The sequence below is a fragment of the Pseudomonas reidholzensis genome (assembly GCF_900536025.1).
GTDB lineage: Bacteria > Pseudomonadota > Gammaproteobacteria > Pseudomonadales > Pseudomonadaceae > Aquipseudomonas > Aquipseudomonas reidholzensis.
In genome coordinates, this window is record NZ_UNOZ01000017.1 from 55221 (window position 1) to 282354 (window position 227134).

Genomic DNA, 227134 nt, shown 5'->3' on the forward strand with positions numbered 1-227134 from the left:
CAGGCGGACCACAACCGGCACACCCACGGCAATGCCTGGGCCGGCGTGCTGTACACGGCGACGCTGTATGAAACCAACCAGCTGCCGCAGGCCGGTCACCTGATCAACGTCTACCTGCCGCTGGCGCGCGAGGTCGGCATCCCTGATCACCTGATCCTGATCTACCTGCTCAAGTGCCGCATCGCCCTGATCGAAAGCGACATCGATACCGCGCTACAGGCCCTGACCGACCTCGAATACCTCGGCCACAGCCGCCTGCTGCCCAGGGCGGTGGCGGCGGCGCAACTGGAGCGGGCGAAGATCCTGCTGATCCAGGGCCATGCGATGGCCGCGCAAGACGAGCTGGCGCGCGCAGAAGACCCCGCCGTGTGGGCCCGCGAGTGCCGCCAGCGCCTGCTCGCGCATGACATCCACTACTTGCGCCTGGCCACCTTGCGCTGGGACATCCACTTCGCCGAACCGTTGCCCGCACTGCGCCAGCTGGATGTCGACCTCAAGGCGGCGCGCAGCAGCGGCCGCCTGCACCGGGCCCTGGTGCTTCAATTGCTCCGCGCCCTGGCTTTGTACCGCTGCGACAGCGCGGCGGCGGCGCACAAGGAGCTCGAGGAAGCGCTGGCGTTCGCTGCCAGGGAGGGCTACGTGCGCACCGTGCTGGACGAGGGGCCGGCGCTGGGCCGGTTGGTCGTCGAGTTCAAGCAGCTGTATGAAGCGCGCAGCGAGCGCGACTCGCTGCTGCTCGACTACCTGCGCAACCTGGCCCTGGCCTTCGGCCCGCTGGGCCACGCCCTTGGCGGCAAGGGCGCGACCACGACGCCGCTGGCCGAGCCGCTGACACGCAAGGAGGTGGTGGTCTTGCAGTTGCTCACCGAGGGCTGCTCGAACCTCGACCTGGCCGACCGCCTGCATGTCTCCAACAGCACCGTGCGCACCCACCTGCGCAACATCAACGCCAAGCTCAACACCAACAGCCGAACCCAGGCCCTGGCCGTGGCGCGCAGCCTTGGGCTGCTCGCCTGAGGGCACCGGCAAAATCGTCTTTTACGACGATTTGGCGCGCATCCCCGACGCATAGACTGGCTGCGCACACAGCGATTGCCGTAGCGCAGATCCAACAACAAGAATTAAAGGGATGATGCAATGAGCGAACAGACTTCACCGCTGACCTATGTCGACAGCAAGACGCACCCAGGGCGCTGGTACGCCGTGGGCTGCCTCATCGTGTTCTACGCCGTTTCGATGCTCGACCGCTTCATCTTGTCTGCCGTGGCCCAGCCCGTCAGCCAGAGCCTGGGCCTGTCCAATACCCAGATGGGCCTGCTGCTCGGCGCAGGCTTTGCCGTGCTCTACTCGGTGGCGGGGATCCCGGTCGCCTACCTGATCGACAAGGGCAACCGCACCCGGGTGATCGTCGCCGGTGTGCTGCTGTGGTCGTTGATGACCGCCGCCTCGGCGTTCACCGTCGACTTCACCACCTTGATCATCTGCCGCGCGGGCGTGGCGATTGGCGAGGCGGTGCTGACCCCGGCGGCGATGTCGCTGATCGGCGACATGTTCAGCCGCCGCGAGCGGGCCTTGCCGACCAGCTTCTACATGGCCACCGGCAACGTCATGGCCACCGGCGCGTTCCTGATCGGCGGTGCGGTCTACCAATACGCCGGCAGCCAAGCCTTGTTGCCGGGCATGGAGCCCTGGCGCTTCACCCTGCTCGCGGTCAGCCTGCCGGGCCTGGTGATGATGCTGATCTTCGCTCTGACCGTGCGTGAGCCGGCGCGGGTCGAGTCGACGACCCCCGAGCAGGCTGGGGCGAGTGTTGCCGCACTGCTGCCGTTTCTCAGCGGCAACAAGGCGATGTTCATCCCCTTCTTCATCGCCACCGGGCTGATCTCGTCGCTGACCCTGGGCGTGGTGTCGTGGGCGCCGACCCTGCTGGTCAGGCTGCACGACCTGACGGCGGCCAATGCCAGCTTCGTGTTCGGCTCGGTCGGCCTGCCCGCCTCGGTCTGCGGCACCCTGGCACTGCCGTGGCTGGCCAACCGGCTGCAGAAGGCCGGCCGGCCCGACGGCATCATCCTGGTGTTGCTGCTGTGCGCGGTGATCCCGGTGCCGGCGCTGATCGCCGGGCTGCTGGCCGGCAGCTACTGGCTGCTGGTGGTCGCCCTGGGCGCCTGCATGATGTTCCTGCCGAGCATCTCGGTGATGACCTGCCTGGGCATGCAGATGATCAGCCCATCACGGCTGAGAGCCCGTACGGTCGCGGTCAACCTGCTGGTGATCAACCTGTTCGGCTACACCCTTGGCCCCTTCCTCAGTGGTTTTCTCGCCGACCGGGTGTTCAGCGGCCCAGGCGCGATCGCGATGGCACTGGCGACCATGGCGGCCGTCATCGGCCCCTGCGTGGTGATCGGTTTTGTCCTGGCCCGCACCGAGTTCGGCCGGGTGATGAGCCAGCAACACGACTGACCGCACGCCAGCTTCGAGGGCGGCTGGCACCGCCCTCACCCCAAAAAAACAACAACAAACGACACCTGACATTGGAGTTTTCGTATGAAAACCCGCAACGCGGCCTTTCTCATGCTGGCGCTCTCGACGCCCCTCATGGCAGCCCCCAGCAGCCCGTTCTTCACCGACAGCGGCGCCTCGATCCTGCTGCACAACTACTACTTCGACCGCGACTACAAAGACCCGTACAACCCTGCGCTCAAGCAGGAGCTGCGCGAGTGGGCGCAGGGCGTCACCTTCGATTTCAAGTCGGGCTACACCGAAGGCCCGGTCGGCTTCGGCCTGGACCTGCACAGCATGACCGGGCTCAAGCTGGACTCCTCGCCAGACCGCGCCGGCACACAACTGCTGCCGCTCGACTCAAAGGGCCGCGCCGAAGACAACTTCACCACCTTTGGCGGCGTCGCCAAGGCGCGCTTTGCCCAGACCAAGCTGAATACCGGGCGCATGGTGCTGACCCTGCCGGTGGCCTATTCGAGCCCGGGCCGCCTGCTGCCGCAGACTTTCCAGGGCACTACCCTGCAGTCGCAGGACATCCAGGACCTGACGCTGATGGCCGGCTACCTCGACCGGATCAAGTTCCGCGACTCGAGCAACTACGAAAACATCCGCGTGACGCCGCAGAACGGGCGCTTCATCGACGCCGATTCCAGCGGCTTCAGCTACCTGGGCGGCAAGTACCAGGTCGCGCCCAACTTCAACGCCAGCTACTACCACGCCACCCTCAACGACATCTACCGCCAGGACTACCTGTGGCTGGTGCATGACCTGCCGATCGGCCCGGGCAGCCTGAAAACCGATTTCCGCTGGGTACGCTCCGGCGAAGACGGTGCGGCCAACGGCGGCAAGGTCGACAACGACAACCTTGGCGTGGTGTTCCGCTACTCGCTCGGCGGGCACACCTTCAGCACCGGCTACATGGCGCTGTACGGCGACACCGCGCAGCCGTACATGGGCCGCAGCGAGCCTTCGCCCACCGTCGAAGGGGCTATCGCCACCGACTTTCTCAACGCCAAGGAACGCACCTGGCAAGTGCGCTGGGACTACAACTTCGCCGTCCAGGGCATCCCCGGCCTGACCGCCATGCTCTGGCACATGCGTGGCGACAACATCGAACTGCCCGAGCGCATGGGCGGCAGCGGCCTGTACGAGCGCGAAAGCCAGGCGCAGGTGGCCTATGTGATCCAGTCCGGCGCGCTGCAAGGGCTGGGGATCAAGGTACGGCATGCCTGGTACCGCAACGATTTCACCCAGGCGGCCACCTTCCGCGACAACAACGACCTGCGGGTGAACATCGTGTATTCCTGGAAGCTCTGGTGAATACCGGCGTCAGCCCTGCGGACCGTACCTCGTCAGACAGGAGTCTTTATGCAACGCCCAGGATTTGACAGCGAACACCTGATGTTCCGTGAAAGCTACCGCGCCTTTCTGCAACAGGAGGTCCAGCCCTATAAACAGGCATGGCGCAAGGCAGGCATCGTGCCGCGAGAGATGTTCCAGAAGATGGGCGCCCTGGGCTTCCTGCTGGTCTGGGCCGACGAGGCCCACGGTGGCCTGGGGCTGTGGGACTTTCGCTACCAGCAGATCATGATCGAGGAAGACAACCGCCTCGGCGAGGTCGGCTTCTACCACACCCTGCACAGTCGCCTGGTGGCCCCGTACCTCCAGCATTTCGGCAGCGCCCAGCAGCAGGCGCGTTACCTGCCGGCTTGTGCCCGCGGCGACAGCATCCTGGCCATCGCGATGACCGAGCCCGACGCCGGCAGTGACCTCGCCGGCATGAAGACCCGCGCCGTCGAGCACGCCGACCATTGGCTGCTGAACGGCGCCAAGACCTACATTTCCAACGGTATCAACGCCGATGTGCTGCTGGTGGCGGCCAAGACCAGCGCCGACAACCCACGGCAGATCGGCCTGTTCCTGCTCGAGCGCGGCATGCCCGGCTTCGAGCGCGGCCGCCAATTGGAAAAGATGGGGCTGCATGCACAGGACACCTGCGAGCTGTTTTTCACTGATGTGCGGGTGCCCAAGGACAACGTCCTCGGCGATGTCACGCAAGGCCTCAACTACCTTAAAACGTCGCTGGTCGAAGAGCGGCTGATCTCGGCGGTCGGTTCGCTGGCCAACGCCCAGGGCGGTTTTGAACTGACCCGCGACTATGTGCGCCAGCGCAAGGCGTTCGGCAGGCCGATTGCCGAGTTCCAGAACACCCGCTTCAAGCTGGCTGAGCTGGCGGCGGAGCTGGAGGTGGCCCAGGTCTATGTGGACCACTGCGTGACCCAGCACAATGCCGGTGAGCTCAGCGCGCAGTCGGCGGCCAAGGCCAAGCTGGTGACCAGTGAGCTCGAGTCGCGGGTCATGGACACCGGCGTGCAGCTGCATGGCGGCGCGGGCTACATGCAGGAGTACGAGATCTGCCAGCGTTTTCTCGATGCGCGGGTGTCGCGGATCTTTGCCGGCAGCTCGGAAATCATGAAAGAGATCATCGCCCGTGCCGTGCTGGGCCATGCCTGAACAGAGAGGAAACGCCATGGGGCCGTTACAAGGGATCAAGGTGGTCGAGCTGGCCGGGATCGGCCCGGCGCCGTTCTGTGCAATGGTGCTGGCGGACCTGGGGGCCGAGGTGGTGCGCATCGTCCGACCCGGGACCGCCGTCGCCCCCAGCGACGTGTTGAGCAGAAGCCGGCCGAGCGTCGAGGTCGACATCAGCACGGCCCAGGGCCAGGCCACAGTCTTGGCACTGGTGGACAAGGCCGACATCCTCATCGAGGGGTTTCGCCCCGGCGTGATGGAGAAGCACGGCCTCGGCCCTGAGCCTTGCCTGGCGCGTAACCCGCGCCTGCTGTACGGGCGCATGACTGGCTGGGGGCAGTTCGGGCCGCTGGCCCAGGCGGCGGGGCACGACATCAATTACATCGCCATCACCGGCGCCCTCAACAGCATCGGCCGCAGCGATCAGCCCCCGCCTCCGCCGATCAACCTGGTGGGGGATTTTGGCGGTGGCGGGATGCTCTTGCTGGTCGGGCTGCTGGCGGCGTTGCACGAGGTGCACACGACCGGCCTGGGGCAGGTCATCGATGCGGCGATGAGCGACGGTACCGCGTTGTTGAGCAGCTTTATCCATGGGCTGAAGGCGCAGGGGCAATGGGGCAATGCGCGGGCGGGCAACCTGCTGGATGGCGCCGCGCCGTTCTACGACACCTACCGCTGCGCCGATGGGCGCTTTGTCGCGTTGGGTGCGATCGAGCCCCGGTTCTATCAGCTGCTGCGCGAGCGTTGCGGGCTGGAGGGCAGCTTGTTCGACGAGCAGATGAACACGGCCTGCTGGGCCTCGCAGAAGCAGGCGCTTGCAGGGGTCATGGCGTCGCGGACACAGGCCGAGTGGTGCGAGCTGCTCGAAGGCAGCGACGCCTGTTTTGCGCCGGTACTGGATTGGGATGAGGCGCCGCTGCATCCGCATAACCGGGCGCGGGAGACGTTCGTGACGGTGGCGGATGTGGTGCAGCCGGCGCCGGCGCCGAGGTTTTCGCGCACGGTGCCTAGGGGGCCGCAGGCGGCGTATGCGATATCGCTGGCGGAGCTTGGGCGCCGCTGGGGTGCGGCGCTCGATCAGCACTAGCTGTATGGCCTCAAGACCCTGGGGGCGCTGCGCGCCCCATTCGCGACACAAGGCCGCTCCCACAGGGGACCGCGCCGCTCGGAGGGACAGCGCGCACCCCTGTGGGAGCGGCCTTGTGTCGCGAATGGGCTGCAAAGCAGCCCCAGTGCATCAACTCCGCTGACTGATCTGGATAACGGTCTTGCCCAGCCCCGCCCCCGTCAACGCAAACTCCAACGCTGGAATAAACTGTTCAAAGCCAAACACCTTGCCAATCGGCGGCACTAACTGGCCCTGGGCGACCCACTGCAACAGCTCGCGCAAATGCCTGCCCCCCTTGTCCGGCTCGTAGAGCAAGAACTGCCGCACATCGACACCAGTCAGTGACGCCCCTTTGAGCAGCGGCAAATTGGCCCGCAGCGCAGGGATCTCACCCCCCGCAAAGCCCACCACCAAATGCCGCCCACCCCAGGTCAACGCGCGAAACGCGGGCTCGAACAGCACGCCGCAAACCGGATCGAACACCACATCGGGCCCCTTCTGCCCACACAGCTCGCGCAACTGCTGACGAAAATCCCCCGCCGTCGGGTCAACCCCATGGTCAGCCCCCAACGCCTGGGCAAACGCCCGTTTGGCTGCCGTCGACGCCACGGCGATGACCTTCGCGCCCAGGCATTTGCCCACCTGCACCGCCGCCGAGCCAACCCCACCGGCCGCGCCGATCACCAGCAGCGTTTCGCCAGGCTGCAACTGCCCGCGGTCACGCAAGGCATGCAACGCGGTGAGGTAGTTGATCTTGAACCCGGCCGCCTGGGTAAACGCCATGCCGTCAGGGATCGCCACCAGCACATCAGCCGGCGCCACGGTCAGCTCGGCAAAGCCGCCGTGCACCTGCGTCATCACCCGGTCGCCCGGCGCAAACCCGCTAACGCCGGGGCCGAGCGCTTCTACCCAGCCGCTGACCTCCTGGCCTGGCACATGCGGCAATGCCGGCTTGACCTGATAGCGCCCCAACGCCTCGAGCGCATCGACATAGCCAACGCCACACGCAGCAATCCGGATCAGCACCTCACCCGGCGCCGGACAAGGGTCGGGCGCAACCGTCATCCGATAATGCTCAATCGACTCGAGGTTATCGGTTTCTACTCGCTTCATAGGTGTCTCCCGTGCATACCATTCGGTTACTGAGCAAAGCCCCTGAAATCCGCCACCTCACTCAGCGCTTCACGCTGGGTGCGCAAGCCGTTGATCGGCTGATCAGGGTCGGCATAGCCCAGCGCAACCCCGCAAAACACCATCCACTCCGGCCCCAACGCCAACTGCCGCTCGACCGTGCGGTGCACCAGGGTCCAGCAGGCCTGGGCACAGGTGGCCAGGCCGCGCTCGTGGGCGAGCAGCATCAACGTTTGCAGAAACCCGCCAAGGTCTGCCCATTGCCCGACCTCGAGGCTGCGGTCGATGGCCAGGATCATCCCGACCGGCGCGTCGAAGAACCTGAAGTTGCGGACGAACTGCTGACCACGCCCCAGGCGATCATCGCGAGCCACGCCAAGGGTCGCGTACAGGTCTTCGGCGCACTGGCTGCGGCGCGCCTGATAGGCCGCCTGGAGATGCTCCGGGTAGATCGGATAGCCCATGCCTTCACCGCGGGGCGCTTGGGCAAGGGTGTGGCTGACCGCGGCCTTGAGCCGCTCGAGGGGCGCCCCAGTCAGCACCACCAGCTTCCAGGGTTGCAGGTTGCCACTTGAAGGCGCGTACCTGGCCACGTCGACAATCTCACGCAGCACACCCTCCTCGACCGCACGCGGCACGAACGCCCGGGTGGAATGCCGCGCCGTGACTGCTTCGCTGACTGTCGCCATACCGCCTCGCCATGTCTTCAGGGGAATGGAGGCATGCTATCGTTGCGATTTACGCATTAGAATAGAAAATCCCCGATATCACTCATGCGCAAACTCGATGAAAATTACATCCCTTTCAGAGGTTGAGGCGTTTCTCGCCGTCGCAGAGTTGAACAGCTTCGGCAAAGCGGCCCAGGAGCTGGGCATCGCCCAGTCGACCGTGAGCCGGCGTATCACCAACCTGGAAACCCGCCTGGGCCACCCGCTGGTGCTGAGAACCACGCGCAAGGTGGCGCTGACCGATGCCGGGGTGACCTACGCGGCGGACCTGCGCGATGTCGTCAGCCGCCTGGAAACCGCAGACAACCGCCTGCAGAGCGGCCTGCTGAGCGTCGAGGGTGTACTGCGGGTGACCATGCCCACCGCGTTTGGCCGGGCCTTCGTGCTGCCGCGCATCGCTCAGTTGACCGAGCACTACCCGCGCCTGCGCTTCGAGGTGGACTTGTCGGATCGCTACGTCGACCTGCTCGACGGCGAGTTCGACGTGGCGATTCGCCTCGCCTCACCGGCCCAGTCCGGCGTGCGCTACGAGACGATTCATACCTTCAGCCCGGTCCTCTGCGCCTCGCCCGACTATCTCCAGGCGCATGGCCCGGTGCAGGGGCTTGCCGACCTTGCCGAGCACACCTGGCTGGCCCAACGGGTCTACGCGCCGGCCCTGAGCTTCGCGGTCACCTGGCAGGGCAAGCAGACCCAGCTGCAGATCAACCCCCGCATCAGCGTCAGTGACTCCACCTCGCTGCGTACGCTGACCCTGCTTGGCGCAGGGCTGGCAGTCCTGCCGCGCTACCTGGTCGACGACGCGCTGCGCAGCGGGCAGTTGGTCGAGGTCTTGCCCGGGCTGGAGTTCGCCGAGTACGAGGTGTTTGCAGCCTATCTGAGGCACCGAGGTGAATCGGCCAAAGTCAGGGCGTTTCTGCAGTCGCTCCGGCCTGAACCGCACTAAAATGGTGCCGTCTGTCGCACTTCCATGAGCCGTCTTGCAGGCTTGCATGTCCGAAGCTAATAGTTAAAGCATTGGCCTGGGGAGGCGCTTGATATGCGACCGCGTTTCGTAATCGTTCCGGCTGTGCCAACGGATAAACGCAGCCCCGTCAGAGGGGTACATTGCGCGGTGGAGGCCATCTTCATCGGCTTCGACCTCTACGACACCGTTGAAAAGCTCAGACTCGCACCGACCTTCAACCGGCGGGCAGACGCCGAGGCGGAGTGTTTACGAAGGAATCAAACGGGTATTGGTTGAGGCCGTCGGCCTCACCGTCAAGGCTCTGCAGCAAGCCCCTGCTGACTATTCCACAGCTCAAGGTTGTGCTTGACCCACTGCTCTGGCAGCTCGCCGGAAACGACCTCTTTCATCTTTTCTTCTAGCTGTGCCCGCAGTGCAGGCTGGTTGCAGGCCGCGTCGTGCGACAACGCCAGGTACAAGCCTTCGCTGGAGACCGGCGGTTGCAGCACCTGCAGCCCCTTCTCCACGCCCAAGGTGCGCGCCAGCGCCATGCCCGGGTACCGCTCGAAGATCACGTAGTCGTTGCGCTTGTGCAGCAGCTTCTGAAACGCCTGGCTCGCACTGGGCACCGCCTCCAGGTTGAGGTGGGTCTTGGCGAAGTCGTCGAACGCCTGGCCGTGGCTGTTGCTGACCAGCGTGCCGCCGTTACGCCCCTTCAGGTCGTCCCAACCGTGATAGGCAAACGCCCCCTCCTTACGCACCCAGACGACACTCGCAGTCGTCAGGAAGGCGGGTTTGACGAAATCCATCGCCTGCTGGCGCGCGTCGGTGATGAAGTAGCCGGCGAGCATGTCGATACGCCCCGTGCGCACCTCCTCCTGCGCCCGTGACCAAGGGCCGCTGTAGAGCACCTGGACCTCGAGGCCGAGCTGCCTGGCGACGTGCTTGAGCAGATCGGCATTGGCACCGATCAGTTGCTGGGGGTTCTGCGGGTCACGCCAGAGATAAGGCGGGTATTCGGGATTACCGGTAGCGGTGAGGTGCTGGCAGTCATCGGCTGCTGGCGCCAATCCAGGCAGCAGCGCCAAGCTGAGTGACAACCATAGGCCGCGCCTGATCATGGGTACTCTCTGGCCTGTGGGTTGATCAACAGCAGAACGCGCGGCGCGTGCCGGGCGACCTGCCCAACAACCTGAACCGACTCGATCAACACAGGAATGGCCGCTAAGAACCGGCATGAATTCGACAGACTGCTCCCTCCTTGGACGACAACGAACGCAACAACAACGAGGCTCGAACAGTGTGGACCAAAAAGCCCAGCCGAGGCTAGGTTCTAGTGTCAGACGACCCAACGCTGCACTGCGGCCACTTTCGCGCATGGAGCAGCCACTGGGCAACACCGTATCCTGTGGGAGCGGCCTTGTGTCGCGAAAGGGCTGCGCAGCGGCCCCAGCGAACTCACGCCAAGCGCAATGTCAGACCTTAGAATAGGTGCACTGTCCCCTGCAAAGTGGCCCACGTCCAGACCGTTTGCTGGCGAGAGCAATTCTCGATAGCCTTCTGCCTTGGAATGCACTCGCCCACTAGGAAACGTCTATGAAGACATCGATGGAACGACTCGAAAAATGGTTGCAAGCCCATCTTCCAGAGGTCTACGACGACCTGTCTCCCGGCTGCTCGGAAGCCGACCTTGCCGCGTTCGAACAGGACATCGGCACGCCCCTCCCCGAAGGTTTCAAAACCCTCTACCGACTGCACGATGGGCAACGAGGGGCTGTTAATACTGGGCCCTTCTTCGGCTTGGAATTCCTGTCAATCGCGCAGGCCAGACAGAACTGGCAGTCGTGGAAGGACGTGGTCGCTGAGTCCTCACCCGAAGACATGGAAGGTGCGAGCATGTTCTCCAAGTCGGCGAAGCCCGGCGCGGTGCAGGCGATCTATGCCAACACGCTGTGGATTCCGTTTGCCTATGACCACGGCGGCAACCACCTTGGGGTGGACCTGGACCCGGGCGCGCGCGGCACCCTGGGCCAAGTGATCAACTTTGGCCGGGACGAAGACGAGAAGTTCGTGGTGGCCAGTTCGATAGAGGCATTTCTCGCGTGGCTGGTCGACCAACTCGAGTCGGGCAACGCTGCGATACGCGAGGAAGACGACGGCGGACGAAGCTTGAATACCAAGGTGCCGGGCAAGTCTCACTTCCTGGACTCGGTACAAATCCTCTTTGCGTCACAGCGCAGTGAATGAGCCCCGCTGAATCGCCAAGGGCTGCAACAGCAGCCCTTGGCGAATGACGATGTCGCTTGAAGCGGTGCCTCAGCGCAAGTCTGCCTCTTCGAGGGTCAGAATGATTTTGCCGACATTCTCGGCAGACTCCATTCTGCGATGGGCATCCGCCGCACGCGACAACGGGAAGCTGCTATCCACCACCGGTTCCAGACTGCCCCCGCCTTCGAAGCGGCCCAGCCAATGTTCGCGAAAGCGGCTGATCATTGCGTGCTTCTCAGGCTGGGTGCGGGACTTCATCACCGTGCCCATGATCTGCAGGTGCCGGTAGAGGATGTCCTCCAGCTTCAAGGCCACCTCCCCGCCACCGCCGAGGATGCCGACCTGGATCAACCGGCCACCGTTGGCCAGGGATTTGAGATTGCGGGCGAAATAGGGTTCGCCGACAAAGTCGATGATCACATCCACCCCTCGCCCCTCGGTACGCCGCGCAATGACTTCGGCGAAATCTTCGGTTTTGTAGTCGATGGCGACGTCTGCCCCCAGGTGCTCGACGCGGGCGACCTTGCTGCCATCGGTGGTCGCGTAGACCGTGGCACCCGTGGCGTAAGCGAGCTGAACGGCCGCGGAGCCCACCCCGCCTGCAGCGGCGTGGATCAGTACCGAATCGCCGCGCTGGAGCCGCCCCAGGTGCATCATCGCCTCATGCGCGGTGACGAAGACTTCCGGGATCGCCGCAGCGTGCACGTAGTCCAGCTGGGCGGGAATCGGCATGGCCATCCGGTAGTCGATGCGCGCCTGTTCGGCATACGCGCCCCCACCGACCACCCCCATCACCCGGTCGCCGACCTGGTAGCCGACGACCGCACTGCCTGTTTCGATGACCTCGCCGGCGATCTCCAGGCCGATGATCAATGAGTCGCCGAAGTTCGGCCGCCCATAGCCGCCGGTGCGATGGGTCAGGTCTGCACGGTTGACGCCGGCGGCATAAACCCGCACGAGCAAGTCGGTGGGGCGCACGTGCGGGGTGGCTACATCGCTCAGTTGCAACACGTCGGGGCCGCCGAACGTGTCAAAGGTAATGGCTTTCATCAGGGTGATATCTCCGAGGGTACGCGCGTGGTCGCTGAAGTCGAGGCTGGGCACGAACGCCTCAGGCCTGACTGATGAATTTGTTCGTGAGGTAGTGTTCGATGCCTTCGGTGCCGCCCTCCGAGCCATGGCCGCTGTCCTTCAGGCCACCAAAGGGCAGCTCGGTGGCGACGATGCGGTATTGGTTGATGCCGATCATGCCCGCCTCCAGCCGCTCGCCGACCTCCATCGCGGTCCGCGCGCTGCGGGTGAAGGCATAGGCCGAGAGCCCGTAGGGCAAGCGGTTGGCCTCGCTCAGCGCGTCTTCCAGCTCGTCGAAGGGGCGCAGGATGGCGATCGGGCCGAAGGGCTCTTCATGCATCACCCGAGCGTCCATCGGCACATTGGCCAGCACCGTCGGCGCGAAGAAAAACCCGGGGCCTGGCAAGCTTTCACCGCCGGCCAACACCTGCGCGCCCTTGGCGACGGCGTCAGCGACCAGTTCCTCCATCTTGGCCAGCTGCCTGAGGTTGGCGAGGGGCCCGACCTGCGTGTGCGGGTGCAGGCCGTTGCCGACGCGCAAGGCGCGGGCCGCGCTGACGAAATGGTCGACGAACTGCGGGTAGACGCCGCGCTGGATCAAGAACCGGGTCGAGGAGATGCACACCTGGCCGGTGCCGCGAAACCGGTTGGCCACGCCTTCGACCGCCGCACGCTCAACGTCGGCATCATCAAACACCAGCACCGGGCCATGGCCGCCGAGTTCGAGGGTGATCGGCTTGACGCCCTCGGCGGCTCGCTTGGACAGCAGCCGGCCGATCGGAACGGACCCGGTGAAGGTCACCTTGCGGATGATCGGTGACGCAATCAGCTGGCTGGAGACCTCATCCGGCACCCCGAACACCACTTGCAGCACGCCCTTGGGCAGACCTGCATCGTCCAGGGCACGTGCCAGCGCCAGCGCGGTGGCGGGGCTTTCTTCGCCCGGTTTGAGGATCACGCTACAGCCCGCGGCAAGTGCGGCAGACAGCTTGCGGGCGGGGGTAATGGCCGGGAAGTTCCAGGGCGTGAACGCGGCCACCGGGCCAATCGCCTGCCGCGTGACGATTTGCAGCACACCAGGACGGTTGGCCGGCACCACACGGCCATCGATGCGCCGGGCGCTTTCGGCAAACCATTCGAAGTACTCGGCCGCGCGGGTGACTTCGTCCATGGCTTCGGCAATCGGCTTGCCCTCCTCCAGCGTCATCTGCGCGGCGATGTGCGAGGCACGCTGGAGGATCAGGTCGGCGGCACGCTTGAGGATGCTTGCCCGCTCGGCGGGCACGGTCCTGCGCCAGAGCTCGAAGCTTTGCCCGGCCACTTCGAGTGCACGGTCGAGGTCGCCTGAGGTGGCGAGGGGCACCTGGCCGATCAGGGATTCCGTCGCCGGGTTGACGACAGTGGCCGTCGCGCGCCCCTCAGTGCCGATCCATTTACCATCGATAAACAAGTACAGCGTGTCGTAGGGGGTATTCATAGCTGTGGCCTTCATAACGTTCTCGGGAATTGCGCCGTGGAGACTCACGGCACGTGCAGGGCTTCGGGGCGTTGCGGCGGGAGCCGGCCCGTGCAATCGAGTCTATGGAGGGCAGCGGCTTTGATTTAGCCCGGCTGAAGGGAATGATTGTTGTACCCAGCGGTAAAATCGCTTTTAAATGGGCGCGGATTTTGCCGATTCGGGCGTTGAATACAGGCCAGGGGAAGGGATCGATGGACAAGCTTTCGAACATGTCCGTGTACGTCAAGGTCGTGGAAATGGGCAGCTTCACAGCCGTGGCAAACCACCTCGACTCCACCGTCGGCAACGTCTCGCGTGCGGTCTCGGCACTCGAGCAGATGCTCGACACCCGCCTGCTGCAACGCTCTACCCGACGCTTGTCGGTGACCGATGCGGGGCGGCGCTTCTACGACCGTTGCACGGCGATCCTGGCGGACCTGGAGAACGCCGAAGCGGAAGCGCGCAACGCCCTGCTGGAGCCTCGCGGCACCCTGCGGGTGCATTGCGTGCCCGGCCTTGCGCGCCAGCTGGTGACCGCTGCGGTACTCGAGTATCGCCAGGCATTTGCCGACGTCAGCGTCGACTTGCTGCTGTCTCAGCGCATGCCCAACCTGCTCGAAGACCAGTTGGACGTATCGATCCAGATCGCCCGGGTGCTGCCGGATTCGGCGTATGTCAGCCAGAAGATCGGCGTCAGCCATTGCGTGCTGGTGGCCTCGCCGGACTACCTGGCGCAACACACGCCGCCATCGGCGCCGGAGGACCTGCGCGATCATCAGTGCCTGCTGCTTGGGACCGTTGATTATGCGCGTGACGAATGGCAGCTCAAGAGCGCCCGAGGCGACGCGACGTTCGTCCACACCGGGCCGCATTTCAGCGTGAATGACATGGAGGCCATGTCCACGGCGGTCAAACGCGGCGCCGGGATCGGCCTGCTGGCGGGGTTCTCGGCCATCGACGACCTGCGCTCAGGGGCACTGGTGCGTGTGCTGCCCGACTACTACAGCGAAGAGCGCAATGTGTATGCGGTGTACACCTCGCGTCAGTTCGTGGACGCGAAAATCAGCCGCTTCATCGAGGCATTGAAAACCCATGTCGGTAACCAGTTGGCCGCCACGGCGGCAGCCTTGGTCGGTCAGTAATCAGGGCTGCACCAGACGCTCGGCCACTACAATGGCATAATCGACAACCGTTCATACCCGGAGCGCATCAATGCCCCTCGAAAGCTACGACCAGCTGGCCATGTTCGCGGCCGTGGCCAAAGAGCGGAGCTTTACCCGCGCCGCCGCCAGGCTGGGGATGTCGCAGCCGGCCTTGAGCCGGGCCATGCGGCAGTTGGAAGAGCGCTTAGGGGTCCGGCTGTTGTCGCGCACCACGCGCAGTGTGTTGCCGACCGAAGCGGGCGAACGCCTGCTGCAGGTGATCGCCCCACGCTTTGAAGAAATCGACACCGAGCTGGCGTTGCTCAGCGAGTATCGCGATAAACCGGCCGGCAAACTGCGCATCACCGCCGGGGAGCATTCGGCGATCACGATCCTGCACCCGGTGCTGGCGAAACTGCTGCCCGACCACCCTGACCTGAATATCGAGATCATCGTCGACTACGGCCTCACCGACATCGTCGCCGAAGGCTTCGACGCCGGGGTGCGATTGGGCGAGCAAGTGGCCAAGGACATGATTGCCATGCGCATCGGGCCTGACATGCGCATGGCGGTGGTGGGCTCACCGGCGTACTTTGCGCGCTATCCGCAGCCGGTTACGCCCAGCGAGCTGATGGCACACAACTGCATCACCCTGCGCATGCCGACCCACGGCAGCCTGCTGGTCTGGGAGTTCGAAAAAGCCGGCCAGGCCGTCAACGTGCGCATCGAAGGCCAGCTGGTGTTCAACAACATCGCCATGCGCCTGCAGGCCGCCCTGCAGGGACTGGGGCTGGCCTACATGCCGGAAGACCTGGTGCAGGAACACGTCGCCCAGGGCCGGCTGATTCGCGTGCTGGAAGACTGGTGCGAGCCCTTTTCCGGCTACCACCTCTATTACCCGAGCCGGCGCCAGAGCTCCCCGGCCTTCACCTTGCTGCGCGAGACCTTGCGCTACCCGGGTTGATTGGCCAGGAGCGTGTCCAACGCTGCAGCGGCGCGCTGGGCGGCAGCGGCCTCGCCGTGGGCGGCCAGCAGCTGGATCAGTTGCCGCAGTTGCGCAGTGGTCAGGCCGACGCGCTGGCTGGCGGCCAGGTGCGAACGCAGTTGTGACTCGACCCCAGGCGTGACGGCCAGGGCGGCGACGGTGGCCAGCTCGCGGCTTTGCCAATCGAGGTTATCGCGCTCGAAGATGTCGCCGAACAGGTGCGTCTGCAGGTACTGATTGATCACCGGGACAAAGTCGAACAACGGCCCCTCGACGGGCGCGCCGGCGATGTGCGTCTGGTTGGCCTTGCCCGCCGCGAGCAACGCACCGGCCACCGGGATGGCACGACCGGGCTCACGCCCTGGCTGGTCCTCGAGGCCACGTTGCTTGCGGGCCTCGACCACCTTCATCAGCTCGCCGAGTGCATTCAGGCTGCGTGGGAAACCGCTGTAGGCGTAAAGCTGGACCAGCACCTCCTTCGCCTCGCTGACCGTCAGCCCCGCATCCAGGCCGCGATTCAGTGCCGCGTTGAGCCCGGCCATGTCGCTGGTCGCCATGGCCGCCGCAATCAGCGGGATGGCCTGCTGCCGGGCGGACAGCGTTTGCGAAACGGGCGGCTGCACAGGCGGCGTGGAGGGGCTCAAGTTACCGTGGGCGTGGTATTGCTCATCGCTCACCTTCTCCAGCCAATCGACGTTCTTGCCGTCCACCGAGCCGGTCACGGCCAGGTGGGTCATGCCGCTGGCCGGCGCAGCGCCATGCCAGTGTTTGACGCCCGGCGGGCAGACGACCACGTCACCGGGATGAATCTCCTGGATCGGTTTGCCCCACTCCTGGACCAGACCGACGCCGGCGGTCACCAGCAACCGCTGCCCGGCGGGATGGGTATGCCAGGCGGAGCGTGCGCCGGGCTCGAAGGTCACGTAGGCGCCAGACGCATTGAGTTCACCGGAGCCGGCGAACAGCGGATCGACCCGCACCCGCCCGGTGAAGTAATCCGCAGGGCCAGCCATTGACGCCTGGCTGCCTGCGCGACTGATCTGCTGCTCGGCGCGTGGCTCCTCGCTGCGTTCTGCCGCCGCGGCGCCGGTAAACGGCGCGGCGGCGCACACCGCGATGCCTATCAGGGTGTTTTTCATCAGCATGTGCTCCTTGAATCAGAGGGTTCGGGCGTAGAAGGCGGTCAACTGGCCCATGGCGACGTCCACATAGGCGGGCACCCAGTACGTGTCGATATGGGTCGCGCCATCGATTGTGAACAGCTGTTTGTCCTGGGTGCCGGTGGCCTTGGCCAGGGCTTGCTGCGACATGTACAGGCTGTCGGCCTGGCTGCCCGCGAGCAGCAGCAAGGGCTTGTCGATCAGCTCGAGTTGGTCGGTGGCATCAAAGCTCATCAGGTCGATCAGGCTGCTCTGGGTGTAGCGGAAGGTCGAATTGGGGTGAGCGTGGGTCTTGCCGTAGTACTCGAAGCCCTGGCGATACAGATCGAACGGCAACTGGGCGATCTGCTCATCCGTCAGCTTGGCGTCGCCGACGTAGGCCACCTCGCCGCCCGCCGCTTCCTGGGCGCGGGCCGCCGAAGCCTGGCGCAAACGCTCCTGGATGCTCGACACCTGCGAATCCTGATAGCCATTGCGACGAACCAGGCCGGAGTTGAACAGGCTCAAGGTGGCGATCGACTGGAAGCGCTTGTCGGTCTGCGCCGCGGCCAAGGCATAGCCACCGCCGCCGCAGATACCCAGAAGGCCCAGGCGTGCGCTGTCGACCCCGGCATAAGTGGCGATGAAGTCGGCCATGCCGCGGATGTCCTCGATGCGATTCGCCGGCTTGTCGACATTGCGCGGTTCGCCGCCGCTGGCCCCCTGGTAGGCCGCATCGGCGGTGATGGTTATATAGCCCTGGTCCGCCAACCGCTGGGCGTACAGGCCTGCGACCTGCTCTTTGACGCCGCCATTGGGGTGCGCCACGACGACTGCCGGGTACTTCTTGCTGCGGTCATAGTTCGCCGGGGTGTAGACGTTGGCCGCGATGTTCAGGCCATTGAGCGTGTAGGTCACTGGATGGATGTTGACCTTGCCCGGCGCGTTGTTGGTCAGCGCGCCGTCGTAGGTCAAGGTGTAGGGATTGTGCCGGTAGTCGGCGGCTTCGGCGCCCGCCATGCCGACCATGGCCGCCATCAAGGTGGCCTTTAACGTGCTTCGCATCATGCAGGACTCCTGACATTCAAGCGTGATGGCGGGCGGACTGATTGTTCAGCCGTAAACCGCCAAACCCGATCTGAGGAGCACGTTACCGCTCAGGCATTAATCGATAAATATGGCCAATTACATAGCACTCATAACGCTCATGCATAAACCGGTGCTTGGGAGGGCTGCGCGGCATCAGCCATTGACTCTCCTGTTAAGGGCAGACCTTAGCCTGAGGGTTCGATATTCAGGGTGCAGTGATGATGAGCAAGCGTGTACTGGTGATACTGGGTCACCCTTCAGCCGAGAGTTTCTGTGGTGCGTTGACCGATGATTATGTGCAGGCGGCCGTGAGCGCGGGTCATGAGGTGCGGGTCCTACGACTGGATGCGCTGGACTTCGACCCGGTGCTGCGGGACGGCTACAAACAGGTTCAGCCACTGGAGCCTGACTTGCTCCAGGCCCAGGCCGATATCACCTGGGCCGAGCACCTGGCATTCGTCTACCCGATCTGGTGGGGCGGTGTGCCGGCGTTGCTGAAGGGTTTTCTCGACCGCACCTTCCTGCCCGGGTTTGCCTTCAAGTACCGCGAGGGCAAGGCCTTCCCCGACAAACTGCTCAAGGGCAGGACGGCCCACCTGCTGGTGACCATGGACACGCCGCCGTGGTACTTCAGGTGGTTCTATCGCATGCCCGGCCTGCACCAGATGCGCAAGACCACGCTGCAGTTCTGCGGCATCGAACCGTCGAAGACCCTCATGTGCGGACCGCTGCTGGGCTCCAGCGCGGATCAGCGCGGCGCCTGGCTCAAGCAGGCCCGGGCTATCGCCCGCCACTGATCGCCAGGGGCTGCAGCAGCGGCTTGCCCTCGCCCGGTTCCCGACGCCATGGCGCTGTGCAAAGATGCGCGCCGGAGCACGCCCAATCCCCTGCTGAAAAGGATCTTCATGTATATCGGCAAAGCCGCCCAGTTGTCGGGCACGACGGTCAAGACCATCCGCCACTATGAAGACATCGGCCTGCTGCCGCCGCCCCAACGTGAGGGCAAGTACCGCGTCTACAGCCAGCAGAGCGTCGAGCTACTGACGTTCATCAAGTGCGCTCAGCAGCTGGGTTTCAAGCTCAAGGAAATGCAGGCGATCCTCCAGGACCACCGAGGGCAGGCGCTGCCTTGGGCGCTGGCGAACCAGGCGATCGCCGACAAGAAGCTGGAGGTGATGACGCAGATCCAAGGCCTGCAGAAGGTGTACGGCGAGCTCGAGGCATTTGAAGCCAGCCTCAAGGACGCCAGCTATCAATGCCACGTAGAGTCGTGAAGGCCGGCTTTAGAGCCAGCCCTTTCAAGGTCTGAATTTATCTTTGGCTTGAGCCCGCTGGGGCCGCTGCGCGCCCCTTTCGCGACACAAGGCCGCTCCCACAGGAGGGAGTGCTGCCCAATTTTTGTTCAATACGCAAAACCACTGCACGGCGCTGTCCATGTGGGAGCGGCCTTGTGTCGCGAAAGGGCTGCGCAGCGGCCCCGGCGAGCTCAAGCCAAGCGCAATTTCAGAACATCTTGAAAGGGATGGGCTTTAGAGCGACAACACAGGCCTACTCCACCGCTTCAGACACCCCTTGGTCCTCACCCAGGAACCCACCACTCTGGTGCTGCCACAGCCGCGCATAGACGCCGTTCTTCTCGAGCAGTTCGCTGTGGCTGCCTTGCTCGATGATGCGCCCCTGATCCATGACGATGAGTCGATCCATCGCCGCGATGGTCGACAACCGATGGGCGATGGCGATCACGGTCTTGCCCTCCATCATCTCATCGAGGCTCTCTTGAATGGCGACTTCGACTTCCGAGTCCAAGGCGCTGGTGGCTTCGTCGAGCAACAGGATCGGGGCGTTCTTGAGCATCACCCGGGCGATGGCAACCCGTTGCCGCTGGCCACCCGAGAGTTTGATGCCGCGCTCGCCCACCAGGGTGTCGTAGCCGGTATGGCCTTGGCGGTCGCTCAGTTGCTGGATGAAACCATCGGCCTGGGCGTTGGCGGCGGCACTGCGGATCTGTGCGTCGGTGGCATCGGGGCGGCCGTAGGCGATGTTGTCGCGGATCGAGCGGTGCAGCAGCGAGGTGTCCTGGGTGACCATGCCGATCGCACTGCGCAGGCTGTCCTGAGTGACCTTGGCCACGTTCTGCCCATCGATGCGAATCTCACCACTGTCGACGTCGTAGAAGCGCAGCAGCAGGTTGATCAGGGTCGATTTACCCGCACCGGAGCGGCCCACCAGGCCGATCTTTTCCCCCGGGCGAATGTGCAGGCTCAGGCCATCGAGCACCTGCCGCTCACCGTTGTAGTTGAAGCCGACGTTGTCGAACGTGACGGCCCCGCCGCGGGTCTGTAGCACGCCCGCGTCCGGCGCGTCCTGCACCTTGGGGCCGCGGGTCAGGGTGGCCATGCCGTCCTGCACGGTGCCGATGTTTTCGAACAGCGAGGTCATCTGCCACATGATCCAGTGCGACATGCCGTTGATACGCAACGCCATCGCGGTGATTGCCGCGACGGCCCCTGCCCCGACGGCGCCCTCGTGCCAGAGCCACAGGGCATAGCCGCCCGCCGCCATGATCAGCGCCACCACCAGCGCCTGGTTGACGATCTCGAACTGGCTGACCAGGCGCATCTGGCGAAAGCCGGTCTGCTTGAAATCCTCCATCGCCGCGCGCGCGAAGTGCGCTTCACGCTTGGAGTGGGAGAACAGTTTGACGGTGGTGATGTTGGTGTAGGCGTCGGAGATTCGCCCGGTCATCGACGAGCGCGCATGGGCCTGCTCCTGCCCCACCTTGCCCAGGCGTGGTACGAAGTAGCGCATGGCGAGCCCGAACAACGCGAGCCAGGCGATAAAGGGCAGCATCAGCTTCCAGGCAAAGCCGCCGGCGAGCGCGATGATCGCAATGAAGTACACGCCGATCCCGGGGACGATTTCGATGACCGTGAACAGCACCTCGCGCACCGCCAGGGCCGTCTGCATCACCTTGGTGGTGACCCGGCCGGAGAACTCATCGGAGAAGAACGACAGGCTCTGGCGCAGCATCAGCCGATGGAAGTCCCAGCGCAGCCGCAGCGGCAGGTTGATCGCCAACACCTGATGCTGCACCACGGTGCGCAGCGCCACCAGGCCGATGCTGGTGAGCAGCACGATGCCGATCCCCCACAGGACTGGGGCTTCCTGGCCGTCGGTAACGCCGCCGGCCTTCCACGTCGACAGCAGGTCGACGACTTGGCCGAGAAAGGAAAACAACCAGGCTTCGTAAATCGACACGCCGGCACTGAGCAGCGCAAGCGCGAGGATGTAGCCCCGGGCGCCACGCGTGCACGCCCACAAGAACCGCACCAGCCCGTCAGGGGGCGGTGGCGCCTCGTCGGGCGGGAAAGGGTCTAGCCTGCGTTCAAACGCACCAAGCATGAAGGTCTCCGGAGTGGTCAGATGTGAGGGGATTCTGCCATTTAATGAGAGCTTTGAGTCGTGTCTGTGGCTGTCCGTTCCGGGGCAAGTGCATGAGCCCTGACGGACACAGGCCCAGCGTCTTGATACCCTGCGACCTCATCTTCCGAGGCCACCCCATGGACATACCGCATCGGTTCATCATCCAGGAGTTCCAGTACTGGGTGCTCAACCATCGCATGGACAGCGCGCTGCCGGGCTACGTGATGCTGAGTGCAAAGGCAATGACCAACTCCCTGTCAACGCTACCGGCCGAAGCTCATGCGGAGTTAGGTGTGCTGCTGGCCAGAATTCAGCAGACCCTCGAAGACCATCTAAAACCCAAACGCCTGTATATCGGCCGATACGGACACGATGCGGGCTACTCGATCCACTTCCACTTCATCCCGGTGTACCCGTGGGTTGAGGCACTGTTCTGGGCAGATGACAGATACCGGCTGCTGCAACAGTTCGGGTCGCGGGAAAATAGCCTTTCGCAAACGGATGGCGCAGAGCTGACGCTTTACGTATGGCGGGAGTTTTGTGAGCGCCCTGAGCCGCCAGCGATTGAAGGCCCTGCTGTCGAGCAGGTGATTGCGACCCTGCGTGACGCATTCGAGGGGCAGAACGTTGACTGAGTTGGAACGTCCTGGTCAATCTACAGACGCATGAGACCAAAGCCAAACCGCGGCTTTTTCCAGCCGATCTGCATCGGTTATACTTGTTAACGATTCATTACTACCCTTTTTCCTTGGCCGACGAGATCGCATGAGCACATCCCCTGCATTCCAATCCGGTGCCGATGGCAGCGAGAGCGCTCCCCCGAGCAACCTCGATGACTTGGTCGGCTATGCGTTGCGCCGCGTGCAGATGAAGGTGTTCCAGCACTTGGTCGAGTGCCTGGCGCCCTACGACTTGCGACCTGCGCAATTTTCCGCCCTGGCGATCATCGCCAACAGCCCTGGCCCGACCCAGGCCGAGCTGGCCAAGGCGTTGAACATCGAGCCGCCGCAAGTCGTACCGCTGCTCAACAAACTGGAAGAAGCCGGACTGGCGCTGCGCATACGCAACAAGGTCGACAAGCGCTCTTACGGTTTGTACCTGAGCAAGGCGGGCGAGAAATTGCTGAAGACCCTGTACGCAATCGCCGAAGAAAGCGACCGGGCGGCGACCGCAAACCTGAACGACGAAGAGCGCCAGCAACTGCTCAGCCTGCTGCGCAAGGTTTACTAACGCGCCGGAAGCCCCAGGCCTTTCAAGGTGTTCTGAAATTGTGCTTGGCGTGAGCTCGCCGGGGCCGCTGCGCAGCCCTTTCGCGACACAAGGCCGCTCCCACATGGACGGCGCCTTGCAGTAATTTTCGTCTTTTGAACAAAAATAAGGGAAACCCGCCATCCTGTGGGAGCGGCCTAGTGTCGCGAAAGGGGCGCGCAGCGGCCCCGGCGAGCTCACGCCTGAAGCGTCTTTGTCAGGCGACTGGGTGCGGATTTTCCAACAGCAGCGCCATGCCCTGCCCGCCACCGACGCACGCCGAGGCCACGCCGTAGCGCTGGCCACTGGCGCGCAGTTGCCGCGCCACGCTGAGGGCCAGGCGCACACCGGTGGCGGCCAACGGATGGCCGAGGGCGATAGCACCGCCTCGGGCGTTCAAGCGGTCAGGGTCGATGCCCAGCGCTTGCTGCACTGCCAGGATCTGCGCGCCCTGGGCTTCGTTGATTTCGAAGTGGGCGATGTCTGCCAGCGCAAGCCCTGTGCGCTCCAGCAGCAGGCGGATCGCCGGCACCGGGCCGAGCCCCATCACCTCGGGCGCAACGCCCACCACGCTGCTCGCACGCAACCACGCCAGGGGCCGACGCCCCGCCAACTGCTCGGCAGAGCACATCAGCACTGCGGCCGCGCCATCGACCACTGCGCAACTGTTACCCGCGGTTTGCACGCCGTCCGGGTACACCGGCGACAGTTGCGCCAGGCGCTCCAGCGAGGTGGGGCGCGGGTGGCTGTCTTCACTGACGGCGTCGACGCCGCGCGGCAGGCGAATGCCACGCGGGCGCAGGCCCGGCGCTTCGAACACTTCGCTGACCACGCTGACGCACTCGTCGCTGAACCAGCCCTGCGCCCGCGCCGTCAGGGTGCGGGCGAAGCTCTGGGCCGCCCAGGCGTCCACCGCCGGCCGCGAGATGTGGTATTGCCGGGCGATGTTCTCGGCGGTCTCGATCATGCTGATGCCCACCGCCGGATCGAACAGCGCCTCCCAGAGAAAATCCTTGAAGCCCACTTCGCTGCCCAAGCGAAAGCCGCCTCGGTGGGTGTAGGCAACGATCGGGTTGCGCGACATCGACTCGGCCGCCACGCACAGCACAGTGCCCGCCTCCCCCGCCTCGATCTGCTCGCCGGCCTGGCGCAGCAGTTCGAAACCGGTCGCGCAGATCCGCTGCACCATCAGGGCCGGCACCGCCTGGTCGACGCCGCAATAGAGGCCGATATGCCGGGGCAACATGTAGGCATCGAAGTCTGCCTGGGCCATCGAGCCCGCCAGCACGCTGTCCACCTCACGGCCCTCGACCCCCGCCCGTTGCAACACCGCCCGCCCGGCCTTGATGCCCAGGTCCGTGGGCGACAGCAGCGCGAGCGGGCCGTTGAGATCGACCCAGGGGGTGCGTACCCCATCCAGCAACGCGGTGGCTGCGAACGCCCGGTACTGCCCTCGCCCGCTCATGGCGCGTCGACCCGCAGCGCACCAGGCCCTGCATACAGGCTTTCGATCAGGTCGTGGCGCAGTTGCAGCACCGTGCGCTGGTTGATCGAGCCCTTGTCGGTGACCTCGCCAAGGTCAATGGACGGCGCCTCGCCGGCCAGGCTGGCGAACTGGATGTGGCTGGCGTTGCCGGTGGCGTCGCGGTTGAGCGTGGCCAGCAGGCTGGCCAGCCAGTCACGCAGCGCGGGCGAGGCCAGCACTTCGCTGTCGCTGGCCTGCGCGCCGAGCCCGGACAGTTGCCGGCACTCGGGCATGCGCGGGAAGATCAGCACGCCCAGGCAGGGGCGATCCGGCCCCAGCACCACCACGTCCAGCACATAGGGTGCGCCCTGCAGAATGACCTTGGTGCGCATCGGGCCGACGCTGATGAACACCCCCGAAGACAGCTTGAAATCCTCGGCGATGCGCCCGTCGAACATCAGGCCCAGCTGCGGGTTGTCCGGCGCGCACAGGCGCACGGCGTCGCCGCTGCGGTAGAAGCCCTCGTCGTCGAATGCCTGCTGGGTTTGCTCGGGCGCGCGCCAGTAGCCCGGCATCACGTGCGGTCCGCGAAAGCGGGCCTCGAGCTTGCCGTCCACCGGCACCAGCTTGACCTCGCAACCGGGGGCCGGCAGGCCGATATAGCCCGCCACCGACAGTGGCCCGGTGGTAAAGGTGCAGGACGGCGAGGTTTCGGTCATGCCCAGGCCGGCCATCATGCGGATACGCTCGCCGCAGTGGGCCACGGCGACCGCATCGAGGCGGTCCCAGATGGCCTGGGACAAGCCGGCGCCCGCAAAGAAGAACAGCTTCATGCGGCTGAAAAAGCGCTCGCAGAGGGTGCTGTCCTGCTCCAGTGCCTTGACCAGCTCTTCCCAGCCCTTGGGCACGGTGAGGTAGGCCGTGGGGGAAATGTCCTTGAGGTTGTGCAGCGTCTGGGCAAAGCCCTGCGGGGTCGGCTTGCCGTCGTCGATGTACAGCGAGCCGCCGTTGTAGAGCACGATGCCGACGTTATGGCTGCCGCCGAAGGTGTGGTTCCAGGGCAGCCAGTCGACCAGCACCGGCGGTGTTTCGGCAAACTCGGGGAAGGTCTGCAAGAGCATCTGCTGGTTGGCGCAGAGCATGCCTTGGGTGGTGATCACGCCCTTGGGCAGCTTGGTCGAGCCGGAGGTGAACAGGAACTTGGCCAGGCTTTGCGGACGCAGCGCGGCAAACGCCTGATCGGCGCGAGGCTCGGCGACGGTGGCGAGCACGTCGTCGAATGCCGTACTCGCGCGCCCTGGCACCTGCCCCTGCCCCATGACCAGGCTCACCGAGGCCGGGAACACCGCCTCGATGGCCCGGGCATAGGTGGCATCGGCGGCGAACACCAGGCCCGGCTGCAAGGTCTCGGCAATGTGGCGCAACTTGCCGAAGTCCTGCGACAGCAACGAGTAGGCAGGCGATACCGGGCAATAGGGAATGCCGGCATACAGCGCGGCACTGGCCAGCTGCACGTGTTCAAGGTCATTGCCGGAGAGAATCAGCAACGGCCGCTCGGCACTCAGGCCCTGGTCCAGCAGCCAGGTGGCGATGCGGCGCACGCGCTGGAGCATGTCGGCGTAGCTGATGTGCTGCCACTGCCCGTCCTCGCCGCGGCGGGCGACGAAGGTCTGCTCGCCGCGCAGTTCGGCCCAGTGCAGCAGGCGCTCCATCAACCGTTGCGGGTAGGCGCGCAGGGTTTCCACAGGGTTGAGGTAGAGGATGTCGCCCTGCTGGCGCACCTCCACCTGAGGCTGTCCGATCTTCACCGCACGCAAGGGCGCACGCTGGGCAACCGAGAGAGTGTCGCAGTCCATAACCATCCTACCTCTGCCTGCTGCGCCCCCGGCCCATGAGGCCCGAGGGTGCATTCGCTATTGTTGTTGTGAGGAGCGTGCTTCAAATCGGGTAATGGCGCGGGCCGTGTTGCACGGTGACCCAACGCAGCTGGGTAAAGGCGTCGATCGCCGAGGTGCTGCCGAAGCTGCCGTAGCCACTGGCCTTGACGCCACCGAAGGGCATCTGCGCTTCGTCGTGCACGGTCGGGCCGTTGATGTGGCAGATGCCTGACTCCAGGCGCTGGGCCAAGGCCAGGGCGCGCTGGGTATCGCGGCTGAAAATAGCAGCGCTGAGGCCGAATTCGGAGTCGTTGGCGAGCGCCAGCAGTGCCTCGTCGCCACTGGCGCGCAGTACGACGGCAACGGGGCCGAAGGACTCTTCGCGGTACAGCTGCATACTGCTGTCGACGTGATCGAGCAGGACCGGCTGCATGACACTGCCGGCCCGCTCGCCACCCGCGACCCGCGTCGCACCCTTGCCGACCGCGTCATCCACCAGGGCCTGGATGCGCTCGCCGGCACCGGCATCAATCAGCGAGCCGAGCGGCGCGCTGTCATCCGCCGGATGCGCCGCGCGCAGGCTGCGCACCTTGGCACCGAGCTTGGCGACGAACACATCGGCCACGGCCTCGTCGACGATCAGGCGTTCGGTCGACATGCAGATCTGCCCCTGGTTGAAGTAGGCGCCAAACGCGGCTGCGTCCACCGCCGCGTCCAGGTCGGCGTCGGCCAGCACCAGAAACGGCGCCTTGCCGCCCAGCTCGAGCACCGCCGGCTTGAGATGACGGGCAGCCAGTTGACCGACGATGCGCCCGACGTGGGTCGAGCCGGTGAAGTTCACACGCCGCACCGCCGGGTGGGCAATCAGCCGTTCCACCAGCGCCGGTGCGTCTTCTGCCGCGTTGCTGATCACGTTGACCACGCCGTCGCCAAGCCCGGCTTCCTGCAACACCTGGCCGATCAGGCCATGCACTGCCGGGCTGGCTTCGGAGGCCTTGAGCACGACGGTATTGCCGCAAGCCAGCGGCATGGCGATGGCCCGCGTGGCGAGGATCACCGGGGCGTTCCACGGCGCGATGCCGAGCACCACGCCGCACGGCTGACGCAGAGCCATGGCAAAGCTGCCCGGCACGTCGGAGGGGATCACGCCGCCCTGGATCTGGGTGGTCATCGACGCCGCTTCGCGCAGGATATTGGCCGCCAGCATGACGTTGAAGCCGTACCAGTTGGCCTTGGCGCCCGTCTCTGCGGCCATCGCCAGGAATTCGCCACTGCGCGCTTCCAGAGCATCAGCCGCCCTGAGCAGGCGCCGCCGGCGCTCGCCCGGGCCCAGCGCAGCCCACGCCGGGAAGGCCGCCTGCGCAGCGTCGACCGCCGCGTCGGCATCGGCCAGGGTGGCCGCAGCGACTATCGACACCACCTCGCCACTGACCGGATGGCGGCGCTCGAACGTGGCGCCGTTGCTGGCCGCACGCGTCTTACCGCCGATTAACAAGGGCACCTCGAACATCGGGCATTCCTCTTTTCTGATTATTCGGGAATGAAGTGGCAACCGTTCAACGCTTGTAGGCTTGCAGGCCTGGCTTGATGCTCTTGTCATCGAGGAACTGCTTCAAGCCCTGCTCGCGGCCATGTTCAGGGTCGCGCAATTGCGCCTGGTCGAGCTTGGCGTACAGGTAGTCTTCGTTCTGCTCCCAGGTCAGTTCGCGGCAGCGCTTGAAGCCGTTCTTGGCGGCGCGCAGCACCACCGGGTTCTTGTCCAGCAGGTCCTGGGCGAGCAGCACCACTTCATCACGCAGTTGCGCCAGCGGCACGCTTTTGTTGACCAGGCCCATCTGTGCGGCTTTCGGCCCCTCGAAGGTCTTGCCGGTCATGATGTAGTACAGCGATTCGCGGTGGCCAACGGTGTCGGCCATGGCCTTGCTGACCAGGTTGCCGGGCGGGATGCCCCAGTTGATTTCCGACAGGCCAAAGGTCGCTTCGTCGGCGCAGATGGCCAGGTCACAGGCTACCAGCGGGCTGAAGCCGCCACCGAAGCACCAGCCGTTGACCATGGCGATGGTCGGCTTGCTGTAGAAGCGCAGCAGCTTCCATTGCCATTCCGAGGCATCACGGCGGATGCGCTCCTGGAGGATCTCCGGCCCGGCGTCGACTTCGCGGAAGTACTCCTTGAGGTCCATGCCGGCGGTCCAGGCGCTGCCTTCACCGGTCAGTACCAGCACACGGGCCTCGGCGTCCTGCTCGACGGTTTCGAGCACGTCGCGCATTTCCCGGTTGAGGGTCGGGCTCATCGCGTTGCGTTTGTCCGGACGATTGAAGCTGACCCAGGCGATGCCTTGCTCGACGGTGACTTTCACGGTCTGCCAGCGGTTGTCGTATTGGCCCATTTCACACCTCTTGTTCTGGTTGTTCGTTGTGGTTGACCAGACGTTATCCCGGCCAACTGGTTAAGTCAATTAATCGTTAATATTATTAACTACTTTAATTCGAACGCCTCGTAGACCACCGCGTTACCCAGGCGCATGGCGCTGCCCACACCCACGGTGCGGTTGAGCCAGGCGTATTGGGGCGCCGACGTTTCGAAGCGCAGCGTGAGGCGAAACTGATAGAGGCTGGGGTCGACCTCCTCGCCGGCGGCCACCCGCTTCATGACCTCGGCCGGACCGAAGCGGTACCCCTCGGTGCGCAGGTAGATCAAGGCGCCGTCGTCGGTCTGCAGCAGGTAACGGGTGTCGATGATGGCGACGCCATCTGCCGTCACCACTTGCCAGTCCGCGCCGTTGTTGAGGATGGTGCCCTTGAGCCGGGCGCCCTCGAAGTGGCCGCCGGTAATCGGGATGATCCGGCGCTTGCCCTGCCCGCTGGTCTCGCCCAGCTCCCAGATCGGCGCCACCAGGTCGACGCTGAAGCGCGCCAGCGGCTCGAGTTTAAGCGGTGCCGGCGCGTAGCTCGCCGCCTGGGCCAGCCAGGCGCAGCTGCCGAGCAGGATGATGGCCAAACCTCTGAACGGCCTCATGACGCCACCTCTTGCGAGGCGTTGGCCTCAGGCTTGGGCGCGCGTCGGCCGAGCAATGCCATGGCGGCCGCGGCCGCGACCACCAGCCCCGGCGAGGCGGCCAGCAGCAGCCCGCCGACCCCTGCCCCCGCCGCCAGGATCTGCCCTGCCGCCAATGGCCCGGCCATCGACCCCAGGCGACCTACCGCCACCGACGCGCCGACCCCCGTGGCACGCACTTGGGTTGGGTACAGCGTCGGGGCCAGGGCGTAAAGCACCAGTTGGCCGCCAATGGCGCAGTAACCGGCGACAAACCCGGCCAGCACCAGCAAGCCGAAGCTCGGCGACAGGCCCAGGCCGGCCAGGGCCACCAGCATGCCGGCGTAGGCGATGCACACCGCACGGCCCGCATGGCCACGGTCCATCATGCGCCCGGTGAGGAACGACCCGGCAGCGCCGCCCAGGTTGAACAGGATCTGCACCGTGCCCGCCTGCGGACGGGTGAAGCCCTTGCCCATCAGCAGCGACGGCAGCCAGTTGAGCAGCATGTACAGCACCGTCAGGGTGAAGAAGCACGCCAGCCATAGCAGCAAGGTGCGGCTCGCCTGGCCGGGGCCGAACAGCTGCGCCACGGTGCTGTTGCCCGCCGTCACCGCGGTGCCGCGGGTGCGGTAGGCCTGGGATTCAGGTAGCCAGGCCACCAGGGCAAAGGCCACTGCGATCGGCGCGATGCCGCCGACGTAGAACACCGCCCGCCAGCCTTCGCCCAGGCCGGACATGCCGATCAGCGAGGCCAGCGCCCCGCCCAGCGGAACGCCGCAATAGGTCAGGCTCACCGCCGTGCTGCGCAGGCGCTCGGGCGCCGCTTCGCTGGTCAGCGCAATCAGGATCGGCAATGCCGCGCCAAGGCCCAGCCCGGTCATCAGTCGCGCGACCAGCAAGGACGAGTAATCCCAGGCATGTGCGGTGCCCAGGGAAAACAGGCCGAACAACACGACTGCCACGGTGAGGATCCACTTGCGCCCCATACGGTCAGCCAGGTAGCCACCGATAAAGGCGCCGGGCAGCAGCCCGATCAGGCCGGCGCTGAACACCCAGCCGAGCATCGCGGCGTTCAAGCCGAAGTCCTTGGCCATGTGCGGTGCCGCGATCCCCGTGGCTTGCAGGTCGAGCCCTTCGAGCAAGGCGACGATAAAGCACAGCCCGATGGTCAGCACCGGTCGCTGCAGAGGGTTGGTCATCAGAATATCCTTTGTTGTTTTTAGATAGATAACTCTATTAACGATTATTTTTGTTAACCATGCTCCTGTCAAGCCGCTTCATGCCGGCGAGCGATCAGTCCGCGACGCATCCGGTCGATCACCGAACGTTTAATGGGCATACCCTGGGTTCAACCGGCCATCCAGCCGGAATGACCCGATGAAAAGCGTTCGATAGTCGAACGATTAATAAAAATAACTGTTATGCATCTTAACTATATAAGCATACTCCAGCGTAGCCGTGCCCCACGGCGCTCTACCAAAAACAATAACTGGAGCTACCTATGCACCCTCCGTCACTTCCTCTGCGCCTGTCTGCCGTGTGCCTGGGGCTCAGCCCCTGTATCAGCCCCGCTGTCTTCGCCGAAGGTTTCGCAGACGACGCCCGCCTCACCCTCAATACGCGCAATGTGTACTTCGCCCGTGACTACAAAGGCAGCGACGCCAAGGTCGCCAAGCGTGCCGAGTGGGCGCAGGGCTTCATCCTGCAAGGCGGCAGCGGCTACACCCCCGGGCCGATTGGCGTCGGCGTCGATGTACTCGGCCAGTTCGGCATCAAGCTCGACAGTGGCAAGGGCCGCGCGGGCACCGGGCTGATCCCCAACAACGACAGTGGCCCGGCGGACAACTTCGGCCGGCTGGGTGGGGTGATCAAGGTTCGTGGCTTCAACAGCGAGCTGAAGTACGGCGAGCAGGTGCTCAACCTGCCCATTCTGCGCAGCAACGACGGCCGCTTGCTGCCACAAACCCAGGTGGGCACCACCCTCACCGTTGCCCCGAGTAAAGCGCTGAACCTGCAGGCGGGCCGGATCGACTCGTTCAGCGGGCGCGACTCGACCGATCAGGAGAAGCTGCACATGCACGGCAGCACGGTGACCGGCGAGCGCTTCGACTACGTCGGTGGCGACTGGCAGACCGCCGACGCGCGTCTGCAGATGGGCTACTGGCATGCCGAGCTCAAGGACATCTATCGACAGGACTTCTACCGCCTCGCCCTTCAGCAACCTTGGGGCACTGCGCTGCTGCGTTTCGACGGCGGCGTGTATGTGAGCGCCGAGCAAGGCCGGGCCAAGGCCGGCGAGCTGGACAACCGCGCGCTGTACCTGGGCCTGCGCTGGAACCAGGCTGGGCATGGGCTGCTGCTGGGGTATCAGCGCCAGTTCGGCGACGACGACTTCGTCGCCTTGCAGGACAGCGGCACCCTGATGACCAACCACGCCAACAACATCTTCGCCTATGCGCGCGAGCGCTCCTGGCAGGTGCGCTACGACTATGATTTCGCGGCGATGGGGGTGCCGGGGTTGAGCGTCATGACGCGCTATATCCGGGGTGATCATGTGCAACGCAGGAATGGCGACGGCGGCCACGAATGGGAGCGTGATGCGTCGGTGCGCTATGTGGTGCAATCGGGCCAGTGGCGCGACCTCGGGGTAGCGCTGAACCTGTCGACGTTGCGCTCGACCTTTCAGAGCAGCTTCGACGAGGTGCGGGTGATGATCAGCTACCCGATCAGCTTGCTTTAGGCCTGCTGTCAGTCAGTTGCATCCTGGGGCTGCTGCGCAGCCCTTTCGCGGCGGTCCGGCGTCCCGGCAAGCCCGCTCCTACAGGGACCGCGCCGCACTGAAGATCGGCGCTTTCCCCTGTAGGAGCGGGCTTGCCGGGACGCCGGACCGCCGCGAAAGGGCCGCGGAGCGGCCCCAAGGCAGGCAACTTGGCCTAGCGGCAGACAAACGACTCCGCCTGCTCGGCATCACCTTGGCCGCGATAGTGCGCTTCTTGCGGGTACGGACACAGCGGACGGCTACGCCCTGGGAATGCCGTACCCCGCGCCAGCAACTGCGCCGGGGCCTTGCTTTCGGTTTGCCATTGCTCCAGGGCAGTCAACGGATCGATGTCATCCAGCCCGGGGCCGTCACCGCAATGGGTCATGCCCGGCACAATAAACAGCTTGGCCCAGCCTCCCAGCTTGGCCGCGCCGCCGTTGTCGGCACTCAACCGATCCCAGTAGCGGCGCAGGTCGTTGGCCGAAAATACCGGGTCGCTGTTGCCCTGGATCACGATCAGCTTGCCACCGCCACCGATGAAACTGGACATCTGGGTGGCCACCGCATCGTTGATCGCCGCAGTCTGCGCAGTGGCCTGAGCGGCTTCATCGAACTCCACTGCATCGAGCTTGAGGTCTGGATTGGCAGGGGTCATGAAGTAATACCCCAGCGACCCCGGTGTCAGCGTGGCATTGCGCGCGTCCGGCTCGCCGCTGGTCGAGCTGCCCAGCTTCCACGCCCGCCAGCCGTTCGAGGCGATCCCGGCATCCCACGGCCAGTCGCTGTACAGCGCATTGCCACGGCTGTCGCGGGCGCCCTCGAAGACGCTGCGCAGTGCCGTGACCTTGGCCGCGCTGAGGCACTGATCCGCTTGCCCAGCCTTGCACTGCAGCACGCTGGGGTCGAAGTGACACTGGCTCATGGCATCGATAGAACCATCCTTGGCCCCATCCAGCGCGTCGCACTGCGCCAGCACGCGGTTGGCGATCAGCGTCTGGTCGGCCTGGGTCAGGGCTTGCGCGAGGATCGGGCGACCGTCTTGCGCACGCGGCGCCGCGGCATTCAGTGCGCGGGTATCCCAGGCCTGCGCCACGGCCGCGCGGCTCAGGCGCAACCCAGGGTTGCCAGCGATCACCCCGTCGAATGCCGTGGGGAAACGCTGCGCGGCCATCAGCGCCGATCGCCCGCCGTTGGAGCAGCCCATGAACACACTGTGGTCCGGCTGCTGCCCGTAGTAGTCGCCGATCAGCCGCTTGGCCTGGGCGGTCACCGTGCCAATCGCGGCATAGGCGTAATCCAGCCGCGCCTGCTGATCGAGGCCGAACTGCGCATCGCTGCTGTTGCGGCCGGTATGCCCCGAATCGGTGGAGACCACCGCATAGCCACGGTTGAGCGCAGGCTGCGCGGTCGCCCCGCGAAACGGGATCGCCCCCAGTGCCTGGCCCAGCACCCCATCCATCCCGCCACCGCCCTGAAACAGGAAGCGGCCGTTCCAGGGTGACGGCAGGCGCAACTCGAAGTGGGTGGCGTAAGGTGTGCCGCCCTGGCCCGTGCGCTCGCCGATCGCACCGATGATCAGGCAATGCCCCGGCATCGCGAGCTTGCTCAAGGCCTCGCCGGTCAGCGCCGCACGCCCCGGGTTGGCCTGCGGCCGCTCACCCGCCGGGATAAAGCGCTGCTCGACGAATCGCACTGAAGGGTCGGCGCTGGTCAACGCCAGGCATTGCGCAGCCTCGTCGGCATTGGCCAACGAGATGAGCGGCAGGCTGCAGCTCAACGCCAGCAGGGTGCGCGAGGTGCGCGGCAGGTCGAATGGAGTCACTGAGGCATTCCTTTGTTGTGATTGTGGGAGAAAGCACCGGTTTGACAGATTGAATCAATGGTTAATAATATTAACTATATCGACTGTTACCGATCCGTGGCAATGCCACAACCACAACGATAATAAGGTCTGTCATGTTCAAAAAATCCATGATCGCGTCGCTGACGGCTGCCGTGCTGGCCGCCTCCTCTGCCGTGCACGCTGAAACCCCACCCAAGCTGGTGCCCGTGTATCAGGCCATCGTCGACATCGCCCCTAGCCAGGCGTTGGGCAAGGGGCCGTTGGGAGAGCGCTTTATCGTGCCGATCACCGGCGGTGAGTTCGAAGGGCCAGGCTTGCACGGCAAAGTGCTTGCAGGGGGCGCCGACCGGCAGCTGCTGCGCGAAGATGGGGTCAAGCAACTGGACGCGCTGTATGAGCTGCAGACCAGCGACGGGGCAGTGTTGACGGTGCGCAACCAGGTGCTGGTGCACAACCTCGATCCGGCCAAACGCTATGCGTTTTCGCACATCAGCATCGACGCCCCGCAAGGCCCATATGCCTGGCTGAGCCAAGCGGTCCTGGTCGGCAGCCTGACCAGCCTGAAACCAGCGCGCAATGCGGTTTCGATTCAGGTTTATCGGGTCGAGTGAGTGATCTATCGACTGATGACGGCCACTGACCCCAGCGCCTGAAGTGGCGCAGACTCAGACGCGTTGGTGGTCAGGGTAAACAAGATCTTGCGCTTCGCGTCGGGTACCGACCATTCGTAGGCAACCGTGTGAGTTGCGCCGTTTGCGCCGGCCTCCCCCTGCTCGTCCTTGACCCGCACTGCGGAGAACGGCGCGGGTGGGTTGGACACCAGTCCAGTGAACAGTTTTATGGCCTTCTCTGGACTCGCCCTGCGGGCATGCACTGCGCAAAGGTTCTTGTTGCTGGGTAGGGCGAGTACGAACGTCCCCTGCTTGTCCGGAACAGGCCACGCGTCGCCAGGATTACCTGCCAGGAACACCGCCGCTTTTTCAGGCGGCAGACTGGGGACTGCGCTCAGTTTGTCTCTCAGCGCTGGCAGATCTGCAACGTTCTGCACGCAAAGCGCGGCGTAGATCTTGGCGAACGCGGTGGCCTGGTCCTCTGCCTCACTGGCGAGGCACACATTTGCACTCACGGCGATCATCGACAACGTGACGAAAAACTTGAACATACGAGCCTCTCCCTGGCATCCCCGAATCAAGCTAAGCAGGCTTTTCTATCGTTCGCGGATCCAGGTAGCGCAAACGAGCCTGTCCAGAACCACCCTGTCGACTGGCCTGGACCAAGGCGCAGCAGTATATTTAACGCTTCAGGGATGACGCAGGCAACCCGATGGGACTTTTCGATCGTTTGTTCGGCGGCCGCTTCACGCAACCGCCACCGGATGAGACACCGGTCAGCGACGCCGCGATCATGCGCGAGCTGCACCCGTACCGGCCTGGGCTCAAGGCTTTTACCCAGGCGTTGTTGGCGCGTATGTCCGAGGCCGAACGCGCGCGCCTGGTGCGACGAGTGATGCGCTGTTACGGGCACGGCGATGAGCCGACCAGCGCCTTGGCCGAAGGGGTGCTGTCGACAGAAAAAGGACAATCGCTCGATCAGCTCGCCTTGCTGGCTGTCGACTGGAGAGGTTTTGACGGCTTCGAGTACCTGGCACCGTTCCTGGTCAAGGCCAGTGGCATAGACGAGCGCTACGTCTATCAGCATGACGGTACTCAGACGATGGCACAGGTACTGGCAGGCTTTGATCGTTGGCTTTCAGGCTTGGGCCGGCGCTTTTTGCACCTGGATACCGGCGGTGATGAATACGTCGGCTGTATCGTTGAGAGCACTCAGGTCGACAACATGATCGTACTCGCGCAACTGGCGGGTATCGAGGCTGGGCTAGAGGCTTTTTGATGCGCTAACGCCGCCCGGCTATCTCTGCTTCAAGCATCTGCAGAAACACCTTCACCCGCGCCGGCACATAGCGGCGCGTTGGGGTGACTGCCCAGACTGACAGCGCTTCCATGCCTGCATCCGACAGTTCGATCGCGATCAGAGAGCCATCGCGCAACTGATTGACGACATCCAGATAGGTCAACATCGCAATACCCAGGCCTTGGACCGCCGCGCCTCTCACCGCATCGACACTGCTCGTGCTGACTCGGCCGTTCATACGCCGTCGAACAATGTCGCCATCAACCACAAAGGGCCATCTGGGGACTGCCTGCAGCGTGATGCACTGATGCGCTTCGAGCTCGGCCAGCGTGGCAGGCTGGCCGTACTGATCCAGGTAGGCTGGCGCGGCACACAGCACCCGGGGGTTTGCGGCAATGCTTCTGGCGACCAGCTCAGAGTCAGCCAGTGGCGCCACGCGCAGCGCCAGGTCAAAGCCACGGGCGACCAGATCCACCTGGGCGTCGCTGAGGTCCAGCTCCACGCGCAAGTCCGGGTACGACGCCAAGAGTCGCGGCAGCATCTCCAGCACGATGGACTGGCCAAAAACACTCGGCGCTGTCACCCGCAGCACACCCGAAACCCGGCTTGACGATGGTCGCAGCTCGCCCAGCGCGCTCTCCTGCGCTTCGACCATGGTATGGGCGTAAGGCAGCAGCGCTTCACCTTCGGCGGTGAGCGAGACCGAACGGGTGGTGCGATGAAACAGCCGCACACCCAGCTCTTTTTCCAACGCCGCGATACGCCGAGAAACCTGCATGGGCGCCCTGTCCAGTTGCCGAGAAGCCGCCGACAGACTGCCGGTGCTCACTACCGCAAGGAAGACGCGCAGATCAGCCACCTGCATGATTATATCCTTATGAGTTATACCGGCTTCACCGCCAGACGGCTTGGCCCGGCCCGCCAACGCTCCATATTCTATGCCGTATAGGGCAATCAGATGCCGACGACACTGAACGACGAGGTGAAGCCACGATGGACACGAACCGAGATATTTTATCTGCCCATGATATTAACGGGTTCTCACTGCGGAATCGCCTTGCCGTTGCGCCAATGACCCGCGTAAGTGCCACCGAGACAGGCCTGGCAACCGCTGAAATGGCCCAGTATTACCAGCGCTTCGCCCAGGGCGGGTTCGGGCTGGTGATTACCGAGGGGCTCTACACCGACCAGCGCTACGCGCAAGGTTACCCCTGCCAGCCGGGGATCACTGACGCGCGACAGTCCCTGGCCTGGCGCGCCGTCACCGATCGCATCCATGCGCATGACAGTGCCGTGTTCGCCCAGCTGATGCATGCCGGCGCATTGAGCCAGGGCAACCGCTTCAGCGACCACAGCGCTGCGCCCTCGGCGATTCGTGCCAAAGGGGAGCAGATGCGTTTCTACTTTGGTGACGGCCCCTACCCGCTGCCCAAAGCCATGAGCGACGAAGATATTGCCGACGCCATCAGCGGCTTTGCTCAGGCCGCCAAGCGCTCGATCGACGAGGCGGGCTTTGACGGTATTGAAATCCACGGGGCCAACGGTTACCTCCTCGATCAATTCCTCACGGACTACACCAATCAGCGTGCTGATCGCTGGGGGGGCGATGTTCAGCAGCGGGTCGGGCTGACCCTCGAGGTGATCAAGGCGGTCAGGCAGGCAGTGGGCGCTGTGCCGGTCGGCGTGCGGATTTCCCAGGGTAAGGTGAATGACTTCGGGCACAAATGGGCGGGCGGTGAACGGGATGCCGAAGTCATATTTGGCTCGCTGAACGATGCGGGCGTGGACTTCATCCACGTGACGGAGTTCGAAGCCTGGAAACCGGCCTTTCCCTCCAACAGTGCGAGCCTGGTCGCGCTGGCGCGTCGCTACGCACCTGCCGCCTCGCTGATCGCCAATGGTGGGCTGCATGACAGCGAAGGCGCAGAGGCTGTGTTGGCCGCTGGCGCTGACATGATCGCCCTGGGCAAAAGCGCATTGGCCAACCCGGACTTGCCGACCCGTTTAGCTGGCGGCAAGCCCTTGGCGGCGTTCGACGCGTCGCTGCTTGGCCCTATTGCCAACATCAAGGAGAGCGAGTTGGCGTTGTAGCGCCGGCTTTTGATGGCGGCGGACATTCAACCCGATCGGTCTGCAAGCACCTACGAGCTTGATAGCCACCATGCCCACCGGTTCAGTGCGCCGGTAAGGTTTCTGGGCGTTTCCGACGGAGCTTAGGGCAAAAAACCTGGTAGCCTCAGTCATTGCTGCTGTCGCCTAGAGCCAACTGAAATGACCTTTGAAATTAGAGAAGGGGCGGCTCGGTCAGGCCGCTTTCTCCTTCACTGTAAAATCGATCTCCAAGTCCGCGCTGGCCAGCATGTTCACTAGGGCATCCAGCGAAAACTTGTCGATTTTTCCGTTCAGCAATTCGCTCAACCGCGGCTGAGTCAGGCGCAGTTTTCGAGCCGCGTCCTTCTGTGGCAGTTCCCAAGACAGAACGGTCTTGGTCAACACACGCATCAGCTTGGAACGCAGTCGAAGGTTCTCGGCGTCCTCTGGCGAGTCAACCAACGCATCCCACACGGAGGTAGAGCGTTCGTTTGCCATCTTCAATACCTCTGTTTGCATTCACGTCATTTAGGAAAGGTGCATCGAGTAAGACCGGGGGGAGAATGTCGCCCATTGCCGCAAGCCAATGGGGCGTAAATTTTCCCTCAGCGCTATTGCACCTGGCTCAGTCCAGCGACTTGTACCTGTCTTTTGCCAGGTCAATGTCGCGCTTTTCGGTCTTTTCTGTAGTCTTGCGGAATGCGTGCAGGACGTAAATCGCTTCCGGCCGGCTCACCACATAAAATACGCGAAAAGCCCCGTCTCTACACTTGATGCGGATTTCTCGCACTCCCTGACCAATGCTTTCCATCGGTTTCCAGTCGGAGGGTTCTTCCCCGTACTGGATCAGCTCAAGCTGATACCCAGCCCGCTGCTTTGCAATCGTTGGGAAATCTCGAAGATCCGCTCTACTGCTGCCCAGCCATTCGATTGGTTTGGGATGTTCTAGCATGCCCAGACTTCCTTCTAACTGGCTGGTGCGGGTGTTTCCCACCGGCAGAGAAATTAGATTATATCGATTTCGAGATAACCTCAAGACCACCCTTCCGATTATCTCGAATTCGATATAACTGGATCCCGCCGAGCCCTCTTGAGCGCGAGCGTCTACCGCCCGCCGACCCGATCACTCCTTGCTGTGCAGCCCCATGTGCGCGTCATCCATCAGCGCCTTGGCCATCTCGCTGAGAAAATGCGAAGCCCAAACCAGTACCGGCTCGTCGTCCATCACGCCAATGAAAGAGGCACGGCGAGCGCTGTCGAGGAGGACTGAGGCTTGCTCGAGGGCATGGTCGCAGCAGTTGCCGGCTTCTACGCGGAACAGCTGTTTACCTTCGACTACGCCGTCCAGGCAGGATGCTATGCCTACGGTGTAGCCCAGCTTGCCGATTTCTTGTGGGGTGTCATCGTCCATGGGAAATCCTCCGCTGGTGCTGGGCCAAGGCGACTGATTGGGTTGTGTCAGCACTGGCCTTCGCGGGGCAAGCCCGCTCCCACGTAGCGAGGGGATTCAGGGAAGGATTTGGATGGGGTGGATCGGGAACGATCTTGAGCATGGTCACACCTCGATGTTCATGTGCGTTCAACCCCACACCCACCACTTGCAGAGTGATAGGTGGCGGCTACGTACGGGCCTGCAAGACCGGAGAGCATCGAGGTCAAAACCCGGCTGACCCGAAGGTCACCCGTACGCAGCCACCATTGAGCACAACCACTGAAAAACCGTCAGCGGCTCGAGGGTGAGCACGAAACTCGATGTCACTCAGGCTTGCAGACCCGGCCGTTGATTTGGCAACGACCCACCGAGACTAGGGTGCTCAGATACCCATCGCAATGGCGCAAAGGCGGTAAAAGGATGATTAGGAAACGCCCTACATGGAATAGGGAAAATCTGATTCATCCACGTAGGACGCAGCAGGAAACCAGCTCAAAAACCGCTCAACCCCGCACGATCAATCCAGGCACGAGTAGCCGAATACGCCGCCTTCAAGCGCGCTTCCCCGTGCAACTGCGACGATGGCGTTTCCACGCTCAACCCCACATCATCGGGCAACGCACCGAGCAGCTCCGCCAACGGCAACTCACCTTGCCCCGGCAACAACCGCCCTTCCCTTGCCTCTGCAATGATCAACGCCTCAGCCGGCGCCAGCCGCGGTGCATCACACACCTGCACCGCCCGAAACCATCGCGGATCCGCCGCTGCAATGGCCGCCGCGTCACCGCCCGAGCGATACAGGTGCAGCGCATCGACCAGCACGCTGCTGTTCGCCTGCCCTGCCGCCTCCAGCACGTCGAGCGCCTGGTGCAGGTTGCCCACCTGCCGCCAGCGCATGAACTCCAGGTCCACCCGCAGCCCATAGCGACTGGCCAACACGCACAAGGCACCGAAGTTGTCCGCAAGTCGCGCAGCATCGGCGTCATCACCGGAAACGGTCAAACTGACCGCCCCCAGTTCCGCGCCCGCCGCCAGCAGTGGCTCAAGCCCGGCCACCACCCGCTCCGGGGTCAGCGACACGAACTCGATATCGCTGACCGCAACCCCTTCCCACTCCATCACCGCCTTGAGGTCGCGCAACGCCTGGCTGCCCACGGCCATGGGGTACGCAAGCGCGCCGGCCATCACCGGGTGCAAACGCAGCCCGACGGAGGCGAACCCTGCCCGGCCCGCCTCCCGCACCAGTGCCACGGGCTCGAGGTCGAGCGCCGTCAGGTGGGCGACTGCCAAGCCCCTCAATAGGTCGCCCTCCCCCCACTGAGGTCGAACACGAAGCCGGTAGTGAAGCTGCACTCCGGTCCGGCGATCCAGGTCACCATGTTGGCCACCTCTTCAGCCTTGAGGAAGCGCCCCATGGGGATCTTGGCCTTGCTCGCGTCGATGTGCGCCTGGGTCATCTCGGCCATCAACGGCGTCTCGACCATGGCCGGCGCCACGCAGTTGAGCAGCACGCCATCCTGGGCCAGCTCCTTGGCGGCCGCCTTGGTAAAGGCGATGACTCCGGCCTTGGCCGCGGAGTAGGCCGAGATGTACTGCACGCCGTCCTTGCCGGCCATCGAGGCGATGTTGACGATGCGCCCGTAGCCGCGTTCTCGCATGTGCGGGATGGCGGTGCGGCAGCAATAGAACACGCCGTTGAGGTCGATGGCGATGACCTTGTCCCAGGCCTCGGTCGGGTACTCCCAGGACGACACCACCGGGCCATTGATGCCGGCGTTGTTGACCAGGATCTCGACGTGGCCGACACGCTCCAACACTTCGGCAAAGGCGGCTTCGACCGAGGCCAGCGACGACACGTCGACCGACTGGCGCAGCACCGGCTCGAAGCCGTTTTCAGCACTGTCCCAGCCATCCACGGCAAGGTCCCAGATGACGATCTGAGCGCCTTCGGCGTGCAGCCGGCGGGCGATCGCCAGGCCGATGCCACGCATGCCGCCGGTGATGATCGCGATCTGCCCTTCCAGGTTCTGGCTCATTGTTTTGCTCCTTCTTCGACGCAGGGAATATCCGGCAGGCGACGCAGGTCGCTCACCATGAACAGGTAGCACAGCGCGCCAAGCGCGGTGATGGTAGACACGAACGCCAGGGCCCAGACGAACGAGCCGGTGGCGGTGACGATGATGCCGATGGTCAGCGGCGTGACGATGCCGGCCGCATTGGCGAACAGGTTGAACAGGCCGCCGCTCAGGCCCAAGAGGCCTTTGGGGGCGATGTCGGAGACGATCATCCAGGCCAGCGCCGACATGCCCTGGGCAAAGTAGGCGACGCAGAGGATGGCGATCACCAGCACGTCGGACTCGACATAGTTGGCCAGGACGATCACCGAGGCGGTCAGCAGGCCGGCGATCACCGGCAGCTTGCGGGCGACGTTCAGCGAGTAGCCGCGGCGCAGCAAGGCATCCGACAGCCAGCCGCCGACCAGCGTGCCCAGCGACGCGGCAATGAACGGCAGCACCGCCACCCAGCCGACTTTCAGCCAGGGCATGTGGCGCTCGGTGACCAGGTAGGTCGGGAACCAGGTCAGGAAGAACACGTTGGTCGAGTTGCAGGCAAACTGCCCCAGGCAGATGCCGAGCATGTTGCGGTGCTTGAGCAGCGCGGGGATCTGCGACCACTGGAACACGGTGGCTTTCTGGCCACCATCGACCACCCCGCCGCCTTCGGCGATGTAGTCCAGCTCAGCCTGGTTGGCCGTGGTGGACTGGTGCGGCTCGTGGTATTTGCGCCACCAGACCAGGCCATAGAGGATGCCCATCAAACCGACCGCCATCAACAGGAAGCGCCAGCCGTAGGCGTGCAGCACCCAGAACAGCAGCGGCGTGAGAAAAGCCAGGCCGATGTACTCGGCAAAGGTATAGATGCTGGTGGCCCGGGCGCGCTCGCTCTGCGGGAACCAGGTGGCGACCACGCGGCTGTTGGTCGGGAAGCACGGCGCCTCGGTGATGCCCACCAGGAAGCGGAAGCCGAGCAGCGACAGGAAGCCCTGGGCCAGGCCCTGCAGGCCGGTGAACAGCGACCACAGGGTCAGCGCCAGCCAGTAGGTGAACTTGGTGCCGAGCCGGTCGATGAGGATCCCGCCGGGGATCTGCGCGGCGGCGTAGGTCCAGGAGAATGCCGAGAAGATGATGCCCATCATGGCCGCGTTGAGGCCCAGGTCGGCGCTGATGCTGGGCGCGGCGATGCCCATCACGCTGCGGTCGAGGTAGTTGATCATGGTGCCGCCGGAAATCAGCGCGAGGATCATGAAGCGGGTGCGGGTTCTGGCGGTTTGCTGCGCGGGGGTGTCGTACACCCCCAGGCTGATCTTGTGCTCAGAGTTCATGACGTCGGTCTCTTATTATTGGAATGTCATCGCGGGTGCAACGCAGTCAGGCAAAACCGAACAGGCGGCGTGGGGTGTCCCACATGATCTTGCGGCGCAGGTGCGGGTCGGGCATCAGCCGCTCGGCCAGCTTGAGCAGCGGGCCGTAGTCGACCCGCGAGCGCTGGCGAATGAACGGCCAGTCCGAGCCCCATACGCAGGCATCCGGGCCAAACGCATTGATCAGTGCATGCACATAGGCATAGCTCTGGCCGTGCAGGTCTTCGGCCGCGGCGAACTTCTGCATGCCGGACAGCTTGACGCTGGCCCGCCCGGAACGCGCCAGCTTGAGCAGCGCCTGGAAGCCCGCCTGTTGAACGCCGGCACTCACGTCCGGTCGGCCGCAGTGGTCGACCAGCACGCGCACCGGGTTGCGTTCGAGCAGCCCGTGCAGGTGCAGCAACTGGTCTTCGCAGACCTGGATCTGGGCGAACATGCCGAGCTCGGCGAGCTTGCCGAAGTTGGCCTCGGCGGTGTCCATGTGCTCGATGCCGTACAGCGCCGGGTTGAAGGCCACGCCGACCACGCCCTGCTCCTTCAGTGCCGCCAGGCGGTCGATGGGGATATCGCGCTCGACCACGGCGATGCCGCGAAAACGCCCCTGGCCCACGGCCAGTGCGTGCAGCAGGCAGCGGTTGTCGGTGTGATAGCCGCTGTTGGGGCCGACCAGCAGGGCCTGGCGCACGCCGTAGGTGTCCATCACCTCGCTGAACTGCTCGAGCGTGGCGATTTCCTGGCCAGACGGTGCGTAGGGCGCGTCGGGGTGATAGGGGAATCGCGCGGGGTCAAACAAATGGTTATGGCAATCGATCTTCGGTTCGTCAAAGATGTTCACGCAGTTCTCCTCGAGAGTATCCACCCACTGCCCTGCCGCAGCCCCTGTGGGAGCGGGTTTACCCGCGAACAAGGGCGCAGCCCTTGCCATGCACAGAGTCGTCTGCGCCGGCCTCTTCGCGGGTAAACCCGCTCCCACAGGGGGCGCGGTGTTATTGTTTGCCGCAGGGGGATTTGGTTGTGCTGAAGATACTTGTAGGCCGCCGCCGATGCTCATACACAGATGTCCAACACCATAACCAAAGGTAATACCAATGCTGCCCAGCCAAGAAGCCTGCGAATCCACCGCGATGGTGTTCAAGCTGCGGCATATGGAAGTGTTTCGCGCGGTCATGCTGACCGGCTCGATCAGCGCCGCGGCAAAGATGCTCTACGTCTCGCAGCCGGCCGTGAGCAAGCTGATCGCCTACATCGAGGGCCGCCTGACCTACCGGCTGTTCGAGCGCATCAACAATCGTCTGGTGCCGACCGCCGAGGCGCAGGTGCTGTTTCGCGAGGTCGAGCGCGTTTACCAGGCGGCACTGGTGGTCAACGAGTGCGCGCTGTCGCTGGCCTCGGGTTCGCAACGCAACCTGCGCATCTCCTGCAGTGCGTCGCTGTCGACGGTGGTCATCCCGATCGCCCTGGCGCAGCTCAAGCGCGAATCGCCGTCACTGAACATCGAGTGGCAGACCTCGTTGATGAACGAGATGCCCAACCAGATCCTGTCGAAAAAGGTCGACCTGTCGATCGCCGCCCTGCCGCTGGTGCATGACCATCTGCATTCGCAGGCGTTCATGCGTGGGCGCATGGTGGTGGTGCTGCCGCCCGAGCACCCGCTCGCCCAGCAGCCCCAGCTGTCGCTGCGCCAGCTCGAAGGGCAAGCGCTGCTGCTGTTCAGGCCGGACATGCCGTTTGGCAAGCTGCTCGCGCAGGAGATCGAGCGCGATGGCGCGCAGCTGGAGTCGCTGCTGTCGTTCACCAATGCCAACGAGGCGGTGGCCCTGGTCAAGCAAGGGATGGGCATTACCATCATCGATGAGTTCGTGGCGCAGGGCAGCGGGCTGGCGGTGGTGCCGCTGGCAGAGGAAATTCACTTCGACATCAGCTTTGTCTATTCGCGTTTCGAGCCGCCGTCGCAGGCGTCGTTGCAGCTGATGCGGGTGTTGCATGCCCACGCGGTCAAGCTGGGGCGGGAGATTGCCGGGTTTGCCATGCCGACGGCCTGAGTGGGTAACGTCAGGCCGGCCGTCACCGCTCTCCACCCCGCGATGGGAGCAGGCCTACTCTTTCGCTTGCCCGTCGATCACCACGGGCTCGCCGATCGCATAAAAGTGCCCGCCCGCCACATAGTGCAGGCTACGCAACGCCGGATCGGCCTGCTCGAAGTGCCAGTGCCCCGCCTGGAACACCCGCGTGTCCGCCCAGGCCGCCACCACCTCGGCAATGAACAGATCATAGGTAGTCTGGTTGTGCGGCTCCTCGATCACCCGGCACATCAGCCAGGCCGAGCAGTCACTGACCAAGGGCGCTGGATACCCCTCGACCCGGAACAACTGCACCCCGCTGTGCGCCAGCTTGTCGGGCTGATCAGCCAGGCTCTGGGTGCCGACCTGATGGGTCAGCCGCGCCTGCGCCACCGTCGGCAACTGAATCACCAACCAGCCACTGCCCTCGACCAACTGCCGGGTGTGCGCGCTCTTGTCGAGCACCACGGTGAGCTTGGGCGGGTCGAAGTCGAGGGCGCAGGCCCAGGCGGCCGCCATGACGTTGTCGACGCCCGCATGGCTGGCCGAGACCAGCACCGTAGGCCCGTGGTTGAGCAGGCGATAGGCTTTGTTCAGTGCAACGGGCTGGAAATAGGTGTTCATCGATAACCTCTGCAAGTGCTGCCCGAACCTCGAGCCTGGCAGTCAGGGGGGAATTCTGCCGCAAGCTGGCGAAGCTGACCATCGAACGGTGCGCCGCGGTCGAAGGCGGCCATAACGGTTTAGGAAATTTCCCACATCAAGCAAGGAATCTCCTTACTTGTTAGCCCGGCCCGGCGAAAACATGATCAGCACTGGATGACATCACCGCCTCCCGCCAGCGGGAGGCCGGCACCCCTGCGCTCCCGAGGAGGCTTTGCCATGTGCTCGCCGCATCATCACTCCACTACCGAGCTGCGCCGCACCCTGCGCCAGCTGCTTGACCACGACGTGTGCAACCCCGACGACGACCCGCACCTGTCCGGGGTGCTGTTTTTCTGCGCCACCGACGAACAGACGCGGCAGTTGATCGAACGCATCGAGCTGCTCGCCAGCGAAGCCTTCTTCGACCCCACTGGCCGGGCCATCCGCGACCACATGCGCGCCGCGGCGGTGGACGGTGTGCGGATCAGGCAGAAGCACAAGCGCGAGGATGACCAGACGGTGATTCGCATCGCCGTGCCCGACAAGGGCTACATCACCGTGAGCACGGCGCGGTTGTGACACCGGGTGCCGGGATGGAACAGCCATTGTTGCCTGCGGGTCAAAGCACAAGTGCCGCAACAGGGCTGTTTCACGCAGGCCCACGCCGGCCATACTGCCCCCCTCACCCGTTCCCACCCAGGAGTCCTCCAATGATCGTTCCCGCCCTCGGCCTCGGCACCTTTCGTCTCAAGGACCAGGTGGTCATCGACTCGGTCCGCACCGGCCTCGAGCTCGGCTACCGGGCCATAGACACCGCACAGATCTACGGCAACGAAGCCGAGATCGGCCAGGCCATCGCCGACAGTGGCGTGCCGCGCGCCGAGCTGTTTCTGACCAGCAAGATCTGGACCGACAACTTCGCCGCCGACAAGCTCATCCCCAGCCTCCAGGAAAGCCTGCGCAAGCTGCGCACCGATCACCTCGACCTGACCCTGATCCACTGGCCATCGCCCAACGGCGCGGTGCCGGTGAGCGAGTTCATGACGGCACTGGCCGAAGCCCAACGCCAAGGCCTGACCCGCCATATCGGTGTGTCCAACTTCACCATCGCGCTGCTCGAAGAAGCGATCGCCGCGGTTGGCCCTGGCGTTATCGCCACCAACCAGATCGAGCTGCACCCTTACCTGCAAAACCGCAAGCTGGTTGGCTTCATGCAGCAGCACGGGATCGACGTGACCTCCTACATGACCCTGGGCTATGGCAAGGTCCTGCAGGACCCACTGATCCAGGCCATCGCCCAGCGCCATGCCGTCAGCCCGGCCCAGGTGACCCTGGCGTGGGCACTGCAGCTGGGCTACGCGGTGATCCCGTCGTCGACCAAGCGGGAAAACCTCGCGAGCAACCTCAAGGCCGGCGCGTTGCGCTTGAGCGACGCCGAGATGGCCGAGATCGCCACCCTGGAACGTGGCGAGCGGATGATCAGCCCGGCCAGCCTGGCGCCCGCCTGGGACTGACCCTCGATCAGTCAGAAAATGGGTCGCCTGGTCCATAGCTTTCGCGGGGCAAGTCGCATCGGCGCACCGCCGCTCCCACGGAGCCCGCGCCGAACCAAGAACTCGTGCTTTACAGAGACCTCGTGGGAGCGGGCTTGCCCCGCGAAAGCGTCAGCCTAGTCACCGCGCGAGCCTCGGGCGAGACGTCACAAAACCAGGCCATGCGGGTATGCTGGGCGCCCGCCCCGCCCGGACCCGTCCATGGAACTGCACATCCGCCTCGAAGGCCGCAAAGGCCTGGCCGACCAGCTCTACCAGCAACTGCGTGCCGGCATCGACAGCGGCCACCTCGCCGCCGGTACCCAGTTGCCGCCCACCCGCCTGCTGGCCGAGCAACTGGGGGTTTCGCGCAAGACCGTGGCCGAAGCCTATTCGCGCCTGACCTACGACAACCTGCTCAGCGCCGTGGTCGGCCGTGGCACCTTCATCAGCCCACGGCACGCCCGCCAACCGGCCCCGGCCGAGGCCCTGCCGCTGGCCGCCGCGGACTCGCTCAAGCGCTGGCAGCAGCGCGCCACCGTGCTGACCCAGCGTGCCCTCGATGCGCCGTCGCGCTATGACTTCATCGGCGGTGCCTCGATCAAGGCGCAGTTCCCCTTCGACCAGTGGCGCAGTTGCCTGCAGTACGCCCTGCGCCGCAGCCAGCGCCACCCCGACCGGCACTTCTTCGCCCAGGGCCTGCCCGAACTGCGCGACGCCATCGCCCACCACATCGCCTATGCCCGCGGGGTGCACTGCAGCGCGGCCGACATCCTGGTGTGCAACGGCGCCCAGCAGGCGCTCGACCTGATCGCCCGGGTGCTGATCGAGCCCGGTTGCCCGGTGGCCATGGAAGACCCAGGCTACTCGCCGGCGCGCCAGCTGTTCCTGGCGCTCGGTGCGCGCCTGCAAGCGGTACCCGTGGACGCCGAGGGACTGTGCGTCGAGCAGATCGCCGACGGCACGCGGCTGATCTACGTGACCCCCTCGCACCAGTTTCCACTGGGCATGCCGATGAGCGAGCGGCGCCGCGAAGCCTTGCTGGCCAGGGCCGCGGAGCTGGGTGCGCTGATCATCGAAGACGACTACGACTGCGAGTTCCGCTACCAGGGCCCGAACAGCGATGCCTTGCAGCGGCTCGACCGCCACGGCCTGGTGGCGTATGTCGGCACCTTCTCCAAGACCTTGCTGCCCGAGCTGCGCCTGGGTTACGCAGTGCTGCCTGAGGCGGTGCTGCAGGCCGCCTGCGTGGCCAAGCACCTGAGCGACCTGCACAGCCCGACCTTGCAGCAATGGGCCTTGGCGCGGTTTATCAGCGAGGGCCACCTGAGCAAGCATATCCGCCGCTGCCACGAGATCTACAGCGCGCGCCGCGGGCGCATCCTGGCCCGCCTGGAAGGTGACCTGGCGCCCTGGCTGAGCGCGGTACCGGCCAACGCCGGCTTCCACCTGAGCGCACTGGCAAGCCCAGGGGTCGACGTCGAGTTGCTGACCAACCTGGCGCGCAAGGTCGAGGTCGGGTTGTATTCACTGGCGCCTTTCTACTGCGAGGCGCCGGTGCGCCCCGGCCTGCTGATGGGCTTCGGCGCCATTGAGCTGCTGGACATCGACCCGGCGCTGGACCGGGTCCGCGATACCCTCCAGCGGATCAGCTGAGCGCCTGTTGCGCAGGCCCCGGGCGAGCGATGGCGGCGGCGTAACCCTGCGGCACGAAGCGTGCGGTCACCAGCAGCATGGCCAGGATAGTTACCGTAAGCAGGGCCCAGGACGCCTGGAAGTCACCGCTGACATCCCGTAGCCAGCCGGTGATATAGGGCACGATGCCGGTGACGATGAAGCCGATGCCCTGGACGAAGGACGCCAGGCTGCCGGCTTCGGCAGGCGTTTTCAGGTGCTCCAGGGTCAAGGTCAGGCTGAAGCTGAAACACGACCCGAGGCCAAGGCCGATCAGCGCTACCCAAAGCCCCATCGCCACGGTCGGCGCCAGCAACAAACCGAGAAAACCGCACAGCTGGATAGCCAAGGCCAGCCATAGCCCCGGGCGGCGATCGGCCAGACGACGTAGCAGCAGCGGCAGGCCCAGCGCACCGAGAACCTGGAACACCGTCATCAGGCCCACCAGGTCACCGCCACCCTGGGCCGTACCGCCGTGCTCCAGGTGGTAGGCCGGCAGCCACGCCACCATGCTGGTGTAGCCACCATTGATCAGGCCGAAATACAACGCCAGCAACCACGCCCGGCGATTGCCGAACCAATGCCCTTCAGCCGCGCCAGCGCGTTTTGGCGTGCCTTGCCGTGGCCGCAGCAGCACCCAGGCGATGACCGCCAGCACCGCAGGCACGGCCCAGAAGCCGAGGCCCACCTGCCACCGCTGGAAGTACCCGCTGAGGTGCGGCCCGAGCACCGCCGCCAGCCCGCCCCCGGTCATCAGCGCCGCGCTGTACAGGCCCATGGTCGGCGCCAGCCGGCTGGGGAACCAGCGGTTGACCAGCCCCGGCATCATGCCCTGGACCAGCGCCACGCCAAGCCCGGCCAGCACCGCGCTGGCGATCAGCGCCCAGGCCGTCTCCAGTTGCAGCCGCCACAGGCAGGCCAAGGCAATCGCCGAAAGGCCCATGAGCATGCCGCCGTGCTCGCTCAACCAGCGCCGCAGCCAAGGCTGCGCCAATGGCACCAGCCCCATGCACAACACCGGCAACGCGGTCAGCAGCGCCGCTTGTTGATAGCCCAGGCCGGTGCTCGCGCGCATCGGCTCGAGCAACGGGCCAATGCTGGTGAGGATCGGCCGCAGGTTGAGCGCCAGCAACATCACCAGCAGCAGGTTGAACGCAGCTCTCATGCCGAGTGGGCCTGCTGCCACTCGCGGTACAGGTCGGCTTCACCGTCCGGTTTCAGCGCCCGCAGTGGCAGGCTCTGCTGTTGCGGTGGCAGGGCCATTTGCGCATACACCTGGGCTGTCGACAGGCCAAACGGCTCGCCCTCGCTGTTGTCGTAGGCGAACCATGCGCGGGTGATGCCGCACAGGTGCATGGCCGCCAGGCACATCGGGCACGGATGGCCGCTGGCGTAGATTTCGGCGCCGTCCAGGCGCGCCTGGCCAAGCGTCTGGGCGGCCTTGCGGATGGCCTGCATTTCGGCGTGGCTGGTCGGGTCCTGGGTGCTGTGGATCTCGTTGACGGCGCGGGCGAGCACTTGCCCCTGATACACCAGCACGGCGCCAAAGGGCCGGCCACCGGCCTGGATATTCGCGCGGGCCAGGTCGAGGGCTTCACGCATGAACTGTGGGTTGGACATTGATCGAAACTCCTGTTGCAGAGCCGCCATTATCCCGGCTCGCGGGCCAAGGCTGAAATGAAGAGATTGGATGCAGGTCAGTGGCCCCCTGAATGGCCGCATTGGCCTCCTGGCAAAGCAGCGCATTGGCTATCGGGCCTGGCGCGCAGTGACGTTAGGCTTGCGCTCAATGACTACGGTAGCGCGCTCAGGCGCTCATCAACCTTGCTGGAGAACTGCAATGCACACCCGTATCGAATGGGCCAAGCACGCCCCGGACGCCTACAAGGCAATGGCTGGCCTGGAGCAGGCGCTGGCCAAGAGCGGCCTGGAGCACTCGCTGCTCGAACTGGTGCGCCTGCGCGCCTCGCAGATCAACGGCTGCGCCTACTGCGTCAACCTGCACGCCAATGACGCGCGCAAGGCCGGCGAAACCGAAGCGCGCCTGCAGACGCTGGTGGCCTGGCAGGACACTCAGTACTTCACCCCGCGCGAGCGTGCGGCGCTGGCCTGGGTCGAAAGCCTGACGCGGATGCCTGAACGCGGCGCGCCTCAGGATCAGTATGAGGCGCTGCAACAGCACTTCGAGCCGGCCGAGGTGGTCAACCTGACCTTGGCGATCGCTACCATCAATGCCTGGAATCGTTTTGGCGTAGGGTTTGCGATGGTTCCGGCCTGATGTGCTGGCAGGGCTGGCCTCTTCGCGGGGCAAGCCCTAATGCTGTGCACTTGAGTCATTCATCGCCTGTATTGGGGCCGCTCTGCGGCCCATCGCGACACAAGGCCGCTCCCACAGTGTCCGCGCATGCCCCGTTAAGATGGGCATGACGCGGTCGGTGTGGGAGCGGCCTTGTGTCGCGAAAGGGCCGCAAAGCGGCCCCAGCTTCCTAACTGACTGGCATTGGGGCGCGTCACCGACCACTCAACCGAGCCCGATAACTCCCCGGGCTGTGCCCCGTCCACTTCTTGAACGCCCGGTGAAACGCACTGGGTTCCTGAAAACCGGTCTGCTCGGCGATCTCGGCAATGCTCAAGGTGCCTTCGCGCAGCCGTTCGAAGGCCATCGCCCGGCGCACCTCGTCCTTGATCTGCTGATACGAGCGCCCTTCCCGCTCCAGCTGCCGGCGAAAACTGCTGGCACTCAACCCCAGCCGCTCGGCCAGCACCGTCAACGTCGGCCACTGCCCATACCCCCGCGCCCGCAGGTGCCGATACACCTCGGCGACCACCCCGTTCTGGTTCCGAAAACGGATCACCAGCCCTTGCGGCGCCGTGCGCAAAAAGGTCTTCAAGGCGGCCAGGTCCTGCACCACCGGCAGGCGCAGGTAGGCACTGTCGAACTCCACCTCGGTACGCCCGCTGCCCAACCGCAGGTCAGCCCCCCACAGCAGCGTGTCGTCCTCCTGGGCGGCCCGCGCCACGGCCAGCTCGGTGCGGTCGATGACGATGCGCCGGCCGGCCAGCCAGCACAGCAGGCCAATCACCAGCACCAGGTAGGTTTCTTCGGCATACACCCGCGTCAGCGGGTCGTCGATGCCCGATTGCACGCTGATCACCGCACGCCCGCCACGCACGCTCAAGGCGCCCCGCAGGTCGCGCAGGAACAAGGCGAAATTGCCCAGGCACTGGCGCAGGGCTTTTTCCAGGGTGGGCTCCTGGATCAGCCCCCGGCAGATCAGCGCAAAGCTGCCCAGTGGCATGCCGTGCCGGTCGAGGCAAAAGAACTCGTCGTCGAGCACCTGGATCATCTCCAGCCACAGCTGGGTGAACGCCTTGGCCGGCACGCGGGCGTCGGCCTGGTCGAGCAGCGCCGGGTCGATACCGACCCCACGCAATTGCGCGTCACGCCGCTGCGGCTGGTCACGCCACGCATGCAGCATGGCATTCAGGAAGTACACCGCGACTGAGTCGCTATCGCGCATGGCTGAGGGCTCGCTGTCTGTGCTGAGTGGCAAAAAATGCCAGTGTGAGTGAGCAGATCCGACATAGGCCGGGACGCGGGCTTTGCCTAGACTCGTGCCATCCGGACACGCCGGCCATTCTCGCAGAGCCTGGCCCCGTCCCGCCATGCCTTCGCACTTGGAGCCCCACATGAGCAGCCCAGAAATCTACGTTGTCAGTGCCGTACGTTCCGCCATCGGTGGCTTCGGCGGTGCGCTCAAGGACCTGCCCCTGGCCGACCTCGCCAGCGCCATCACCCGCGCCGCCGTCGAGCGCTCTGGCGCACCGGCCGACGCCATCGGCCACGTGGTGATGGCCAACGTCATACCCACCGAAGCGCGTGACGCCTACCTCAGCCGCGTGGCGGCAATGAACGCTGGGATCCCCAAGGAAACCCCCGCCTTCAACGTCAACCGCCTGTGCGGCTCCGGCCTGCAGGCGATCGTGTCTGCCGCGCAAGGCCTGCTGCTGGGTGACTGCGACGTGGCCCTGGCCGCCGGTGCCGAGTCGATGAGCCGCGGCCCGTACCTGCTGCCGCAGGCCCGCTGGGGCGCGCGCATGGGCGATATGCAGGCGATCGACTACACGACCGGCGTGCTGCACGACCCGTTCGAGCACTTCCACATGGGCATCACCGCCGAAAACGTCGCAGCCCAGCATGGCATCACTCGCCAGATGCAGGATGAGCTGGCCCTGACCAGCCAGCAACGCGCCGCCCGCGCCATCGCCGAAGGCCGCTTCGCCAGCCAGATCGTCCCGCTCGAGCTGAAGACCCGCAAAGGCAGCGTGCAGTTTGCGGTCGATGAGCACGTGCGCGCCGAGGTCACCGCCGAACAGCTCGCCGCCATGAAGCCGGTGTTCAAGAAGGACGGCAGCGTCACCGCCGGCAATGCCAGCGGCATCAACGACGGCGCCGCCGGCCTGGTCCTAGCCACCGGTGACGCGGTCCGCCGCCTGGGCCTCAAGCCGCTGGCACGCCTGGTCGCCTACGCCCACGCCGGGGTCGAGCCGGCGCTGATGGGCCTGGGCCCGATCCCCGCCACGCAGAAGGTCCTGGCCAAGGCCGGCCTGTCGGTCAGCGACCTCGACGTGATCGAGTCCAACGAAGCCTTCGCCGCCCAGGCCTGCGCGGTCGCCCGCGCGCTGGACTTCGACCCCGAGAAGGTCAACCCGAACGGCTCCGGCATCTCGCTCGGCCACCCGGTCGGCGCCACCGGGGCGATCATCGCCACCAAGGCGATCCATGAGCTGCAACGCATCCAGGGCCGCTACGCGCTGGCGACCATGTGCATCGGCGGCGGCCAAGGCATCGCCGTCGTCTTCGAACGCGTATAAGGAGCCCGCATCGTGAGCATTGAACAGATCGCCGTGATCGGCGCCGGGACCATGGGCAACGGTATCGCCCAGGTGTGCGCGGTGGCCGGCTACCAGGTGTTGCTGATCGACGTCGCCGACGCCGCCCTGCAACGCGGCGTGGCGACCCTGGCGAAAAACCTCGAACGCCAGGTCAGCAAAGGCACGCTGGACGCCGCCAAGGCCGAAGCCGCCAAGACGCGCATCCGCACCAGCACCGATTACGCGGCGCTGGCCAGCGTGCAGCTGGTGATCGAGGCCGCGACGGAAAACCTCGAGCTCAAGCTGCGCATCCTCAAGCAGGTCGCCGCCAACGTCAGCGCCGAGTGCCTGATCGCCACCAACACCTCGTCGCTGTCGGTCACCCAGCTGGCCGCCAGCATCGAGCGGCCCGAGCGGTTCATCGGCGTGCACTTCTTCAACCCGGTGCCGATGATGGCGCTGGTCGAGATCATCCGCGGCCTGCAGACCAGCGACAGCACCTACGCCCAGGCCCTGCTGGTGACCGAGAAGCTCGGCAAGACGCCGATCACCGCCGGCAACCGCCCAGGCTTCGTGGTCAACCGCATCCTGGTGCCGATGATCAACGAAGCGATCTTCGTCCGCCAGGAAGGCCTGGCCAGCGCCGAGGACATCGACACCGGCATGCGCCTGGGCTGCAACCAGCCGATCGGCCCGTTGGCGCTGGCCGACCTGATCGGCCTGGACACCCTGCTGGCGATCATGGAGGCCTTCCACGAGGGCTTCAGCGACAGCAAGTACCGCCCCGCGCCGCTGCTCAAGGAGATGGTGGCCGCCGGCTACCTGGGGCGCAAGAGCGGCCGCGGCTTCTTCACCTACTGAGGCACGAGCGCCATGTCGGTCAACGCTGCCCTACGCTGTGCCAACTTCGAGGAGCGTCGCGACAAGGCCCTGGCGCTGTTCGCCGAAAAGGGCTTTGGCCAGGTCAGCATGCGCGAGCTGGCGGCGCATGTCGGCCTGACCGCAGGCTCGCTGTACCACCATTTCGCGAGCAAGCAGGACCTGCTCTACGACCTGATCGAGGAGCTCTACGAAGAGCTTCAGGCGACCCTGGAGCAAGGCCGGCGGGCCCTGGCGCGAGGCAAGCCGGTGCTGCCCTGCCTGATTGCCGCGCACTGGCAGTTGCATGCCGAGCGGCCCTTGCAGTTTCGCCTGGCCGAACGCGACCTGTGCTGCCTGAACGAGGACCAACAGGCGCATCTGGCCGCGCTGCGCAGACGCTATGAGGCCGGCTTGCTGCACCTGGTCGCGCCGCAGTCGCGGCTCTCGGGCGAAGCGCTGGCGGCGACCGGGCAAGTCCTCGCGACCTTGCTCAACCAGCTGCCGGGCTGGCTGCAAGTGCGCGGCTTGCCTGACGAGCAAGGGCTGGGCTTGATGGAGAGTCTGCTGCTGGGTGGGATCGAGCGTACCTTGGGTCAGTCGATGACCGCCCTCAGGCCCCCGCCCCCTCGGGCAACAGGCTGCGCTCGAACATGAACACCCGCTGCGTTTGCGGCGTATGCCGGAACAACTGCTGCGGCCGCCCCAGCCGCGGTTGATTGCGCTCGCCCGTGTCCTCTACCCAGCCCAACGCCTTCATGCGCTCCAGGCGCTTGCGCAGCGAGGTGTTGTTGACCGGCTGGCCGAGGCAGGCCTGCACCGCCGTGAGCGCGTCCAGCACGGTAAATTTCTCCGGTACCAGGTACAGCGGCAGGTTGCTGTAGACCGTCTTCGCCGCCAGGCGATCGCGTGCGCGCTCGATCAGCAGGGCATGATCGAACGGCAGCAAGACCTTGCGCCCCAGCACACTGTCCAGGTCGAAAAACGCCAGTTGCGGCGCTTCGATCGGCTGTAGAGGGTCCAGCAACGCCAGGTAGTAGGTGCTCAACGACCAGCCACGCGGGTCGCGAAAGGCATTGCCCTCGGTCCCGACCTGCTCCATGTGCCGCGGCGTGACTTTGGCCTTTTCGCTCAACACCCGCTCGGCGGCCGCATCCAGGCTGTTGTCCGGCGTGCGGCCATTGACGATCACCCCCGGCAAGGCCCACTGCCCCGCATGCGGTTCACGCTCGCGGCGATTCAACAAGACCTGCAACACCTGCGTGTCCGGCGCCAGGCGCAGGGCAATGATGTCTACGCTGGCCAGTACTTCGACTGCACTCACTTCGATACTCCACCGCTTGATCCGCCCATATTCCACCAGAGCATCTAAATTCGGCAAGCAGAAAAACGCCCTGCGCTAGCGCTTGACAGACTTACTTCACCAGGTGGAATATATAGCCATTCCAGCGAGGAGCCTCCCGATGAACATCGCCAGTTTCGACGTCGACGCCCAGAACGGCTTCACCGCCAACGCCCCAGACGAACTGCCGGTCCCCGGCGGCCACCAGATCGCCCCCGCGCTGAATGCCATGGCCCGCCGCGCCAGCCTGCGCCTGGGCAGCAAAGACGCCCACCCGGCCAACGCTGCTTGGGTAGTCGCCGAGGCCAGCGAGATGCTGCAACCGTTGAGCCTGGCCAATGCCGACCTGACCTGGGTGCGCCACTGCGTGCCGGGCACCCCAGGCTTCGAGCTGCTGGCAGGGCTGCCCGCCCCGATCGACTACGCCTACTTCGTCTGGAAAGGCGTCGAGCCCGACCTGCACCCCTACGGCGCCTGCTACCACGACCTGGCCGAGCGCCGCTCCACCGGCGTCATCGAATACCTCACAGTGCGCCAGGTAGACGCGGTGATCGTCGGCGGCCTGGCCCTGGACTACTGCGTGTTGACCACCGCCCGGCAACTGCACCAGGCCGGCTTCACCGTGCTGCTGTACCTGCCGGCCTGCCGTGCACTGACCGCCGCAGGCGCTGACGCCGCCTGTGCCGAACTGGCCAGCGCCGGAGTCATCCTGTGCGCCGATGAAGCCGCGCTGGACCAGCAGATCGCCCAACTCAAGGAACAACGCCCATGAGCGACAGCGTGTTCGGCCCACGGATCGTCCAGAACCTGCTGGACACCGACTTCTACAAGATCACCATGATGCAGGCGGTGCTGCACAACTACCCCAACGCCGAGGTGGAATGGGAGTTTCGCTGCCGCAACAGCGAGGACCTGTCGCCCTACCTCGCCGAGATCCGTTACCAGGTCGAACAGTTGGCCGAGGTTTCGGTGACCCCGGACCAGCTCGCCTACCTGGAGAAGATCCCCTTCATCAAGCCCGACTTCATCCGCTTTCTCAGCCTGTTCCGCTTCAACCTGCGCTACGTGCAGATCGGCCTGGACTCGGCCGGGCAACTGGCGATCCGCGTGCGTGGGCCGTGGCTGCACGTGATCCTCTACGAGATCCCGTTGCTGGCGATCATCAGCGAAGTGCGCAACCGCTATCGCTACCGCGAAGTGCTGATCGAGCAGGTCGGCGAGCGTCTTTATCAGAAGCTCGACTGGCTCAAGGCCGAGGCCAGCCCCGCTGAACTGGCGGGCCTGCAACTGGCCGACTTCGGCACCCGCCGGCGCTTCTCGTACCGAGTGCAGGAAGAGGTCGTGCACATCCTCAAGCGCGATTTCCCCGGGCGCTTCGTCGGCACCAGCAACGTGCACCTGGCGCGTGAATACGACTTGAAGCCGATCGGCACCATGGCCCACGAATGGTTCATGGCGCACCAGCAGCTGGGGCCACGGCTGGTCGACAGCCAGGCCGCCGCGCTGGAATGCTGGGTGCGCGAGTACCGCGGGCAGTTGGGGATCGCCCTGACCGACTGCATCGGCATGGATGCGTTCGTGCGCGATTTCGACCTGTATTTCGCCAAACTGTTCGACGGCTTGCGCCACGACTCGGGGGATCCGCTGATGTGGGCGGAAAAGGCCATCGCTCACTATGAGCGGCTGGGGATCGACCCGCGGAGCAAGACGCTGATCTTCTCTGACGGGCTGGACTTCGCCAAGGCGCTGGAGCTTTATCGCGCGCTGCATGAGCGGATTCAGGTGAGCTTTGGTATCGGCACCCATCTCACCTGCGATATCCCGGGGGTGCAGCCGATGAACATGGTGATCAAGATGACCGAGTGCAATGGCGCGCCGGTGGCGAAAATCTCCGACAGCCCGGGGAAGACGCAGTGTCGGGATGAGAATTTTGTGGCGTATCTGCGGCATGTGTTTCGGTTGGGGTGAGAGGAACCAGAGCAGGTCCACCGACGACTAATGCGTTCCGTCGAACAGTAGACACGGTCGAAGCGGACTGAGTGGCGTAACTGAAATTTCAGCGTGGGTCTTGGGCTGAGATCTGGCAAATACACAGCAGCCGTGTGCGCGCCCGCCCATCATTTCGTGAGGCAAAAAAGAGGGCGTTCTAGAAGAAAGCCCTCAAAAACAGCGCCTAACGCTGTCTGGTGAGATCAGCAGGATTAAACCCAGTTAGCACCCGTCACTTTCTGGATGGAGAACGTGAGAATGTCGATCAGGGTGTCGACGTCAGCTTTGCTGTAATTCAGCGACGGTGCGAACCCAAGGATGTCGTCGGCAAATGCGCGAAATACCAGTCCTTCGGCAAAGGCATGAGCCAGGATTTTTTGGCCCAACTTCAAATTGGCGTCCGGTTTGGCTCTTGTATGCTTGTCCGCGACCAGCTCCACGCCAGCCAGCATGCCCCGCCCTCGAACCTGACCAACGATGTCGAGGTTTTCGAGGTTGCGCAGTCTGGACTGGAAATACTCCCCAACGTCCGTGCCGTTCTTCAAAAGGCCGTTTTCGTACAGATCCAGCGTGGCGTTGGCGATCGCGGCGCTGACTGGGTGGCCTGCGTAGGTCTGCCCATGACCGAATGGCGTGCCGTCGGAGCCAGCCTCGGCGATCGCCGCATAGATCTGCTCGGAGATGAGTGTTGCCCCCATCGGCGCATAACCCGAGGTCAGACCTTTCGCCAGCGTCATGAGGTCAGGACTGACCCCTTCGTGCTCGCAAGCAAACATCGGCCCGGTACGACCAAAGCCAGTGATGACTTCGTCCACGATAAGCAGGATGCCCAGCCGGTCGCATGTCGCACGTATCGCCTTTAAATAACCGGCAGGGGGGACAATCACACCACCAGATCCGATGATCGGTTCGCAGATGAATGCAGCAACTTTTTCAGGCCCGATTTCGAGCACCTTGCTTTCCAGCGCAGCAACCGTAGCCTGCAAGATGGCCGCCTCGTCCGGCCCCGCACTATGACGGTAGGGATAAGGGGCCTCGATGTGATGCTGAGTAGGCGTCGGCACATCAAAGTAACGGTGGAAGACCGCAAGCGCGGTTAGACCGCTACCAATGGCTGACGAGCCGTGATAGCCCCGCTGCACGGCAATGAAATGTTTCTTGTCTGGTCGACCAATGGCATTGAAGTAGTAGCGGACAGTGCGGATGGCAGTGTCGACCGCGTCAGAACCACCCTGGCCGAAAATGACATGATTCAATCCCCGAGGAGCCAGCCTTGCCAACCGGTCAGCAAGCTCAATGGCAGGCTCACTACCGAAACCAAAATATCCGGTGGCATAAGGCAATTCTTCGAGCTGCTTTCTCGCCGCGTCTACGATGGTTTTTTGTCCGTATCCGGCGTTTACACACCACAGACCGGAAAAAGCATCTTGAACTCGATGCCCATTGACATCGACCAGGTGAATTCCGTCTGCACGCTTCCAGGCGCATACGCCCTTCGCCTGATGATCCAGCAGCGCCGTCACAGGGTGAACCCAGTGTTGGTCTTTTTCTTGAAGGTTGCTCATACGACCTCTGATCTACCTGTCGGGTCGACCCTGCACCTCAATTTCGAGAGGCGCAGAGCGCGAAGCCAGCAAAGGTGAAGCGATTATTCCAGACCGCCTTGGCAGACGTATTTGATGTGCATGTACTCTTCGAGCCCGTGAACAGAACCCTCACGGCCATAGCCAGAATCCTTCACGCCACCGAATGGAGCCGCTTCGGCTGCCAGCGCCCCTTCGTTCACGCCGACAATGCCGCACTCCAGGGCGTCGGTGACACGGTGCACCCGACGCATGTCGTTGGTGTAGAAGTAGGAGGCCAAGCCGAACGGAGAGTCATTGGCCATCTCGATGACCTCGGCCTCGGTTTCAAACGAAGTGATAGGTGCAACAGGGCCGAAGGTCTCTTCGTGGAAGCAACGAGCGGCACGGTCAACATCTGCCAAAACAGTGGGGGCGTAGTAGGTGGACTCTGCACGCTGCTCAGTGAAGAGACGCTGGCCACCCGTCAGCACGCGCGCGCCTCGAGCGACCGCGTCGTTCACATGCTCCTCGATCTTGCTGATGGCCTTGGCGTTGATCATGGGGCCAATCTGCGACGCGCTATTGCTAGCCGGGCCTACAACCAGAGCCGACACACGTGCGGTCAGCTTCTCCAGGAAGGTGCCATAAACCTTGGATTGCACATAAACACGGTTAGGGCAAACGCAGGTCTGGCCGCCGTTGCGGAATTTCGCAACCATCAAGCCCTCGACCGCAGCATCGATATCCGCATCATCGAACACGATGAACGGAGCATTACCACCCAGCTCCAGCGCCAGCTTCTTCAAGGTGCGGGAAGACTCATGAGCCAGGTGCTTACCGACTGGAGTCGAACCGGTGAAGGTGATTTTGCGAACGCGCGCATCGTCGAGCCACACGTCCGCAACTTCCTTCGAGGAAGCGGTGATGACGATGTTCAATACACCTGCCGGCACCCCAGCCTCCTCGGCCAGCTTCACCAGGGCCAGAGCAGTCAGTGGCGTTTCCGCCGCAGGCTTGCAGACAACGGTGCAACCGGCAGCCAGCGCAGGCGCGATCTTCCTGGCAATCATGGCGGCGGGGAAGTTCCAAGGGGTGATGGCGGCAACGATACCCACGGGCTCTCTGTAAGCCGACATTTTACGGCCACGAACCGCCTGGGGAATGATATCGCCATTGGCACGAGTGGCCTCTTCAGCGAACCACTCGACGTAGCTCGCAGCGTAGGCAATTTCACCTACGGCTTCAGAGAGCGGCTTACCCTGCTCAGAGGAGATGATCTTACCCAGATCGTCAGCGCAAGCCATGATCAGGTCATTCCAGCGCTTGAGAATTACAGCACGCTGCTTGGCGGGCGTGGTGCGCCAGGCTTCGAATGCATGAGCAGCTGCATCGACGGCGGCCTTGGCATCCTTGGCGTCACTATTGGGCACCAAGGCAACACGTTCGCCAGTGGCAGGGTTGTTCACCGAAAGGGTCTCCCCCGCCACCGCGTCCTGCCATACACCGGCGATAAAGTTTTTGGTTGCCATCAGTTCTTTGCGCTGCAATTCGAAGCTCATAAAACCCTCACACAAATCTAATAGAAGCTACCCACGCCCCAAAACCTTGGAGTTCACTCACTCGCCATGAGGTTGACGCGGTGCAACTTCAGCCATTGTTCTGATGACCATCGTATTCAACGCCCCGCTTGCCATCCACCTACCTGGAATAGGAGGAATCGGGTCAAATTAAGCACCCGAACTAGCAAATCAAGAATCCGTGAACTGCAGCGAAGATGCTTACCCGCTTTGCTCGAGTAGCGGGTAGGCTGGGAGGATGCGGCGCGGTCAGCCCACCTTGCGCAGAGCGTTTTATCACTCGACCGTTTTTCCAGGGGGCCACGGGGGAATTACCCGCTGATGTTCTTGGCCCATAAAAAAGCCCCCAGTGTGAGGGGGCAACATACAACGACGGTAGAGACCAGAATCGAGTGACCATTTCAATTCATCTACCGGCTGAGCGAAACTACCATCGAGAGCGCTGACTATGCCTTCCTGGACATGACCATCGAGCACACTACCAGGGCTGCCCCCACCCAGATGTACCATTGCATGCCGACCTGAAGGTAGAGCGCCAGGAACGCAGTAGAAAGAACAGGCGTGGCGTAGCTGAGAACCGCAACTCGCTCATGGCACGCTTTCTTCATTGCATGATCCCAGACATAGAACGCTCCTCCCATAGGCCCAATCCCCATGTACAGGATCGCCCAGAGCTCGCTTGTCGTGAGCGACGGCCAATCGGCACTTGCACGATACAACGCCAGGCACACGGCTCCCGACACAATGCAGAAAAGACCAACAGACGCACTTTTGACGTTCGGATACTGCTTGGCCAGCAACGAATAAACAGCCCAGAGAATTGCCGACACGAAGGCGAGGAAGTAACCCAACCAGCTCCCTGCACCTACCGCGTGATCGGGGTTGCAACTAATGATGGCACCCGCAAAGCCAATGGCACCCGCCAGCAATGACTTAACGGTCAGCGTCCCATTGGCAACAAACAGCGGCGCCATTACAACAATCAGCACCGGCCACAGGTAGTGCAACAGGCTGACGCCGATAGGATCTGCCAGCTGAAGCGCATAGAAATAAATAACGTGATAGGCCAGCATGCAAAACGTGCCCAGCACGAAAAGCCGCCGCGGCATACGCCAAAGCTTGATCCACGGCAAGCCAATGAGCCCGCCAATAAACAGGGCGGCGCCCGTAATAAACATCGGAGAGACGTCGCTGCAAAATGTCACACTGACAGCAAGCGTACTCCATATGATCACAGCCAAAGCAGCAGGGATCATCGCGGAATTCGACTTGGCGGTTAACGTCTCGACAGTACTCATAACACTCAGCTTCCGCATAACGGGTAAAAAACCGGCAGCCGCTAGGCTGCCGGCACTGACTCAGCCCTTGAGCGCCTGCTTATGCGCTTCGGCCATTTCGCCCATGCTGTTGAAGCGGAAGTCTACATGCGGCATGCGCGACGGTACGTGGGTAGCGCCGTAGCCTTCTTTACCGTGGCGACGGTAGATCCAGGCCGAAACCAGGCCAGCGTCGTTGGCAGGAATGTGGTCGTGGTACAGGCTTTCTGCGGTGTGCAGAATTGCCTGCTGCTCGATGCCGACTTTGGCCAAGGCGTCGATCATGTAGGTGAAGTTGTTCGGGTTCGGCTTGTACGAACCGACGTCCTGCGCGGTGATGATGTGGTCGAATTCGACACCCAGCTTGGCATTGCTCAGCTTGAACTCGTTGCGGTCGATGTTCGACAGAATGACCAGCTTGTAGTGCTTTTTCAGGTACTGCAGCGCTTCGACGGTGTCAGGGAAGGCTGGCCAGTTCTTGACCGAGGTACCGAACTCTTCACGCTCGGCAGCGTCGGCTTCCAGGCCCCACTCTTTGGCGATGCGGTCATACACTGCACGCAGGATGTCCTGGTACAGAGCGCCCGGGGTTTCGGTTTGCTGAGGCGACTCGTTGCGACCGAACACTTCCAGCAGTTCGTCGGAGGTAAAGGTCTTGCCAGTGCGCTTGGCCAGAGGTTGCAGTGCGTTGACGATGCCGGTTTCCCAGTCGATCAGGGTGCCGTAGCAGTCGAAGGTCAGCGCTTTGAAGTCGGTCAGTTGCATCTTGGTATCCTACTTTTAGGTTTACTTGTTTTGGGTCAACCGCCGCACTGAAGCACGGCGACCAGGGGTTAAAAAATCTTGCTTCCGAGTGCTACCGGACGCTCAGTGGTCAGGTAAACGACTTCACCTGGCGCACGATCCACTCCCAGCATCAACACCTCGGAGGTGAAGCCTGCAATCTTCCTTGAGCCCAGATTGACGGCGCAAACGACCTGCTGACCGACAAGTTCTTCGGGGCTGTAGAGCTTGGTGTACTGAGCGCTGGTGGTCTTCTCACCCAGCTCACCAAAATTGATCCAGAACTTATAAGCTGGCTTGTTTGCTTTTTCGTTGAGCTCTACTCGCACGACTTCGCCGATGCGAATATCAACCTCATTGAATGCTTCAAACGGGGTCATAACCACTCCAGAATAATTGCGGTGCTAAAACGATAGACCGTCACACTCAGGCTTTCGCGGCAACCAGTGCACGCTCGAACATACCCAGCGCCTCAGCAACATCCTGCTCGGAAATCACCAGCGGGCAGATGAAACGAACGACGTTGCGATAGACGCCACACTTGATGAGCAACAGGCCTTCTTCACGGGCAGCATCAATCACGCGCTGGGCGGTGGCTGCATCCGGCTCTTTGGTCTCGCGATCGGTAACGAACTCTACGGCGGCCATGGCGCCGGTAGCACGTACATGGCCAATGCCCTTGAAACGACCTTCCAGCGGTTTGAAGCCTTCCAGAAGCTGAGCACCAATGGCGCGGCTACGCTCGGTCAGGTTCTCGGACTCGAAGATCTTGATCACTTCCAGTGCCGCAGCGCAGCCCAGCGGGTTACCGCCGTAGGTACCACCCAGGCCGCCAGGCTGAGGTGCATCCATGATTGCTGCACGACCTACAACACCCGAGATTGGCAGACCACCGGCCAGGCTCTTGGCAACAGTTACGAGGTCGGGCTGGATGCCCGAGTGCTCGAAACCAAACATTTTGCCGGTACGACCGAAGCCGGTCTGGATCTCGTCGCAGATCAGAACGATGCCCAGCGCTTCGGTTTTCTTGCGCAGAGCACGCATGAATTCAACCGGTGCTTGAATGAAACCGCCGTCACCCTGAACAGGCTCAATGATGATGGCTGCAACACGGTCAGCAGCACACTGGGTGTCAAAGACCTCTTGCAAAGCAGCCAGTGCCTTCTCGGTGGTAATGCCGCGGTACTCGTTCGGGTACGGAGTGTGGTAAATGTCCGGCGCGTAAGGGCCAAAGTTCTGGCGATACGGCTGGCTCATACCGGTCAGGGTCATCCCCATCAGGGTGCGACCATGGAAGCCACCGCGGAATGCAATCACGCCTGGGCGGTTGGTATGGGCACGAGCGATCTTGATGGCGTTCTCAACAGCTTCAGCGCCCGTGGTCAAGAACACTGATTTGTAGTGTTCAGGGCCGCCAACCAGGTTATTCAGCTTGGCAGCCAGATCGGTGTACTGATCGTAGGCGGCAACCTGGAAGCAGATGTGCGAGAAGGTCTCCAACTGTTTGCGTACCGCTTCAACCACGCGTGGGTGGTTGTGACCGACGTTCAACACGCCGATACCACCCACGAAGTCCAGGTATTTCTTACCTTGGTCATCCCACAGGTAGGCACCTGCCGCACGGCTCACGGTGATCGGGTGAGCGACTGCAACACCGCTGGAAACGTGTTGGGTGCGGGGCGATACAGACAGTTTTTGTTGAGAAGACATGGCATTCACCTTTGTGTGTCAGTGTGGCAATGCTATCCAGCCAGCCGCGCATGAACTACGCAGATTAAATAGGAAGATTGCGCCAGCTATTCCTACTCAATGTAGGATTTATGAAGTTAGGGATTGGAGCGAGCCGGAGGGCTGCATCAGTTCGGCGACCCAGCGCGCTGAGAGCGCCGGCAGCCGCAAAGAGGTGGCACCTCCGGTTGCCACCTCTTTTCTCACGTCAAACCGGTGACGTATTACCGCTCGGTCACAACGGTATCTTGCGACCAAGCCACACGCTTGGAGCGACGCTGGGTGTAGATGCCCGTTGCCACGATCACAATCGCGAGAACCGCTGTAGAAGCCACCTCCCCTGTGTGCTTGGGAAGCGTGAGCATCAACGCCAGTGCGCCGGTGATGAAAATGATCACCAGCCAGGTCAACCAAGGGTAAAGCCACATTTTGAAGCCCAGCTCATGACCACCTGCAATCAATAGCTTGCGCATGCGCAACTGCGACACGGCAATCACGAGGTACACCAGCAGCGCGACGGCGCCCGAGGTAGCCAACAAGAATGCAAATACATTCTCAGGGGCGAAGTAGTTGATGCCGGTCGTCAGGAAGCCGATTGCTGTACTCGCGAGAACAGCCTTACGGGGAACATTCGAAACGGTAGTAGCCTTCAGCCCCTTCGGTGCATCACCACGTTTGGCCAGGGAGAAGAGCATCCGAGAGGCAGTGTAGATAGCCGAGTTCAGGCAGCTTGCCACTGCCACCAGCACGACGATGTCGACGATCATTTTTGCGTAAGGGATCTGCAGGAGCTCAAGCGCGCGCTGGTAAGAACCGACCACAGACAGTTGCGCATCATTCCACGGCACGATGGACACCACCATGAAGATGGAGACGATGTAGAAAATGCCGATCCGCCAGATCACCGAATTGGTTGCTCGCGCAATCTGCTGAGCAGGGTTTTTGGACTCTGCAGCAGCGATGGTGACAATTTCAGTGCCCATGAAGCTGAACATCGTGGTCAACAGTGCGCCTAGAACCGGGCCGTATCCATTGGGCGCGAAACCGCCATTGGTATTCATCGTGGCAATGAAGCCCTGCACCTCTCGACCTGGAAGACCTCCAACCAACGCGACGGCAGCCAAAACGATGAACGCCATGATCGCGATCACCTTCGATAGCGCGAACCAGAACTCGAATTCACCGTACTTGGCAACACTGAACAGGTTGGACACTGTTAGCAGGGCCGTGATGGCCAGCGCGAACACCCACGTTTCAATGCCGGGGAACCAGGTATTGAGGATTGCCGCAGCCGCAATAGCCTCAAGCGGAATGACCAGTACCCAAAACCACCAGTAAAGCCAGCCAATTGAAAAACCCGCCCATTGACCAATGGCTCTGTTTGCATAGGTCGAGAATGAGCCTGTATCGGGTGACGCGACGGCCATTTCACCCAGCATGCGCATTACCAGTACAACGAGCGTGCCAGCAGCGATATAGGAAAGAATTACAGCGGGGCCGGCGGCAGCGATCGCATGACCAGAACCCACAAAGAGGCCAGCACCAATCACACCCGCAATCGAGAGCATGGTGACATGGCGTTGTTTTAATCCAGGGGCAAGGTGTGAGCCTTCAGCATTGGCTGATTGGGCGGGAGGGGGGGTATGGGACATATAAACAAGCCTCGAGTTATTATTAGGCAGGCAAACATATTCTGTAACTGACTAATCGGCTGTTGCACGACCGGCAGGCCCTATCCGTGGGACTTATGGTCGGGCATTGAACCGGATCGGCAGCCGCAAGAACTACCTACTCGAGGAACGTATTGATGACGCTTTTTTCCTCCTGGCCCTATCGGGTGGCCGCACCTGCTCAGACCCACTTGGCAGATTCAGACAGCCGCCTTGGCGCGTGCTGTAACGGGCGGCTTATCCAGTAAACCGAGCAGGAAGGTATCGAGAAGTGAGCTTCCGACACCTCGCCCAGCGGCGCTGAGCCCCACGATCGGAATCACGCCCATATCGGTCAGTTCGGTGAGGACATCTGCCAGTTGCTGCGCTCGGTGCTTGTTATGAAAAATCACCGCATCGACCAAGACCTGAGCGGCCAACTCACTGCAACTGTCAAAACAGTTCTTCCACTCCGACATGAGTTTGGTCTGTGAAACGACCATCGATGCATACCCCGCTCGGTAAACCTGATCACCTGGGTAATCACCCCTCGCATTTGGAGGCTCGCCCACCGCCACCACCACGCGATGGCCTGCACGCTTCAGGGTAATCGCGGTCCTGGCAAGATCCATCAGCGCCTGCTGAATAACCTTGCCCTTCGGATCAATCAAGCTGCTTTCCATCTGCGACACCAGATGCACACCACATGAAGTCTTCAACACTCGCCCAGTCACACTACGTTCCTTCTGCCAAAAAAACGCAGCCCCTCTTGAAGGCGCGTCTCAATTGACAAGCCAATTATTATTTATCGTCAGCCGCCAACACATACATCTGCGCAGCCACCTGCAACTTGAACTTATCGTCCGGATTGTCCAACGAGATGCCTAGCATCGATTCGATACGCTCTACCCGATAGCGAAGCGTACTGATATGGATTTCAAGGGCCTTGGCAGTGTTGAGTAACTGGAAACCTTCTCGGGCCAGCGTCAGCACCGTGTCAATCAAGGCGTTGCCACGCTTAGGGTTACCCAGCGGTTCAATGAGCTTCTCCATCAACAAGCGCCGGGCATCCGAATCACCCATGAGCGCCCTCGGGAAAAGCACCTCGTCAAAATCATGCAGCTTGCCGGGCTTGAGCAGAGGCAGAAGCGCCAATACGTCTTCCGCCCCTTGAGCCATTCCCGTTACGCCCTGATGCACACGACTGACAGCCATGGCACTGCCTTCGGTGCGCACCGACCGCCAGACAGCGTCAGGTGAGTTTTCTGCGGGCAGCAGGAAACTAACCTGATTGAGCGAGACCGACACGAGTGGAGCGATGCCCATGCCCTGCATCGTCTGAGCAATCTTGTCGGCAATCTTGATTCGCCGATTGAAACCCTCCACCGACAGTGGGATAGGCTCATTCAGCAGAACCAGGCACACACGATAGTTCCGATTCTCCCCCCACCCGGAGGCTTGTGCGCGCTCGATTGCGCTCGGCGTGGCCGAAAATTTCCCCTCCAACAGACCCGCGACGAAGGCATAACCCAGTCGAGTTTCCTGATCAGACAACTGCCGCTGGTAGGTGAGATGCAAAGCCGCGATGACTGCCGCATGCTCGAGCGCACGCGAATCCAATTCCTCAAAGCCCGCTTGCTCACTGTGCAACCAGACAATGCCCATCACTTCGCCGCGAAGTCTGATGGCCCCCCCCAGCCTCGGACGCTCCACACCCTCGCTCACAACTTTTGGCGCGTTGGACTCAAAAAAATCCGAAAGCGACTCAAGCTCCGTGAGCTTTTTGACCAGCGCCCGCTCGACCGTTTCATCGATTGCAGGGTCTGAGGCCCCTAGAACGGTGCCATCAATCGATACAACCGTTGCATTCTTGTCTAGAGCCGAATACAAGGCCTTCGCCAGCCCCTCGAGGTTGTTTCCCTCCAGGGCAGCCTCGGTCAAGGTACGATGGATATGGTCTGAACGACGGATGGTCTCGGCCTGGATATTGATGATCCGAGCCAACACGTCATGCATGATCTCGCTGAACTGAATTTCCCACGGTAACTCGAGCAATGGCAGGTGACAGCGGTTCGCTTCATCGATAGCAGCTTGGGTGAAGTGTTCTCGAAAATGCGGCACAGCGAGCACTACACCCGCCAAACCGATTTCGCTCAGCCGGCGCACCATGACCCGGCATTACTCGTCATCAACCGGCCAGTTGTAGCCCGTCGTCAACAGAAGTTCGCCGGGCTTCAACCAATTGGTGATCTCAGGGTGATCGACGATGTGAACCCAGGTGATTTCGCGATCCATGGCGGCTTCACCTGCCACCACCGTAGCCTCGCGTAACACTGTGTTTTCTATCGCTGCATCGAGTTTCATGGCCTACCTATCCCACTCAAAAATAACAACACGACGGCATTCAATGGCTGCCAGGCCCGATCGACCATAGCAGCCAGAAGGCTGAGGATGCCGCGCCTGGCACCACTAGCCCAGAATTTTGGCAAGATACTCAGCCAGGTGCAGCGGTTCCCTGCCACTCACGCTCCGAATTTGTCCGCGGCAACTGAACCCATCCGCCACGACAGTCGCTTCCTGAGGAATTTTATCGAGATGAGGCTTGAACTCTTTCTCACCGATAATTTTCGCAATCGGAGCGGTCTTGCTGTGGTAAGCGTAAGCGCCTGCCACCCCGCAGCAACCTGCAGCAATCACCCGCCCCTTGCCGCCCAGTTTTTCCAGAACGCCCTGCTCTCCTCCCATGCCGCCACACGACTTCTGGTGGCAGTGGCCGTGGATGCGTATGTCCTCATCAATCGAAGGCAACTCAAGCCCACGCCCCTTGATGAACTCACTCAAGGTCATGATCGATTTCTCAAGCTTCTTGGCGCGCTGATCTGTCGGGAACAGGCCCGGCATCTCATCTCGGAATACCGACAAACAGCTCGGCTCAAGCACGATGACTGGCAGGCCCTCGTCGAGCACCGGCTCCAGCTGATCAAGAATCTGCTCAAGGTTGGACTTGGCCTGATCAATCATCCCGACGTCGTAGTACGGCCGGCCGCAGCACACATGGCGCTTCATCAACTTCACGGTAAAGCCCAGCGCTTCGAGCACCGTCACGCCGGCCTCAAGCACCTTGGGCGTGAATCCGTTGTTGAAGCTGTCGACCCACAGCAGCACCTCGGTGCCAGCGCTTGACCCTTCATTCTTCAAGATGCGCTTGGCCGTGGCGCCACTGCGGAAGCTCTTGGCGGCAATCTTCGGAAACTTGGCCTCACGCGCCAGACCGAAGTAGGCGCCTGCCGTACGCACCAATGGATTCCCCATGGCGTAGTTGAGCACGGGCGAGAGCTTGGTTGCGTGAGGCAACCACTCACCGATACGACCGATCATGGCGTCCATCAGCGGACGACGCTTTTCGCTGTAGTAGCGATTGAGGAACTCCGTTTTGTACCTGGCGATGTTCACGTTGGTGGGGCAATCGGTCTTGCAGCCTTTGCAGCTCAAGCACAGATCAAGGGAGTCTTTGACCTCTTCGTTCTGCCACGCATCCTCGATGACATCGCCCTTCAACAGCTCGAAGAACAACCGAGCACGACCGCGGGTGGAGTACTTCTCTTCTCGCGTAGCCCTGAAGCTGGGGCACATTGTGCCGCCATCCAGCGAGCGGCACTTACCCATCCCGATGCAGCGCTCGGTCTCGCGGGCGAGGCCCTTGTCACCCAGACGGGCGTCATAGGTGAATTGGCTCGGGATATCACGGCGCTCATAGTCCGGGCCCAGTCGCAGGTTGGCATCCACAGGCATGGCGTGGATGAGCTTGCCCGGGTTCATCTTGTTCAACGGATCCCAGATAGCCTTGAATTCTGCAAAGGCATTCATGATCTCGTCGGAGTACATGATGCGAAGGTATTCGCCCTTCGCCTGGCCATCACCATGCTCGCCAGAGAGCGAACCGCCATAGCGCACAACCAGGTGAGCGGCCTCATCCAGGAAGGCGCGCCAGTTATCCAGGCCATCCTGCGATTTCAGGTCGAAGGTAATGCGTGAATGAATGCAGCCGTCACCGAAGTGGCCGTAAAGGTTTGTCTTGTAACCGTAGCTGCTGACAAGGGCCTTGAATTCGCGAAGGTATTTGCCGAGGTGTTCAGGCTCCACCGCGGCATCCTCCCAGCCGACAACAGGATCAGGCTCATTGGGATCCAGACCGAGCGAGGTCGCCGATGCCCCCGTCTCACGAATTGTCCAGATCCGATTCATCAGCCCCGCATCAGTCACCAAGCGCACACTTGGACGCCCCGGCAACTGTGGCGCAATGGCGACAGCGTTCTGCGCGAACGCAACCGCTTCCTCAGTCGACAGGGCACCAAACTCGATCATCAACCAAGCGTTGCCAGCCGGCAGCTCTTCAATATCAGCGAGCTTCATGCCACGGACTTTGAGACCGTCAATGATGCCGTCATCCAATCCTTCCATCGCGATAGGATTGAGGGGCAGCAGTTGAGGCACCGAGTCAGCGGCGTAGTAAATGTCTTCGTACCCCAGCACGACCAGCACGCGATGCGTTGGGTTTTTCACCAGGATTGTTTCGGCCTGCAGGACGGTGACACAGGTGCCTTCAACACCTACCAGCGCACGGGCAATGTTGAAACCGTTTTCCGGCAGAAGCTGATCGAGGTTGTAGCCCGAGACACGACGCTTGAGCTTCGGGAATCCTTCACGAATCTGCTCTTCGTTGCGGTCGACCAGCTGTTTAAGCCCACGGACGATTTCTGCGCGCCGACCACCCGCCTTGATGTGCTCCTGGTAGGTTGCTTCATCAGTGGGCCCTACCCAGAACCGCTCGCCATCATAGGTGAGGATTTCCAGACGCTCGACGTTCTCGACCGTTTTACCCGCCATGACCGAATGCGCGCCGCAGGAGTTGTTGCCAATCATCCCACCCAACGTGCAACGGCTGTGGGTAGCCGGATCCGGGCCGAACGTCAGCCCCACCTTGGCCGCTTCACCCTTCAACTGGTCGCAGATCACACCTGGCTCAACCCTGGCCAGACGCCTTGCTGGGTCAATTTCATGGATGGCATGCAGGTACTTGGAAGCATCGATCACGACAGCGGCGTTCACCGCCTGGCCGCACATGGAGGTGCCAGCGCCTCGCGGCAAGATCGGAATGCCAGCCTCCATACAGAGGCGCACCGTAGTCACGATATCGTCGACGTTCCTGGGAATCACGATCCCGATGGGCAACTGACGATAGTTCGAGGCTTCAGAGGCATAGATTGCGCGCGTGGCGGCATCGAATCGAACCTCTGCCGACGTTTGAGCCTCGAGCTTGGAGCGCAGGTTCAACAAGAGGTTGAGGTCGAACGGGATAGGATTATTTTTTGTCATTGGGAGAAGCCTGGTCTCGATCATCAGCACGGGAACGCGACGGCTCTACTGGAAGCAAACAAGGTAGAGCGACGGACGTTAGTTACTGTAAGCCGAGAGCCCATCCGGCTCTACCCACTCAGAATAGGAAGAATTTGCCAATTTATCCTTCTCTGAGAAGGAATAGCAGGCAACCTGGATCAGCGCCCTGCCCGACAACGCAAAAGCCCCAGATCGCCTGCTAGCGACCTGGGGCCTCTTGGTAATCAGCGTCGACCCGGCTGCCTGTAGCCAAGCAGGACACCCATCAGACTGAACGCAGCAGCAATCATCACGTAGAAGGCAGGTGCAGTAACCGTGCCCGTCACACTGATCAGCCAAGTCAGAATCAGCGAGGCGAACCCGCCGAACGTCATCACCGCCAGGTTGTAGGCCAGCGACAGTCCGGTGGAAAGCACCTTGGCCGGGAAGGTTTCAGACAGCGCAGCCAGGATAGGGCCGGTGTAGACCGCAATCAGCACACCAAATACAGCTTGGAACACGCACAGCGTATACAACGACGGCGCGCTAGCGATCATGTTGAACATCGGCCAAGCCAACAGCAACATCGCCGCGGACGCCCCCACCAACAGATACTTGCGACCGATCTTGTCCGAGACCCACCCGGTAATTGGCGAGCAGAAGGTGATCACCCCACCTCCCACCATTGCTGCAATGAACGATGCCGACTGCGGAAGCTTGAGCACCTTCACCGAATAGGTGGGCATGTAGAAAAGGATCACGTAAATGCACACCGTCCACAGCACGATCATGGAGAAGCTGGCGACCGCTTGCCACGGATAATCACGAAGCACATCGCGCAACGGCGTCTCTGTCAGATCCGAAGACTCCTCGAACACAGGCGACTCATGCAGGTTGCGGCGAATGAAGTAGCCGATCGGGCCGATCAAGATGCCAAACAGGAAAGGAATCCGCCACCCCCAGCTCTCGACCTCTTCAGGGCTCAGACCCAAGGTGATACCGGTACCGAAGCAGGCACCTAACAGCACGGCAAAGCCGATACTGGTTTGAATCCAGCTGGAGTAGTACGCCTTCTTCCCTTCTGGAGCCTGTTCAGTGAGATAGGCAGTCGCCGCACCCATTTCACCACCTGCGGAAATGCCCTGCAGCAGCCTGGCAAAGACAATGATGCAAGGAGCCAGCATGCCCGCCTGCTCGTAGGTTGGCGCCAGACCAATCATGGCGGTACCGATCCCCATCAAGATGATGGTGAGCGACAGCGCCCCCTTGCGACCATAGCGATCTGAATAGATACCAATCAGAACACCACCCACAGGCCGAACCAAGAAGCCGACACCAAAGGTCGCCGCCGAGAGCATCAATGACGTCAAGTCATCTCCGGTAGGGAAAAACAGCTTGCCGATGATGATGGCGAAGAAGCCATACACCATGAAGTCAAACCACTCGAATCCATTCCCTAGAACAGTAGCGATGATGGCTTTTCGCCGCATCGCGTTCGCACCCACTCCATGACCAACATCTAAACTTACTGCACTCATTTTCGGATCCCCTGAGCCTTCTGTGAAAGCCGCGCTTTTGTCGTTGTATTAGGGTTCGTCCATTGAGCGCCCGCGAAAGGCGACTGACTACCACACCAAAATAGGAATTCGAGCCAATGGATTCCTATTTTTCGCGCGCCTACCTACCTGGAGATGGAATTCTGGCCACCCTGATCGCATTTCGAGCATTAAGAAACATCAGCGCTTCACGGATACGATTGACTGCAAGGGGCACTGCATCCAGCTGGGAATTTCAGCCGCGCTAACGGGCCAGCTGAGCTACCCCTTCTCGAGCCCGAACAACGGTGACTTCTTACTCACCACAACAGATTCAGGCCAATTTGCTTACTGCCCATCTGCCTGGGGCTGCTGACCATCAGCACCCACCGAGAGCGACCCCGCATCAGTATCTAGACTGCTGCGTGAGCCAGCATTCGCTCCCACAGACGCCGCAAAAGCCGTGCGGCTACCCATTACAACAACAGGAGGCAATGTGAAGACGAGCCCCGCTACACCCATCGAGGTCGGTGAGGAGATGGTTGCCGGCTTTGCCAAGAAAGGCCTTGGTCAGGTGACGCCCGCCACAAGCAATGAGCGAGGCTCCGGGCCATATCATCGCTTGGTGCTTCGCGGCATTACCGTTATCGACGGTACAGGGGCACCGCCGTGGGGGCCTGCCGATATCGTCATCGAAAACGGCCTCATCGCTGAGATCGCCGCAGTCGGAGTGCCTGGCCTTCCTATCCATCCAGCTCGCCGCCCGGCCAAAGGCGTACGAGAGATTGACTGTCACGGCAAGTTCGCCACACCGGGCTTCATCGACTGTCATGCCCATATCGGTACCCCGTTCCATGCCGAGAGTGGAGAGATGCTGCCTGCCGACTACGTGTACAAGCTATGGCTGGCGCATGGCGTCACTTCGGTCAGAGAAGCCGGATGCATGAATGGCCTCGCCTGGACGTGCGAGCAGCAGCAGGCCGCCGCAGAAAACGCGATCAGTGCACCCAACCTGTACCCTTATGTCTACTTTCCTGCGGTTAACGATTACCTGAAGGTGATTTACAGCCCGGAACAAGGGCGCGAATGGCTGCGCCAGGTTCGAGACAAGGGCGCCTGCGGGGTGAAGTTCTTCGGATCTCCTCCCGCAATCATGGAAGCGGCGCTAGATGAGTGCAAAACGCTCGGCCTGAAGACGTGCTGTCACCATGCCCAGCTCTCCGTCGGGCGAATGAACGCACTCAAGACTGCCAAATGGGGCCTGACCAGCACCGAGCACGCTTATGGCCTTCCTGAGGCCCTGATGGAAGGCAGCACGCTGCAATTCATCGATGACGACTACAACTACAACGACGAGTACATCCGTTTCGCTACCGCGGGCAGAACTTTTCTACAGGCCACCCAGCCAGGAAGCCCAAAATGGAATGAGGTACTCGAAGCATTCCTGGCCGCTGGCCACACGTTCGTTCCCACCATGAACGTGTACGACAGCAACCGAGATGTCATGCGGGCGCGCCGTGCAGACTGGCACGAGGCGTACACCGACAGCACTTCCTGGAACTACTTCCAGCCTCAGCGCGGAGGCCATGGCGCCTACTTTTTCCGCTGGTCGACCAAGAACGAGCTGGAGTGGAAAGAAAGTTTCAGGATCTGGATGCAATTCCTCAACGAGTACAAGAACCGCGGTGGTCGCGTATGCCCCGGCAGCGACTCCGGCTTCATGTTCCAAATCTACGGCTTCGGCTATGTGCGCGAACTTGAGCTACTGCAGGAGGCGGGCTTTACCCCTCAAGAGGTGCTCCGGGCAGCAACGCTGCAAGGCGCTGAACTCCTAGGCATCGAACATAAGACTGGCACCCTGGAGGTTGGAAAGGAAGCAGACATCCTCATCCACAATCAGAACCCGATGGCCGATTTCAAACTGCTCTACGGTACCGGCGCAATCCGTCTCAACGATGATACCAACGTCGCAGAGCGCAGGCGCTGCCTGGACTACACCATCAAAGGTGGCGTGGTTTTCGACACCGAAGAGCTACTCTCCGATGTTCGCCAGATGGTGGGTGAAACGTGGAGCGGCGAACAGAAACCCACCGCCTAGGAGGACTAGATGATTCCCCCATCCCGCGGTATCGACTTCGTCATTCTGACCGGCCCGCTAGGCAGCGGCAAAACCACCCTGCTGGAGCATCTCCTCCATCAGGACGACACAGGATCAGGGACTGCGGTGATCGTCAACGAAGCCGGGGCCGTCAATATCGACGGTGCCGTACTTGTCGAATCTGCAAACGGACTGGTCATTGAGACACTGAGCAATGGCTGCGTGTGCTGCAGCCTCGGGAATGACCTTGTTGCAACCGTCCAAGATCTCGTTGAGACCAGGGCACGGATGGATCTTCCTCCGTTTGAGCGCATCATCCTCGAATGCAGTGGCTTGTCCATGCCAGGAGAGGTAGTGCGCTCATTGGCGGGGTTGGCACATATGCAGATGGTGGTGTCAATCATCTGCATGTACGACTGCAGCCGCCCTCCGCTAGCCGGAGCGCAATTTGATGCAGTCGCCGCGCAACTCAGTGCGGCCAATTCCGTGGTGCTCACCAAGGTTGATACTGTTGATAAAGATGCACTGGACATTGCTCGCGTCACGGTAGAGCGCATCAATCCGTTTGCGACCATCATCGACGAGCAATCGCAACACATTCGGAGCCACAAAGCATTTCTGAATGCCTCACAGCGCCCGCTGGGCACCTCTTTACCCCAGCGCAAACTGGTGCTTGCCTCCGCCCATCCACGCATCCACGTCTACCAGGCCCAACTGGCAGAGCCCGATCCAGGTGATGCTATCGACTGGCTGGAGAACGTCACAGGCAGCCTGGGAGAAAAGCTCCTACGGTGCAAAGCTCTGATTTCCACCGCTGAGCGCGACCTGCTGATGCAAACCGTCGGAACAGCGTTCTCGGCCCCCCGACTACTTCGCACCCCACCTTCAGGCCGCTCCGTAGCCATTTTCATTACGCAAGATTGCGCCCTGGAAGCGCTGTCGCAGATTCCTTCCCCCTTTACGATCAACTGGTGCATATCAACGCGGGAGAAAGAACTGCTGGGTAACCAAGAAGTGCGAGACGCATACTTGGGCGGCCACTAAAACGACGAAGGAGGCTCATCAGGGCCTCCCTCTCTCGACCTCGAAATTGCCTTCAATAGCCTTTGCTGCGATCCACGGTGTTCATCAACGGCAGCCCTTTACACGCTCGATCGAGATTTCGCACCACCACATCAACTGCACCTTTGACCTGGACATTGCTGGCGATATGAGGTGTCAGGAGCACACGGGGGTGCCGCCAGAAAGGATGCTCAGGTTGAGGAGGTTCTTGATCGAGAACATCCAACACCGCCCCTCCTACCCTGCCAGTATCGAGTGCCGTCAAAAGATCCTTCTCGACGACATGAGCCCCACGACCGACATTCACGATCCCTGCCCCCTCGGGTAGCGCAGCGAAAGTGCTGGCGTTCAAGATTCCAGTGGTTTCGGGCGTAAGTGGCAACAGGTTTATCAGGATGTCGCATTGGCCGAGAAACGCATGCAATTGGTCAACGCCGACGAAGCAGCGGCTCCCAGGCACCTCTTTAGGGGAGCGGTTCCATGCGCTGATTTGAAAGCCCAGTGGCTGCAAACGCTCAAGGGCTAGCTGGCCCAGGTTTCCAAGCCCCATGACACCCACTCGGCGCTCGTAAGCTGGGATGATGGGCAAAGGCGCCCACACGCGATCGCGCTGGCTGATTTGGTAGTCAAGGATGTCACGATGCAAGGCAAGCACGGCAAAAATCACGTACTCGGCCATGATCTCAGCCATGGCGCCGTCGACAAGCCTGACCAGCGAAACGTGGTCGGGCAGATCTGACAGGTCGAACTGATCGACGCCTGCCCCCGCTGAGTACAGCACCTTCAAATTGGGAAACTGCTCCATCAGTTGCGGCATCGGCTTCCAGGCAATGAGGTACTGCACCTCACGAGCATCACCCACCTCGGGCCACTCGCGAAACTGAAGCTCGGGGGCACGTTCCAGAAAAGCCTGACGCCATTCAGCTGCACTGCTGGGCTCGGCCATGTAGAGAATACACATGTCTAGCTCCTGATTTTCAGAGCTGACAGGGTGCCCCCGTACTGGCTGGATTCCTTCGCATGAACGCACGAGAAAAACCTGTTTTCCTCGTACTCCGGATCGGTAGTTCCACCTCGCCAGTACCGGCAACCTGTGAGCAATTCCAACCCCCGTGTAACAAATAAAGAGGGTACGTAAGATGGAGGGTTCAGCATGACGGCAGACGGTTAACCGAAAAACAAATAAACCAGCCACAGTCAATAACTGCGACTGGCTCCCGCTATTTTACTGGCGACTTGACCAGGCAATGAAACGCTCCTCCAGCGCTTCCCCGTGATCTAACCAGAATGCCACGTCCATTTGAAGGCCGCTCTTCATGTTGGCAGGCGTGGTGGGTAAATCGGCAACCAGATCCTTGTCCAACATCGCAACTGCGGCCGTGTTCGACGGGCCGTAGGCCATCTTCTCGGTATACAGCTTCTGCTGTTCGGGGCGCATGGCAAAGGAAATGAATTGATAGGCCGCATCCATACTGGGCGTCCCCTTCGGAATGGCCCAAGCATCGAACTGGTACAGATTTCCATCCCAGACGACCCTGAGGTTGGCGCCGCTGGTTTTGGCGGCATGGATGCGTCCGTTGTACGCTGAACTCATCACAACATCGCCCGCCATCAGGTATTGCGGCGGTTGAGCACCCGCTTCCCACCATTGAATACTGGATTTGATTTCATCAAGCTTGGCGAACGCACGGTCTACACCCGCCGGCGTTGATAGCACCTTGTAGACGTCAGAAGGCGCGACGCCATCGGCCATCAGCGCAAACTCCAAAGCGCCACGGGCAGACTTTCTAAGGCTGCGCTTTCCAGGAAATTTCTTCAGGTCCCAAAAGTCCTTCCAACCCTGCGGGGCCGTTTTTAACTTATCTGCGTTGTAAGCCAGCACATTTGACCAGACGAAGATACCTACACCGCAATCACTTTTAGCCCCCTCAACCAGCGGTTCCTTGATGCCCAGTCGCTCATAGTCGAGCTGTTCGAACAGGCCATCAGTGTCTTGAGCTAAATGCTCTATGTCCTACCCTGCGTAGGGAAGATTTCAACCTAACCCCGTGCAGCCGGTAACTGATAGCGCTCGGCGAAATACTGACGGAAGAACTCCACCGCGACACGCACCTTCGCAGAACCTTCCAGGCGGGAGGTGTAGACCGCCCAGATATCAGCATCCTGCTGATAGCTTTCAAGTACCTGAACCAATTGCCCGCTGGCCAGACAATCATGAACATCCCACCAGGAACGCAGCAAAATGCCGCGACCGTCGAGGCACCACTGGTGGGCCACCTCTCCGTGGTTGGTCGAGAGTCCGCCTCTCACCCTCACCGTTTCCTCACCCTCCGGCCCCCGCAGGTGCCACAGGCCAAAGGGATGATCCCGCTCCTTGATCACAAGGCAATCATGGCTGGCCAGATCCGCCAGAGCACGGGGCTTGCCACGGCGCTCCAGGTACTCAGGAGATGCGCACAGTACACGACGGTTGCGAGCCAGGGGCTTGGCGATCAGGTTGGGCGCAATGGCATTTCCCACCCGAATATCCAGATCGACACCCTCGGCAACCAGGTCGACCAGGCGGTCGTGCACGTCCAGACGAATATCCAATCGCGGATACCGAGCGGCAAGTTCGGACAGGGCCGGCGCAACGTAGCGGCGCCCAAGGCCCAGGCTACTAGCGATGCGGAGCTGGCCGGCAGGTTCCCGTTTGCTCGCGCTGAGTTGATCACCCATCTGCTGCAGCGTTTCGAGGATTTGCAGCGCCCACAGGTAAACCCTTTCACCCTCTTCACTGATGGTTACCCGCCGAGTGGTTCGGTGAAACAGGCGTACTCCCAGATCCTCCTCCAGCGCTCGGATGCGTTTGCTGACAAATGCGGCAGACATCCCGAGTTCTTCGGCCACGGCGCTGAAACTGGCGCGCTTGGCCACTTGGAGGAAAATATTGAGGTCGTCGAGGCTAGGAAGATTATTCACGTTTTGCTTAAAAAGAATAAACGAGACAGGGGATTATCACCGCGCACCTAGCTTATAGCATGGCCTCACCAGCGTGTTAACCAAGTGAGGTTTCCAATGAGCAAGCCATTCAAGATCGCCGCCATTCCCGGTGATGGTATCGGTAACGAAGTGCTCCCAGAGGGCATTCGGGTCGTACAAGCTGCGGCCCGCAAGCACGGTCTTGACCTGCAAATCGAGTTCTTTGAATGGGCCAGCTGCGACTACTACCTGGCCCATGGATCCATGATGCCGGAGGACTGGTTCCAACAGCTCCAAGGATTTGATGCGATCTACTTCGGTGCAGTAGGTTGGCCCGACAAGGTACCCGACCACATCTCCCTCTGGGGCTCGCTGCTGAAATTCCGTCGCGATTTCGACCAGTACGTGAACATCCGCCCGGTGCGCCTGTTCCCTGGCGTGCCCTGCCCGCTCGCCAACAAGAAGCCTGGTGATATCGACTTCGTCGTGATCCGCGAAAACACCGAAGGCGAGTACTCCTCCCTTGGCGGACGCATGTTCGAAGGCAGCGAAAACGAGTTTGTGCTGCAGGAATCGGTGTTTACCCGTCGGGGCGTTGATCGGATTCTGAAATATGCGTTTGAAGTCGCCCAGACCCGGGACCGCAAACACGTCACCTCGGCTACCAAGTCCAACGGGATGGCAGTGAGCATGCCTTATTGGGACGAGCGCACCGCCGCCATGGCCTCGCAGTATCCGCAAATCAGCTGGGACAAGCAGCACATCGATATCCTCTGCGCTCGCTTCGTGTTGCAGCCAGAACGCTTCGATGTGGTGGTTGCTTCCAACCTGTTTGGCGACATCTTGTCCGACCTGGGGCCCGCCTGCGCTGGCACCATCGGTATCGCACCGTCAGCCAACCTCAATCCGCAGCGCAACTTCCCATCGTTGTTCGAACCCGTGCACGGTTCGGCACCGGATATCTTTGGCAAGAACATCGCCAACCCGATCGCCATGATCTGGTCGGGCGCTCTGATGCTCGAGTTCCTGGGCAAGCGTGATGAAGACGCTCGCTACCAAGCCGCTCACGATGACATCCTCAAAGCGATCGAGACGGTTATCGCTCAGGGCAACACCACGCGAGACATGGGCGGCAGCCGGTCGACCCAGGAGGTGGGCCAAGCGATCCTGGAGCTTGTGCAACGCTCTGCGTAGAAAACGCCTTGGCGCCAAGGCAGTGCAGTTCGACAGGAAGTGGCTGCACTGCTCCGAGGAGCTGATATCAACGTGTCAGAGGTGTTGGTGACTGCATTGGCATGGATGCGTTCGTGCGCGATTGTCACCGACTGCCGGAACGCTCCACCACCCGTACTAGAAATCCACCTTGCCCCGACCCGCCTTGACAGTGCCCCGCCTGGCTTTTCCATCGAGGCGGCGGGTCTTCGAGCCAAGGGTCGGCTTGGTGGGGCGGCGTTTCTTCTCGGTCTTGCCGGCGGCGATGATCAGCTCGGCAAGACGCGCCAGTGCGTCAGTACGGTTCTGCTCCTGGGTGCGGTACTGCTGCGCCTTGATGATCAATACGCCGTCGCCGGTGATGCGACTGTCCCGCAGCGCCAGCAGCCGCTCCTTGTAGAACTCGGGCAGCGACGAGGCCGGGATGTCGAAGCGCAGGTGCACGGCGCTGGACACCTTGTTGACATTCTGCCCACCCGCGCCTTGCGCGCGGATGTAGGTGAGTTCGATGTCGGCATCCGGCAGATGCACGTTGTTGGAGATGGTCAGCATGACGGCGCCCTTGTGATTGCGCCCATTATCACAGCGTTCGCCGCGCTCCCAAAGAACAACACGCAATTTCTTGAATCAGGGGGAAGATCCAGTCTCTCGGGATTCCCGCAATGCAGTGCTATTCGGATATGGACGCCTATCCAATGTAAGAGAACACAGCGTATTCAAAACCATTGAAAACAAAACCAGCGACCTCTTTCATGCCCATCTTCAGGTGCGCCCGAAGCGAAGGCTCATTGTCTTTACGAATGAACAACACCCCCTCCCGGCCAGGCTCAAGCCTGCGGAGGTCGGCGAACATCATCTGCGCCAGCCCCTTGCCACGCTCTTCTTCGCCGACACAGATCGGGCCATAGACATAGGCATCCGATGATCCATGATAAGCGCCGAACATCGCCTGTACGATCGGCAGATCGGCATTCATCTCCCGCGTGGTCGTCATCAGAAAACCGGTTACCCGTGCACCGCGACGCGCGACGATGATGGGCATTTCACGCATCATCGCGGCCACACGGGAGCGCGGCAGGCTTGCAGCGAGCGAGCCGCCCCGCGCTGCCTGATTCGCGGCCTGAAGCGCTAGAATCCCCTCCAGATCGGCCTCGTTGGCCCTGCTGACACGGGTCTCATCATTCGTCATTCGATACCTCTCCGGTGGTTATCAGGATGCTCTATTCGTTTGACTGCCCGCCCTTGCGAGGCAACCAGTAAGTCAGTGGGGGCGCAGTGGCTCCGTACGCCTACCTTCCCTGAGCCGCCACAACAATGCCTGTCGCGCGTGAGCGATCCTCGGTTGACGCAACGCGCTTGGCGTCCAGATCAGATGATAGTCACGGCTCGTATGGCCTACCGGCGCGGGAATCTCTCGCAGCTCGCCCCGCTCGATGCAGGGCCTGCACAGGTAGCCAGGCAGGGTAGTCCAGCCGAACCCATCGATCAGCAGCGTGCGCAACGTCCTCAGATCCTGCCCGACCATGGCGGGCATGGCGTTCTTCAATTCAATGCCGTTCAACGCTAACCAGTCGCTGATCAGTGGCAAGGTGAGGCTGTAGGCCAGGATCGGCTCAGCCTCCAGGGCCGAGGCGAAATCCTTGGCCGCGGCCAGTCGATCGGCGACCGCTGGGGCAGCCACGGCAATGACCTCGTCCGTGAACAGGAGCTCACCGCGAAGCCGAGGGTTGGCAGGGGCCGCGGCTGATATACCGAGGTCGCATTCGCCCTCCATGAGCGAGCGGCAAATCGTTTCGTGGTCACCACTTTGCATGCGGATGCGAATGCCTTCCTCCAGCAGCGGCCTGAGCTGCCTGGAAATGACTTCGGCCAGAAAGTCAGCGTGACCAATGACCTGCAGCGCACCCGCCAGCTCCATGGAGCGAGCCCTTGCTGAAGCCAGCGCGCTTTCCGCATCGTCCAGCTTGTCACCGATATCGGCCGCCAGTTCTTTCGCTGCCGACGTGGGTTCCACGCCCCGCGCCTGTCGCTCGAACAGGCTCCTGCCAATGGCCGCTTCAAGCCCGGCAATGTGCTGGGAAACCGCAGGTTGGGTGAGGTTAAGCGTGCGCGCAGCACCACTGATCGAGCGTTGCCGGTACACCTCGACAAAGGTCCTCAGTCGTATAAGTGACATGCCTTACCCATAAGATTATTTATGCAAGCCCCAAAATACGCTGTCTATTCGCTCCCCCGCTAGCCCTCTAGGATGGCTGCTTGATGTGAACGCAGCCGTAGCCTGCACTCACCCTTGCAACAGGCCGAGGAAAGGACATGAACTACCAGCCCAACGCTGAGGACTTACAGGCCATCTTGCGCACCCTCAAGCGTGCGCACCGGGCCGCCGCCCCTGCTGACGCCGCGCTGAGACAGGACAGGCTCCTTCGCGCGGCCAAGCTGATCCGGGAAAACCACACGGCTATCAGCGCCGCCATCAGCGCCGATTTCGGCAACCGCAGTGTCTACCAGTCGATGCTTGCCGACATGGCGACCACGGTGAAGATGCTTGAAGATTCTGCGGCGCAGGTAGCGCAGTGGATGAAGCCTGAAGCGGTGGAAAGCCCCGGCCCAGGCATGCAGGCCTGGATCGAGCAACAGCCGCTAGGCGTAGTCGGAATCATCAGCCCGTGGAATTTCCCGATCAACCTGGCCTTCGGCCCTCTGGCCGGGGTGTTTGCCGCTGGCAATACGGCCATGCTCAAACCCTCGGAGCTGACCCCTAAAACCTCTGAGCTGCTGGCTGAACTCATCGCTGGCTATTTCGACCCCTTGGAGCTCACTGTGATTTTGGGTGATGCGGGCGTCGGCGCTGCCTTTAGCGCACTGCCCTTCGATCATCTGGTGTTCACGGGCAGCACCAGCGTCGGTCGTCACGTCATGCGCGCCGCAGCGGAGAACCTGGTGCCGGTCACGCTCGAATTGGGCGGGAAATCTCCGGTGGTCGTGGCTGAAGGTTTTGATCTGCGCACGGCGGTCGAGCGCACCTTCACCATAAAAACCTTTAATGCCGGACAGATCTGCCTGTCGCCGGACTACCTGATGGTGGCTGAGGCGCAACAGGATCAGCTGGTGATGTTCAGCAAGCAGTTCATCGCCGATAGCTTCCCGAGCCTTATGTCTAACCCGGAATACACGTCGATCATCAATGAACGTCATTTCGAGCGTCTGCTCGGGCTGTTGGCGGACGCAGAACAGAAAGGCGCTACGCTGATCAATCTGGCACCGGCGGGCGAGCCGGCGTTTGAGCGAGACGCCCGCAAAATCGCACCCCATCTCCTGCTGGATGTGACCGATGAGATGGCGATCATGCAGGAAGAAATCTTCGGGCCGCTGCTCCCCGTGAAAACCTACCGCAGCGCCGGTGAGGCGATCGACTACATCAATGCGAACCCACGCCCGCTGGCCGCGTATTACTTTGGTAATGACGCCGACCGCCAACAGCAATTCATGCGCCAAACCACGTCTGGCGGCCTGGTGATCAACGATGTCATGACGCATGCGTCCATCGACACCTTGCCGTTTGGCGGTGTCGGTGCGTCCGGGATGGGGGCATACCATGGCATTCACGGTTTTCGGCGCTTTACCCATGCCAAACCGGTGGTCGTACAGAGTGAGGATGGCGCATCTAACCTGCGCTTGCGGGCACCCTATGCGGATAAAGCACAAGCGCTCCACGCCTTTTTCAATGGCTGATGACAACGCCCGTGGCTGACCCTGTCGCCGACGGCCAAACAGCAGAATCGAGGGATATGAAATGAAAGTTTTGATGGTACTGACGTCGCACGACCAACTGGGCGAGACTGGCTTGAAGACAGGCTTCTGGCTCGAAGAGTTCGCCGCGCCCTACTACGTCTTCAAAGACGCGGGAGCCGAGGTTGTCTTGGCGTCGCCGGCAGGTGGCCAGCCACCGCTTGATCCGAAGAGCGAACTGCCCGATTTCCAAACCGAGATGACCCACCGGTTCAACGCCGACGCCGCGGCGCAGAAGGCGTTGGCGAATACCGTCAAGCTCGACACCCTCAGTGAAAAAGACTTCGACACTGTGTTCTATCCCGGTGGCCACGGCCCGCTGTGGGATCTGGCCGAGTCGAGGACGTCCATCGCGCTGGTCGAGTCCTTCGACCGCGCCGGCAAGCCCATCGGCTTCGTGTGCCACGCCCCTGGCGCGCTGCGCCATGTCAAAGCTGCAGACGGCGCACCGCTGATCAAGGGCCGTCGAGTGACGGGCTTTACCAACGGTGAGGAAGCCGCCGTGGAATTGACCGATGTGGTGCCATTCCTGATCGAGGATGAGTTCCAGCAGCTGGGTGGCCACTATGAAAAAGGCCCTGACTGGGCGCCCTTCGTTATCGAGGACGGCAACCTGATCACCGGTCAGAACCCGGCGAGCTCTGAAGGTGTGGCGAAGGCACTGGTCGCCCGACTGAAATAACGTCTGCGCCTGCCTGGGCGCGCAAGGGCTCAGGCACGGCGACACAAGTACATCCTACAGAGGCCGTCCATGATCACACTTCACCACCTCAACGCATCTCGTTCGCTGCGTATCCTTTGGCTGCTGGAAGAAATGGGGGTGCCGTACGAGCTGGTTCGCTACCAGCGCGACCCCGTCACCCGCCTTGCACCGGACACCCTGAAGCACATCCACCCGCTGGGTAAATCACCGGTGATCGAGTTTGACGGTCAGGTCATGGTGGAGTCGGGTGCCATCGTCGAATACCTGATCCGCAGGTTCTCGTCCGACCTGGAGCCAGCGTTCAGCTCCCCCGAGTACATTCAGTACCTGCAATGGATTCACTTTGCCGAAAGCTCCGCGATGGTGCCGATCCTGCTCAAGGTCTTCACGCAGTTCGAAGCGAATGCAGGCACTCGACTGGCGTTCCTCGAGGGCTACACCCAGGCCGAATTCGACAAGGTCTTGGGCTTTCTCGACAGCGTGCTCGCGGGTAAGCGCTTCATCGTGGGCGACAAGCTGTCCGGCGCCGACTTCATGCTGGCGTTCGTCGCCATCACCGTCGTCGAGCAGCTCGGCGCAGGGCCGCAGTATCCGCACCTGACCGCCTACCTCCAGCGCCTTACCACACTGGACAGCTGGAACAGGGCGTTGAAATTGGAGCAGGCAGTGCCGGGAGAGGGTCAAGCCGTATAACCCGCATGGCGTTCCCTGTAGGATGGCGCTTCCTTCTGATCGATGGGCTGCAACCTGCACCCCACTCACGTCTATTGTCGTTAGCTGCTGGAAGCCCCAATGAATAAATTGATCCTACCTGTCGCCATCTTCCTTAGCGTGATCATCGCGGGCAAAGTCGCCGAGCACTTCGGGCTGGAAGGCAGCTGGAGAATCGGCGTGCTTTGCCTCGTGGCAGTCGCCGTGCAGTTCGCCGTGACGCGCTACCAGCGCATGCAGCGAGAAAAAACTCAGCCCTGATGCGGTGGCGGATGCTTTCACTTAATTTTCACGCCCGGTAGGGCAGTATTAGCTATCCCTACGTGTGATAGAAACTCCTTAGCCCGCCTCGGCGGGCTTTCTTTTGTCCGCAGGTCCATCACTGTCTACCCGTCAGCCCTGCCCCTCGCGCAAATGCCGCTCCTTCCTCTCCTGCCGTTCCTTCGCCTCCACCGACAACGAGGCCGTGGGCCGTAACAGCAAGCGACGCAATCCGATAGGCTCCCCCGTCTCGTCACACCACCCATAAGCCCCCTTGGCCAATCGCTCCAACGCTTCATCAATCTTGTCCAGCAACTTCTTTTCCCGCTCCAGCAGCCGTAACTGCCACAGCCGTTGCTCCTCGGCGCTGCCGATGTCGGCGGGATCCGAGTTGAGTTCATGATGCTTCAGTTGCTCGAACTCCTCGGAAATCCGCGCCTGCAGCGCCTGCCGCTGCGCGTGAAGCAGGCTGCGGAAATACGCCTGCTGCTGATCGTTCATGTACGCTTCGGGCGGCTGTTGCAACAATTCATCTTCAGTCATACCTGACCTCCTGTTAATGCTCCCCTGCACGCCGTCAGCGACTGAACGCCAACGGCAACCCTTGGCAGTCATTGAACACCCGGCCGTTGTGCCAGGCGATCTGGCCAGAGACCACGGTGGTGACAACCCGGTGTCGAAAGCTCTGGCCGTGAAAGGGTGTCCAGTTGCAGTGCGACAACAGCGGATCGACGCTGACGGGTCGGCTGTAGGGCAGACGCTCGATAAGGGTCAGGTCTGCCCAGTACCCCTCTCTCACGTAGCCGCGGTCGTTGATGGCAAACAGGTCGGCCACCGCGTGGCTGGTCTTCTGCACCAGGTGGGTAATCGGCATCACCCCCTGCGCGACAAGCTCCATCAGCGCAGGCAGCGCGTGCTGCACCAGAGGCAGGCCTGCGGGCGCCTGCGGGTAGGGCTTGGCCTTCTCTTCGAAGGTATGCGGCGCATGGTCGGTGCCGATCACGTCAAGCCGATCACACAGCAACGCCTGGCGCAGCGCATCGCGATCGGCCTGGGACTTGATGGCGGGATTGCACTTGATCAGATTCCCTAGCCGGGCGTAATCACGGTCATCGAACAACAGGTGATGCGCGCACACCTCCGCTGTGATGCGCTTGCCCGAAAGCGGCCCTGGCTCAAACAAGGCAAGCTCGCGCGCGGTGGTCAGATGCAGCACATGCAGGCGGGTGCCAAACTGCTTGGCGAGCGCGACGGCCAAGGACGATGAGCGATAGCAGGCGTCAGCGTCGCGGATGATCGGGTGCATGGACGGCTTGAGCGCTGCGCCGAACCGGGCGCGGACGCTGGCCTCGTTTTCGAGGATCGAGGGTGTGTGCTCACAGTGCGCCAGCAACACGGTCGGCACACAGGCGAACAGCGTCTCGAGGACGCGCGGGTCGTCCACCAACATGTCACCCGTGGACGCGCCCATGAACACTTTGACGCCCGCCACGTCGCGCGGATCGAGCGCAGCGACGACTTCGAGGTTGTCGTTGCTCACGCCAAAGTGAAAACCGTAATTGGCGACCGAGCTTCGCGACGCACGCTGCTTCTTGTCAGCCAAGGCCTCCAGCGACAATGTCGCGGGCTGGGTGTTGGGCATGTCCATGAAGCTGGTGATGCCACCGGCCACTGCAGCCCGTGACTCCGTGTAGATACTGCCTTTATGCGGCGCGCCAGGCTCCCTGAAGTGCACCTGGTCATCGATCATCCCTGGCAGTAACCACTGGCCTTGAGCGTCGATCTGGACCTCGGCGAAGTGGCCCTCGAGGCTGCCTGCTATCTTTTCGATGCGTCCGTGAGCCACCAACACGTCACGCTCGAGCGTCACGCCCTCATTCACCAACCGAGCGTTTCTGATCAGTACACGCGTCATGCCGCCCCCTGCCCTGCAATCATCACCCGGGTTCTCCACTTGAAGGAATGCCAAGGCGCTGTCGCCTCGAATGCCTAATGTTATGTTATAACACTTACATAACGCAAAGAATCACCCTTCCTTCACGCTCAAGACACAAGGGAACTCATGCACGATCGAACAGAGCTTCTGGCACAGGATCAGGCCTATGCGGATGCAGAAATTGCATGTCTGGCAGGCGCGAAGGCAGCGCTTCATCAATGGGCGAGCACGGTCGCAACGCGAGACGTCGACAAGGTGCTGAGCTTGTACGCGGCCGACGCGATCCTGGTGCCGACCCTCTCCAATCAGGTACGCGACTGTGATGACAGCCGGCGCAGTTACTTCGAGAATTTTCTCGCCAACGAGGGCTTGGTCTGTGACATCCAGGTGTTCAAGAAGCGCGTCAGCCGCAAGCTGGGCACCGTGGTGGTGGGCGGGCTTTATACCTTCGTGTACCGGGAACAGGCACAGCGAAAAGTGGTGCCGGCGCGATTCCTGTTCACCTTCGAGGCGATCGAGGGTCGCTGGATGATCACGGGGCACCATTCATCCCTTGAAACATAGGCGCCGGCCTGGGCTCCCACATAAGGCCCTCCGCTGCGCCGCGGGTTCCCTCACTCCGGTCTTGCTTCTGAGGTCGCCAAGTTAGGGGCGGCGCCTGGGTTGGCGTTATCTTCGACAGTGGCATGGGCGGTGGATATTCGGGCCTCATCGCGGGCAAGCCCGCTCCTACAAAGACCGCGCCGACCTGTAGGAGCGGGCTTGCCCGCGATGGCCGGAAGGTCAATGCAAATTCTGGCGCTGCCGCGCTGTACCGCCCTTATAAACCCGCGAGAGCGCAGCGATTCGCCAGCCGTTGCCCTGGCCCTTGATCTGGCACTTGATCTTGATCTGGCTCGTGATCTTGATCTACCGCGACTTCAGGAGGCCGAACGGAGGTCTTGCGGAGCGAGGTGACGGCCAGGAAGGCCGGCAAGGGCTGCGGGCCAGGAAGGCCCGTACAGCCCGGTCCTCGCGGGAGCAAGACCGGAGTGAGGGAACCCGCAGCGCAGCGAAGGGCCGGATGTAGGAGCAAGCGGTTTTTGGTTACTTTTTTCCAAGAAAAAAAGTGACCCGCCGTAAGGGCGGAAGGGGCCATAAGTGCCACCACATCAACCGGATCAGCTCAACAATCGACACCGCCCCCACCGGCAACTATCCCAATAATCAGTGAAGAACTTTTTTGTGCTCACCCCGCCACAGCCGATTCGACACACAGCTGCAGAAACCGCGCCGCCACCCGCGAAGGCGTCGCAGCGTGCGGCATCAGGATCGAGAACCGCCGTGTCAGCGGCTCAGGCGCAATACGCAAGCGCCGCAGCGCACCGTCCTCATGGCGGATCGACATCGCCGAAACAAAGCCCACGCCCATCCCCGCGCGCACTGCCTCCTTGACCCCCTCCACGCCCGCAATCTCCAACCCCACGCGCATCGCCACACCGCTGCGGGCAAACGCCCGCTCGACCAGTTGACGCACCCCAGAACCGCCCTCGCGCAGCACCAACGGATACGCCCCCAGGGCCTGCAAGGTCTGATCGTCGCCAGCCTCGGCAAGCGGGTGCTCGCTCGGCGCGATGGCGACGATCTCGTCCTCACGCCAAGGCGTGACGCTGGTGCCCAGCGGCAAGGCCTGGCCAGGCGGACCTTCGATCAGGGCGATATCGAGCGAGCCGAGCGCGGCGACGATCTCGGCACTGTTACCGTTGGCCGTGGTGACCAGCACCTCGGGGTACCGCTGGCGAAAGTCGGCGATCAGGTAGGGCAGCAGGTAACTGGCCGGCGTGGTGCTGGCGCCGATGCGCAAGGTGCCGCGCTCGAGGCCGCGCAGCGCATCGCGCAATGCCTGGGCCTGGCGAAAGGTCTCGCGCAGGCGCTCGGCGTGGCCAAGCAACTGCTCGCCCGCCGCCGTCAGGCGCACGCCGCGGCCGGCGCGCTGGTAGAGGGGCTCGCCGAATTCTTCCTGCAGCAGCTTGAGCTGGCCAGACACGGCCGGCTGCGACAGATGCAGGGCAAGTGCCGCATGGCTGATGTTGCCGTGCTCGGCAACGGTGGCGAAGGTTATCAGCTGTTCCGGGGTCATGAATCCAAAGTATCAGCACAGCGGATACTTTGCATCATATATGACGATTTTTTATAAGCTTATAACCGGAATAACCTAGGGGCATCACGTACTGGAGGACACACCATGGCCACGGTCCCAGCCACCCCTAGCCTTGCACCTACCCGCGACACCCGCGGGCGGCTCAATGGCATCTTGTTCGTCGCCCTGTTCGCCGTCGCGGTCACCCAGCTGGCCGCCCTGCCCGCCTTTGCCAACCTGGGCATCAGCCCGCTGATCGTCGGCATCGTCGCCGGCGCGCTGTACACCAATGGCCTGCGCCAGGGTGTACCGGAAAGCTGGGCGGCGGGCATCAACTTCTCTGCGCGCGGCCTGCTGCGCATCGCCGTGGCGCTGTTCGGCCTGCGGGTCAGCCTGCAGGAGATCGCCGAGGTCGGCTGGGCCGGCCTGACGGTGTCTCTGGCGGTCGTCTCGAGCACCTTGCTGATCGGCCTCTGGGTGGGCATGCGGCTGTTCAAGCTGGACCGCGACACGGCCCTGCTGACCGCCGCCGGCAGCGCCATCTGTGGCGCCGCCGCAGTGCTGGCGTTCGAGTCGGCACTGCGCTCGCAGCCGCACAAGAGCGCCATGGCGGTGGGCAGCGTGGTGCTGTTCGGCACCCTGTCGATGCTGCTCTACCCGCTGCTGGTGAACACCGGCTGGGTGCCGCTGGATACCCTCGGCGTCGGCCTGTTTTTCGGCGGCACCCTGCATGAAGTGGCCCAGGTGGTCGGCGCGGCGAGCAATGTCAGCAGCGAAGCAACGCATGTCGCGACCATCGTCAAGATGACCCGGGTCATGCTGCTGGTGCCGGTGCTGCTGGTGGTGGGGCTGTGGATCAGCCGCGCGCGCCAGCCCGGCCTGGCGCCCGGCAAGGGCAAGATCGCCGTGCCATGGTTCGCCTTCGGCTTTGTCGCACTGGTAGTGGTCAATTCGCTGCAGGTGCTGCCGGCCAGCGTGGTCAGCGGCGTCAACCAGCTCGACACCTTTGCCCTGACCATGGCCATGACGGCGCTGGGCATGGAGACCCGCTTCAGCCAGATCCGCCAGGCCGGCCCACGGGCGCTGGCCACCGGGGCGATCCTCAACCTGTGGCTGGTGTTCGGCGGCCTGGCCATCACCCTTGGCGTACAGCGGTTGTTGGCCTGAGGCGCCGGGCGGTTTTTTCTGGCCGACCTTTTTTCCCCGCCCTCTCGTTGCGGCGCGTATTTCTCGGTATGGTGTTATCCAAGTAGGAGTTTTACATGCACAGGAAAGACTTAGATGCCCCAACGCAATGTAATCAATGCATCCGTCAGCCCCAAAGGCAGCCTTGAAACGCTGTCGCAACGTGAAGTCCAGCAACTGAGCGAAGTCGGTACCGGCAGCCTCTACACCCTGTTCCGCCAATGCGCCCTGGCCATCCTCAATACCGGCGCGCACGTCGACAACGCCAAGACCATCCTCGAAGCCTACAAGGACTTCGAGGTGCGTATTCACCAGCAAGACCGCGGCGTGCGCCTGGAGCTGCTGAATGCGCCGGCCGATGCCTTCGTCGATGGCGAGATGATCGCCAGCACCCGCGAGATGCTCTTCAGCGCCCTGCGCGACATCGTCTACACCGAAAGCGAACTGGCCAGCCAGCGCATCGACCTGGAAAGCTCCCAGGGCATCACCGACTACGTCTTCCACCTGCTGCGCAACGCGCGCACCCTGCGCCCAGGCGTGGAGCCGAAGATGGTCGTGTGCTGGGGCGGTCACTCGATCAGCACCGAGGAATACCAGTACACCAAAAAGGTCGGCCACGAGCTCGGCCTGCGCAAGCTGGATGTCTGCACCGGTTGCGGCCCGGGCGTGATGAAGGGGCCGATGAAGGGCGCCACCATCGCCCACGCCAAGCAGCGCATGCACGGCAGCCGCTACCTGGGCCTGACCGAGCCTGGGATCATCGCCGCCGAGGCGCCGAACCCGATCGTCAACGAGCTGGTGATCCTGCCCGACATCGAGAAGCGCCTCGAAGCCTTCGTGCGGGTCGGCCACGGCATCATCATCTTCCCCGGCGGCGCCGGTACGGCCGAGGAGTTCCTGTACCTGCTGGGCATCCTCATGCACCCGGACAACCAGGGCCTGCCCTTCCCGGTGGTGCTGACCGGCCCACGCAGCGCCGAGGCGTACCTGCAGCAGTTGCATGCGTTTGTCGGCGCGACCTTGGGTGACGAAGCCCAGCGTCACTACCAGATCATCATCGACGACCCGGCCGAAGTCTCCCGGCAGATGGTCGAGGGGCTCAAGGCGGTCAAGCAGTTCCGCCGTGAGCGCAATGACGCGTTCCACTTCAACTGGCTGCTGAAGATCGAAGAAAGCTTCCAGCGCCCGTTCGACCCGACCCACGAGAACATGGCCAATCTTGCCCTGCGTCGCGATTTGCCGGCGCATGAGCTGGCGGCCAATTTGCGCCGGGCGTTCTCGGGCATCGTCGCGGGCAACGTCAAGGACAATGGCATCCGCCTGATCGAGGAGCACGGGCCGTATCAGATTCGCGGCGACAGCGCCGTGCTCGATCCGCTGGGGCGGCTGCTGCAGGCGTTTGTCGATCAGCACCGGATGAAGTTGCCAGGTGGGGCGGCGTATGTGCCGTGCTACCAGGTTGTGACCTGATAGCTGCTGGGGCCGCTTTGCGGCCCATCGCGGGGCAAGCCCGCTCCCACGCTCATATTCCGCAGCAAGGAATGAGGTGCGTGGGAGCGGCCTTGCCCCGCGATTGCTTCGGTGGCTCGTGAACAATTCAGCAACACTCTGCAGACATTTCCCACACTGATCGGTGAACCTGCCTACAAAAAAACGGTCTTTCGCTGACGGTCAACTCACCGACCGGTACATCGGCCCAGCCACCGGGCCTAATTTTGTCCAGTTTCAGCGAAGACCCTCATGCCTGACTCCCGCCCGAACCAGCCCGCCCTGACTGCCCTGCGTGGCAGCCTGATCGCCGCCCTGATCGCCCTCGCCGCCCCGGTGCATGCCGAAGAACCCGCCAATGACGCACGCTGGGTCAGCGACAGCCTGAGCACCTATGTGCGCAGTGGCCCGACCAACGGTCACCGTATCGTCGGCAGCATCAAGGCCGGGCAAAAAGTCGCCCTGGTCGCCACTCAGGGCGACTACAGCCAGGTGCGCGGCCAGAGCGGCGACCTGGTGTGGATCCTCACCAGCGACCTGCAGGCCGTCCCCGGCCAGGCCGAGCGCCTGCCGCAGCTGGACAGTGAAGTGGCGCAGCTGTCCGAACAGTTGAAGACCATCGACGACAGCTGGAAGACCCGCGTGCAGGGCATGCAAGAGACCCTCGACTCACGCAAGGCGCTGATCGACGAGGTGCAGGCCCGCAACAAGGACCTCAACGAACAGCTCGACCAGGCCCAGTCGAACCTGCGCGACACCCAGGCGCGCCTGGGTGACGAGAACAAGCAGGTGATGATGCGCTACATGGTCTACGGCGGCAGCATCGCCGGCGCGGGCCTGCTGCTGGGGCTGATCCTGCCGGCGCTGACCCGCGGCCGCAAGCGCAACGACCGCTGGTTCTGAGGCTCAGACCGGCTGGTTGGTGACGCCAAACGGCACGTGCACCGAGGGCACCACGGTGCGCGTGCTGGTCAGGTGGCCTGACTGGTCGTCGAAGAAGCTGTGCGGCTTGAGCACCGACAGCACCCGACGCTTCTCGATGCCACCGAGGAAGAACGCATCGTTGGCCATCACCCCCCAGCTCTTCAGGGTGTTCAGCGCGCGCTCGTGCGACGGCGCATTGCGGGCGGTGACGATCGACACCCGCAGGCGGTTCTCGTAGCCGGGGTGCGCGAGCTTGTACTGCTCTTCGGCCGCCTGGATCCGCGCGATCCGCACGAAAAACTCCTTCAGCGGCCCAGGGTTGTGCGGCTGGGTGACGTTGGTCACCTCGTGGGCATGGAAACCGACCAGGCCATCACGCTGCATCACCGCCTCCGACTCATCCCCCGCCAGCACGCCATCGAAGTCGAAGGCAATGCGCAGGCCGTCGTCGCGCTCGTCATCGTCGAACTGCGAGTCGAGCACCTGGCCGGCCGGGTAGCCGGCCTTGATCGCCGCATCGACGTGTTGCTTGTCGGCGGAGAGAAACAGCGCGATGTTCAGCGCCGGGATGTATTCGTAGGGCGAGCGGCCCTGCATGAAGATCGCCCGGGTCATGTTGAGCCCGTAGTGCTCGATGGTCTTCATCACTCGCAGGCCAGTGTCGGGGTCGTTCTGCGACAGCAGCACCACCTCCACCAGCGGGTCTTCGGGGTCGTCACACAGGTCATTGAGCGCCAGCAGGCGCTTGATGAATGGGTAGGCCATGCCGCGTGGCAGCGGCACGTGCAGGTGCTGTTGCTGGTAGGTGCGGTACTGCGCCTCGCCTTCGCGGCGGAACACCGCGTCGGACTCGCTGAGGTCGAACACCGCGCTTGAGGCCACGCCGATCACCAGGCGATCGTCTATTTCGTAGGGCATGGGGGGTTCCTTCTGAGCGCTCTGCCGGCCAGCTTACCTGAGACCGGCGCGCCTGCCCCTGCCCCGACTCAGAAATCGACCGTCGCCGACAGCTGCAATGCCCGCGGGTAGCCGGGCGAAATGGCCCCGTACGAGGCCACGCCCGACCAATACTCGCGATCGAAGACGTTCTGCACCGTGGCCCTGAACGTGGTCGGGCGGCCGTCGATGCGGGTGGCGTAGCGCGCCCCGACATCGAAGCGGGTCCAGGCGTCCAGCGCCTGGGTATTGGCCTGGTTGATGTACTGGCTGGCGGTGTAGATCGCGCCGCCGGTGAGGGTCACGCCTTCGACCCAGGGGGTGTCCCACTCGGCCCACAGGTTGGCCTGCACATCCGGCACGCCGACCGGCTCGTTGCCACGGTTGGCGGCGGTCGCCGAATCGGTCAGCTTGCCATCGAGCAGCGTCACCCCGCCCAGCAGCCGGGTACCCGGGGCGACTTCACCGAACAGGCTCAGCTCGACACCGCGGTTGCGTTGCTCGGCCTGGACCGAAAACAGGTTGCCGGCGCCCAGCTCGCCACTGGGCTTCTCGATCTGGAACAGCGCCAGGGTGGTCATGAACGAGGCGTACTCATACTTCACCCCCAGCTCGTGCTGCCGAGTCTCGTAGGGCGCAAAGGCCTCGCCGGGATTGGCCGACGTGGCGGGTGCCACATCGCCTTTGCTCAAGCCTTCGACGTAGTTGTAGTAGAACGAGACGTTTTCCCACGGCTTCACCACCACGCCGACCACCGGCGTCGTGGCACTGTCGTCATAGCGCGGGTTGACCCCGTTGGCGGCGTTGTAGTTGCGCGACTCGATCATTTGCCGGCGCAGGCCCAGGGTCAACTGCAGCCGGTCATCGAGCACCGCCAGGGTGTCGGTGATCGCAACTCCCGACAGCTCACTTTCGGACACCCGCAGCACCTTCGGCGCCAGGATGTACTGCTGCGGTGCATCGACCGGGTGATAGATATTGGAGAACACCTCGGTGCCGTTGCGGATGCCCCTGGACAACTCGTCCTGGTAACGCGTGGCCATCACGGTCAGGGTGTGGTTGACCGGGCCGGTTTCGAACAGGCCGCGCAGGCCGATATCCGCCGTCGAGCGATCGACGTTGAATTTGTAGTAGCCGGGGATATTACTGGTATCGCCCGCCGCGTTGAGAATGCGCGGCACCTGGTCGGACAACCGCTCGACATCGGCCCTGCCGCCACCGGCGTGGGCGAACACGGTCAGCGAATCGTTGAGGTCATACTCACCCCCGAGCAACGCCGACTGTTCACGGGTGGTCGACCAGCCCCAGTCCTGTGGCAGGTTGGTCCGGCCTTTCGGTGCAGAGGGCACGTCGGTGCCGGCAGCAACGGTGAAGGGTCGCGAGGCGGCGTCCCATTGTTCTTTCTGGCTGATGAAGTCCAGGTTCAGGCGCAGCCGTTCGCCCTGGTAGTCCAGCGCGATGGCGCCGATGTCCAGGGCGCGCTGCTGGTTGTCGATGGCGGTGTCACCTTGTGCGAGGCTGCCGTTGAAGCGCACGCCCCACTGTTTTTCATCACCAAAACGACGGCTGATGTCGATATGGCCGCCGACCTGGGTGTCGGAGCCGTAGCTTGCGGTGAGCCGGGTGAGGTCTTCGGCCAGCGCCCGCTTGGGCACGATGTTGATCACCCCACCCACCCCGCTGTTCGGTGAGATGCCGTACATCAGTGCGCCCGGCCCCTTGAGCACTTCGACGCGCTCGGCATACTCGGTGAACACCCGGTAGTTGGGCGCCACGCCGTACACGCCGTCGAACGCCAGCTCACCGAGGTTGCCTTCGCCGACTGGAAAACCCCGAATGAAAAACGAGTCGACGATGCCGCCGGTCTGGCCGGTCGAGCGCACCGAAGGGTCGCGTTCGAGGGCATCGGCGACGGTCACGGTCTGCAGGTCGGCCAGGGTCTTGGCGGTGTAGCTGGTGACGCTGAACGGGGTGTCCCGCACATCCTGGTTGCCGAGCATGCCGAGCCGCCCGCCGCGCGCAACCTGGCCGCCCGCGTAGGCGTCCGGCAGGCCACCGCTGCGCAGGCTGCTGGCGTCGATGGTGGTCGCCGCCAAGGTCAGGCCATCGCCACTGGCAGCGCTCTGGCGCACCAGCATGAACGTGCCGTCAGCGAGCGCTGCCAGCTCGAGCCCGCTCCCAGCCAGCAACCGGGCGATGCCCTCACTTGGCGAATAGCTGCCGGACAGGCCTGGGCTGTGCAAGCCTTCGGTCAACGCGGGCTCGAACGACAGGGCGATGCCGGACTGCATGGCAAAACTGGACAAGGCACGGCCCAGAGCCCCTGCCGGGATGTCATAGGTGTGCACCGCGACGGCATCCAGCTGGGCCGGCGCAGCCGCACAGACGTTGGCACTGGCGGCGACCAGGGCAACACTCAGCACAGCGCTGCGCACGGCAAGGGCTAACGCACGTTCACCGCGAGGACGACTGGCAACAGGCATGACGGAGGGATCCTTTCTGACTGGGTAAAAAGTGGTTTTCACTCTTGTTGCCAGCCGAAACCGAAAAAAGTATCAGGACGCGACGATTATTTTTGCAGGCCAGGGCTCAACGGGCGGACAGCAGGGTCCAGTAGCCCTCCATGTGCTCCGTCACCGCAACGGGATAGGTCGCCACCAGCATGTTCACGGTGCGCCGCCAGTCACTGACCGGGAACGCCCCCGACACAGGCAGATCGGCAATCTGCGGGTCACATCGGATGAAGCCGCGGCGGTAGCGCGCCAGTTCGCTGACAAGCGCCTGCAAGCGCATCTTGTCCGCCAGCAGCATGCCTTGGGTCCAGGCGCTGACGCTGCCATCTACAGGCCGCAGCGCACCAAGTGTGTGGGCGTCGAAGTCGGTGCGCTCACCGGCCCTGACCACCTGCGGCTCGGCCTGCCGCGCATTGGCGGGCTCTACCCGCACAGCGCCTTCGAGCACTGCCAGGTAGGTGCGCCCGGCCACTTCACGGACGACGAAGCGCGTGCCCAGCGCCTGCAGCCGCCCTTCACCGGTGCCGACCCGCAGCGGTCGCGACGGTAGCTGAGTATCGACGGCGGTCTGCACCAGGATCTCCCCGCGCAGCAGGTGGATAAAGCGCTGGTTGGCGTCGAAGCGCACGTCGATGGCCGAGTCGGTGTTGAGAAACACCTGCGTGCCGTCCGCCAGGACCAGCTCGCGGCACTCGCCAATCGCCGAACGGTAGTCCGCCGCCCAGCCTTGCCGCTCGGTCAGGTGCCAGCCCGCCCAACTGGCCGGGCCGAGGGCCAGCAACAGCGCCAGGCGGCTGATCAGCGCACGTCGGCCAGGCTCGGCCGGGCGATCCAGGGCAGACATCGACAGCGTCGGCGGCAAGCCGGCGAGCTTGCCCATCAGCAGCTCGGCACGCTGCCAGGCCCGCTCGTGCTCGACGCTGCTGTTGCGCCAGCTCAGCCAAGCCGCCTGCTGCGCCTGGCTTACCTCGCCGGCGCTCATGTTCATCAGCCACTCGGCGGCCTCTTCGAGAGCCTGTGGCGCAATGTCGCCGGGGCGATTGGCTGCCATCTATTCAACCCACTTCAGGCACTGCAGGAACGCCTGTTTCATGTAGCGCTTGACGGTGATCAGCGACACGTCGAGCTGCTCGGCAATGGCTTCGTACTTCATCCCGGTCAGTTGCGACAGTAGAAATGCGCGACGGACCAACGGCGGCAGGCTGTCGAGCAGCGCGTCGATCTCATGCAGGGTTTCCAGGATCAGGTAGCGCGTCTCCGGCGACGGCGCCTCGGCCAACGGGGCCTGTTGCAAGGCGCTCAGGTAGGCACGCTCCAGCGACTTGCGCTGGCACCAGTTGGCGAGGATGCCGCCCGCCACGCAATTGAGGTAGGCGCGCGGCTCGTTGAACACGGCGACCTTGGAGGCGAGGATGCGCGCGAACGTGTCCTGGACCAGGTCGGCCGCGTCCAGGGCGTTGCCCAGTTTGCGGTACAGCCGGGCGTACAGCCAGCCCTGATGGCCGCTGTAAAGCGCTGCGACGTTGTCCAGGCGGCTATCGGAAGGAGGCAGGGCTTCGCTCATGGGGCGATTCGTTTTTTGTAATTGAGAATTATTTTCAAGCTTAAGGTAAAGCTGCGGGCAAATTCAATCCCGCGACAGCGTTGGGTGGGCCAGCAACTTCCTCAAGCCAGGCGTTCACTAGGCCAGCCCCTCCAAGGTCTTTGCATGCTTTCTGAACTTGTCTTTGGCTTGAGCTCGCCGGGGCCGCTACGCAGCCCTTTCGCGACGCAAGGCCGCTCCCACAGGATGGCGGCGTCCATGTGGGAGCGGCCTTGTGTCGCGAAAGGGGCGCGCAGCGGCCCCGGCGAGCTCAAGACACACGTAATTTCTGAACACTTTGAAAGGCTGATTCACTGGCGCAAACGCTCCAACGCCTCGAGCACATAGCCAACCCCCAGCTCCACCTCGCCCTCGCGGCAAGCGATCCCCAACTGCCGCCACAACCCCGGCCGCAGCGGTCGCCGGGCCACGCGCGGGTCCAGTTCGACCGCTTCGCCCTCCTGCGGCAGCAAGGTCGCGCCATAGCCCGCCGCCACCAGGCTCTTGATCGCATCGTTGAAGTTCAGCTCGATCCGCGCCTGGGGATACAAGCCCGCCGCGGCAAACCACTCCGAGGTCACCCGCGACAACTGGGTACCGCTGTCATTCAGGATCAACGCGCGCTGCGCCAACCACGCCGGGCTGACCCGCGCGGGCGGGCGCCAGTCGCTGGGCACATAGGCCATGATCGGGTCGCGCCGCCAGGGCGTGATGCGCACGCCCTTGCCTGCCACCTGCGGCAACGCCACCAGGCCGATGTCCAGGCTGCCGTCGCGCAGGCGCGCCAGTGAGGCCTGCGAGGTCAGCACCTGGACCTGCACGTCGATGCCCGGGTGCTCGACCCGCAACACCTGCAGTGCCTGCGGCAACAGATGGGCAATCGCCCCGGTCGAGGCGCCCAGGCGCACCCGGCCCGTCAGGCCTTCGACCTGGCGGCGCACTTCGTCCAGGGCCAGGTCGGCATCCGCCAGCAAGCGCCGGGCCCGCGCCAGCAAGGTCTCGCCCAGGGCCGTCGGGCGCACCTGGCCGCGGGTGCGGGTGAGCAATGCCGCGCCAACCCGGGCCTCCAGCTCGGCGACATGCAGGCTGATGGTCGGCGGGGCCAGGTTGAGCTGTCGGGCGGCTTCGGCAAACGAGCCGAGGTCGGCGATCACTACGAGAGTACGCAGGCGGTCGAGGCTGATTTCACGCATGGCTGTCGTTCAGTTTTTATGAAGACCAGCATCATGATATTCAAATTTTCTTTCGTCCAGCGACGCGCGAGCATAGGTCATCAGCCCTTCACGTGGACCCCGACCATGCATACCCCTGTTGTTTTCATCGATGGCGACCAAGGCACCACCGGCCTGCAGATCCACGCCCGCCTGCACGGGCGCGACGACCTGCGCCTGCTGACCTTGCCCAAAGCCGACCGCAAGCACCCAGAGCGCCGCGCCGAGGCGATCAACAGCGCCGACATCGCCCTGCTGTGCCTGCCCGACGCCGCCGCCATCGAGGCCGTGGCGGCGATCAGTAACCCGGCGGTACGGGTGATCGACGCCAGCTCCGCGCACCGCACCACGCCGGGCTGGGTGTATGGCCTGCCCGAGCTGGACGCCCAGCAACCCGAGCGCATCGCCCAGGCCAAGCGGGTGAGCAACCCCGGCTGCTACCCGACCGGCGCCATCGCCCTGCTGCGGCCGTTGATCCAGGCCGGGCTGCTGCCGGCGGACTACCCGCTCAGTGTGCACGCCATCTCGGGGTATTCCGGGGGTGGCCGCGCGGCGGTCGAGCGCCATGAGCAGCCGCACGAGGGCAGCTTGCCGACCCTGCAACTGTATGGCCTGGAGCTGGCCCACAAGCATGTGCCGGAGATCCAGCAGCATGCCGGCCTCAGCGCGCGGCCGGTATTCCTGCCAGGCTATGGCGCCTACCGCCAGGGCATCGTGTTGACCATCCCGCTGCAACTGCGCCTGCTGCCCGCCGGGGTGAGCGCCGAGCACCTGCAGGCGTGCCTCGAGCAGCACTACCAGGGCGCCCGCCATGTGCAACTGATGCCGCTGCATCGAGGCGGGCCGGCAGCCCCGCTCGACCCAGAAGTGCTGAACGACAGCAATGACCTGCGCCTGGCCCTGTTCGCCAACCCCGAACATGGCCAGGTAGTGCTCACCGCCGTGTTCGATAACCTCGGCAAGGGCGCCTCGGGCGCGGCCGTACAAAACCTCGACCTGATGCTCGCGGCGCTCGCCGCACGAGGCTGATCCGGCAAAACCGGGTAGACTGTCCACCCCGCGCTACACCCGGCGCGGGGTGTTTCTGCCCAGCCGGAGCTTTGCCAGCGATGTACATCCTCCGCCGCCTCGACAGCGTGCCGCCCGAATCCTTCCAGAACCAGATCCGCCAGTTGGTGATCGACCATGTCGGCGAACTGAGCAGCGTGGCCATCAGTGCCGACAACCCGCTGTACCCGCTGTATCAATACGGCGTCGGCCTGGAGGTGCACCAGTACCTGCAAGCGCTGGACGGCAGCCGTGGCCTGGCCGTGGAGCTGTTGCTCGCGCTCGACGCCGAAGCGCCGGACCAGTTGCTCGGTTTCGCCATCGCCTTGCCGGCCCAGGACAACCCGCAGGCCTGCGTGCTGGCGTTCATGGCCGTGCTCGCCAGCCACCGTCGCCAGGGCATCGGCCGCGGCCTGCTGGCGGATCTGCAGGCGCGTTACCCGAGCGTCGAGCTCAACGCCTTTGCCGCGGTGGTGCCGTGGTTCGAGGAGATGGGCATGCAAGTGGTCGCCGCCCGTGGCCCGCAGGTGCTGATGAGCAGTACCGGGCAGGCCAGCGGGGCGTTGGTCGGCAGGCTGGATATCGCACCGATTTACCAGACCCTGGAGGTCCGCCAGATCCACGCGTACCTGCTCAAGCAGCAGGGTGAAGAAGCGATGGTCGAGGCGGAGCGCTTGCGCGATGAGCGCCTGGACCAGTTGGGGCTGCAGGCCCAGGCCTGCGTGAAGCAGCGCAAGACCGTGCACTGAGGCCGAGCCCTTGAGGGGCAACGCATAACCCTGTGGGAGCGGGTTGACCCGCGAAGAGGCCGGCCCGGCCTAAAGCCTCAGACCTGGGTCAGCGGGATGTCCCCCGCGCTGCCCTTGCCCTCCCGCCGCTCGCCCATCCAGTCATTGACCTGCTGGCCAAACTCGGCGGGAGCCTTGCGCCCAAAGCGCCGCGCAAGGTCGAGGATGGTCTGCTGTGCCAGCGCCTCTTCCATGCGCTTCTGCGCACCCATCATCACCGCATGGATCGCACAGGTCCCTTCGGTCGCCCAGCCCGGCGGCGAGCCCTCGAACACCGCGCAGCGCTCGCGGATCTCGCGGCAATCAAAAATCTTCTTCGGCCCGTCGATCGCCGTGACGATGTCCAGCACGGTGATCTCGTCCGACGGCCGCGCCAGGCGAAATCCGCCCCGCACGCCTTCGGTCGCCGCCACCAGGCCGGCCCTGGCCAGCTTGGTGAAGACCTTGGCCAGGTATTCCTGCGGCACGCCCTGCAGTTCGGCCAGGTCGCGCACGCTGGATTCGCGGCTGTCGCCACGTTCATCGAGCAGAAACAGCAGGCAGTGGATGCCGTACTCAACGCCGGCACTGTAAAGCGACATGTCAATCTCCGACTAACTTTGTCGCAAATAATACGCTGCAAATACCCCCCAAAGCAAAACCCACCGATGCCATACGTCGCCTTTCGGCGCGCGCGCTGATCCTGACAAAGCCCATAAATCCGGTCATTTCAGAGGAATCGCCACGGGTTCACAGCGAGGGCAGCGGAAAAAAATGCTTGCCGCCGTTAACTACGATCAATACAGTCGTAGTTATTCGGCGGGCACAGAACGCCACCGAAGCCTCTTTCTCGTCCCGCTACGGAGCTCCCTCATGAACACCAACATCCTGATCATCGGTGCCGGTTTTGCTGGCGTCTGGAGTGCCCTCAGTGCTGCCCGCCTGCTTGACCAGGCACAGCGCGGCGACCTCAGCATCAGTGTGCTGGCCCCTCAGGCCGAACTGCGTATCCGCCCCCGTTTCTACGAAGCCGACGTGCACGCCATGCAGGCCCCACTGGCGGCCCTGTTCGAATCGGTGGGGGTGAAGTTCATCCAGGGCCACGCCGACAGCATCGACGCCGAGGCACGCCAGGTCGGCTACCGTGACAGCCAGGGCCAACAGCGCCAGATCAGCTACGACCGCCTAGTCCTCGCGGCCGGCAGCCAGGTCGCCCGCCCGGCGATCGCCGGCCTGGCCGAGCACACCTTCGATGTCGACCAGATGGAGTCGGCGGTACGCCTCGAGCAGCACCTGAACGGCCTCGCGGCCCTGCCCGCCTCACCTGCGCGCAACACTGTGGTGGTCTGCGGTGGCGGCTTCACCGGGATCGAAACCGCAACCGAAATGCCGGCACGCCTGCAGGCCATCCTCGGCGCCGCCACTGCGGTGCGCGTGGTCGTGGTCGACCGCGGGGCGAAGATTGGCGCAGCGCTCGGCGCCGGCATCACCCCGTCGATCGTCGCCGCCTGTGAGCAGGCCGGCGTCGAATGGCTGCCGGCCAGCGCAGTGGTGGCCGTCGATGCCGGCGGCGTGACCCTGGACAACGGCGAATACATCGCCAGCAAGACCGTGATCTGGACCGTCGGCGTCAAGGCCAGCCCACTGACCGCGCACGTCCCCGGCGAACGTGATGGCTTTGGCCGGCTGCGCGTCGACGACCACCTCAAGGTGATCGGCCAGCCGCACATCTATGCCACCGGCGATGTCGCCTGGGCTGCGGTCGACGAACTCGGCAACCACGCCCTGATGACCTGCCAGCACGCGATCCCCATGGGCCGCCACTCGGGCAACAACGCCGCCGCCGACCTGCTGGCCCTGACGCCGGTGGTCTACCGCCAGCCCAAGTACGTCACCTGCCTCGACCTCGGCGGCTGGGGCGCGGCCTTCAGCGAAGGCTGGCAGCGCGAACTCAAGCTGCAGGGCCAGGAAGGCAAGGACCTGAAACGCCAGATCAACTCGGTGTGGATTTACCCGCCGGCGGCTGATCGGGCCACTGCGCTGGCAGCCGCAGACCCCGCGATTACCATCGTCTGACCGCGAATAACCTGACAAGTCCGTCAAAAAATGACGGACTTGTTGCTACTTGTCGTTACATTGAATGACTGGTCAATAATAATGGCACTATGGCATCATCTAAGAAAAAACGATTCATGAAGGGTGAGGATCAACCACACATTTCGCAGTGCATCGAGAGCCCGGCGCCCCCCCGGTGACCCGGCTCCGCCGATCGAGCTCTTGACGCCTGCACGCCACCGTCAAGGAGCATTCCAATGCAGTTCCGGAATATGAAGATCGGCAAACGGGCAGCCAGCGTGTTCACGCTGCTGGGCGCCCTCGTCCTGGTCATGGGCCTACTCTCGCTGTACGAAACCCGCCAGATGGACAGCGCCACCGACGAGATCCGCGTCACCTGGATGCCCGCCGTGATCGCGCTGAACGATATCAGCAGCAACCTCGGCCGCGCCCGCGCAGTCACCCTGCGCACCGCCCTGGACGATGACCCTGCAGAGCGCCAACGCAACGTGGCCCTGCTCGACGGCATCAACCAGCAGCTGCACACCAGCCTCAAGGACTACCAGGACACGATCATTGCCGCGGACGACCGCGCCCTGTTCAACGCCTTCACCGCCGCGCACGAGCAATACGTGGGCTTGCAGAAACAGGTCCTGGCCAATCTCTTGAACGGCGACCTCAGCGCAGCCAAGGCGCAGATCAGCGGCCCGCTGACCGCACAGGCCGACGCCATGATGAAAGCCATGGGCGCACTGATCAGCTACAACGGCACCGGCGCCGAACGCGCGTCCCAGCGCAGCAGTGACGTCGCCGATGAAGCGTTCACGGTCATCGTGACCTCGCTGCTGGTGATCATGATCGCGCTGGTCACCATCGCCCTGCTGCTCACCCGCAGCATCGTCGTGCCGCTGGCCGACGCCGTGGCGGTTGCCGAGCGCGTGGCCACCGGCGACCTCACCCGCGAGATCCGAGTAGACGGCCGCGACGAGCCGGCCTTGTTGCTGCGCGCCCTGAGCCGTATGCAGGAGAGCCTGCGCGACACCCTGCGCAAGATCGCCGCGTCGTCCGACCAACTGGCCTCGGCCTCGGAAGAACTGCACACCGTCACCGAAGACACCAGCCGTGGCCTGCACCAGCAGAGCGCCGAGATCGACCAGGCAGCCACCGCGGTCAACCAGATGACTGCGGCCGTCGAGGAAGTGGCCAACAACGCGGTGAGCACCGCCGATGCGTCCAAGGGCGCCGACCGCACCACCCGCGATGGCCGTGACCAGGTCAACCAGGCGTTGACCTCGATCCAGCACCTGGTCGACGACGTCAGCGGCACCTCGGCCGAAATGGAACAGCTGGCCACCAGTGCCAACGAGATCAGCCGGGTGCTCGATGTGATCGGTTCGATTGCCGGGCAGACCAACCTGCTCGCGCTCAACGCAGCGATCGAAGCCGCGCGTGCCGGTGAAGCCGGGCGCGGCTTTGCCGTGGTCGCCGACGAGGTGCGCGCCCTCGCCCACCGCACCCAACAGTCCACGGCGGAAATCGAGCAGATGATCGCCGGTATCCAGAACGGTACCGAGCGTGCGGTGAGTGCCATGCACAGCAGCCGTGGGCGGGCCAACAGCACGCTGGAAGTGGCGCAGTCGGCGGGTCAGGCGCTGGAAGTGATTGCCGAGGCGATCACCTCGATCAACCAGCGCAACCTGGTCATCGCCAGCGCCTCGGAAGAGCAGGCGCAGGTGGCGCGGGAGGTGGACCGCAATCTGGTGAACATCCGCGACCTGGCGATGCAGACTTCGGCCGGGGCCAACCAGACCAGCGCGGCGGCGCAGGATCTGTCGCGCCTTGCGGTGGACCTGAACGGCATGGTGGCGCAGTTCAAGGTTTGATTCTGCCGTGAAACAGCTGGGGCTGCTTCGCCGCCCTTTCGCGACACAAGGCCGCTCCCACAATAGACCGCATTGCGCAGGTCCCTGTAGGAGCGGGCTTGCCGGGACGCCGGACCGCCGCGAAGGGCTGCGAAGCAGCCCCAGTACACCGAATCAGTCGTTTACGCCGACCGCGCGCCCAGCCTTCTCGGTCTTGCCCCGCGTCGCCAGGCAGTAATACAGCGGGCAGGTCACCAGCAGCCCGAACAGCCACGACAGGTCCGCCCCTTCCACCAGGTTCGAATACGGCCCTACATACAGCGCCGTGTTGGCGAACGGCAGCTGCACCAGGATCCCGCACGCATAGGCGATGATCGCGTGGTGGTTGAAGCGCCCATAGATCCCGCCATCGGCGCGGAAGATCGAGGCGATGTCATACACGCCCTTCTTGATCAGGTAGAAGTCGATCAGGTTGATCGAGGCCCACGGCACCAGCACCAGCAGCAGCGCCAGGATCAGCCCGATGAACTGGCCGATGAAATCCGCCGAGGCATTCAGCGCAACCATCCCACAGCCCGCCAGGATCACCGCGGCGAGGATCACCCGCACCTTGATGCTCGGCGTCCACTGCGCCACGAACGTCTGGATCGCCGTGACGATCGACAGCACCGCGCCATACAGGTTGAGCGCGTTGTGGCTGATGATGTTGAGCAAGAACAGCACCATCAGGATCGGCCCCAACCAGCCCGTGGCCTGTTCGACCGCCGCCATGGCATCAGTCCCTTCCGGCACGCAGAGCACCGCAATGGCACCAAAGCTGAAGCACAGGATGGTGCCCAGGGTGGCGCCGAAATAGGTGGCCCAGAACGGTTTGGCAATGCCCACCTCACGCGGCAGGTAGCGCGAGTAGTCGGAGGTGTACGGCGAGAAGCTGATCTGCCAGATGGTGCCCAGCGAGACCGTGGCGATAAAGCCCGACAGGTTGAAGCTGCCACGGCTGTAGAAGTCGGCCGGCAGGTCCTGAACGAACATCATGATGAAGCCTGCCAGCAGCGCCGACCCCATGACCCAGGTACCGATGCGGTTGAGGGTATGGATGAAGCGATAGCCGATCACGCCAATCGCGGTGGCGCTCAACGCACCGATGACGATCGCCGTGGGCATCGGCACGCTGGGGGCGATGCCGTGGATCGACTTGCCGGCCAGGACGATGTTGGAGATAAAGAAGCCGACGTAGATCAGCGCGGTGAAGAACACGATCAGCAAGGCGCCGTAGCGGCCAAACTGGCCACGGCTCTGGACCATCTGCGGAATGCCCAGCTGCGGCCCCTGGGCAGACGCCAAGGCAATCACCACACCGCCGAGCAGGTGACCGATGACGATGGCCAGCAGCCCCCAGACCAGGTTCAGGTGGAACACCTGGATGACCATGGCGCCGGTGACGATCGGCAATGGTGCGATGTTGGTGCTGAACCACAGGGTGAACAGGTCGCGCGCCTTCCCATGGCGCTCGGCAGGGGGAACATAATCGACCGTATGATTCTCGACAAACTGGTGTTGCGACGACGATTGGGACATAGGTTTTCAGCTCGAAAGGGGCATTTTTTATCGTTGTAGGAAACCGCTCTGGGCGGCCTCTCAGCTGCGGACCATATTATGGTATTCCAAACTTTTGACAACACTGCTCCGCTTGAAAAATCAGTAACTGATCCGGTTCAGCAATCGCCCTGGCTGGCATCCCTTAAGAGCAAAGCCCCGAATCCTGTGGCCTGGCGCCATTCATCGTGATTTTTCAGGGCGGTAAAATTCCGCTTGCAAATCGAGTATTACGGTATACCATCAGACACATCAACGATAAAAAAGCGGATCACCGCTGCCCCATCCGAGGAACACCTCATGATCGACGCAACCGTCTACAAGAACGTCCTGGGCTCCTTCCCGTCCGGCGTTACCGTCATCACCACCCTGGACGATGACGGCCAGATCGTAGGGCTGACCGCCAGCGCCTTCTCCTCGCTGTCGATGGACCCGCCGCTGGTGCTGTTCTGCCCCAACTACAGCTCCGACTCCTACCCCGTGCTGATCGCCAAGAAGCGCTTCGCCATTCACCTGCTCTCCGGTGACCAGCAAGCCGAAGCCTATGCCTTTGCCAAGAAAGGCAAGGACAAGGCCGCCGGCATCGAGTGGACCTTGAGCGCGCTGGGCAACCCGCTGCTGGCCAACGCCACCGCCATCATCGAATGCGAACTGTGGCGCGAGTATGAAGGGGGCGACCACGCCATCATGGTCGGCAAGGTGCAGAACCTGATCGTCCCCGAGCAAGCGCCACTGCCGATGATCTACTGCCGCGGCAAGATGGCCAGCCTGCCCGCCTTCGCCTGAGCGCACCTATTCTGTTGACGGGTGCCGGGCGCACCCGTCGAGATACCAGACGCCTGCCGCGGCCGGCGTGACCTTCAAGTTTCGAGGAAAGCCCCATGAAATTTTCGTTGTTCGTGCACATGGAACGTTGGGATGAACAGGTCAGCCACCGCCAGCTGTTCGAAGACCTCACCGAACTGACCCTGATGGCCGAAGACGGCGGTTTCAGCACCGTGTGGATCGGCGAACACCACGCCATGGAATACACCATCTCGCCGAGCCCGATGCCGCTGCTGGCCTACCTCGCCGCGCGCACCGAGAAGATCCGCCTGGGCGCCGGCACCATCATTGCGCCGTTCTGGAACCCGATCCGGGTGGCTGGCGAATGCGCCCTGCTCGACGTCATCAGCAACGGCCGCATGGAAGTCGGCCTGGCCCGCGGCGCCTACCAGTTCGAGTTCGACCGCATGGCCAACGGCATGCCCGCCACCGACGGTGGCAAGGCCCTGCGCGAAATGGTCCCGGTGGTGCGTGAGCTGTGGAAAGGCGACTACGCCTTTGAAGGCGAAGTGTACAAATTCCCGTTGTCGACGAGCGTGCCGAAGCCGGTACAAAACGGCATGCCGCCGATGTGGATCGCCGCCCGCGACCCTGACTCGCACAACTTCGCGGTGAAAAACGGCTGCAACGTCATGGTCACCCCGTTGATGAAGGGCGACGAGGAAGTGCTGGACCTGAGAAACAAGTTCCAGGCCGCCCTCGACAACAACCCCGACGTGCCGCGCCCGCAACTGATGGTGCTGCGCCACACCCACGTGCACAGCGCGGACGAGCCGGACGGCTGGAAGATCGGCGCGCAAGCCATTGCCCGCTTCTACCGCACCTTCGATGCCTGGTTCGGCAACAAGCAGGTCCCGGTCAATGGCTTCCTGGAGCCGAGCCCGGAGTCGAAGTTCGCCGAGGTGCCGGCCTTCGCGCTTGAGAACATCCGCAAGAACACCATGATCGGCACCCCTGCCGAGATCATCGCGCGCATCAAGTACTACCAGGAACTGGGCGTCGACGAGTTCAGCTTCTGGTGCGACAACAGCCTGCCGCACGCCGAGAAGAAGAAGTCGCTCGAGCTGTTCATCAAGGAAGTGGTGCCGGCCTTCAACTGAATTCCCATTGCCTGAGTCATTGCGGGATCAGCCCGCTCCTGCCTGCGCGGGAGCGGGTATTTTTTTGCCTGCATGGCTGCAAAGCGGCGCTGTTCTCTTCGCGGGTAAACCCGCTCCCACAGGGTTAGCGGTGCTCCTGAAGGCTGCGCTGTCCTTGTGGGAGCGGGTTTACCCGCGAAGAGGCCAGCCCCGACGAAACACCTTTCGTCCCCCCCAGCCGATAAATTTCAAGCGGCCTCTTGCACAACAAATATTATGGTATACCATCAGACAACAAGACCTGATAACCCTCCCCAGGAGCCGCTCATGAGTTTCGAAATCCGCAAGATCGTCACCTACTCCGAAGAGACCCGCATCGAAGGCGGCAAGGCCACCGACAAGCCGGTGACCATGGTCGGCCTGGCCGTGGTGATCAAGAACCCGTGGGCTGGCCGCGGTTTCGTCGACGACCTCAAGCCGGAAATCCGCGCCAACTGCTCCGAGCTGGGCGCACTGATGGTCGAGCGCCTGATCGCCGCCATCGGCGGTGCCGACAAGATCGAAGCCTATGGCAAAGCGGCCGTGGTCGGTGCCGACGGTGAGATCGAGCACGCCTCGGCGGTGATCCACACCCTGCGCTTCGGCAACCACTACCGCGAAGCGGTCCAGGCCAAGAGCTACCTGAGCTTCACCAACAAGCGCGGCGGCCCAGGCACCTCGATCCAGATCCCGATGATGCAGAAGGACGACGAAGGCCTGCGTTCGCACTACATCACCCTGGAAATGCAGATCGAAGACGCGCCACGTGCCGACGAGATCGTCGTGGTCCTCGGCGCGGCCGACGGCGGCCGCCTGCACCCGCGCATCGGCAACCGCTACATCGACCTCGAAGAACTGGCAGCCGAAAAAGCTCAATAACAATTAATAGATGGGCCTGGCGTGCCGCAGCCCTGCGCACGCCTGACGCTCAAGGAGCGCGCTCCATGATTCAGCCTGTTGCTGAACGCACACCCGCCGGCACCAGCTACCTGGTCACCGGCCAAGGCCAGCCGGTGGTGCTGATCCACGGCGTCGGCCTGAACAAGGAAATGTGGGGCGGGCAGATCGTCGGCCTGGCCAATGACTTCCGCGTCATCGCCTACGACATGCTTGGCCACGGCCAGAGCCACCTGCCTGCCGCCGACACCCCGCTGGAAGGCTACGCCGACCAGTTGGCCGAGCTGCTCGACCACCTGCAGATCCCCCAGGCGACCGTGATCGGTTTCTCCATGGGTGGCCTGGTCGCCCGCGCCTTTGCCCTCAACTACCCGCAACGGCTGAGCGCGCTGGTGGTGCTCAACAGCGTGTTCAACCGCAGCCCGGAGCAGAGCGCCGGGGTGATCGCGCGTGCCGCACAGGCGGCTGAGCAAGGCCCGGACGCCAACGTCGACGCCGCGCTGGACCGCTGGTTCAGCCGCGAATACAAGGCCGCCAACCCGGCCCAGGTCGCCGCCATTCGCCAGGTCCTGGCCAGCAACGACCCGCAGGGCTACCACACCACCTACTCGTTGTTCGCCACCCAGGACATGTACCGCGAAAGCGACCTGGGCAGCATTCAGGTGCCGACCTTGATCGCCACCGGTGAACTCGACCAGGGCTCGACCCCGGCCATGACCCGCCAGCTCGCCGCACGCATCCCCGGCGCGCAGAGTGTGGTCCTCGCCGAACAACGGCATATGATGCCGGTGGAAGCGCCGCGCGAAGTCAACAAGATGCTGCTGGACTTCCTGAGCCACGCCCGCACCCTCACCGAATCCGCCAAGGGGATAGTTGCATGACCCTCGTTCGTTTCCAGATGTGCATCGACGGCCAATGGCTGGATGCCCAGAGCGGCAAGACCTTCGACAGCCTCGACCCGGCCACCGCCCAGGTCTGGGCGCAACTGCCCGACGCCGATGAAGCCGACGTCGAGCTGGCCGTGCAGTCGGCCCAGCGCGCGTTCGACGGCAAGGCCTGGCGTGGCCTCACCGCCACCGCCCGGGGCAAGCTGCTGCGCCGCCTGGGCGACCTGATCGCCGAGAACAAAGAGCATCTGGCGCAGCTCGAGAGCCGCGACAACGGCAAGCTGATCCGCGAGACCCGCGGCCAGGTCGGCTATTTGCCGGAGTTCTTCCATTACACCGCAGGCCTGGCCGACAAGCTCGAAGGCGGCACCCTGCCGCTGGACAAGCCCGACCTGTTTGCCTACACCGTGCACGAGCCGATGGGCGTGGTCGCCGGGATCATCCCCTGGAACAGCCCGCTGTACCTGACCGCGATCAAGCTGGCACCAGCACTGGCCGCCGGTAACACCATCGTCCTCAAGCCGTCCGAGCACGCCTCGGCGACCATCCTCGAGCTGGCCCGCCTGGCCCTCGAAGCCGGCTTCCCGCCGGGCGTGGTCAACGTCGTCACCGGTTACGGCCCAAGCACCGGCGCGGCCCTCACCCGCCATCCGCTGATCCGCAAGATCGCCTTTACCGGCGGCGCCGCCACCGCCCGTCACGTGGTCCGCAGCAGCGCCGAAAACTTCGCCAAGCTGTCGCTGGAGCTGGGCGGCAAATCGCCGAACATCATCTTTGCCGACGCTGACCTGGACAGCGCCATCAATGGCGCCGTGGCCGGCATCTATGCCGCCTCCGGGCAGAGCTGCGTGGCCGGCTCGCGGCTGCTGGTGCAGGACGAGATCTTCGACGAGTTCGTCGAGCGCCTGATCGAGCGCGCCAAGCGCATCCGCATCGGCAACCCGCAGGACGAGCAGAGCGAAATGGGCCCGATGGCCACCGCCCAGCAACTGGCCGTGGTCGAAAGCCTGGTGGCCGCTGCCAACGCCGAAGGCGCCAAGCTGCGCCTGGGTGGCAAGCGGGCCGAGGTCGAGGGTGACGGCTGGTTCTACGAGCCGACCCTGTTCGAGTGCGACAGCAACTCGATGAAGATCATGCAGGAAGAAGTGTTCGGCCCGGTCGCCGCGGTCATTCGCTTCAAGACCGAAGAAGAGGCCCTGGCGATCGCCAACGACTCGCAGTTCGGCCTGGCCGCCGGCATCTGGACCCGCGACCTCGGCCGTGCCCACCGCCTGGCCCGTGACGTGCGCTCGGGGATCATCTGGGTCAACACCTACCGCGCAGTCTCGGCCATGGCGCCGATCGGCGGTTTCAAGAACAGCGGCTACGGCCGTGAGAGCGGCATCGATTCGGTGCTCGCCTATACCGAGCTGAAGACCGTGTGGATCAACCTGTCCACCGCGCCGATGCCCGACCCCTTCGTGATGCGCTAAGAGGTACTGCCGAGATGATCGAACCTGGCATCTACAAAGACGTGATGGGCTCGTTCCCCTCCGGGGTCACGGTGGTCACCACCCTGGACGCCGACGGCGGCATCGTCGGCATCACCGCCAGCGCCTTCAGCGCGCTGTCGATCGAGCCGGCGCTGGTGCTGTTCTGCCCCAACTATGCATCGGACACCTACCCGATCCTGCGTGACAGCAAGCAGTTCGCCATTCACTTGCTGTCTGCCGAGCAGACCGCCGAGGCCTACGCCTTCGCCGGCAAGGGCAAGGACAAGGCCAAGGGCATCGACTGGCACCTGAGCGAGCTGGGTAACCCGCTGCTGCCCAAGGCCACGGCGATCATCGAGTGCGAGCTGTGGCGCGAATACGACGGCGGCGACCACGCGATCATCGTCGGCGCAGTGAAGAACCTGGTGCTGCCGGCCGAGCCGGTGACGCCGATGCTCTATCACAAAGGCAAGCTCGGCGCCCTGCCGCCACTGGCCTGACTCTTTTAGGGGGCCGCGGCGAACCTCACCCTTGTTCGCGGCCCCTGTTTTAATTGCGGAGTACCGGCACATGAGCAACGAGAAATACCAGAAAGGCCTCGAGATCCGCACCCAGGTGCTCGGCGAGGACTACGTCAACCGCTCGATCCAGAATGCCGACGAGTTCACCAAGCCGCTCCAGGAGCTGGTCACCGAATACTGCTGGGGGCATGTCTGGGGCCGCGATGGCTTATCGCTGAAAGAGCGCAGCATGATAAACTTGGCCATGATTTCCGCGCTCAACCGGCCCCACGAGCTCAAGCTGCACATTCGCGGCGCATTGCGTAATGGCCTGAGCCGTGAACAGATTCGCGAGATCCTGCTCCAGGTCGGCATTTATTGCGGCGTACCCGCGGCGGTGGACAGTTTCCGCCTGGCCCGCGAAGCGTTCGCCGAAGCCGATGCGGAGTCAACCCGTTAACAGCGGGCTGTTCGAACCACTGCAAGGAGCGCCTCGGGTTCGTGGCGCCCCGGCGATATTGGTGCAGACAGCCTCATAAAGAGCGCACCTGATGAAACGCCAGCCACTCGACGACAGCTTCAAGGTCAACCGCAACCCCGTAACACTGCGCGAAATCGTGCTCGACAAGCTGCGCAGCGCCATCATGAACTTCCACCTGCTGCCCGGCGACCGCCTGGTCGAGCGTGACCTCTGCGACCGCCTCGGGGTGAGCCGTACCTCGGTCCGCGAAGCCCTGCGCCACCTCGAATCTGAAGGCCTGGTGGAGTTTGCCGATGCCAAGGGCCCGCGCGTGGCGATCATCACTCTGGAAGATGCCCGTGACATTTACGAGCTGCGCTGCGTGCTCGAGGGGCTGATCGTCCAGCTGTTCACCCTGAATGCCAAGGCCAAGGACATCCGCGCCCTGGAGCGTGCCCTCGAGGTCAACCGCGAGGCCCTCGAAGAAGGCGAGCTGCAGCAGGTGATCGACTCGGTGCAAGGCTTCTACGACGTGCTCCTGGAAGGCTCCGGCAACCAGGTCGCCGCCACCCAGCTGCGTCAGTTGCAGGCGCGCATCAGCTACCTGCGTGCCACCTCGGTGTCGCAGGAGAACCGCCGCGGCGCCAGCAACAAGGAAATGGAAAAGATCGTCGCGGCGATCAAGGGCGGCGATCCGCTGGTCGCTCACCAGGCCTCGGTCGACCACGTGCGCGCCGCCGCCAAGGTCGCCCTGGAGTACCTGCGCCAGAAGCAGGATGACAACACCAAGGTGCGCGACATCGTCGAGCCCCTGGCCCTGAAGGACCCTCGCATAGGCCGCTGACCATGCCCAACGCCCCGCGCTACTGCCCGCACTGCACCACAGAGCTTGCCCGGGGCGTTCCCACCGGTGACACCCACGAACGCCTGCATTGCACAGGCTGTGGCTACATCCACTACATCAACCCAAAGATCATCGCCGGCTGCATCATCGAGCGCGACGGCAAGTACCTGCTGTGCCAGCGCGCCATCCCGCCGCGCCCCGGCACCTGGACCCTGCCCGCAGGCTTCATGGAGGCCGGCGAGACCACCGAGCAGGCCGCCCTGCGCGAAGTCTGGGAAGAAACCGGCGTCCACGCCGAAATCGTCTCGCCGTATTCGATCTTCAGCGTGGCCAGGATCAGCGAGGTGTACATCGTCTTCCGCGCCATCGCCACCGAAGAGACCGGCCAGTTCGGGCCAGAAACGCTTGCCTACAAGTTCTTCGAACCTGAAGACATCCCCTGGGATGAGATCTATTACCCGGCGATCCGGCAGATCCTCGAGCGTTACATCCTCGAGCGCCAGGCCGGGGTCTACGGGATCTACATGGGCAACGACGACACCGGCAAGGTGCACTTCATTCGCTAGCCGCGCACGCGGATCCGCACACCTGGCGCACCACGATCGAGCAACTCGGTTGTGGCGATGGCGATCGAGGATTATTCTTGGGAGGTATGTTCCCCCGTCTCAATATGTGAGCGCCGAATATGAAAATCGATGACATGGACGCCTTCGTGGCGGTCATCCGTTGCCAGTCGACCAACCTTGCCGCCGAAGCCCTGCAACTGACCCAGCCCGCCATCACACGGCGCCTGCAGAACTTCGAGGAAGACCTGGGCGCCACCCTGCTCGACCGCAATACCAAACCGCTCAAGCCGACCCCGATGGGCTTGCGGGTGTACGACCAGTGCAAGGCCATCCTGCGCGAAATCGACGCCCTGCGTGAACTGGTGGCCAACGATGGCGCACCGTCCGGCACGCTGCGCCTGGGCGTGCCGCAGACCCTCGGCGACGTGATCCTGCTGGACGCCCTGGCGCAGATTCGCGCTACCTACCCCGACCTGCGCACCCAGGTCACCAGCGGCTGGGGCAGCAGCCTCATCGCGCGCATGGAGAACGGCGAGCTGGACGCCGCGGCGGCGTTGTTCCCACCCGGCAAGATCTTCCCCGAGGGCATCGCCAGCCAGTCCGTCGGGCGCATGCCACTGCGCGTGGTCGCGGCCAAGGGCAGTGCCAGCAAGCGCAGCTACAAGCTCAAGGACTGTTATACCCGCGGCTGGGTGCTCAACCCCGATGGCTGCGGCTTCCGCGCGGGGCTGCAACGGGCCTTGAGCGAGCAAGGGCTGTCGCTGTCGATCAACCTGGAGACCTTTGGTACCGACCTCCAGCTGGGCCTGGTGGCCAGTGGTCAGGGCCTGGGGCTGGTGCCCGAACCGTTGTTGCTGGCCAGCCGGCACAAGGACCAGCTGGACGTGGTCAACGTCAGCGACTTCAAGCCGCAGGTCGACCTGTGGCTGTTCCACCCGCGCTACCTGGGCAACCTGCAGGAGCCGGTGGAGCTGTTTGGCGAAATCGCCGGGGCGCGCTTGAAAGCTTGATTTGCGCGGCCTTTAGGGCCTCTTCGCGGGTAAACCCGCTCCCACAGAGTGCGATGATCCCTGTGGGAGCGGGTTTACCCGCGAAGAGGACAACACATTAAATAAATTTTTCTCATAACTATCTTACTTTTTAATTCTACAAACAAATAATTAGCATATAACCAAAAAGACTTTTACACCGGTCATCCATACGAATACGGTCTTAACAAATCTACCGTGTTCCAGGGATGAATGCCCATGAGTCACCCGCCATCCGATCGCGTCCTCGCCGAGCTTAGCCAAGCCCTGGCCGCCAACGCCGAACGCTATGACCGCAGCGGTCAGTTCCCCCACGACAACTTCACCCTGCTGCACCAGTACGGCCTGCTCGGCCTGACCGTGCCGCGCGCGCTGGGTGGCGGCGGTGCCGACCTTGCCACCGCGCGGCAGGTGATCGCCGCCGTCGGCAAGGGCGACCCTTCCACCGCACTGATCCTGGTGATGCAGTACCTGCAGCACTTCCGCCTGCAAGAGCAGAACCGCTGGCCTGAGCAGCTGCGCCTGCAAGTGGCCCGCGACGCCGTCGACAACGGTGCGCTGATCAACGCATTCCGCGTCGAACCAGAGCTCGGCACCCCCGCCCGCGGCGGCCTGCCGGCGACCCTGGCACGGCGCACCGCCGAGGGCTGGCGGTTGTCCGGGCGCAAGATCTACTCCACCGGCAGCCATGGCCTGACCTGGTACCTGGTGTGGGCCCGCAGCGACGACAGCGACCCGCTGGTGGGCGGCTTCCTGGTGCACAAGGACACCCCCGGCATCCGCATCGTCGACGACTGGGACCACCTCGGCATGCGCGCCACCTGCAGCCACGAAGTGCGCTTCGACGACGTGCTGATCCCACTCGAGCACGCGGTCAGCGTCAGCCCGGCCAGCGCGCCGCGGCCGGAGCTCGACGGCGAAGGCCTGCTGTGGATGTCGGTGCTGCTGCCGGCGCTGTACGACGGTGTGGCCCAGGCCGCCCGCGACTGGCTGGTGCAGTTCCTCAACACGCGCACGCCGAGCAACCTCGGCGCGCCGCTGGCCAGCCTGCCGCGCTTCCAGGACGTGGTCGGGCGCATCGACACCCTGCTGTTCGCCAACCGCAGCCTGCTCGACTCGGCCGTCGCCGGCCTGGTCGATGCGCGCCACGCCGGGCAGCTCAAGCACCTGGTCAGCAGCAATGCCATCAAGGCCGTCGAGCTGGCCATCGAGGCCGCCGGCAACCCCGGGCTGTCACGCCACAACCCACTGGAGCGGCATTACCGCGACGTGCTGTGCAGCCGTATCCATACCCCACAGGACGACGTGGTGCTCGGCCAGGTCGGCCGCGCCGCGCTCGCAGAGGTGCAACCATGAGCCATTCCATCATCGCCAGCCAGCTCGACCCACAGGTCAACCAGGCCTTGCGCGAGCAACTGGTCGACCACGAAGTGATCGACATCGCGCCCGGCCAACTGGCCCTCGAGGTGCCCGCCGACGTGTTCATCGTGCGCCCGATCAACGTCCGCGGTCACCGTGTCGATACCCCGCCACCCGGCTGGCCGTGGTCGCTGCGCTGGGTACAGCTGGTGTCGTCGGGCATCGACTTCTACCCCGACTGGGTGTTCCAGGGCGCGCCAGTGACCAGCGGCAAGGGCGCCAACGCCGAGCAAGTGGCCGAGTTCGCCCTGGCCCTGGTGTTCGCCGCCGCCAAGCAACTGCCCGAGCTGTGGGTCAAGGACGCCGACTGGCGCCTGACGCCGCTGGCGCAGTTACGTGGCCGCACGCTGGGCATCCTCGGTTTTGGCAGCATCGGCCAGAGCCTGGCGCGCAAGGCCAGCGCCCTCGGCATGCACGTCCTGGCCCTGAGCCGGCCCGGCCAGCCGATCGCCGAGGTGCCGGGCGTGCAGCGCGCCGAAGACCTGCAGCAGCTGTTCGCCGGCTCTGATCACCTGGTCATCGCCGCGCCGCTGACCGCCGCCACCCGCGGCCTGGTCGACCGCAAGGTGCTGGCCAGCGCCCGCCCCGGCCTGCACCTGATCAACATCGCGCGTGGCGGCCTGCTCGACCAGGAGGCCCTGCTCGAAGCGCTCGACAGTGGCCTGATCGGCCGCGCCAGCCTCGACGTCACCGAGCCGGAACCGCTGCCCGCGGGCCACCCGCTGTATCACCACCCACGCGTCTTCCTGTCGCCGCACACCTCGGCGATCTCCGAGGACGGCTACCCGGTGTTCCTTGAGCGCTTCCTGGAAAACTTCAGCCGTTATCGCGAACAACAACCTTTGCACAACCTGGTCGACGCCCAGCGCGGCTACTGATCCTGCCCCCTTTTTCGGAGATTGCCATGAGTTCACTGTCTGTCGTCAGCCCCGCCACCCACTCCGTCCGCCAACGGGTCAGCGCCGAAGAGTGGGAGGTGCGCGTCAAGCTCGCCGCCGCCTACCGCCTGGCCGCGCTGTTCCGCTGGACCGACCACATCTACACGCACTTCTCGGCACGCGTGCCAGGCCCGGACGAGCATTTCCTGATCAACGCCTTCGGCCTGCTGTTCGACGAGATCACCGCCTCCAACCTGGTCAAGGTCGACGTCGACGGGACCATCATCGATGACCCGCTGGGGCTGGGTATCAACCAGGCCGGCTACGTCATCCACAGCGCCATCCACCGCGCCCGCCACGACCTCAAGGCGGTGCTGCACACCCACACCCGCGACGGCGCGGCGGTGTCGGCCCAGCGCGACGGCTTGCTGCCGCTGTCGCAGCACGCCCTGGCCTATTACAGCCGCGTGGCGTACCACAACTACGAGGGGGTGGCGCTGGACCTCGAAGAGCAGGAGCGGCTGGTCGCCAACCTGGGCGAAAGCAATATCCTGATCCTGCGCAATCATGGCCTGCTGACCGGTGGGGTCAGCGTCGAGCATGCGTTCCGTGAGCTGCATGGCCTGGAGCGCGCGTGCAACATCCAGATCGCGGCACAGGCGGGCGGCAATGGCGACCTGCTGTACGCCCCGCCGGCGGCGATCGCCAAGGTGCATGAGCAGTCCAAGCGGTTTTCCGATGGGCTGGGGGAAGGTATCCAGCGGCATTGGGATGCGTTGATTCGTCAGCTGGATCGCGAGGGGCGTGATTACCAGGAGTGATTGTTGGTTGTCAGGGCCGACCTCTTCGCGGGTAAACCCGCTCCCACAGGGTTTTGCAGTGCCCACAGAAACCTGTGGGAGCGGGTTTACCCGCGAAGAGGCCGGTACTGACAGCAAAAAAACCTGATGCCCTGCCCTCTCGAGAATTCAAGGAATACCCCCATGACCCGACACCGCCTCGCCAAGGGCGTGCTGGCCGCCTGCGCGCTGACGCTCGGCCTCAGCGCCTGCTCGCCGTCCAGCGAAGACGCCAGCGCCAAGACCCTGAACATCGCCTTCTGGGGCGACAACACCACCCTGGTCAGCATCGACCCGTTCCAGGTCTACTGGCTCGAGCACCGCGTACTGCTGCGCAACGTCGCCGAATCACTCACCGATCAAGACCCCAGCAGCGGCAAGATCATCCCCTGGCTGGCAAAAAGCTGGGAGGTCAGCGACGACGCCCTGAGCTACACCTTCCACCTGCGCAACGACGTCACCTTCAGCAACGGCGAACGCTTCGACGCCCACGCCGTGAAGGCCGCCTTCGACAGCAACAACGCCTTCGCCAAGCAGCTGCCGGCGACCTTCGGCGCCACCTACCTGGCCGGCTACGACCACGCCGAAGCGGTCGACGACTTCACCGTGCGCCTGGTGCTGTCGCGCCCTAACGCCGGTTTCCTCCAGGCCACCTCGACCACCAACCTGGCGATCCTCGCGCCGGCCTCCTACAAGCTCAGCGCGCAGGAGCGCTCGCTGGGCAAGATCATCGGCACCGGGCCGTTCGTGCTCGAACACTACACCCCGGAAGTCGGCGCCCGGCTGGTCAAGCGCGCGGACTACGCCTGGGCCTCGGCCAACGTGAAAAACCAGGGCGCGGCGCACCTCGACGCGGTCGAGGTCAGCTACATCCCGGAAGAAAGCGTGCGCAACGGCCTGTTCCTGCAGGGCAAGGCCGACGTGCTGTGGCCACGCAACCCGTTCTCCGAAGTCGACCTCAAGCTGTTCCAGTCCAAGGGCGCGACTATTCAGAGCCGCTCGCTGCCCGGCCCGGCCCTCAACCTCTACCCCAACACCCGTGGCGAGCGCCTGCTGGCCGACCGCCAGGTGCGCCTGGCCCTGCAGAAGGCCATCGACCGCACCAGCTACGCGCACACCGTGTACAACGCCGAGTTCCCGGTGGTCAGCGGCGTCTACGACGTCACCACGCCGTACTTCAAGGCCCAGGCCGACAAGCTCAGCTATGACCCACAGGGCGCCGAACGCCTGCTCGACGCCGCCGGCTGGAGCAAGGGCGGCGACGGCTACCGCCACAAGGACGGCAAGCGCCTGACCCTGAGCTACAACCTGACCCCGGCCGAGAGCGCCGGCGACGTACTGATCCAGGACCAGCTGCGCAAGGTCGGCATCGACCTCAAGCTGAACGTGCTGACCCGCGCCGAATGGGTCGCCGGTAACTCGTCGGGCAACTACGACCTGACCTCCACCTACATGACCCGCGCCGACCCGATCATCCTGCAGACGATCCTCGACCCGCGCGCAGCCAACAGCGCCACCCTCGCCACCAACACCTACGAGGCGCCGGTGCTGGCCAAGGCCCAGGCGCTGTTCGACCACGGCATCACCGCCACCCAGGACGCCCAACGCGCCCAGGCCTACGGCCAGCTGCAGGACCTGCTGATCGACGAAGGCTCGGCCTTCCCGCTGTACGAGCGGGTCTGGCAGGCGGCGACCTCGACACGGGTCAAGGACTTCCGCTGGACGGCCGAGGGCTTCGCCTTCCTCAGTGACATCGAGGTCGGCCAGCCATGAGCCGCTACCTGATCGGGCGCATCGGCCAGGCGCTGCTGGTGTTGTGGGGCGCCTACACCATCACCTACTTCATCCTCTACCTGCTGCCGGGGGATACCCTGGCGATCATGCTCAGCGCCTCGGGGATGGAGGCCGATGGCCTGTCGCCGGCAGACCTGGCCCAGGCCAAGGCCTACTACGGCCTGGACAAGGGCCTCTTCGAGCAGTATTTCGACCTGCTCTGGCGCGCCCTGCACGGCGACCTCGGCCAGTCGCTGTCGCTCAACCGCCCGGTCAGCGCGCTGCTCGCCGAGCGCCTGCCGCAGACCTTGTCGCTGGCCGGGCTGGCGATCGTACTGTCGCTGGTGGGCGGGGTCGGCCTGGCCTACCTGGCCGCCTACCTGCAATGGCGGCCGCTGAAGGTCGCCCTGAGCCGGCTGCCTTCGCTGGGCTTTTCGGTGCCGGTGTTCTGGATGGGCCTGCTGCTGATCCAGGTGTTCGCCTTTGGCCTGGGCTGGTTCCCGGCTACCGGCAGCCGCGGTTTCGACAGCCTGGTGCTGCCCGCCGTGACCCTCGCCATCCCCAGTGCGGCGGTGTATGCGCAGGTGCTGATGCGCGGCTTCCAGGGCGTCTGGCAAGAGCCGTACATCGTCACCGCGTTCGCCAAGGGCCTGAGCCGGGCGCAGGTGCAGGCGCGTCACGGCCTGCGCAATGCGGCGCTGCCAATCCTCACCCTGATCGGCCTGCAGGTCGGCAACACGGTGTCTGGCGCGGTGCTGGTCGAGACCATCTTCTCGCGCAACGGCGTCGGTCGCCTGGCCCAGGAGGCCGTTCTGCGCCAGGACATCCCGGTGGTACTGGCGATCGTCGCGGTGTCGGCGGCGGCCTTCGTGCTGGTCAACCTGATCGTCGACCTGCTCTACCCGTACCTCGACCCGCGCATCACCCACTCGCCAAAGGTGTCGTAAGCCATGACCACCGATACCCGTCCGTACCCCGCTCAACGCGTCGCCGCCAGCAGCCCACCCGGCTGGCAACGGCGCACCCGCCTGCAACGGGTCAGCCAGAGCCTGGCGCCACTGTTGCGCCGCCCCGGCTTCAGCCTGGCCCTGCTGATCGTGCTGTTCGCTTTGCTGTCGGCGTTGGTGCCGCACTGGCTGACCAGCTTCGACCCTTACGCCACCTCGCCGATTGAAAAACTCAGCGCGCCGAGTGCCCTGCACTGGTTCGGCACCGACGAACTGGGCCGTGACCTGTACACGCGGGTGGTGTACGGCTCCAGCCTTTCGGTGCAGGCGGCGCTGCTGGCCGTCAGCATCGCGCTGATCGGCGGCCTCGGCCTGGGCGTGCTGTCGGGCTTTGCCGGCGGGCGCATCGACGCCGTGATCATGCGCATCGTCGACGTGCTGCTGGCCCTGCCCGGCCTGCTGCTGGCCTTGGCGATCGTCACCGCGATCGGCTTCGGCACGGTGCCGGTGGCGATTGCGGTCGGCGTCGGCATCATCCCCGGCTTCGCCCGCACCACCCGCGCCGAAGTGCTGCGGGTGAAGACCCTGCCCTATGTCGAGGCTGCGCGGTTGGGCGGCGCGAGCTGGGCGCGGACCTTGCTGCGGCACATCCTGCCCAACGCCTGGGGCCCGGTCGCGGTGCTGGCGACGCTGGACTTCGGCGCGGCGATCCTGGCCACCGCTGGCCTGAGCTTTCTCGGTTTTGGCGCCGCGCCACCGGCTGCCGAGTGGGGCACGCTGATCGCCAACGGCCGGCACTTTTTGATCACCGCCCCGTGGGTGTCGCTGCTGCCAGGGCTGTTCGTGGTGGCGGTGGTGTTCAGCCTCAATCACCTGGCGCGTACCTTCGAGGAGAATCAACGATGAGCAGCCACCCCTTGATCGAAGTCCGCGACCTGTCGGTCAGCTACCGCTTCGCCGGCCAGGTCACCCAGGCGGTCAAACAGTTGTCGTTCAGCCTCAGCCAGGGCGAGACGGTGGCCATCGTCGGCGAGTCGGGCTCGGGCAAGTCGACCCTGGCCAATGCCCTGCTCGGCCTGCTGCCGGGCAATGCGCAGATCGACGGCGGTCAGCTGCGGGTCGATGGCCATGACCTGACCCGCGCCAGCGAAGCGCAAAAACGCCAACTGCGAGGGCGCACTATTGGCCTGGTCCCGCAGGACCCGATGGTCAGCCTCAACCCCACGTTGCGCATCGGCCAGCAGATCGCCGAGGCGCTGATCCTCGCCCAGGGTCGACGCTACCCGGCGGTGGACGCCGACGTGCTCGAGCTGCTCGGCCAGGTCGGCCTGGACAACCCACTGCTGCGGGCCCGGCAGTACCCGCACGAGTTGTCCGGGGGCATGCGCCAGCGGGTGCTGATCGCCATCGCCCTGGCCGGTAACCCACGCCTGATCATCGCCGACGAGCCGACCAGTGCGCTGGATGTCACGGTGCAGCGCAAGATCCTCGACCACCTGCAACGGCTGGTGGCCGAGCGCGGCATCTCGCTGCTGATCATCACCCACGACCTGGGCGTCGCCACCGACCGCGCCGACCGTTTGCTGGTGATGAAACAGGGTGAACTGGTCGAGCAAGGGCCGCCCGGGCAGATCGTCTCGGCGCCCGCGCATCCCTATACCCGCGCGCTGCTCGCCGCCGCGCCGGCGTTCAGCGACAGGCGCCCGGCGCGGCCTGGGCGTAGCGTGCAGGGCACGCCGATCCTCAGCCTGGAGCAGGTCGGCAAGCGCTTCGCGCTACCACGGGTGAAGGGCCAGGACCCGCACTTCATTGCCCTCCAGGGGCTGAGCCTGGAGGTGTATCCGGGGCAGACGCTGGCGATTGTCGGCGAGTCCGGCTCGGGCAAGAGCACCGCGCTGCGCATTGCCCTGGGCCTGGAAGCGCCGAGCGAAGGCCGCGTGCGCTTTGCCGGCGACGACGTGACCGGCCTGGGATGGCGCGCCTTCCGGCCGCTGCGCCGGCGCATGCAGCTGGTCCAGCAGAACCCGTTTGCCGCGCTTGATCCGCGCTTCACCGTGTTCGACAGCATCGTCGAGCCGCTGGTCTCGTTCGGCCTGCTCAAGGGCGCCGCGCTGGAGCAGGCGGCGCGTGAGCTGATTACCCGGGTGCACTTGCCGCTGAGTTACCTGGACCGCCTGCCGCGCGAGCTGTCCGGTGGCCAGCGCCAGCGGGTGGCGATTGCCCGCGCACTGGCGTTGCAGCCGGAATTGCTGTTGCTCGATGAGCCGGTGAGTGCACTGGATGTGTCGGTGCAGGCGCAGATCCTCGAGTTGCTCGATGAGCTGCAGCGCGAGTTGGGGATTGCCTATGTGCTGGTGTCGCATGACCTGGCGGTGGTGGCGAGCATGGCTGATCACGTGCTGGTGTTGCGCCAGGGGCAGGTGGTGGAACAGGGGCCGGTTGGGCAGGTGTTTGATCGGCCGGAGAGTGACTATACGCGGGAGTTGATTGCGGCGATTCCCGGGCGGCGGGCGGCGGCGGCCTGAGTGTCGGCGTTCGCTTGAGATCCTTGGGGCCGCTTTGTGGCCCTTTCGCGGGCAAGCCCGCTCCTACAGGGAACCGCGCCGCTCTCAAAGTCAACGCAGAACCTGTAGGAGCGGGCTTGCCCGCGATGGGCCGCAGAGCGGCCCCAGGATCACCAAGCAAAATACGCGCATATTGAATAATATTTTCTATCAGCTATTTGCATAATTAGCTTAGAACCACAAAGCCTTTCACAACCCCCTGCCCCACCCGTTATGTTCAGTGCATGTCCGACCCCCCACCCGGCGGAGGCCTCTCTTACCTGCATTGAATCGCGGAGTCCTCCCATGAGCAAACGACAGATCAAACTCGGCGCCATGATCCACGGCGTCGGCCACGGCTGGGGCGAGTGGCGCCATCCGGACGCACTGGCCGATGCCAGCGTCAATTTCGGTTTCTACAAGCAGCAGGCGCTACTCGCCGAAGGCGCCAAGTTCGACTTCGCCTTCATCGCCGACAGCCTGCACATCCACGCCAAGTCCAGCCCGCACTACCTCAACCGCTTCGAGCCGCTGACCATCCTCTCGGCACTGGCCGCGGTCACCGAGCACATCGGCCTGGTCGCCACCGTCACCGTTAGCTACACCGAACCGTTCCAGGTCGCCCGCCAGTTCGCCTCGCTGGACCACATCAGCGGCGGCCGCGCTGGCTGGAACGTGGTCACCTCGTGGCTGTCGGGCACCGCCGACAACTTCGGCAAGGCCGAGCACCCACCGCATGCGGTGCGCTACCGCATCGCCCGCGAGCACGTCGACGTGGTCAAGGGCCTGTGGGACTCGTGGGAAGACGACGCCTTTACCCGCGACAAGCAAAGCGGTGAATTCTTCGACCCGGAGAAACTCCACAGCCTCAATCACCAGGGCGAGTTCTTCAAGGTCAAAGGGCCGCTGAACATCCAGCGCTCGCGCCAGGGCCAGCCGCTGATCTTCCAGGCCGGCACCTCCGAAGACGGGCGCAATTTTGCCGCGCAAAACGCCGACGCGATCTTCGTCAGCCCCGAGTCGTTCAGCGAGGCCCGCAGCTATTACCAGGACCTCAAGCAACGCGCCGCACGCCATGGCCGCAACCCGGATGAACTGTTCATCCTGCCGGGCATCCGGCCGATCGTCGGCCGTGACGCCGAGGAAGTCGAGCAGCGTTATCAGCAGGCGGTCGAGCTGGTCAGCATCGAGGACGCCATCGTCGCCCTTGGTCGGCCGTTCAACGACTACGACTTCAGCGGCCACGCGCTGGACGCGCCCTTCCCCGACCTCGGCGACCTGGGCAGCAACAGCCACAAAGGCTCCTCTGACCAGATCAAGCAACAGGCCCGCGAACACGGCCTGACCCTGCGCGAAGTCGCCCTGCGTTTCTCGCGCCCGCGCCGCGACTTCGTCGGCACCCCCGAGCAGGTCGCCAACGCCGTACAGGACTGGTTCGAGGACGGCGCCGCCGACGGCTTCATCATCAACTCGCTGCTGCCCGACGGCCTGCAGTACTTCACCGAGCGGGTGGTGCCGCTGCTGCAGGCGCGCGGCCTGGTCCGCGAGGACTACCAGGGGCAGACCCTGCGCGACAACTTCGGCCTGGCCGTACCGACCAACCGCAACACCCTGAATCGCAGCCAAGGCGCTGTGGCCTGAGGCCGCGCGACCTTCCCCAACAAGGAATCGTTTACCCATGAGTCTCGAATTCATCGGCCTTATCGGCCCCCAGGAAGGCAGCGAGTCACAGGCACCCCGCGGCCCACTGGTTGACCTGGAGTTCATCAAGGCCTTCGCCCAGGCCCAGGAATACGGCGGCTTCGACAAGGCCCTGCTGGCGGTCAACACCAGCGCGCCCGACTCGATGATCCTCGCCAGCTACGTCGCCGCGCTGACCGAGCGCATCGGCTTGCTGGTCGCCCACCGCCCGGGCTTCCAGGCACCGACCTTCGCCGCCCGCCAGTTCGCCACCCTCGACCAACTGAGCCGTGGCCGCGCCTCGATCAACGTCATCACCGGCGGTGACAGCGGCGATTTGCAGCGCGACGGCGACTACCTGGACAAGGACGCCCGCTACGCGCGCACCGACGAATACCTGCAGGTGCTGCGCCAGACCTGGACCCGCACCGAGCCCTTCGATCACCACGGCGAGCACTACCGGGTGGAAGACAACCTGACCCTGGTCAAGCCGGTGCAGCACCTGCCGATCTACTTCTCCGGAGCGTCCGACGCCGCCGTCGAAGTGGCCGCCAAGCACGCCGATGTCTACATGATGTGGGGCGAGCCGCTGGAGCAGGTGCGCGAGCGCATCGCCAAGGTGCGCAAGGCGGCGGCGCGTCATGGCCGCGAGCATCAGATCCGCTTCAGCCTGTCGCTGCGGCCGATCCTGGGTGCGACCGAAGAGCAGGCCTGGGACCGCGCCGAGCGGATTCTCGAGGATGCCCGAGTCAACATCGGCCAACGCCAGGGCAAGCGCCGCGACAAGAACTTCGGCACCAGCAACGCAGGCTCCGAACGGCTGGTCGAACTGGCCGGCCAGCGCAAGGTGCATGACACAAGGCTGTGGACCGAGATCGCCGCGTTGACGGGTGCGGCGGGTAACTCGACGGCGCTGGTGGGCACGCCTGACCAGGTGGCTGAAGCGGCGCTGGCGTACTACGACCTGGGCGTCACGACGTTCCTGTTCCGGGGCTTCGACCAGCTGCGTGATTCGGTCGAATATGGGCAGCAACTGCTGCCAAGGATTCGCGCACTGGTCGCCCAGCGTGAGGCTGAGCGGAGCGTTCGCAGCGCCTGATTATTTTCGCATCTGCTCTACCCATCGCGGGGCACGCCCGCTCCCACGCACCTCACTCCTGCATTGGAGTACTGCGTGGGAGCGGGCTTGCCCCGCGATTGCGTTGGCACGCACAAAATTACCATTTGAAATATTAGAAATAGATAACATTCCAAATAAACATAATTAACTTAGAACCAAAAAGCCTTTCACATACAGCTGAAATAGCATTAAGTTCTTTAAACCGACCCCCAACCTGGCGGAGGCAAATGGATTTCCGCCAACCGCAGTCGGGCTCTTGCCGTCTATCTCGACCCTTCCCGTGCCGTTGCGCGAATCCGATACCCTTTTTTTCGGAGCTCGTGACATGGGATTGTCCCGTAGAGATCTAATCGCCCGCCTCGCCGCCCTCGGCGGCTATTCGGCGGCCATGGGCGCGCTGGGGCAGAATGCCCTGGCCGCCACCTTCGAACCCCTGCAACTGGCCGCCAACGGCGGCAACGGCAAGCGCGTGGTGATCGTCGGCGCCGGTATCAGCGGCCTGGTCTCGGCCTATGAGCTGCGCAAGGCCGGTTTCTCGGTCAAGGTGCTGGAGGCCCGCGAGCGGGTCGGCGGCCGGGTCTGGACCCTGCGCGGCGGCGACCGCATCGAGCACAACGATGGCAGCAGCCAGACCGTCGAATTCGACCAGGGCCTGTTCTTCAACGCCGGCGCCGCGCGCCTGCCCAGCCACCACCTGACCATCCTCGGCTACTGCCGCGAACTGGGCGTCGAACTGCAAGTGCTGGTCAACAGCAGCCGCAACGCCCTCGCCCAGCCCGACCTCAGCCGCCCACCGCTGCTGCTGCGCCAGGCAGTCAACGACACCCGCGGGCACTTCAGCGAGCTGCTCGCCCGCAGCGTCAACCGCAACAGCCTCGACAAAGAACTCAGCGCCCCGCAGCGCAAGGCCTTGCTGGACTTCCTCAAGGTTTACGGCGACCTCGATGCCGAGCAGCAGTACCGTGGCTCGGTGCGTTCCGGCTACACGCGCTTTGCCGGCGCTGGCGACCAGACCCCGATCCAGCGCCAGCCCGTGCCGCTCGAGCAACTGCTGGACAACAACCTGCTGCTGCCACTGGTGTTCGACGAGATCCCGGAATTTTCCTCGACCATGTTCCAGCCGGTCGGCGGCATGGACCAGATCCCCAAGGCGTTCTACCGCCAGGTCAAGGACAGCGTGCAACTAGGCGCCGAAGTGATCAGCGTGCGCACCGGCGACAACAGCAGCCAGGTCACCTGGCGTGACCGGCGTACCGGCCGCACCCAGGTCGAGCAGGCCGACTACGCCATCGTCACCCTGCCGCTGCCACTGCTGGCTCGGCTGGACACCAACTTCAGCCCCGAGGTGCGCAAGGCACTCGGCCAGGCCGAAGGCGACAAGGCCAACAAAGTGGCGTGGCAGTCGCCGCGCTTCTGGGAGACCGACTTCCAGATCTACGGCGGGCTCTCTTACATCAACCACGAAGCGCGCACCCTGTGGTACCCCAGCGACCGCCTGAACAGCGCCCAGGGCGTGCTGGTGGCCACCTACAACACCGGCGCGGTCGCCGAGCAGTTCGCCGGCAAGGCGCTGAGCGCGCAGATCGCCTCCTCGCGCCAGGCGGTCGAGTCGCTGCACCCTGGGCACAGCCACAAGCTCGGCCGGCCGCTGGCGATCAACTGGTCGAAGATCCCCTTCAGCGAGAGCCCGTGGATCGTCCACGACGAGGTCGCCCAGCCGGCCTACGACATCCTCAACCAGGCCCAGGGCCGCACCTGGCTGGCCAGTGACGCACTCGCCCACGGCGGGGTTGGCATCTGGCAGAACAGCGCCGCCGAATCCGCACGCCGGGTGGTCGGCCAGATCGCCCAGCACGCTGCCCAATCCACCCGCGGCGCCGCCGCCTGATCGCCAAGGAATGCTGACCATGCCACGCCTGTCCCTGCTTGCCGGAGTCCTCATGAGCCTGACCCTGACCGCCCACGCCGACGGCATCCGCCGCATCGATCCGCCGGGCTCGAACTTCCCCATCTCGCAACTGGTCACGGTGCCCGCCGCCAGCCAGCTGACCTTTGTCAGCGGCACCCTGCCAGACGTCGCCGACCCCAAGGCCGCCAAAGGCAGCATCGCCGCCTATGGCAACACCGAAACCCAGACCCGCTCGGTGCTCAACAAGCTGCGCACCGCGTTGCGCAGCGAAGGCCTCGACCTCGGCGATATCGTCCAGCTGCGGGTGTTCCTGGTGGGTGACCCAGACAAAGGCAACCAGCTCGACTTCGCCGGCCTGCAAGCGGCCTACACGGAGTTTTTCGCCACCGCCGAACAGCCGCGCAAACCCACCCGCACGGCCCTCCAGGTGGTCGCCCTGCCGTTGCCCGGCGCACTGGTCGAAATCGAAGCGATCGCAGCCAAGGCGCCCTGAGTGCGCCACGCTGCCAGACAAGGAATGATCTGCATGAAGCACCCTTTGACCACTGCCTCGCGTCTCCCCGTACTGCTGCCGGTGGCCCTCGCCAGTTGCCTGCATGGCCAGGCCCTGCAGGCTGCCGAGCCGGCCGTCTCATCGCTGGACACGGTGATCGTCACCGGCAACCGCGGCGCCGAGAAACGCACCGTGACCACCAGCCCGGTGCCGATCGACGTGATCAGCGCCAAGCAACTGCAAGAAACCGGCAAGCCCGGCCTGATGGAAGCCCTCAGCGCCAGCGTGCCGTCACTGACCCTGCCCGAGAAGACCGGCTGGGACGCCAGCGGCATGGCCCGCGCGCCCAACCTGCGCGGGCTGAATGCCGCCCAGGTACTGGTGCTGGTCAACGGCAAGCGCCGGCACACCAGCGCTACCTTGAACATCAGCGGGATCAACGCCGGCGCCGCGCCGGCCGACCTCGACCTGATCCCGATCAGCGCCATCGACCATGTCGAAGTGCTGCGTGACGGCGCCGCCGCCCAGTACGGCTCGGACGCCATCGCCGGGGTGATCAACGTGATCCTCAAGGCCGACACCCGCGGCACTGCGGTGACCACGGCCGGGCAAGGCTATGACGGCAAGAAGCAGACCGTGCAGCAGAGCCTCAACAAGGGCTTCGAGATCGGCCGCGACGGCATCCTGCAACTGGCCCTCGACGCGCGCAGCCAGAACGACGACAACAAGGCCAGCGCCAACGGCTACAGCGCCGCCGAAGCCTTGGACAAGGCCGGCAAGTCGACCTATGGCGGCTACGGCACGCCGAAGATCAACCTGCTGACCCTCGGCTACAACGCCGAGCTGCCGGTGAGCGACGACCTCAGCCTGTACTCCTTCACCACCTGGTCGTACCGCAAGGCCGAGCAAGGCCAGAACTTCCGCCTGCCGACCATCGTCAACACCATTACCACCGGCCCCAACGGCTACCCGGCGGGCTACACGCCAACCTGGTACATCGAAGAGCACGACTTCCAGGCGGCGTTCGGCGCCAAGGGCCTGGTCGGCGAATGGGACTGGGACTTGTCCAGCACCTACGGGCGCAACGAAGCCGAGCAAGGCACCTGGAACAACCAGAACCCGTCGCTGGGCGAAGCCACGCCGAACGACTTCGAGTCGGGCACGTGGATCTCCGCGCAACTGACCAGCAACCTCGACCTGCGCCGCAGCTACGACATCGGCCTGGAAAAACCCCTGGACCTGTCCTGGGGCCTGGAGCAACGGCGCGACAGTTATCAGGTCAAGGCCGGCGACTGGGCCAGCTGGGCCGACGGCGGCTACTGCGTCAGCCCAGGCAACTGCGCGGCCTCCGGCGCGCAGGTGACCAACGGCATCTCCCCGGCCGAAGCCACCAGCGCCAGCCGCAACAGCTACGCCAGCTACGTCGACGTCGGCTTCAACCCCCTGCCTCAGTGGTACTGGGGCGCGGCCTTGCGTTACGAGCACTACGACCGCGGCATCGGCGCCACGCGCAGCGGCAAGCTGACCACCCGCTACGAGTTCACCCCGCAACTGGCCGTGCGCGCCACGGTGAGCAACGGCTTCCGCGCGCCGTCACTGGCCAACAGCCTGTTCAGCGCCCGCTCGACCACCTACGGCATCGTCAATGGCGTTTACCAGTCGATCAACTACGGCGTGCTGCCGGTGGATTCGGCGGCGGCGCAGGCACTGGGCGCCGAGTCGCTGAAGCCGGAGAAATCCACCAACTACAGCCTGGGCCTGACCTGGCAGCCGAGTGATCGCCTGGCCTTCACCGCCGATGCCTACGTGGTCAACGTGCGCGACCGCATCACCCTGACCGGCACCCTGCTCGGGACCGAGGTGACCCAGACCCTGCTCGACAACGGCATCGACTCGACCTCGGGCGGGCGCTACTTCACCAACGGCGCCAACACCCGCACCAAGGGCCTCGACCTGGTCAGCAGCTACGACCAGGACCTGGGCGGCGCCGGCGCGGTGAAGTGGACCGCCGCGTTCAACTGGAACGACACCGAGATCCTCGACTACAAAGAGAGCGTCAACATTCTCGGCACGCCGTATCAACTGCTGGACCGCGAGGCGCGCAACCTGCTGACCGACGTGCAGCCGCACACCAAGCTGATCCTCGGGGCCAACTGGCGCCTGGACAAGTACCGGGTGAACCTCGGGCTGACCCGCTATGGCTCGTGGAAGGAGGTCAACGCGGCCAGCGACCGCTCGCTGGACCGCGAGTACAAGGCGCGCTGGATCACCGACCTGGACGTGGGCTACCAGCTGACCAAGGACCTGGAGCTGGCGATTGGCGCACGCAACCTGTTCGACGTCTACCCAGAGCGGCAGGCGCCGAGCAGCAAGACCATGACCAAGGGGTATGGGGTGTACTCGCCGTACGGCTTTACCGGCGGCTATTACTTCGGGCGGGTGACCTACAACTTCTGACCTTGATGTATTGCCAGCGCTGACGCCTTCGCGGGGCAAGCCCGCTCCCACAGGGTTCTCGGTAAACCCCGAATTATGGGGGTTCCAGATAATCCTGTGGGAGCGGGCTTGCCCCGCGAAGGCGTCAACACTGGCACCGCACAACGAGCTACTTGACGGCTTGCTGCACCTCAGCCTCAACCTCGTCCTTGCGACTGGCATAGCGCTGCGCCAACACCGCGCAAACCATCAACTGAATCTGATGGAACAGCATCAACGGCAGGATCATCGCCCCGATGCCACTGCCGACGAACAACACCTGCGCCATCGGCACCCCGGTGGCCAGGCTCTTCTTCGACCCGGCGAACAGGATGGTGATGCGATCCTCCACGCTGAAGCCCAGTGCCCGCCCAAGCACACGCGTGCCCAGCAGCACCACCGCCAGCAGGATCCCGCACACCGCGAACAACCCCGCCAGGTGCTGCGCCGAAACCGTGTGCCACAAGCCGGTCACCACCGCTTCACTGAACGCGGTATAGACCACCAGCAGGATCGAGCCCTGGTCCACCACTTTCAGCCACCGCGCATTGCGCTTGACCCAGTCACCGATCCAGCGCCGGGCGATCTGCCCCGCCACGAACGGCACCAACAGCTGCAGGGTGATCTTCAGCACCGCGTCCAGCCCCGAGCCGGTATCGCCATCGGCGCCGAGCAGGAGCATCACCAGCAGTGGCGTGAGGAAGATCCCCAACAGGCTGGACGCCGCCGCGCTGCAGATCGCCGCTGGCACGTTGCCGCGCGCCAGCGAGGTGAAGGCAATGGCCGACTGCACGGTCGCCGGCAAGGCGCACAGGTACAACACGCCCAAGTACAGCTCGTTGCCCACCAGCGGCACGAACAGCGGCTTGAAGGCCAGGCCGAGCAGCGGGAACAGGACAAAGGTGCAGGAGAACACCACCAGGTGCAGGCGCCAGTGGCCGGCCCCGGCGATGATCGCCTCGCGCGACAGCTTGGCGCCGTGCAGGAAGAACAACAGGCCGATGGCCAGGTTGGTCAGCCAGCCGAACATCACCGCGCCCTCGCCGGAGCACGGCAGCAGCGTGGCGATCAGCACGACCCCGAGCAAGGCCAAGGTGAAATTGTCGAACAGCATGCGCAAATACTTCATCACAGGTTCCGTCTTGTCATTGTGCAAGGGCAGACGATAAGGTTTCGCGCTTATTGCCGCTAACGCTGGAACCCCCACCAGTGTCGCTCAACGGACACTGCGCGGGTTGCCACGACAGGAACCGCCATGCCCATCGCCCGTTTTCGCCCAGCCCTGCTCAGCCTCGCGCTCGCCGTAGTCGCCAGCCCTGCCCTGGCCGACGACCTGCAAACCCAGGTCGACCGCATCGTCCAACCGCTCATGCACAAGCACGCCATCCCCGGCATGGCCGTCGCGGTGTTTGCCGATGGCCAGGCGCACTATTTCACCTACGGCGTGGCCAGCAAGGCCGACCGCCAGCCGGTGAGCCACGACACCCTGTTCGAGGTCGGCTCGCTGAGCAAGACCTACACCGCCACCCTCGCCGCCTTGGCCAGCGCCGAGGGCACGCTCGACCTGAACGCGCCGGCCAGCCGCTACCAACCGGCCTTGGCCAACACGCCACTGGGCGCCGCCAGCGTGCTCGAACTGGGTGCCTACAGCGCCGATTGCCTGCCGTTGCAGTTTCCCGACGAGGTGACCAGCGACGCCCAGACGCTGGTCTTTTTCCAGCAGTGGCAAACACGCGCCGAGCGTGGCACCCAGCGTTGCTATTCAAACCCCAGCCTGGGCCTGTTTGGCGACCTGGCGGCACGCGCGCAGGGCAAGCCCTTTGCCGAACTGATGGGCGATTCGGTGTTACCGCGCCTGGGCCTGCAGCACACGTACCTCGAGGTCCCCGACGCGGCCCGCAGCGCCTACGCCCAGGGCTATGACGCGCAGAACCGCCCCGTGCGGGTCAACCCGGGGCCTTTCGCCAATGAGGCCTACGGGATCAAGACCAACGTGGTCGACGCGCTGCGGTTCGTGCGCCTGCAGCTGCAAGCAGACACCCTCGATGCGCCACTGCGCCAGGCCATCAGCCTCACCCATCAGGGCTACTTCGAGGTTGGCGCCATGCGCCAGGGCCTCGGTTGGGAGCGCTACGCCTACCCCGTCACCCTCGACACACTGCTCGCCGGCAACGGTGCAGACATGATCCGCACGCCGCAGCCCACCCGCCGCCTGGACCCGCCCAGCCCCGCCGAAGCCGCCGCCTGGTACAACAAGACCGGCTCCACCGCGGGCTTTGGCGCGTACGCCGCGTTCATCCCGGCAAAAGGCGCGGGCATCGTCCTGCTGGCCAACCGCAACTACCCCAACGAAGCCCGGGTGGAAGCTGCCTACCGCATTCTTTCGGGCCTGTGAGGGCGGGTGATTGAGGGGATTCTGGTGGATTGTCGGACAAGATGTAGTGAGCAAAAATATTCACTACAAAACGGTTGACGCCGTTTATCGCCCTTGTGCATGATGAGGCTGTCTCCCCGATCGGGAGCGGTGGCAAGGGTGTTCCAGACGGTCTGCGCGGTAACGCAGACCGTCCGTGGAGAGGGAACTGTCCAAAAGGCAGCGTGAGAAAGCCCCTGTTGCAATGCTGCTGTAGCAGCCTTGATAGCGCGCTACATGGTGTAGCGCCCAGTGTGAACTCACTAAACGACGGGTAATGGGGGCTTTAAAGATGAATGTAAACCTGAACGACAAACCGACCATCGACCAATTGGCCCAGCTGTTCGCCGCGCGCAAGGACAGCCTTGACGACCACCTGCTGTGGCTCAGCCAGTCGGGCGAAGTCCGCCTCGACCGCCTGCCGCCGAACAGCGTCGAAGAAGAATTCGAAGCAGACCTGCCAAGCATGCGTGCCCGCTTCAAGGTCTACCGCCGCGGCCAGGGCTTCGTCGGCAAGAAAGCCGCCGCCGACACCGAGTTCGTCGGTCGCGTGCTGCAGACCCTGCAGCAAGAATGGCCCGCCGCCCGTGAGCGCCAGGCGGTAAAGGTGATCGACCCGCTGAACTGAGTTGCACCGCACAGCAAGCCCGGCCCGCAAGGCCGGGCTTTTTCATGGTTGGTGATCCTGATCTAGCTATTGATCCTGATCTAGCTATTGATCCTGATCTAGCTGGTGATCCTGATCTAGCTATTGATCCTGATCTAGCTGGTGATCCTGATCTAGCTATTGATCCTGATCTAGCTGGTGATCTTGATCTAGCTTGTGATCTTGATCTAACGCGACTTCAGGAGGCCGAACGGAGGTCTTGCGGAGTGAGGTGACGGCCATGGATGGCCGGCAAGCGCCGCGGGCCAGGAAGGCCCGTCCGGCGCGGTCCTCACGGGAGCAAGACCGGAGTGAGGGAACCCGTAGCGCAGCGAAGGGCCGCATGCAGGAGCAAGCGGTTTTTGGTTACTTTTTTCCAAGAAAAAAAGTGACCCGCCGTAAGGGCGGAAGGGGCCAGTGGCCGCACCACCTCAAACGGATAAGCCCCCAACCCAACCCAACCCAACCTCAAGCCTGAAGCCGCCGCGGTTCCACCTCAGCAACCGCTAACGCTCCGGTAGCCAAAGCCCGCCCACGGTCCACCCCCCAAACCAGCGCCCGGGTCATGGTCTCCCCCGGCCGCGCCGGATAAAACTCCTCCAGCAACGCCTTCCCGCTCCTCGCATACACCCCGATAAACAACTGCGTAGCCCCGACCCGCGACAATCGCACCTGCACGTCGATGCTGGTGCCGTCACTGAGCTGTTCATCGTGGCTACGGCTGTGCAGCTGCGTATCGGCCCACTGCCAATAAGTCTCTTCCCTGATTCGCATTGCCCTCAATCCTCCATTGCTGAAATACCACACCAGAAAACCACAGCATCGCGGCCCGCGCGAGCGCTACCCGCCAATGCCATGCGCAAGATCAACAAAGGCAAAAAAAACCCTGCCGTCGGGCAGGGCCTTGTGTGCTGGCTCACTTCCTGGTCGGAACCCGCGGGGTAAAGCGACCTTTCTTGCTGCGCTGCAACGCGGCTGGCTGCAGTTGTTCCGATTCATCCAAGGTCATGTTGGCAAAGCCCAGGCGAAACGCCGCCTGGCCGCAACGTACCTGGCTGTTGATCGGGAATGCGTCATTCAAGTCTTCAAAAAAGGATTCGCTCATGCCCTGTCTCCCTCCAGATTGACCGCGTCGGCAAGCAGCTCGCTTGCCCATGAAACGACGGTCTGCTGAAGTCAGACTAGCCGGTCATTCCCGGACCGCCCGGACGAACTGCCCGGACCCGACCAGTGGCACTTAGCCTTACTTGAGCCGCACCGCCGTACCGGTAGCGAACACCACGACCATGCCGCCCTGCACCGACGGCATGCTGATCTCGAAGTCCACGCCCACCACTGCATCGGCGTGCAAGTCGCGTGCCCGGGCGATCAGCTCTGCGGTGGCCTGCTCGCGCGCCTGCTTCAGGGCGCTCTCCAGGGTCTGCGAGCGGCCGCCGAAGAAGTCGCGGAAACGTGCGAAGAAATCGCGCACGAAGTTGATCCCCTGCACCGACTCGGCGCTGACCACGCCCAGGTAGTCCGCGATCGGACGACCTTCGAGCTGGCTGGTGGTGGTAATGATCATGCAAGCGCTCCTCGTGCCGCCCCAGCCCAGATGGCCGGGGCAAAAGAGCGCGATCTTAGCAAATCGCGGCACGCAGCCGCTGGCCCAGGCGTGGGCCGAAGACGTTGACCAGCAGCCCGAGCATCACCAGCAGCGCGCCCCAGCCCTGCAGTGCACTGAGCCGCTCGTCCAGCAGCAGCGCCGAGGAACTCAGGCCCACCACCGGCACCAGCAGCGAAAAAGGCGCCACCTTGCCGGCCGGGTGCCGCGACAGCAGCGTGCTCCACAGGGTGTAGCCGAGCATGGTCGAGGCATACGCCAGGAAGCACAGCGCCGCCACCGTGCCCCAGCCGATGTGGCTCAGCGCGTGGCTGATCCGCTCTGGCCCCTCCAACCCCCAGGACAATGCCAGGAACGGTAGCGGCGGGATCAGCCCGCCCCAGACCACCAGGGCCATCAGGTTCACCGAACCAAAGCGCCGGGTGATGATGTTGCCCATGCCCCACATGGCGCCGCCGCACAGGGTCAGCAGCAGTGCGATCAGCGGCACATGGCTGCTGTGCTCGCTGCCGATCAGCGCCAGGCCAGCGGCGGCTACCAGCAAGCCGAGCAGGCTCGCCGGGCGCAGCCGTTCGCCCAGGAACAGCGCGGCGAAGCCCAGGGTGAAGAACGCCTGCGACTGCAGGATCAGCGATGCCAGGCCCGGCGGCATGCCGCTGGCCATGGCCTGGAAGAGAAAGGCGAACTGGCCCAGGGAGATGGTCGCGCCATAGGCGATCAGCCAGCGCCAGGGCAGGTTCGGCCGTTTGATCAGGAACACCGCCGGCAACGCCACCAGGATAAAGCGCAAGGCACCGAGCAACATCGGCGGCAGGTCGTCGAGGCCGACCTTGATCACCACGAAATTGACTCCCCAGACGGTGATCACCACCAGGGCGATCAGCAGGTCCTTGAGCGGCATTGCGACTTCCTTCTTCACGCTGTTATAGACATATTTCGTAACAGCATAAGGGCAATCGTCAGCGCCGCACCGGCACAGTTGGCGGACAGGGTTGCGGAACAGTTTCCAGCGCTCTGCGCGTTTTTGCGGACTGTGCTGTCAGTCGCGATAACCCGGGGCCACCTTGTCCAACAGGCGCAACAAGGCGCCCCAGGCCAGGGCCATGGCATCCGGATCGGTCCGGTCGCCCGCCTTGGCCGGCTGGGTCGGCGCATTGAACTGCCGTTCGGTATGCGCGCACACCGCGTGCGGCGGTAATACCAACTGGCCGGCGCTTTGCGCGGCCAGCTGGATCTCGCAGGCCTTCTCCAGGTAATACATGCGCAGAAACGCCTCGGCGACGCTGCGCCCGACGGTCAACAAACCATGGTTGCGCAGGATCATCACCGGCTGCTGGCCGAGGTCGGCGACCAGCCGCTGCTGCTCGTCCAGGTCCAGCGCCACGCCTTCATAGGCGTGGTACGCCACCCGCCCATAGAACTCCATGGAAATCTGGTTGACCGGCAGCAACCCGCACTCCAGCGCCGCCACCGCGCAGCCAGCGCGGGTGTGGGTGTGCAGGACGCATTGAGCGTCTTCGCGGGCACCATGAATGGCGCTGTGAATGACGAAACCGGCCGGGTTGACCGGGTATGGCGTGGGCTCCACCGGGTTGCCGTCGAGGTCGATCTTGACCAGGTTGGAGGCGCTGATCTCATCGAACATGAGGCCGTACGGGTTGATCAGAAAATGATGATCAGGCCCTGGGATGCGCAATGAGATGTGGGTGAAGATCAGGTCGGTCATGCGGAAATGGGCGATCAGCCGGTAGCAGGCGGCCAGCTCCTCGCGCAAGGTCTGTTCGGTGGCGGTCATTGTTGTAGTCCTTGTTCTCAGGCGTGTGGGGGCCGGTCGCCCAGCCCCGACAGAATCTACCTCACTTGGTCGCCCACGCGTTGAAACGCTGCTCGAGTTCTTCGCCGTGGTCGACCCAGAACGCCACGTTCATCGCCAGCGCGCCTTGCAGGTTCTGCGGCGAGGTCGGCACCCAGCTGGCCAGTTTCGGGTCGAGCCGGGCGGCGGCCTGGGTATTGGTTGGCCCATAGGGGATCTGCTCGACATAACGCACCTGGGTATCGGCCTGGTTGGCGTAGGCGATGAACCGGCGCGCCTGCTCGGTATGCCGTGAGCCCTTGATGATCGCCCAGTAGTCCATGCCATACAGGCTGCCCGGCCACACCAGCGCCAGCGGGCTGCCCTGCTGGGCGGCCACGGCAATGCGGCCGCTGTAGGTCGAGGTCATCACCACATCGCCGGCCGTCAGCCACTGGGCCGGCTGGGCACCGGCGTCCCACCACTGGATATACGGCTTGAGCTCACTGAGCTTGGCAAACGCCCGATCGACCCCGGCCGGGGTCGACAGCACCTGGTACACCTCCTCCACCTTGACCCCGTCGGCAAGCAGGGCGAACTCCAGGTTGTACACCGCACGCTTGCGCAGGCCGCGCTTGCCCGGGTACTTCTGCACATCCCAGAAATCCGCCCAGGAGGTCGGCGCCTGGGCCAGCCTGGCGCGGTCGTAGGCGATCGCCACGCTCCACACCAGCGCCGCCGAGCCGCACTCCTGGGCGGCATCGCCGATGAGCTCAGAGGCATGGCCGAGCTTCTGCCAGTCCAGCGGCTCGTAGATGCCCTCCTCGCAGCCGCGCAGCAGGTCCGGCCCTTCGATCTGCACCACGTCCCAGTCGACATTGCCGGTGTCGGCCATGACCTGGATGCGGGCCATCTCGCCGTTGTATTCGCTCTGGATCAGCTTGCTGCCATCGGCGGCGCTGAACGGCTGGAAGATCGCCACGTCCTGGGCCTTCTGGCCGGCGCCGCCATAGCCGACCACGACCATCTGCGGGGCCGCCTGCGCGCTGCTCAGGCCAAACGCCAGAAGCACGGCGCAGAGGCCGCTTGTGCGGGGGAATGCTTGCATCGGTGGTTCCTCCTGCCGGTGCCTGCGCAGGTGCGGCGCAGGCCCGATTTCTTGTTGTTGTGAGGGTGCCCCGGGGCCCGGGGTGAGTAAAAAGCTAGTCGGGCACCAGTAAAAAAACAAGTTGATTTTTTACTGACGCTACACTTTCATGAGGAAAACAAAAACGACAATGCACCGGAGCCTGCCCCTCATGCCGACCGCCTTCGCTCACTTGTTCGAACCGTTGCAGATCCGCGGCAAGCGCCTGAAAAACCGCATCATGTCCAGCGGGCACGACACCTGCCTGCCCAGCGACAACCAGGTCAACGAGCGGCTGATCGCCTACCAGCGCGCCCGGGCCGAAGGCGGCGTCGGCCTGATCGTGCTGCAGGTGGCCGGGGTGCATGACAGCGCGCGCTATACCTCGCATGTGCTGATGGCTACCGATGACAGCTGCATCGACGGCTACCGGCGCCTGGCCGAGGCGTGCCATGCGCATGACACGGTGGTGCTGTCGCAGCTGTTTCACCCGGGGCGAGAGATCATGGAGTCGGCCGATGGCCTGCTGGCCGTCGCCTACTCGGCATCGGCGGTGCCCAACGAGCGCTTCCGGGTGATGCCGCGTGCGCTCGACCAAGCGATGATCGATGCCATCGTCCAAGGCTACGCCAGCGCCGCGCGGCGCCTGCACCAGGCCGGGCTGGACGGCGTCGAAGTGGTCGCCAGCCACGGCTACCTGCCGGCACAGTTCCTCAACCCGCGGGTCAACCGGCGCAGCGATGGCTACAACGGCGGGCTCGAGCAGCGCCTGCGGTTCGTCCGCGAAGTGCTCGCGGCGGTCCGCGCCGCCACCGACGAGCAGTTCATCGTCGGCCTGCGCATCAGTGCCGACGAACGTGATATCGACGGCCTCGACGAAGACCAGTCGCTGGCGGCGGCCGAGGCCCTGCAAGACCAGCTCGACTATGTGCACATCGTTGCCGGCACGTCGGCGAGCCTTGGCGGCGCGGTGCACATCGTGCCGCCGATGGCCATCGAGCCGGCCTACCTGGCGCGCGAGGCGGGCACCTTCAAGCAGCGCTTGCAGGTGCCGCTGTTCGTCACCGGGCGCATCAACCAGCCGCAGGAGGCCGAGCTGATCCTCGCCCGTGGCCAGGCCGATGTCTGCGGCATGACCCGCGCGCTGATCTGCGACCCGCAGATGCCGCACAAGAGCGAACACGGCCAGCTCGACGACGTGCGCGCCTGTATCGCCTGCAACCAGGCCTGCATCGGCCACTTCCACCGCGGCCTGCCGATCTCCTGCATCCAGCATCCGGAAACCGGCCGTGAATTGCAGTACGGCGCGCCAACCCAGGCCGCCGTGCGCAAGCGGATCCTGGTCGCCGGCGGTGGCCCGGCGGGCATGAAGGCGGCCGCCGTGGCGGCGGCGCGGGGGCATGAGGTGACCCTGTACGAAGCCGGCCCGCAGCTCGGCGGCCAGGTGCTGCTGGCGCAGTTGCTGCCAAGGCGCAGCGAGTTCGGCGGGGCCAGCACCAACCTGCAGCGCGAGATGCAGCTGGCGGGCGTACGTGTAGTACGTAATACACGTGTCGACCGTGCGCTGGTCGAGCGCGAGCAACCCGACCTGGTCATCGCCGCCACCGGCGCCACGCCCTACTGGCCCGAGCTCGAGCGCAGCGGCGAGCTGCAGGTGGTCGATGCCTGGCAGGTCCTGCGCAACCAGGTCAGCCTGGGCCGCTCGGTGCTGGTGGTGGACTGGCGCAGTGACTGGATCGGCCCGGGCATTGCCGAACGCCTGGTGCGCGAAGGCCATCAGGTGCAGCTGGCGGTGAATGGCACCCACTGCGGCGAAAGCCTGCCGCTGTACGTACGCGACCAGATGGCCGGCGAACTGCACCGGCTGGGCATCCCCATCACGCCGTATGCCCGCCTGTACGGCTGTGATGACAACACGGTGTACCTGCTGCACACCGCCAGTGGCGAGCCGATGATCTTCGAAGGCATCGACAGCCTGGTGCTGTGCATGGGTCACCAGCCACAGGACAGCCTCGCCGATGAGCTGGCCGGCCTGGTGCCGGTGCAGCGCATCGGTGATTGCCTGGCCCCGCGCACGGCCGAGGAAGCGATCCACGATGGCCTGACGGTTGCCTGGTCGCTCTGAGGCTGGTCATACTGCCGGCTTTCCCGATGGACCGACGCCCCATGAGCCAGCAACCCCAGACGCCGCCGGCCGCCGCCGACGGCGGCGCGGCCCCGCACTTCCTCGGCACGCGCATCCGCGGCCTGCGCAAGCGGCGCGGGATGACCCTGGCGGATCTGGCCGAGCAGAGCGAGCTGACGGCAGGCTATATCAGCCAGCTGGAACGCAACCTGTCCTATCCGTCGATCCCGGCGCTGTTCAACATCGCCCGCAGCCTGGGCGTGACCATCCAGTGGTTCTTTGCCAGCGAGGCCAGCACCGCCCCCGAGGATCAGGGCTATGTGGTGCGGCGCAACAGCCGTTTGAGCGTGCATTACGAGGACGGCATCGTCGACCAGTTGCTCACCCCGCAACCCAACCGCGAGCTGGAGATGCTGCATTCGCGGTTTCCGCCGGGCACCTACAGCCAACAGAGCTACAGCCACGAGGGCGAGGAAGCCGGCTACGTGCTGTCGGGCATTTTCGAGCTGTGGGTGGGCGAGCGCCATTTTCAGCTCAATGAAGGCGACAGCTTCAGTTATTCGAGCCAGGAGCCGCACCGCTACGGCAACCCTGGGGACGTCGACGCGGTGGTGATCTGGGTGATCACGCCGCCGACGTTCTAGGCACCGAGCTGTCATCCAGCCGTCATCCAACTGTCGTAATCTGCGGCGCATCTCTGTGCCAAAGGTCCTCGGCATGCACCGTTTCTTACCCCTGCTGCTGTTGCTCCTGCCCGTGCTGGCCCTGGCCGAGCCGGCGCAGCTGCGCATCCAGGGCTCCAACACCATCGGCGCCTCGCTGGGCCCGGCGCTGATCCAGGGCATGCTCCAGGCGCAGGGCGCCACGGCCATCGCGCGCGTGCCCGGCGCAGTCGCCAACGAAACCGAGATCAGCGCACGCTCGCGCAACGGCCTGGCGCTCGACATCCGCATCGCCGCCCATGGTTCCAGTACCGGCTTCACCGCCCTGGGCAGTGGCGCGGCGGACCTGGCCGCCGCTTCGCGGCCGATCAGCGAGGCCGAGGCCCAGCGCTTGCAACGCCTCGGCGACCTGCGTAGCGCGGGTGCCGAACAGGTCATCGGGCTGGACGGCGTGGCCCTCATCGTCCACCCGGACAACCCCCTGAACAAGCTCACCACCGAGCAACTGGCGCAGGTCTTCTCTGGCCAGATCGCCCGCTGGGAACAGCTGGGCGTGCCGGGCGGGCCGATCCGCCTGTATGCGCGCGACGACCGCTCCGGCACCTTTGAGACCTTCAAGGCGCTGGTGCTGGACGCGCATCAACGCGAGCTGGCCGCCGACGCGCTGCGCTTCGAGTCCAGCGACGCGCTGGCCGAACAGGTCAGGGCCGACCGCCAGGCAATCGGCTTCAGCAGCCTGGCGGCGGTGCACGGGGCCAAGGTGCTGGCGATCGCCGAAGGCGACGCACCGGCGCTGCCACCGAGCCGGGCGCTGGTCGCCAGCGAGGACTACCCGCTGTCGCGCCGGCTGTATTTCTACCTGCCGGCCAACGCGCCACCCTTGGCCCGCGCCCTGGCCGACTTCGCCCAGAGCCCCGCCGGCCAGGCCATCGTTGCCGAGCAAGGCTTCGTCTCGCAGCAGGTCAAGGCACTGCCGGTGCCCAGCCAGGCCGACATGCCACCGCGCTACCGCAACCTGGCCGACGAGGCGCAACGCCTTACGGTCAATTTCCGTTTTCAGGAAGGCAGCGCCAGCCTCGATAACAAGGCCCTGCGGGACGTCCGGCGGGTGGCCGACTACCTGCGCCAGGCCGGTAAGTTGCAGAGCAAGGCGGTGCTGGTCGGCTTTGGCGACCCGAAGGAAACCCCAGGCCGGGCGGCCCTGCTGTCGCGGCTGCGGGCCATGGCGGTGCGCCGCGAACTGGCGCGTGATGGCGTGGAGGTCAAGGAGGTCACCGGCATGGGCGACGAGCTGCCGGTGGCCGACAACGACCAGCAGCAGGGGCGCTTGCGCAATCGCCGGGTCGAGGTCTGGGTGTACTGAACGCGTCAGCCCTGCCGGGCGGCTCGCAGCAAAGAAATGTAACAGCCTGCCATTCGCCGCCTCGGCGATCGGAGCTAGGCTGAAGCCCATGTGATACCGGGCCCCTCTGACGGCTGCCAAGCCGCCATGTCGGATCACTGTTGCCATGCAACGTCGACAATCAAGGAGGGGCTCATGACGGCTCTAGAGACATACCTCAGCACGCCTTTACTCGGCACCAGCACGTGGCTATGGCTGGTCTTCGTCACCATCGTGGTCGGCCTGCTGGTCCTCGACCTGGGCGTGCTGCACCGCCAGGACCGCGAAATCGAAATGCGCGAAAGCCTGCTGCTGTACGCGGGCTATTTCAGCGTGGGCGTGTTGTTCGGCGTATGGGTGTGGTTCGAGCTGGGCGCCCAGTCGGCCCTGGAGTTCTACACCGGGTTCCTGGTCGAGCAATCGCTGTCGATGGACAACGTGTTCGTCATGGCGATGATCTTCAGCTACTTCGCCATCCCCCGCCGCTACCAGCACCGGGTACTGTTCTGGGGCATCCTCGGGGTGGTGGTGCTGCGCGCGATCATGATCGGCGTGGGCGCGGCGCTGGTGCAGAACTTCGCCTGGGTGCTGTACCTGTTCGGCGCGTTCCTGCTGTTCACCGGGGTGAAGATGGCGTTGTCGAAGGAGGACAGCCATCCGGACCTGGCCAACAACCCCGTGCTGCGGTTCGTACGCCGGCACCTGCGGGTGACCGACGAGATCCATGGCGCGCACTTCTTCGTACGCCTGACCCCGCCTGGCGAGCGCCAGGCGCTGCGCTATGCCACGCCGTTGTTCCTGGCCCTGGTGCTGATCGAACTGGCCGACCTGGTGTTTGCCGTGGACAGCGTGCCGGCGATCTTTGCCATTACCCAGGACCCGTTCATCGTCTACACCTCGAACATCTTCGCCATCCTCGGGCTGCGCTCGCTGTACTTCGCGCTGGCGGCGTTGATGCACCGGTTCGTCTACCTGAAGTATGCGTTGGCGCTGGTGCTGATCTTCATCGGTTGCAAGATCTTCTACCACGGCATGGTGGGCAAGGTGCCCGCACTGCTGTCGCTGGGGGTGACGTTCGGCTTGCTGTTCGGTGGCGTGGTGCTGTCGCTGTTGAAGACGCGAGGGAGCCCGCAGCCGCAGCCCCTCGAGGGGGCAGCCGTTACACATGAAGCAAGCCACGGCGAGTCGGCCGAGCCGCAGCAGAAGCCGGCCCGTGAAGAACGCAAAGACCCGCACACGCGGGTCTGAGGTGGGCAGCGCAGCGCCGGACCTGGCTGCGCTTCAATGGCCGCTTTGCAACAGCTCCTTGGGCACGTACTTGCCGATCTCGTACTTGCCGATGGCCGCCCGGTGCACTTCATCCGGGCCGTCCGCCAGGCGCAAGGTGCGCTGCATGGCGTACATGTAGGCCAGCGGGAAATCACCGCTGACCCCTGCCCCACCGTGCATCTGGATGGCCCGGTCGATCACCCGCAGGGCCACATTGGGCGCCACCACCTTGATCTGCGCGATCTCGCTGCGCGCCACCTTGTTGCCCACGGTGTCCATCATGTAGGCCGCCTTGAGGGTCAGCAGGCGCGCCATGTCGATCTCCATGCGCGAGTCGGCGATCTTGTCGACGTTGCCGCCCAGGCGCGCCAGCGGCCGGCCAAACGCGCTGCGCTCAACCGAGCGCTTGCACATCAACTCCAGCGCCCGCTCTGCCATGCCGACCGAACGCATGCAGTGGTGAATGCGCCCCGGGCCAAGCCGGCCCTGGGCGATCTCGAAGCCGCAGCCTTCGCCCAGCAGGACGTTCTCGTACGGCACCCGCACATTCTCGAACAGCACCTCGGCATGCCCATGCGGCGCGTCGTCGTAGCCGAACACCGGCAACGGCCGAACGATCTTCACCCCTGGCGTGTCGGTCGGCACCAGCACCATCGAGTGCTGCTGGTGGCGCGGCGCTTCGGGGTCGGACAGGCCCATGAAGATCATCACCTTGCAGCGCGGGTCGCAGGCGCCGGAGGTCCACCACTTGCGGCCATTGATCACCCACTCGTCGCCCTCGCGCACGGCGGTGGCGGCCATGTTGGTGGCGTCGGACGACGCTACGTCCGGCTCGGTCATGGCGAACGCCGAGCGGATCTCGCCGCGCAACAGCGGCTCGAGCCACTCACGCTTCTGCGCCTCGCTGCCATAACGCACCAGCACCTCCATGTTGCCGGTGTCGGGCGCCGAGCAGTTGAACGGCTCCGGGCCGAGCAGCGACCGGCCCATGATCTCGGCCAACGGCGCGTATTCAAGGTTGCTCAGGCCGGCGCCGTACGCCGACTCGGGCAGAAACAGGTTCCATAGCCCCTCGGCGCGCGCCTTGGCCTTGAGCTCTTCCATGATCGCCGTGGGCTGCCAGCGGTCGCCCTCGGCAACCTGGCGCTCGAACACCGGCTCGGCCGGGTAGACATAGGCGTCCATGAAGGCGCTGACGCGCTCACGCAGTGCCTGGACCTTGGGCGAATAGGCGAAATCCATCTGGGGCTACCTTCACGGGCTGAAGAACATGGGCCAGAGACTAGAGCACGGCTTGTCGATCCACCTAGTCTATTTTCCGCGTGTATTAACATTCATAACCGATATATGATCGGCCGATAATTCCAACAGCGAGCGGGCGTGCATGAACCTCAGCAAGGTTGACCTCAATCTGTTCATCGTCTTCGACGCCATCTATACCGAAGCCAACCTGACCCGTGCCGGGCAGATCGTCGGCATCACCCAGCCGGCGGTGTCCAACGCCCTGTCGCGGCTGCGCGAAACCTTCAACGATCCGCTGTTCGTGCGTACCGCGCAGGGTATGGTGCCGACACCGATGGCGCAGAACATCATCGGCCCGGTGCGCAACGCGCTGTCGCTGCTGCGCGTCTCGGTGCAAGAGAGCCGCATCTTCAACCCGCAGCAGGCCAACAAGACCTTTCGCATCAGCATGACCGACCTCACCGAGGCGGTGATCCTGCCGCCGCTGTTCCAGCGCCTGCGGCGCCTGGCGCCGGCGGTGATGATCGAGAGCTTCTTGTGCAAGCGCCGCGAGACCACCAAGGAACTGGCCGCGGGCCGCCTGGACTTCGCCGTCGACGCGCCGCTGAACACCGACCCGCAGGTGCGCCACGTCAAACTGATGCAGGACCGCTTCGTCTGTGCGCTGCGTCAGGGCCACCCGCTGGCCCAGAGCAAGCTGACCCTCGACAGCTACCTGGGCATGACCCACATCCATATCTCCAGCCGCCGCAACGGGCTGGGCTATGTCGACCTGGCGCTGGGCAAGATGGGCGTACAACGCAAGATCGCCTTGCGCTCGCAGCACTACCTGATGGCCTCGCAGGTGCTGCAGCAGACCGACATGGTCATGACCGTGCCTGAACGCTTCGCCCGCCGGCATCAGTTGCGTCACCTGCCGCTGCCGGTGGAGGTCGCGCCGCTGGAAACCCACTTGTATTGGCACGAGAGCACCGACCAGGACCCGGCCAACCGGTGGATGCGCGAGCAGATCATCGAGCTGAGTGAACGGGTAGTGGCCGAGGAAGAAAAAGCCCTGGACCCGACCTCGAACGCGAGTATTGCGTGAGGCTTGCAGGAATGATGGAAGCGCCAGCCTGCTGATAGCGACAAAAATATTCTCCACACAGTAAAAAATGGGGAATATTTTTCCCAGACGTCAGGCTGATGCTCAAGAGATAGAAAAAATATTCCGCGCGCCGCCGGGTAGCATGGCTGCAACGATCGCCCACCCACAGCGACACGCACGGACTCGCCCCAACATGCCCAGCGCCCCACTGTATTTCGATTACGCCGCCACCACCCCGGTCGATGACCGGGTGATCGAGGCCATGCTCGCCTGCCTCGGTCGCGAGGCACATTTCGGCAACCCCGCCTCCCGCGGTCACGTCTATGGCCAGGCAGCCCGTGAGCTGGTCGAGCAGGCCCGTCAGCAGGTGGCGCAACGCATTGGCGCGCAAGCGGACGACCTGGTGTGGACCTCCGGCGCCACCGAATCCAACAACCTGGCGCTCAAGGGCATCGCCCAGAGCTCGCCGCAACCGGGCCATCTGATCACCAGCCAACTGGAACACAAGGCAGTGCTCGACACCGTGACCGAGCTCGAGCGCCAAGGCTGGGCCGTCACTCGACTGCAGCCCGACCCGGCCGGCCTGATCCAGCCGGAGGCGGTGCGCCAGGCATTGCGCGCCGACACCCGCCTGGTGTCGCTGATGGCGGTGAACAATGAACTCGGCACGCTGACCGACTATGCCGCGATCGGTACGCTGGTGCGTGCCCATGGCGCGCTGCTGCATGTCGACGCCGCGCAGGCGGTGGGCAAGGTGGCGATCGACCTGGAGCTCCAGGCGGTCGACCTGATGTCGTTTTCCGCGCACAAGGTCTACGGCCCCAAAGGCATCGGCGCGCTGTACGTCGGCCCGCGCGCCCGCGCCCTCCTGCAACCGCAGATGCACGGCGGTGGGCATGAAGGCGGACTGCGCTCCGGCACCCTGGCCACCCACCAGATTGTTGGCATGGGCAGTGCCTTCGCCCTCGCCGGTCACCCAGGCGAAGGCGAACAGCAGGCGATCCATCGGTTGAGTGAGCGCCTGCGCACCGGCCTGCTGGCGCTGCCCGGCGTGGCGCTCAACGGCTGCCCGCTGCAGCGCATCCCCAACACGCTCAACCTGCGCATAGACGTCAACGGCTTCAACAGCGCGGCATTGGCTGGTGAGCTGGCGCTGTCGACCACCTCGGCGTGCAACTCCGCCAGCAATGCCGCCTCGCATGTGTTGCTGGCCTTGGGGCTGAGCGACCAGCAGGCGCGCAGCAGCGTGCGCATCAGCCTCGGGCGCTATACCCGCGAGGCGGAGGTCGACACGGCCATCGCCGTGTTCACCCGCGTGCTGGCAGCGGCAACCCCGGCACTCTGGTAAGCGGTCAGCCCTGGCGTTTGTCGCCTGCCATCAACAGCAGGGTCGCGACCACCGCCAGCGCCGCGATGCCACTCGCCACATAGCCCAGGGCCGCAGTGCCGAGCAGCTCGATGACCAGGCCACCCAGCGCGGCGCCGACGGCAATCCCGCCGTTGGCTGCCGACACGTTCAAGGTCCCGGCCAGCGCCTGCGCCCTGGCCCCGGCCTGCATCACCCGCACCTGGCACACCGGGAACAGCGCCGTATAGGCCACGCCCCACAGCGCCAAAGCGCCGAGCAGCAAGGTCGGGTTGGAGACCGCCGGTGTCACGGCGGCCATGCCCACGGCGAGAATCACCAACAGCAACACCGTCGCGCCCAACGGGCTGCGGTCGACAATGCGCCCGGCCAGGCTGTTGCCGAGCATGCCGACCACGCCAAAGCCCATCAGCCACCAGCCAACCTGCGCCGCGGGCACCGCAGCGACCTGTTCGAGGATCTCGGCCAGGTAGGTATAGGCGGTGAACATGGCGGTAAACACCAGCGCCGACAACAGCACATGGGCAACGAAGCGACGGTCCTGGAGGATCACCGTTTGCCGCACGCCCTGCTCCCGCGCCGGCACGGCCGGCAGCTTCGGCAACCAGGCCCACATCAGCAGCGCCACCAGCAGGCACAACCCGGCCAGCAGCCAGAAGCTGCCCCGCCAGCCCACCAGCCCAGCGGCCAGGGTGCCCAGCGGAATACCAAAGACGAACGCGGCGGTGATGCCCAGATAGACCTTGGCCACCGCCCAGCCTTCACGCCCCGGGCCGGCCAGTTGCCCGGCGCTCTCACTGGCCGTGCCCCAGTACACCGGCAGCGCCAGCGCGGCGACGAAGCGTGCCAGCGCCAGCACCCAGACGTTGGGGGCCATGGCGGCCAGCGCGTTGGACGCGGCGAACACCAGGACGATGGCGATGAACAGCTTCTTGCGCTCGAACGACGACAGCCAGGCCGTCAGAAACGGCCCGCAGAGCATCACCGTCACGGCAAACAAGGTGACCAGCTGCCCGGCGGCGGCGACCGACAACCCCAAGTCGCGGGACAGCCCCGGCAACAGGCCGAGGATGATGAACTCGGTGGTCAACAAGGCGAAGCCGCCCACGGCGAACAGCAGGATAGCCAGCCCGGTACGGGGGGCTGAGGCGGCAACCGCGGGTGCGGTCGGGGAACAGGTTTGCATCGGTATCTGGCTCTTGAACAGAAAGCCTGCCAGCTTACTCGGGAATCGTGTTCTCATTACGGGTGGTTTTTCCGCAATCAGATGAACCCTGTTCAGCAATCACGAGTGCGCCATGCCGGTATCCGAACACCTGAAAGACATCGACTTCTTCGTCAACGTGGCCAACGCCGGCAGTTTCGTTGCAGCCGCCGAGCGCATGCACCTGACCAGCTCGGCCGTGAGCAAGGGCGTGGCCCGCCTGGAAAAACGCCTGCAGGTGCGCTTGTTCGAACGCACCACCCGCCGCCTGCTGCTCAGCGATGCCGGCACGCGCTACTACCGCACCTGCACCCGCGTGCTGGCCGATATCGAAGAAGCGGAGCTGGCGCTGCACGATGAGCAGAAGGAGCCCTGCGGCAAGCTGCGCATCGACCTGCCGGCCAGCTTCGGCCGCCTGCACGCACTACCGGCGGTGCTGGCGTTTGCCCAGCGTCATCCGCGCCTGCAGCCGCACATTACCCTGTCCGACCGCTTCGTCGACCTGGCCGAAGACGCCATCGATATCGTCGTGCGCATCGGCGGGCCACACGGCTGGGCGCCGGGCATCGAACATCGCTACCTGGGCAGCCAGCGCCTGGTGTTCTGCGCGTCACCGGGCTACCTCGCCGCGCACGGCACGCCGGGCGACGAGCAGGCGTTGCGGGCGCTCGGTTGCGTGCTGTACGCCTGCGCCGACGGCAGCACCCCCGACCTGCACTTTGCCGGCAGCCGGCAAGGCGTCGATGAGATGAAGGCGATGCCCGGTCGGCTGGCGATTGGCGACGGTGAGGGCCAGGCCATGGCGATCATGGCCGGGCACGGTATCGCCCAACTGCCGACCTGGCTGGTGCAGCGCCAGCTCGACGAGGGCACGCTGGTGCAGGTGCTGCCAGGCTTCACCAGCGAAGGCCTGCCGATCCACCTGGCGTGGCGCCGCAGCCGCGGCCATCTGCCGAAGGTCAGCGCCTTGGTCGAGGCCTTGAGCGAACGCCTGACGCCGCTGCTCGACCCGACCTGCCAGCGCTGAGCGGCAACCTCAGAGGAAGGTGAACACGTTCGCGGCCGGCAGGCGCGACTTGCTCAGGCCGGCATTGAAGTCATCCGGGCTGCGGTAACCCAGGCTGAGCAGCACGACGCTGGTGAAGCCACGTTCGCGCAGGCCCAGCTCGGCATCCAGGGCCTTGCTGTCGAAGCCTTCGATCGGCGTGGCGTCGAGGTCCAGCGCGGCAGCGCCGAGCAGCGCGGTGCCAAGCGCCAGGTAGGTCTGCTTCTCCATCCAGTGCTGCAGGTCCTTCTGGTCGAAGCGGTGCAGGTCGACGTAGAAGCGGCGAGTCTGGTCCTGCGTCTGCTGGGCCTGCTCGTTGCGGTAACGGCCGTCGCTGGCTTCCTGCTCGAGCACCGCGTGCAGGTGGGCATCGGGCATCTCGGTACGTGCGGCAAACACGATCACATGCGACGCATTGAGGATTTTTGCGGTGTTGTAGGCGAAGGCTTCGGTGCTCTTGGCCAGGCGCGCCTTGCCTTCTTCGGTGTCGGCAACGATGAAATGCCAGGGCTGCGAGTTGACCGACGACGGGCTGTGGCGCAGTTGCTCGAGCAAGGTATCGACGGTCGCCTGGGGAATGCGCCGGCTGGCATCGTAGGCTTTGGTGGTGTAGCGGCGCTTGGCCAGGGCAACGGTGTCCATCGAAGAATTCCTTGGGAGTAGAGAGGTGACGCGCATCTTAACGCGCTTCAGCTGCGGGAAAACCGCCCAAATCCAGCAACACTTTCAAAGGAATGGCGAAAATCCCCGGAGACCCACTGCACATTCGTTCTAAACCTGACGGCCAGCCGTGCGCTACAGTAACCACCCTCCCCATGCGACCGTCGCCATGAGCAACTGGATCGACCTCTGCCAGGACGCCGACACCGGCATCGAGTCGGTGCGGGCGCATTTCACCGGCCATGCCTACGACCCGCATTGGCACGACAGCTACCTGGTGGGCGTCACCGAACAAGGCGTGCAGCAGTTTCACTGCCGGCGCGCGCGCCACCTCAGTACACCGGGTGAGGTGTTTCTGCTCGAGCCTGGCGAGCTCCACGATGGTCACGCGCCGACCGCGGACGGCTTTACCTACTCGACCCTGTACCTCGACCCGAACTGGCTGGAGGCTGAACTGCGCGCCCTGTTCGAGCAGGCACCGAGCGATGGCCTGCCCAGCTTCGCCGCCACCCTGAGCCGCGACGCCGGCCTCAGCGGCGCGACCTACCGAGCGTTTCAGGCGCTGCACGGCGAGCACCTGCGCATCGTCCGCCAGACCGCCCTGGACGACCTGCTGGCCTGCCTGACCCAGCACCTGCACTGGCGCAAACGGCTCAACCCCGACCCACGCCTGCCGCTGACAGCGCAGGTGGCGCGTGATTACCTGCATGCCCACCTGCACCAGGACATCGGCCTCAACGACCTGGCCCAGGCCTGCGGGGTCGACCGGTTCCGCCTCACGCGTGCCTTCAAGGCCGCCTTTGGCCTGGCCCCGCATGCTTACCTGATCCAACTGCGGGTGGCCCGTGCCCGGCAACGGCTGGCGCGCGGCGAGACCCCGGCCGAGGTCGCCGCCGCGCTCGGTTTTGCCGATCAGAGCCACCTGGGTCGCTGGTTCCGCCGGGCCTATCAATTGACCCCCGCCGATTACCGACGCCGTTGCTCAAAGCTTCCAGACTAGGCCGCCGCCAACGGCGAGCATGGGGCTCCGATCGAGTGGAGTCGTTTGCCATGCCGCAGTCCCTGTTGCCCTTTGTCCTGTTCGCCCTGGTGGCCAGTATCAGCCCCGGGCCGACCAACCTGTTGATCCTGGCGCATGGCGCCCGCCGTGGCCTGCGCGCCAGCGTGGCGCCGATCCTGGCAGCCTGCCTGGCCGCTGCGGCGATGGTCTGGGGGGTGGGTTTGGGGCTGGCCGAGGTACTGCTGCGCCACCCGCTGGCGCAACAGCTGATGAGCTGGCTGGGCGTGCTGTGGCTGAGCTGGCTGGGCTGGCAACTGCTGCGCGCGGCGGGCGAGCCGTTGCAGGCAGCCGAGCGACAGGGCTTCGGGCCGCTGAGCGCGGCGTCGTTGCAGATCATCAACCCCAAGGTGTGGTTGATGGCGGTGGCGGTGATCGGCGTGTTCGCCGCGCCAGGCCAGCCGGTGTGGCACCTGGCGCTGATCTTCTTGCTGATCGCCCTGCCGTGCATGACCGCCTGGGCGCTGCTCGGGGTGGGCAGCGCCCGCTGGTTGCAGTCGCCGCAACGGCTGCGGCGGTTCAATCAGGTGTTGGCGTGGCTGCTGATCGCGTCAGCCTGGTCAGCGCTGTTGCGCTGAGGCGATGGCGTCAGCGCCAGCAACTCAGACAGGCCCCGGTGCAGTCACCGCCGCTTCACGAAAGCGCCGGGTGCTGGCCACGGCGATCACCAGCCCCAGCACCGCGACCGCGCCGCCGACCAGGCCGATATTGGCCACGCCCGTCTGGCTGCTGACGATGCTGCCCAGCAGGGCCCCGCCGCCAATGCCGATGTTGTAGATCCCGGAGAACAGCGCCATGGCCACATCGGTCGCATCCGAGGCGAGCTTGAGGGTCTTGGATTGCAGCGCCAGGCTGAAGCTGAGGATCGCCACGCCCCAGAACATGCTCAGCACGGCAAACAGGCTGAAGGTGCCCGACAGCGGCAACAGCAACAACAGGCACGCCGCCAGGCAGCCGATCGAGCCGACCAGGAACACCTGCGGGAAGCGGTCGTTGTAGCGGCTGAACAGCACCGAGCCAAGCACCCCGGCGCCACCGAACAGCAGCAACAGCAAGGTGGTGCGCTCGCCGCCGATCTGCGCCACATGCAGGGCAAACGGCTCGATGTAGCTGTAGGCGGTGAACTGCGCGGTGATCACCAGCGTCACCAGCAGGTAGGTGATGACCAGCGCCGGGCGCTTGAACAGCACCGGCAGGCTGCGCAACGAGCCGGAGTTCTGGCTCGGCAACAGCGGCAACGACTTCATCAGGCAGAGCATGGTCGCCAGCGCCACGCCGCCGATGCACAGGAACGTCACCCGCCAGCCCAGCGCCTCACCCACCACGCGCCCCAGCGGGATGCCCAGGACCATCGCCAGGGTCGTGCCGGTGGCCAGCAGCCCCAGCGCCTTGGACTGCTGCCCAGGCGGCGCCACGCGCACCGCCAGCGACGCCGTGATCGACCAGAACACCGCATGCGACAAGGCGATGCCGATACGGCTGACCAGCAGCATGGCGAAGCTCTGCGCCATCCACGACAGCAGGTGGCTGACGACGAACACGATGAACACGAACATCAGCAGCCGCCGCCGCTCGACGTTGCGCGTCAGCAGCATCATCGGCAGCGATGCCAGCGCCACCACCCAGGCATAGATGGTCAGCATCAGGCCGACCTGGGCGGTGCTCATGTCGAAACTGTGGCCGATGTCGCTGAGCAGCGCCACCGGCACGAACTCGGTGGTATTGAAGATGAACGCCGCCAGGGCCAGCGCGATCACGCTCAGCCAACTGCCGCCGCCCACGGACGTGGGCATGGATGTAGGGATGGGACCATTCATGGATACGGGGTGCAACTCCAGAAAAAGGACGACGACGCACAAGCCGACCAGCGCGAGGGCGCTCTGGCGGGTGCGGACAGATATTATTGAAAGGATGCCGGCATGGTACGCGCCAAGCCCGGGCCTCACAACCGCGGTGCAAGCGGAGTACCATGCGCGTTCTTTATGACAGACCGCGGAACAAGGAGCCCGATCCGCCCATGGACAAGCAGCACGCCCAGCAACAGTGGCAGCAGGCCGTCAGCGCCTATGCACAGGCCATCAACCACTACGTCGCGCAAGGCCGCGCACACGGCTGGGACAACCTCGAGGAGCCTGCGGCGCCCACCACCGAACACCTGCTGCCGGCCTGGCAGGCCGCCCTGCAGGCCATCAATCAGCCGGGTATCGACGAGCCGCAATGCCAGGCCTTTCGTGCGGCCTGGCCGCCTGCGCACCAGCCACTGCTGCCACTGCTCGAGCAGCACGGGCAAGGCATTGCCAACGTCCTGCTGCTCGACGACGGCAGCCTGCTGGCACGCATCGGCATGCCCTACGACAAAGGCCAGGTGGTGCGCATCGAGGGTCGCAGCGTGACCCCGGTGATTGGCGTCGAGCATTTCGGCCGCTGCCCACAGCGCCGTTACTTCGCCTTGGCCAACGCCGAGTGCGTGCGCATCACCGATGGCTGGGGCGGCCCGCAGGTTGCCCGGCTGGCCTGGCCGCATGGCCTCGAAGGGCTGCCGCCGGGGTATCCGTTCGAACCGTTCGACCTGCCACCGACGCCCACCAGCCTGGTGCCGTTTCCGGATGGCCAGCGGGTGCTGCTGGTCAGCAGCGAAGGGATCTTCGTCCTGGCCAGCGACGGGGCGACGCGGCTGTTGCGTGACGAGCAGTCGATCCTCGAGGACCTGGTCGAAGGGATAGACCCGGACGACATTGCCCTGGGCCTGTCCATGGAGCATGGCGCGGTGTCTGCCGATGGCCGGCTGATCGCCGTTGGCGACCAGTGCACCCGCCATCTGGTCTTCGACGAACACCTGCAACGGGTGGCCGAGATCGGCCCGGGTGGCGAGTATCCGCACTTTGCCCTGTTCAACCGGCGTGGAGACCACCTGCTGCTCAACGCCTGCCACTTCTACAACGGCGGCACGCTCGGGGTAAAAACCGCGGACCTGCCTGGGCTGGACACCGAGTACTACAGCGACGATCCGCGCACTCCATTGGTGGAGGATGGCGCGCGGGTCTATGCCGGGGTGGCGCGTGAGGGTGAATACATCATTGGCGATGCCCATGGGTACCTGCGGGCGTTTGCCGAGGACGGCAGCGAGCACTGGCAGCATTACCTCGGCTCGACCATCAGCGCCATGGACATCAGCGCCGATGGCCGCACGTTGGTGGCGGCCAGCTATGCCGGGTTCATTTCGGTGATCGCCCTGGACAGTGGCCGGCCAGACTGGCAGATCGGTACCGGCGAGCATGGCGAAGTGCGCCGTTGGTTGTTCTGGAAAGGCTTGGACAAGCCACTGGCCTGGTAAGCGGCTAGCCAGTCATGAGCGTGAGGCCAGCACCGGCCTCTTCGCGGGGCAAGCCCGCTCCCACAGGGATAGCGCTGTTGTGGAGATTTGCGCGGTCCCTGTAGGAGCGGGCTTGCCCGCGAAGGGGGCGGTACGGCCCCCGCTGGACAGTGCTTCAGCCCTTCAGGGTGGCCATGTCGATCACGAAGCGGTACTTCACGTCACCCACGATCATCCGCTCATACGCCTGGTTGATATTGCGGATATCGAGCATCTCGATATCGCAAGTGATCCCATGCTCGGCGCAGAAATCCAGCACTTCCTGGGTCTCGGCGATGCCGCCGATCAGCGAGCCAGCGAGCACCCGACGTTTCATCACCAGGTTGGCCGCATGCACCGGTGGTTCGACCGGCTCGATCAGGCCTACCAGAATGTGCACACCGTCGAAGGTCAGGGTTTCCAGGTACGGATTCAGGTCGTGCTGCACCGGAATGGTGTCGAGCAGGAAGTCGAAGCGCCCCGCCGCCGCACGCATCTGCTCGGCATCGGTGGACACGATCACATGGTCGGCGCCCTGGCGACGGGCTTCTTCAGCCTTGGCCGCAGAGCGGGTGAACAGGGTCACTTCGGCGCCCAGCGCCTTGGCGAACTTGATGCCCATATGGCCCAGGCCGCCCATGCCGAGAATGCCCACCTTGTGGCCAGGGCCGACGCCGTGGTGCTTGAGCGGCGAGTAGGTGGTGATACCGGCGCAGAGGATCGGCGCGGCGCTGGCCGGGTCCAGGCCCTGGGGGATGCGCAGGACGAAGTGCTCGCTGACGACGATGCTGTTGGAGTAGCCGCCCATGGTGTTGCTGCCGTCGACGCGGTCGGGGGTAGCATAGGTCATGGTTGGGCCTTCGAGGCAGTACTGCTCCAGGTCCTTGGCGCAGGCTTCACAGTGGCGGCACGAGTCGACCATGCAGCCCACGCCCACCAGGTCACCGACCTTGTGCTGGCTGACCTTGGCACCGACCGCGGTCACCCGGCCGACGATCTCGTGGCCCGGCATCAGCGGGTACACGGCGATGCCCCACTCGTTACGCGCCTGGTGGATGTCGGAGTGGCAGACGCCGCAGTACAGGATCTCGATGGCGACGTCGTCGGCACGCGGGCTGCGGCGCTCGAAGGTCATGGGCACCAGCGGGCTGGTCGGGGTGTGGGCGGCGTAACCGATGGCGGTATACATGCGAGACCTCTCAGTAAAGTGAAACGATTCAGGCTGCGTATTTTCCAGATCCTCGCCTGTCGTCACCACCGTAGATTCTCCGGCATGCATGCCTGATTCTCCGAACCTGTGATCTTGCACCTGGCGCTGGACGTTCAATCTGCGAGAATGCCAGTGTCTGATTCTCTGCTCTGGTCCCTCATGCAGCTCACCCGCCACGTCGACGCCAATGCCCCGCTCTGCTCGCTGATCCGCAGCCTGGCCACGCGCCCTGGGTTCGTCCCCACGCACCTGGCGCAGGTGCAGGTGCTGAGCTGGGATCACTACGTGGCCAGCAGCCCACAGATCTACGAACCGAGCCTGATGATCCTTGCCCAGGGCAGCAAACTGGCGCGGCTGGGCCCGCGCACGCTGGAGTACGGCGCCGGCCATTACCTGGTGCAGGCACTGTCGGTGCCGTTCATGTGCGAGACCTTCGCCACCGCCGAGGCGCCGCTGCTGGGCGTGGCGGTGGACATCGACCGCACGGTGCTGAGCGAGCTGGTGCAGCACATGGCCCTGGCACCGGATGCCGAGGTGCAGGCGCAGACGCCGCAGTCGATGACCTCCGCGGCACTCGATGCGCCGATGCGCGAGAGCGTCGAGCGGCTGCTGCAGTGCCTGCAGGATCCGCTGGATGCCAAGGTGCTCGGCCCGGCGCGGGTGCGCGAGGTGCTCTACACCGCCCTGCGTGGGCCGCAGGCCGGGGTGTTGCGGGCGCTGGTCGAGCAGCAGGGGCACTTTGCCCGGATCGGCGCGGCGCTGGCGTACTTGCGCGAGCATTATGCCGAGCCGTTGAGCGTGGAGGCGCTGGCCAGTTGCGCGAACATGAGCGTGTCGACCTTCCACGAGCACTTCAAGCGCTGTACCGACATGGCGCCGATGCAATACCTCAAGCGCCTGCGCCTGCTCAAGGCACAGCAGATGCTGATCGGTGAAGGCCTGGGCGTGGCGCAGACGGCGCACCGGGTCGGGTACCAGAGCACCTCGCAGTTCAGCCGCGAATACAAGCGCCAGTTCGAGCACAGCCCGGGGGATGAGCAGCCTTACCAGAGCCTGCCGGTGTGAGGCCGGCGTGCCTGATTCAATGACGTCCGACCATCGCCACGATGGTCGCCTGCAACTCCTGCTTGGCCTCGATGGCGTCGAGCTCGCCACCTGCCGCGGCCAATGACAACGCCTCCGCCGCCCCCAGCAACACCCGCAACCCCGCCGCCCCGACATCACCACGCGCTGCGAACGGCGCCAGGGCCAGCCGGCACTTCTCCAGAAACGGCCCCTCATACGCCCGCTTGAGCGCCTCCATTTCCGGCGAGCCGGCCAACGCCGCGCTCACCCCAGGAATCTCCCGCCCCTGGGTCATGACGCAATCGACATAGGCCTCGGCAATCACCCTCGCACGGCTTTCAAGCGTGGCCTCGGCGCACGCCAAGGCCGTATCGAGCATGGCCGTCTGGCGCGCGTCGTACTCCTGATACAGCGCCACCAACAACCCCATGCGCGTCTCGAAATGGTCATAGACCACCGGCTTGGTGACCCCCGCCTGCTCGGCCAGACGCCCCAGGCTCAAGGCGTCGGTGCCTTCCTCGCGGACCATCTGCCAGGCCATGTCGAGCAACTGCCGGCGCCGCTCTTCACGCGACAGGCGTTTACGTGGGGGGGATTTGTCATCGCTTGACATCGACTACCTACCAAAAGTAACTTACCAACGGTAACTTACCTTGAGTATATAGCCCTCATGGCTATCCCGCACCCCTCCCTGGAGCGTCCCGCATGAAAGCCTTGATCGTCATCGGCCACCACGACCCCGACTCCCTCACCCATGCCCTAGCCCAGCAGGTCGCCGAAGGCTTGGCCAGCGCCGGCCACAGCAGCGAAATCGCCGACCTGGGCAAAGAAGCCTTCGACCCGCGCTTCAGCCTCGCCGACCATGCCGTGCACCGCCGCCTCGGCTCACCGCCCGCTGATGTCCTGGCCGAGCAAGCGCGTATCGAACGCGCCGACGCGCTGGTGCTGGTCTACCCGATCTACTGGTGGTCCTTGCCAGCGCTGCTCAAGGGCTGGGTCGAGCGGGTATTCAGCAACGGTTGGGCGTTCGACTACCACGCCGATGGCAAGCTGATCAAAAAGCTCGACGGCCTGCCGGTGCACCTGGTCGGTGTCGCCGGGGCCGACGCCGCTACCTTCGAACGGCACGGTTACGGCCACGCCATGGCGACCCAGATCGAACATGGCATCTTCGACTACTGCGGCGCGCGGGTGCTCGGCTCGACCCTGCTCGCCAACAGCGAAAGCCAAGACAACCAGGCCAACCTGGCCCAGGCTCGGCAAGTGGGCCAGCGCCTGTTTGCCCACGCCGAGGCCGTCGCCTGATAGCAACAGCTCACCGCCATCGCGGGGCCAGAGCGGCAAACACAAATCCTGGCGCTACCACGCGGTACTGCTCTCATAAACCAGCGAGAGCGCAGCGATTCGCCAGCCGTTGCCGTTGCCCTGGCCCTTGATCTCGATCTTGATCTGGCCCTTGATCTGGCGTGTGATCTTGATCTACCGCGACTTCAGGAGGCCGAACGGAGGTCTTGCGGAGCGAGGTGACGGCCAGGAAGGCCGGCAAGGGCTGCGGGCCAGGAAGGCCCGTACAGCCCGGTCCTCGCGGGAGCAAGGCCGGAGTGAGGGAACCCGTAGCGCAGCGGAGGGCCGGATGCAGGAGCCAAGACCTTTTGGTTACTTTTGGGGCGTTTGCCAAAAGTGACCCGCCGTAAGGGCGGAAGGGGCCAGTGGCCGCGCCACACCCAATGGATAAGCCCACCCATTCCACCGCACGGGGATGCCAGCCCAGTCCCCCCCCGCCCCCCCCACCGTACCCCACCAATTCATCCCCCCCATTGCGATACCCCAAACGACCCAGCTACCATTGAGAACGATTCACACTCACACCGGATACCAGGCGTTGGACAGCACCTCGACCCGCAAGCTGGGCTTCTTCTTCAGCGACCACCACCGCTGGCTGCTCCAACACATCCACAAACGCCTGCGCAACCGCGCCGATGCCGAAGACACCGCAGCCGAAGCGTTCTGCCAGATGCTCGGTGCCCGCGTCGACCCCGACAGCATCGAGCAACCCCGCGCCTACCTCTCGACCATCGCCCGCCGGCTGATCTTCGACCGCCACCGCCGCCGGCAACTCGAGCTCGCCTACCTCGAGCGCCTCGGCCACCTGCCGGAGCAGGTCGCCCCCTCGGCAGAAGAACAGCTGCTGCTGATCGAAGCTTTGGTGAGCATCGACCAGGTGCTCGACGGCTTGCCCGTGATCGTCAAGACCGCCTTCCTCTACAGCCAGCTCGACGGCATGAGCTACGTCGACATCGCCGCCAAGCTCGAGCTGTCCGAACGCACCGTCAGCCGCTACATGAAACAAGCCCTGCGCCAGTGCTACCTGAGCGAGCTGCAACCATGAGCAGCCACCCGCTGGACAGCGTCACCGAGCAGGCCATCGACTGGATGGTCGAACTCAACGCGCGCACCCCCGATGCCGCATTGCTGCGCCGCCTGGAGCACTGGCTGGGCCAGGACCCGCGCCACCAGCAGGCCTGGGATAGGCTGCAGCAGCGCCTCGGCCGCCCCTGCGCAGCCTTGCGCGCGCTCGACCAGCGCGCCCCCGGCCAGGCCGGCGAGGCCCGTCGGTTGTTGCTGCAACCAACCCGCTCGCGCCGCGACGTGCTGCGCAGCCTGGCCGGCCTCGGCCTGCTCGGTGGCGGCCTGTGGGCCGGCTGGCGCAGTGACAGCGCCCAGGCCTGGCTGGCCGACCTGCACACCGCCGCCGGCCAACGGCGCACCTACACCCTCGACGACGGCAGCCGCCTGAGCCTGAACAGCGCCAGTGCCGTCGACCTGCTGTTCGATAGCCAGCAACGCCTGGTGGTCCTGCGCCACGGTGAGCTGCTGATCCAGGTCGCCAGTGACCCGCGTCGGCCGTTGCGCGTGCGCACCGCGCAAGGCCAGGTCGAGGCCTTGGGTACGCGTTTTCTGGTCAGCCAGGAGCCCGCCGCAACGCGGGTCGTGGTGCTCGAGCACAGCGTGCGTGCGAGCCTTGTCGATGGCCGCCATCAGGACCTGCAACAAGGCCAGGCCGCGCTGTTGCGGCCCAGCGGCATCGAGCGCCTGGGCGGCGAACAGCAGCAACGCGCCGCCTGGCTCGACGGCAAGCTGGAGGTGCTCGATGAGCCACTGCACGCGGTCATCGACGCCCTGCGCCCTTATCAGCGCGGCTATATCCGCCTGGCACCGACGATCCGTGACCTGCGCGTACAAGGGGTATTCCCGCTCGACCAGCCGCAGCAGGCCCTGGCGGCACTGGCGGAGACGCTGCCGGTCGAGCTTGAAAGCTACGGCCCGTGGCTGACCTTGATCGGGCCGCGCCGTTCTAAGTGAAAATATTTTTGAAAATCATTAGCAAGCGTGTCCGGTTTTCATTTCTCGTCCCACCTATCTCCTGACAGCCAATTCGAAATCGGGAGAACACCGTGCACAACAACTGGCCCCGCGCCCTGCCCCTCGTCGTCGCCCTGAGCAGCCTCAGTGCCCTCGCCCAGGCGCAGACCTTGTCGTTCAACCTGCCGGCGGCAAGCCTGGCCACCACGCTCAACCGCATCGCCAGCCAGAGCGGCCACATCATCGCCCTGGAGCCCGAACTGGTGCGCGGCAAGCAGGCGCCCGCAGTGGTCGGCCAGATGAGTGCCGAACAGGCCATGCAGGCCGCCCTGGCCGGCAGCGGCCTGCAATTGCGGGTCACCGCCAGCGGCCACTTCAGCGTGGCCCCGGCCAGCCTCGGCGGCGACGTGATGGAGCTGGGCGCGACCAGCGTCACCGACAACTACCTGAATGCCACCAGCGAAGGCAGCGGCTCGTACGCCGCGCGCGCGGTAACCCTCGGCAAGGGCACCCACACGCTCAAGGAAATCCCCCAGTCGGTCACCGTGATCACCCGCAAGCAACTCGACGACCAGGGCATCACCGACCTCAAGGACGCGCTCAACCACACCACCGGTATCGTCGGCGCGCAAGGCATCGGCCCGGGCATGGTGATCACCTCGCGCGGGTTCCAGATCGACGACTGGCAGTACGACGGCGTGCCGATCCCGCGGAACAACTACTCGCTGGGCAACTGGGCCACCCAGGACCTGGTGTTCTTCGACCGCGTCGAGATCCTGCGGGGTTCCTCCGGCCTGCTGCAGGGCACCGGCAGCCCGGGCGGCGCGATCAACCTGGTGCGCAAGCGCGGCCAGGCCGCACCGACCGTGAGCATTACCGGCAAGGCCGGCTCGTGGGACCACTACGGCCTGCAACTGGACGCCGGCGGGCCGCTGACCAGCAGCGGCAACGTGCGCGGGCGGGTGGTGGTCGACGAAGACCAGAGCGACAGCTTCATCGACTACCAGTGGAGCAAGACCCACTCGCTGTACGGCGCACTGGACATCGACCTGAACGACTCGACGACGATTGGCGGCGGCATCAGCTACAGCCGTGAGCAGTCACGGCCGATGCTGCGCGGCATCCCCCGTTACACCACCGGCAAGGCCGTGGACCTGCCCCGCTCGACCTACACCGGTGCCCGCTGGAGCCGCGCCGAAACCGACGCCACCACCTACTACCTCGACCTGGAGCACCGCTTCAACGACGACTGGGCGTTCAAGGCTGCCGCCGTGCGCATGGACGAGACCAACACCTCCACCCACCAGCGCGTGCAGTCGAGCGGCCAGGGCGTGGCCGCCGATGGCAGCGGCTTGACCTACGCCGACTGGATCACCGACTTCCACAACACCAAGCTGGGCCTGGACATGAACGTGGTCGGTCACTTCGACACTGGCGCCCTGGCCCACGAAATCACCCTGGGCGGCAACTACTCGAAGCTGACCTCGGATGACGCCTACTGGCGCAAGTTCAGCCCCACCACCGACAACCTCTTCGACATCGACCACGACCGCCCGGAGCCGAGCCGCGACAGTTTGCTCGCCGGCCCAATCGGTCGCCACAACAAGGCCAGCTATGACATTCGGCAGAAGGGCCTGTACGGCGCCTGGCGCATCAAGCCAACCGAGGACCTGACCCTGGTCGTCGGCACCCGTGTCAGCTGGTTCGACTACAGCTGGGATTCGATCGACTTCAACAACCCGACCGACGCCGGCACCCGCTATCCGACCAGCCGCATGACCGAGTCGGGCGAAGTGACCCCGTACGCCGGCTTCGTCTACGACCTGACCCGCGAGTGGTCGTGGTACGCCAGCTACACCGACGTGTTCACCCCGCAGACCGAGCGTGCGGCCGGCGAAACAGCGCTCAAGCCGATCATCGGCAGCAACTACGAGACCGGCTTCAAAGGCGAACTGTTCGATGGCCGGGTCAACACCTCGATCGCGGTGTTCCGCTACGACCAGGAAAACCGCGCGGTCACCGACATGAACTCGGAGTGTGGCGACTATTTCTGCTCGATGGCCTCGGGCAAGGTGCGCAGCCAAGGTGTCGAAGCCGAGATCAGCGGTGAAGTGGTCAGCGGCCTGCAACTGTTCGCCGGCTACACCTACAACACCACCAAGTACCTCGACGATCCGGACAACGAGGGCCGCACGTTCAGCCAGTGGACACCCAAGCACATGCTGCGCACCTGGGCCGACTACACCCTGCCAGTGGACGGCCAGCGCTGGAGCACCGGCCTGGGCTTCACCACCCAGAGCCACACCCTGGGCTACGAAAGCACCTACACCGTGCCGGGCTACACCGTCTGGAGCGGCCGCGTGGCCTACCAGCTGACCCCGGAAATCAACCTGGCGGTTAACGCCAACAACCTCTTCGACAAGAAGTACTGGGTAGCGGGCTTCAACCAGCTCAACGGCAGCAACAACTACGGCGAGCCGCGCAACTTCATGCTGACGGTCAAGTACACGCCGCAGTTCTGAACCCGGCTCAGTCCGCCAGGGGCCACTGCGCCAAGGGCCAGTATCGGCCCTTGCGCGACTCGAAGAGGGTGAAGTGGCGGGCCGTCAGGTAGAAGTCCGCTGCCGTGCTGGCCTCCGGCACCTGGCCGTGAAAATCGCGTGACAAGGTCAGGTGCGGGCGGTATTCGCGCTGTTGCTGGGCAATGCCCAGGGGCAGCGCCGCTTGCTCCAGGGCATAGACCAACTGGCGCAAGGCCGGTGGGGTTTCGCTCGCTTCCAGCACCAGCACGCCCGGCCGCGGCCAGACCTGCAAACGGTCCAGCACCACCCGTAATGGCCCGCCAGGGCGCTTGAGGTTGTCGACCGCAGCGCACAGCGCGGGCACCTGCGCGGCCTCCACATCGCCCACGAACAGCAAGGTCAGGTGGAAGTTTTCCGCCGGCACCGGCTTGCCACTGCGCAGGTTCAGTGCACGTCGCCAATGCGCCATCTCGCGGCGCTGCGCATCGCTGACCGTGAGGGCAAAGAACACCCGCTTGAACGGGGTGCCGCTGGGTCGGGCTTCCTTGGCCATGGGGGCTCCAGAATGATGGGACGGGTGCCCTGAGTGTACCGTTTCGCTGCGCATTCCAGGACCAAAGCGCGAGTTGAAACGTTTGCGCACGCTGCAGGCCATTACACCAAAGTCCCCCAGCGCAGATGTAACAAGAAGTACAAAGTCGTTTCACGATTGTTTATGCTGGCGGGCTCACGCCATGGCGCATGGCCATTTTCGACAAGTGTCCGTTCATGAAAATCGCACTCGTACTCCTCTTCGTCCTCTCGATCGCCTATGTTCACCTGCGCGGTCGGGTTCGCCACAAGCTGACGCGTCAGCTGGGCGACCACTCCAGTTTCCTCGCCCCGATCAACAGCTTTCTGTACCTGTTTTCCCGGCACCCGGCCACGCCTTACCTGCCGGTGGAGGCCTTCCCCGAGCTGCAGCCGCTGAAGGACCATTGGCAGGAGATCCGCGCAGAAGCCCAGCAACTGCTGCACGTCGGCGAAATCAAGAAGTCTGAAAACTATGACGACGTCGGGTTCAACTCGTTCTTCAAGAGCGGCTGGAAGCGCTTCTACCTCAAGTGGTACGGCGAGAGCCACCCCTCGGCGATGAGCCTGTGCCCGCGCACCACCGAGCTGCTGCAAGGCATCGGCACGGTCAAGGCGGCGATGTTCGCCACCCTGCCGCCGGGCGCCAAGCTGGTCCGCCACCGTGATCCGTACGCCGGGTCGTATCGCTATCACCTGGGCCTGGACACGCCGAACGACGACGGCTGCTACATCGACGTCGACGGCGAGAAGTACGCTTGGCGCGACGGCGAGGCGGTGATGTTCGACGAGACCTACATCCACTACGCCGCCAACACCACCGAGCACAACCGGATCATCCTGTTCTGCGATGTCGAGCGCCCGCTCAAGTACCGCTGGGCGACAGCCTTCAACCGCTGGTTCAGCCGCAAGGTGATGGCCGCCGCCGCCGCGCCCAACGATGCCAATGACAAGACCGGCGGGATCAACCGCCTGTTCACCCGCATCTACAAGATCCGCGAGCGCGGCAAGGCGCTGAAGAAGCGCAATCGCACGCGCTACTACCTGGAAAAATGGCTGGTGGTCGCAGCCTTGGTGCTGGTGTTCATTTACATCTGACAGCTCGGTCGGCGGCGCTGGCGAAGGGCTATCGCCGTCCGACCATCGTCACCCTTCCCTGCGCCCACCTTCGACTAGCCTGAAAGCTCCTGACGCAACCTCACAAGGTGAAGACAATGAGCATGATGGACTGGGACGCCTACCGTAAGCAGTTGATGGCCGGGATCGGTGATCTCAAGCAACTGTCTCCCGACACCGTGGCCGGCTACATGACCGCCAGCGGCGCGGGCGCCAAGACCAATCACCTGGACGCCAAGACCCGCGAGCTGATCTCCCTGGCCGTGGCGGTCACCACCCGCTGCGACGGCTGCATCGCCGTGCATTCCAAGGAGGCGGTCAAGCACGGCGCCAGCCGCGAGGAGATCGCCGAGGCGCTCGGCGTCGCGGTGGCGATGAACGCAGGCGCCGCGCTGGTCTACTCGGCGCGCGCACTGGATGCCGTGGCCAAGGCCACCGAGTGAGTCACTGCCGGCGTCGTCGCCCTTGCGCGACGACGCCGCGCCCACCAGACTTGGCGGCCAAGCCCGTGCAGGAACCGCCATGATTCACATCCGCCCGATGACCCCAGAAGACTTTCCGCGCTTCTGGCCAACCTTCGAGACCATCGTCCAGGCCCGCGAAACCTATGCCTTCGATCCGCAACTGAGCGTCGAGCAGGCGCGCCAGCTGTGGCTCGAGTTGCCGCTGCACACGCTGGTCGCGGAAGAAGACGGTGAGCTGCTCGGGTCCTACTACCTGAAGGCCAACGCCGCCGGCCCAGGCGCGCATGTCGGCAACTGCGGGTATATGGTCTGCCCGGCTGCGTGTGGGCGGGGTGTGGCGAAGCTGATGTGCGAGCACTCGCAGAAGCTGGCGCGCCAGGAAGGTTTTCTGGCCTTGCAGTTCAATTCGGTGGTGGTGACCAACGAGGTGGCGGTGGCGCTGTGGCACAAGCTCGGCTTCGAGACGGTCGGGCGGTTGCCCAAGGCCTATCGGCATGCCCGGTTGGGGCTGGTGGATTGCCTGGTGATGTACAAGTGGCTGGCCGATGAGCCGGTGGTGGAGAAGCCTGCGCTGCTGATCGGGCGCAAGAACATCGAGGCGCGGGTGTCGCGTAGACGGGGGCGTTGACGGTCCGATTTGCGAAGTCTTTACCGGCCCTATCGCGGGCAAGCCCGCTCCTACAGGGTGCAGCGCAAATGCCTGTAGGAGTGGCGATTCAGCCTGCCAGCATCAGAACGCCAGGCCTACCTTGACGCCGAACTCGTCACGCTTGAGCTTGGTGTTGTCGGCGACCGGCGAGTCTTCATCGAGCTTGTACTCGGTGCGGGTGTAGTACACCCCGGCGTAGATCGGCAGGCCGCCCTGCTGGTTCATCAGCAGGCTGACTTCGGCGTACGGATTGGTGCGGTCCTTCATGTCCACGGTGTCGCTGCCGAAGTCATCGACCTTCAGCTTGGCACGGCCATCGAGGGTATGCCGGGCGCCGACTTCGACGCGCAGGGTCGCGGCATCGAACTGGTGGTTGTAGCCCAGCGCAGCCTTGGCGAACGGCGACTTGTAGGTCAGCTCGGTGTCCAGGCCGTTCAGCTCAGGCTCGAAGCGCGACCAGCTGTAACCGCCACCCACGGTGAGGTCGACAAAGTTGCGCGCGTCCAGCGCGGCGCGCCAGCCCAGGTCCAGGTCGAGCTGGGCTTCCTTGAGCTTGTTGTCGTTTTTCTTGCCATACTTGGCGTGGCCGCCCACCTGGTAGATCAGGCCGGATTCGGCCGTCATCTTGTTGCCAAAGTTGGCGAACACGCCGCCTTGACCCAGGTGATCCTTCTCGGACTCCGAGCCGCCTTCGTACTTGAAGGTGTCGTAGCTGCCGAGCAGGCCGAAGGTGAACTGCGGGTCGGTGCTCGGGGCGGCAGTGGCTGCCAGGGGCGCACCGAGCAGAGCGAACAGGCAAGCGTGGCGCAGCGGATTACGGGTGAACATTCGTGGCAGTCTCCATGACGTGAATGTTGATGACGATCGAGCGCTTCGAGACAGCCCTGAGCAAAAAAGTTCGAAAAAAAAACAGTAAAAACGCGTAACCCTGCGCCACGTCACAAAAATCTGCCCCAGCCGAACGATTGACTGGCCCTCCGTTCGATGGTCAGATGCGCGCCAGTTTCAGGTGTCCTGCGCCGCCGTGCGCAGGGTGAAACGGGAAGCCGGTGCGTCGTTTCGTACGACCAGTCCGGCGCTGCCCCCGCAACGGTAAGCGAGTGAACCCTTCGACAGACCACTGTGCGCATGCATGGGAAGGTGAAGGTTTCGTGCTCCTCGCAAGCCCGGAGACCGGCCTGCAACTTCAGTTGGCAAACCCGCGGTGGGCGGGCGCAGGCCGGTTTGCGCGTGCGCGCCTGCGTGCGTGTCTGCTCGTCTTTGCGTTGTTTCCACCGGGATCCATTCTTCCTGCGACAGTGGAACGACATGTCCCGTATCAACACGCTACACACCCTGGCGGCCTGCCTGGCCGTTTCCCTTCCGGCGCTGGCCGAAGAGCACCCCGGCAACGTGGTGGCCCTGCCCTCCACCGCCGTCACCGATACCCGCGACGCCCCGGCCGTCGACCTCGCCACGCCGACCCAGGCCGGCTCACGGCTGGGCCTGAGCGCCCTGGAAACACCGGCCAGCACCACCAGCATCACTGCCGAGCAGATCCAGCAGCGCAGTAACCTCACCGTACAGGATGCGGTCACCCGCTCACCGGGCATCACCTTCATCGGCACGCCCGGTGATGGCGGCACGGCGCTCTCCGCGCGCGGCTTCACCGGCCACGGCTCGGTGATGACCCTGTTCGACGGCGCGCGGTTGTACACCGGTGCCGGCACCCAGACCTTCCCGGTCGACCCGTGGATGGTCGAGCGCATCGAGGTGCTGCGTGGGCCGGCGTCGGTGCTCTACGGCGAAGGTGCCACCGGCGCGGTGGTCAACGTGATCCCGAAAAAGCCGTTTGCCGGCGAAGTCCGCAATCACCTGCGCCTCGGCTACGGCTCCTGGGACCGCCAGCAGCTCGGCCTGGACAGCGGCGGCAGCCTCAGCGAGCGCCTGAGCTATCGGCTCACCCTCAACCAGCAGCAAGGCAACGGCTACGTCGCGCGCGGCGACTCGCGCAACCTGGCCCTGAGCGCCGCGCTGCGCTTCGACGCCAGCGACGACTTGAGCTTTACCCTGGCCCACGAGCGCGGTGACGCCGAGCCGATGAACTACTTCGGCACCCCGCTGATCGACGGCCATTACCGCGACAGCGTGCGCGACAAGCAGTACAACGTGCGCAATGCTGTGCTGCGCTACCACGACGAGTGGACCCGGCTGAACACCGACTGGACCCTCAGCGACAGCGTCAGCGCCAGCAACCAGCTGTTCTACATCAAGGGCCGTCGCCACTGGCGCAATGCCGAGAATTACAACTGGGACGCCGACCGAGGCCAGTTGCTGCGCAATGGCTTCCTCGAGATCAAGCACGCCCAGGAGCAGATCGGCGACCGCCAGAGCTTTACCTTCGACCATGCGCTGTTCGGGTTGAACAGCAAGACCGTGGTCGGCGCCGAGTACAACAAGATCCGCTTCAAGCTGACCAACAACTCGCCGTTTAACGATATCGGCGGCGATTACATCGACCCGTGGCAGCCGGACCCGGGCTGGTTCGACAGCGCCACTGCGTTGCAGCCCCGCACCCTGAGCACAACGCACACGGTCGCGTTGTTCGCCGAGAACCGCACCCAGCTGACCGAGCGGTTGTCGCTGGTGACCGGAGTGCGGCGCGACCAGAACCACATCGACCGCGACAACCTGGTCGACGGTACGCGCAGTGACCGCAGCCTGAGTGGCGGCAACTGGCGTGCAGGGCTGGTGTTTGCGGTGAGTGATGATTTGTCGCTGTATGGGCAGTACTCGACCAGTGAGGATGGCGTCAGCAACCTCATCAGCCTCAGCCCTACGCAGATGAGCTACGACCTGACCGAGTCGAAGCAGACCGAGCTGGGGCTCAAGCAGCGCTTCTGGGAGGGGCGCGGGGAATGGACGTTGGCGGCGTATCACATCGTCAAGAAGAAGCTGCTGGTGGATGATCCGATTACCCACGAGAAGCAGCAGGCTGGGCAGCAAAGGTCGGATGGGGTGGAGGCCAGTGTGGAATTGGCGTTGGCCAATCAGTGGCAGGTTTCGGCGAATGCTGCGGTGGTGCGGGCCAAGTATGACGACTTCGATGAAATGGTCGACGGTGTTGCCATGGATCGCAGTGGCAAGCGGCCGGACAACGTGCCGCGACGCAGTGCCAACCTGTGGGTGAGCAAGGGGTTTGGGCAGGCGGTGGATGCGGGGATTGGGCTGCGCTATGTGGATGCGCGGTTTGTGGATACGGCCAATAGTCAGGGGGTGCCTGGGTATACCGTGGTGGATGCGGATTTCGGCTGGCAGGTGCTGCCGGATGTGCGGTTGGGGTTGCAGGTGAATAACTTGCTGAACCGGGATTATGTGGTGGCCGCGTATAGCGGCGAGCAGTGGTTGTTGGGGGCGCCGCGGTCTTACTTTGCTACGGTGGATTATCGTTTTTAAGGTCGCTAGGTCCGGTTAGAGACCGTATCAGGGCCTCTAGGTGCATGCCTTGCGGCCTTGTGGCGTGCTCAAGATCGAGCGCCGCCCGCGCGGCGCTTCGCGGGGCAAGTCGGATCGCCGCACCGCCGCTCCCACATTTGTTGCAACGTGCCATGGCCTGTGAGAGAGGCGTTGCCAGCCTTGGTGCATGACAAAAGCCTGATGAGAGGCAATCAGGGCAGCCTCAAGATTGTCGTCGTACAAACAAGGCTAATACAGCGGTCTGTCAGGCCATGGTGCGTTGCAACAAATGTAGGAGCGGGCTTGCCCGCGATGCGCCGCGCGGGCGGCGCTCGATAGTGAGGGCGCTAGAGAAGCCCGCGGCATGCACTTGGCCGCCATGAGCAGCATCTCAACCATAGGCATGAATCAAACCGGCACCGAATACCACTGAAAGAATACCCACCACCTGCAACGCAGATAGTTTTTCACGATAGATAATGCACCCCAATATGGCTGCTATCCCTCCAGACAAAGTGCTTATCACAGTAACAACCGAAACTGCGCCATGGGTTGCGCCTATTGAAAAAGCAAAAAAACCCGCCAAATTGCACAAGCTCGCAGCGCACAGCGCCCCATACGTAGTCGCGACGAAGGTGCGTCTCTCCCGCATAAAGTGAAATAGCTCTCTCCATAAAAACAGCACACCTACCAAGTAGGCAAGCCATAGCATGGTGACCGGCCCCAGTGCGGGCAGTGAATATTTTCCTTGAACCCAGAAGCTCAACCCGTAGCACAGCGCAGCGATCAGCGCGAAAATTACTGAAGGCCTCGCTCGCACCTTGTGCATTTCGCCACCAGAATCACTCTTACCACTGACTAACAGCACACCCATCACGCAGGCAGCGATACCCGACAACTGCCAGATAGATAATGATTCGCCTGCTAACCATGCGAACAAAGTCGTGAAGACGCCATAGGTCGTTACCAGCGGTGCCACAACTGATGTCTTCCCAATTGCGAAAGCTTTCGCAAGTGCTAGGGCTCCGAAAACGGTGCACATGGCGGCGAGAATACCGAACAGCCAGGCGTGAATCGAAGCGTTTACGAAACGCCCCGCTTGGTCCTTCGATGTCACCACTATGACACTCATCAGGATCAAGCCTAACGCCTGTCCAACAAAAACAGAGCACCGGACGCCAACCTTTCTTGCATTCATGCCCACTAAAAAATCAGTAAGCCCCCAACATACTGCAGCCAACAGCCCCATTGATACATCCAAAGCCCTATCCCTAAGGTCAGCGCCTTAGGCTGCGAGCTGTACTAAAGCATTTCTTCCTTTTCATCGAGGAAAGCGCTTCTTTGCTGGCGACCCAAAGCTTGTGGAAAAAAATCCATACGAGTTAAAAGCGGCATTACAGGCAATGTCAATAGCGCAAATATCAATAACACCAACAAAACAACACTATAGGAAATATCCTACGACACTTGCATTCCAGCCCTACATTAAGGCTCATCAATTCGAGCAGTTCTAAAAATCAGATTTAACCCCTTCCTTGTAGTCCATTTCCCAAACATACTTCAGCCGCCTTTTTTCCGTTGCGGTGGCTCTGGCAGGGTTCTAGTCTCGGCGTGTCGTTGCTCATCAACGACACGGCTTTGACAGGCCGCAACGAAATCCAGGGCATTGCTTGGCCTCAATGGCAGCTGTGCCTGGGGCACGTTCGCGTGCGCCGGTTTTCCTGTATTTCGCCGGTCTGTCAACCCATGCACAGCTGCCACCCACTTGTTTGACAGCAAGTCGTGAGGCAGCTCCTCGTCGAAATACAGGAGCTGTACATGCTGAAGATCGTTCCCGATCCACCTCACAACCCCCACTCCCTCGAAGACACCCTCCTCCAGGCCACCGAGTACGCGCTGTGCGCGCAGACTGTCGCCCATCAGGCGATCATGCTGCAGCCCAGATCCCCCGTTGCGGTGCTGATGATGGCGGTGACGCATGAGCTTGAGACGCTGCGCATACTGCTCGAATCTGCGTTGACCCAGGTGCAGATACCGGCAGCGCCGCGGCCTGTGCACTGAGGCCCACGTGACGTGTCATCTGTTCGGACGCTATCGCGGGCAAGCCCGCTCCTACAGTGAGCGCGCGATGCCAACGCTTGCGCTACCCCTGTAGGAGCGGGCTTGCCCGCGATAGCGCCGGAACAGGCACTGATAATTTCAGGGAGACTGAGCCATGAGCACAGAGGAAGAAACACCCAACACCACGGTCGGCAAAACCAAGTTCTACCAGGGTGAAGGCATGACCCAACCGTTGTTCTGCATCGAGCCTGGCATCCCTTGCCAGCATGCGCGGGAGCAAGCCTCGGAACTGCTGGGGGTCGTACGGGAGTTGACCATCACCGGCGTGATGGAAGACAACCCGCAACTCGTCTGGGCATCGCACTACCTGAGCGCGCTGGCCAAGGCACTGCTGGATGATGCCGAGTTGGGCATGGCTCACTGAAGATTGGCTCGCCCTTGCCCCATCGTTAGGGTGACCCTCTCAGCGTTAGCCAACGGCACTTGCTTCACTTCCATCAGGGCCGACGTATTGCGCCAGGCGGGAGCAACTGTCTTGCTCAAACGTGCGTGATCGGTGTGGGAGCGGGTTTACCCGCGAACACGGGCGAAGCCAGTGCCATCCTCCGCGTTGCCTGCTTCGCGGCGGTTCGACGCCTCGATAAACCCGCTCCCACAAGGTTCGCGCCGGCCTCGGAAAATGAGCAAGAGCAATACTGTCGCAATGGCAGCTATGGGTCGTAAGCAACTGTTCCCCCGCCCCTAATTCCTTAAGCCTCCCAAACAAAAAATTTCCCACCCCTACCACCACCCCACAAAAAAGATATAAGATAACATTTCATTTGACACCTCATCCCGACCAGCGAACCCCCATGACAAGCGCCTCCGCCACCCCCACCCTGCTCACCCAGCGCCTACAGAGCATCGACGCCCTGCGCGGCCTGGTGATCCTGTTCATGCTGCTGGACCACGTCCGCGAGACCTTTTTCCTGCACCGCCAGGTCAGCGACCCGATGAACATCGATGTCACCGAACCTTCGCTGTTCTTCAGCCGCACCCTGGCCCACCTGTGTGCGCCGGTGTTCGTCCTGCTGACCGGCCTCTCGGCCTGGCTGTACGGCGAGAAATACCAGGGCCGTGGCGCCACTTCGGCGTTCCTGTTCAAGCGCGGGCTGTTCCTGGTGGTGCTGGAGTTCACCCTGGTCAACTTCGCCTGGACCTTCCAGCTGCCGCCGAGCGTGATCTACATGCAGGTGATCTGGGCCATCGGCGTCAGCATGATCGCCCTCTCGGTGCTGGTCTGGCTGCCGCGCCCGGCATTGATCGCACTGGGTGCGGTGATCATCGGCGGGCACAACCTGCTCGACGGCGTGCACTTCGCGCCCGGCTCGTGGATGCACGTGCCGTGGGCCATCCTGCATGACCGTGGCTGGCTGGAGTTCTCCGACAGCCTGCGCCTGCGCACCTCCTATCCGGTGCTGCCATGGATCGGTGTGATCGCCCTGGGTTACGCACTGGGCCCGTGGTTCGCCCGAGGTAGCGATGCCGGCGAGCGCCAATACCGACTGCTGCTGGCCGGTGCACTGGCCCTGCTCGGCTTCCTCGTGGTGCGCATGCTCAACGGCTATGGCGAAGCGCCGTGGCACAGCTACCCGAGCCTGATGCAGACGCTGATGAGCTTCTTCAACATCACCAAGTACCCGCCGTCGCTGATGTTCCTCAGCCTGACCCTGGGTATTGGGCTGCTCCTGCTGCGTGGCTTCGAGCGGGCCGGCCAGGCGCGCTGGATCAGCGTGCTGGCGGTGTTTGGCGCAGCGCCGATGTTCTTCTACCTGCTGCACCTGTATGTGCTCAAGCTGCTGTACCTCGCCAGCGTTGCCCTGTTCGGCCTCAACCATGGCGACTACTTCGGCTTCGACGGCATTGGCGCGGTGTGGCTCGGCGCCGTGGCGCTGGCGGCTTCGCTGTACCTGCCGGTGCGCTGGTTCGCCCAGCTGAAGGCCCACCGCCGCGACATCGCCTGGCTGAAGTACCTGTAAAAAGCGTTTCACCCGGCGGCGTGATGGTCTACCATGCCGCCCGCCGGTTTCCACCACGGAATTAATAGGGAATCCCAAGCCTGCACGCCACGCAGGCTCACTGGAACTGCCCCCGCAACTGTAGGTGCCGAGCCTGCTCCATCGATGCCACTGGATCGCTTGATCCGGGAAGGCCGGAGCCAGGCCATGACGCACCAGTCAGGAGACCTGCCGGCAAACATTTACCAACCGGCGGGGTGTCCGGGATGGCCATCTCCACCCTCGTGAGGGTGCTGCCCGTTGCCGAGCGCAACGGGCTCGGCGATGCCTGTCCGTGCGTTCATTCCGTGAACCCTTCGATAGGAGATCGTCCCACCATGCTGCCCCGTTTCGCTGCCCTGCTTGCCGGTCTGAGTCTGTCTGGCCTGGCCCAGGCCGCCGCCACCCATTACCCGCTGACCGTTGAGAACTGTGGCGCACCGCAGACCTTTGCCCACGCGCCCGAGCGCGCCGTGACCATTGGCCAGGCGGGCACCGAGATGCTTTATGCACTGGGCCTGGGCGACAAGCTGGTCGGCACCTCGCTGTGGTTCAACAACGTGTTGCCGGAGTTCAAGGCGCAGAACGACAAGGTCGAGCGCCTGGCCGACAATGACCCAAGCTTCGAGGCGGTGGTCGGCAAGCGCCCGCAACTGGTGGCGGTGCAGTTCGAGTGGATGGTCGGCGCCCAGGGCGTGGTCGGCACCCGCGAGCAGTTCAGCGAGCTGAAGATCCCCACTTATCTGCTGCCCTCCGACTGCGAAGGCAAGGACAACCTGGTCGGCGCCGACGGCACCCGCCTGCAGCCGTTCAAGATCGACAGCATCTACAAGAGCGTCAGCCAGCTGGCCGAGATCTTCGACGTGCAGGACCGTGGCGCGGCACTCAATACCGAGCTGCAGGGCAGCCTGGAAAAAGCCAGGCAACAGTTGGCGAGCAAGGACCTGTCGAACACCTCGGCGCTGTTCTGGTTCTCCAGTGCCGACCTCGACATCGACCCGTATGTCGCCGGTCGCCAGGGCGTTGCCGACTTCATGCTGCAGACCCTGGGCGTGCGCAACGTCGTCACCTCCAATGAAGAATGGCCGACCGTGGGCTGGGAAACGCTGGCCAAGGCCAACCCGACCTGGCTGATCATCGCCCGCATGGACCGCCGCCGCTTCCCGGCCGACGACTACCAGAAAAAGCTGGAATTCCTCCGCAGCGACCCAGTGACCCAGAACATGGACGCGGTCAAGCAAGGACGCATCATCGTCCTCGACGCCGACGCCATGCAGGCCGGCATTCGTTTGTTCCGCGGCCTCGAAACCCTGTCCAACGCCTTCGCTACCGGTAAAGCCCCACAACCATGATCCGCCTGCTGCCCTACAGTGCCCTCGCCCTGCTCGCCTTGTTCGCGGCCATGCTGGCTGGCATCGCCATCGGCGAGACGCCGCTGTCGCCGACCGTGGTGTTCCAGGTGCTGGCCAACCACCTGTGGAATGCCGGCTACCCGGTCGACCCGATCGACGCCGGCATCGTCTGGAACTACCGCCTGACCCGGACCCTGGTGGCCGCGGCCTGCGGTGCGGGCCTGGCGACCTGTGGGGTGATCCTGCAGGCGTTGCTGCGCAACCCGCTGGCCGAGCCCTACTTGCTGGGGCTGTCGGCGGGGGCTTCGACCGGTGCCGTGGCGGTGGGCCTGCTGGGCTTGGGCGGCGTCGCGCTGTCGATGTCTGGCGGCGCTTTTATCGGCGCACTGGCGGCGTTTGGCCTGGTCCTGCTGCTGTCACGGGCCAGTGGGCCGAGCGGCGGCAACGCCCAGGTGATCCTGGCGGGCATCGCCGGTTCGCAGCTGTTCAGCGCGCTGACGGCGTTTCTGATCACCAAGTCGGCCACTGCCGAACAGGCCCGCGGCATTCTGTTCTGGCTGCTCGGCAACCTCAGCGGCGTGCGCTGGCCCTCGGTGTGGCTGGCCCTGCCGGTGGCGCTGGTAGGGCTGGCGGTGTGCCTGTGGCACCGGCGGGCGCTGGATGCCTTTACCTTTGGCGCCGACTCGGCGGCCTCGCTGGGCATCCCGGTGCGCCGCACGCAGTTGCTGCTGATCAGTTGCGCGGCGCTGGTCACCGCGGTGATGGTGTCGATCGTCGGCGCCATTGGTTTCGTCGGGCTGGTCATCCCCCATGCCTTGCGCCTGCTGCTCGGCCCCGGCCATAGCCGCCTGCTGCCGGCCAGTGCGCTGGGCGGGGCGTTGTTCCTGATCAGCGCCGACATTCTTTCGCGCACGTTGATCCCCGGGCAGGTGATCCCCGTCGGCGTGGTCACTGCGTTGATCGGTGCACCGGTGTTTGCGCTGATCCTGATCAGCCGCAGGGGGCGCCCATGACGGTCATGACCTCGTTGTTGCCCGCACCGTTGGCCTGCCAAGGCCTCGGCCTGCGCCTGGGCGGCAGCACCGTGCTGGAGCACATCGACCTGGCCGTGATCGCCGGCGAAACGCTCGGTGTGGTCGGCCCCAACGGCTCCGGCAAATCGACCCTGCTCAAGCTGCTAGCCGGCCTGCTGAAACCGAGCAGCGGCGACGTGCAACTGGGCGGCGAAGCCCTGGCGCGCATGCCACGCCGGCGGGTGGCGCAAGCGCTGGCGCTGGTCGAACAGCAGGCCGACACCAGCGATGCGATCAGCGTCTACGACGCCGTTGCCCTCGGCCGTACGCCCTGGCTGTCGGCACTGGCACCCTTCTCCAGGGAGGACCGCACGATCGTCGAACAGGCGCTGGCCAGCCTCGATGCGCTGCACCTGCGCGAACGCCTCTGGCACAGCCTCTCGGGCGGTGAACGGCAACGCGTGCACATCGCCCGCGCATTGGCCCAGCGGCCGCAGCTGCTGCTGCTCGACGAGCCGACCAACCACCTCGATATCCAGCACCAGCTGAGCCTGTTGCAGCAGGTCCAGGCGCTGCCGGTGACCACCCTGGTGGCCCTGCATGACCTCAACCAGGCGCTGACCTGCGACCGCTTGGCGGTGCTCGACCAAGGCCGCCTGGTGGCCCTGGGCAAACCGCTCGAGGTGCTCACGCCCGAGCGCCTGCTGAGCACCTTTGGCGTTCACGCGCACTACCTCACCGACCCTTACGACGGCGCGCGCATCCTGCGCTTTCGCGCCTCCTGAACCTGGAAGTTCTCGATATGTTGTTGCGTCCTCTTGCCCTGTTGCTGTCCAGTGCGCTGCTCGCCCCGCTGGCGCTGGCCGAAGTCCACGAAGTGAAAATGCTCAACCGCGGCGCTGATGGCGCCATGGTCTACGAGCCCGATCACCTGCGCATCGCCGCAGGTGACAGCGTGCGCTTCCTGCCAACCCAGAGCGGGCACAACGCCGCCAGCGTCGCGGCGCTGCTGCCGAGCGGTGCCGAGGCCTTCAAGAGCAAGCTCAACCAGCCGTTCGAGCAGACCTTCAGCGTGCCTGGGCTGTATGGCATCCAGTGCATTCCGCACCTGGCGATGGGCATGGTCATGTTGATCCAGGTCGGTGAGCCGGCCGCTGGCCAGGCGGCAGTGCCCGCGGACCTGCCCGCCCGTGCCAAGGCGCGCTTCGATGCGCAACTGGAGAAACTGGAGGCGGGTCAATGAGCCGCGTGCAACGCTTCGCCCTGCTGCTGCCATTGATCGTAGCGGCGCCGCTGGCACTGGCTGAATCGGCCCAGTCCAAGTCCAACGGTTTTGTCGAAGACAGTAGCTGGAGCCTGCTCAACCGCACGGTCTTCGACCAGCGCGACTATCGCCACGGTGGCCGCAACAGCAGCGGTCGCAACGCCTACAAGCCGCGCAGCGAACGTAACGGCAAGGCCGAGGAATGGGCCTACGGCTTGATGGGCACGTTGCAGTCCGGCTTCACCCAAGGCCTGATCGGCGTCGGCGTCGATGCCCATGCCTACCTCGGCGTGCAACTCGACAGCGGCGGCGGCCGGGTCGGCAAGGCCCGCCTGCTGGGCGTGGACAACGAGGGCCACCCGAAGAACGAATACAGCCGTGGCGGTGCCGCGCTCAAGCTGCGCCTGTCCAACACGGTGCTGTCGTACGGTGAGCAACGGGTCAAGACCCCGGTGTTCAGTTCCTCCGACAGCCGCCTGTTGCCTGAGACCGCGACCGGTTTGTTCCTCACCAGCAGCGAGGTCGACACGCTCAAGCTGGTGGCCGGGCACTTCAACGAAAGCACCGACCGCAACGCCTCGAGCCACGACCAAGGGTTCGTGGTGAACTACTCCAACGGCCGCCAGGGCAACAGCTTTGATCTGGCCGGCGCGGTGTGGAACCCGAGCAGCGCGCTCAGCGCCAGCCTGTACACCTCGCGCTACGAGGACAGCTGGAACCAGCACTACCTCGGCAGCACCTTGAGCCACGCCCTGGATGACCGGCGCAGCGTCAGCCTCGACCTCAACCTGTACCGCACCACCGACACCGGCAAGGCGCTCTCCGGGCGCATCGACAACACCACCTGGAGCCTGGTTTCCCGTTACAACCAGGGGCCGCACGGTTTCAGCCTGGGCTGGCAGCAGGTGGACGGCAACACCCCGTTCGACTACGTCACCCGCGGCGCGATCTTCATTGCCAACGCTGTGCAGATGTCCGACTTCAACGCGCCCAACGAGAAGTCGTGGCAGGCGCGCTATGACCTGAACATGGGCGCTTACGGCGTGCCCGGGTTGAACCTGAGCGCGCTGTATGTGCGCGGTTTCGACATCGACGGTAGCCATGTCGACCCGAACGGCGGGTATGCGTACCTGGGTTATGGCAAAGGCGGCAAGCATTGGGAGCGCGACCTCGAAGCACGCTATGTGGTGCAGGACGGCAAGGCCAAGGGCACGACTTTTTCGCTGCGCCACAACGTGCATCGCGGCAATACCGCGCAGGCGGAGCTGGACGGTGACCAGATCCGCCTGGCGGTCGAGTATCCGCTGACGGGTGGGTTCTGAGCTGACGCAGGCTTCGCTTAGGTCAGGCCCCAGGGTGCGCGTTCATGGGCACTCATACCGCTGACCACCTGCGAGAAGGTGTCGTTGAATTCAGAGCTGACATTGCCGAACGCCTTGAAGTTGGTCAGCAGGTAGCGCTTCACGGTGTTCGGCCAGTTGCCTGCCTGGTGAGCGGCAATGATGATGCCCTTGGCATCCTGGTAGTTGGTTGCGGGCCTGATTTGCGTGAGCCGTTGCTCGAAGTGGCCGAAGGTCCATTCGTCCTCGCGGGTTTCGAATTCGTTCAGCAGGGTGATTTTGTAGAGAGCCAGGTCGGGCATGGTGGGTGCTTCCTCGATGGGTGACGTTGAGGAAACTACCCAAATGGCGGGGATGGGGAAATGAACCATGTGTACTCATGGCGGGGCTGGATGTAGGACGATTCCCAAGGTGCTGGTGTGGATTAGCGCTGCCCGCGCGCGGTGCTAGCCACAGGCTTCTCTAGCGCCCTTGAGATCGAGCGCCGCCCGCGCGGCGCTTCGCGAGTAAACTCGCTCCCACATTTGTTGCATCGTGCCATGGCCTGACAGACCCCAGGCTTAGCCCTTGTTGGTACGGCGAAGATCTTGAGCCGACCCAAATGACCTCCCCGCAACCTTTTGCCTTGCACCAAGGCTGGCAACCCCTCTCTCACAGGCCATGGTGCGTTGCAACAAATGTGGGAGCGAGTTTACTCGCGAAGCGCCGCGCGAACGGCGCTCGATAGTGAGGGCGCTAGAGAAGCTGTGACATACACCCGCGATCACGATCGCTCAAGCGTCATGTAGCCACCGTTGCATATGCGTCGTCCGCCAAACCGGATCAGGCTCTACATCGGTGACCACAAACCCCTGCCGCTCCCAGAAGCAGATCGCCCCCGGCAAGAACGGATGCGTATGCAAGTAGAGGCACTCGACCCCAGCCTTCAGCGCCTCATCGCGCAGCGCCTCGAACAACGCCGCCGCCAAGCCGCAGCGCCGATACTCGGGCAGCACGAACAACCGCACCACCTCCACCACGCACACTCCGCGATAATCCAGCTGGGCAAACCGGTGGTCATACGGCACATAACCAATCGCAGCGACCAAGCGACCATTATCGCGGGCAATCAGAAAACAACCCTCGCCCTGCACATAGGTCTCGCCGAAATACGCCAGGTCGTTCGGCAAGGGCGCCCCGGCCAGCATCGGGAACAGCTCCCGGCGGGAAGCGTTGACGAATGCGACAACTTCGTCGATCGCCTCGGCAGGTACAGGTGTGAAAGTCCAGTCGGTCATTGGGGCTAGCGGCCATCTACGAAAACACAGCAGGTTTCTACCCCATGGGCCCACTCCAGCGCAAACCGAGGCATCCGCTAAACCCCGAAAAACCGGTAAGCTTGCCGCACCACCGCGCCCAAGGCCTCCCCTGTCGATGATCCGCTTGCCGAAACTGCTGCTGCCCCTGCTCCTGCTCGGCGCCCTCGCCGCCTGCGACCAGAAGCCCACCCGCGAACAACAGATCCTGGCCAACCTGCCGTTGCAGGCCGCCTACGAGCACAACATCGGCCGCATGGCGGCGCTGTTGGCCATGAGCCATCCGCAAGTGCCCGAAGACACCATCAGGCAAGTGCTGCGCAAGCACCTGACCGTCGACGACCAGCGCAACGACCTGTTCAAGCTGTACAGCGAAAAGAACTTCAGCGACAGCGAGTTCGCCACCATCGTCCAGGCCACCCAGGACCCGGCCAAGGCCAAGGCCCTGGGTGATACCGCAGAGGGCAAGGCGCTGAGCGAAAAACTCACCGGGCTGATGCGCGAAAGTGCCCGCGACCCCAAGGTCCAGGCGCTGGCCGAAGCGCGCATGCAGCAGGTCGAAGATGAACTGAACGCGCTGCCGTGACCTGGGTGCGTCGCCAAATGACGCTGCCCGCGCCCTGGCGCAGTATTCTCGTAGCTGTGATCTCGTATAACGCGTAAGGTTATTACTCCGCGCTACAGGCCAGTGAGGTCAGGATTGCCACACGCCAAGAAAGGACTTCGCCTGGATCTGCGCACGCTGATCCTCGTGCTCTCGGCATTTACCGCCGTGCTCATGCTATTGACCAGCTACTTCGCCAGCTACCGGGTGCAGCGTCAGCTGCTGATCGACCACTCGCTGGAAGCCAACCGGGTATACGCCGCCAAACTGGCGTCGATCACCGACCTGTTCATCGGCAACGCCCTCAAGCAACTGAGCTTCAGCGCTCAGGTGCAAGCCCGGCAGTTGGCCGACAGTGACGCGCTGCTGGCGGAGAGCGAGCGCGTGCTGCATCAGAGCAATGCCTTCAACTCGACCTTCGTGGTCGACGCCCGGGGCATCCTGCAGGCCGTATCACCGGCACCGTTGCGCCATCTGCTGGGCAGCCAGGTGGACACCCCAGGCGTCCAGGAAGCCCTGCGCGAGCGCCGGGCGCTGGTGTCGACACCCTACCTGTCTTCGGCCAACAACCTGGTGGTGATGCTGTCGCAGCCAATCTTCGCCAGTGACGGCAGCTACCTGGGCTTTGCCGGCGGCAGCCTGTACCTGCGTGAAGACAACGTCCTCAACAGCCTGCTCGGTGAGCACTATTACAAGGACGGCTCCTACCTGTACGTGGTCGATCGCAATCGGCGCCTGCTCTATCACCCCGATGGGCAGCGGGTCGGCACGCAGGTCAGTGGCAATGCCCTGATCGACCAGCTGGCGGGCCTGGGCAGTGGCACCCGGCAGTTGACCAACAGTGTTGGCGTGGAGATGCTCGCCGGCTTCGCCACGGTGCCCACTACCGGCTGGGGCGTGGTCGCGCAGCAGCCGTTGGCGCAAACCGTGGCGCCGCTGCGCCAGCTGATCCTCAACGTGATCGCCATCTCGGCGCCGCTGGTGCTGCTGGGCAGCCTGCTGCTGTGGTGGCTGGCGCTGATCATCGCCCGCCCCTTGTGGCAACTGGCGGCCGGCGCGCGGGCACTTGACCGCCCCGGCACCGCCGAGCACCTGCATGGCGTGCGCGCCTGGTACTTCGAAGCGGCCGAGCTCAAGCGTGCCTTGCTGTTCGGCCTGAACCTGCTGCAAGAGCGTATCGGCCGGCTCAACCGCGACGCCCAGACCGACCCGCTGACCGGCCTGGGCAACCGCCGTCGCCTGGAATTCAGCCTGGCGCTGCTGGAGGCCGAGGGGCGGGATTTCTCGGCCATCGCACTGGACATCGATCACTTCAAGCGGATCAACGACAGCCACGGCCATGATGTCGGTGACCAGGTCCTGCGCCAGCTCGCCGAGCTGATGCGCCGCTGCTGCCGGGAAGGCGATGTGCTGTGCCGCACGGGCGGTGAGGAGTTCGTCATGCTGCTGCCGGGCGCGCCGCTGGAAGTCGCCACGGCGGTGGCCCAGCGCCTGCGCCTGGCCGTGCAAGACACCGCGATACCGCCCGTCGGCGCGGTGACCCTGTCGCTGGGGGTAGCCCGTTGGCCGGCCCAAGGCCATGCGCCGCCGGCGGACACGCTCGCCGAGGCCGACCAGGCGATGTACGCAGCCAAGCGCGGGGGGCGCAATCAAGTACAGGTCAGCGGGCCGATCATCGCGCCTGCCCTGCACACCCACTGAGCGATATGCGCTCGCCGTTGTCCAACCATCAGCCTGTCGCCACCGGAGATTTCCATGCCCCGCCTGGGCTTTGCCTGCATGTACCGCCACCCCGACCGCAGCCTCTCGAGCAAGGCCCTCGAAGCCATCGAGCGGCCTTTCAACCCGCGCACCACGACGTTGCGCTGGCTGTCTACGGCCAGCCCCGAAGCGGCGCGGGCCAAGCTGCTGGAGCTGGTGGAGCACAACCTCGACGCGCAACTGCGCCTGCTCGCCTACGTCGCCCAATTGCCACCGGCCTTGCGCATGCTGCGCCTGAGCAGCGACCTGCTGCCGCTGTACAGCCACGTCGAAATCGCCCCGTTCTATCACGACCCGGCGATCCAGGCGCACCTGCAGCAGCGCTTCGCCGCGATTGGCGAGTATGCGCGGGCTGCCGACATCCGCCTGTCGTTCCACCCCGGCCAGTACTGCGTGCTCGGCTCGGACCGGCCCGAGGTGGTGGAGAACAGCCTGGCGGAGTTCGAGTACCACGCCGACATGATCCGCATGATGGGCTACGGCCAGCGCTTCCAGGACTTCAAGTGCAACGTGCACATCGCCGGGCGCCTGGGCGCCGAAGGCATGCGCGCGGTGTGGCCACGGTTGTCGGAGGTGGCGCGCAATGTCATCACCCTGGAAAACGACGAGAAGACCTACGGCGTCGATGACTGCCTGTCATTGGCGGACCTGGCGCCGGTGGTGCTGGACATCCACCACTGCTGGATCCACGAGAACGACTACATCGCCCATGACGATCCGCGCCTGGCGAGGATCATCGACAGCTGGCGCGGGGTGCGGCCGGTGATGCACTACTCGCAGCCGCCCGAACGGCTGCAGGAGCTGGGCTTCAAGGCTGAAAACAAGCTGGAGATTCCGGCGCTGCTGGAGCAGGTCAACAAGCGCGATCTGTACCTGCACAGCGGCTGCATGTGGAACGACTGGACCAACCGCTATGCGCTGGGGTTCATGGACCGCTTCGACATCATGTTCGAGGCCAAGGACAAGAACCTGGCGACGCAGGCGTTCTATCAGCGTTACGTAGCCTGACCCCTGTGCCCACCCAAAACGCTCTAGCGCGGGAGATGTAACAAGTCTTGTCTTAATACTGTCATGTTTTCTTCATAGGATTGTCCCTGTTCTGCCATTTTCATCGAGCGCCCCCACAGGGCCCACTTCAGGGATGAACCGCACCATGCGTCGTGTCGTATTCAATCAGAAAGGTGGCGTCGGCAAGTCGAGCATCGCCTGTAATCTGGCCGCCGCCAGCGCCGCCGAAGGCTACCGGACCTTGCTGGTCGACCTCGACCCGCAGGCCAATGCCACCTACTACCTCACGGGCCTGACCCACGACGACATTCCGCCCGGCATCGCCGACTTCTTCCGTCAGACCCTGTCGGCTACGCCCGAAGGGCGCAAGAACCGCGTGGCGATCACCGAGACCCGCTACGCCAACCTGCACCTGGTCACCGCCAGCCCGGACCTCGCCGACCTGCAGACCAAGCTGGAAAGCAAATTCAAGATCAACAAGCTGCGCAAGCTGCTGGTGGCGTTGTCCGAGGATTACGAGCGGATCTACATCGACACGCCGCCCGCCTTGAACTTCTACACCTTCAGCGCACTGCTCGCCGCCGAACGTCTGCTGATCCCGTTCGACTGCGACAGCTTCTCGCGCCAGGCGCTGCTCAGCGTCATGGCCGAAGTGGAGGAGCTGCGCCTGGATCACAACGCCGCGCTGCAAGTCGAAGGTGTGGTGGTCAACCAGTTCGCCGGGCGCACCGCGTTGCACCAGACCCTGGTCGATCAGTTGCGCGCCGAAGGGCTGCCGGTGCTGCCGGTGTACCTGAGCAACTCGATCAAGATGCGCGAGTCGCATCAGGTGTCGGTGCCGCTGGTGCACATGGCGCCGGGGCACAAGCTCTCGCGCGAGTTCGTCGACCTGCTGGATGTGCTGGAGCGGGCCGCCTGAGTCGCCGCCCGCAGCGCGAACGCTGCGACAATCCACCACACCCTGCGGGGCACCCGGCGCCGCTATCCAGATGATAGATTCCCCGGCATGAAAACCACCCGCCAGACGCGCGCGCTGACTGCCTGGATGCTCTACGCCAGCGTCCTCTTCAGCCTTATGCTCTGCGGCCTGCACCATGGCCAGATGAGCGGCCTGCGGCTGGCCGGGCTGGACGCGGGTTTCTGTTCGATCAGCAGCGAGCATGGCCCGGCCATCAACCTCGATGATGCGGGCGGCGACCAACACATGGCCCAGCTCGACTGCCCGGTGTGCTCCTCCTTCGGCCTGGCCGTACCGCTGACCAGCGCCGCCTGGTCGTTCAGCCTGATGCAGGGCAACGCGCCCTCGCCGATCGTCGTGCGCAGCTGGGCACAACCGCCGCCGCGCTACCTGCGCCCCGCCATCAATCCCCGCGCCTCCCCCGCCCCACTTCCCGCAGCTACCGCTTTCGCCTGACCCCTGTACGGCTACGTTTGCCCGTGCGCGCGGGGTCAGCCATGACCTTTGCGTGGAAGTTACGACACCATGATCCGCCACACCTCCCTGGTGCTGCTGGCAAGCACCTGCACTTTCGCCTGGGCGCACGCCGCGCCCGTTGAACTCAACGCCACCGCCATCGATGCAGAACGCGCCGTGCCCTCCGGCGTGCAACTCGACGAGCCGATCCGCACCGGCTCGAAGCTCGGCCTGACCGCGCGGCAGACGCCCGCCTCGGTCAGTGTCTCGGACCGCAGCGTGATCGAGCAGCGCGGGGCCAAGGACACCCAGGACGTGATCAACGCCATGACCGGCGTGAACGCCTCGGCCAACCCCGGCTACGGCGGTTTCGTCGCCTACCGCGGCTTTACCCAGAACCAGATCACCCAGCTCTACAACGGCATCAACCTGGGCTACAGCAGCGCCACCCGGCCAGTGGACGCCTGGACCGTCGACCGGGTCGAGCTGATCGGTGGGCCCTCCTCGTTGCTGCACGGTGCTGGCGCCGTGGGCGGCTCGATCAACACCATCAGCAAGCTGGCCAGCCGCGACCCGCAACTGCTCGACGGGCGCCTGCGCTATGGCAGCTACGATGACTCGGAAGTGGCGTTCGGGATCAACCAGGCGCTGGCCAGCAACCCGGCCGACGCACGCCACTTCGCGCGTCTGGATTTCAGCCGCGGCCACAGCAATGGCTACATCGACCGCAACCAGCGTGACACCAGCAGCCTGGCGTTTTCGCTGCTCAGCGACCTGAGCGACAACCTCACCCATACCTTTGCCGTGGAGTATCAGGAAGACAAGGAAATCAGCCCGTACTGGGGCTCGCCGATCCTGCCGGGGCGCCGCACGATGAAGATCGACAACAGTCGCCGCTTCGAGAACTACAACGTCGCAGACGGGCGCTATGAACAGCGCGTGCGCTGGCTGCGCTCGATACTCGACTACCAGATCAGCGACAGCACCAGCGTGCAGAACACCCTCTACCACTACGACGCCGAGCGTGATTACCGCAACGTCGAGCGCTACACCTACAACAGTGCCGGCAACGTCCAGCGCGCCAGCCCTTACCTGCAACGCCACGAGCAGCAGGTACTCGGCGACCGCGTCGAGCTGCGTCACGATAACCGTCTGTTCGACCTGGCCAGCCAATGGGCGCTGGGCCTGGATTACTCGCGCATGCGCCAGAACGTCTACCCCACCTCTGGCAACTGGAGTGACCAGGTCGACCCAGAGCATTTCGACCCTGGCAGCTTCGACGCGATTTCCGGGGTGAATGCCGGCCTTACCAAGCAGCGTCATCACGAGTTGAGCAACCGTGCGGTGTTTGTCGAAAATCGTCTGCAACTGACTGAGCGCCTGGCCCTGCTCAGTGGCCTGCGCTACGACTACCTGGAGATGCAGGTGACCAACTACGGCGCGGTATCGCCGACCAGCCCGGCCTACTTCGAGCGGCGCTGGGAGCCGCTGAGTGGCCGGCTCGGGCTGACCTACGAGCTGACGCCGAGTGCCAGCCTGTATCTGCAGTACAGCACGGCCGCGGATTTGCCCGCCGGCTCATTGGCGGGTGCGACCTACTCCAATGTCGGGCTGTTCGACTTGTCCAAGGGCGAGCAGTGGGAGGCCGGGAGCAAGTTCGACTTCCTCGAGGGGCGTGGCGCGGCGACCGTGGCGGTGTACCAGATCGTGCGCAAGGACTTTGCCGTGCGCGACTCGAACGACCCCAACCTGACGGTCCAGGCGGGGCAGCAGACGTCGCGGGGGGTCGAGTTGTCTGGGCGCTTGCAGGTCACCTCGAAGCTGTTGGCGGAGGCCAACTATGCCTATGTCGATGCGCAGTACGATGTCTTCAATGAAGCGGTCAATGGGGTGTCGGTGTCGCGCAAGGGCAATGCACCGGTCAATGTGCCGGCCAGTGTCGGTAACCTGTGGTTGACCTACAGCTTCGACTCGGCCTGGGCCGCGGGGGTGGATGGGCGCTATGTGGGGTCGGTGTATGCGGACAATGCCAATACGTTGAAGGCGCCGGCCTATACGTTGTTCGGGGCGTTCGTGCGGTACCGGGTCGATGAGCACACGGCGGTCACGGCGCGGGTGCGCAACCTGACCGATGAGGTGTATGCCAAGCAGGCGTATGGCGTGCAGTACTACATGGGAGCGCCACGGACGTTCGACGTCGCGGTCGATTTGCGCTTCTGAGGTTTGGGGGCGGAGTGGGGATTGTGGTCTTATCCGTTCGATGGGGTGGCGCTGATGGCCCCTTCCGCCCTTACGGCGGGTCACTTTTTTTCTTGGAAAAAAGTAACCAAAAACCGCCGGCTCCCACATACGGCCCTCCGCTGCGCTGCGGGTTCCCTCACTCCGGCCTCCTGAGGTCGCCAAGTTAGGGGTGGCGCCTGGGCTGGCGTTATCTTCGACAGTGGCATGAGTGGTGGATATTCGGGCCTCTTCGCGGGTAAACCCGCTCCCACAGGGACCGCAGTGGCCTTACGGTCAGCAGAGAACCTGTGGGAGCGGGTTTACCCGCGAAGAGGCCGGGACTGCCAATGCAAATTCTGGCGCTGACGCGCTGTACCGCCCTTATAAACAAGCGAGAGCGCAGCGATTCGCCAGCCGTTGCCCTGGCCCTTGATCTGGCTGATCTTGATCTGGCTTGTGATCTTGATCTACCGCGACTTCAGGAGGCCGAACGGAGGTCTTGCGGAGTGAGGTGACGGCCATGGATGGCCGGCAAGCGCCGCGGGCCAGGAAGGCCCGTCCGGCGCGGTCCTCACGGGAGCAAGGCCGGAGTGAGGGAACCCGTAGCGCAGCGAAGGGCCGGATGCAGGAGCCAAGACCTTTTGGTTACTTTTGGGGCGTTTGCCAAAAGTGACCCGCCGTAAGGGCGGAAGGGGCCAGTAGCCGCACCACACCCACCGGATAAGCTCGCTAATCGAAACCCGCCACCACCGGCAACACAGGGTGTTGGCGCCCGCAAACACCGCGTATCCCACGTCGATGAAACATGTTTCATCGTCAGTTTATTTACTTAGGCTGCTATCAAACCCTATAACTAAGTCCTGCGACACAGTGCCGCAGCCAACTCAGCAGTGGAGTTTTAACGATGACAGTCCAAGTAAGCGAGCGCGACGAATCGAAAATGTCCCACGAAGGCGTAGCCGCCGGTGTACGGATCTGGGATGTGCACCAGCAGGGCCAACTGGTCGGTATGTTCCACCAGGAGCACGAAGCCCAGGAATACCGCCACGAACTCGAGCAGCTCGAGAGCCAACGCACCACGCAATAATCAGTCTTCAATAAAAAACCCCGCCTAGGCGGGGTTTTTCGCGCTTACCACATGAGATCGTCAGGGATCTTGTAGGCCGCGTACGGATCGTCCTCGTCCGCCTCCTCGACATGCGTGTTGAGCAGCAGGATGCGATTGGGGTCGCGCTCCTGGATCTTCACCGCCGCCTCACGCGGGATCACCTCGTAGCCGCCACCCAAGGCCACCACCGCCAGCGAGCCATTGCTCAGCTTGGTGCGCATCAGCGCGTTGACGGCGATGCGCTTGACCTTCTTGTCGTCGACGAAGTTGTAGTAGTCCTCGCTGGTCAGCTTGGGCAGGCGGGTCGCTTCGATCAATTGCTTGATCTGCGCGGCACGGGCCTTCTGCTCGGCCTTCTCCTGCTGCTGACGGTTGAGCTCCTGGTCACGCTTGGCCTTGTCGGCCATGGCTTCCTTGGCCAGACGCTGCTGGCTGTCGTCTACCTCGACCTGGCCTTTTTGCTCCAGGCGCTTCTGTTTCTTTTCTGCTTTGTTGGTCTGCTGGACCTGCTTCTGGTTAACCAGACCGGCCTTGAGCAATTGGTCGCGAAGGGAAAGGCTCATGGATGTTCACTCACTTATGCAACAGCTCAGCCGCAGCTGGGCAGGTTCTTTTCCTGACGTTTGGCTTCCCCCCAAAGGGCATCCAGTTCGTCAAGGTTACAGGTTTCGATGGGCTTGCCGCTGTCGCGCAAGGCCTGTTCGATGAAGCGGAAACGTCGCTCGAACTTGCGGTTTGCGCGACGCAGGGCGTTTTCCGGGTCTTGCTTGAGGTGGCGTGCCAGGTTGACGGTGGCGAACAGCAGGTCACCGATTTCGTCTTCCAGCGCGTCGCTGTCGCCGTCAGCCATGGCCTGGAGGACTTCGTCCAGCTCCTCGCGGACCTTGTCCAGCACCGGCAACGCATCCGGCCAGTCGAAACCGACCGTGGCGGTGCGCTTCTGCAGCTTGGCCGCGCGCGACAGGGCAGGCAAGGCCGCCGGCACGTCGTCGAGCAACGACAGCTGCTCGGGTTCGCTGTTCTCGGCGCGCTCTTCAGCCTTGATCTGCTCCCAGCGCGTCTTTACCTGGGCCTCGCTCAGGCTAGGGGTGTCGAGCGGCGCGTAGAGCTCGCCGGTGGGGAATACGTGCGGGTGGCGGCGGATCAGCTTGCGGGTGATACCGTCGACCACGCCGGCAAATTCGAAGCGGCCTTCTTCGCGGGCCAGCTGGCTGTAGTAGACCACCTGGAACAACAGGTCGCCGAGCTCGCCCTGCAGGTGCGCGAAGTCACCGCGCTCGATGGTATCGGCGACTTCATAGGCCTCCTCGATCGTGTGCGGGACGATGCTGGCGTAGTCCTGCTTGAGGTCCCAGGGGCAGCCATGGTGCGGGTCGCGCAGGCGGGCCATGAGGTGCAGCAAGTCTTCAAGGGTGTAGAGCATGGGCAGGTCCTTCGGTTGCGCCCTTTTCGCGGGTAAACCCGCTCCCACAACAGGCTGTGGGAGCGGCTTACCCGTAAAGGGCGCGCCGCCGTTTCAAGGGGTGCGATTACGCCGCGTTTCGATGATGTTCGGCAACTGCGAAATCCGCCCCAGTAAACGCCCGAGGGCGTCCAGGCCTGGGATCTCGATGGTCAGCGACATCAAGGCGGTGTTGTCTTCCTTGTTCGAGCGGGTATTGACCGCCAGCACGTTGATCTTCTCGTTGAGCAGCACCTGCGACACGTCGCGCAGCAGCCCCGGGCGGTCGTAGGCACGGATGATGATGTCGACCGGGTAGGTCTGCACCGGCACCGGGCCCCAACTGACCTGGATGATCCGCTCAGGCTCGCGCCCGCTCAGTTGCAGCACCGACGCGCAGTCCTGGCGGTGGATGGTCACGCCGCGGCCCTGGGTGATATAGCCAACGATGGCATCGCCCGGCAGCGGCTGGCAGCAGCCGGCCATCTGCGTCAGCAGGTTGCCGACGCCCTGGATCTGGATGTCGGCACGCTTGCCGGTGCGTGCACCGGACGGCTTGCGCGGGGTCAGCTCGATCTGCTCGATGCGCTCCGGCTCGAGCAACTGCTGGGCGGCGTTGACCAGGTGCGCCAGGCGCAGGTCGCCGGCACCGAGTGCGGCAAACAGGTCTTCGGCGGTCTTCACGTTGGCCTTTTCGGCCAGGCGCTCGAAGTCCACCTGCGGCAGGCCGAGGCGGCTCAGTTCGCGCTCGAGCAGGGTCTTGCCAGCAGCGACGTTCTGGTCGCGGGCCTGCAGCTTGAACCAGTGAACGATCTTCGCCCGCGCCCGCGAGGTGGTCACGTAGCCGAGGTTGGAGTTCAGCCAGTCGCGGCTCGGGCTGCCGTGCTTGCTGGTGATGATCTCGACCTGCTCGCCGGTCTGCAGGCTGTAGTTGAGCGGCACGATGCGCCCGTTGATCTTGGCGCCACGGCAGTTGTGGCCGATCTCGGTGTGCACGCGGTAGGCGAAGTCCAGCGGCGTGGCGCCCTTGGGCAGGTCGATGGCGTGGCCGTCGGGGGTGAAGATGTACACCCGGTCCGGTTCGATATCGACCCGCAGCTGTTCGGCCAGGCCGCCGATGTCACCGAGCTCTTCGTGCCACTCCAGCACCTGGCGCAACCAGGAGATCTTCTCTTCGTAGTGGTTGGAGCTGGCCTTGACGTCGGTGCCCTTGTAGCGCCAGTGGGCGCACACGCCCAGCTCGGCCTCTTCGTGCATGCCGTGGGAGCGGATCTGCACTTCGAGGACCTTGCCCTCCGGGCCGATCACTGCGGTGTGCAGGGAGCGGTAGCCGTTCTCCTTGGGGTTGGCGATGTAGTCGTCGAACTCCTTGGGGATATGCCGCCAGAGGGTATGGACGATGCCCAGCGCGGTGTAGCAGTCGCGGATCTCCGGCACCAGCACGCGCACGGCGCGCACGTCGTAGATCTGGCTGAACTCCAGGCCCTTGCGCTGCATCTTGCGCCAGATCGAATAGATGTGTTTCGCCCGGCCACTGATGTCGGCCTTGACGCCGGTGGCCAGCAGCTCGTTCTGCAACTGGTTCATCACCTCGCCGATGAACCGCTCGCGGTCCAGCCGGCGCTCGTGCAGGAGCTTGGCGATCTGCTTGTACTGGTCAGGCTCGAGGTAGCGGAACGACAGGTCTTCCAGCTCCCACTTGATGTGACCGATACCCAGGCGGTGCGCCAGCGGCGCATAGATGTCGAACACCTCGCGCGCGACGCGCAGGCGTTTTTCGTCGTCGGCGGCCTTTACCGCGCGGATCGCGCAGGTCCGCTCGGCCAGCTTGATCAACGCCACACGGACGTCGTCGACCATGGCCACGAGCATCTTGCGCAGGTTCTCGACCTGCGCCTGCGAGCCGAGCACCAACGACTGGCGTGGGCTCAGGCTGGCGCTGATGGCGGCCATGCGCAGCACGCCGTCGATCAGCTTCGACACCACCGGGCCAAAGCGCTGGCCGACTTCGGCCAGGGTCACCTTGCCTTCGCGGACCGAGCGATAGATCACGGCCGCCACCAGCGAATCCTGATCGAGCTTGAGGTCGGCGAGGATCTCGGCGATCTCCATCCCGGCCTGGAAGCTGGACGTGCCGTCCGCCCACGAATGCTTGGCCGGGTTGCCCTTTTTCTCGACTTCCTGGGCGAACTCGCAGGCTTCTTTCAAGCCCACCCGGTCCAGCGCCGAATCGACCTTGACCACATGATCCAGCCATGCCTCGAGATTGATACTGCCGTCGGTGTTGACCGGCTGGTGCACTCTCACCTGTACCATCTTTGCTTTACCTTTCCATACAGTGCACCCGCGGGCGCACTGAGAATCACCGTGTGGCCTCCAGTCCCTGGAAGCCGCACCAAGCGGCTAGCGTGGCTAGTCCGCTTCGAATAACGCCATGGCTTCGACATGCGCCGTCTGAGGAAACATGTCGAGAATCCCGGCCCTTGTTAACCGGTACCCTTGCCCCACCAGCACCTGAGCGTCTCGCGCCAGTGTGGCCGGGTTGCATGACACATAGACCAACCGCTTGGCCTTGAGGCGTGCGATGCCTTGCACGACCTCGAAAGCACCGTCGCGCGGTGGATCCAAGAGTACCGCAGAAAAGCCCTCGGCGGCCCATGCGGCGCCTGCCAAAGGCTGGGATAAATCGGCCTGAAAAAACCCTGCGTTATGCACATTGTTGTCTCGGGCATTGGCCGCGGCCCGATCGACCATGGCCTGCACACCTTCCACCGCGACCACTTCGCGGGCCTGCCTGGCCAGCGGCAGGGCAAAGTTGCCCAGGCCGCAGAACAGGTCCAGCACACGCTCGTCGGCTTGCGGTGCGAGCCAGGCCAGGGCCTGCTCGATCATGGCCGTGTTGACCTGGGCATTGACCTGCACGAAGTCGCCCGGCCGCCAGGCCAGTTGCATGGCCCATGGCTCCAGGGTGAAGCCCAGGGTCTGCCCGGCCTCGACCGGCGCCGGTTCACCCTCCCCTTGCAACCATAGCTGGGCACCGGCCTCCTTGCAGAAGGCCTGCAGGCGCGCCAGGTCGTCCTCCGGCAGGGGCGCGACGTGGCGCACCAGCACGGCTTCGGCAGTACCGCTGAAGAGTTCGACATGGCCCAGCGCCTGCGGTTTGCTCAGGCTGCGGAGCACCGTCGGCAGATGCCGCATGATCGTCTGCAAGGGCTGTACCAGCACCGGGCAGTCGTCGATGGCAATGATCTCCTGGCTGGCTTCGGCACGGAAACCGACGTCCAGCTGGCGCGCCTTGGGGTCCCAGCGCACGGCGATGCGCGCGCGCCGGCGGTAGCCGAATTCGGGGCCGAACAGCGGCGGCGCCCAGCTTTCCGGCTGGATGCCGGCAACCCGCTGCAACTGTTCGGCGAGCAGACGCTGCTTGAGCGCGAGCTGGTCCGCGTGCGGCAGGTGCTGCAGGTTGCAACCGCCACAGCGGTCGAAGTGCCGGCACGGCGCCTGGCGCCGTTCGGGGCTGGCCTGCAGCACCCGCTCGAGGCGCGCGTCGACGATCTTGCCACGGGCGCCAAGCACCCGCGCCTCGACCGCCTCGCCGGCCAGCGCACCGCTGACGAACCAGGTGCGGCCTTCATGGAAGGCGATGCCGCGGCCGTCACCGGACAGCCGTTCGATGTCCAGCCGTTGCTTCTTGCCAACGGGGACCTGGGGTGCACGGTTACCGCCGGCCGGTTGGAAGCGCAAGCCGCCTTTGCTTTTCTTGCTGGTCATCAGGTCGGGTCAAACAGGCCAGTGGAAAGATAACGATCACCGCGATCACAGATGATCGCAACCATCACGGCGTTTTCCACTTCCTGGGACAGGCGCAACATGCCGGCCACTGCACCACCAGAGGACACACCGCAGAAAATGCCCTCTTCACGGGCAAGGCGGCGGGTGATGTCTTCGGCTTCGGCCTGGGACATGTCCATCACGCGGTCAACGCGGGTGGCGTCGAAGATCTTTGGCAGATACTCCTCGGGCCAGCGGCGGATGCCTGGGATCGACGAGCCGTCCATCGGTTGCAGGCCGACGATCTGCACCGCCGGGTTCTGCTCCTTGAGGTACTGCGAGCAGCCCATGATGGTGCCGGTGGTGCCCATCGAGCTGACGAAATGGGTGATGCTGCCGCCGGTCTGCTGCCAGATTTCCGGGCCGGTGCTGGTGTAGTGGGCGATCGGGTTGTCGCCGTTGGCGAACTGATCGAGGACCAGCCCGCGGCCTTCGGCCTGGAGCTTCTCGGCCAGGTCTCGGGCGCCTTCCATGCCCTCTTCCTTGCTGACCAGGATCAGCTCGGCGCCGTACGCGGTCATCGCCGCCTTGCGTTCGGCGGTGGAGTTGTCGGGCATGATCAGGATCATCTTGTAACCCTTGATCGCGGCCGCCATGGCCAGGGCGATACCGGTGTTGCCGGAGGTCGCTTCGATCAACGTGTCGCCGGGCTTGATCTGGTTGCGCAGTTCGGCGCGGGTGATCATCGACAGCGCCGGGCGGTCCTTGACCGAGCCGGCGGGGTTGTTGCCTTCGAGCTTGAGCAACAGGGTATTGCTGGTTTCCCCTGCGAGGCGCTGCAGGCGAACCAGAGGCGTATTGCCGACGCAATCGGCGATGGTTGGGTACTGCAGGGTCATGGCGTATTTCGCAATCCGGGCGGCAGGGGCGCCTATCATACCGGCAAACCTTTGTTGGCCATATCACGCAATCTGTAGTCTATATAGCTACACGCTATAAGGGCTCTCGGCTGGGTGCGTTCAGCGACTGAGCAATGCGCTGTCCTCGACCTTGTGGTGCACCGCCAGGCGCATGCACAGGCACAGGCCGCGCTTGCCGTTGGCGGCCCACAAGGTCCCGCCCTGGCGCTGGATCGCCCCGCGCGCAATGCTCAAGCCCAGGCCAAAGCCGCCATCGCCCGGCCGCGAACCGTCGAGCCGGGAGAACGGCGCGAAGATCCGCTCCAGGTCCTCTTCGGCCACCCCGCCGCCCTGGTCCTCCAGGCAGATCCGCCAGTAACCGCCTTCACGCTTGGCGCTCAGGCTGATCACCCCGTCTGCCGGAGAATGACGGATGGCATTGCGCAGCAGGTTTTCCAGGGCCTGGGCCAGGTGATTGAGGTTGCCCTCGACCCAGCAGTTGGCCGGCACCTCGCAGCGCAGCCGGGCCACTGACCAGCCGCTTTCGTAGCAGGCATCTTCGGCGAGCATGTCCCACAGCGCCTGCAGCTGGATCGGTTCGAGGTTCATCGGCGCCCGCTCGGCGTCCTGCCAGGCCAGTTGCAGGGTGTCTTCGACCAGCTGCTGCATGCAGTCGACCTCACGGGTCAACCGGTCGCGCAGGCGCTCCAGGTCATTTTCCCCGTCGCAGGCCACGCGCAGGCGGCTGAGCGGTGTACGCATCTCGTGCGACAGGTCGCGCAACAGTTGCTGCTGCAGGGCGACCGTGCCTTGCAGGCGCTCGGCCATCTGGTCGAACGCGCGCGCCAGCTCGCCGAGCTCGTCGTGCCGGCCAATGGTCCGTGAGTCGAGCCGTGCCGACAGCTGATCCGCGCGCCAGGCCTTGGCCTGCTCGCGCAGCTGATTAAGTGGCACGATCAGCATGCGGTACAGGCCGACACACAGCAGCAGGGTGAACAGGCCAGGGATGACGCCGTTGGTCAGCACCCGCCAGAGCAGGCGGTACTGACCGGGGTTGAGGCGCTCGGGCAACTCGATCACCAGCATGCCCTGCTCGGGCGAAGTCGGAAACGGCACCCGCACCCACGGCTGATCGACACTGCGCCGGCTCATCGGCCAGTCGACCCCGCGCAAGCGGGTCAGGCGCTGGACTTCTGCGGTGCTCAGCTCGGCGCCATCGAGTGGCCGCAACCTGGCATCGAGCACGTCCACCCAGCCTGACTCGCGCTGGCGCATCTCGCCCAGCCAGCGCTCGACACCGGCATGGCCGCCCTCTCGCCAGGCCTGTTCGGCCTCGCCGGCGTACCCTCGCAGTACCTGCCGGGCGGGCTCGGAGAGAAAGGCGTTTTGCGTCTCGACGTGGCGACCCCAGGTGTAGCTGAGGCCGATCATCAACAGACAGAAGCCCACCAGCAGGACGGCCAGCCTCCAGAACAGCGAATGCCGATCGAGCATGATCAGTCGACCTCACCGGCGCTGAGCACGTAGCCCTTGCCCCACACCGTGCGGATCTGCCGCTCGTGGTAGCCGACGGCCTTCAGCTTGCGGCGGATCTGGCTGACGTGCATGTCCAGGCTGCGGTCGTGGCGCGAGTAGCCGCGCTGCAGGACCTGCTGATAAAGGAAGGGCTTGCTGAGCACTTCGTCCTGGCTGCGGCTGAGGGTATCCAGCAGGCGGAATTCGCTCGGCGTCAGCCCGGCCCAGTGGCCGTCCAGATTGACGTCGCAGACCCCTTCGTCGAAGCGCAGCTCGCCGGCTTCGACCGCTTGCGGGGCCTTGCGCCGGCTCTCGAGGTCGACCCGACGGAGGATCGCTTCGATGCGCACCTGCAGCTCGGCCATGCTGAACGGCTTGGGCAGGTAGTCGTCGGCGCCACGCTGGAAGCCGGTGATGCGGTCGGCCTCGGCGCCCAGTGCGGACATCAGGATCACCGGCGTGGCGCTGCGTCGACGCAGCTGGGCCAAGGCATCCAGGCCGTTCAGGCCAGGCAGCAGGATGTCCATCAGGACCACGTCGAACACCTGCCGGCCGGCCGTGTCCAGGCCTTCCTGGCCGTTACGGCACCAGGTGACCTGGAACCCGCCACGCTGCAGCTCTTCGTGCAGATAGGCACCGAGCACCGGGTCGTCCTCGATGGCGAGAATGTGCGGGTTGTGAATAGCTACGGGATTCATTGGCTTCTGACATTTATTCTCAATTGCGCGATTATTGGCCATGGCTTGCGGTGAGGCAACCGTCTTACGACCAATGCGTAGGCGCACTGTCATGCCCTGACGACAACAAATCCTCAGCAATGAGTGCATTAGCCCCAGACCCGGAGTAACGTTCCGAAATAATTCCGTCCCGCTCGGCGACGGCCGCCAGGCACATCACAGGAGGCGAGTGTGCTCGATCGTTTGGGAATCAGAAGCCGGGTGCTGTTGCTGGCGTTGTTGCCGGCCAGCCTGATGGCACTGGTGCTGGGCAGCTATTTCACCTGGCTGCAACAGAATGAACTGCGTACCCAGTTGCTCCAGCGCGGCAAGATGATCGCCGAACAGCTGGCACCCCTGGCCGCCCCGGCACTGGCCCAGCACACCGCCGCGCAGCTCGAGCGGATCGCCGCGCAGGCCCTGGAGCAGACCGACGTGCGCGCGGTGGCGTTTCTCGCCCCGGACCGCTCGCGCCTGGCCCACGCCGGCCCGAGCATGCTCAACCAGCCGCCCAGCGGCGGCAGCGGCACGCAGTTGCTGCAACGCACCGGCAACGACGCCACGCGCTACCTGATGCCGGTGTTCGGCCACCACCGCGACCTGGCCACCGACGCCGTGCCGGCCGAGGCCGAGCGCCTGCTTGGCTGGGTCGAGATCGAACTGTCGCATGACGGCACCCTGCTGCGCGGTTACCGCAACCTGTTCACCAGCCTGTTGCTGATTCTCGGCTGCCTGATCCTCACCGCCCTGCTGGCGCTGCGCATGAGCCGCACCATCAACGACCCGATCAGCCGCATCAAGCACGCGGTCAACCAGCTCAAGGACGGCAACCTCGAAGCGCGCCTACCGGCGATGGGCAGCCATGAGCTGGACGAACTGGCCGGCGGCATCAACCGCATGGCCGAAACCCTGCACAACGCCCACGAAGAACTGCAGCACAGCATCGACCAGGCCACCGAAGACGTGCGCCAGAACCTGGAGACCATCGAGATCCAGAACATCGAGCTGGACATGGCGCGCAAAGAGGCCCTGGAGGCCAGCCGGATCAAGTCCGAGTTCCTCGCCAATATGAGCCACGAGATCCGCACCCCGCTCAATGGCATCCTCGGCTTTACCCACCTGCTGCAGAAAAGCGAACTCGCGCCGCGCCAGCTCGACTACCTCGGCACCATCGAGAAGTCCGCCGACAATTTGCTCGGGATCATCAACGAGATCCTCGACTTCTCCAAGATCGAAGCCGGCAAGCTGGTGCTCGACAGCATCCCGTTCAACCTGCGCGACCTGATCCAGGACACCCTGACCATTCTCGCCCCGGCCGCCCATGCCAAGCAGCTCGAGCTGCTCTGCCTGGTCTACCGCGACACCCCGCTGTCGCTGGTCGGCGACCCGCTGCGGCTGAAGCAGATCCTGACCAACCTGGTGAGCAACGCGATCAAGTTCACCCGCGAAGGCACCATCGTCGTGCGGGCCATGCTCGAAGACGACCAGGAAGACAGCGTGCAACTGCGCATCAGCGTGCAGGACACCGGTATCGGCCTGTCGCCGCAAGACGTGCGGACGTTGTTCCAGGCGTTCAGCCAGGCTGACAATTCGCTCTCGCGCCAGCCCGGCGGTACCGGGCTTGGGCTGGTGATCTCCAAGCGCCTGATCGAGCAGATGGGGGGCGAGATCGGCGTCGACAGCACCCCCGGCGAGGGCTCGCAGTTCTGGATCAGCCTGAGCCTGCCCAAGGCCCACGACGATGCCCAGGACCTGCCCCTGCAGCCCTTGCTCGGCCGCCGCGCGGCGATCGTCGACGGCCACGAGCTGGCGCGCCAGGCGCTCGAGCATCAGTTGCAAGACTGCGGCCTGAGCGTCAGCCTGTTCGCCTCCTTCGACCAGTTGCTGCATGGCGTGCAGGCGGCGCACCTGGCGGGGCACGCGTTCGAGTTCGCGGTGCTGGGGGCGACCATGAACAGCCTGTCACCCGAGCAACTGGCGCACTACAACCTGCAGCTGGAGCGCCTGCAATGCCTGTGCGTGGTGCTCTGCCCGACCACCGAGCAGGCGCTGTACCACCCCTACCTGCCCAACCCGCACGGCCAGTTGCTGTCCAAACCGACCTGCACGCGCAAGCTGCGCCGGCTGCTGCTGGAGCTGATCCAGCCGCGCCGCCAGGTCAGCGAAGTGCGCATCCCCGGCAACCAGCGGATGCCGAAGATCCTCTGTGTCGACGACAACCCGGCCAACCTGCTGCTGGTGCAGACCCTGCTCGAAGGGCTGGGTGCCGAGGTGCTGGCGGTCGACAACGGCTACTCGGCGGTCGAAGCCGTGCAGGACGAGCCGTTCGACCTGGTGCTGATGGACGTGCAGATGCCTGGCATGGACGGGCGCGCCTGCACCGAGCAGATCCGCCAGTGGGAAAGCAGCCAGAGCGGCAACCCGCTGCCGATCGTCGCCCTTACCGCGCATGCCATGGCCAATGAAAAGCGCGCCCTGCTGCACAGTGGCATGGACGATTACCTGACCAAGCCGATCAGTGAACGCCAGTTGGCCCAGGTGGTGATGAAGTGGACCGGCCTGAACCTCGGCGCGCCACGCCAGGAGCGCCCCGTCGAGCGCCTGGCCGAGAGCCACGAGCTGAAAGTGCTCGACCCTGAAGAGGGGTTGCGCCTGGCCGCGGGCAAGGCCGACCTCGCCGCCGACATGCTGAGCATGCTGCTGGAGTCGCTGGAGGCGGACCGCGAGGCGATCCGCGTGGCGCGCGAAGCGGGTGACCGCGAGGCGATGATCGAACGGGTGCACCGGCTCAATGGCGCCTCGCGCTACTGCGGCGTACCGCAGTTGCGCGCCGCCTGCCAGCGCAGCGAGACCTTGCTCAAGCAGGACAATCCCCAGGCCTTGCAGGCACTGGACGAGTTGGACCATGCCATCAACCGGCTGGCCGAGCAGGCGCAGATGAGCGCCTGAAGCCGTCACCCGCCAAGGAGCCCCGCCATGCGCGTCCTGTTGTTCAGCAGCCAGCACTATGACCAGGAAAGCTTCACCCGGGCCTGCACCGACCGCGGGCTGGAGCTGCACTTCCAGCCCGCCCGCCTGACCCAGGACACCGCCGCCCTGGCCGACGGCTTCGAGGTGGTCTGCGCGTTCATCAACGACCAGCTCGACAGCGCCACGTTGACCCGCCTGGCCGCCGGTGGCACGCGCCTGATCGCCCTGCGCTCGGCCGGCTACAACCATGTCGACCTGGCCGCCGCCGAGCGCCTGGGCCTGGCCGTGGTGCGCGTACCGGCCTACTCGCCGCACGCGGTGGCCGAGCACGCCGTGGCGCTGATCATGGCCCTCAACCGGCGCCTGCACCGCGCCTACAACCGCACCCGCGAGGGCGACTTCACCCTGCATGGGCTGACCGGTTTCGACCTCCACGGCAAGACCGTCGGGGTGGTCGGCACCGGCCAGATCGGCGCCGCCTTCGCCCGTATCATGGCCGGTTTCGGCTGCCAGCTGCTGGCCTACGACCCCTACCCCAACCCCGAGCTGCTGGCCCTCGGCGCCCGCTACCTGGAACTGCCCGAGCTGCTGCGCCAGTCGCGCATCGTCAGCCTGCACTGCCCGCTGACCGAGCACACCCGCCACCTGATCAACCCGCAGAGCCTGGCCTCGCTGCAGCCCGGCGCGATGCTGATCAATACCGGCCGCGGCGCGCTGGTCGACACCCCGGCGCTGATCGACGCGCTGAAAAGCGGCCAGCTCGGCTACCTGGGCCTGGACGTCTATGAAGAAGAAGCCGAGCTGTTTTTCCAGGACCGCTCCGACCTGCCGCTGCAGGACGATGTGCTGGCGCGGCTGCTGACCTTCCCCAACGTCATCGTCACCGCCCACCAGGCGTTCCTCACCCGCGAGGCGCTCGACGCGATTGCCGACACCACCCTGGACAACATCATCCGCTGGGCGGCAGGCACGCCGCACAACCTGGTCATGAGTTGATGCTAGGATACGCGGCATTTCTGGAGGACCCATGGTCGAGCACGATTTCCGCTACACCCTATTCAACCCGCAACACACCCTGATCGAATGCCGCGCGCTGGTCCCGGGTCGCTACCAGGTGACCGGCAACGGCGGTTCGATCCACAAGGACGATGTCCTGCTGGTGACCCTCAAGGGCAGCAAGGACTTGTCCATGCGCCTTACCGTCGAGAGCGTGCGCCACCTGATCAACCCGCGCGGCCAGTGGGTCGCCGTGGCCAGCGGGCCGGCCTTCAAGGCGCTGGAGATCCTCAACTGGCAGGTCAAGTGCGACAGCTGCGCCGCCGTGCTCGACTTCGAGTTCGCGGTCGACGCCAAGCTCGGCACCAAGGGCCACAAGCCCGCCGCCAGCGAGCGGGTTGCCGCACTGGGCTGGGCCAGCAAGGCCGACAAGCACCTGTGCCCGCGTTGCCAGGAGAGCGCCCAGTGAAAAACATGCTGACCGGCGTGCTGATTGCCACCGGCCTGCTGGGCTGCGCCTCCGAACCGTCGAAGCTGCAACAGGAGCAGAGCTATGTGCTGGAGTGGATTGGCGAACGCCCGCTGATCGACTACAGCCACCTGACCCTGACCCTCGCCGAAGATGGCCGCGCCTACGGCAACGCCGGCTGCAACCACTGGTTTGCGCCGTACACGCTTGCGGGTGAGCAGATCAGCTTCGGCAAGGTCGGCAAGACCCGCAAGCTGTGCGCGCCAGCGCTGATGGAGCAGGAAAAACGCTTCCTGCAGGCGTTGGAAACGGTGCAGCGCTGGGATGTGTCGGCGATCGAGCAGATTCGCTTCTGGCCGGCCGAGGGTAAGCCGTTGCGCTTCTGGCCTGAAGAAGGCTGATCGCCAGTGGGGCTGCGTCGCAGCCCCACGCCGTGATCAGGCGCCGCCCTTGAGCGCCTTGATCTTCGCTTGCAGCCCTTCCAGGGTCTGCTCGCCCATCAGTTGTTCACGCACCTTGCCCTTGTCGTCGATGATGTAGGTCACCGGCAGCGCCTCGCTGCGCGGCAGCTGATAGCGCTCGGCCGGGTCCTGGGCGAGCACGGTAAAACCGATGCCCAGGGTCTCGGACGCTTGCTTGAGGTCCTGCCCCTGCAAGCCGTCGAAGTTGACCCCGACCACCTGGATGCCATCGGCCTGCCACTGCTTGGCCGCGGCGTTCAGTTCGGGGATCTCGGTGCGGCACGGGCCGCACCATTCGGCCCAGTAGTTGAGCACCAGCCAGTGCCCTTCGATCTGTTCAGCCTTTACCGTGTTGCCGTGCTGGTCCACGCCGTAGTCCGCACCGCAACCGCCGAGCAACAGGCTCGCAGTGATGGCCAGTGCAGCTGCCAAACGCTTTGCCATGGGTCAATCCTTCTGGAAGTTTTTCAAACCTGTAATTCAGTCGCTGCGGTTAGAATAGCCGCCACACCCAGCTGGATGCGACCCGTCATGACTGATCTGACTCTCTATCATAACCCGCGCTGCTCGAAATCCCGCGGCGCCCTCGAACTGCTGGAAGCCCGCGGCCTGACCCCGACCATCGTCCGCTACCTCGAGACCCCGCCCGACGCGGCGACCCTCGCGGCCTTGCTCGGCAAACTGGGGATCGCCCCGCGGCAACTGCTGCGCAGCGGCGAAGACGACTACAAGGCGCTCGACCTGGGCAACCCGGCGCTGACCGACGCGCAGTTGATCGCGGCCATGGCCGAGCACCCGAAGCTGATCGAGCGGCCGATCCTGGTCGCCGGTGACAAGGCGGTGATCGGCCGTCCGCCGGAGAAGGTGCTGGAGATCCTGCCGTGAGCGACCCGTACATCCTGGTGCTGTATTACAGCCGCCATGGCTCGACCAGCGAGATGGCCCGGCACATCGCCCGCGGCATCGAGATGAGCGGCCTGGAAGCGCGCCTGCGCACGGTGCCGGCGATCTCTACAGAATGTGAGGCGGTGGCGCCGGACATCCCCGCCAGCGGCGCGCTGTACGCCACACTCGACGACCTGCGCCACTGCGCCGGCCTGGTGCTGGGCAGCCCGACCCGCTTCGGCAACATGGCGGCGCCGATGAAGTACTTCCTCGACGGCACCAGCAGCCTGTGGCTGGGCGGCGAACTGGTCGGCAAGCCGGCGGCGGTGTTCACCTCCACCGCCAGCCTGCACGGCGGCCAGGAGACTACCCTGCAGTCGATGATGCTGCCGCTGATGCACCACGGCATGCTGATCATGGGCCTGCCCTACAGTGAGTCGGCGCTGCTCGAAACCCGCGGTGGCGGTACGCCTTATGGCGCCAGCCACCATGCCGGGGCCGATGGCAAACGCGAACTGGACAGCCACGAGATCACCCTGTGCCGGGCGCTGGGCCAGCGGGTGGCGAACACGGCCAAGGCGCTGGGTGGCGAGCGTGGCTAGACAGCCCAAGGTATTGCCGCCGCTGGCATGGCTCGCGCCCCGTGTGCGCCTGACCCGGGCGCTGAGCCTGGCGTGCTTTTTTGGCCTGATCGCGTTGCTGGTGGTCAACAACCTGTGGTTCGCCAACCTGCATGGGGCGCGGGTCGAGGTGATCCTGGCGATCGAGCTGATCCCGCTGCTGTTGCTGCTGCCGGGCATGCTGATGGGCAGCGCCCGGGCGCATGCCTGGACCTGCTTCGTGGTCAATATCTACTTCATCAAGGGCGTGCTGGCGGCGTTCGATCCGGCGCGGGCGGTATTTGGCTGGGTCGAGGTGCTGGTCAGCCTGGGGCTGTTCGTCAGCGGGCTGCTGTTCGTGCGCTGGAAGTTTCAGTATGAACGGCGCATGGCGGGCGAAGCCGGTTGAATGCATCGCAGGCAAGCCCGCTCCTACAGGCACCATACGCCCTGTAGGAGCGGGTTTACCCGCGATGGAGGCGCCGCGGAGTCAGTGATTGACGGTATGCGCCAGCATCACCGACAACTGGCACAGCGGCCGGCCGCTCTCGGCGTGCCACTGGTTGAACACTTCCTGCACCAACGCCCGGTCACGCTGACTGGTCGGCGCCTTGTCGATGACGCCCTGGGCGATCAACGCCGCCGACATATCGTCCGTCGGGATAAAGGTGTCCTTGCCGACCATGCGCAGGAAGCGCGGCGCCGACAACCCGCCAAGCTGGTTGCCATGCTTGGCCAGGTACTTCCAAAGCCCGACGATATCGGTCACCGGCCAGTCGGCGATGAACGCGCCGAAACTGCCTTTCTCCTGCTCGACGTCGAGGATCATCTGGGCATTGCGCGGCACGCTCTTGAGCTTGCCCAGGTGGCGGATGATGCGCTCGTCCTGCATCAGCCGCTCCAGGCGCTCGGCGCCCATGAGCACCACCTTTTCCGGGTCGAAGCCGAAGAACACCTGCTCGAAGGCCGGCCACTTGGCGTCCACCAGGCTGTGCTTGAGGCCCGCACGGAACACCCGCAGCGACAGAGTCGACAGGTAACGGTCGGCACTGATGTCGCGCAATTGCGCCGCGGTCCGCGGCTGCGGCAGAAAGGCCTCGAGGGCCTGGGCCGAGCCGAAGCGATTCAGGCAGAACGCATGCAGCCACTGATAATCGCGCATGGGCTCAGAGGTTCACCACGTCGAGGAACCGCGAGGCGGCGTTCTCGTCGATCTTCAGGCTGTTGAAGTCGAACAGGTTGCGGTCGGCCAACTGCGACGGCGCGACGTTCTGCATGGCGCGGAAGATGCTCTCGGTGCGGCCCGGGTGCTTGCGCTCCCACTCCACCAGCATCTCCTTGACCACCTGGCGTTGCAGGTTTTCCTGCGAGCCGCAGAGGTTGCACGGGATGATCGGGAACTCCTTCATGTCCGAGTAGGCCTGGATGTCCTTCTCGTGGCAGTAGGCCAGCGGGCGGATCACCACGTTGCGGCCGTCATCGGCACGCAGCTTGGGCGGCATGCCCTTGAGTGCGCCGTTGAAGAACATGTTGAGGAAGAAGGTCTCGACGATGTCGTCGCGGTGGTGCCCCAGGGCCATCTTGGTCGCGCCGATCTCGTCGGCGAAGGTGTACAGGGTGCCACGGCGCAGGCGCGAGCACAGCGAGCAGGTGGTCTTGCCCTCGGGCACCAGCTCCTTGACCACCGAGTAGGTGTCCTTCTCGACGATGTGGTAGTCGACACCGAGTGCCTTCAGGTAGGCCGGCAGCACGTGCTCAGGGAAGCCTGGCTGCTTCTGGTCCATGTTCACCGCGACGATCTCGAACTGGATCGGCGCCACCTTCTGCAGGTGCAGCAGAACATCGAGCATGGTGTAGCTGTCCTTGCCGCCGGACAGGCAGACCATGACCTTGTCGCCATCTTCGATCATGTTGTAGTCGGTGATGGCTTCGCCAGCGAGACGACGCAGGCGTTTTTGCAGTTTGTTCTGGTTGACCGAGAGGGTGCCCATAGCGCTTGAATCCGCGAGGTGTGACAAAAGCCGACTATTTTACCCACAAAGCGGGCGCGGGCGTAGGGCCTGACCGGAATAAAGGCTGGCATTCCGATCAAAGACTGCAAGGGAATCAACAGCCGCGCTGACAGCGCGATTTGCTCTAAAAACCCGGTTTTAAGCGGGGATCTGCTTCCTATACTGCGACATAAGGCCTCAACCGCTTGCATCGGTGCCTGGCCTCGGGCCGCAAGCGCTCCACTTGGGGGGCGTTTGGCAACGACGATAGGAGTGACCCGCATGATCCATCACGTTCTCGGGCTGTTCACCCATCCCGATCAGGAGTGGAAGGAGATTCGTGGCGAGGACGAGACCATCAGCCACATGTACCTGACCCACACGCTGATCCTGGCGGCCATCCCGGCGGTCTCGGCATTTATCGGTACCACCCAGGTGGGCTGGGTGATCGGCAATCGACCGGCAGTGATGCTGACCATGGAAAGCGCCATCTGGATGAGCGTCATGTCCTACCTGGCGATGCTCGCCGGGGTGGCGGTGATGGGCGCGTTCATCCACTGGATGGCCCGCACCTACGATGCCACGCCGTCGATGGCGCAATGCATCGCGTTTGCCACCTACACCGCTACCCCGCTGTTCATTGGCGGCCTGGCTGCGCTCTACCCACACCTGTGGCTGGGCATGCTGATCGGTACGGCGGCGATCTGCTACACGGTTTACCTGCTGTATGTGGGCTTGCCGACGTTCATGAACATCCCGTCGGATGAAGGGTTCCTGTTCTCCAGCTCCGTTCTGGCGGTGGGCCTGGTGGTGCTGGTGGCGATCATGGCCGCCACGGTCATCATCTGGGGCCTGGGCGTGGGGCCTGTGTATACCAACTAGATCCAACCAACACTGGGGCATCAGGTCACGGGCCGCCGCAAGGCGGCCTTTGGCTGCCTGCTGACCGGTGGCTCGGCAGGCCCGCGGCGGTTGCGGCATAATGCCCGGCTCTGGAGAGTGTTGACCGCCATGCCCGAGTTGCTCGAAACCCGCGTCGAAACCTGTTACCAGCAAGCCGAAGCCTTCTTCAAACGCCCTTTCGCCCGCCCGCAGGTGAGCTTCAAGCTGCGCGGCCAGAAGGCCGGCGTCGCGCACCTGGACGAGAACCTGCTGCGCTTCAACCTGCAGCTGTACCGCGACAACCAGGAGGACTTCCTGCGCCAGACCGTGGCCCACGAAGTCGCCCACCTGGTGGCCCATCAGTTGTTTGGCGGGAGCATCCAGCCGCATGGCGAGGAGTGGCAGCTGATCATGCGCGGGGTGTATGAGCTGCCGCCCAATCGCTGCCACAACTACGAAGTGCAGCGGCGCACGGCGACCCGCTACATCTATCAGTGCCCGTGCCCGCAGAGTGACTTCCCGTTCAGTGCACAGCGGCACAAGCTGGTGCGCCAGGGGCGGCGGTACCTGTGTCGGCGGTGTCGGCAGATCCTCGTGTACAGCGGCGAGACCCGCGTCGAATAGACCGGCCTCATCGCGGGCAAGTCGGATCGCCGCACCGCCGCTCCTACACGGCCTTGCCCGCGATGAGGCCGGGGCTGACAGCGCCTATCGCAGGCACAAAAAAGGCGACCCGAAGGTCGCCTTTTTCAGTGATGCGTCAATTAACGCGCCGGGCCTTCCGCTACGCCCAGGTCGTCGGTCGGACGGGTTTCTTCCAGTGGCGCACCACCGGAAGCCAGCTCTGCGTGCAGCTTGTCTTCATCCAGCTCCTTGACCCACTTGGCGACGACGATGGTCGCCACGCCGTTGCCGATCAGGTTGGTCAGGGCACGCGCCTCGGACATGAAGCGGTCGATACCGAGGATCAGCGCCAGGCCGGCAACCGGCAGGTGGCCGACGGCCGACAGGGTCGCGGCCAGGACGATGAAGCCCGAACCGGTCACACCGGCAGCACCCTTGGACGCGACCAGCAGCACCAGCAGCAGGGTGATCTGGTGGGTGATGTCCATGGTGGTGTCGGTGGCCTGGGCGATGAACACCGCGGCCATGGTCAGGTAGATCGAGGTACCGTCGAGGTTGAACGAGTAGCCGGTCGGGATCACCAGACCCACCACCGATTTCTTCGCACCCAGGCGCTCCATCTTGGCCAGCATGCGTGGCAGGGCCGACTCCGACGAGGAGGTGCCGAGCACGATCATCAGCTCTTCACGGATGTAGCGGATCAGCTTCAATACGCTGAAACCGTGGGCGCGGCAGATACCGCCGAGGACGATCAGGATGAACGCCAGGCAGGTGACGTAGAAGCAGGCCATCAGGTAGCCCAGCTGCACCAGCGAACCGACGCCGTACTGGCCGATGGTGAAGGCCATGGCGCCGAACGCACCGATCGGGGCCAGCTTCATGATCATGTTGATGATGTTGAACATGACATGGGCGAAGCGGTCGATCAGGTCCAGCACCGGCTTGCCGTAGCTGCCCAGGCGGTGCAGGGCGAAGCCGAAGATCACCGAGAACATCAGCACTTGCAGGATGTCGCCGTTGGCGAAGGCACCGACCACGGTGTTGGGGATGATGTTGAGCAGGAAGCCAACGGTGGTCTGCTGCGCGCCGGCGGCGGCATAGGCGGCCACGCTGCTGGCGTTGAGGGTGCTGACGTCAATGTGCATGCCAGCGCCAGGCTTGACCACGTTGACCACGACCAGGCCGATGATCAGGGCGATGGTCGAGACGACTTCGAAGTAGAGGAGTGCGTAGCCGCCGGTCTTGCCGACCGATTTCATGCTCTGCATGCCAGCGATGCCGCTGACCACGGTGCAGAAGATGATCGGGGCGATGACCATTTTGATCAGTTTGACGAATCCGTCACCCAGGGGTTTGAGCGCGACGCCGGTTTCAGGATAGAAGTGACCGAGCAGGATACCGATGGTGATGGCGAGCAACACCTGGATATACAGGGATTTGTACAGCGGCTGACGTTTCGTCATGGCTAATTTCCTCGAGTGTGCCGGTTTCCACCCTTCCCAGGGCGGGGGCACCTAAAGCGCTAACCCTCCTGCACCTGGAGGGATTTGTCGTTGTGTTCGAGCTGCCTCATGGACAGGTCTCTACCAAGTGAATAGCAAGGGCAATGCCAAAATGCCCGGATAGGGTGCAGGGGTAGTGTTTGCGGGGCTCTGGCGCCCAATCAGAGGGCGCTGGCGGGGGTCTGGCTTGGCGGATTTCCGCCCGGTGGCGGGATTTGAACCGGGCGGATGGCGGGAATCCGCCCGTACAAGGGGTGCCCATGCCGGCCTCTTCGCGGGTAAACCCGCTCCCACAGAGTCTTGAGGCGGCTACAAAAAGGGTGGGAGCGGGTTTACCCGCGAAGAGGCTGGGCCTGACTGCGCGATCAGTCGCGCTTGAAGCGGAGGGTGAAGGCGGCGCCACCGAGCGGCGAATCATCCAGGCTGAGCTGCGCGTCGTAGCTGTCGATGATGTCCTTGACCACCGCCAGGCCGATGCCCTGCCCCGGGTGCTGACGGTCCAGCCGTTCACCGCGCTGGAGGATCCGCTCACGCTGATCGGCCGGCACCCCCGGCCCGTCGTCCTCGATGCACAGCAGCAGTTGCCCTTCGCGCTCGTTCAAGCTCACCCGCACCTGCCCCAGGCACAACCGATAGGCGTTCTCCAGCAGGTTGCCGAGCAGCTCGAGCAAGGCGCCCTGCTCCATCGGCACCTCGGCCTGCGCCGGCACCTCGAGGCTGATCGCCACGCGCTTGTCGCGGTAGACCTTGGCCAGGGTGCTGCACAAGCTCTCGAGCAACGGCAGCAGCAGCACGCGGTGACGCACCAGGCCACTCTTGCGCAGGCTGGCGCGCTGCAACTGGTAGTCGATCTGCTGGCTCATGCGCTCGATCTGGCTTTGCAGTACCCGCGCCTGCTCACGCTCACCGCTGCCCTGGCCCATGCTCTCGCCCACTCCCTGCAGCACCGCCAGCGGCGTCTTCAGGCTGTGCGCCAGGTCGTCCAGCGAGTCGCGGTAGCGCTGACGCTGCTCGCGCTCGCTGTGCAGCAGGCGGTTGAGCGAGCCGGTCAGGCGCAACAGCTCACGCGGGTGCTCCAGGCTCAGGCCATCGCGCGCGCCGCTCTCGACCTGGTCCAGCTCAACGCTCAGCCGGCGCAGCGAGCGCAAGCCCCAGGTCAGGCCGCCCCAGAGCAACAGCAGCAACGCCAGCAAGGCCGCGCCAAAGCCCAGGTAGAGTTTTTCGCGCAGGCCGTCGAGGGTGTGCTGGTACTCGCGCACCGGTTGCAGGGCGACGATGCTGTAGGCGGCGCTCTTGCCCCCCAGCAGCTTGACCTCGACGTCGTAGACGAAAAACTCCTCGCCATCGTCCTGGCGGATACGCGCGAACTCGTTACCCCGCCCATCGTAACGGGGGCTGTAGTTGATGTGCCGGTCGCGGGTCGCGCGTGAGCGCCAGACCAGGTTGCCCTGGCGGTCGAAGATATAGCCGATCAGGCCGGTATAGGGCAGGTTGAAGCGCTCGTCCGGGAGCAACTCGGGCATCTGCAACTGACCATGCTCGATGCGCGCCGCGGAGATCAGGGTGGTGACGTCGGAGGCCAGGCGCTGCTCGATCGACTCCTGCAGGGCCAGGCTGAAGGCCTTCTGCAGGGCCGGCAGCAGCGCCAGCATGAACAGCAACGCGAGCAGCGCCGCCGCGAGCATCAGGCGTACCCGCAGCGAACGGATCAACGGCAGCGCTCGGTGAACAGGTAGCCCAGGCCGCGCACCGTGTCGATCGGCTTGAAGCCGTGTGCGCCCTCGAGCTTGCGCCGCAGGCGGCCGACCAGCACCTCGATGACGTTGGGGTCACGTTCGTCGTCGTCGGGGTAGAGCTGCTCCATCAGGCGGTCTTTCGCCACCACCTGCTGGTGATGGCGCATGAGGTATTCGAGGATGCGGTATTCATAGGCGGTGAGCGCCAGCGGCTGCTCGTCGAGGGTCGCCTGCTTGCGGTTGAGGTCGAGCACCAGCGGGCCGGCGGCGATGGTCGACTGGGTGAAGCCGCTGGAGCGCCGCAACAGCGCGTTGAGGCGGGCTTCGAGCTCTTCGAACTGGAACGGCTTGACCACATAATCGTCGGCGCCGGCGGCCAGCCCTTCGACCTTGTCCTGCCAGTTGCCGCGGGCGGTGAGGATGAGGATCGGGAAGACCTTGCCCTGGCTGCGCAACTGGCGGATCAGGTCGAGCCCGCTCATGCCCGGCAGACCCAGGTCGATGATGGCCAGGTCGAAGTTGTACGCCTCGACCTGGTACAGGGCCTCTTCGCCATTGGCGACCGCCTGGACCACATGCCCGCTCTCGCCCAGGCGCGTGTAGAGGTGGTGGCGCAACAGCGCCTCGTCCTCGACCACCAGCAGTTTCATGGGTGCTCCTTGATCATTTCTGTGCGGCTCATGCAGGCCTCGTCGCGGGCTGGCCGCGATGAGGCTGGCACAGGATAACAGCGCGCCTCAGAATTTGTAGTTGGCGGCCAGGTAGGTCTGAGCGCTGCTGGTCAGGCTCAGGCTGCCGACCTTGGGCCCGCCGTGCTCGACCAGCTCGGTGCTGGCGTTGCTGCGCAGGTAACGGTAGCCCAGCTCGACCGAGGCGTTGTCGGTGACCTGCTGGATGACCCCGGCCTGCAGGCCGACCGCGTAGCCGTAATCGGTGTCGCGGCCATAGCCGGAAGAGGTCTGCGTCAGCTTGGTCACGCCGAGGCTGGCACCGCCGAACAGTTGCGTGGTGTCACCCACCGGCAGGAACAGGTCATAGCTGCCGAGCAGGTTCTCCTGGCGCAGCTTGAGACCGCTGTGGTCGCCCGAGACGTTGTCGTAGGTCATGTAGTAGCGACCCTGGTCGTTGATCTTGCCCAGGCGCACGCCCCAGGTGCCGTCCTTGCCGATGATGCCGTCGGTGTTGAGGTTGTCGCTGTTGCGCTCGAGCAGGCCGGACTTGCGGACCTTGTCGCTGGTCTGCCCGTAAGTGAGGCTGGCGAAGGTGTCATCGGCCTGGGCGGTGACGGTAACGCCAGCGGCGCAGACGGCCATGGCGGCCAGCAGGGTGTTGAGTGTTTTCATGGGTTCGTACTCCAGTGGGATGCGCTGTTTCTGTCTGCGGACTAGAGTAATCAGGGCGCCCTGAACCGCTGCTGAACCCAGGCTGAACCTGCGCTGAACGAAGCGCACCCATCGTCGTCAAGGAGTACCGACCATGCGTTGCATGCTTGCCCTGGCCCTGCTGTGCAGTGCCGCCTTCGCCCAGGCGGCGGTGCAAACCCGCGAAATCCCCTATCAAGACAAGGACGGTAATCGCCTGGTCGGCTACTACGCCTACGACGACGCGCTGGACGGCAAGCGCCCCGGCATCGTCGTGGTGCATGAATGGTGGGGGCTGAACGATTACGCCAAGCGCCGGGCGCGTGACCTGGCCGCGCTGGGCTACAGCGCCCTGGCGATCGACATGTATGGCGATGGCAAGCACACCGAGCACCCGGCCGACGCCCAGGCGTTCATGGCCACCGCGCTGAAAGACCCCGGCGCTGCCGCCGAGCGCTTCGACGCTGGCGTCGAGTTGCTGAAGATCCAACCCAAGACCGACACCGACAAGCTGGCGGCCATCGGCTACTGCTTCGGCGGCAAGGTGGTGCTGGATGCCGCGCGCCGCGGTGAGCCGCTGGCCGGGGTGGTGAGCTTCCATGGCGCGCTGGTCACCCAGACACCGGCGACCCCGGGCAGCGTCAAGGCCAAGGTGCTGGTCGAGCATGGCGCGGCCGACAGCATGGTCACCGGCGAGCAGGTGGCGGCGTTCAAGCAGGAGATGGACAAGGCCGGGGCCAGCTATGAGTTCGTCAGCATCGAGGGGGCCAAGCATGGCTTCAGCAACCCGGATGCCGACCGGCTGGGGCATGGCGACCATGGTGGGCCGGACATTGGCTACAACCCGGCGGCGGACCAGAGTTCGTGGGCGGATATGCAGGCGTTCTTGAAAAAGCTCTTCAACTGACCGGCACGGGCCTTGTAGGCGCGGGCTTGCCCGCGATAGCGTACTCACACACGGCGTTGTCGCCAGATCGGACGCTATCGCGGGCAAGCCCGCTCCTACACAATACCCACCATGAACAGACTCCCCACCTGCTGCGCCCCTCTCCAGCACCACTGGCCCCTGCCCCGCCCGGTAGCCGGTGCGGTACTGGTCAGCTGCGCCTTCGACCCCAGCCAGCTCGCCGCCGATGACTTCCAGCGCGCCGGCATCGAGCAGACCGCCAGCCTGCAACGCTCGGTGGCCAAGCGCCAGGCCGAGTACCTGGCCGGCCGGGTCTGTGCGCGCGCCGCCCTGCAGCGCCTGGACGGCCGCGATTACGTGCCCGGCACCCACGAAGACCGCTCACCGATCTGGCCGAGCGCGGTGCACGGTTCGATCACCCACGGCAAAGGCTGGGCCGCCGCCGTGGTGGCCGCCGATGGCGCGTGCAGGGGGCTGGGCCTGGATCAGGAAAGCCTGCTCGACGACGAACGCGCCGAGCGCCTGGCCGCCGAGATCCTCACCCCCGCCGAGCTGGCCCGGCTCGACCGCAGTCAGCTCGGGCTGACCGTGACCCTGACCTTCTCGCTCAAGGAAAGCCTGTTCAAGACGCTTTACCCGCTGACCCGGCAACGCTTCTACTTCGAACACGCCGAAGTGCTGGAGTGGTCCGCCGACGGCCTGGCGCGGCTGCGCCTGCTCACCGACCTGTCGCCAGCATGGCGGCACGGCGTCGAGCTGGACGGCCAGTTCTGCCTGCACGACGGCCACCTGCTCAGCCTGGTCAGCGTCTGACCGTCAATCCGGCGCCTGCTGCCGCGGCCAGTGGAGGCTGAAGCAGGCGCCACCCAGCCCTTCGCTGTGCCCGACCAGCGCCCGGCCGCCGTGCCAGTAGATGATCCGGCGCACGATCGACAGCCCCAGGCCATGCCCGCCCGAGGCCCGCGTGCGGCTGTCGTCGAGCCGGGTGAAGGGAGTGAAGATGCGGTCCCAGACGCCTTCGGGGATGCCCGGACCATCATCCTCGACGTCGATCCGGCAGCGCTGCTGACCGACCTGGTAGCTCAGCCGCACCTGTGTTTCGGCATGGCGCATGGCGTTGCCGACGAGGTTCTGCACCGCCCGATGCAGGTAGCGCGGTTCGGCCTCGACCCAGGCGCCCTCGCCTGGCAAGCCTTGGCAGTCGCCCCGCAGCACGCGGATGCCCGGCCGCAACGGCGCCAGCTCGGCGATCACCCGGTCGAGCAAGGCATCCAGGTCGACCGCCTGGAACTTCAGCGCCGGCGCGCCCTGCTCGAGGCGCGCATACGTCAGCATCTCGTCGACCAGCCGGTCGAGGTCCTGGATATCGCCGTCCATGCCCGCCAGGTGCTTGGCCCGGGCCTGCTCGGTGCTGGCGCTCTCGAGCATCTCCAGGCCGAAGCGCAGCCGCGCCACCGGCGTGCGCAGTTCGTGCGACACCGCCCGGACCAGCTCGCGCTGCATGCTCAACGAGCGCTGCAGGTGCTCGGCCATGCCGTTGAAGGCCGCCGCCAGGCGCCCCACCGAATCGGCGTCGCCGGCCGGCACGCGGGTGTCCAGGCTGCCCTGGGCGATCCGCGTGGCGGCCACCTCCAGGCCCGACACGCGGCGCTCCAGCTGACGCACCAGCAGGTACACCACCAGGCCGATCAGGCACAGGCCGAGAAAGGCGATCAGGATCAGCAGCTGCGGCGGATACAGGTTGAGCTGGTACAGCGGGCCGATCTCCAGCACCCAGGGTGAACCAGGCAGGCCGGCAAACACGCGGATCGAGTCGCCGTCCTTGCCCAGCGCCATCACCGTGTCGCCCTCCTCCACCCGTTTGCGCTGATCGTCGTCCAGGCCCACCCGCTCCAGGCGCTGCAGGCCGATGTCGAAACCAAAGCCCTTGCTCTGCCGGATCTCGGCCAGGCGCCGCTGCTGCTCGGTCACCGGGTAGCGCACCAGCTCGTCGGCGATCAGGTACAAGGTGGCGCGCGCCAGCTGCTCGCTGACCTGCTTGACCTCGGCCACCAGCAGCAGGTCTTCGCGGCCCACCCGGCGCAGCACCCGCGCGGCATGCGGGCCGGTCTTCTCGACCACCACCAGGTCGCGGTACAGGCGCGCGCGCTGGCCGCCATCGAGGGTCAGCGCGGTCATCGGCTGCAGGTCGAGCGGTACCCCGAGCAAGCGCTCCCAGATCAGCAACGCGCGCTTGCGCTCGACCTCGTTCTGCGGCGCCAGGTTGTCCGCCATCAGGCTGAAGGTGCCCTGGGCCAGGCGCTCGCGGTGCTGGTCGGCGCGCACCAGGTTGACCAGGTGCAGGCTGACCACGCCGAGCACGCCGACCAGCACCAGCACGCCGAGCATGCCGCCATAGATCCGCAGGAAGATCGAGTTCATCAGGCTTGCGCCGCCTCGCCGACAAACAGGTAGCCCTTGCTGCGCAGGGTCTTGATCAGCCGCGGATGGATCGGATCGTCGCCGATCTTCGGGCGGATCTTGGAGATGCGCACGTCGATCGAGCGGTCCTGGCCGTCATAGCCGACACCGCGCAGCGCGGTGAAGATCTGCTCGCGCGACAGCACCCGCCCGGCATGGCTGGCGAGCAGCCAGAGCAGGTCGAATTCGGCGCTGGTGAGGTCGATCGGCTGGTCGTTGAGCCAGGCTTCGCGCAGGCCGTGGTCGATGCGCAGGCCGCCAAAGCGCAGCGCCTGGGCCTTGCCCTCGGGGCTGTCGCTGCGCCGCAGCAGGGCATTGATGCGCGCCAGCAACAGGCGCGGGCGCACGGGCTTGCAGACGTAGTCGTCAGCGCCGAGGTCGAGGCCCTGGACCTGGTCGAGTTCGTCGCTGCGGGCGGTGAGCATGAGGATCGCGCCGGCGAACTGGCCGCGCACCCGTCGGCAGATGCTCAGGCCGTCTTCACCCGGCAGCATCAGGTCGAGGATGACCAGGTCGGGCTGGCTGTCGACGATGCGCCGCACCGCCCGCCCGCCATCGCCCTCGACCGCCACCTCGAAGCCGTTGGCCTGGAGGTACTCGGCGGTGAGCTCGGCGAGGCGCGCGTCGTCCTCGACGATAAGGATGCGGTTGCTCGGCTGGTCCATGGCCTTACCTCGATATTGTTCTAGTTGTGTGTTGCCCGTGACGGCCACTAAAAAAGGCAACATTGCCAGCGGATACTACGTCGCACACCCGCCCCTGCCAATCTCATCCAGGCGCTGCTGGACTGAACCGATTTATGTGGTAGGGTGCGCCCCCGAAAAATCTGCAATGGGCCGCACGAGCGCAGAAAAAAAGTCAAAACCTCTTGGGACTAGGCCTACAGCCAATGCCCACGAATCACACACAATCTGTGCACAAGTTATCCACAGGCGATCGCCTTGCAAACCCCCCGCGACCGCATTATCTTGTATCCCCATTGCAGCGAACCACTACATGTTGGGGTTCGAGGCCAAATCACAAACACAAGTCAGCGCCGAAACTCAAGCGTTTTTTCGGCCTGAACTTACCGTGATTTCAGCAGCCAAACCGCTCCTGCGGAGGCGACCGAGGCAAGCCCGTCCAAGCGGTCTTGTTCGGGTATGGGTGTCACAGGCAGCGCCTGGCGACACTCGACAGCAACAGTTTTTGGGCTGCGGCCCAAAACCTTTGACTTCGGCCAGGGAGCGGCAAGCTATTGCCCCTTATTCCTGAGTCTGTCCCGAAGTCGGTAAGCCCGAGCAGGCGGATCCACGTGCGCGTGGCCTCCCCCCTCGGGTGATCGAACTGGCGGATGGAACGGTGGGCGCCCACAAGGCGCCCGAACACTATAGAAACTGTGGAGACACCCACCGATGCAAACCGACACAACTCGCGAGAACCCGCAGGCGCAAGCGCCGCAGGCCGCTGATTCGACCCAGGATCTGGCTGCCACCGCGCCTGGCCAACTGCGTGTGATCAAGCGTAACGGCACTGTCGTCGCCTACACCGACGACAAGATCACCGTGGCCATCACCAAGGCGTTCCTCGCAGTTGAAGGCGGCGCCGCCGCCGCTTCGTCGCGCATCCACGACACCGTCGCGCGCCTGACCGAGCAGGTCACCGCCACGTTCAAGCGTCGCATGCCATCGGGTGGCACCATCCACATCGAAGAGATCCAGGACCAGGTCGAACTGGCCCTGATGCGCGCCGGCGAGCAGAAAGTCGCCCGCGACTACGTGATCTACCGCGACCAGCGCGCCAAAGAGCGTGCTACCCGCGCCAACACCGATGCCGTGGTCGAGCCGCACCCGTCGATCCGCATCACCCTGGCCGACGGCAGCAAGGCGCCGCTGGACATGGCCCGCCTGAACACCATCATCAGCGAAGCCTGCGAAGGCCTGGCCGAAGTCGATGGCCAGCTGATCCAGCGCGAAACCCTGAAGAACCTCTACGACGGCGTCGCCAACAAGGACGTCAACACCGCCCTGGTGATGACCGCGCGTACCCTGGTCGAGCGTGAGCCGAACTACTCGTTCGTCACCGCCCGCCTGCTGATGGACACCCTGCGTGCCGAAGGCCTGGGCTTCCTCGGCGTCGCCGACAGCGCCACCCACCACGAGATGGCCGAGCTGTACGCCAAGGCCCTGCCGGCCTACATCGCCAAGGGTATCGAGTTCGAGCTGCTCAACCCGGCCCTGGCAGCCTTCGACCTGGAGCGTCTGGGCCAGGCGATCAACCACGAGCGCGACCAGCAGTTCACCTACCTCGGCCTGCAGACCCTGTACGACCGTTACTTCATCCACAAGGATGGCGTGCGCTTCGAGCTGCCGCAGGTGTTCTTCATGCGTGTGGCCATGGGCCTGGCGCTGGAAGAGAAAGACAAAGAAGCCCGTGCGATCGAGTTCTACAACCTGTTGTCGTCGTTCGACTACATGGCCTCGACCCCGACCCTGTTCAACGCCGGTACCCTGCGTCCCCAGCTGTCGAGCTGCTACCTGACCACCGTGCCGGACGACCTGTCGGGCATCTACCACGCGATCCACGACAACGCCATGCTGTCGAAATTCGCCGGTGGCCTGGGCAACGACTGGACCCCGGTGCGTGCACTGGGCTCCTACATCAAGGGCACCAACGGCAAATCCCAGGGCGTCGTACCGTTCCTGAAGGTGGTCAACGACACCGCCGTTGCGGTCAACCAGGGCGGCAAGCGCAAGGGCGCTGTCTGTGCCTACCTGGAAACCTGGCACCTGGACATCGAAGAATTCATCGAGCTGCGCAAGAACACCGGTGATGACCGTCGTCGTACCCACGACATGAACACCGCCAACTGGATCCCTGACCTGTTCATGAAGCGCGTCTTCGATGACGGCCAGTGGACCCTGTTCTCGCCGAACGAAGTCCCGGACCTGCACGACCTGACCGGCAAGGCCTTCGAAGAGCGTTACGAGTACTACGAAGCCCTGACCGAGTACAACAAGATCAAGGTGTTCAAGACCATCCAGGCCAAGGACCTGTGGCGCAAGATGCTCTCGATGCTGTTCGAGACCGGCCACCCATGGTTGACCTTCAAGGACCCGTGCAACCTGCGTTCGCCGCAGCAGCACGTGGGCGTGGTCCACAGCTCGAACCTGTGCACCGAGATCACCCTGAACACCAACAAGGACGAGATCGCGGTCTGCAACCTGGGCTCGATCAACCTGCCGAACCACATCGTCGACGGCAAGCTGGACACCGCCAAGCTGCAACGCACCGTCAACACCGCCGTGCGCATGCTCGACAACGTGATCGACATCAACTACTACTCGGTACCGCAGGCGCGTAACTCGAACCTCAAGCACCGTCCGGTCGGCCTCGGCATCATGGGCTTCCAGGACGCCTTGTACCTGCAGCACATCGCCTACGGTTCCGACGCTGCCGTCGAGTTCGCCGACAAGTCGATGGAAGCGGTCAGCTACTACGCGATCCAGGCTTCCTGCGACCTGGCCGACGAGCGCGGCGCCTACGAGACCTTCCAGGGTTCGCTGTGGTCCAAGGGCATCCTGCCGCTGGATTCGCAACAGATCCTGATCGAGGCCCGTGGCCAGAAGTACATCGACGTCGACCTGAACGAGTCGCTGGACTGGGCGCCGGTCCGTGCCCGCGTGCAGAAAGGTATTCGTAACTCGAACATCATGGCCATCGCGCCAACCGCGACCATCGCCAACATCACCGGCGTGTCGCAGTCGATCGAGCCGACCTACCAGAACCTGTACGTGAAATCGAACCTGTCGGGCGAGTTCACCGTGATCAACCCGTACCTGGTTCGCGACCTCAAGGCTCGTGGCCTGTGGGACCCGGTCATGATCAACGACCTGAAGTACTACGACGGTTCGGTGCAGCAGATCGAGCGTATCCCGCAAGAGCTCAAAGACCTGTACGCCACCGCGTTCGAAGTCGACACCAAGTGGATCGTCGATGCCGCCAGCCGTCGCCAGAAGTGGATCGACCAGGCGCAGTCGCTGAACCTGTACATCGCCGGCGCTTCGGGCAAGAAGCTCGACGTGACCTACCGTATGGCCTGGTACCGTGGTCTGAAGACCACCTACTACCTCCGTGCCCTGGCCGCGACCAGCACCGAGAAGTCGACCATCAACACCGGCAAGCTCAACGCCGTTTCCAGCGGCGGCGACAGCGCCCCGGTCCAGGCAGCAGGTCCAGCACCTGTGCCGAAGGCCTGCGCGATCGACGAGCCGGATTGCGAAGCCTGCCAATAAGGCATTCGCCGCGTTGAAATGAAGATGCCGCACCCACTGCCCCGGCAGTCGGTGCGGCATTTTCACATCAGGCCTGCGCATGAGCTGCAGGCGCGGGTTCATGGGCCCTACCAGACAACACGCGTCCTAGGACCTGACCTCAGTCAAAAACACAACATCATGTGCCAATAAAAAAAACGCACACAAGATATAGGATCATCGCGTATTTCCGGCTAGACTCTCACCCCATGCAATTGACGTCTGTCCGGTGAACCCAAGCGCGCAGTTCAGGTCGAAAAATTACCACCGTCCGCGCCCTGCGCTGCCCCGATCCGAGATCAATTCCGGTATACTTCGCCCCCCCAAAAAGGGATGTGCTGATGATCGACTGCGAGCCCCGAGCGCCGCTTGGCCAGACCGCAGGTTTTATCGTTGCCATACAGTTTTCAGACGACCTGGCCCCTCGCCCGAGGAAAGGACAGGCGTTGACCCAAACAATCTCAAATGTGACGAGCGCCCGCGCTCACTGCCCACCGTAGCGCCTGATGGGCCTTGCGTAGTACAGGCATCACCTCAAAATCCAACCGGTTGCCGCGCGCAACCCTCAAGCAGGAGCCAATGACCATGCTGAGCTGGGACGAATTCGATAAAGAAGACACCGACGTTGCTGCCAAAACCAGCAGCCCCGCGCAGGCCGCCGCTGCAGCCACGCTCGACAAGCTGGACAGCGCCGGTGGTGCTGCCGCACTCGAAGCCCGCGCGGCCACCGCGTCCGACTCCGACGCCGTCAAACGTGCCAAAGCGGCCCTGAACGACCTCGATATCGCTGAAGGCCTGGCTGAACTCGAAGGCTCCGCCGCGCGCGTTGCCGTTGACGAAAAGCGCATGATCAACTGCCGCGCCGACCTCAACCAGCTGGTCCCGTTCAAGTACGACTGGGCCTGGCAGAAGTACCTCGACGGCTGCGCCAACCACTGGATGCCGCAAGAGGTCAACATGACCGCCGACATCGCCCTGTGGAAAGACCAGGACGGCCTGACCGATGACGAGCGCCGCATCGTCATGCGTAACCTGGGCTTCTTCTCGACTGCCGACTCGCTGGTTGCCAACAACCTGGCCCTGGCCGTGTACCGCCTGATCACCAACCCCGAGTGCCGCCAGTACATCCTGCGCCAGGCCTTCGAAGAGGCGATCCACACCCACGCCTACCAGTACTGCATCGAGTCGCTGGGCATGGATGAAGGCGAGATCTTCAACATGTACCACGAGATCCCGTCGGTCGCGAAAAAAGCCGCCTGGGGCCTGAAGTACACCCGCGCCATCTCCGACCCGGAGTTCAACACCGGCACCCCGGAGACCGACAAAGAGCTGCTGCGCAACCTGATCGCCTACTACTGCGTTCTGGAAGGCATCTTCTTCTACTGCGGCTTCACCCAGATCCTGTCGATGGGCCGCCGCAACAAGATGACCGGCGTTGCCGAGCAGTTCCAGTACATCCTGCGTGACGAGTCGATGCACCTGAACTTCGGCATCGACGTGATCAACCAGATCAAGATCGAGAACCCGCACCTGTGGGACGCGGCGATGAAGGAAGAAGCGACCCAGATGATCCTGCAAGGGACCCAGCTGGAGATCGAATACGCCCGCGATACCATGCCACGTGGCGTGCTGGGGATGAACGCGGCGATGATGGAGGACTACCTCAAGTTCATCGCCAACCGTCGTTTGACCCAGATTGGTCTGAAGGAAGAGTACCCAGGGACGACCAACCCGTTCCCGTGGATGAGCGAGATCATGGACTTGAAGAAAGAGAAGAATTTCTTTGAGACGCGTGTGATCGAGTATCAGACCGGTGGGGCTTTGAGCTGGGACTGATTGTTTGGCTCGAATCTGAAAAAGGCTGCCAATTTAGGCAGCCTTTTTTATGCAGGCCGTTTAATACTCTAATCTCTGGGCCGGTAAGGAGTTCAGAATCCAGCACTCCTGATGCACATACCTGAGGTCGAGTTCTGACGAGTAACTCTTTTGAATTGCCTTGAGGGCAACCCTTGCTGCAAGGCTAGGCTTATCAATACTTTCCTGCCGAGCAGCCTCCCACTTTTCGTGCATTTCAAACGAACGAACAAACAAGCTTTTTTTGATCTTTTTATTCATAGCATTCGAATGAACACCCGCATATTTATAGGAATCCATCACCGTACATCTGCCATCGCCATCCACATCGACCGCGTCCATCAACCATTTGAACACACCCAACAAAAATAAATTTGCACACCAGGATGCGTCGCCGCCGACCAACCTTTCGGTCGTCGATGAGCTCAAACTCTCGTACAGATTGGTGGCACCAATAAATATCGCCTCAACATCACCTGGCCGTGTTCGACTGACCGGCATGTAATTAAATATACCCGCGAAACACTGACCCAAATAAATCACGGCGTTTTTCAAGCGTGGCGATTGCTTGATCGACTGTAGCAGGGCATGCGGGGTGATGGTTACCGGCGCGTCAATGCCCGCATGGCTCCCATGCCCCGAGACGAACACGACTATGTTCTCGTGAGTATTTAACGCACAGTCTGCGAAAAAATCGGATGAAGACAAAACCGAATGGGTATTGATGGAGCCCAGTGAAATCCACTGCAGAATGGACGCCCGGTCCTGCCCATCTACATAGATTGATAGATCAGTTTGAGCAACCCCCGCAGACTCCAAACACATCAACCCGAAGGCCAAGTCGAGCACATGCCGTTGTTCGGGCTCACCCTTGGCCCCTAGAAACAAAACCCATCGCGTGCTTCCCTTCAATAAGGCCATCCCAAACTCCGTGAACGCTCAACGTTTCAGGGGAATGAATTACTCAAAGACTGAGGCCTGGGAATATCTGAAAAAATAGTACAACTCATCAATCCGTAGACTCCCACCACCGTGCTCGACCTCTTCAATAATCCGACCGTCTCTGCCTAACGCATAAAGATGTTCATCGGCCTTCAAGTAGAAATCAGCAGCATACCGACCACGTTTAATCGAGCCCGACTTGAAGAGTAGCCACTGCCCCTCATTCACACATCCTTTAACGAACTCGTCAATGCCGGGCAGCTCACGAGATAATAGAGTATTAAACTTCATAGACCCTCCTAACATTCTGCCCGAACAGGATTAAAATGTGACCCTTCAAGCAGTATAGCCAGGCCACTCAATTCGAACGTTCGTAGCATACTGACAGAAGCCCAGGAGTGGGCCAACTGCAAGTGCGCAATCTACTGACGACCGGACCCTCTCGAAGCAAGAATCAGAAATTTCCCACAAGAAAGCTTTTCCATATGCTGGAGCTTGACTAAAGATGGCTCATGGCCAGGCGGCAGTTTGATCCACTCAACCCCGACTGGTAATCTGATATCCACAAAAACTTAAAGATTACTCCCGCAGCAGAGGCTTCAATACAGTGACCGAACCCTCACTGGTGGCAAAACTACAGGCAGAAAACGCGCGGCTGATCGCCTTGCTTGAAGCCAACGGCATCGTATGGCGAGCGCCTGCTGAACCTGTGCTGATAACGCTAGGACAAGGAGAGTCTTCGCAAGCCCTGGATACCGACGGCAAGCTCGCCCTTTTTCGCAGTTTGTTCAAAGGACGGGTCGATATTTACCCACTGCGCTGGGAAAGCAAGAGTGGCAAGGCCGGCTATGCCCCGGCCTGTGCCAACGAGTGGCGACCGGGTGTCTGCGAAAAACCGCGGATCAAATGTGGTGACTGCACCCAGCGTCAACTTCTGCCTGTCACCGACGAAGTGATCTATCTCCACTTGGCAGGCGCAATCGTCGCAGGGGTGTATCCGTTGCTCACGGACGACACTTGCCACTTTCTGGCCGTCGATTTCGATGAGGCTGACTGGCGTGCCGATGTGCTGGCATTTGCCCACTCCTGTCATGAACTGGGCGTCCCTGTTGCGCTGGAAATCTCACGCTCCGGCAACGGGGCACATGCGTGGATTTTCTTTGACAGCAAAGTAGCAGCGAGTGATGCGCGACGTCTTGGTGCAGCGATCATCAGTCACGCCTGCGAACGTACTCGACAACTGGCCCTCAGCTCCTACGATCGGCTCTTCCCAAATCAGGACTACATGCCCAAGGGTGGGTTTGGCAATCTCATCGCGCTACCACTTCAGAAGCGTGCGAGGGCTCAAAACCAAAGTGTCTTTGTAGACGACACACTTGAGCCTTATCCCGATCAATGGGCGTTTCTCGCCTCACTCGCACGAATGACCTCAGAACGAATACAGCCTGTTATCACTCAGGTGATAGGAGACGGGGATCCACTCGGTGTGTCTTTTGTCGGTGACGAGGACGAAACCCAGCCGTGGAAGCGTCGCGAGACGCCAACCAGAAAACTAACGTGTCCATTGCCAAGCGCGCTCACCATCACGTTGGCTAACCTCATCTATTTTGAGAAAGCGCAACTGCCTCAGCCTTTGACGAACCAACTGATCAGACTTGCGGCTTTTCAAAATCCAGATTTTTATAAAGCACAAGCCATGCGCCTTTCAGTGTGGAACAAACCCAGGATCATCGGCTGCGCTCAGAACTTTCCACAGCATATTGGGCTACCGCGTGGTTGCTGGGATGCCGTGCAGTCGCTACTGGCCGAGCATGCGATTACCCCGCAGGTTCAAGATGAGCGCTTTACGGGCGTCCCCCTCGATGTCGTATTCCACGGCACACTGCGCCAAGACCAAGGAGCGGCAGTCGATGCCTTGCTCGCTCATGACAGCGGAATCCTTTGTGCCCCCACAGCGTTTGGCAAGACTGTAACCGCCGCCGCCATCATCGCCAGACGTGGCACCAACACGCTGGTACTGGTCCATCGAACGGAACTGCTCAGACAGTGGCAAGCACGATTGCAAACGTTCTTGGGCGTCGGCAAAGAGGTGGTGGGCACCATTGGCGGGGGAAAACCGAAGATCACCGGCAAAATTGATATCGCAGTAATGCAGTCGCTTTCACGCAAAGGTGAGATCAGCGACCTGATCAAAAATTATGGGCAGATCATCGTCGATGAATGCCACCACCTTTCGGCGGTTTCTTTTGAGACGCTTCTCAGGACGGCAGCGGCGAGGTATGTGCTCGGGCTCACGGCTACCCCAATCCGTCGAGACGGTCAGCAACCCATAATTTTCATGCAATGCGGTCCTATCCGCCACACAGCGTCTCGTCCCCAAAGCGCCCCTCACGACTTGTCAGTCCTTCCTTGCACGCTCTCAGGGCCCGTCCTGGTCCCTGAGGGAGCAGGCATACAGGAAGTTTTCAAGCGCCTGGCCGATGACGAGCAGAGAACCTCGAAAATCGTGGCAGACGTCATCTCGGCGTACCAAGCGGGTAGAAAGATACTTGTGCTTACACAGCGAACTGAGCATGTGGATTCACTGGAGCGCTGCCTCAAGGCACAAGTAGAGAACCTCTTCACACTCCATGGGCGAATGCCCAAGAAACAACGTCTGTCTCGCCTGGCGGAGCTTGAGTCCCTGACCGAAAAAGCACCTCGGGTGCTCTTGGCTACTGGAAAACTCATTGGGGAAGGGTTTGATCATCCCGCTTTGGACACCTTGGTACTGGCGATGCCAATTTCCTGGCAAGGGATTCTCCAGCAGTACACCGGCCGGCTGCATCGTTCGCACATCGACAAGGCCGACGTACAGGTTATCGACTATGTAGATGAGGGCAACATCGCGTTGATGCGGATGTGGGAGAAGCGCAAAGCCGGCTACAAGGTCATGGGTTACCGGATAGCTGATGCCCTTGCAACGATGAAGCTACTGTAGCCCTACCTGCAGGTGCGTTGATTGAATGGGCGGGCCTCTTCGTCGGTGCCCCCGCAGGGTGCGCGTGCACTCGGCGATCATTGCATCAACATAGCTTCAGGGTCACGTAGATGAAGGACTTGCCTCTTCGCGGCCCGCTCCTACAGGGCTATGCACGGATGGCGACGGAGTTGAGTAGTGAAATCCGGTGTTTCGCTTATCACCCCGCCAGCGGCGCTGAAAAGTACCGACTGGGTATCTCACCCAGTGCGCCTTTGAACACCGTCGAAAACGCACTCGGGCTGCTATAGCCTAGCTCCATCGCAACGCGCGTGACCGCCTCCCCATTGCCCAACCGAACCACCGCCGCCAACAGGCAAGCCTGTTGCCGCCACTCCAGAAAGCTGATCCCAGTGTGCTGACGAAACTGGCGAGTGAAGGTGCGCCGGCTCATGCCCGCGCGTTCGGCCATATCATCGATGCCGGTGGCCAGACAGGGATCGGCGAGAAAGGCGCTGCACGCCTGCGCCAGACGCGGCTCGGCCGGCATCGGGGCATTCAGCGACTGTGCCGGCATCAGGGCCATTTCATGCAGCAGCAGGCCCATCAGATGGGCATCTCGCCCCTCGGCAGCATATTCAGCGGGCACGTCTACCGCCCTCTCCAGTAACTGTCGCACCAATGCCGAGACACCCAACACCTGGCAATGCCGAGAGAGGCCGACACGTTCCGCTGCGCGCGGGTGGAGGTAGGCGTTGAGCATCGTCACGGGGCCGCGCATGTGCATTGCGTGGGGCACCTGCGCAGGCACCCAGATCGCCCTCAGCGGCGGCACGGCAAAGTTGCCAGCGTCGGTTTCCACGGTGATCACGCCACAGGCGGCGTAGCCGAACTGACCCCGACGGTGGCTGTGCATCGGGAAAAGATCGCCATCGGCGTAGTCCCTGCGCGTCACCACTATATCGCTGGCGCTGTCCTGGTAGAGCTCGGTTTCAATCTTCTGCATGACCCGAATTTAATGGTATTTGACCTTGAATTGAAAGCGGGCCACGCGTTGTCCGGGCATATTTCTCGCGCTTCACGGCATCCCGCCGGAGCTTGAGGAAAGAGCGCCTGACCATGCAGAGAAAACATTTGATATTGGCCGTGCTGGTGACGGCGATATGGGGAGTCAACTTCCCGATCACCAAGCTCGGGCTGGCGCGCATCGACCCGCTGTTGTTGACCGCCATTCGCTTCACCCTGGCGGCGTTGCCGTGGGTATTCGTAATCAAGCGGCCGAAGGTCGCGATACGCTGGCTGGCGGGGTATGGCTTGATTTTCGGCGTGGCCATGTGGGCGCTGATCAATCTCGGGATCGCCATGGGCGTGCCGCCCGGCAGCGCGGCGCTGCTGATTCAGTTCAGTGCGTTTTTCACGCTGGGCTGGGGCGTGCTGTTGTTTCGCGAGCGCCTGACCGGGCCGCAGGTGCTCGGCATGCTGCTGGCGGCAATCGGCCTGGTGGGCATCCTGATGGGCAGCACTGGTCAGGCGACGACGGTGGGTTTCCTGCTGGTGATGGTCAGCGCGCTGGCCTGGAGTGTCGGCAACGTGATCATCAAGCTGTCCAAGGTGAGGGAGATCTTTGCGTTCGTGGTTTGGGCCAGTCTGTTTGCGCCGATCCCGTTGTTGTTGCTGACCTGGTGGCTGCATGGCGCGACACCCTTTATCGCCCTGCCCTCGCAAGTGGATGGCGTGGCGGTACTGTCGTTGGCGTTCCAGGTGTATGCGGCGACCCACTTCTGCTATTGGGGCTGGAACCTGTTGCTGCGTGAATATCCAGCCTCGCAGGTGGCGCCGTTGTCGCTGTTGATTCCGGTGTTCGGGATGGTCAGTTCGGTCTTTATCGTCGATCAGGTTCCGAGTGGATTGGACTGGATGTGCACCGCCCTGATTCTGTCGGCCCTGGCGGTTGGCATGATCAAAGTCCCCGCGAATGGAGGGTTTCGGATTCGATTACCAAAGTGAGATCGAGAATGGGGCTGCTTTGCAGTCCTTCGCGGCGTCCCGGTGAATCGCTCCCACCGGGTTAGATAGCGGGTCCATTGTCATAGTATGTCCTCAAATAAGCGCCAGCCTTTGAAATAGAGCTATCCCTGCTTCAGGCTCGGCAAAACCACCCT

General features: G+C 64.0%; 207 protein-coding genes, 2 pseudogenes and 2 riboswitches (1 of these 211 running past the window's edge). Of the genes and pseudogenes, 115 read left to right on the forward strand and 94 right to left on the reverse strand.

Annotated features, from left to right (window positions below):
- The 5 genes from CCOS865_RS12555 to CCOS865_RS12575 form a co-directional block, all read left to right on the forward strand.
- On the forward strand, positions 1-1017 hold the 3' end of the coding sequence (locus CCOS865_RS12555; protein WP_119141217.1) for a winged helix-turn-helix domain-containing protein. 1644 nt of this gene lie to the left of the window's left edge; only the last 1017 of its 2661 coding nucleotides appear in the window; the start codon falls outside the window, past its left edge; the stop codon is at positions 1015-1017.
- Positions 1018-1137: 120 nt separating this feature from the next.
- Positions 1138-2460 carry an MFS transporter gene (locus CCOS865_RS12560; RefSeq protein WP_119141219.1) on the forward strand — a complete coding sequence of 441 codons (1323 nt, stop codon included), beginning with the start codon at positions 1138-1140 and terminating at the stop codon, positions 2458-2460.
- A gap of 84 nt (positions 2461-2544) precedes the next feature.
- On the forward strand, positions 2545-3819 hold the full coding sequence (locus CCOS865_RS12565; protein WP_119141221.1) for an OprD family porin: 1275 nt from the start codon (positions 2545-2547) through the stop codon (positions 3817-3819).
- A gap of 48 nt (positions 3820-3867) precedes the next feature.
- Positions 3868-5013, forward strand: a complete 1146-nt coding sequence (locus CCOS865_RS12570; protein WP_119141223.1) for an acyl-CoA dehydrogenase family protein — start codon at positions 3868-3870, stop codon at positions 5011-5013.
- Positions 5006-6118 carry a CaiB/BaiF CoA transferase family protein gene (locus CCOS865_RS12575; RefSeq protein WP_208644525.1) on the forward strand — a complete coding sequence of 371 codons (1113 nt, stop codon included), beginning with the start codon at positions 5006-5008 and terminating at the stop codon, positions 6116-6118. The genes CCOS865_RS12570 and CCOS865_RS12575 overlap by 8 nt, the downstream gene beginning before the upstream one ends.
- A gap of 150 nt (positions 6119-6268) precedes the next feature.
- Here CCOS865_RS12575 and CCOS865_RS12580 read toward each other — a convergent pair whose 3' ends face one another.
- Both CCOS865_RS12580 and CCOS865_RS12585 read right to left on the reverse strand, forming a co-directional pair.
- The gene (locus CCOS865_RS12580) at positions 6269-7252 is read right to left on the reverse strand and encodes an NADPH:quinone oxidoreductase family protein (RefSeq protein WP_119141226.1); all 984 of its coding nucleotides are present in this window, start codon (positions 7250-7252) and stop codon (positions 6269-6271) included.
- 26 nt (positions 7253-7278) lie between these two features.
- Positions 7279-7959, reverse strand: coding sequence for a nitroreductase family protein (locus CCOS865_RS12585; protein ID WP_119141228.1), 681 nt, complete (start codon positions 7957-7959; stop codon positions 7279-7281).
- 97 nt (positions 7960-8056) lie between these two features.
- Between CCOS865_RS12585 and CCOS865_RS12590 the strand changes: the two genes are divergently transcribed.
- Positions 8057-8944, forward strand: a complete 888-nt coding sequence (locus CCOS865_RS12590; protein WP_119141230.1) for a LysR family transcriptional regulator — start codon at positions 8057-8059, stop codon at positions 8942-8944.
- Positions 8945-9258: 314 nt separating this feature from the next.
- Here CCOS865_RS12590 and CCOS865_RS12595 read toward each other — a convergent pair whose 3' ends face one another.
- The gene (locus tag CCOS865_RS12595; protein WP_119141232.1) at positions 9259-10065 is read right to left on the reverse strand and encodes a substrate-binding periplasmic protein; all 807 of its coding nucleotides are present in this window, start codon (positions 10063-10065) and stop codon (positions 9259-9261) included.
- 487 nt (positions 10066-10552) lie between these two features.
- On the opposite strand from CCOS865_RS12595, the gene CCOS865_RS12600 reads away from it, so the two are divergent.
- The gene (locus tag CCOS865_RS12600) at positions 10553-11191 is read left to right on the forward strand and encodes an SMI1/KNR4 family protein (protein WP_244216097.1); all 639 of its coding nucleotides are present in this window, start codon (positions 10553-10555) and stop codon (positions 11189-11191) included.
- Positions 11192-11260: 69 nt separating this feature from the next.
- Here CCOS865_RS12600 and CCOS865_RS12605 read toward each other — a convergent pair whose 3' ends face one another.
- Complete coding sequence (locus tag CCOS865_RS12605) at positions 11261-12262, reverse strand: NAD(P)H-quinone oxidoreductase (RefSeq protein WP_119141626.1); 1002 nt, start codon at positions 12260-12262, stop codon at positions 11261-11263.
- Positions 12263-12323: 61 nt separating this feature from the next.
- Positions 12324-13760: an NAD-dependent succinate-semialdehyde dehydrogenase gene (locus tag CCOS865_RS12610; RefSeq protein WP_119141236.1), complete on the reverse strand. Its 1437-nt coding sequence runs from the start codon at positions 13758-13760 to the stop codon at positions 12324-12326.
- A gap of 233 nt (positions 13761-13993) precedes the next feature.
- Between CCOS865_RS12610 and CCOS865_RS12615 the strand changes: the two genes are divergently transcribed.
- On the forward strand, positions 13994-14923 hold the full coding sequence (locus CCOS865_RS12615) for a LysR family transcriptional regulator (RefSeq protein WP_119141238.1): 930 nt from the start codon (positions 13994-13996) through the stop codon (positions 14921-14923).
- Between the two features lie 70 nt (positions 14924-14993).
- Complete coding sequence (locus tag CCOS865_RS12620) at positions 14994-15887, forward strand: LysR family transcriptional regulator (protein WP_119141240.1); 894 nt, start codon at positions 14994-14996, stop codon at positions 15885-15887.
- Here CCOS865_RS12620 and CCOS865_RS12625 read toward each other — a convergent pair.
- A complete protein-coding gene (locus tag CCOS865_RS12625; RefSeq protein WP_119141628.1) occupies positions 15875-17047 on the reverse strand; it encodes a (R)-mandelonitrile lyase in 1173 nt (390 codons plus the stop codon). The genes CCOS865_RS12620 and CCOS865_RS12625 overlap by 13 nt on opposite strands.
- An 18-nt stretch (positions 17048-17065) precedes the next feature.
- On the reverse strand, positions 17066-18115 hold the full coding sequence (locus tag CCOS865_RS12630; protein ID WP_119141242.1) for an alpha/beta hydrolase: 1050 nt from the start codon (positions 18113-18115) through the stop codon (positions 17066-17068).
- 239 nt (positions 18116-18354) lie between these two features.
- On the opposite strand from CCOS865_RS12630, the gene CCOS865_RS12635 reads away from it, so the two are divergent.
- Complete coding sequence (locus CCOS865_RS12635) at positions 18355-18933, forward strand: NAD(P)H-dependent oxidoreductase (protein WP_119141244.1); 579 nt, start codon at positions 18355-18357, stop codon at positions 18931-18933.
- 108 nt (positions 18934-19041) lie between these two features.
- A complete protein-coding gene (locus tag CCOS865_RS12640; RefSeq protein ID WP_119141246.1) occupies positions 19042-19410 on the forward strand; it encodes a MerR family transcriptional regulator in 369 nt (122 codons plus the stop codon).
- 274 nt (positions 19411-19684) lie between these two features.
- Here CCOS865_RS12640 and CCOS865_RS12645 read toward each other — a convergent pair whose 3' ends face one another.
- Positions 19685-21538 (reverse strand): ABC transporter ATP-binding protein, encoded by a 1854-nt coding sequence (locus tag CCOS865_RS12645; protein WP_119141248.1) that lies wholly within the window; start codon positions 21536-21538, stop codon positions 19685-19687.
- Positions 21539-21696: 158 nt separating this feature from the next.
- Here CCOS865_RS12645 and CCOS865_RS12650 point away from each other — a divergent pair, with 158 nt between their 5' ends.
- A complete protein-coding gene (locus CCOS865_RS12650; protein ID WP_119141630.1) occupies positions 21697-22194 on the forward strand; it encodes an HIT family protein in 498 nt (165 codons plus the stop codon).
- 130 nt (positions 22195-22324) lie between these two features.
- Complete coding sequence (locus CCOS865_RS12655) at positions 22325-22789, forward strand: MarR family winged helix-turn-helix transcriptional regulator (protein ID WP_119141250.1); 465 nt, start codon at positions 22325-22327, stop codon at positions 22787-22789.
- Positions 22790-23024: 235 nt separating this feature from the next.
- On the opposite strand, the gene CCOS865_RS12660 is transcribed toward CCOS865_RS12655, so the two are convergent.
- The 6 genes from CCOS865_RS12660 to mhpT all read right to left on the reverse strand — a co-directional run bounded on the left by CCOS865_RS12660 (position 23025) and on the right by mhpT (position 30385).
- Positions 23025-24272: a thiolase family protein gene (locus CCOS865_RS12660; RefSeq protein WP_119141252.1), complete on the reverse strand. Its 1248-nt coding sequence runs from the start codon at positions 24270-24272 to the stop codon at positions 23025-23027.
- Complete coding sequence (locus CCOS865_RS12665) at positions 24269-26128, reverse strand: feruloyl-CoA synthase (protein WP_244216098.1); 1860 nt, start codon at positions 26126-26128, stop codon at positions 24269-24271. The genes CCOS865_RS12660 and CCOS865_RS12665 overlap by 4 nt, the downstream gene beginning before the upstream one ends.
- Before the next feature lie 82 nt (positions 26129-26210).
- Positions 26211-27659: an aldehyde dehydrogenase gene (locus tag CCOS865_RS12670; protein WP_119141256.1), complete on the reverse strand. Its 1449-nt coding sequence runs from the start codon at positions 27657-27659 to the stop codon at positions 26211-26213.
- A gap of 46 nt (positions 27660-27705) precedes the next feature.
- On the reverse strand, positions 27706-28536 hold the full coding sequence (locus CCOS865_RS12675) for a p-hydroxycinnamoyl CoA hydratase/lyase (RefSeq protein WP_119141258.1): 831 nt from the start codon (positions 28534-28536) through the stop codon (positions 27706-27708).
- Positions 28537-28625: 89 nt separating this feature from the next.
- On the reverse strand, positions 28626-29165 hold the full coding sequence (locus CCOS865_RS12680) for a DUF3237 domain-containing protein (RefSeq protein ID WP_119141260.1): 540 nt from the start codon (positions 29163-29165) through the stop codon (positions 28626-28628).
- Positions 29162-30385 (reverse strand): 3-(3-hydroxy-phenyl)propionate transporter MhpT, encoded by a 1224-nt coding sequence (gene mhpT, locus CCOS865_RS12685; protein WP_119141262.1) that lies wholly within the window; start codon positions 30383-30385, stop codon positions 29162-29164. The genes CCOS865_RS12680 and mhpT overlap by 4 nt, the downstream gene beginning before the upstream one ends.
- A gap of 302 nt (positions 30386-30687) precedes the next feature.
- Here mhpT and CCOS865_RS12690 point away from each other — a divergent pair, with 302 nt between their 5' ends.
- Complete coding sequence (locus CCOS865_RS12690; RefSeq protein WP_119141264.1) at positions 30688-31926, forward strand: OprD family porin; 1239 nt, start codon at positions 30688-30690, stop codon at positions 31924-31926.
- A 193-nt stretch (positions 31927-32119) separates the two neighbouring features.
- Here CCOS865_RS12690 and CCOS865_RS12695 read toward each other — a convergent pair whose 3' ends face one another.
- The gene (locus tag CCOS865_RS12695) at positions 32120-33769 is read right to left on the reverse strand and encodes a tannase/feruloyl esterase family alpha/beta hydrolase (RefSeq protein WP_244216099.1); all 1650 of its coding nucleotides are present in this window, start codon (positions 33767-33769) and stop codon (positions 32120-32122) included.
- Between the two features lie 134 nt (positions 33770-33903).
- Between CCOS865_RS12695 and CCOS865_RS12700 the strand changes: the two genes are divergently transcribed.
- Complete coding sequence (locus tag CCOS865_RS12700; RefSeq protein WP_119141266.1) at positions 33904-34401, forward strand: DUF3237 domain-containing protein; 498 nt, start codon at positions 33904-33906, stop codon at positions 34399-34401.
- Between the two features lie 5 nt (positions 34402-34406).
- On the opposite strand, the gene CCOS865_RS12705 is transcribed toward CCOS865_RS12700, so the two are convergent.
- Positions 34407-34952 (reverse strand): NMCC_0638 family (lipo)protein, encoded by a 546-nt coding sequence (locus CCOS865_RS12705; protein ID WP_119141268.1) that lies wholly within the window; start codon positions 34950-34952, stop codon positions 34407-34409.
- Between the two features lie 161 nt (positions 34953-35113).
- Between CCOS865_RS12705 and CCOS865_RS12710 the strand changes: the two genes are divergently transcribed.
- Positions 35114-35680, forward strand: a complete 567-nt coding sequence (locus CCOS865_RS12710) for a DUF6630 family protein (protein ID WP_119141270.1) — start codon at positions 35114-35116, stop codon at positions 35678-35680.
- Positions 35681-35684: 4 nt separating this feature from the next.
- On the opposite strand, the gene CCOS865_RS12715 is transcribed toward CCOS865_RS12710, so the two are convergent.
- Positions 35685-36566, reverse strand: coding sequence for a LysR family transcriptional regulator (locus CCOS865_RS12715; RefSeq protein WP_119141272.1), 882 nt, complete (start codon positions 36564-36566; stop codon positions 35685-35687).
- 128 nt (positions 36567-36694) lie between these two features.
- Here CCOS865_RS12715 and CCOS865_RS12720 point away from each other — a divergent pair, with 128 nt between their 5' ends.
- Entirely contained in the window at positions 36695-37792 is a 1098-nt protein-coding gene (locus CCOS865_RS12720) for an NADH:flavin oxidoreductase (protein ID WP_119141274.1), read from the forward strand.
- A gap of 213 nt (positions 37793-38005) precedes the next feature.
- Here the strand turns inward: CCOS865_RS12720 and CCOS865_RS12725 are convergent, their stop codons facing one another.
- The 7 genes from CCOS865_RS12725 to CCOS865_RS12755 all read right to left on the reverse strand — a co-directional run bounded on the left by CCOS865_RS12725 (position 38006) and on the right by CCOS865_RS12755 (position 43480).
- Complete coding sequence (locus tag CCOS865_RS12725) at positions 38006-38290, reverse strand: helix-turn-helix domain-containing protein (RefSeq protein WP_119141634.1); 285 nt, start codon at positions 38288-38290, stop codon at positions 38006-38008.
- 127 nt (positions 38291-38417) lie between these two features.
- On the reverse strand, positions 38418-38744 hold the full coding sequence (locus CCOS865_RS12730; protein ID WP_119141276.1) for a type II toxin-antitoxin system RelE/ParE family toxin: 327 nt from the start codon (positions 38742-38744) through the stop codon (positions 38418-38420).
- 171 nt (positions 38745-38915) lie between these two features.
- Positions 38916-39203, reverse strand: coding sequence for a DUF3077 domain-containing protein (locus tag CCOS865_RS12735; RefSeq protein WP_119141278.1), 288 nt, complete (start codon positions 39201-39203; stop codon positions 38916-38918).
- 513 nt (positions 39204-39716) lie between these two features.
- Positions 39717-40523 (reverse strand): sugar phosphate isomerase/epimerase family protein, encoded by an 807-nt coding sequence (locus tag CCOS865_RS12740; RefSeq protein WP_119141280.1) that lies wholly within the window; start codon positions 40521-40523, stop codon positions 39717-39719.
- Positions 40520-41260, reverse strand: a complete 741-nt coding sequence (locus CCOS865_RS12745) for an SDR family NAD(P)-dependent oxidoreductase (RefSeq protein ID WP_119141282.1) — start codon at positions 41258-41260, stop codon at positions 40520-40522. The genes CCOS865_RS12740 and CCOS865_RS12745 overlap by 4 nt, the downstream gene beginning before the upstream one ends.
- Positions 41257-42606, reverse strand: coding sequence for an MFS transporter (locus CCOS865_RS12750; RefSeq protein WP_119141284.1), 1350 nt, complete (start codon positions 42604-42606; stop codon positions 41257-41259). The genes CCOS865_RS12745 and CCOS865_RS12750 overlap by 4 nt, the downstream gene beginning before the upstream one ends.
- 46 nt (positions 42607-42652) lie before the next feature.
- Positions 42653-43480 (reverse strand): amidohydrolase family protein, encoded by an 828-nt coding sequence (locus tag CCOS865_RS12755; RefSeq protein ID WP_119141286.1) that lies wholly within the window; start codon positions 43478-43480, stop codon positions 42653-42655.
- A gap of 253 nt (positions 43481-43733) precedes the next feature.
- On the opposite strand from CCOS865_RS12755, the gene CCOS865_RS12760 reads away from it, so the two are divergent.
- The gene (locus tag CCOS865_RS12760; RefSeq protein ID WP_119141288.1) at positions 43734-44687 is read left to right on the forward strand and encodes a LysR family transcriptional regulator; all 954 of its coding nucleotides are present in this window, start codon (positions 43734-43736) and stop codon (positions 44685-44687) included.
- A gap of 54 nt (positions 44688-44741) precedes the next feature.
- Here CCOS865_RS12760 and CCOS865_RS12765 read toward each other — a convergent pair whose 3' ends face one another.
- Positions 44742-45329 (reverse strand): flavin reductase family protein, encoded by a 588-nt coding sequence (locus CCOS865_RS12765; protein WP_119141290.1) that lies wholly within the window; start codon positions 45327-45329, stop codon positions 44742-44744.
- 258 nt (positions 45330-45587) lie between these two features.
- Here CCOS865_RS12765 and CCOS865_RS12770 point away from each other — a divergent pair, with 258 nt between their 5' ends.
- From CCOS865_RS12770 to pdxR, 3 genes are all read left to right on the forward strand, one after another.
- The gene (locus CCOS865_RS12770; protein WP_119141292.1) at positions 45588-45929 is read left to right on the forward strand and encodes a hypothetical protein; all 342 of its coding nucleotides are present in this window, start codon (positions 45588-45590) and stop codon (positions 45927-45929) included.
- Between the two features lie 131 nt (positions 45930-46060).
- Positions 46061-46864 carry a 2,5-didehydrogluconate reductase DkgB gene (gene dkgB, locus CCOS865_RS12775; protein WP_119141294.1) on the forward strand — a complete coding sequence of 268 codons (804 nt, stop codon included), beginning with the start codon at positions 46061-46063 and terminating at the stop codon, positions 46862-46864.
- A gap of 240 nt (positions 46865-47104) precedes the next feature.
- A complete protein-coding gene (pdxR, locus tag CCOS865_RS12780) occupies positions 47105-48538 on the forward strand; it encodes a MocR-like pyridoxine biosynthesis transcription factor PdxR (RefSeq protein WP_119141296.1) in 1434 nt (477 codons plus the stop codon).
- Here the strand turns inward: pdxR and CCOS865_RS12785 are convergent.
- The gene (locus CCOS865_RS12785) at positions 48531-49721 is read right to left on the reverse strand and encodes a CynX/NimT family MFS transporter (protein ID WP_119141298.1); all 1191 of its coding nucleotides are present in this window, start codon (positions 49719-49721) and stop codon (positions 48531-48533) included. The two genes, pdxR and CCOS865_RS12785, sit on opposite strands and share 8 nt — an antisense overlap.
- Positions 49718-50176 (reverse strand): nucleoside deaminase, encoded by a 459-nt coding sequence (locus tag CCOS865_RS12790; protein WP_119141300.1) that lies wholly within the window; start codon positions 50174-50176, stop codon positions 49718-49720. Before CCOS865_RS12790 ends, CCOS865_RS12785 begins: the two co-directional genes overlap by 4 nt.
- Positions 50177-50396: 220 nt before the next feature.
- Between CCOS865_RS12790 and CCOS865_RS12795 the strand changes: the two genes are divergently transcribed.
- On the forward strand, positions 50397-50834 hold the full coding sequence (locus tag CCOS865_RS12795) for a carboxymuconolactone decarboxylase family protein (RefSeq protein ID WP_119141302.1): 438 nt from the start codon (positions 50397-50399) through the stop codon (positions 50832-50834).
- A gap of 232 nt (positions 50835-51066) precedes the next feature.
- On the opposite strand, the gene CCOS865_RS12800 is transcribed toward CCOS865_RS12795, so the two are convergent.
- Positions 51067-52077, reverse strand: coding sequence for an AraC family transcriptional regulator (locus tag CCOS865_RS12800; protein WP_119141304.1), 1011 nt, complete (start codon positions 52075-52077; stop codon positions 51067-51069).
- Positions 52078-52246: 169 nt separating this feature from the next.
- Here CCOS865_RS12800 and CCOS865_RS12805 point away from each other — a divergent pair, with 169 nt between their 5' ends.
- From CCOS865_RS12805 to CCOS865_RS12815, 3 genes are read left to right on the forward strand one after another with little or no spacing between them, the layout of a single operon-like run.
- Positions 52247-53431 carry an acetyl-CoA C-acyltransferase family protein gene (locus CCOS865_RS12805; RefSeq protein ID WP_119141306.1) on the forward strand — a complete coding sequence of 395 codons (1185 nt, stop codon included), beginning with the start codon at positions 52247-52249 and terminating at the stop codon, positions 53429-53431.
- 12 nt (positions 53432-53443) lie between these two features.
- Entirely contained in the window at positions 53444-54292 is an 849-nt protein-coding gene (locus CCOS865_RS12810; protein ID WP_119141308.1) for a 3-hydroxybutyryl-CoA dehydrogenase, read from the forward strand.
- Positions 54293-54304: 12 nt separating this feature from the next.
- Positions 54305-54946 carry a TetR/AcrR family transcriptional regulator gene (locus CCOS865_RS12815; RefSeq protein WP_119141310.1) on the forward strand — a complete coding sequence of 214 codons (642 nt, stop codon included), beginning with the start codon at positions 54305-54307 and terminating at the stop codon, positions 54944-54946.
- Here CCOS865_RS12815 and CCOS865_RS12820 read toward each other — a convergent pair.
- Positions 54903-55613, reverse strand: coding sequence for an NUDIX hydrolase (locus tag CCOS865_RS12820; protein ID WP_119141312.1), 711 nt, complete (start codon positions 55611-55613; stop codon positions 54903-54905). The two genes, CCOS865_RS12815 and CCOS865_RS12820, sit on opposite strands and share 44 nt — an antisense overlap.
- 139 nt (positions 55614-55752) lie before the next feature.
- Between CCOS865_RS12820 and CCOS865_RS12825 the strand changes: the two genes are divergently transcribed.
- Both CCOS865_RS12825 and pncB read left to right on the forward strand, forming a co-directional pair.
- Entirely contained in the window at positions 55753-56403 is a 651-nt protein-coding gene (locus CCOS865_RS12825; RefSeq protein WP_119141314.1) for an isochorismatase family protein, read from the forward strand.
- Positions 56400-57599: a nicotinate phosphoribosyltransferase gene (pncB, locus tag CCOS865_RS12830; RefSeq protein WP_119141315.1), complete on the forward strand. Its 1200-nt coding sequence runs from the start codon at positions 56400-56402 to the stop codon at positions 57597-57599. Before CCOS865_RS12825 ends, pncB begins: the two co-directional genes overlap by 4 nt.
- A gap of 233 nt (positions 57600-57832) precedes the next feature.
- Here pncB and CCOS865_RS12835 read toward each other — a convergent pair whose 3' ends face one another.
- The 12 genes and pseudogenes from CCOS865_RS12835 to CCOS865_RS12885 all read right to left on the reverse strand — a co-directional run bounded on the left by CCOS865_RS12835 (position 57833) and on the right by CCOS865_RS12885 (position 73152).
- The gene (locus CCOS865_RS12835; RefSeq protein WP_119141317.1) at positions 57833-59185 is read right to left on the reverse strand and encodes an aminotransferase class III-fold pyridoxal phosphate-dependent enzyme; all 1353 of its coding nucleotides are present in this window, start codon (positions 59183-59185) and stop codon (positions 57833-57835) included.
- Between the two features lie 83 nt (positions 59186-59268).
- Positions 59269-60744: an NAD-dependent succinate-semialdehyde dehydrogenase gene (locus tag CCOS865_RS12840; protein ID WP_119141319.1), complete on the reverse strand. Its 1476-nt coding sequence runs from the start codon at positions 60742-60744 to the stop codon at positions 59269-59271.
- A 464-nt stretch (positions 60745-61208) separates the two neighbouring features.
- A complete protein-coding gene (locus CCOS865_RS12845) occupies positions 61209-62060 on the reverse strand; it encodes a DMT family transporter (protein WP_119141321.1) in 852 nt (283 codons plus the stop codon).
- Positions 62061-62120: 60 nt separating this feature from the next.
- A complete protein-coding gene (locus tag CCOS865_RS12850) occupies positions 62121-62843 on the reverse strand; it encodes a haloacid dehalogenase type II (protein WP_119141323.1) in 723 nt (240 codons plus the stop codon).
- 68 nt (positions 62844-62911) lie between these two features.
- Positions 62912-63241 (reverse strand): tRNA-binding protein, encoded by a 330-nt coding sequence (locus tag CCOS865_RS12855; RefSeq protein WP_119141325.1) that lies wholly within the window; start codon positions 63239-63241, stop codon positions 62912-62914.
- A gap of 46 nt (positions 63242-63287) precedes the next feature.
- On the reverse strand, positions 63288-64571 hold the full coding sequence (gene gabT / locus CCOS865_RS12860) for a 4-aminobutyrate--2-oxoglutarate transaminase (RefSeq protein WP_119141327.1): 1284 nt from the start codon (positions 64569-64571) through the stop codon (positions 63288-63290).
- A gap of 242 nt (positions 64572-64813) precedes the next feature.
- Positions 64814-66241 carry a GABA permease gene (gabP, locus tag CCOS865_RS12865; protein WP_119141329.1) on the reverse strand — a complete coding sequence of 476 codons (1428 nt, stop codon included), beginning with the start codon at positions 66239-66241 and terminating at the stop codon, positions 64814-64816.
- A 218-nt stretch (positions 66242-66459) separates the two neighbouring features.
- Positions 66460-66921, reverse strand: coding sequence for an amino acid kinase family protein (locus CCOS865_RS12870; protein ID WP_147406510.1), 462 nt, complete (start codon positions 66919-66921; stop codon positions 66460-66462).
- A gap of 118 nt (positions 66922-67039) precedes the next feature.
- Positions 67040-68254: a PucR family transcriptional regulator gene (locus CCOS865_RS28440; protein ID WP_341868379.1), complete on the reverse strand. Its 1215-nt coding sequence runs from the start codon at positions 68252-68254 to the stop codon at positions 67040-67042.
- Positions 68243-68602: pseudogene (locus tag CCOS865_RS28445) on the reverse strand (PucR family transcriptional regulator ligand-binding domain-containing protein); the annotation flags it as partial. The pseudogene CCOS865_RS28445 and the gene CCOS865_RS28440, both read right to left, overlap by 12 nt.
- 105 nt (positions 68603-68707) lie before the next feature.
- Positions 68708-71614: an FAD-binding and (Fe-S)-binding domain-containing protein gene (locus CCOS865_RS12880; protein WP_119141636.1), complete on the reverse strand. Its 2907-nt coding sequence runs from the start codon at positions 71612-71614 to the stop codon at positions 68708-68710.
- Positions 71615-71859: 245 nt separating this feature from the next.
- The gene (locus CCOS865_RS12885) at positions 71860-73152 is read right to left on the reverse strand and encodes an MFS transporter (protein ID WP_244216100.1); all 1293 of its coding nucleotides are present in this window, start codon (positions 73150-73152) and stop codon (positions 71860-71862) included.
- A 493-nt stretch (positions 73153-73645) separates the two neighbouring features.
- Here CCOS865_RS12885 and CCOS865_RS12890 point away from each other — a divergent pair, with 493 nt between their 5' ends.
- Entirely contained in the window at positions 73646-75247 is a 1602-nt protein-coding gene (locus CCOS865_RS12890) for an amidohydrolase family protein (protein WP_244216101.1), read from the forward strand.
- 9 nt (positions 75248-75256) lie between these two features.
- A complete protein-coding gene (locus CCOS865_RS12895) occupies positions 75257-76291 on the forward strand; it encodes a CobW family GTP-binding protein (protein WP_119141335.1) in 1035 nt (344 codons plus the stop codon).
- A gap of 52 nt (positions 76292-76343) precedes the next feature.
- Here CCOS865_RS12895 and CCOS865_RS12900 read toward each other — a convergent pair whose 3' ends face one another.
- The 3 genes and pseudogenes from CCOS865_RS12900 to CCOS865_RS12910 all read right to left on the reverse strand — a co-directional run bounded on the left by CCOS865_RS12900 (position 76344) and on the right by CCOS865_RS12910 (position 79270).
- On the reverse strand, positions 76344-77270 hold the full coding sequence (locus CCOS865_RS12900) for a 2-hydroxyacid dehydrogenase (RefSeq protein ID WP_119141337.1): 927 nt from the start codon (positions 77268-77270) through the stop codon (positions 76344-76346).
- Positions 77271-77534: 264 nt separating this feature from the next.
- Positions 77535-78296: pseudogene (locus CCOS865_RS12905) on the reverse strand (ABC transporter substrate-binding protein); the annotation flags it as partial.
- A gap of 53 nt (positions 78297-78349) precedes the next feature.
- Positions 78350-79270 carry a LysR family transcriptional regulator gene (locus CCOS865_RS12910; RefSeq protein WP_119141339.1) on the reverse strand — a complete coding sequence of 307 codons (921 nt, stop codon included), beginning with the start codon at positions 79268-79270 and terminating at the stop codon, positions 78350-78352.
- A gap of 96 nt (positions 79271-79366) precedes the next feature.
- Here CCOS865_RS12910 and CCOS865_RS12915 point away from each other — a divergent pair, with 96 nt between their 5' ends.
- Entirely contained in the window at positions 79367-80464 is a 1098-nt protein-coding gene (locus CCOS865_RS12915; RefSeq protein ID WP_119141341.1) for a tartrate dehydrogenase, read from the forward strand.
- Between the two features lie 156 nt (positions 80465-80620).
- Here CCOS865_RS12915 and arfB read toward each other — a convergent pair whose 3' ends face one another.
- From arfB to CCOS865_RS12930, 3 genes are all read right to left on the reverse strand, one after another.
- A complete protein-coding gene (gene arfB, locus CCOS865_RS12920) occupies positions 80621-81034 on the reverse strand; it encodes an alternative ribosome rescue aminoacyl-tRNA hydrolase ArfB (protein WP_119141343.1) in 414 nt (137 codons plus the stop codon).
- 136 nt (positions 81035-81170) lie between these two features.
- Positions 81171-81671 carry a GNAT family N-acetyltransferase gene (locus CCOS865_RS12925; RefSeq protein ID WP_208644526.1) on the reverse strand — a complete coding sequence of 167 codons (501 nt, stop codon included), beginning with the start codon at positions 81669-81671 and terminating at the stop codon, positions 81171-81173.
- Positions 81672-81743: 72 nt separating this feature from the next.
- Positions 81744-82658: a LysR family transcriptional regulator gene (locus CCOS865_RS12930; RefSeq protein ID WP_119141345.1), complete on the reverse strand. Its 915-nt coding sequence runs from the start codon at positions 82656-82658 to the stop codon at positions 81744-81746.
- 137 nt (positions 82659-82795) lie between these two features.
- Here CCOS865_RS12930 and CCOS865_RS12935 point away from each other — a divergent pair, with 137 nt between their 5' ends.
- The 4 genes from CCOS865_RS12935 to CCOS865_RS12950 all read left to right on the forward strand — a co-directional run bounded on the left by CCOS865_RS12935 (position 82796) and on the right by CCOS865_RS12950 (position 85946).
- Entirely contained in the window at positions 82796-84214 is a 1419-nt protein-coding gene (locus tag CCOS865_RS12935) for a coniferyl aldehyde dehydrogenase (RefSeq protein WP_119141347.1), read from the forward strand.
- A 61-nt stretch (positions 84215-84275) separates the two neighbouring features.
- Positions 84276-84953, forward strand: coding sequence for a type 1 glutamine amidotransferase domain-containing protein (locus CCOS865_RS12940; RefSeq protein ID WP_119141349.1), 678 nt, complete (start codon positions 84276-84278; stop codon positions 84951-84953).
- 69 nt (positions 84954-85022) lie between these two features.
- The gene (locus CCOS865_RS12945) at positions 85023-85667 is read left to right on the forward strand and encodes a glutathione S-transferase family protein (RefSeq protein WP_119141351.1); all 645 of its coding nucleotides are present in this window, start codon (positions 85023-85025) and stop codon (positions 85665-85667) included.
- Between the two features lie 99 nt (positions 85668-85766).
- Positions 85767-85946, forward strand: coding sequence for a hypothetical protein (locus tag CCOS865_RS12950; protein WP_119141353.1), 180 nt, complete (start codon positions 85767-85769; stop codon positions 85944-85946).
- A 132-nt stretch (positions 85947-86078) separates the two neighbouring features.
- Here the strand turns inward: CCOS865_RS12950 and dksA are convergent, their stop codons facing one another.
- Together dksA and CCOS865_RS12960 are read right to left on the reverse strand one after the other, a co-directional pair.
- A complete protein-coding gene (dksA, locus tag CCOS865_RS12955) occupies positions 86079-86489 on the reverse strand; it encodes an RNA polymerase-binding protein DksA (RefSeq protein ID WP_119141355.1) in 411 nt (136 codons plus the stop codon).
- 34 nt (positions 86490-86523) lie between these two features.
- A complete protein-coding gene (locus CCOS865_RS12960; RefSeq protein WP_119141357.1) occupies positions 86524-87861 on the reverse strand; it encodes a dihydroorotase in 1338 nt (445 codons plus the stop codon).
- 147 nt (positions 87862-88008) lie between these two features.
- Between CCOS865_RS12960 and CCOS865_RS12965 the strand changes: the two genes are divergently transcribed.
- Positions 88009-88446, forward strand: coding sequence for a nuclear transport factor 2 family protein (locus tag CCOS865_RS12965; protein WP_119141359.1), 438 nt, complete (start codon positions 88009-88011; stop codon positions 88444-88446).
- Positions 88447-89110: 664 nt separating this feature from the next.
- On the opposite strand, the gene CCOS865_RS12975 is transcribed toward CCOS865_RS12965, so the two are convergent.
- Positions 89111-90001, reverse strand: a complete 891-nt coding sequence (locus tag CCOS865_RS12975) for a LysR family transcriptional regulator (protein WP_119141363.1) — start codon at positions 89999-90001, stop codon at positions 89111-89113.
- A 105-nt stretch (positions 90002-90106) separates the two neighbouring features.
- Between CCOS865_RS12975 and CCOS865_RS12980 the strand changes: the two genes are divergently transcribed.
- The 3 genes from CCOS865_RS12980 (at position 90107) to CCOS865_RS12990 (ending at position 93577) form a co-directional block, all read left to right on the forward strand.
- Complete coding sequence (locus CCOS865_RS12980) at positions 90107-91168, forward strand: YeiH family protein (protein ID WP_119141365.1); 1062 nt, start codon at positions 90107-90109, stop codon at positions 91166-91168.
- 114 nt (positions 91169-91282) lie between these two features.
- The gene (ppnN, locus tag CCOS865_RS12985) at positions 91283-92656 is read left to right on the forward strand and encodes a nucleotide 5'-monophosphate nucleosidase PpnN (protein WP_119141367.1); all 1374 of its coding nucleotides are present in this window, start codon (positions 91283-91285) and stop codon (positions 92654-92656) included.
- Positions 92657-92926: 270 nt separating this feature from the next.
- A complete protein-coding gene (locus tag CCOS865_RS12990) occupies positions 92927-93577 on the forward strand; it encodes a TIGR04211 family SH3 domain-containing protein (protein ID WP_119141369.1) in 651 nt (216 codons plus the stop codon).
- Positions 93578-93580: 3 nt separating this feature from the next.
- Here CCOS865_RS12990 and CCOS865_RS12995 read toward each other — a convergent pair whose 3' ends face one another.
- From CCOS865_RS12995 to CCOS865_RS13015, 5 genes are all read right to left on the reverse strand, one after another.
- On the reverse strand, positions 93581-94516 hold the full coding sequence (locus CCOS865_RS12995) for a 5'-nucleotidase (RefSeq protein ID WP_119141371.1): 936 nt from the start codon (positions 94514-94516) through the stop codon (positions 93581-93583).
- A gap of 68 nt (positions 94517-94584) precedes the next feature.
- Positions 94585-97017 carry a TonB-dependent receptor gene (locus tag CCOS865_RS13000; RefSeq protein WP_167469057.1) on the reverse strand — a complete coding sequence of 811 codons (2433 nt, stop codon included), beginning with the start codon at positions 97015-97017 and terminating at the stop codon, positions 94585-94587.
- 106 nt (positions 97018-97123) lie between these two features.
- Positions 97124-98098 carry a FecR domain-containing protein gene (locus tag CCOS865_RS13005; RefSeq protein ID WP_119141373.1) on the reverse strand — a complete coding sequence of 325 codons (975 nt, stop codon included), beginning with the start codon at positions 98096-98098 and terminating at the stop codon, positions 97124-97126.
- On the reverse strand, positions 98099-98611 hold the full coding sequence (locus CCOS865_RS13010) for a sigma-70 family RNA polymerase sigma factor (protein ID WP_119141375.1): 513 nt from the start codon (positions 98609-98611) through the stop codon (positions 98099-98101). It abuts the gene before it with no gap.
- Between the two features lie 329 nt (positions 98612-98940).
- On the reverse strand, positions 98941-99822 hold the full coding sequence (locus CCOS865_RS13015) for a LysR family transcriptional regulator (protein WP_119141377.1): 882 nt from the start codon (positions 99820-99822) through the stop codon (positions 98941-98943).
- 105 nt (positions 99823-99927) lie between these two features.
- Here CCOS865_RS13015 and argC point away from each other — a divergent pair, with 105 nt between their 5' ends.
- Complete coding sequence (gene argC / locus CCOS865_RS13020; protein WP_119141379.1) at positions 99928-100869, forward strand: N-acetyl-gamma-glutamyl-phosphate reductase; 942 nt, start codon at positions 99928-99930, stop codon at positions 100867-100869.
- Positions 100870-100949: 80 nt separating this feature from the next.
- On the forward strand, positions 100950-101636 hold the full coding sequence (locus CCOS865_RS13025; protein ID WP_119141381.1) for a GNAT family N-acetyltransferase: 687 nt from the start codon (positions 100950-100952) through the stop codon (positions 101634-101636).
- Positions 101637-101713: 77 nt separating this feature from the next.
- Here CCOS865_RS13025 and CCOS865_RS13030 read toward each other — a convergent pair whose 3' ends face one another.
- Positions 101714-102256 (reverse strand): RrF2 family transcriptional regulator, encoded by a 543-nt coding sequence (locus tag CCOS865_RS13030; protein WP_119141383.1) that lies wholly within the window; start codon positions 102254-102256, stop codon positions 101714-101716.
- A 271-nt stretch (positions 102257-102527) separates the two neighbouring features.
- Here CCOS865_RS13030 and CCOS865_RS13035 point away from each other — a divergent pair, with 271 nt between their 5' ends.
- Complete coding sequence (locus tag CCOS865_RS13035) at positions 102528-103730, forward strand: NAD(P)/FAD-dependent oxidoreductase (protein WP_119141385.1); 1203 nt, start codon at positions 102528-102530, stop codon at positions 103728-103730.
- A 236-nt stretch (positions 103731-103966) separates the two neighbouring features.
- Positions 103967-105592: a methyl-accepting chemotaxis protein gene (locus CCOS865_RS13040; RefSeq protein WP_119141387.1), complete on the forward strand. Its 1626-nt coding sequence runs from the start codon at positions 103967-103969 to the stop codon at positions 105590-105592.
- A 153-nt stretch (positions 105593-105745) separates the two neighbouring features.
- Here CCOS865_RS13040 and CCOS865_RS13045 read toward each other — a convergent pair whose 3' ends face one another.
- Positions 105746-107149: a purine-cytosine permease family protein gene (locus CCOS865_RS13045; RefSeq protein ID WP_119141389.1), complete on the reverse strand. Its 1404-nt coding sequence runs from the start codon at positions 107147-107149 to the stop codon at positions 105746-105748.
- A 318-nt stretch (positions 107150-107467) separates the two neighbouring features.
- On the opposite strand from CCOS865_RS13045, the gene CCOS865_RS13050 reads away from it, so the two are divergent.
- The 22 genes from CCOS865_RS13050 (at position 107468) to CCOS865_RS13155 (ending at position 131822) form a co-directional block, all read left to right on the forward strand.
- Positions 107468-107953, forward strand: coding sequence for a flavin reductase family protein (locus CCOS865_RS13050; protein ID WP_119141391.1), 486 nt, complete (start codon positions 107468-107470; stop codon positions 107951-107953).
- Between the two features lie 95 nt (positions 107954-108048).
- The gene (locus CCOS865_RS13055) at positions 108049-109092 is read left to right on the forward strand and encodes an LLM class flavin-dependent oxidoreductase (protein ID WP_119141394.1); all 1044 of its coding nucleotides are present in this window, start codon (positions 108049-108051) and stop codon (positions 109090-109092) included.
- Positions 109093-109398: 306 nt separating this feature from the next.
- The gene (locus CCOS865_RS13060) at positions 109399-109989 is read left to right on the forward strand and encodes an amino acid synthesis family protein (RefSeq protein WP_119141396.1); all 591 of its coding nucleotides are present in this window, start codon (positions 109399-109401) and stop codon (positions 109987-109989) included.
- Between the two features lie 65 nt (positions 109990-110054).
- On the forward strand, positions 110055-110888 hold the full coding sequence (locus tag CCOS865_RS13065; protein ID WP_119141398.1) for an alpha/beta fold hydrolase: 834 nt from the start codon (positions 110055-110057) through the stop codon (positions 110886-110888).
- Positions 110885-112366, forward strand: coding sequence for an aldehyde dehydrogenase (locus tag CCOS865_RS13070; RefSeq protein ID WP_119141400.1), 1482 nt, complete (start codon positions 110885-110887; stop codon positions 112364-112366). The genes CCOS865_RS13065 and CCOS865_RS13070 overlap by 4 nt, the downstream gene beginning before the upstream one ends.
- Before the next feature lie 14 nt (positions 112367-112380).
- Positions 112381-112866: a flavin reductase family protein gene (locus CCOS865_RS13075; protein WP_119141402.1), complete on the forward strand. Its 486-nt coding sequence runs from the start codon at positions 112381-112383 to the stop codon at positions 112864-112866.
- A 70-nt stretch (positions 112867-112936) separates the two neighbouring features.
- Positions 112937-113326, forward strand: coding sequence for a carboxymuconolactone decarboxylase family protein (locus tag CCOS865_RS13080; RefSeq protein ID WP_119141404.1), 390 nt, complete (start codon positions 112937-112939; stop codon positions 113324-113326).
- Positions 113327-113417: 91 nt separating this feature from the next.
- Entirely contained in the window at positions 113418-114170 is a 753-nt protein-coding gene (locus CCOS865_RS13085; RefSeq protein WP_119141406.1) for a GntR family transcriptional regulator, read from the forward strand.
- A gap of 2 nt (positions 114171-114172) precedes the next feature.
- Positions 114173-114736, forward strand: coding sequence for an NUDIX hydrolase (locus CCOS865_RS13090; RefSeq protein WP_119141408.1), 564 nt, complete (start codon positions 114173-114175; stop codon positions 114734-114736).
- A 119-nt stretch (positions 114737-114855) separates the two neighbouring features.
- Positions 114856-115746, forward strand: coding sequence for a LysR family transcriptional regulator (locus tag CCOS865_RS13095; RefSeq protein WP_119141410.1), 891 nt, complete (start codon positions 114856-114858; stop codon positions 115744-115746).
- Positions 115747-115983: 237 nt separating this feature from the next.
- Positions 115984-117120: an acyl-CoA dehydrogenase family protein gene (locus tag CCOS865_RS13100; RefSeq protein WP_119141411.1), complete on the forward strand. Its 1137-nt coding sequence runs from the start codon at positions 115984-115986 to the stop codon at positions 117118-117120.
- Complete coding sequence (locus tag CCOS865_RS13105; protein ID WP_119141413.1) at positions 117117-118061, forward strand: D-isomer specific 2-hydroxyacid dehydrogenase family protein; 945 nt, start codon at positions 117117-117119, stop codon at positions 118059-118061. Before CCOS865_RS13100 ends, CCOS865_RS13105 begins: the two co-directional genes overlap by 4 nt.
- Before the next feature lie 26 nt (positions 118062-118087).
- Positions 118088-118882, forward strand: coding sequence for a class II aldolase/adducin family protein (locus CCOS865_RS13110; RefSeq protein WP_119141415.1), 795 nt, complete (start codon positions 118088-118090; stop codon positions 118880-118882).
- Positions 118883-119044: 162 nt separating this feature from the next.
- Positions 119045-120673 (forward strand): ABC transporter substrate-binding protein, encoded by a 1629-nt coding sequence (locus tag CCOS865_RS13115; protein WP_208644527.1) that lies wholly within the window; start codon positions 119045-119047, stop codon positions 120671-120673.
- A complete protein-coding gene (locus tag CCOS865_RS13120) occupies positions 120670-121620 on the forward strand; it encodes an ABC transporter permease (RefSeq protein ID WP_119141419.1) in 951 nt (316 codons plus the stop codon). Before CCOS865_RS13115 ends, CCOS865_RS13120 begins: the two co-directional genes overlap by 4 nt.
- A 3-nt stretch (positions 121621-121623) precedes the next feature.
- On the forward strand, positions 121624-122526 hold the full coding sequence (locus CCOS865_RS13125) for an ABC transporter permease (RefSeq protein ID WP_119141421.1): 903 nt from the start codon (positions 121624-121626) through the stop codon (positions 122524-122526).
- A complete protein-coding gene (locus CCOS865_RS13130; RefSeq protein WP_119141423.1) occupies positions 122523-124145 on the forward strand; it encodes a dipeptide ABC transporter ATP-binding protein in 1623 nt (540 codons plus the stop codon). The genes CCOS865_RS13125 and CCOS865_RS13130 overlap by 4 nt, the downstream gene beginning before the upstream one ends.
- Positions 124146-124469: 324 nt before the next feature.
- Complete coding sequence (locus CCOS865_RS13135) at positions 124470-125804, forward strand: LLM class flavin-dependent oxidoreductase (protein ID WP_119141425.1); 1335 nt, start codon at positions 124470-124472, stop codon at positions 125802-125804.
- 37 nt (positions 125805-125841) lie between these two features.
- The gene (locus tag CCOS865_RS13140; RefSeq protein WP_119141427.1) at positions 125842-126942 is read left to right on the forward strand and encodes an LLM class flavin-dependent oxidoreductase; all 1101 of its coding nucleotides are present in this window, start codon (positions 125842-125844) and stop codon (positions 126940-126942) included.
- 346 nt (positions 126943-127288) lie between these two features.
- Positions 127289-128851 (forward strand): flavin monoamine oxidase family protein, encoded by a 1563-nt coding sequence (locus tag CCOS865_RS13145; RefSeq protein ID WP_119141429.1) that lies wholly within the window; start codon positions 127289-127291, stop codon positions 128849-128851.
- Between the two features lie 19 nt (positions 128852-128870).
- Complete coding sequence (locus CCOS865_RS13150; RefSeq protein ID WP_119141431.1) at positions 128871-129365, forward strand: RidA family protein; 495 nt, start codon at positions 128871-128873, stop codon at positions 129363-129365.
- A 33-nt stretch (positions 129366-129398) separates the two neighbouring features.
- Positions 129399-131822, forward strand: coding sequence for a TonB-dependent receptor plug domain-containing protein (locus CCOS865_RS13155; protein WP_119141433.1), 2424 nt, complete (start codon positions 129399-129401; stop codon positions 131820-131822).
- A gap of 148 nt (positions 131823-131970) precedes the next feature.
- On the opposite strand, the gene CCOS865_RS13160 is transcribed toward CCOS865_RS13155, so the two are convergent.
- Positions 131971-132969: a bile acid:sodium symporter family protein gene (locus CCOS865_RS13160; protein WP_119141435.1), complete on the reverse strand. Its 999-nt coding sequence runs from the start codon at positions 132967-132969 to the stop codon at positions 131971-131973.
- A gap of 126 nt (positions 132970-133095) precedes the next feature.
- Here CCOS865_RS13160 and ampC point away from each other — a divergent pair, with 126 nt between their 5' ends.
- Complete coding sequence (ampC, locus tag CCOS865_RS13165; protein ID WP_119141437.1) at positions 133096-134235, forward strand: class C beta-lactamase; 1140 nt, start codon at positions 133096-133098, stop codon at positions 134233-134235.
- Positions 134236-134545: 310 nt separating this feature from the next.
- The gene (locus CCOS865_RS13170) at positions 134546-134881 is read left to right on the forward strand and encodes a hypothetical protein (RefSeq protein ID WP_119141439.1); all 336 of its coding nucleotides are present in this window, start codon (positions 134546-134548) and stop codon (positions 134879-134881) included.
- A gap of 486 nt (positions 134882-135367) precedes the next feature.
- Here the strand turns inward: CCOS865_RS13170 and CCOS865_RS13180 are convergent, their stop codons facing one another.
- The 6 genes from CCOS865_RS13180 to CCOS865_RS13205 form a co-directional block, all read right to left on the reverse strand.
- Positions 135368-135673 carry a hypothetical protein gene (locus CCOS865_RS13180; RefSeq protein WP_119141441.1) on the reverse strand — a complete coding sequence of 102 codons (306 nt, stop codon included), beginning with the start codon at positions 135671-135673 and terminating at the stop codon, positions 135368-135370.
- 142 nt (positions 135674-135815) lie between these two features.
- Entirely contained in the window at positions 135816-136004 is a 189-nt protein-coding gene (locus CCOS865_RS13185; RefSeq protein ID WP_119141443.1) for a hypothetical protein, read from the reverse strand.
- Between the two features lie 138 nt (positions 136005-136142).
- Complete coding sequence (locus CCOS865_RS13190) at positions 136143-136463, reverse strand: YbjQ family protein (protein WP_119141445.1); 321 nt, start codon at positions 136461-136463, stop codon at positions 136143-136145.
- A 55-nt stretch (positions 136464-136518) separates the two neighbouring features.
- A complete protein-coding gene (locus CCOS865_RS13195; RefSeq protein ID WP_119141447.1) occupies positions 136519-137403 on the reverse strand; it encodes an EamA family transporter in 885 nt (294 codons plus the stop codon).
- A 138-nt stretch (positions 137404-137541) separates the two neighbouring features.
- Complete coding sequence (locus CCOS865_RS13200) at positions 137542-138318, reverse strand: class II aldolase/adducin family protein (RefSeq protein ID WP_279630126.1); 777 nt, start codon at positions 138316-138318, stop codon at positions 137542-137544.
- Positions 138319-138358: 40 nt separating this feature from the next.
- Positions 138359-139402, reverse strand: a complete 1044-nt coding sequence (locus CCOS865_RS13205; RefSeq protein ID WP_119141451.1) for an ABC transporter substrate-binding protein — start codon at positions 139400-139402, stop codon at positions 138359-138361.
- Positions 139403-139592: 190 nt separating this feature from the next.
- On the opposite strand from CCOS865_RS13205, the gene CCOS865_RS13210 reads away from it, so the two are divergent.
- From CCOS865_RS13210 to CCOS865_RS13225, 4 genes are all read left to right on the forward strand, one after another.
- Positions 139593-141545 carry an oxidoreductase gene (locus CCOS865_RS13210; protein ID WP_119141453.1) on the forward strand — a complete coding sequence of 651 codons (1953 nt, stop codon included), beginning with the start codon at positions 139593-139595 and terminating at the stop codon, positions 141543-141545.
- Between the two features lie 41 nt (positions 141546-141586).
- A complete protein-coding gene (locus CCOS865_RS13215) occupies positions 141587-142189 on the forward strand; it encodes a helix-turn-helix domain-containing protein (protein WP_119141455.1) in 603 nt (200 codons plus the stop codon).
- Positions 142190-142262: 73 nt separating this feature from the next.
- Complete coding sequence (locus CCOS865_RS13220) at positions 142263-143570, forward strand: substrate-binding domain-containing protein (protein WP_119141457.1); 1308 nt, start codon at positions 142263-142265, stop codon at positions 143568-143570.
- 174 nt (positions 143571-143744) lie between these two features.
- Complete coding sequence (locus CCOS865_RS13225; protein ID WP_244216102.1) at positions 143745-144836, forward strand: TerC family protein; 1092 nt, start codon at positions 143745-143747, stop codon at positions 144834-144836.
- 33 nt (positions 144837-144869) lie between these two features.
- On the opposite strand, the gene CCOS865_RS13230 is transcribed toward CCOS865_RS13225, so the two are convergent.
- The gene (locus CCOS865_RS13230; RefSeq protein WP_119141459.1) at positions 144870-146099 is read right to left on the reverse strand and encodes an acyl-CoA dehydrogenase; all 1230 of its coding nucleotides are present in this window, start codon (positions 146097-146099) and stop codon (positions 144870-144872) included.
- Between the two features lie 142 nt (positions 146100-146241).
- Between CCOS865_RS13230 and CCOS865_RS13235 the strand changes: the two genes are divergently transcribed.
- Entirely contained in the window at positions 146242-147186 is a 945-nt protein-coding gene (locus tag CCOS865_RS13235) for a LysR family transcriptional regulator (protein WP_119141461.1), read from the forward strand.
- Positions 147187-147379: 193 nt separating this feature from the next.
- Positions 147380-148534, forward strand: coding sequence for a cysteine desulfurase family protein (locus CCOS865_RS13240; protein ID WP_119141463.1), 1155 nt, complete (start codon positions 147380-147382; stop codon positions 148532-148534).
- Between the two features lie 4 nt (positions 148535-148538).
- Here the strand turns inward: CCOS865_RS13240 and CCOS865_RS13245 are convergent, their stop codons facing one another.
- Positions 148539-149738 (reverse strand): MFS transporter, encoded by a 1200-nt coding sequence (locus CCOS865_RS13245; RefSeq protein WP_244216103.1) that lies wholly within the window; start codon positions 149736-149738, stop codon positions 148539-148541.
- Positions 149739-149850: 112 nt separating this feature from the next.
- On the opposite strand from CCOS865_RS13245, the gene CCOS865_RS13250 reads away from it, so the two are divergent.
- Positions 149851-150783 carry a LysR family transcriptional regulator gene (locus tag CCOS865_RS13250; protein ID WP_119141466.1) on the forward strand — a complete coding sequence of 311 codons (933 nt, stop codon included), beginning with the start codon at positions 149851-149853 and terminating at the stop codon, positions 150781-150783.
- Positions 150784-150792: 9 nt separating this feature from the next.
- On the opposite strand, the gene nfsB is transcribed toward CCOS865_RS13250, so the two are convergent.
- The gene (nfsB, locus tag CCOS865_RS13255; RefSeq protein ID WP_119141468.1) at positions 150793-151443 is read right to left on the reverse strand and encodes an oxygen-insensitive NAD(P)H nitroreductase; all 651 of its coding nucleotides are present in this window, start codon (positions 151441-151443) and stop codon (positions 150793-150795) included.
- 187 nt (positions 151444-151630) lie between these two features.
- Between nfsB and CCOS865_RS13260 the strand changes: the two genes are divergently transcribed.
- The gene (locus tag CCOS865_RS13260) at positions 151631-152461 is read left to right on the forward strand and encodes an AraC family transcriptional regulator (protein ID WP_119141470.1); all 831 of its coding nucleotides are present in this window, start codon (positions 151631-151633) and stop codon (positions 152459-152461) included.
- A 50-nt stretch (positions 152462-152511) separates the two neighbouring features.
- Positions 152512-153096 (forward strand): LysE family translocator, encoded by a 585-nt coding sequence (locus tag CCOS865_RS13265; protein ID WP_119141472.1) that lies wholly within the window; start codon positions 152512-152514, stop codon positions 153094-153096.
- A 24-nt stretch (positions 153097-153120) separates the two neighbouring features.
- Here CCOS865_RS13265 and CCOS865_RS13270 read toward each other — a convergent pair whose 3' ends face one another.
- Positions 153121-154335, reverse strand: a complete 1215-nt coding sequence (locus CCOS865_RS13270; RefSeq protein WP_119141474.1) for a sugar transporter — start codon at positions 154333-154335, stop codon at positions 153121-153123.
- Positions 154336-154535: 200 nt separating this feature from the next.
- Between CCOS865_RS13270 and CCOS865_RS13275 the strand changes: the two genes are divergently transcribed.
- Positions 154536-155852 carry a PQQ-binding-like beta-propeller repeat protein gene (locus tag CCOS865_RS13275; RefSeq protein WP_119141476.1) on the forward strand — a complete coding sequence of 439 codons (1317 nt, stop codon included), beginning with the start codon at positions 154536-154538 and terminating at the stop codon, positions 155850-155852.
- A 154-nt stretch (positions 155853-156006) separates the two neighbouring features.
- Here the strand turns inward: CCOS865_RS13275 and CCOS865_RS13280 are convergent, their stop codons facing one another.
- Entirely contained in the window at positions 156007-157059 is a 1053-nt protein-coding gene (locus CCOS865_RS13280; RefSeq protein ID WP_119141477.1) for an NAD(P)-dependent alcohol dehydrogenase, read from the reverse strand.
- Positions 157060-157239: 180 nt separating this feature from the next.
- Between CCOS865_RS13280 and CCOS865_RS13285 the strand changes: the two genes are divergently transcribed.
- Positions 157240-158145: an AraC family transcriptional regulator gene (locus tag CCOS865_RS13285; RefSeq protein ID WP_119141479.1), complete on the forward strand. Its 906-nt coding sequence runs from the start codon at positions 157240-157242 to the stop codon at positions 158143-158145.
- Positions 158146-158161: 16 nt separating this feature from the next.
- Here the strand turns inward: CCOS865_RS13285 and CCOS865_RS13290 are convergent, their stop codons facing one another.
- Entirely contained in the window at positions 158162-158758 is a 597-nt protein-coding gene (locus tag CCOS865_RS13290) for a TetR/AcrR family transcriptional regulator (RefSeq protein WP_119141480.1), read from the reverse strand.
- Positions 158759-158850: 92 nt separating this feature from the next.
- Here CCOS865_RS13290 and CCOS865_RS13295 point away from each other — a divergent pair, with 92 nt between their 5' ends.
- The 4 genes from CCOS865_RS13295 to CCOS865_RS13310 all read left to right on the forward strand — a co-directional run bounded on the left by CCOS865_RS13295 (position 158851) and on the right by CCOS865_RS13310 (position 164030).
- A complete protein-coding gene (locus tag CCOS865_RS13295) occupies positions 158851-159450 on the forward strand; it encodes an NAD(P)H-dependent oxidoreductase (RefSeq protein WP_119141482.1) in 600 nt (199 codons plus the stop codon).
- Between the two features lie 577 nt (positions 159451-160027).
- Positions 160028-160534: a sigma-70 family RNA polymerase sigma factor gene (locus CCOS865_RS13300; RefSeq protein WP_119141484.1), complete on the forward strand. Its 507-nt coding sequence runs from the start codon at positions 160028-160030 to the stop codon at positions 160532-160534.
- Positions 160531-161508, forward strand: coding sequence for a FecR family protein (locus tag CCOS865_RS13305; RefSeq protein ID WP_119141485.1), 978 nt, complete (start codon positions 160531-160533; stop codon positions 161506-161508). Before CCOS865_RS13300 ends, CCOS865_RS13305 begins: the two co-directional genes overlap by 4 nt.
- A gap of 92 nt (positions 161509-161600) precedes the next feature.
- On the forward strand, positions 161601-164030 hold the full coding sequence (locus CCOS865_RS13310) for a TonB-dependent siderophore receptor (RefSeq protein WP_119141487.1): 2430 nt from the start codon (positions 161601-161603) through the stop codon (positions 164028-164030).
- A 7-nt stretch (positions 164031-164037) separates the two neighbouring features.
- Here the strand turns inward: CCOS865_RS13310 and thpR are convergent, their stop codons facing one another.
- Positions 164038-164583 carry an RNA 2',3'-cyclic phosphodiesterase gene (gene thpR, locus CCOS865_RS13315; protein ID WP_119141488.1) on the reverse strand — a complete coding sequence of 182 codons (546 nt, stop codon included), beginning with the start codon at positions 164581-164583 and terminating at the stop codon, positions 164038-164040.
- 215 nt (positions 164584-164798) lie between these two features.
- On the opposite strand from thpR, the gene lpxO reads away from it, so the two are divergent.
- The 3 genes from lpxO (at position 164799) to CCOS865_RS13330 (ending at position 166808) form a co-directional block, all read left to right on the forward strand.
- Positions 164799-165698: a lipid A hydroxylase LpxO gene (gene lpxO / locus CCOS865_RS13320; RefSeq protein WP_119141644.1), complete on the forward strand. Its 900-nt coding sequence runs from the start codon at positions 164799-164801 to the stop codon at positions 165696-165698.
- A 116-nt stretch (positions 165699-165814) separates the two neighbouring features.
- Positions 165815-166159 carry a carboxymuconolactone decarboxylase family protein gene (locus CCOS865_RS13325; RefSeq protein ID WP_119141490.1) on the forward strand — a complete coding sequence of 115 codons (345 nt, stop codon included), beginning with the start codon at positions 165815-165817 and terminating at the stop codon, positions 166157-166159.
- Positions 166160-166238: 79 nt separating this feature from the next.
- Positions 166239-166808: a GNAT family N-acetyltransferase gene (locus tag CCOS865_RS13330; RefSeq protein ID WP_119141492.1), complete on the forward strand. Its 570-nt coding sequence runs from the start codon at positions 166239-166241 to the stop codon at positions 166806-166808.
- Positions 166809-166910: 102 nt separating this feature from the next.
- Here CCOS865_RS13330 and CCOS865_RS13335 read toward each other — a convergent pair whose 3' ends face one another.
- A complete protein-coding gene (locus CCOS865_RS13335; protein ID WP_119141494.1) occupies positions 166911-167657 on the reverse strand; it encodes an outer membrane beta-barrel protein in 747 nt (248 codons plus the stop codon).
- A gap of 162 nt (positions 167658-167819) precedes the next feature.
- A riboswitch (cobalamin riboswitch) is annotated at positions 167820-168025 on the forward strand.
- Between the two features lie 112 nt (positions 168026-168137).
- On the opposite strand from CCOS865_RS13335, the gene CCOS865_RS13340 reads away from it, so the two are divergent.
- Positions 168138-170264 carry a TonB-dependent receptor gene (locus CCOS865_RS13340; RefSeq protein ID WP_119141496.1) on the forward strand — a complete coding sequence of 709 codons (2127 nt, stop codon included), beginning with the start codon at positions 168138-168140 and terminating at the stop codon, positions 170262-170264.
- 391 nt (positions 170265-170655) lie between these two features.
- Here the strand turns inward: CCOS865_RS13340 and CCOS865_RS13345 are convergent, their stop codons facing one another.
- Complete coding sequence (locus CCOS865_RS13345) at positions 170656-171525, reverse strand: DMT family transporter (RefSeq protein WP_208644528.1); 870 nt, start codon at positions 171523-171525, stop codon at positions 170656-170658.
- 557 nt (positions 171526-172082) lie between these two features.
- Between CCOS865_RS13345 and CCOS865_RS13350 the strand changes: the two genes are divergently transcribed.
- From CCOS865_RS13350 to CCOS865_RS13385, 8 genes are all read left to right on the forward strand, one after another.
- The gene (locus tag CCOS865_RS13350) at positions 172083-172325 is read left to right on the forward strand and encodes a hypothetical protein (protein ID WP_119141500.1); all 243 of its coding nucleotides are present in this window, start codon (positions 172083-172085) and stop codon (positions 172323-172325) included.
- A gap of 154 nt (positions 172326-172479) precedes the next feature.
- Entirely contained in the window at positions 172480-172749 is a 270-nt protein-coding gene (locus tag CCOS865_RS13355) for a DUF3077 domain-containing protein (RefSeq protein WP_119141502.1), read from the forward strand.
- A 427-nt stretch (positions 172750-173176) separates the two neighbouring features.
- A complete protein-coding gene (locus CCOS865_RS13360) occupies positions 173177-174343 on the forward strand; it encodes an acetyltransferase domain-containing protein (RefSeq protein ID WP_119141504.1) in 1167 nt (388 codons plus the stop codon).
- A 27-nt stretch (positions 174344-174370) separates the two neighbouring features.
- A riboswitch (cobalamin riboswitch) is annotated at positions 174371-174572 on the forward strand.
- A 127-nt stretch (positions 174573-174699) separates the two neighbouring features.
- Positions 174700-175713: an ABC transporter substrate-binding protein gene (locus tag CCOS865_RS13365; protein WP_119141506.1), complete on the forward strand. Its 1014-nt coding sequence runs from the start codon at positions 174700-174702 to the stop codon at positions 175711-175713.
- Positions 175710-176726: a FecCD family ABC transporter permease gene (locus CCOS865_RS13370; RefSeq protein WP_119141508.1), complete on the forward strand. Its 1017-nt coding sequence runs from the start codon at positions 175710-175712 to the stop codon at positions 176724-176726. The genes CCOS865_RS13365 and CCOS865_RS13370 overlap by 4 nt, the downstream gene beginning before the upstream one ends.
- Positions 176723-177511, forward strand: coding sequence for an ABC transporter ATP-binding protein (locus CCOS865_RS13375; protein ID WP_119141510.1), 789 nt, complete (start codon positions 176723-176725; stop codon positions 177509-177511). Before CCOS865_RS13370 ends, CCOS865_RS13375 begins: the two co-directional genes overlap by 4 nt.
- 17 nt (positions 177512-177528) lie before the next feature.
- Complete coding sequence (locus CCOS865_RS13380) at positions 177529-177969, forward strand: pseudoazurin (RefSeq protein WP_119141512.1); 441 nt, start codon at positions 177529-177531, stop codon at positions 177967-177969.
- Complete coding sequence (locus tag CCOS865_RS13385) at positions 177966-179312, forward strand: OprD family porin (RefSeq protein WP_119141514.1); 1347 nt, start codon at positions 177966-177968, stop codon at positions 179310-179312. The genes CCOS865_RS13380 and CCOS865_RS13385 overlap by 4 nt, the downstream gene beginning before the upstream one ends.
- A 17-nt stretch (positions 179313-179329) precedes the next feature.
- Here CCOS865_RS13385 and CCOS865_RS13390 read toward each other — a convergent pair whose 3' ends face one another.
- Both CCOS865_RS13390 and CCOS865_RS13395 read right to left on the reverse strand, forming a co-directional pair.
- Positions 179330-179632: a hypothetical protein gene (locus CCOS865_RS13390; RefSeq protein ID WP_119141516.1), complete on the reverse strand. Its 303-nt coding sequence runs from the start codon at positions 179630-179632 to the stop codon at positions 179330-179332.
- Positions 179633-180103: 471 nt separating this feature from the next.
- Complete coding sequence (locus tag CCOS865_RS13395; protein ID WP_119141518.1) at positions 180104-180607, reverse strand: GNAT family N-acetyltransferase; 504 nt, start codon at positions 180605-180607, stop codon at positions 180104-180106.
- A 136-nt stretch (positions 180608-180743) separates the two neighbouring features.
- Between CCOS865_RS13395 and CCOS865_RS13400 the strand changes: the two genes are divergently transcribed.
- The 7 genes from CCOS865_RS13400 to CCOS865_RS13430 all read left to right on the forward strand — a co-directional run bounded on the left by CCOS865_RS13400 (position 180744) and on the right by CCOS865_RS13430 (position 188719).
- A complete protein-coding gene (locus CCOS865_RS13400; RefSeq protein ID WP_119141520.1) occupies positions 180744-181211 on the forward strand; it encodes a hypothetical protein in 468 nt (155 codons plus the stop codon).
- Positions 181212-181325: 114 nt separating this feature from the next.
- Entirely contained in the window at positions 181326-182930 is a 1605-nt protein-coding gene (locus CCOS865_RS13405; RefSeq protein WP_119141522.1) for a sensor domain-containing diguanylate cyclase, read from the forward strand.
- Positions 182931-182984: 54 nt separating this feature from the next.
- Positions 182985-183998: an apurinic/apyrimidinic endonuclease family protein gene (locus tag CCOS865_RS13410; protein ID WP_119141523.1), complete on the forward strand. Its 1014-nt coding sequence runs from the start codon at positions 182985-182987 to the stop codon at positions 183996-183998.
- A 145-nt stretch (positions 183999-184143) separates the two neighbouring features.
- Positions 184144-184917, forward strand: a complete 774-nt coding sequence (locus CCOS865_RS13415) for a ParA family protein (RefSeq protein WP_119141646.1) — start codon at positions 184144-184146, stop codon at positions 184915-184917.
- An 87-nt stretch (positions 184918-185004) separates the two neighbouring features.
- Positions 185005-185412, forward strand: a complete 408-nt coding sequence (locus tag CCOS865_RS13420; RefSeq protein ID WP_119141525.1) for a DUF2946 family protein — start codon at positions 185005-185007, stop codon at positions 185410-185412.
- Between the two features lie 69 nt (positions 185413-185481).
- Positions 185482-187632 (forward strand): TonB-dependent receptor, encoded by a 2151-nt coding sequence (locus CCOS865_RS13425; RefSeq protein ID WP_119141527.1) that lies wholly within the window; start codon positions 185482-185484, stop codon positions 187630-187632.
- 904 nt (positions 187633-188536) lie between these two features.
- Positions 188537-188719 carry a hypothetical protein gene (locus CCOS865_RS13430; protein WP_119141529.1) on the forward strand — a complete coding sequence of 61 codons (183 nt, stop codon included), beginning with the start codon at positions 188537-188539 and terminating at the stop codon, positions 188717-188719.
- Between the two features lie 44 nt (positions 188720-188763).
- On the opposite strand, the gene CCOS865_RS13435 is transcribed toward CCOS865_RS13430, so the two are convergent.
- The 7 genes from CCOS865_RS13435 to CCOS865_RS13465 form a co-directional block, all read right to left on the reverse strand.
- Positions 188764-189303 (reverse strand): DUF2058 domain-containing protein, encoded by a 540-nt coding sequence (locus CCOS865_RS13435; protein WP_119141531.1) that lies wholly within the window; start codon positions 189301-189303, stop codon positions 188764-188766.
- A gap of 26 nt (positions 189304-189329) precedes the next feature.
- Positions 189330-190163: a nucleoside triphosphate pyrophosphohydrolase gene (mazG, locus tag CCOS865_RS13440; RefSeq protein ID WP_119141533.1), complete on the reverse strand. Its 834-nt coding sequence runs from the start codon at positions 190161-190163 to the stop codon at positions 189330-189332.
- Between the two features lie 93 nt (positions 190164-190256).
- The gene (gene relA, locus CCOS865_RS13445) at positions 190257-192497 is read right to left on the reverse strand and encodes a GTP diphosphokinase (protein WP_119141535.1); all 2241 of its coding nucleotides are present in this window, start codon (positions 192495-192497) and stop codon (positions 190257-190259) included.
- Between the two features lie 96 nt (positions 192498-192593).
- Positions 192594-193952, reverse strand: coding sequence for a 23S rRNA (uracil(1939)-C(5))-methyltransferase RlmD (rlmD, locus tag CCOS865_RS13450; protein WP_119141537.1), 1359 nt, complete (start codon positions 193950-193952; stop codon positions 192594-192596).
- On the reverse strand, positions 193952-194851 hold the full coding sequence (gene cysM, locus CCOS865_RS13455; RefSeq protein ID WP_119141539.1) for a cysteine synthase CysM: 900 nt from the start codon (positions 194849-194851) through the stop codon (positions 193952-193954). The genes rlmD and cysM overlap by 1 nt, the downstream gene beginning before the upstream one ends.
- A gap of 120 nt (positions 194852-194971) precedes the next feature.
- Entirely contained in the window at positions 194972-196345 is a 1374-nt protein-coding gene (locus tag CCOS865_RS13460) for a sensor histidine kinase (RefSeq protein ID WP_119141541.1), read from the reverse strand.
- Positions 196346-196347: 2 nt separating this feature from the next.
- Positions 196348-197064, reverse strand: a complete 717-nt coding sequence (locus CCOS865_RS13465) for a response regulator transcription factor (protein ID WP_119141542.1) — start codon at positions 197062-197064, stop codon at positions 196348-196350.
- Positions 197065-197274: 210 nt separating this feature from the next.
- Between CCOS865_RS13465 and CCOS865_RS13470 the strand changes: the two genes are divergently transcribed.
- From CCOS865_RS13470 to CCOS865_RS13485, 4 genes are read left to right on the forward strand one after another with little or no spacing between them, the layout of a single operon-like run.
- Positions 197275-200031, forward strand: coding sequence for a response regulator (locus tag CCOS865_RS13470; protein ID WP_119141544.1), 2757 nt, complete (start codon positions 197275-197277; stop codon positions 200029-200031).
- 27 nt (positions 200032-200058) lie between these two features.
- A complete protein-coding gene (locus tag CCOS865_RS13475; RefSeq protein ID WP_119141545.1) occupies positions 200059-201048 on the forward strand; it encodes a 2-hydroxyacid dehydrogenase in 990 nt (329 codons plus the stop codon).
- Positions 201049-201079: 31 nt separating this feature from the next.
- On the forward strand, positions 201080-201517 hold the full coding sequence (locus CCOS865_RS13480) for a hypothetical protein (RefSeq protein WP_119141547.1): 438 nt from the start codon (positions 201080-201082) through the stop codon (positions 201515-201517).
- Positions 201514-201918 carry an META domain-containing protein gene (locus CCOS865_RS13485; protein WP_119141549.1) on the forward strand — a complete coding sequence of 135 codons (405 nt, stop codon included), beginning with the start codon at positions 201514-201516 and terminating at the stop codon, positions 201916-201918. The genes CCOS865_RS13480 and CCOS865_RS13485 overlap by 4 nt, the downstream gene beginning before the upstream one ends.
- Positions 201919-201954: 36 nt before the next feature.
- On the opposite strand, the gene CCOS865_RS13490 is transcribed toward CCOS865_RS13485, so the two are convergent.
- The gene (locus CCOS865_RS13490) at positions 201955-202422 is read right to left on the reverse strand and encodes a TlpA disulfide reductase family protein (RefSeq protein WP_119141552.1); all 468 of its coding nucleotides are present in this window, start codon (positions 202420-202422) and stop codon (positions 201955-201957) included.
- Between the two features lie 87 nt (positions 202423-202509).
- Between CCOS865_RS13490 and arsC the strand changes: the two genes are divergently transcribed.
- From arsC to CCOS865_RS13505, 3 genes are read left to right on the forward strand one after another with little or no spacing between them, the layout of a single operon-like run.
- A complete protein-coding gene (gene arsC / locus CCOS865_RS13495) occupies positions 202510-202863 on the forward strand; it encodes an arsenate reductase (glutaredoxin) (protein WP_119141553.1) in 354 nt (117 codons plus the stop codon).
- Positions 202860-203465 (forward strand): NAD(P)H:quinone oxidoreductase, encoded by a 606-nt coding sequence (gene wrbA / locus CCOS865_RS13500; protein WP_119141555.1) that lies wholly within the window; start codon positions 202860-202862, stop codon positions 203463-203465. Before arsC ends, wrbA begins: the two co-directional genes overlap by 4 nt.
- A complete protein-coding gene (locus tag CCOS865_RS13505) occupies positions 203458-203871 on the forward strand; it encodes a DUF2069 domain-containing protein (RefSeq protein WP_119141648.1) in 414 nt (137 codons plus the stop codon). The genes wrbA and CCOS865_RS13505 overlap by 8 nt, the downstream gene beginning before the upstream one ends.
- Positions 203872-203952: 81 nt before the next feature.
- On the opposite strand, the gene CCOS865_RS13510 is transcribed toward CCOS865_RS13505, so the two are convergent.
- Positions 203953-204624, reverse strand: coding sequence for a DNA-3-methyladenine glycosylase I (locus tag CCOS865_RS13510; RefSeq protein ID WP_119141557.1), 672 nt, complete (start codon positions 204622-204624; stop codon positions 203953-203955).
- Between the two features lie 4 nt (positions 204625-204628).
- Positions 204629-205453 carry a tRNA 2-thiocytidine(32) synthetase TtcA gene (gene ttcA / locus CCOS865_RS13515; RefSeq protein WP_119141559.1) on the reverse strand — a complete coding sequence of 275 codons (825 nt, stop codon included), beginning with the start codon at positions 205451-205453 and terminating at the stop codon, positions 204629-204631.
- A gap of 282 nt (positions 205454-205735) precedes the next feature.
- On the opposite strand from ttcA, the gene CCOS865_RS13520 reads away from it, so the two are divergent.
- Together CCOS865_RS13520 and CCOS865_RS13525 are read left to right on the forward strand one after the other, a co-directional pair.
- Complete coding sequence (locus CCOS865_RS13520) at positions 205736-206335, forward strand: Yip1 family protein (RefSeq protein ID WP_119141561.1); 600 nt, start codon at positions 205736-205738, stop codon at positions 206333-206335.
- 120 nt (positions 206336-206455) lie between these two features.
- On the forward strand, positions 206456-206959 hold the full coding sequence (locus CCOS865_RS13525; RefSeq protein WP_279630125.1) for a SprT family zinc-dependent metalloprotease: 504 nt from the start codon (positions 206456-206458) through the stop codon (positions 206957-206959).
- Positions 206960-207099: 140 nt separating this feature from the next.
- Here the strand turns inward: CCOS865_RS13525 and CCOS865_RS13530 are convergent, their stop codons facing one another.
- The 4 genes from CCOS865_RS13530 to CCOS865_RS13545 all read right to left on the reverse strand — a co-directional run bounded on the left by CCOS865_RS13530 (position 207100) and on the right by CCOS865_RS13545 (position 211540).
- Positions 207100-208422 carry a dicarboxylate/amino acid:cation symporter gene (locus tag CCOS865_RS13530; RefSeq protein WP_119141565.1) on the reverse strand — a complete coding sequence of 441 codons (1323 nt, stop codon included), beginning with the start codon at positions 208420-208422 and terminating at the stop codon, positions 207100-207102.
- A 404-nt stretch (positions 208423-208826) separates the two neighbouring features.
- Positions 208827-210173 carry an ATP-binding protein gene (locus CCOS865_RS13535; RefSeq protein ID WP_119141567.1) on the reverse strand — a complete coding sequence of 449 codons (1347 nt, stop codon included), beginning with the start codon at positions 210171-210173 and terminating at the stop codon, positions 208827-208829.
- The gene (locus CCOS865_RS13540) at positions 210170-210847 is read right to left on the reverse strand and encodes a response regulator (RefSeq protein WP_119141569.1); all 678 of its coding nucleotides are present in this window, start codon (positions 210845-210847) and stop codon (positions 210170-210172) included. Before CCOS865_RS13540 ends, CCOS865_RS13535 begins: the two co-directional genes overlap by 4 nt.
- Positions 210848-210934: 87 nt before the next feature.
- Positions 210935-211540: an outer membrane protein gene (locus tag CCOS865_RS13545; protein ID WP_119141571.1), complete on the reverse strand. Its 606-nt coding sequence runs from the start codon at positions 211538-211540 to the stop codon at positions 210935-210937.
- A gap of 133 nt (positions 211541-211673) precedes the next feature.
- Between CCOS865_RS13545 and CCOS865_RS13550 the strand changes: the two genes are divergently transcribed.
- Positions 211674-212465, forward strand: a complete 792-nt coding sequence (locus tag CCOS865_RS13550; RefSeq protein WP_119141573.1) for a dienelactone hydrolase family protein — start codon at positions 211674-211676, stop codon at positions 212463-212465.
- A gap of 111 nt (positions 212466-212576) precedes the next feature.
- A complete protein-coding gene (locus CCOS865_RS13555; RefSeq protein WP_119141574.1) occupies positions 212577-213278 on the forward strand; it encodes a 4'-phosphopantetheinyl transferase family protein in 702 nt (233 codons plus the stop codon).
- A gap of 3 nt (positions 213279-213281) precedes the next feature.
- On the opposite strand, the gene CCOS865_RS13560 is transcribed toward CCOS865_RS13555, so the two are convergent.
- Positions 213282-214886 carry an ATP-binding protein gene (locus tag CCOS865_RS13560; protein WP_119141576.1) on the reverse strand — a complete coding sequence of 535 codons (1605 nt, stop codon included), beginning with the start codon at positions 214884-214886 and terminating at the stop codon, positions 213282-213284.
- Entirely contained in the window at positions 214886-215590 is a 705-nt protein-coding gene (locus tag CCOS865_RS13565; protein ID WP_119141578.1) for a response regulator, read from the reverse strand. Before CCOS865_RS13565 ends, CCOS865_RS13560 begins: the two co-directional genes overlap by 1 nt.
- A 729-nt stretch (positions 215591-216319) precedes the next feature.
- Here CCOS865_RS13565 and CCOS865_RS13570 point away from each other — a divergent pair.
- Together CCOS865_RS13570 and CCOS865_RS13575 are read left to right on the forward strand one after the other, a co-directional pair.
- Positions 216320-219199, forward strand: coding sequence for a ribonucleoside-diphosphate reductase subunit alpha (locus tag CCOS865_RS13570; RefSeq protein WP_119141580.1), 2880 nt, complete (start codon positions 216320-216322; stop codon positions 219197-219199).
- A gap of 603 nt (positions 219200-219802) precedes the next feature.
- Positions 219803-221053 carry a ribonucleotide-diphosphate reductase subunit beta gene (locus CCOS865_RS13575; protein ID WP_119141650.1) on the forward strand — a complete coding sequence of 417 codons (1251 nt, stop codon included), beginning with the start codon at positions 219803-219805 and terminating at the stop codon, positions 221051-221053.
- 60 nt (positions 221054-221113) lie between these two features.
- Here CCOS865_RS13575 and CCOS865_RS13580 read toward each other — a convergent pair whose 3' ends face one another.
- Together CCOS865_RS13580 and CCOS865_RS13585 are read right to left on the reverse strand one after the other, a co-directional pair.
- The gene (locus CCOS865_RS13580; protein WP_119141582.1) at positions 221114-221992 is read right to left on the reverse strand and encodes a hypothetical protein; all 879 of its coding nucleotides are present in this window, start codon (positions 221990-221992) and stop codon (positions 221114-221116) included.
- A 39-nt stretch (positions 221993-222031) separates the two neighbouring features.
- Positions 222032-222304, reverse strand: coding sequence for a hypothetical protein (locus tag CCOS865_RS13585; RefSeq protein ID WP_119141584.1), 273 nt, complete (start codon positions 222302-222304; stop codon positions 222032-222034).
- Between the two features lie 316 nt (positions 222305-222620).
- Here CCOS865_RS13585 and CCOS865_RS13590 point away from each other — a divergent pair, with 316 nt between their 5' ends.
- Positions 222621-224993: a TOTE conflict system archaeo-eukaryotic primase domain-containing protein gene (locus CCOS865_RS13590; protein ID WP_119141586.1), complete on the forward strand. Its 2373-nt coding sequence runs from the start codon at positions 222621-222623 to the stop codon at positions 224991-224993.
- 199 nt (positions 224994-225192) lie between these two features.
- On the opposite strand, the gene CCOS865_RS13595 is transcribed toward CCOS865_RS13590, so the two are convergent.
- The gene (locus CCOS865_RS13595) at positions 225193-225978 is read right to left on the reverse strand and encodes an AraC family transcriptional regulator (RefSeq protein WP_119141588.1); all 786 of its coding nucleotides are present in this window, start codon (positions 225976-225978) and stop codon (positions 225193-225195) included.
- A gap of 113 nt (positions 225979-226091) precedes the next feature.
- On the opposite strand from CCOS865_RS13595, the gene CCOS865_RS13600 reads away from it, so the two are divergent.
- A complete protein-coding gene (locus CCOS865_RS13600) occupies positions 226092-226979 on the forward strand; it encodes an EamA family transporter (protein WP_119141590.1) in 888 nt (295 codons plus the stop codon).
- The last annotated feature ends 155 nt before the right edge of the window (positions 226980-227134 follow it).

Bases quoted from the DNA above. Each gene is read 5' to 3' on its own strand.
- ppnN (WP_119141367.1), top strand. From the start codon at position 91,283: ATGCCCCAACGCAATGTAATCAATGCATCCGTCAGCCCCAAAGGCAGC.
- pncB (WP_119141315.1), top strand. From the start codon at position 56,400: ATGAGCGACAGCGTGTTCGGCCCACGGATCGTCCAGAACCTGCTGGAC.
- CCOS865_RS12790 (WP_119141300.1), bottom strand. From the start codon at position 50,176: ATGTCCAACCCACAGTTCATGCGTGAAGCCCTCGACCTGGCCCGCGCG.
- arfB (WP_119141343.1), bottom strand. From the start codon at position 81,034: ATGCTGACCATCTCCAACAACGTGCATCTGCCGGATGCCGACATCGAA.
- CCOS865_RS12665 (WP_244216098.1), bottom strand. From the start codon at position 26,128: ATGGACTGCGACACTCTCTCGGTTGCCCAGCGTGCGCCCTTGCGTGCG.
- CCOS865_RS13075 (WP_119141402.1), top strand. From the start codon at position 112,381: ATGATCGAACCTGGCATCTACAAAGACGTGATGGGCTCGTTCCCCTCC.
- CCOS865_RS12745 (WP_119141282.1), bottom strand. From the start codon at position 41,260: ATGAGCCAGAACCTGGAAGGGCAGATCGCGATCATCACCGGCGGCATG.
- CCOS865_RS13150 (WP_119141431.1), top strand. From the start codon at position 128,871: ATGCCACGCCTGTCCCTGCTTGCCGGAGTCCTCATGAGCCTGACCCTG.
- CCOS865_RS12845 (WP_119141321.1), bottom strand. From the start codon at position 62,060: ATGAGTACTGTCGAGACGTTAACCGCCAAGTCGAATTCCGCGATGATC.
- ampC (WP_119141437.1), top strand. From the start codon at position 133,096: ATGCCCATCGCCCGTTTTCGCCCAGCCCTGCTCAGCCTCGCGCTCGCC.
- CCOS865_RS13185 (WP_119141443.1), bottom strand. From the start codon at position 136,004: ATGAGCGAATCCTTTTTTGAAGACTTGAATGACGCATTCCCGATCAAC.
- CCOS865_RS12715 (WP_119141272.1), bottom strand. From the start codon at position 36,566: ATGCAGGTGGCTGATCTGCGCGTCTTCCTTGCGGTAGTGAGCACCGGC.
- CCOS865_RS12880 (WP_119141636.1), bottom strand. From the start codon at position 71,614: ATGACAAAAAATAATCCTATCCCGTTCGACCTCAACCTCTTGTTGAAC.
- CCOS865_RS13375 (WP_119141510.1), top strand. From the start codon at position 176,723: ATGACGGTCATGACCTCGTTGTTGCCCGCACCGTTGGCCTGCCAAGGC.
- CCOS865_RS13530 (WP_119141565.1), bottom strand. From the start codon at position 208,422: ATGACGAAACGTCAGCCGCTGTACAAATCCCTGTATATCCAGGTGTTG.
- CCOS865_RS12680 (WP_119141260.1), bottom strand. From the start codon at position 29,165: ATGAGGCCGTTCAGAGGTTTGGCCATCATCCTGCTCGGCAGCTGCGCC.
- CCOS865_RS13275 (WP_119141476.1), top strand. From the start codon at position 154,536: ATGGACAAGCAGCACGCCCAGCAACAGTGGCAGCAGGCCGTCAGCGCC.
- CCOS865_RS12610 (WP_119141236.1), bottom strand. From the start codon at position 13,760: ATGAATACCCCCTACGACACGCTGTACTTGTTTATCGATGGTAAATGG.
- CCOS865_RS12605 (WP_119141626.1), bottom strand. From the start codon at position 12,262: ATGAAAGCCATTACCTTTGACACGTTCGGCGGCCCCGACGTGTTGCAA.
- CCOS865_RS13265 (WP_119141472.1), top strand. From the start codon at position 152,512: ATGCCGCAGTCCCTGTTGCCCTTTGTCCTGTTCGCCCTGGTGGCCAGT.
- CCOS865_RS13140 (WP_119141427.1), top strand. From the start codon at position 125,842: ATGAGTCTCGAATTCATCGGCCTTATCGGCCCCCAGGAAGGCAGCGAG.
- CCOS865_RS12925 (WP_208644526.1), bottom strand. From the start codon at position 81,671: ATGACGAATGATGAGACCCGTGTCAGCAGGGCCAACGAGGCCGATCTG.
- CCOS865_RS13215 (WP_119141455.1), top strand. From the start codon at position 141,587: ATGAGCCAGCAACCCCAGACGCCGCCGGCCGCCGCCGACGGCGGCGCG.
- CCOS865_RS12635 (WP_119141244.1), top strand. From the start codon at position 18,355: ATGATGAGCAAGCGTGTACTGGTGATACTGGGTCACCCTTCAGCCGAG.
- CCOS865_RS12580 (WP_119141226.1), bottom strand. From the start codon at position 7,252: ATGAAGCGAGTAGAAACCGATAACCTCGAGTCGATTGAGCATTATCGG.
- CCOS865_RS12750 (WP_119141284.1), bottom strand. From the start codon at position 42,606: ATGAACTCTGAGCACAAGATCAGCCTGGGGGTGTACGACACCCCCGCG.
- CCOS865_RS13545 (WP_119141571.1), bottom strand. From the start codon at position 211,540: ATGAAAACACTCAACACCCTGCTGGCCGCCATGGCCGTCTGCGCCGCT.
- CCOS865_RS12640 (WP_119141246.1), top strand. From the start codon at position 19,042: ATGTATATCGGCAAAGCCGCCCAGTTGTCGGGCACGACGGTCAAGACC.
- CCOS865_RS12730 (WP_119141276.1), bottom strand. From the start codon at position 38,744: ATGCTAGAACATCCCAAACCAATCGAATGGCTGGGCAGCAGTAGAGCG.
- CCOS865_RS13280 (WP_119141477.1), bottom strand. From the start codon at position 157,059: ATGTATACCGCCATCGGTTACGCCGCCCACACCCCGACCAGCCCGCTG.
- CCOS865_RS13115 (WP_208644527.1), top strand. From the start codon at position 119,045: ATGACCCGACACCGCCTCGCCAAGGGCGTGCTGGCCGCCTGCGCGCTG.
- relA (WP_119141535.1), bottom strand. From the start codon at position 192,497: ATGGTACAGGTGAGAGTGCACCAGCCGGTCAACACCGACGGCAGTATC.
- CCOS865_RS13240 (WP_119141463.1), top strand. From the start codon at position 147,380: ATGCCCAGCGCCCCACTGTATTTCGATTACGCCGCCACCACCCCGGTC.
- CCOS865_RS12615 (WP_119141238.1), top strand. From the start codon at position 13,994: ATGGACAAGCTTTCGAACATGTCCGTGTACGTCAAGGTCGTGGAAATG.
- CCOS865_RS13355 (WP_119141502.1), top strand. From the start codon at position 172,480: ATGAGCACAGAGGAAGAAACACCCAACACCACGGTCGGCAAAACCAAG.
- CCOS865_RS13390 (WP_119141516.1), bottom strand. From the start codon at position 179,632: ATGCCCGACCTGGCTCTCTACAAAATCACCCTGCTGAACGAATTCGAA.
- ttcA (WP_119141559.1), bottom strand. From the start codon at position 205,453: ATGGGCACCCTCTCGGTCAACCAGAACAAACTGCAAAAACGCCTGCGT.
- CCOS865_RS13035 (WP_119141385.1), top strand. From the start codon at position 102,528: ATGAACACCAACATCCTGATCATCGGTGCCGGTTTTGCTGGCGTCTGG.
- CCOS865_RS13130 (WP_119141423.1), top strand. From the start codon at position 122,523: ATGAGCAGCCACCCCTTGATCGAAGTCCGCGACCTGTCGGTCAGCTAC.
- CCOS865_RS13160 (WP_119141435.1), bottom strand. From the start codon at position 132,969: ATGAAGTATTTGCGCATGCTGTTCGACAATTTCACCTTGGCCTTGCTC.
- CCOS865_RS12655 (WP_119141250.1), top strand. From the start codon at position 22,325: ATGAGCACATCCCCTGCATTCCAATCCGGTGCCGATGGCAGCGAGAGC.
- CCOS865_RS13180 (WP_119141441.1), bottom strand. From the start codon at position 135,673: ATGCGAATCAGGGAAGAGACTTATTGGCAGTGGGCCGATACGCAGCTG.
- CCOS865_RS12995 (WP_119141371.1), bottom strand. From the start codon at position 94,516: ATGCCCTACGAAATAGACGATCGCCTGGTGATCGGCGTGGCCTCAAGC.
- CCOS865_RS13305 (WP_119141485.1), top strand. From the start codon at position 160,531: ATGAGCAGCCACCCGCTGGACAGCGTCACCGAGCAGGCCATCGACTGG.
- CCOS865_RS13055 (WP_119141394.1), top strand. From the start codon at position 108,049: ATGAAATTTTCGTTGTTCGTGCACATGGAACGTTGGGATGAACAGGTC.
- CCOS865_RS12560 (WP_119141219.1), top strand. From the start codon at position 1,138: ATGAGCGAACAGACTTCACCGCTGACCTATGTCGACAGCAAGACGCAC.
- CCOS865_RS13290 (WP_119141480.1), bottom strand. From the start codon at position 158,758: ATGTCAAGCGATGACAAATCCCCCCCACGTAAACGCCTGTCGCGTGAA.
- CCOS865_RS12900 (WP_119141337.1), bottom strand. From the start codon at position 77,270: ATGTGTATTCTCTACATGGCCGAGCCCAGCAGTGCAGCTGAATGGCGT.
- CCOS865_RS13350 (WP_119141500.1), top strand. From the start codon at position 172,083: ATGCTGAAGATCGTTCCCGATCCACCTCACAACCCCCACTCCCTCGAA.
- mazG (WP_119141533.1), bottom strand. From the start codon at position 190,163: ATGCTCTACACCCTTGAAGACTTGCTGCACCTCATGGCCCGCCTGCGC.
- CCOS865_RS13490 (WP_119141552.1), bottom strand. From the start codon at position 202,422: ATGGCAAAGCGTTTGGCAGCTGCACTGGCCATCACTGCGAGCCTGTTG.
- CCOS865_RS12915 (WP_119141341.1), top strand. From the start codon at position 79,367: ATGAGCAAGCCATTCAAGATCGCCGCCATTCCCGGTGATGGTATCGGT.
- dksA (WP_119141355.1), bottom strand. From the start codon at position 86,489: ATGACTGAAGATGAATTGTTGCAACAGCCGCCCGAAGCGTACATGAAC.
- CCOS865_RS13480 (WP_119141547.1), top strand. From the start codon at position 201,080: ATGGTCGAGCACGATTTCCGCTACACCCTATTCAACCCGCAACACACC.
- CCOS865_RS13465 (WP_119141542.1), bottom strand. From the start codon at position 197,064: ATGAATCCCGTAGCTATTCACAACCCGCACATTCTCGCCATCGAGGAC.
- CCOS865_RS12590 (WP_119141230.1), top strand. From the start codon at position 8,057: ATGAAAATTACATCCCTTTCAGAGGTTGAGGCGTTTCTCGCCGTCGCA.
- CCOS865_RS13070 (WP_119141400.1), top strand. From the start codon at position 110,885: ATGACCCTCGTTCGTTTCCAGATGTGCATCGACGGCCAATGGCTGGAT.
- CCOS865_RS12885 (WP_244216100.1), bottom strand. From the start codon at position 73,152: ATGAGTGCAGTAAGTTTAGATGTTGGTCATGGAGTGGGTGCGAACGCG.
- CCOS865_RS12940 (WP_119141349.1), top strand. From the start codon at position 84,276: ATGAAAGTTTTGATGGTACTGACGTCGCACGACCAACTGGGCGAGACT.
- CCOS865_RS13045 (WP_119141389.1), bottom strand. From the start codon at position 107,149: ATGTCCCAATCGTCGTCGCAACACCAGTTTGTCGAGAATCATACGGTC.
- CCOS865_RS13100 (WP_119141411.1), top strand. From the start codon at position 115,984: ATGAGTCACCCGCCATCCGATCGCGTCCTCGCCGAGCTTAGCCAAGCC.
- CCOS865_RS13540 (WP_119141569.1), bottom strand. From the start codon at position 210,847: ATGAAACTGCTGGTGGTCGAGGACGAGGCGCTGTTGCGCCACCACCTC.
- CCOS865_RS12710 (WP_119141270.1), top strand. From the start codon at position 35,114: ATGGGACTTTTCGATCGTTTGTTCGGCGGCCGCTTCACGCAACCGCCA.
- CCOS865_RS12770 (WP_119141292.1), top strand. From the start codon at position 45,588: ATGTGCTCGCCGCATCATCACTCCACTACCGAGCTGCGCCGCACCCTG.
- CCOS865_RS13340 (WP_119141496.1), top strand. From the start codon at position 168,138: ATGTCCCGTATCAACACGCTACACACCCTGGCGGCCTGCCTGGCCGTT.
- CCOS865_RS13270 (WP_119141474.1), bottom strand. From the start codon at position 154,335: ATGAATGGTCCCATCCCTACATCCATGCCCACGTCCGTGGGCGGCGGC.
- CCOS865_RS12990 (WP_119141369.1), top strand. From the start codon at position 92,927: ATGCCTGACTCCCGCCCGAACCAGCCCGCCCTGACTGCCCTGCGTGGC.
- CCOS865_RS12675 (WP_119141258.1), bottom strand. From the start codon at position 28,536: ATGGGCCAATACGACAACCGCTGGCAGACCGTGAAAGTCACCGTCGAG.
- CCOS865_RS13435 (WP_119141531.1), bottom strand. From the start codon at position 189,303: ATGAGCCTTTCCCTTCGCGACCAATTGCTCAAGGCCGGTCTGGTTAAC.
- CCOS865_RS12620 (WP_119141240.1), top strand. From the start codon at position 14,994: ATGCCCCTCGAAAGCTACGACCAGCTGGCCATGTTCGCGGCCGTGGCC.
- CCOS865_RS13585 (WP_119141584.1), bottom strand. From the start codon at position 222,304: ATGAAGTTTAATACTCTATTATCTCGTGAGCTGCCCGGCATTGACGAG.
- nfsB (WP_119141468.1), bottom strand. From the start codon at position 151,443: ATGGACACCGTTGCCCTGGCCAAGCGCCGCTACACCACCAAAGCCTAC.
- CCOS865_RS13335 (WP_119141494.1), bottom strand. From the start codon at position 167,657: ATGTTCACCCGTAATCCGCTGCGCCACGCTTGCCTGTTCGCTCTGCTC.
- CCOS865_RS13360 (WP_119141504.1), top strand. From the start codon at position 173,177: ATGACAAGCGCCTCCGCCACCCCCACCCTGCTCACCCAGCGCCTACAG.
- CCOS865_RS12965 (WP_119141359.1), top strand. From the start codon at position 88,009: ATGCACGATCGAACAGAGCTTCTGGCACAGGATCAGGCCTATGCGGAT.
- CCOS865_RS12570 (WP_119141223.1), top strand. From the start codon at position 3,868: ATGCAACGCCCAGGATTTGACAGCGAACACCTGATGTTCCGTGAAAGC.
- CCOS865_RS12700 (WP_119141266.1), top strand. From the start codon at position 33,904: ATGTTCAAAAAATCCATGATCGCGTCGCTGACGGCTGCCGTGCTGGCC.
- CCOS865_RS12760 (WP_119141288.1), top strand. From the start codon at position 43,734: ATGCTGCCCAGCCAAGAAGCCTGCGAATCCACCGCGATGGTGTTCAAG.
- CCOS865_RS13030 (WP_119141383.1), bottom strand. From the start codon at position 102,256: ATGTCGCTTTACAGTGCCGGCGTTGAGTACGGCATCCACTGCCTGCTG.
- CCOS865_RS12975 (WP_119141363.1), bottom strand. From the start codon at position 90,001: ATGACCCCGGAACAGCTGATAACCTTCGCCACCGTTGCCGAGCACGGC.
- CCOS865_RS13295 (WP_119141482.1), top strand. From the start codon at position 158,851: ATGAAAGCCTTGATCGTCATCGGCCACCACGACCCCGACTCCCTCACC.
- CCOS865_RS13420 (WP_119141525.1), top strand. From the start codon at position 185,005: ATGAAAACCACCCGCCAGACGCGCGCGCTGACTGCCTGGATGCTCTAC.
- CCOS865_RS12855 (WP_119141325.1), bottom strand. From the start codon at position 63,241: ATGACCCCGTTTGAAGCATTCAATGAGGTTGATATTCGCATCGGCGAA.
- thpR (WP_119141488.1), bottom strand. From the start codon at position 164,583: ATGGCCAAGGAAGCCCGACCCAGCGGCACCCCGTTCAAGCGGGTGTTC.
- CCOS865_RS12815 (WP_119141310.1), top strand. From the start codon at position 54,305: ATGTCGGTCAACGCTGCCCTACGCTGTGCCAACTTCGAGGAGCGTCGC.
- CCOS865_RS13395 (WP_119141518.1), bottom strand. From the start codon at position 180,607: ATGACCGACTGGACTTTCACACCTGTACCTGCCGAGGCGATCGACGAA.
- CCOS865_RS13370 (WP_119141508.1), top strand. From the start codon at position 175,710: ATGATCCGCCTGCTGCCCTACAGTGCCCTCGCCCTGCTCGCCTTGTTC.
- CCOS865_RS13250 (WP_119141466.1), top strand. From the start codon at position 149,851: ATGCCGGTATCCGAACACCTGAAAGACATCGACTTCTTCGTCAACGTG.
- CCOS865_RS13565 (WP_119141578.1), bottom strand. From the start codon at position 215,590: ATGGACCAGCCGAGCAACCGCATCCTTATCGTCGAGGACGACGCGCGC.
- CCOS865_RS13365 (WP_119141506.1), top strand. From the start codon at position 174,700: ATGCTGCCCCGTTTCGCTGCCCTGCTTGCCGGTCTGAGTCTGTCTGGC.
- CCOS865_RS13325 (WP_119141490.1), top strand. From the start codon at position 165,815: ATGAGCATGATGGACTGGGACGCCTACCGTAAGCAGTTGATGGCCGGG.
- CCOS865_RS12565 (WP_119141221.1), top strand. From the start codon at position 2,545: ATGAAAACCCGCAACGCGGCCTTTCTCATGCTGGCGCTCTCGACGCCC.
- CCOS865_RS13095 (WP_119141410.1), top strand. From the start codon at position 114,856: ATGAAAATCGATGACATGGACGCCTTCGTGGCGGTCATCCGTTGCCAG.
- CCOS865_RS13000 (WP_167469057.1), bottom strand. From the start codon at position 97,017: ATGCCTGTTGCCAGTCGTCCTCGCGGTGAACGTGCGTTAGCCCTTGCC.
- CCOS865_RS13090 (WP_119141408.1), top strand. From the start codon at position 114,173: ATGCCCAACGCCCCGCGCTACTGCCCGCACTGCACCACAGAGCTTGCC.
- CCOS865_RS13005 (WP_119141373.1), bottom strand. From the start codon at position 98,098: ATGGCAGCCAATCGCCCCGGCGACATTGCGCCACAGGCTCTCGAAGAG.
- CCOS865_RS12870 (WP_147406510.1), bottom strand. From the start codon at position 66,921: ATGGAAAGCAGCTTGATTGATCCGAAGGGCAAGGTTATTCAGCAGGCG.
- CCOS865_RS13110 (WP_119141415.1), top strand. From the start codon at position 118,088: ATGAGTTCACTGTCTGTCGTCAGCCCCGCCACCCACTCCGTCCGCCAA.
- CCOS865_RS13425 (WP_119141527.1), top strand. From the start codon at position 185,482: ATGATCCGCCACACCTCCCTGGTGCTGCTGGCAAGCACCTGCACTTTC.
- CCOS865_RS12765 (WP_119141290.1), bottom strand. From the start codon at position 45,329: ATGAACACCTATTTCCAGCCCGTTGCACTGAACAAAGCCTATCGCCTG.
- CCOS865_RS12645 (WP_119141248.1), bottom strand. From the start codon at position 21,538: ATGCTTGGTGCGTTTGAACGCAGGCTAGACCCTTTCCCGCCCGACGAG.
- CCOS865_RS12825 (WP_119141314.1), top strand. From the start codon at position 55,753: ATGAACATCGCCAGTTTCGACGTCGACGCCCAGAACGGCTTCACCGCC.
- CCOS865_RS13155 (WP_119141433.1), top strand. From the start codon at position 129,399: ATGAAGCACCCTTTGACCACTGCCTCGCGTCTCCCCGTACTGCTGCCG.
- CCOS865_RS13560 (WP_119141576.1), bottom strand. From the start codon at position 214,886: ATGAACTCGATCTTCCTGCGGATCTATGGCGGCATGCTCGGCGTGCTG.
- CCOS865_RS12660 (WP_119141252.1), bottom strand. From the start codon at position 24,272: ATGAGCGGGCGAGGGCAGTACCGGGCGTTCGCAGCCACCGCGTTGCTG.
- CCOS865_RS12600 (WP_244216097.1), top strand. From the start codon at position 10,553: ATGGAACGACTCGAAAAATGGTTGCAAGCCCATCTTCCAGAGGTCTAC.
- CCOS865_RS13555 (WP_119141574.1), top strand. From the start codon at position 212,577: ATGAACAGACTCCCCACCTGCTGCGCCCCTCTCCAGCACCACTGGCCC.
- CCOS865_RS12670 (WP_119141256.1), bottom strand. From the start codon at position 27,659: ATGTTCGAGGTGCCCTTGTTAATCGGCGGTAAGACGCGTGCGGCCAGC.
- CCOS865_RS13330 (WP_119141492.1), top strand. From the start codon at position 166,239: ATGATTCACATCCGCCCGATGACCCCAGAAGACTTTCCGCGCTTCTGG.
- CCOS865_RS13085 (WP_119141406.1), top strand. From the start codon at position 113,418: ATGAAACGCCAGCCACTCGACGACAGCTTCAAGGTCAACCGCAACCCC.
- CCOS865_RS12650 (WP_119141630.1), top strand. From the start codon at position 21,697: ATGGACATACCGCATCGGTTCATCATCCAGGAGTTCCAGTACTGGGTG.
- CCOS865_RS13010 (WP_119141375.1), bottom strand. From the start codon at position 98,611: ATGAGCGAAGCCCTGCCTCCTTCCGATAGCCGCCTGGACAACGTCGCA.
- CCOS865_RS12630 (WP_119141242.1), bottom strand. From the start codon at position 18,115: ATGATGCGAAGCACGTTAAAGGCCACCTTGATGGCGGCCATGGTCGGC.
- CCOS865_RS13205 (WP_119141451.1), bottom strand. From the start codon at position 139,402: ATGCAAGCATTCCCCCGCACAAGCGGCCTCTGCGCCGTGCTTCTGGCG.
- CCOS865_RS13225 (WP_244216102.1), top strand. From the start codon at position 143,745: ATGACGGCTCTAGAGACATACCTCAGCACGCCTTTACTCGGCACCAGC.
- pdxR (WP_119141296.1), top strand. From the start codon at position 47,105: ATGGAACTGCACATCCGCCTCGAAGGCCGCAAAGGCCTGGCCGACCAG.
- CCOS865_RS13040 (WP_119141387.1), top strand. From the start codon at position 103,967: ATGCAGTTCCGGAATATGAAGATCGGCAAACGGGCAGCCAGCGTGTTC.
- CCOS865_RS13105 (WP_119141413.1), top strand. From the start codon at position 117,117: ATGAGCCATTCCATCATCGCCAGCCAGCTCGACCCACAGGTCAACCAG.
- CCOS865_RS13120 (WP_119141419.1), top strand. From the start codon at position 120,670: ATGAGCCGCTACCTGATCGGGCGCATCGGCCAGGCGCTGCTGGTGTTG.
- cysM (WP_119141539.1), bottom strand. From the start codon at position 194,851: ATGACCCTGCAGTACCCAACCATCGCCGATTGCGTCGGCAATACGCCT.
- CCOS865_RS13050 (WP_119141391.1), top strand. From the start codon at position 107,468: ATGATCGACGCAACCGTCTACAAGAACGTCCTGGGCTCCTTCCCGTCC.
- CCOS865_RS12935 (WP_119141347.1), top strand. From the start codon at position 82,796: ATGAACTACCAGCCCAACGCTGAGGACTTACAGGCCATCTTGCGCACC.
- lpxO (WP_119141644.1), top strand. From the start codon at position 164,799: ATGAAAATCGCACTCGTACTCCTCTTCGTCCTCTCGATCGCCTATGTT.
- CCOS865_RS12950 (WP_119141353.1), top strand. From the start codon at position 85,767: ATGAATAAATTGATCCTACCTGTCGCCATCTTCCTTAGCGTGATCATC.
- CCOS865_RS13210 (WP_119141453.1), top strand. From the start codon at position 139,593: ATGCCGACCGCCTTCGCTCACTTGTTCGAACCGTTGCAGATCCGCGGC.
- CCOS865_RS12945 (WP_119141351.1), top strand. From the start codon at position 85,023: ATGATCACACTTCACCACCTCAACGCATCTCGTTCGCTGCGTATCCTT.
- CCOS865_RS13135 (WP_119141425.1), top strand. From the start codon at position 124,470: ATGAGCAAACGACAGATCAAACTCGGCGCCATGATCCACGGCGTCGGC.
- CCOS865_RS13510 (WP_119141557.1), bottom strand. From the start codon at position 204,624: ATGCGCGATTATCAGTGGCTGCATGCGTTCTGCCTGAATCGCTTCGGC.
- CCOS865_RS12720 (WP_119141274.1), top strand. From the start codon at position 36,695: ATGGACACGAACCGAGATATTTTATCTGCCCATGATATTAACGGGTTC.
- CCOS865_RS12895 (WP_119141335.1), top strand. From the start codon at position 75,257: ATGATTCCCCCATCCCGCGGTATCGACTTCGTCATTCTGACCGGCCCG.
- CCOS865_RS12575 (WP_208644525.1), top strand. From the start codon at position 5,006: ATGCCTGAACAGAGAGGAAACGCCATGGGGCCGTTACAAGGGATCAAG.
- CCOS865_RS13065 (WP_119141398.1), top strand. From the start codon at position 110,055: ATGATTCAGCCTGTTGCTGAACGCACACCCGCCGGCACCAGCTACCTG.
- CCOS865_RS13580 (WP_119141582.1), bottom strand. From the start codon at position 221,992: ATGGCCTTATTGAAGGGAAGCACGCGATGGGTTTTGTTTCTAGGGGCC.
- CCOS865_RS12960 (WP_119141357.1), bottom strand. From the start codon at position 87,861: ATGACGCGTGTACTGATCAGAAACGCTCGGTTGGTGAATGAGGGCGTG.
- CCOS865_RS13235 (WP_119141461.1), top strand. From the start codon at position 146,242: ATGAACCTCAGCAAGGTTGACCTCAATCTGTTCATCGTCTTCGACGCC.
- CCOS865_RS12835 (WP_119141317.1), bottom strand. From the start codon at position 59,185: ATGAGCAACCTTCAAGAAAAAGACCAACACTGGGTTCACCCTGTGACG.
- CCOS865_RS13570 (WP_119141580.1), top strand. From the start codon at position 216,320: ATGCAAACCGACACAACTCGCGAGAACCCGCAGGCGCAAGCGCCGCAG.
- CCOS865_RS13170 (WP_119141439.1), top strand. From the start codon at position 134,546: ATGAATGTAAACCTGAACGACAAACCGACCATCGACCAATTGGCCCAG.
- CCOS865_RS12595 (WP_119141232.1), bottom strand. From the start codon at position 10,065: ATGATCAGGCGCGGCCTATGGTTGTCACTCAGCTTGGCGCTGCTGCCT.
- CCOS865_RS13145 (WP_119141429.1), top strand. From the start codon at position 127,289: ATGGGATTGTCCCGTAGAGATCTAATCGCCCGCCTCGCCGCCCTCGGC.
- CCOS865_RS12805 (WP_119141306.1), top strand. From the start codon at position 52,247: ATGAGCAGCCCAGAAATCTACGTTGTCAGTGCCGTACGTTCCGCCATC.
- CCOS865_RS13550 (WP_119141573.1), top strand. From the start codon at position 211,674: ATGCGTTGCATGCTTGCCCTGGCCCTGCTGTGCAGTGCCGCCTTCGCC.
- dkgB (WP_119141294.1), top strand. From the start codon at position 46,061: ATGATCGTTCCCGCCCTCGGCCTCGGCACCTTTCGTCTCAAGGACCAG.
- CCOS865_RS13245 (WP_244216103.1), bottom strand. From the start codon at position 149,738: ATGCAAACCTGTTCCCCGACCGCACCCGCGGTTGCCGCCTCAGCCCCC.
- CCOS865_RS13220 (WP_119141457.1), top strand. From the start codon at position 142,263: ATGCACCGTTTCTTACCCCTGCTGCTGTTGCTCCTGCCCGTGCTGGCC.
- rlmD (WP_119141537.1), bottom strand. From the start codon at position 193,952: ATGACCAGCAAGAAAAGCAAAGGCGGCTTGCGCTTCCAACCGGCCGGC.
- CCOS865_RS13015 (WP_119141377.1), bottom strand. From the start codon at position 99,822: ATGCGTGAAATCAGCCTCGACCGCCTGCGTACTCTCGTAGTGATCGCC.
- CCOS865_RS13460 (WP_119141541.1), bottom strand. From the start codon at position 196,345: ATGCTCGATCGGCATTCGCTGTTCTGGAGGCTGGCCGTCCTGCTGGTG.
- CCOS865_RS13260 (WP_119141470.1), top strand. From the start codon at position 151,631: ATGAGCAACTGGATCGACCTCTGCCAGGACGCCGACACCGGCATCGAG.
- CCOS865_RS13410 (WP_119141523.1), top strand. From the start codon at position 182,985: ATGCCCCGCCTGGGCTTTGCCTGCATGTACCGCCACCCCGACCGCAGC.
- CCOS865_RS12785 (WP_119141298.1), bottom strand. From the start codon at position 49,721: ATGAGAGCTGCGTTCAACCTGCTGCTGGTGATGTTGCTGGCGCTCAAC.
- gabT (WP_119141327.1), bottom strand. From the start codon at position 64,571: ATGTCTTCTCAACAAAAACTGTCTGTATCGCCCCGCACCCAACACGTT.
- CCOS865_RS13190 (WP_119141445.1), bottom strand. From the start codon at position 136,463: ATGATCATTACCACCACCAGCCAGCTCGAAGGTCGTCCGATCGCGGAC.
- CCOS865_RS13400 (WP_119141520.1), top strand. From the start codon at position 180,744: ATGATCCGCTTGCCGAAACTGCTGCTGCCCCTGCTCCTGCTCGGCGCC.
- CCOS865_RS13285 (WP_119141479.1), top strand. From the start codon at position 157,240: ATGCAGCTCACCCGCCACGTCGACGCCAATGCCCCGCTCTGCTCGCTG.
- CCOS865_RS13430 (WP_119141529.1), top strand. From the start codon at position 188,537: ATGACAGTCCAAGTAAGCGAGCGCGACGAATCGAAAATGTCCCACGAA.
- gabP (WP_119141329.1), bottom strand. From the start codon at position 66,241: ATGTCCCATACCCCCCCTCCCGCCCAATCAGCCAATGCTGAAGGCTCA.
- CCOS865_RS12690 (WP_119141264.1), top strand. From the start codon at position 30,688: ATGCACCCTCCGTCACTTCCTCTGCGCCTGTCTGCCGTGTGCCTGGGG.
- argC (WP_119141379.1), top strand. From the start codon at position 99,928: ATGCATACCCCTGTTGTTTTCATCGATGGCGACCAAGGCACCACCGGC.
- CCOS865_RS12800 (WP_119141304.1), bottom strand. From the start codon at position 52,077: ATGCGCGATAGCGACTCAGTCGCGGTGTACTTCCTGAATGCCATGCTG.
- CCOS865_RS13025 (WP_119141381.1), top strand. From the start codon at position 100,950: ATGTACATCCTCCGCCGCCTCGACAGCGTGCCGCCCGAATCCTTCCAG.
- CCOS865_RS12930 (WP_119141345.1), bottom strand. From the start codon at position 82,658: ATGTCACTTATACGACTGAGGACCTTTGTCGAGGTGTACCGGCAACGC.
- CCOS865_RS13415 (WP_119141646.1), top strand. From the start codon at position 184,144: ATGCGTCGTGTCGTATTCAATCAGAAAGGTGGCGTCGGCAAGTCGAGC.
- CCOS865_RS12705 (WP_119141268.1), bottom strand. From the start codon at position 34,952: ATGTTCAAGTTTTTCGTCACGTTGTCGATGATCGCCGTGAGTGCAAAT.
- CCOS865_RS12585 (WP_119141228.1), bottom strand. From the start codon at position 7,959: ATGGCGACAGTCAGCGAAGCAGTCACGGCGCGGCATTCCACCCGGGCG.
- CCOS865_RS13595 (WP_119141588.1), bottom strand. From the start codon at position 225,978: ATGCAGAAGATTGAAACCGAGCTCTACCAGGACAGCGCCAGCGATATA.
- CCOS865_RS12980 (WP_119141365.1), top strand. From the start codon at position 90,107: ATGGCCACGGTCCCAGCCACCCCTAGCCTTGCACCTACCCGCGACACC.
- CCOS865_RS13520 (WP_119141561.1), top strand. From the start codon at position 205,736: ATGATCCATCACGTTCTCGGGCTGTTCACCCATCCCGATCAGGAGTGG.
- mhpT (WP_119141262.1), bottom strand. From the start codon at position 30,385: ATGACCAACCCTCTGCAGCGACCGGTGCTGACCATCGGGCTGTGCTTT.
- CCOS865_RS12840 (WP_119141319.1), bottom strand. From the start codon at position 60,744: ATGAGCTTCGAATTGCAGCGCAAAGAACTGATGGCAACCAAAAACTTT.
- CCOS865_RS12735 (WP_119141278.1), bottom strand. From the start codon at position 39,203: ATGGACGATGACACCCCACAAGAAATCGGCAAGCTGGGCTACACCGTA.
- CCOS865_RS13195 (WP_119141447.1), bottom strand. From the start codon at position 137,403: ATGCCGCTCAAGGACCTGCTGATCGCCCTGGTGGTGATCACCGTCTGG.
- CCOS865_RS13385 (WP_119141514.1), top strand. From the start codon at position 177,966: ATGAGCCGCGTGCAACGCTTCGCCCTGCTGCTGCCATTGATCGTAGCG.
- CCOS865_RS13125 (WP_119141421.1), top strand. From the start codon at position 121,624: ATGACCACCGATACCCGTCCGTACCCCGCTCAACGCGTCGCCGCCAGC.
- CCOS865_RS13475 (WP_119141545.1), top strand. From the start codon at position 200,059: ATGCGCGTCCTGTTGTTCAGCAGCCAGCACTATGACCAGGAAAGCTTC.
- CCOS865_RS12725 (WP_119141634.1), bottom strand. From the start codon at position 38,290: ATGGCAAACGAACGCTCTACCTCCGTGTGGGATGCGTTGGTTGACTCG.
- arsC (WP_119141553.1), top strand. From the start codon at position 202,510: ATGACTGATCTGACTCTCTATCATAACCCGCGCTGCTCGAAATCCCGC.
- CCOS865_RS13060 (WP_119141396.1), top strand. From the start codon at position 109,399: ATGAGTTTCGAAATCCGCAAGATCGTCACCTACTCCGAAGAGACCCGC.
- CCOS865_RS13575 (WP_119141650.1), top strand. From the start codon at position 219,803: ATGCTGAGCTGGGACGAATTCGATAAAGAAGACACCGACGTTGCTGCC.
- CCOS865_RS12625 (WP_119141628.1), bottom strand. From the start codon at position 17,047: ATGAAAAACACCCTGATAGGCATCGCGGTGTGCGCCGCCGCGCCGTTT.
- CCOS865_RS28440 (WP_341868379.1), bottom strand. From the start codon at position 68,254: ATGCATGACGTGTTGGCTCGGATCATCAATATCCAGGCCGAGACCATC.
- CCOS865_RS12795 (WP_119141302.1), top strand. From the start codon at position 50,397: ATGCACACCCGTATCGAATGGGCCAAGCACGCCCCGGACGCCTACAAG.
- CCOS865_RS13380 (WP_119141512.1), top strand. From the start codon at position 177,529: ATGTTGTTGCGTCCTCTTGCCCTGTTGCTGTCCAGTGCGCTGCTCGCC.
- CCOS865_RS13600 (WP_119141590.1), top strand. From the start codon at position 226,092: ATGCAGAGAAAACATTTGATATTGGCCGTGCTGGTGACGGCGATATGG.
- CCOS865_RS13080 (WP_119141404.1), top strand. From the start codon at position 112,937: ATGAGCAACGAGAAATACCAGAAAGGCCTCGAGATCCGCACCCAGGTG.
- CCOS865_RS12850 (WP_119141323.1), bottom strand. From the start codon at position 62,843: ATGCAACTGACCGACTTCAAAGCGCTGACCTTCGACTGCTACGGCACC.
- CCOS865_RS13230 (WP_119141459.1), bottom strand. From the start codon at position 146,099: ATGGATTTCGCCTATTCGCCCAAGGTCCAGGCACTGCGTGAGCGCGTC.